Here is a 230,686-nt window from a genome sequence, read left to right as displayed (position 1 = left end):
ACGCGGCGTTGCACGCGGCGGGTGCTGCGGTCATGGCGGTCGATTTGGTGATGGCAGGTTCACACAAACACACGTTTTGCGCGATTCGCCCACCGGGTCATCACGCGGGGCGTAATCGGGCGGCAGGCTTTTGCATTTTCAACAATGTGGCGGTGGGCGCGGCTCACGCGATTGATGTGTATGGGATTGAACGGGTCGCGATCATTGATTTCGATGTGCACCACGGTGACGGTACCGAAGAGATTTTTAGCGGCAATGACAACGTAATGTTTTGCTCATCCTTCCAACACCCGTTTTACCCGTTTAGCGGCGCGGATAGCGATGCCGACAATGTTTATAATTTGCCGCTGCCCGCTGGAACGGGTGGTGCAGCTTGGCGTGAAGCCGTGGAAACTTATTGGTTGCCCGCTTTGCGTGCGTTTAAACCGGAATTGGTGATGATTTCTGCGGGGTTTGATTCGCATTTGGAAGACGATATGGGCGGCTTTAACTTGGTGGAACGTGATTATGTGTGGATCACCAACGAACTGTGCCAAATTGCCAAGGAATTTGCCGCAGGTCGCGTGGTGTCGTGTTTGGAAGGCGGCTATGAATTGTCACCGCTGGGGCGAGCAGTAACAGCGCACATTAAAGAGCTGGCAGAATTTCATTAAGCTTGGTATGTGGGAATATGGGAATATAACCAATAATTAATATTTATCCATACTCCCAAATTCATACGTTTTTTTAATTTGCAAATCAATAAAAGCGTGTTTTCTTATCGGGCTACACGCTAGAATCAAACGAACAAAATATAGTATTCTGTTTGCCACTTCGGGAATGCACCCCATCCCAATCTGCACACTTTGGGTCACATAACGGTGCATCTCACAGGATTCCAACATGTCTTTGACGGAGGAGCCTCAATGACGGATGTCGTTGCAACCAACCAGACCATTATCGTCGTCGGCGGCGGTATCAGTGGCATGACCACTGCACTCGAAGCAGCCGAAACGGGTAAGCAGGTCATTTTGCTAGAAAAACGCCCTTACTTAGGGGGACGTGTTTCCCAGCTTTACAAATACTTCCCTAAAATGTGTCACCCGACCTGCGGTCAAGAAATCAATCAACGCCGCATCAAGATGAACAAAAATCTCACGGTGATCACCCAAGCGGAAGTTTCCAACATCAGCGGAGACAAAGGTGATTACACGGTTTCCGTGACCATTACCCCGCGTTACGTCAACAGCAATTGCACCGCGTGCGGCGACTGCGCCAAGGCTGCAACGACTGAATTTGACGACGAATTCAACTACAACCTCGGCAAGCGCAAGAGCGTTTACCTGCCCAACGCGATGGCATTCCCGCAGCAATACGTGATTGACCAGCGCATCATTGGCACTGCCGAAGCCGACGCTGCCAAAGCTGCCTGCAAATACGGCGCAATCGAACTGGATCAGCAAGTCGAAACCCTCGACCTGAAAGCCGGTGCGGTGGTGTTTGCGACAGGCTGGAAACCTTACGACGCGAACAAGATTCAGGCTTACGGTTACGACCGTTTTGCCAACGTCATTACCAACGTCGAATTTGAACGCTTGATGGATCCACACGGCCCCACGGGCGGCAAATTGCTGCGCCCATCCGACGGCAAAGAAGCGAAAAACATCGCCTTCATTCAATGCGCGGGTTCGCGGGACAAAAACCATCTGGCGCATTGCTCACGCATTTGCTGCATGGCTTCCCTCAAGCAAACCAACTACGTGCAAGAAAAGTTTGGTGACGACGGTAAATCCACGATTTACTACATCGACATGCGGGCGATTGACCGTTTTGACGATTTCTACCAAAACGTGCAAGCCAACCCGAACGTCAGCTTCATCAAGTCTAAAGTGGCAAAAGTTGAAGAAGACAAAGCGACTGGCAACCCCGTGCTGCACGGCGTGGATACCGAAGGTTACAAGCGTTACGCCAACCAACACGATCTGGTGGTACTGGCAACGGGCATGGAACCGAGCGTGGATTTCAAAGGTTTCCCGATCAAGATTCTGGTCAACGATGAAGGCTTCATCGAACATGACGACAGCAACGGCGGCATTTTTGCGGCTGGGGTTGCCTCCGACGCGCTGGACGTAAACCGCGCAGTGCAACACGCCACGGCTGCGGCTTTGCGTGCGGTGCAAGTCGTCAATCAGGTAGCAGGAGCATAAGATGAAAATTGGTGGTTATCTGTGTACGGGTTGCGGTATCGGCGACCGTCTTGACACTAAATCCCTCGAATCAGTAGCCGTGCGCGAAGGTCGGATTGGCTTCTGCAAAACCCACGACTTCCTGTGCAGTCAGGCAGGCGTGGACATGATCAAAGCCGACATGGCGTTAGAAGGCGACGACCAAGTGACCAAAGCGGTCATTATGGCGTGTTCGCGTCGTGCCAAAACCGAAAGTTTCAACTTCGGGGCAGTACCAACCGCTCGTGTAAACTTGCGTGAAGGTGTTATCTGGATTCGTCCCGAAGGCAGCGAACACGACGAAACCACGCAGGAAATGGCAGCCGACTACATCCGCATGGGTTGCGCCGAAGTCAAGGCGATGCAACAAGCCGATGCTAGTGGTGAACAAGGCAAAAACAACCACATTATGGTGGTCGGCGGCGGCATTACCGGCATGACAGCGGCACTCGAAGCCTCCAAAGCCGGTTACTACGCCAGCATTATCGAAAAGTCCGACCGTTTGGGCGGCGTGATGGGGCAACTCAAGCAACGCCAGCCAGAACATTCCCCGTTCCAAAACCCGCAAGATACCGGCGTTGCAGCCCTGATCGCAGCGGTCGAAGCGGATGACAAAATCACCGTTTACCTGAGTTCAACCATCGCGAAAACCGCTGGTGCGCCGGGGCGTTTCGAGGTGGATATTGCCTCTACGGTAGGCGCAGGCACGCACGCTGAGTTTGGCGCGATTGTGCAAGCCACTGGCTTCACCCCTTACGATGCCAATAACCTGCCAGAATTCAGCTACGGCAAATCGCCGAACGTTGTGACTCAACTGGAACTGGAAGCACTGGCTCGCGCCGCAGGCGATGGCCCAATCAAACGTGCCGACGGTAAAGTGGTCGAAAACGTGGTCTTCGTTCAATGCGCGGGTCAACGCAGCACCAAAGAAGGGCATTTGTCCTACTGTTCGGGTCATTGCTGCGCTACCAGCATCAAGCAAGCGATGTATTTCAAAGACACTAACCCTGACATTGAAACCACCGTGTTGTTTGACGACATCCGTACACCGGGTGCTGGCGGCGAAAATTTCTACCGCAGTGCGCAAGACAAGTTTGTGACTTTCCGTAAAGGCAAAGTTTCCACGGTTGACGTTAAGGGCAATGATTTGCAAGTCAATTTCAAAGACTTGATCCTTGACGAAGACGCACACATGGGCGCGGATTTGGTGGTATTGGCGACGGGGATGTTACCCAACTCCGGTACTGACATCGACACCATGAAGGACAAGGACGAAAGCGGCGAAGTGAAAGTCTCCGTCCAATCCATCCTCAACCTGAACTACCGCCAAGGCCCGGATATGCCGCAATTGGTGAATGGTTTCACCGATTCGCATTTCATCTGCTTCCCGTATGAAACCCGCCGCACGGGTATCTACAGCGCAGGCCCGGTACGCCGCCCGATGGATGCCGCGCAAGCGCAAACCGACGCAATGGGCGCGGTGATGAAAGCGATTCAGGCGATTGAAAACTCCGCGATTGGTCGCGCTGCCCACCCACGTTCCGGTGACTTGAGCTTCCCATCGTTCCGTAAGGAAGGTTGTACCCAGTGCAAACGCTGCACCGTGGAATGCCCGTTCGGTGCGATTGACGAAAACGAAAAAGGCTACCCGCAATACAACGAAGCGCGTTGCCGCCGTTGCGGGACCTGCATGGGTGCTTGCCCGGTACAGGTTATTTCCTTCAAGAACTACTCCATCGAAACCGTCGGGGCGCAATTGAAAGCCGTCGATGTGCCGGATGAGTTCCAGGAAAAGCCGCGTATTCTGGTACTGGCGTGTGAAAACGATGCCTACCCTGCCCTCGACATGGCAGCGATGAAGCGCAACGAATCCAGTGCGTTTATCCGCGTGATTCCAGTACGTTGCCTCGGTTCGACCAACACCATCTGGATCAAGGATGCGTTGGGTAGCGGCTACGACGGCGTGGTGATGATGGGCTGCAAAAAAGGCGCAGATTATCAGTGCCATTTTGTCAAAGGCTCGGAAATGGCGCATGTGCGGATGGCAAAAATCGGCGACACCCTGTCTACCATGAACCTCGAAGCCGAGCGCGTCGCGGTGCATGAAGTTGCCATTACCGACATCGACCGCGCCCCGAAATTGCTCGACGAAATGGTGGCAGTCATCAACCGCGTCGGTCTCAGCCCGTTCAAGTTCTAAGGAGGATGCTGGAATGACTACTGCTGTCAATCAAGCGATGGTTGAAAAATACAAAGGCAACTTCCTCAAAGAAGTGACGGATAACGTCGAGGAAGGCAACTGGGTCAAAATGTGTATGCAGTGTGGCGTGTGTTCCGGTTCGTGTCCGCTAGGGCCGCACTGGGATCACCCGCCGCAAGAATTGTTCATGATGATCCGCGCCAACAAGCGTGACGAAGTGCTGTCGTCCACCTCGATGTGGATGTGTACCTCGTGCTACAACTGCGTGGCACGTTGCCCGCGTGGTCTGCCGATTACGCACATCATGCACGGCTTGGCGCACTACGGTAAGCGCATGGGCATGAAACCCAAGAACCAGCCGACGGAAAAATTCGGGCAAATGTTCTGGGATAACCTGATCAAGAAAGGTCGTGTCAACGAGCTGAAACTGGGTCTGGGCTTGTACTTCAAAGACGGTTTCGCCGAAGGCTTGAAAGTGTCGATGGGCAAGCAAAAACTGGGTATGAACATGATGAAAGCCAAGCGTATGTCACCGATGGAAATGCTCGGTGGGCATGGCGTTAGCGATCTTTCTGGCTTCCACGCCATGCTGAAAAAAGCCGAAGAGCTGGAAGCAGCACGTGTCGGCGCAAACACTGACGCGAAATGAGGAGGATGAGGTAACAATGGCAAAGCATGAATATTCTTACTACCCCGGCTGTTCTTCCCAGAAGGGAGCATCGTCTTCCAACCTGGAAAAGTCGGTGGAAACCCTGTGCGAAGAGCTGGACATCAAGCTCAACCCAATCCCGGATTGGAACTGCTGCGGCGCATCCATCGGTTATGCTGGCGGTGGCGAATTGCCACGTATGACGCTTTCCGCGCGTAACTTGGCCTTGTCCGAAAAGCATCACCCGGATCAGGACGTGGTAGCCACTTGCGCGGCTTGCTGGCTCAACACCCGCGAAGTGCAGGAACGCTTGAACCACAACCCTGCCCTGAAAGCCGAAACCAATATTGCGCTGCAATCGGTCAAGCTGGAATACAAGGGCAACAAAAAAGTCCGCCACATGGTGGAAGTGTTGATCGAAGACATCGGTTACGACGTGTTGGGTTCCAAGGTTAAAAAGCCACTGGAAGGGCTGAAAATCGCCGGTTACGTCGGTTGCCAAACCAACCGCCCCTTCGGGATTGACGGCGAATCGTTCGAGAACCCGATGTATCTGGATAAGATGGTCGAAACCCTTGGCGCAGAAGCACTCACCAAGTACGACAAAAAAGTGGCTTGCTGTAGCGGTGCGCTGATGTTCTCTGAACCCGAAAAAGGTCAGGCATTGGTCAAAGACATCATCGAATCCGCTTACGACAGCGGTGCGAACATGATCGTCACCCCTTGCCCCCTGTGCCAAGCCAACGTTGAAATCTACCAAGATGACATCAATGCGCGTTACAAGACCAATTTCGACATGCCGGTCATGTACTACAGCCAGTTGATGGACGTGGCGTTCGGGCGTTCCGCGTTGGATGCAGCGTTGAATGGCAATATCATCCAGTCCAAGCGACTGCGTGAAATTGCGGACAAATAAGCGCTAACTAACCGTTTATCGCACGTTTAGGGAAAAGGGGGCATAATGTTCCTTTTTTCTTGCCAAGGAATTGATAAACATGAAAACCACCACATTATTAATGCTGGCTGTGGCACTCTCCGGCAGCGTTTTTATGGCAGCATGTTCGGATAAAACCGCCACAACGAGTACCACAGGCACTTCTTCCCCACAAGCAACGGATATTAAAATGGTCGATTTAGTTAAAACGGATGTAAAAGTAGGCGACGGCACGGAAGCCACCGCTGGCAAGATGGTTTCTGTGCATTACACAGGCTGGTTGTACGACGAAAAAGCTGCCGACAAGCACGGCACGAAATTTGACAGTTCGCGTGATCGTGGGCAGCCTTTCGAGTTCCCACTCGGTGGTGGGCGTGTTATCAAAGGTTGGGATGACGGCGTGCAAGGCATGAAAATCGGCGGGCAACGTACTTTAGTCATTCCTGCGGAAATGGGCTACGGTGCGCGTGGCGCGGGCGGCGTGATTCCACCGAACGCGACCCTGATCTTTGACGTTGAGCTGCTCGGCGTTAACTAATCGGCGAAGCGGATTTCCCGCACATCCCACGCTTGATCGTTCGCGGTCAACACCAAACAGGATGGCCCGCCGTGATTGCGGGTCAGCCCTGCTGCACCGGGGTTCACCACCCACGGCAATGCGCTTTTGTCTTGCACCATTTTATGGGTATGCCCGTACACGATCATTCGTGCATCAGGGTGTTGCGCCCGCAAGGAATCGTGGCAAGGCGTGTGATGCCCGTGCTCATGCCCATGCTCAATGCAAATCTTGCCACCCGGCAATTCCAGCTCGCTAATGGATGGCAAGGGGAAATCGACCATGCAACGCGGCTCGTTGTTACCCGCCACCGCAATCACCATCGCGCTTTTCGGCTGCATTGCCGCGAGTACATTTTCCCCGCAAATATCCCCCGCATGAATGGCGTAATCACACTCACGGATGATTTCGATAATGCGCGGGTCAAGATGCCCGTGTGTATCAGAAATAATCGCTACAGAAACCGTCATGGTTATACCTCCCCAAACTGTTGATGCACTTGTGATTATCGCAACAGCAAAAACCCGGCACAAGGCCGGGTTTTTGAATGCTTGGTTAAGCCGAAGGCTTATTACCAGCGACCACCGCGTGAACCACCGCCGCCGTTGCCGCCGCCAAAACCACCGCCGCCGCTGCGATTGTTATCGCGTGGTGCTTGTGGTTTTGCTTCGTTAACTTTCATGCCGCGACCGCCCATATCAGCGCCGTTCAGACCGTCGATAGCTTTTTGAGCTTCGCCGCTGTTAGACATTTCTACGAATGCGAAACCTTTGTTTTGCCCAGTATCACGGTCAGTGATAACGCTAACAGAAGTCACTTCGCCGTATGCAGCGAATTTTTCTTGCAGACCTTGTTGCGTAACAGAATAAGGCAAATTGCCAACGTAAAGCTTAGTAGCCATGAGAACCTCCTTAAGGTTTTCGTAAACCGTTCAAGAGGATGTAGACAGGATGCCCGCAGACTCGATAGAAACGATGTAAATTGAGACCCTAAGTATACAGGTTTTCTGGCGGGTAGATAGTCCGCCAGTCGGATAAAACCAAAATAACCCGAAAACGGATGCGATTAGCGAGGTTTTGATTAAGCTGTGTTCGAGCCACTGTCTAAGGCGGCTTGACGCTCTTCTTCGGTGCGTTTCAAGTGCAATTCAACCGCCGCTTTGTGGCGCAATTCAATAATGTCTTTGCGCTCTTCCCAACGTTTTTCGAGCACATTGGCGTGCGTGGGGATGGTTTGCTCATCAAACAACACTTGGCGCAGCAAACGGAACGCGAACTTTTGCAAAACCACGTCATCTTGAAACGCAGTGCGCTCGTCATCGCCAATCATGTAAACCTTCGCAAACGCGGGGCTTTCCACAAAACGCCGAAAACGGTCAATGTCGAAGCTTGCCATGAAATACAACTGAAAACTCAGCGGATCAGGCTTGCCAATCGCGGGGCCTGCTGATTTCTTTTTCAGCATCAACTGCATCCATTCGCGGTTGATTGCGTCGTATTCCGGCACGCCTTGCTGCTCGCGGTAATCACGCACGGTGATCACCTGTTCACTTTTCCAACCTTGGCAGTGTGCTTCCTGATTGCGGAAATAGTATTGTTTATCTTCTGAAGAACCGGAGGCGCGATGCGACAACAGCCCCAACCCGTAATAACGGCACGCGGCAGGACGATCTTCGTAAACGCTACAGCCTGTTTCACGCACAAACAGACACGCTTTGGTTTCGTCAGTGCGCAACTTGACGCCGGGTGTGCCGTGACCATCGGTCTCAAACGGCACCGTATGCTGGTCGAGGAACTCGCTCGACGTCATACCTAGGCGTTTTTTCAAGCGAATGATGTCATACGGTGCAAGCGTCACATCCGCCGCTTTGCAGCAACTGTTGAAACAGGAAACACCGGGGTGGCAGTGAAACTGAATAACAGTATCATCCGTCAGCAGTTCGGGAACGAGAGAGCTTTGGAATTCTTCGGGAATGTCGAGTTTTTCAGCCATGATTGTTATTACCCAGTGTGCTGTGTGAGACAAAAAGAAAAACGGTGGGTAGCGCGGCGCTCCACCCACCCTACGGCTTATAGCGCGAATTCGGGTAGCTTTTTCTCCAGCAATACGTGCTTTAAGGTGACGTATTTCGGCATCCCGTTTTCGTATGGCGGGTAATCCTCGCCGTCGATCAGCGGTAACAAGTATTCGCGGCAAGCATCCGTAATGCCGTAGCCATCTTCAGAGATGTATTCCATTGGCATCATTTTTTCGACGTTGGCGATGTCCTTCAACTCGCCGATGCCAATGTGCCACTGATACGGGTTGTTGGAGGTGCGAATAACCGCTGGCATGACCGAGTTTTTGCCTTCCAACGCCAACTCAACCGCCGCTTTACCCAGCGCATACGCCTGTTCCACATCAGACTTGGACGACAAATGACGTGCCGCACGTTGCAGGTAATCCGCCACCGCCCAGTGGAATTTATAGCCCAGTGCGTCTTTGATCATATTGGCAACCACCGGCGCAGCACCGCCCAATTGCGCATGACCAAACGAGTCGCGCGTGCCCTGCTCTGCCAAGAACGTACCGTCGGGGTAATGGCAACCTTCGGACACCACGATGCTGCAATAGCCGTACTGTTTCACTTTCGCATCGACGGTCGCGAGGAATTTTTCCTGATTGAATTCAACTTCGGGGAACAGGATCACGACGGGAATATCGTTGTTCGCATCGGCTGCCAAACCGCCTGCCGCAGCAATCCAGCCCGCATGACGCCCCATCACTTCCAGCACGAAAATCTTGGTGGAGGTGGCACACATGGAGGCTACGTCGTAGCTGGCTTCACGGGTGGAAACCGCGATGTACTTGGCAACCGAACCAAAACCGGGGCAGTTATCGGTCACAGGCAAATCGTTATCCACGGTTTTGGGCACGTGGATGGCTTGAATCGGGAAGCCCATTGAATCTGCCAATTGCGAAACTTTCAAACAAGTGTCCGCCGAGTCGCCGCCGCCATTGTAGAAGAAGTAGCCGATGTTATGCGCTTTGAACACCTCAATCAGACGGTCGTATTCGCGCTTGTTCTTTTCCAAGCTCTTCATTTTGTAGCGGCAAGAACCGAATGCACCGGATGGGGTGTGACGCAATGCCGCAACATCGGCGTCGGAAACCTTGCTGGTATCAATCAGGTTTTCCAGCAATGCGCCGATAATGCCGTTTTGACCCGCGTATACCGTGCCGATTTTGTCGCTGTGCTGGCGGGCGGTTTCAATCACGCCGCAGGCTGAAGCGTTGATGACGGCGGTAACACCACCGGACTGTGCGTAAAAAGCATTTTTAACGGTCATAAACACAAACTCCTCTATGCTGTGGGGAAATTCTGCTGGCGTTCGCTCTCGTGATCTGCCTGCAAACGCAGCAAGAAGAGCACGCAGTCGCCTAAATCGGTGTATTCTTCAATGCCGGTGCTGAATTGTTCTTTGGCAGAGTAGAAAAATTGGGAGCGGTAGCGGTTCTCGCCGGTCTTGGCGACGAGGAAGGTACAACCGTTGTGTTCCCAATACAGTGCGGGGCAAGCGGTTACGTCACGGTCGGCTTTGGACAGGCGTAATTCGACTTCGACTTCTTCCGCGACGATGCCGCCTTTGCGCCACCGCTCATTAATGCTTTGCTGGATAATGGATGTTTCGAGGGCGGTCAAATCAGGAATTGCCATACTGTGCTGCCTCCATGATTAATGAATGGTCGTATTGCCAAAATCGGTCGGGGCACCGGATTCAATTCCGTGCAACAACTCATCCTTGCTGGCATCGCGGATCGCCATGATTTTGACATGGAAGGTCATGGTTTGCCCGGCAAACGGATGATTGCCATCCAAAGTGACCGCATCTTCCGTGACATTGGTGACTCTGAAAGTTTTGATTTCGCCATTTTCAGCTTGAAACTGCGCTTCGGCACCGACCTTGCGGTAAGGCGGTGGCACGTGCTCAATGTCTTGCACCAAAATCAGGTCAGCATCGGCTTCGCCCCACGCGCCATCCACGGCGGGAACATCAACAGCGACCTCATCCCCCACGCGGCAACCGACCAATGCTTTTTCCACCAGGTCATACAAGCGATTGTGACGCATGAATACCATGTTCAGGGGCAAATCCACTTGCTCTACAATATCGCAGTGACGGTCAGCGATGCGGTAAGTGAACTGGACTACCTTGCCAGCAGCCACTTTTTCGGGAGATGCAGTCATTGTTGCTCCTATGCTTTTAACCCAAGGCCGCGAAAATAGTGTCGCGGATAGTGTCAACCGAACCCACGCCATCAATGCGAATGTAACGCGGCGCGTTGGCTTCGCCCGAAGCCGCCCACTCGGAATAATAGCCGATCAGCGGTGCCGTTTGCGCGTGATACACTTCCAAACGCTTCAAGACGGTTTCTTCCGCATCATCAACCCGTTGGATCAGGTCTTCGCCGGTTTCATCGTCTTTGCCTTCGACCTTGGGCGGGTTGAATATCAAATGATAAGTGCGACCAGAAGCAACATGCACCCGACGACCGCTCATTCGGCGCACGATTTCAGAATCGTCAACCGCAATTTCCACCACCGCATCAATGTCGACACCTTGGGCTTTTAACGACGCAGCTTGCGCCAAAGTGCGCGGGAAACCGTCGAACAAAAAACCATTAGCACAATCGGCTTCAGCGGTGCGCTCTTTGACCAGACCGAGAATGATTTCATCAGACACCAAATTACCGGCATCCATGACTTTTTTGGCAGCAAGCCCCATCTCAGTGCCTGCTTTGACCGCAGCGCGGAGCATGTCGCCCGTGGAAATTTGAGGGATATTGTATTTTGCTTTGATGAACCCAGCTTGAGTGCCTTTGCCTGCACCGGGGCCGCCTAATAGGATAATTTTCATGTGGGGGACTCCTCGAGATTGACTACCGTAGATAACAATCAGGGCATCATGAGATGCCCTGATGTGGCCTAAACCCCGATAGTAAGGTTTAGCGCTGTTGTCGACAACTCGATTTTAATGTGCAGCAGCTTTAAACAGCTTGGACTTGTCCACTAAATCCTTGTGAGCACGTTTAAATACCGTCCAAGACTTGGTTTCTTTGTCGTAGACAGAGTTTACGAAGCAATGCCAGTTTTCTTCATCCACGTAGTTGTGGTCCATGCGGTAGTAGAAACCGGGGTAACGGCTTTCTTGACGGAATTGGATGTGCTTCATGTGCGCTTCCGCCGTCAGGATACGGTGATAGTTTTCCCAAGCGCGGAGCAATTCGTGCAGGTCTTTTGCACGCATTTTCAGCGCATCTTCTTTCAACATACCCAGTTTTTCTTCCGCTACTGCCAACATGTGACCGTTGGTAGTGTAGTAAGTCGCCACACCTGCCACGTACTCGTCCATGATTTTCTGGAGACGGAACTGCAACATGCGCGGAGTGATGTAGTGTGGGTTAATATCAATCGCTGTGGTGTAGTCCTTGTGCTCCAAGAAAGTACGAACTGGCTGGTAAATTTCGCTAACCAGATCGTCAACAGACGTTTCCAGCGTCGGCACCCAGTCCTTGTTGTCCATCACGAACTTCACCATCGACTGCGCACAAATACGACCTTCGGTGTGTGAACCAGACGAGAACTTGTGACCAGAAGCGCCCACGCCGTCACCCGCTGTGAACAAACCACGCACAGTAGTCATCGAGCGGTAGCCCCAATTCCAGCCTTGTGGCAGGTGCGCAGGGATTTTGTCTGCTTCAGGATGCTCTTCATTGGTCGGAGCGCCCACGTCTTCTGGCCCGGAAGCCCAGATGCCGCAGCAACCTGAGTGCGAACCCAGCAAGTACGGTTCGGTTGGCATCAGTTCAGAGTTTTTCTTCTCTGGCTCGATGTTTTCACCCACCCAGATACCGCATTGACCGACGCACATGTCAAGGAAATCTTCCCACGCCTCTGCTTCCAAGTGTTTTACTTCACGCGGCGACAGGGTTTCACGCAATTTTGCCAAAGCGGTAACGGTATCCATGTAAATAGGGCCGCGACCTTCTTTCATTTCCTTCAGCATCAAGTGGTTACGCAAGCAAGAAGCTGGAACCGCTGCTTGACCATACGGAGGATAGTCGTTCAGCAATTCCTTGTTCTTGGTCATGTAGACTTCGCCGTAAGCATTGGTCGCTTGGGCTTTGAACAGCAAAAACCATGCGCCAACCGGACCGTAGCCGTCTTTGAAACGGGCTGGAACGAAACGGTTTTCCATCATGGTCAGTTCTGCACCGGCTTCCGCAGCCATGGTGTAGGTGGAACCTGCGTTCCACACGGGATACCACGCACGGCCTTGGCCTTCACCCACGGAACGTGGACGGAAGATATTGACGCAACCACCGGCTACCAGCAGGCAAGCCTTGAATTTGTAAACGTATACTTTGTCTTCACGCGTCGAGAAACCAACAGCACCCGCCACACGGTTTTTGTCGTTAGCGTCATTGACCAGCTTAACGATGAAAACACGTTCTTGAATATTGTCAGAACCCAATGCTTTTTTCGCCGCTTCAGCCACAATCCACTTGTAGGATTCGCCGTTGATCATGATCTGCCATTTACCGGAACGCACTGGCTCACCGCCGTCTTTCAACAGCTTGCCGCCTTCTTTCGGCCAAGTAGCACCGTCAAAACGTTCGCCGTTTACCGTTTTCCAGATAGGCAGACCCCATTCTTCAAACAAATGCACGGAATCGTCAACGTTACGGCCCAAGTCATAGGCCAAGTCGTCACGGGTGATACCCATCAGGTCGTTAGAAACCATACGGGCGTAGTCCGCTGGGTCTTGGTTTGGACCGATGTAAGTGTTGATGGCGGACAAACCTTGCGCAACCGCGCCGGAGCGATCCATTGCCGCTTTGTCAACCAATTTAACGGTGATGTCAACGCCAGCGTCTTTCGCCGCGCCGATCCAAGGCATGATCTCATACGCCGCGCCGCACGCAGCCATGCCACCACCGATGATCAGGATGTCCACTTCTTCTTGGACAACTTCTGGATTACCAAATGTACCTGCCATTTGTGTTTCCTCAATGCTTAAAGGTTAATAACGAAGCGTGTCTTGTGTTACCCATCACTTGCAGATCAGCTCATCCGGGTTGCCCGCGCGGTAGCCGTTCATGACATCACGCGTCAACAGTGCTTTACCCAAGTTAGCCAAATCCGCTTTTGGCTTGCCGCCGTAGCAATCAATCGAGCCTTCTGGCGTAGTACGGATCGGGAATTTGAAACGCTTCATCACACCGTTACGGAATTTGATCGACCACATAATGGAGTCTTGACCGCGCAAAGGCTGTACAGAACCACCGAGTGGCACCACGTCAGCATAGTGACGGGCTTCGATAGCATTGGAAGGGCAGATTTTAACGCAGGAATAGCATTCCCAGCATTGATCCGGCTCTTGGTTATACGCTTTCATCGCGTGGCCTGTGACGGAACCGTCAACGTCCAACTTCATCAAGTCGTGCGGGCAGATGTACATGCAAGCGGTGCGGTCGCCGCCTTTGCAGCCATCACATTTGTCAGTACGTACAAACGTAGGCATGGTGTAACTCCTTCAATTAATTGTATTGTATTGCTACATACGGTCACAGAACTCAACCAGTGAAGCCTATTGCCCTTTCCTCAAAGCTCAGACTGCACCAGAGGCACTTTAAACAGACTTAACTGTTCTCACTTTGATAATAATCGATCAGTATCTGGGCAACTTCAGGGCGCGAAAACTCTTTCGGTGGTGCAATGCCCTGCCCCAGCATTTCACGCACTTTGGTACCAGACAGCAGGACAAAATCTTCCTTTTGATGATCCGGCGCTTCACACATCATCACCACCTTATCCAACTTTTTGGAGTAAGCGGTGTGGTCGGCGCGGAAGATTTCGATCGCAAGCGCATCTTTAGGCACTTCATTATCGAAAATTTCCTGCGCGTCAAAGGCACCGTAATGATCGCCCACCCCCGCGTGGTCACGACCAATAATGAAATGCGTCGCCCCCATGTTTTGGCGGAATACGGCATGTAATACCGCTTCTTTCGGGCCCGCATACAACATGTCGAAACCGTAACCCGTGACCATCGCGCTATTCGCTGGGAAATACAGCTCAACCATCTTGCGGATGGCGGCATCACGGACTGGCGCGGGAATATCACCCTTCTTCAATTGCCCCAGTAACATGTGGATGACCAAACCATCACAGCCGAGACGATCCATTGCCATGTGGCACAGTTCTTCGTGCGCTAAGTGCATCGGATTACGGGTTTGAAAGGCAACGACTTTTTTCCAGCCGCGCTCGGTAATTTCGTTGCGAATTTCAACCGCAGTACGGAAAGTATCCGGGAATTCGCTTTGGAAGTAGGAGAAGTTCAGGACTTTGATCGGCCCTGACAGACAAAACTTGCCTTGGGCATTGAACGTATCCGCGCCGATATGCGCTTCACCTTCAGCAGGACGGTAAATCTGCTGGGTCATGGTCGCCATTTCTTCGTCAGTGAATGCTTCGACACCCTCGACATCCATGATGGCAAGTACCGGATGCCCTGCCACGTTGGGGTCTTTCAAGGCAATGCGATCACCCGCTTTGAGACTGCCAGCATCTTCAACCAGATTCAGTACCGGCGTTGGCCAAAACAGACCAGACGTGGTGTGCATCGTTGCAGCGACTGACAGTGCATCGGCTTTGTTCATGTAGCCAGTGAGCGGGTTGAAATAGCCACCGCCGAGCATCACCGCGTTCGCTGCCGTCGCCGAGCTGACGACGATGGAAGGCAGGCTTTCTGCTTCTTTTTGCAGCGCTTCGTTTTCAGCACTGTCGTATACGAATAGTGGATTCAGTTCCTCAGAACCATGAGGCTTGATCATGCCAATCTCCCGTAAGTGTATGGGTACCCGCCAAATCTTGTATCGATTTTTGAGTGACCAACACCAATTCTATCTACTATAGAAAAATTTCATTAGCCACTTGCTTGAAACTTTGAACCATTCACACTCTATACAATTTTAGTGCATAAACCAATGGGTTTGTTTCTTCGATACGATAAGAAAAATCTATGTATTTTGCACCTAAATGCTTATATTTAAAGAATATAATTATATTGTTATATAGCACTATGCTTACATTGAATTAGTTGATTTTATTGCTAGGGTATTTGCAATTACCTGAATATCCTTCAGGTTTTGGCTTTTTCCAGACGCTTTAACCACACATCCAGCCCCTGTGCGTTCAGGGTAGCGTCGATACGCAGCAATTCACGGCTATCTCTTTCGGGAAGGTCAGCACCGTGTTTATCTATCTCTTCAAGCCAGGTCAAAAAGATTTGCGTTTTAAGTGCATCAACGCGCCCTTCTGGTGCATTTCTTAGGGTTAGCGCTAGGTTGCTCAATGTTTCGATGCTGGCACGCAGTTTGGGCAGCAAGCCCAGCACATCGGTGACACGCCCATAATGCGTAAGCAACATCGCGGCGGGTTGCAGTGCAGCCAATTTATCGAGGCTTTGTTGCCATTCATTCGGTGAAAAAGCCACCGGCGTCGTGGGAGCGAAAATCCATGCGCCTTTAGCCGTCACAAACTCGCGGTAGCAAATCCCGAAGGTATCGCCCGTGAAACAATAGCGGCTGTTTGCATCGAAAATGCAGCCGTGGTGATTGGCGTGTCCCGGCGTATCGTAAAACGTTAAACAGCGTCCGTTCAGATCAACCGTGTAACCGTCACTGGCAGCGATAACGCGCTCGGCAGGCACCGGAACTAATTTGCCATAATCCTTAGCAAAGCCTTCCGCTCCGTAAACCGCCGTGGCTCCCGCTTGCAATTTGGACGGATCAATCAAGTGCGCGGCGCCCTTGGGGTGCACGATCAGGGTTGCATTCGGGCAACGCGCCATCAATTCACCGGCACCGCCCGCATGATCCAAATGCACGTGCGTGGGAATAACATAGCGCACATTGTCAGCACTCAAGCCCAGCACCGCCAATACTGCCAGCAATTGCGGAACCGTGTGGTAAGTGCCGGTATCGACAAACGCGACTGCATCGCCTTCGCGCACCAAGTAGCAGGCCGCCATTTGCGGGCGATAAAGATCCGTATCAATGCAATAAACGCCGTGCCCCAAGTCTTCGTAATGCGCTGCCATACCCACTTCTCCACGAATTTACTGTTGCGATGCAGCAGTATAAGCCGAAATGTGTGGAATTTGTCACGAGCGGTAACAATTTGCGTATAATCAAGTTACCCTACCACTATTGTTAGATCAAAGGAGGCGGCCATGGCACGCACCCCTTCCACCATGTTAGCCCTTGGTACCGATGCACCTAACTTCACGCTCCCAGCACCAGCCAGCGGTAATCTTGTTAGCAAACAAGATTTTGCGAGCAAACCATTACTGGTTATTTTTATTTGTAACCATTGCCCCTACGTGATTTTAATCCGCGACGTTTTCACGCAATTGGCAAAAGATTACCAAGAACGCGGTGTCGCGGTGGTCGCCATCAATGCTAACGATGTCGACAATTACCCCGATGATAGCCCTGAAAAAATGATCGAAGCCGTACACGCACACGGTTACACCTTCCCGTATTTGTATGACGACACTCAAGCGGTGGCTAAAGCATATAAAGCGGCTTGCACCCCTGACCTCTTCCTCTTCGACGAACACCACCAGTTGTTCTATCGTGGGCAATTTGATGATGCCCGCCCGCGTGGGGATATACCCGTGACCGGCAATGATTTGCGCCATGCACTGGATCGCTTACTCGACAATATGTACCCGCCCGATGAGCAAAAACCCTCGCTAGGCTGCAATATTAAATGGAAAGCGGGCAATGAACCGAATTACTGAGGCAGCGTAAACTTGATGATGAAAGCGCATACACCAACGGATATTCTCGATTTTTGGTACACCCCGCCGCTGCCAGAGCATTGGTTTGCCTCCACTCCCGCGCTGGATACCGACATTCAGCAACGCTTTGGTGCGTTGTGGGAACAAGCCGCCGCCGGGGAACTTGACGTTTGGCAAGCTTCACCCGACGGCTGCTTGGCGCTGTGCATTGTGTTGGATCAATTCCCGCTCAATATGTTTCGCGGGGAAGCGCGTAGCTTTTCCACCGAACAACACGCGGTAGCCGTCACCAAACACGCGCTTCAGCACGGTTTTGACCAATTATTACCGCCCGAACGCCGCATGTTTCTCTACATGCCGCTGATGCACAGCGAACACCTAGCCGATCAGGATGCATCGGTGCGCTTGTTTGAAGCCGCCGGACTGGAAGCCAATGCGCGTTTCGCCCGCCATCATCGCGAAATTGTGCGCCAATTTGGGCGTTTTCCACACCGCAACACGGCATTAGGGCGCGAAAGCACGGCGGAAGAACAGGCGTATCTGGCATCTAAGGAAGCGTTCACGGGCTGAAACGGCCTGTAGAAGCGCCGTGACGCGCATTGGCGGAACTGACGGCATTGAGGCAATTACGCCATTCCTGAATCTCTGGCGATTGCGACGCTGGCAATAATTCCCCGCTACGCAAACTGCGGGCTACCTCGTCTTGATGCAGGCGCAGGGCTGTCCACAATTCGACGAAATCAACCCATACCGTACCCAATAAGCGGTAAGTGCGGGAACTGACAGACCCATCCAGCAAGGTGCGCAAATGGGATAACTCTGCTTTCAAGGTGGTGGTCGCCACCGGCACATCACCGTATAAAGCGGCATGGCAGGCTTCTAAGGTTAGTCCGTCTGGGTTCAGCGCTAGGATGCAGAGGATTTCGACCATACGGGGAGTGACATGCAAGATTTTGCCGCGAAAACGTACCCAAGGCTGACCCAAGGCATGGATTTCCAATTGCGCACGCGGCACATGGCGTGGCAAGTGTTGCGCAATGTCTTGCGCCAATGAGCCAGCCATGAGTTCACCGGCGACAGAATGGCGCTCCCAATTCATGCCCAAACTTAACACGCCATGCAATTCACCGGATTGCGGATGGAGAATCGGCGCTGAATAACACACCCAATCCGATAAAAGCGTCCAATTGGCTTTGCTGGCATAAGTCCACAACAGCCGCCCATGCTGATCAGCAAGCGTAATCAGCAATTCGTTGGTATGCACCAATTGGCTGATTTTTTCCAACGATGGCGCGGCTGCCAATTGCAAAGGGGTGGATTCGCACAGTTGCCAAGTGCCGTCATTTGGTGCGCAGCCCACTCTGTCATCGCCAATGTTCATGAGCATTTTAAGGCACTGCGTAGCGCATCCAACTGTTGTTGCAGATTGGTGCGTTGGGTGGAAACACTCAGCCGGTTGAGCAAGGTAGACAAGATTTGAATTTCACGGCTGATTCCGCCCAATTTAGCCGCATTCTTTTCACATGCCGGAATAGCGGAAATAATCGGCGCAGGTAAGGTAGCGGCGGTTCCACACTGCACCGCGCCGCCATAGTTGCCAGTATAGGCATTGCCACCCAACCAGCCGACATTGGTAAATTCATTGCCGGGGTTGGTATTGACTGAATTGGGTAACTGGCTGAATGGGTCGCTATTCTCCAGCAAAGCCATTCCCGGCACGCACCCGGATGGGCTGGTGAAGGAAAAGATGCGCTGCTCCTTGCCTGCTTGCCAACCGAATGCGGGCGGGCGACCACCGCTGTATAGCAACCCGAATGACAAATAATCCGCTTGGCGGTTTTCGGTGGGGGCTTTTACCTGTGAATGGTTAACCCAGTTGATGCCCTTGACGGCGCTTTTCAGGCTGTTGATAACAAAACCGTTACCATCCGTTGAGCGCGGCACGACCAAGCTGACTTGCGCTGACAGCACCATATCGGGCGTGGGTACGGTGTCCGGGGTCATGTAGACCACGTATTCATTGCTGCTGGTTTCATGGCTAATACGGAACTGGACACCCGCAACCGCTGGGGCGCTTGCTGTCAACGCCAGTGTGATGAGGGTGGCATGGATGGATGTTAGGGGTTTCATGGCATTGCTCCTTGCGACTTTATTAGGGCTTGTTATCGGTTGCCGACAGTGCCTAATTTACCGGGAAAGGGGTTTAACAAAGGTTGGTAATGGGCGCTTTGTTCACCAACCTTTGTTAAACCTTGGTGGTCATCAGCAGGCCAACAATTCCAGCAAGCGTTCCCGTACCAACGGGTTACACAGCAGGTTGTTGGCATGGTCGAGCAAGGTTTGAGCATCCTGACAGCGGTATAGCAACGCTTCCATACCCGCTTCAAGGTGGTTTCGTGCTTCCTCCAATGCCGGGGCGGTGGAGTTCGGTAACAGCGAGCCGTGATACAGCTTGAGCGCGTCTGCAATACGGTTGTTCTGCTGGAGCACCTGTGACAATTCCACAAAATCCGCCCATACGGACATGCCAAAGCGGTAAGGATGGCTGCTGATTTCCCCCTTCAATAGATGGCGCAAAGAGGTAAGAATGGTCTTGATGGTCGCGGGATGGGTGTGCGCATGAGGGCACAACGCTTGATACAAGGTTTCTAGGGTGATGCCTTGTGGGTTCAGGGCGAGGATACAGAGGATTTCAAGCTGACGCTGGTTAAGGTGCAAGCATTGCCCCTGAAACAAGACTTTGGCTTGCCCCAAGGCATGAATTTCGAGGTCGGCTCTGGGCAAGTAAATCGGCAAACGCCGCGCAATATCGTTGGCTATGTGCGCCACTACGCTTTCCGCAAAGGGAACATGCCGCTGCCAGTGCGTCGTCAAATCCAACACCCCCAGCAATTGCCCGGATTGCGGGTGAATAATCGGGGCGGCGTAGCACACAATGTCGTGGCAGGCAGGCCAATAATGCTCGGTCGCAAACACCGTGCACGGTCGGCACAAGCTCAATGCCAAACCGACACCGTTCGTGCCGCTGATGGATTCCGCCCATTGACCGCCCGGTATGAAGTTAATGGTTTCGGTAAAGGGTCGCAGGGATGGGTGTTCGGCAGTCCAGAGCAATTTGCCATTGGGGTCGGCGATGGCGGCGACGAACGTGTCTTCCTGCACCAGCCGGTTAAGTTTATCCAGCTCAGGGGATACGGCTTGACGTAAGAGGGATGCTTCCCACGTCGCTAAAATACTGTGTTCATCGTCACGGGGTGTAGCGATGGGCTGGGATTGCAAGGCGGCAGGGCTGCGCTGCCAAGAGGCAACCGTCGTGGCGTTGACCCGTTGGGCGCATGGCTCTTGGCAAGATGATTTGCCATGACACAAAGACAAACCTTGAACAAAGCGCTCTTTTTGTATTTCGGCTTGGTCGCGGCGCGAACGCAATGCTGCCTGGTGCTTGGTAAGGGACATGGGGTTATCTCACCATTTATCAGTGTTTTTTATAATTGACGTGTATGCAGCTTAGTGTTTCTTCTTTGGCTATGCAAGGGTTTTGGCTCTCCCACTCAGACACGTACCCCTACGCATAAATGCCGAACAGCTCAAACAGCTTGAAAGTCTGACGTAATGCGTTCATCGCGCAATTTTTGGCTGAGTTCCTGATAGTCTGCCAGCGTTTGCGCGGGCAACGGCGTATTGATTTGTTGCAGCAATACCGCTTCCCGTTCAATGAGGGTGTAGAAAAACCCGAATCTGATCATCCCATCCAGACCGGGCAGTCATTTTTTTGAACACCCTAACCGGCTGGGCGTTTTTTTCAACGTTGCCGACTTCCTGCTTCCCCATAACGCCCTGAATGCCACCTGATACGCTCAATACGGTGCATTTTTTCGTGTTTGGCTGCATCATTTCCCCCTTCATGCGGCATACCCGTGATGTGCCAGCTTTTCGAGGTTGTGCATCAGGCAAAACAATTTCCATTGCCCGTCCACTTTGGCTTTGCTGCGCAAAGTGAAGCGGTGCAGGCGTTTGTTGCCGCGCAAGTTCCCAAATACGGGTTCGACGGTGGCGAAGCGTTGGGTGATCATGCGCTTGCCGAGGTCGGAGTCGATTTTGGGTTTCATCAAATCGGTGTGGCTGGGGGTGTCATCGCGCTTGCCTTGCAGGAACGTCACTTGCCGAGCGCGGGTTTTTGCCGGGTCTTTCAGGCATTGGGGACGCTGTGTACAGGGTTCACAGTCACGCAACGCGCCTTGGAAACGTACCGAAGCATAGCCATTCAGGGTGCAATTCTTGCCGGTACGGTAAAGGCGTTTTCCCGCCGGGCAAAGACAATGGCTAAGGTCAGCGGCTAATTGGAAGTCGGCAGGTTTATAGGTTTTGGTTTTGCTGGGCTTGGGGCATTTGTTCGATAAGGGGTCAGGTTTTTGCTGATGCACCGTCTGATCGGCATAGCGTTCATCGCGTTTGCGGTAATCCTTGTCAGGGATGTAGGCATCAATTCCAGCATCCGCCAAGGCTTTGAGGTTGGCTTCACTGTGGTAGCCGTTGTCGGCGGTGATCACCGTTTCGGGAGTGCGCATTGAAGCGGTGGCATTGACCACGGGCATCAGCAGTTCTTGTTCCGACCCTGTGCCGTGGGCTTGGGCTTCGATAATGATTTGGTAATGGCAATCCACGGCTGCTACGCCGGTATAACCTTGCACCATGCCTTTGCTGGTTGCCATTTTAGCGGATTCGTTGTCGGTGCGGTTGGACAGGCGGATACTGCCTTTAGCGCCTTGGCGGTCTTTGGGGTTGTCTGCCAACCAGTCACGTAACTGCTTGGCTTCGTGTTGCAGGCGTTTCAGTTGTTTGGCTTCGCGCTGGGCTGCCGCCGCATCCGTTTTGCTGGCATCGGCTTGTTGGTGTTTGTCGATGATCTTGGCGGCGGCTTTTTCCATGCGTTCGGCTTGGCGCAAGAAGTCAGCGCGAGTGCCAGACCTTTCTTTGCTGGCATTGGAGGGCAACTTCACCCCGTCAATGGCAAACATCTCCTTCCCGATCAAGCCTTGGCGGTCACAAATCAGCAGCACTTGGGTAAACAGTTTGGTGATCAGCTCCCCGGCATTGGCGATGAACGCCGCCAGCGTGGTGAAGTGTGGCTGGCTATCACCGGAAATCGCTATGAACAGCATATTCTCGCGACACGCTGATTCGATTTTGCGGCTGCTGATAATGCCACGGCTGTAAGCTAACAGGATGATTTTGAGTAACACCGCTGGGTCAAAAGCGGCTGCGCCTTGCACATCATTCTTATAACGCTGGTGGAAGCCTTCAAGGTCGAGTTCGTGGTCAACTAAATGACGTAGCGCGTATTCAAACGTACCGGGCAGGATTTGCCGATCAAAGTCCAATGCCAACAGCTTTAAGCCTTGATGAATCGGTTTGTAGCGTGCCATGCCTGCTTACTCGTTCGGGTGCTTGTGATGCCTGATTATCCCACAAAATGGCGAAAAAGAGGGTTTTTCTACAGCCTCAATAACTGAATTGACTTGCAATGTGGTCATGATATGGGATCATCCTACGGTTAGTTGTCTTAAACCCAATTTGCCAGCCGCAAATCCGGTATTTTATCGAAATGCCGCGTATTGTTCGTCACCATAATGGCTTGCAGGCTCAAGGCGTGAGCGGCAATCAATGCGTCATTCGTGCCAATCGGTGTGCCTGCGTTAAACAGCAAGGTTTGCAGGTCGGCAAACTGCTCTGCTGCCGCCGCATCCCACGGTTGGATGTGATGTAAGCGTTCTTGCAAGGCTTCAATCAGGTTCAGGTGCTTGTCTGGATTGCCGGAGCGTTTTGCCCCTAACAACAATTCGGCGTAGGTGATGGCGGAAATGCAAATCTCATTGCCTGCCTGTACCTGCATTTCCAACATTGCCAGTACATTGGGTGGCTTTTTGCGCATGATATAGCTGCTGATGTTCGTATCGAGCAGATAAAACGCCGTGTGCAACATTGATCTGATGTCGATTATCCCGAATTGGACACATTGCGAATCGTACCGCCCGTTGACAGTAAGTGATGAACCCACTTATTTTTCTCCCACCGTTACACCAGCAAGTTGACCAACTGTAAGGATGAGTTACCAAGCATCCTATTAAGGAATACTGCCACGGTATGGCTCAACACTTTGCGAAAAATCCTGACGGTCAGGTGCCACCTATCCCGTGCCCGGATACGCTGGATATGGAAACGCTCCGTCAATTGCCCAATGACCGTCTCGACCAAACGCCGCTCCCGCATGAGTTCCTGAACGTATTCCTTGGGGCGGTCATCCTGCATATTACGGCGCAGTGGGGTTTGCAAATTCAGGCCGATGGCTTGCAACCCTGCTTGGTGGATAGGTCGGATAAACCCCTTATCCCCCGGCATAAGGCCCGTTTGTCCATGCAGGCATTCCCAGATGCCGTCAGCTTCATCATGATTGGCTGCCATCACGTTGATGCCCGTGACCACACCACAACCGCTCACCAACAAGACGGCCTGAAAACCATAGTAGTGCTGGTCTTTGGATGCACAGTAGCCGTAGCCCGCCAATCCCGCGAACAAACGGCAATGGTTCGCACGCCGAAAATTACACAGCTTCAGGGGGAAACCATCCACGCGGTGCACGCCGTTTCCCATCACACCCATTTCCCTGCACAGGTCAGCATGAAGCTGCTGCTTTACCCGCCACAAATGTGCCGCTTGGCGGACATAAGTGCTACGGCTGGGAAGCTTGGGAAACCACTCCAGCCAGTGGCGACGGAAATACTCCCAAGCCTGTTTGTCCTGTTCATATCCCATAAATTCAGCCACCACCTCCAATGTCAGCACTTCGGCATCACTGAAGACCGGGCTGAAACCACGGTGGCGCAAAATAACCGGCAGTTTCTTCAGCCAGTCGTCTATCAGGCAGTACACATGGGTGATAAAGTCTTCCAAGGGCATGGTGTCCTCCTCTCGTTTGGATTCGCTATCCTTGAGGATACCTTGCCCTGCTTAACTTTGGGACGAGGCGATGTATGGAGGCTCAGAGAAAAGTTGCACACGGCGTTTGGTATATTATTTGAAGTATCTGCGGTAGCTTATGGTCGTTGTATGGTCATAATGGTGTGTGCCTTGCAAATAACCTATCATGTTTGCACTTAAAACACCCGGATTATCCAAGGAGAATGTTATGTTCAAAGCGCTAATGCTGAATCAAGTGGAAGGCAAAACCCAAGCCGAAGTACGTCGACTCAATGTAGACGACTTGCCAGAAGGTGAGGTATTGGTGAATGTCGCTTATTCCTCGCTCAATTACAAGGACGGCTTGGCAGTAACGGGAACCGGCAAAATTATCCGTTCGTTTCCGATGGTTCCCGGCATTGATTTCGCGGGGACAGTGGCGGAATCCGCTGATGCGCGTTTCAAGGCAGGTGATCCGGTGATTCTCACCGGCTGGGGTGTGGGCGAACGCCACTGGGGTGGCTTTGCGCAGAAAGCACGCGTGAAAGCGGATTGGCTGGTGCCAATGCCTGCGGGCTTGGATGCGAAGCAAGCGATGATCATCGGCACGGCAGGCTTTACCGCGATGTTGTGCGTGATGGCGTTGGAAGAAGCAGGCGTGACGCCGACTTCCGGCAAAGTGGTGGTGACGGGAGCGGCGGGTGGCGTGGGCAGTGTGTCGGTATTGCTGTTAGCGCAACTCGGCTATCACGTCGTGGCGGTGTCGGGTCGCCCGGAGACGCAAGATTTCCTGACGAGTTTGGGCGCAAAAGAATTCATGACCCGCGAAGAAATGAGTCGCCCGGCACACCCGTTGGAAAGCCAAAATTGGGCGGGTGCGGTGGATGTGGTGGGCGGTAGCACGTTGGCTCGGGTACTGGCAGAGATGCAGTACGGTGGCACGGTGGCGGCGTGTGGGTTGGCGGGCGGTTTCGAGTTGAATACCACGGTGATGCCGTTTATTTTGCGCAATGTGAGTTTGCGCGGGGTGGATTCGGTGAGTTGCCCGCAAGAACGGCGGGTGAAGGTGTGGGAACGCCTTGCGGTGGCGATGCCACCGAGTGCGTATGCTGAGCTGGGTTGCGCGATTGCATTGGAAGAAGTGCCGCAGGCTGCCAAGGATATTTTGGCGGGGCGGATTCAGGGGCGGTTGTTGGTGAATTTGAATTTGTAAGTGTGTGGTTTCGATCTGTTCTGAGGGTAAATATCGTTCTGTTGCGTTTATTGCGTTTGTGCTAGGCTTCCAAGCTCAAGCAGAGGAATAAACTATGATGGGTAATTTAGTCAGACTTCCTACACAGGAAGATGCACAACAGGCAAAAACGACTAGCAGGGTATTGGCAAAATACGCCGACAAAGATCGGCTGCAATTAAAAATTTGTGATGTGGGGCAGGAAAAAACAGAAGATTTGATTGTGCCGGGTTACGCCCTGCATCTTTTGCTCAACATTTTGGCGGAAATGGCGAAAGGCAATGCCATTACCGTTGTACCTGTCCATGCGGAACTCACCACACAAGAAGCAGCCAGCATCCTGAATGTGAGCCGCCCGTACCTGATCAATTTATTGGAACAAAACATTATCCCGTTTCGTAAAGTTGGCAGTCATCGGCGTGTACTGGCTGAAGATGTCTTCAAATACAAAGATCAAGTGGACAAAGACCGTCTTGAAGCCTTGAGCCAATTGGTCAGCCAATCACAGGAACTGGATATGGGATACAACTGATGACTAACAAGTTTTCAGTGGTCTACGATGCTTGTGTGTTGTATCCAGCTCCCCTGCGGGATTTGTTGATGTATCTAGCATTGACCGATTTGTTCAAAGCCCATTGGACAGACAGGATTCATGAGGAATGGATTCGTGCGCTGGTCAGCAAACAAGGGCGTGATCGCAAGGTGCTGGAAAAAATCCGCGACTTGATGGATGCCCATGTTCGGGATGCCAAAGTAACAGGTTATGAATACCTGATTGACACATTGACATTGCCAGACCCGAATGACCGCCACGTACTGGCGGCTGCGATTAAAAGCAATGCCAATGCGATTGTTACCCTGAATTTGAAAGATTTCCCCACGGCTTATCTAGCGGAATTCGACATTGAAATCATCCATCCCGATGACTTCATTACTTACCAGCTTGACCTTGCACCAACGACTGTGTGTCGAGCACTGAAATTACAGCGTGAGAGCCTGAAAAATCCCCCCAAGACCACAGAAGAATTCCTTGCTACATTGCAAAAACAACAACTCCCGCAAACCGTCCATGCGTTGCGAGAATATGCAGACTTTATTTGAAAGGTGATCCGTGGAAAAATCTTGGAAAGAAGCAGATCGAGCGTTGCATTCTGTCCACTTCAAATTCGCCCCATCTGCGCTGGAATGCCGCGATGCGCTGTCTGCCATTGTGCAAATCGGCGATACCTTGTGGGTTGCCAACGACGAAAGCATTCATCTGGAACGCCTCAGCTACCAAGGCTCGGATGCGGATGGCAACCCGCTGTACGCCGCGCATACCCGCTTTGCTTTGCACGATTATTTGTCATTGCCGGTCGCGGCGGATGCAGACGATAACGAAGTCGATGTGGAAGGTTTGGCGTACCACGATAGGTATTTGTGGGTGGTGGGTTCGCACAGCCTCAAGCGCAGCAAGCCTAAAACGGGCAAATTAGCCAGCAAAGGCATTGAGCGTTTAGGGGCTATCGTGCCTGACCCGAACCGCTATTTGATCGCACGAATTCCTTTGGCGCACGTCGGTGGTCTTCCGATATTGCAAGCACCGGGAGCGCATTTGCCGTTACATCTTGACGGCAATGCATTGCTGGAAGCCTTGCGCGATGACCCGCATATCAAGCCTTTCCTGCAAATCCCCGGCAAAGATAACGGCTTCGATGTGGAAGGCTTGGCGGTGATTGGCAAGCGCTTGTTTCTCGGTTTGCGCGGGCCGGTTTTGCGCGGCTGGGCGGTGTTGCTGGAAATCGAGTGTGTGGAAGATGACGACGATCCTACCGTGCTGAAGCTGGCGCGTATTGGCGAAGAAGACCGCCCTTACCGCAAGCATTTCCTGCAATTGGATGGTTTAGGTATCCGCGATTTGTGCGTGCAAGGCGCGAATTTGCTGATTTTGGCAGGGCCGACCATGAGTCTGGATGGCCCGGTGCGGGTTTACCGTTGGCAGGGTGGGGCAAAGCCGAATGGGGAAAGCCTGATTCCTCGCGCTGTGCTGGAGGTGGTGGCGGATATTCCGCACGGTTACGGCAATGATCACGCGGAAGGCATGTGCTTGTTTACGCAAGATAATGCCGAAACCGCGTTGTTGGTGGTGTATGACAATGCAGCAGCAGCGCGTAAGCGTGAGGAGGATGGGGTGCTGGGGGATGTGTTTACGATTTAAGCGAATACACCTTAACATTTCGTAACTTTACCTGATGTCTGCCCTGCTTAAAATGATGGGTAACATTCATCAACCTTGGCCTTTGTGACGTAATGAGGCATGACCTATGAAAGCACAACACCTTTCAGCATTGATTGTGACGACCCTGTTAAGCAGTTTAACCTGGGCAAATGACTCGTTTCAGAACCAGCAACCGCTCATTACCCCCAACATTCAGCTACAGTCGCAGGCCGTGCAGGTCTACACCTTACCGGATGGGCGTTTCCACGCGGAAATCAATTATCAGGATCAGGCTAACGCTACCCGCAAGTTCACTTTTGAAGGCAGCAAGGAAGAAATCCGCCAGCAACTGGCGCAAGTGAACTTGCCGGAAGAGCGCAAGCAGGCGGTGTTGCAGGCACTGGAAATGAGGCCGGATGCATTGTTTGGCAATGTCTTTGGCAACGATTTTCCGTTTGGTCATTCACCGTTCGGTGGTAAAGATCCGTTCGATGATCCGTTTTTCAAAAACAGCCCGTTGAATGATGAATTCTTCCAACAGTTTTTTCAGGATTTACCGTCATTCGGCGCCATACCAGACCTGAAACCCGATGGACAACAAGCGGCACCACCGGCGATTACGTTGCCCGCTCCTGAAAAACCGGCAGAACCTGATACGACCCGGAATAGGGTTTGGCTATAAAGGATTGCCCGATTGAAGGCAACTGACTACAATGCTTTCACATGAAAGCACAATAGAAACGGGAGGGTGCTATGGCTAGTTTAAGCATTCGTAAATTGGAAGACGAAACGCTGCAACGCTTGCGCATTCGTGCTGCACAACATCAGGTGTCGATGGAAGAAGAAGTGCGGCGTATTTTGCGGTTGGCGGTGATGCCACCCGAACGCTTGGGTCGGTTAGCGCAGCAGTTTTTCGGGGAACAGCACGGTGTGGAATTGAATCTGCCTGCCCGTGAAGTCTATGCACCCGTGAGTTTTGACTGATGATCGTGTTAGACACCAATATCATTTCCGAAGTGATGCGCCCACAGCCTTCGTCCGCTGTACTCACATGGCTTGATCAGCAAGATACCCCGAACCTGTTTGTGACCACGATTACCCTTGCCGAAATCCGCTACGGCTTAGGCATCTTGCCGGATGGCGAACGCAAACGCCGACTCACCATGCAATTTGAAGCGTATATTGGGCGATCGTTTGAAGGGCGTATTTTCGATTTCACGGCAAAAGCGGCAAACCATTACGCAGACATCATGAGTTACCGGAGAAACATCGGCTTACCCATGAGTATGGTGGATGGGCAGATTGCGGGAATTGCCAGTGCGCATCATTTTGCAGTTGCTACCCGTAACACCAAAGATTTTGAACAGTGTGGGCTTGAGCTGATTAATCCGTTTGTAATGGAAAACGATTCATGAGCCAGTTTTCGTCACAAAGTAAGGGACAACTCCGCCCACTTTCGACACAAAGTAAGCCATAACCGTATTAATCTTGCTGCCCAACATACTGATTAATCGCCGCCAAAAGCGAGTCCCGCAGAAATTTTCCAGCCGAATAAGTTAGGATGCAGCCTTTTAGCATGTTAGGAGCAGACGGCATGGGTTATCAGCGTCGACCAGTGATTTGGGTAATGTTAGGCGTCGCCGCCATCGGGTTAGTGGCTTGTAAGCCTGCGCCCGACAATTCTAAACCAAGCGCTGGCAAAACAAGCACTGGTGCTGAAACCGTTACCTGCCCCTCACACCAGTGGGTCAAGGCGAGCAATGGTGTTGAGGTGAATTACGCGCATATCTTTTGCGGCGAGTTGAACAATAAGGGGCGGGTAGTCGGTTTCCATTCGCGCCCGCAAGGTAACGACCCTAGCACGGTAGCCAAGGTGCGCATCACCCAAAAACCCAATAAGCAAGGGCTTTACGCGGGGCAATGGGAGTCGGTCGGCAATAAGAGCGAGAACAAATTTTCCACCTTCTACCCAGACCATTGCACCCCGACTCAAGTGATTAATACCATCGGGTACGCCGCTCGCAATCAGCAAGATTGCCCGAAAAGTGCGCCCAATTGGGCATGGTGTGGGGCTAATTCCCCCCAACAGGATCAGTCGGATGCGTATTGCCGCAGTGCTGACGGTACGCCTTACCTGATTGCCGGAGCATCGTCGTCACGCGGCGGTGTTAATACCGCCTTCCCCCTACGCTAACCCGCTGCTTGAGGAGCAATACCCATGATACATGAACACGAATGGCAGCAGTGGCAACAGCAAAGCGCAGGCCACGCCGCCACTGCCGCTTTTTTGCTGCTGGACGTACAAACCAACCTGACCATGCTGGAAATCTTGCAGGCAGCGTTCGATAAGATCAAAGGAAATCCCGATGCGGAGCCTTATTCCCTCAGTGGCAATAGCTATTTCATCCAGCTACAGCCACATCGGGTTTTGATTGAGGAATTGTATGGCGATGATTTCGCCGAACCCATCGCGATCAGTTTGGATGATTTTAGTGATGCCTTGGCGTATTGGCACACCCAACTCTAACGCCGTGTGCAACTTTTCTCTGAGCCTCCATACATCGCCTCGTCCCAAAGTTAAGCAGGGCAAGGTATCCTCAAGGATAGCGAATCCAAACGAGAGGAGGACACCATGCCCTTGGAAGACTTTATCACCCATGTGTACTGCCTGATAGACGACTGGCTGAAGAAACTGCCGGTTATTTTGCGCCACCGTGGTTTCAGCCCGGTCTTCAGTGATGCCGAAGTGCTGACATTGGAGGTGGTGGCTGAATTTATGGGATATGAACAGGACAAACAGGCTTGGGAGTATTTCCGTCGCCACTGGCTGGAGTGGTTTCCCAAGCTTCCCAGCCGTAGCACTTATGTCCGCCAAGCGGCACATTTGTGGCGGGTAAAGCAGCAGCTTCATGCTGACCTGTGCAGGGAAATGGGTGTGATGGGAAACGGCGTGCACCGCGTGGATGGTTTCCCCCTGAAGCTGTGTAATTTTCGGCGTGCGAACCATTGCCGTTTGTTCGCGGGATTGGCGGGCTACGGCTACTGTGCATCCAAAGACCAGCACTACTATGGTTTTCAGGCCGTCTTGTTGGTGAGCGGTTGTGGTGTGGTCACGGGCATCAACGTGATGGCAGCCAATCATGATGAAGCTGACGGCATCTGGGAATGCCTGCATGGACAAACGGGCCTTATGCCGGGGGATAAGGGGTTTATCCGACCTATCCACCAAGCAGGGTTGCAAGCCATCGGCCTGAATTTGCAAACCCCACTGCGCCGTAATATGCAGGATGACCGCCCCAAGGAATACGTTCAGGAACTCATGCGGGAGCGGCGTTTGGTCGAGACGGTCATTGGGCAATTGACGGAGCGTTTCCATATCCAGCGTATCCGGGCACGGGATAGGTGGCACCTGACCGTCAGGATTTTTCGCAAAGTGTTGAGCCATACCGTGGCAGTATTCCTTAATAGGATGCTTGGTAACTCATCCTTACAGTTGGTCAACTTGCTGGTGTAACGGTGGGAGAAAAATAAGTGGGTTCATCACTTACTGTCAACGGGCGGTACGATTCGCAATGTGTCCAATTCGGGATAATCGACATCAGATCAATGTTGCACACGGCGTTACCAAGGTAAATTCTTAGGTCAGCATCAGAGCATTGGTCTTGATTCAGCAACACTTTGACTGAAATACCAGCATCACAACATTTGTTATTTTTCAGCGTATCGACACAGTACTAACTATAAGATCAAAACCTTACGCTGATAGATATTCTTATCTGGCAATGAGCGTATGACTGGTCTATTTTAGTAAACACATCAAGGGAGCCTCATGAGAATCTGTTGACAATCATGTTAAATTATTAACTTCTAATTATCTAACCTAACAATAACTCAGATTTTTAGAAACAATCATTAACACAATAGTTATCTTAATTGCGCAAAAAAAAGCGCAAAACTGAACATTTTACTGGCGTAGCGAGGGGAGACACCAGCCGTAGCGGAAAACCGCAATCGTGCGTGGGAGAATCAAAAGTGTGACAACGACTCATACTAACCATATTGGTATTGATAAAGGGTCTGAAAAGCATCAAGGTAACAACTGGGAAAACACCCCAAACGGAGTTGGGCGGCAACAGGAATTGTTGGGCTATCTGTGTGAAAGTGAAACATTAGCACAACATGTGCTAAGCATTTCACCGAATAGTCCCCTGATGGAACATGCCGTGCAACTGTGTCAGGGCTATGTGAAAATCCTGTTGGACCTGCATCATTCATGGCAACGCTTGCAGTATGCTCACAATCAAGAAACCAGTGTAGCTAACCAGTTAAAACGGATGCAGGAAATCTGTAAGCAGATCAGAACCAGAGCCGATGCAGAAATTGATGAGCGCGAGGTATTGCAGGCTCACTACTGGGATAATATTGGCAGGCTAATTGATGAAGTGCTGCACTTGCCCCAACAGGAACTTACTCACGAGTCCCCCCCACCCTTTGTCTCTCCTTTAGCAAAAGGTAGCACCCCACAAACACATGTCGCCGATTATGACGCACCACCCCCTTTGCAAAAGAAGGAACGAGCTGAAATTTCTTCTGCTGAGCAAGAATTAAAACTGTCGGTACACCTATTCGGAGAATTTAAAGCCAGCCTACATAACCGCGAAATCAAGCGTTGGCCTCGCGGCAAAGGACAGAAAATTTTCAAATATTTGCTACTTCACCGCGCCGCGCCAGTGCGCAAAGAACGCTTGATGGAAACCTTCTGGACGGAAATTGACGCACGTGCTGCGCGCAATAATCTCAATGTTTCCATTTATTACCTGCGTCAGGACTTATCCCGCTACCATAAGACCTTTACGTTTGTGAGTTACAAGGATGACTGTTATTCCATCAATCCAGCCTTGTCCCTGTGGGTAGATACAGAAGCCTTCGACCAGCATATCAAAATAGCGCAACAACACGACACTCGCAATGATACCACGCAGGCAATTGCCAGCTACCGTCTTGCCGAAGCCTTGTATCAGGGAGATTGCTTACTGGAGGATGATGAAGAATGGGCAAGCCTAATCCGTCAAGCATACAGAATGAAATACCTAAGTGTACTGGAATATCTAGGGGATAGGATGATGGAAGCAGGCGAATATCAGGAATGTGCCACGTTATGGCAAAAAGCGGTGATGTTGGATAGCTGTAACGAAAAAGCCCATCGGCGCATCATGCGCTGTTACCTGAAAATGGGGCAACGGCAGATGGCACAACGGCAATATCAAGTCTGTGAAGCCGCATTGAAAAAGGAACTCAATCTGGAGCCTTGCGCAAAAACCATTCAGCTACTCAATCAAATCCGTCAAACAGCTAAATAATAGCAGCTATTCATCCTCCTCTCTGACGCCGAACAAGCTAGTAAGTTTCCCCAACAAACGCATACCGATCCAGCCACACGGGGCTTCAACCTCCAAACCTGACCACTCATTGGAGTCGGCTTCGTCATCTTTTTCCACATCCATTTGCGTCACTAGGGTTCTGAACTGCTGCTGCTCATTTTTGGTCTCAGTCTGCGCCTGATACTCAACAATAAATGTTCCTAACGATTCCCAGCCATCATTAACCTTCATTTTTAGGTTTCCTCCATGACCCTGATACTTGGTCCTTTCACCAAATCAGGGCAGCTACCTGCGGCATCCGGTGTTACCGATAGCCAGGTCTCATAATCACCCGCTGGCAATTGCAATGCTTCCAAATAGGCGATTTCGATATTTTTACCCACCGGCAGTTGGCGTTGCCTGTCACCCTGCAAGCACATTGTTTCCTGATAACTGCCGCAGGGTATGACGTGACACCCTGCATGATAGCCCCCCAATGACTTATCTTTGGATGCCGATAAACCTTCCAGCGTAAACTCAATGTCCAGATCAAAGTTGCTGCTCGCCGCTAACATAATCTGTTGAACCTGTATAAAGGGAGGTTCTGCCCGAAGCGAACCTGAAGGTGAGCGTATCTGATAAGCGAGTATACGGGCATTCAAAGGAGCTGCTGGTAGTGTCTCCAACGGTGTTTGTCTATTCTCGATACCTTGAATTGCCAAGATTTCATCCAGACGTTGCTGCATCCACTCACACGGCTTGATACGCTCGATACTGCCCCATTCTTCTGTACGGGCGGTATCAGTTTCCACATCCATCTGGGTAACAAGGGTTTTGAACCGCTGCTTATCGGTTTCATCGACATAAGTTTGATAATCAACGATAAAAGTCGCCAGTGACTTGCAGTCATAACCGTTACCATTGGCTCTAGGTACGGCTGCACTAAGCGCATCACTTTTTGCAGCAGATTTCTTTCTTTGACTCATGGTGTATTCCTACCCTCAGTGCTGTTACAGATATTGGACTTGCAGCTTAATGTCTGGTGATTAAACACCACTTAAAACTTGCATAGATATTTCTCAAATCTGCCTAAGTACTTACCTAAGTAACCGTGCCTAAGCTTAACCCCAAGCCGACAACAGAGGTTGCCGGTCTAAAATCCCCCTTCCACCTAACGGCTAAGAAGCGGGAACAATCCGTTGTTAAATTGGAGATTAGTATTATGAACTGTACATTTAAATGCGTTATGGAGTTTCCACCTGCATTCCGGGATCAACTGAGAGCTACTATTGGGGTAGATTTACTGGAAGCACCCGATTATGCGCCGGTAAACATCATCAACAAAGATGGAAAATACACCGTCAGGGTATGTGTTGAACTGGCTGCTGCGATCAAGAAGCTGATCTGCGGCACATGGTGTATCTGCGTTGCCGCAGAATCCATTGGCACAGGAGCGGATCGCGATAAATGTGTCGAGTTGCCAATGGACAATTGCAACCCGGCTCCAGATTGCGTTGACATTGATATTCCTGGTGAGTGGCTCGCAGGCGACAGTGCTAAATGTGGCAAAGTCTTCTACTTGGTGGTCACAGTAGTCGCTCTGGATAATTGTGACAAGAAACCTATTGGCATTGCCGGTTTCTGCCGTGTAGGTCCCGTAATGGTTTATGGCTAACAATAAATAAACCAGTCAAACACATTAAGTTCTTAACCCCGCAAGCATTGCGGGGTTCTTTTATTGTATCAATGCGCCTCATCCCAATTATTCCCCACCCCACTCTCCACCAACAATGGCACTGCTAACGCTGCGGCATTCGTCATTAGCGCAACCACGTGTTCGCGCACCGTTGCCATTTCGTTTTCCGGCACTTCAAACACCAGTTCATCGTGCACCTGCATAATCATTTTGGTGCGTAAGCCGCTGTTTTGCAGCCATGCATCCACCGCCAGCATCGCTTTCTTAATAATATCTGCCGCAGTGCCTTGCATTGGCGCATTAATCGCCGTGCGCTCTGCATACTGACGGGTAGCGGCATTTTTTGAATGAATATCCGGCAGGAATAAACGCCGCCCGAACAGCGTTTCCACATAGCCTTGGGCGCGTGCCTGTTCGCGGGTGTCATCCATGTACTGTTTCACACCGGGGTAACGGGCGAAATACAGATTGACGTAATCTTGCGCATCACGCCGATCCACGCCCAACTGTTTTGCCAAACCAAACGCCGACATCCCGTAAATCAGCCCGAAGTTAATCGCCTTCGCCGCTCGACGTTGTTCCGTGGTCACGTCCGCCAACGGTGTGCCGAAGACTTCCGCAGCCGTGGCGCGATGCACATCCAGCCCTTGCGCAAACGCATTCAGCAAACCGGCATCACGCGACAAATGCGCCATAATGCGTAATTCGATCTGGGAATAATCCGCCGCCAGCAATTGACAGCCGCTTTCCGCGATAAACGCTTGGCGAATGCGCCGCCCTTCTTCAGTGCGAATCGGGATATTCTGCAAATTTGGGTCTGACGACGACAACCGCCCGGTCGAAGCCACCGCCTGATGGTAAGAGGTATGCACGCGCCCGGTACGCGGGTTAATTTGCTGCGGCAATTTGTCGGTGTACGTGGATTTGAGTTTCGCCAACCCACGATGCACCAAAATCAGCTTAGGTAATTCATGCCCCATATCCGCGAGTTCTTCCAACACGTCTTCGGCGGTAGACGGCTGACCCTTGGGCGTTTTGCGCGGCGCGGTCAAACCGAGCTTGGTGTAAAGGATTTCCCCCAATTGCTTGGGTGAGGCAAGGTTAAATTCCTGCCCCGCCGCCGCGTAAGCCTCCAACATCACGGAATGCATCCGCGTTTCGAGTTCTTGGCTGTGACGCGCCAACATCGCCGCGTCGACTTTCACGCCATTGCGCTCAATCGTCGACAGCACGCTCACCAGCGGCACTTCCACGCTTTCGTAGAGCTTGCGCTGCCCGTCGAGGGCTTGCAGTTGCGCCCAGAAATGCTGATGCAAGCGCAGGGTGTAATCGGCATCTTCCGCCGCATACGGGGTGGCTTGTTCCAACGCAACTTGGTTAAACGTCAGTTGGTTTTTGCCCTTACCGGCAATGTCGGCAAAGCTGATGGTGGTGTGGTTGAGGTGTTTGGCGCACAGCGTGTCGAAATCGTGACGGCTGGCGGTCGAATCCAGCACATACGATTGCAGCATGGTGTCGTGCGCAATGCCGCGCAAGGTAATCCCGTGATTCATCAAGACGCTGCGGTCGTATTTGAGGTTTTGCCCGATTTTGCGAATAGTGGGGTCTTCCAGCAATGGCTTGAGTTGCGCCAACACTGCTTCGCGGTTGAGTTGTGGCGGTGCGCCGAGGTAATCGTGCGCCAATGGCAGGTAAGCGGCTTCGCCCGCCGCAATCGCAAAAGACACGCCAACGATTTCAGCTTCCATGTAATCGAGGCTGGTGGTTTCGGTGTCGAAGGCGAATTCGGCGGCGGCTTGCAGGCGGGTTAGCCAAGCGTCTAGGTCGGGTTGGGTGAGGATGGTGGTGTAGGTTGCGGCGGGAGCGGGAGAAATAGATTGATTACCTTCCTCTGCTTTTTCCTCCTTATCCAACCCCGCCAACCGCGTCCGAAACCCATACCGCTCATACAGCGCCCGCAAGGTTTCCACGTCCGGCGGAGCAAACGCCAACGTTTCCGGCTGCAAATCCAGTTCCACATCGCACTTAATCGTGACCAGCTCGAAAGACAGCGGTAAATGCGCCAAGGCTTCACGCAGGTTTTCGCCGATTTTGCCTTTGAACTCGGCGGCTCGTGCCATAATGTTTTCCAGCGAACCGTATTCGTCCAGCCATTTGACCGCTGTTTTAGGGCCAACTTTGTTGACACCGGGGACGTTATCCACGGTATCGCCAATCAGCGCGAGGTAATCGCGGATGCGTTCTGGCGCAACCCCGAATTTTTCCACCACGCCAGCGGGGTCGGCGTAATGCCCGCTCATGGTATTGATCAGGTGAACGCGCTCATCTACCAATTGCGCCATGTCTTTGTCGCCGGTGGAAATAATCACTTTGCCATCGTATTGCACCGCTAACGTGCCGATTACGTCATCGGCTTCCACGTCAGGAATAATCAGCAGCGGGTAGCCTTGCGCTCGAATAATCGTCAGCAAGGGTTCAATCTGGCAGCGCAAATCGTCCGGCATCGGCGGGCGGTTGGCTTTGTATTGCGGGTAAAGGTCATCGCGGAAGGTTTTGCCGGGTGCGTCGAAAATCACCGCCATGTGTTCGGGGTCGTAATCCTTGCGCAATTTATCCAGCATATTCAATACGCCGTGCATTGCGCCGGTGGGTTCGCCGTGTGCATTGGTCAGCGGGGGGAGCGCGTGGAAAGCGCGGAACAGGTAGGATGAACCGTCCACGAGGACGAGCGGTTTGCGGCTATTGCTTGGCATAGGGGTTTGCATGATGCTGGGTAAAAGCCAGAGTATAGCGGTTTCTGGGCGCGTTCGTTATTCCCGAAACTGTTCGCGCTCTAAGCCGTATTTTTTCATTTTGTCGGTCAGGGTTTTGCGTGGCACATCCAGCGCATCCATCACCGCACGGGTATTGCCCTGATGGTGATTTAATGCCTGTGCAATCAAGGTTTTCTCGAAACACGCCACTTGTTCGGTCAAAGACAGCCCTTCCAGCCGATCACCCGCGTTCATCAAAGTTGTAAGCCTCCCCCAATAGCACATAACGCTCGGCAATATTGCGCAATTCGCGGATATTCCCCGGCCAGTCATGCCCCATCAATACGTGCAAGGCGCGGCTATTCAGCGGCGGCACTTCGGTTTCACAACGCGCCGCCGCAATCAACACGAAATGCTGGAACAGCAAGGGAATGTCTTCGCGCCGCGCTCGCAGCGGGGGAATTTCCAGCGTCACCACATTCAGGCGGTAATACAAATCGCGGCGAAATTCCGCGCGTTCGGCAGCATCTTTCAAATCGACCTTGGTGGCGGCGATGACCCGAATATCCAGCGGAATCAGCTTGTTCGACCCCAGTCGTTCAATCTGGCGTTCTTGCAGCACCCGCAATAACGGCGCTTGCGTGGTCAGCGGCATTCCTTCGATTTCATCCAGAAACAGCGTGCCGCCATTGGCGTGTTCAAACTTGCCAATGCGCTTGCCTTTTGCGCCGGTGAATGCGCCTGCTTCATGCCCGAATAATTCACTGTCCAACAAACTGGCGGGAATCGCCGCGCAGTTAATCGCCACGTAATTGTGATCGCGGCGCTGGCTTTGTTCGTGGATAGAACGCGCCACCAACTCTTTGCCGGTGCCGGTTTCACCCATGACCAACACATCGGCATTCACATTCGCAATGCGGGTAATCATTTTACGCAACAGCATAATCGCCGGGGTTTGCCCAATAATGCGCGGGCCGGGGCGGGTTTGATTGGCTAAGGCTTCTTTCAAAGCGCGATTTTCTAAGGTAAGGCGGCGCTTATCACCGGCGCGTTTCAACACCTCCACCAATTGCGTATTGGAAAACGGTTTTTCCAGTAAATCGTAACCGCCGTTGCGAATCGCACTGACTGCCGTTGCTACATCTGCGTGTCCGCTAATCAAAATTACTGGCAAGTCGCGGTCAATGCGCAAGACCTGTTGCAGAAATTCCAAGCCATCCATTTCCGGCATTCGGATGTCGGAAATAATCACGCCCTCGAATTCCGCCGTGATTAATGGCAAAGCGTCAACGGCGCGGCTAAACGTTTGCACTTCATTCCCCGCCAGCAGCAGCGATTGCGCTGTGGCATCGCGGACTGTTTTTTCATCATCAACCAACAGAACATTCGGGGCAATCATTCGGTCTCTCCGGCGGCGGCTTGTTGCAAGGTGAGCGTGAATATTGCACCACCTTGCGGTGCATTGGCTACCCGTAACTGCCCGTTCATGTCACGCGCCAGCCGGTAAGAAATCGACAAGCCCAGCCCCAAGCCTTTGCCAATAATTTTAGTGGTGAAAAACGCTTCAAATACATGTGGCATGGCGGCTTCGCTAATTCCCGTGCCGTTATCACGCACGCTAATGTCCACCTGCTCGGCGTGTGCTTGCAACGTTACCCACACCCGTGGTTCGGCTTGTTCTTCCACGGCTTCGGCGGCATTGCTGATTAAATTCACCAGAATTTGTTCCAACCACACCAAATCGGCTTGCACGTAGCGCGTTGCAGCATCGCGCTGTTGCGCCAACACAATGCGGGTTTGCGCCAATTTGGGTTGCACAATGCTTAATGCCGAATCCAATGCCCAGTGCAAATCACACGTCTCAATTTGCCCGGCACTTTTGCGCGAAAAGGTTTTCAACTGGCGAGTAATGGTCGCCATACGCTCGGTCAGGCTGACAATTTCCAGCAAATTGTGGTGCGCCATTTCCGGCTTGCCAATGGCGAGAAATTGCGTGGCATTGTCGGCATACGCCCGAATCGCGGTCAGCGGGTTATTCAGTTCATGATTGATGCCAGCGGAAAGCTGCCCCAATGCTGCCATTTTCGCGGCTTGCACCAATTCTTCTTGGGTGTGTTGTAATTCGCGGGTGCGTTCGGCGACTTTTGCCTCCAAATCTTCGCGGGCTTTTTGCTCGTATTCACGGCGTTGGCGCTGATTTTTCCACAGCACGTACACCAGCAATAAAGTCAGCAACAGCATGAAAGCGGTCATTGCCACCGTTACCACCACCGGACGGGTGACGCTGCGCCAATCGGTGAGAATGTAGACATTCCAATCAATAAACGGCATGGCGCGTTTGTGCACTAAATAATCGTATGTGCCGGTATCCACCCGTTGCAATTCCAACGCAGGGTCAATCCGCGAGCGCCAAGACAAAGGGTTAAGGGCTTGCTGATCGTAACGCTGATTGTGAAATAAGGCCGCTTGCGTCAACGCTGACAACGGCTGCAAGGTTTGCAAACGCCATGTTTCTTGGCTGGACATAAACACCACACCGTTTAAATCCGTCACCATGAATTCGGCACTGTCTTGCTGCCATTGCGCCTCTTGGGTATTGATGTCCACTTTAACCACCATCACGCCCAAGGGCTTACCCTGTGCATCCGGGATGGCATGAGCGAAATAATAGCCGCGTTTTTTCGAGGTTGTCCCCAAAGCATAATAACGCCCCAGTTGCCCTTGCATCGCCTGCTGAAAATATTGCCGAAACGCAAAATTTTTACCGATGAAGGAGGCTTGGGTATTCCAATTACTTGCGGCAATGGTCATGCCATCGGCGCGCATCAGGTAAATATCCGCTGTTCTAGCAATCCGGTTCGCCGTTTCCAGGGTACGGTTGAAAGCCGCTAAGCGTTCAGGGTCGGGAGTGGCGTTGGCTAAGAGCGCACGGGCGGCGGGGGCTTGCCCCAATAATTCTGGCAGATAACCGTGTTTTTCCAATTCGACAGTGAGTTGCCCCACCAATTGCTGGGACAACGCCTCGGTTTTTTGCTGCAAACGTTCGGCGGCGTTTTGGTGTACCGCGTAATAAACCGTGGCTAACGTGAGCGTTGCCAACAGCACGATTGCCACTAACGCAACCGTGCGACTGTGTACGCGGGAACGCCAAGAATGGTTTATTCCAATACCTCGACTTTGACTTTGGCGGTTCCGGTGCCAACCATGCCAATTTCTTTTGCCGCTGCTTTGGATAAATCCACCACCCGCCCGTGCTTGCTGAAACCACCACGGTCATTCACCTTGACTTCAACAGCTTTGTTATTGCGCAAATTCGTGACACGAATGCGGCAACCAAACGGCAAACTGCCGTGGGCGCACGTCAAATCATCCTGATCGAAACGTTCGCCACTGGCGGTTCTGCCCCCGTCAAACTTATCACTGTAATAAGAGGCCGTGCCGACTTGGTGAGGTTTGGCGGGAGCATCGGTATCGCGGGCGGATGGGGGAGGGGACGTTTTGGCGGGGTTTTGATGAGCGCTGACTTGCAGATAACCGGGCTGGGGTTGCGGGGTAGCGACCTTGCCCCCTAGCGAATCAGGCATCACGTAATACGCCTGTTTTGGTTCATGGGCAGCATTCCACACCAGCGGGGCTGAGGAATCGCGGGCGTTGCGGCGGTTGGATGTCTGGCGTTTTTTACTCACTAAACGCTTTTTGGCAGGCTTGCTGGTTTTAATTGTGGGTTTTGGTTTTATTTTTGCTTTGGTTTTTACCGCTGGATGAGCAGTGGCCTTCGCCGACTTGTGTTTGGAATGTTTCGAGACTTTAGAGGTAGCCGCTTTTTCTTTCGCTACGGCTGCGGTAGGTAAGCTTGCGGTCACGGCCAAAGCCAGTGCTGTTATGCCAATGCTGATCTTGCGTGCCCAGCTTGACTTTTTGGGTGGTTGTATTTTCATTGTTATCTCAATGCCTCCGACTAAAAAAGAATAAGTCGTTAAAAATCATAGCACGATGCCTTGGATTGTAAAACCGTTCCCGTACCGGCGCACCAAGACAATTGCAATTGACGATTGAACTTTTTGGGCAGATTAAGTCTCTATTTATGCGGGTTATGACAGACTTATCAGTCAACAGGGCTTACAATATTCATTTTTGATCTCACCTGTTTTTAGACGGGGCGCTAAAATTATTAGGGACAGGAACATGAAGAACGGGGAATTTATGCGAATTTTGCACATTGGCACATTATTGGCGTTGTCGATTTCAGTGACTGCTTGCAGTTCACAAAATGTGCAGCCGGGTACGGCGATGGCGACGCACTCACAAGCTGAATTATTTGGCGATACAGCCTCCACCGCTTCGCACCAGCAAGCCCCCATCACTAACCGGGCGCAACAAGCGCAACCGACCGTTGCTTTCAACCAAGATGAACAGCCGACCCCACCGACGGCACAAATTTCCCCCACGCAACTCCAATCAGCGGGTGGCGATAAAACTTACCGGGGGACAGGCAAACTCAACCGTTTACCTGACAATATTGCCAGCAGCTTACGGCTGCATGGCTTGTCAGAACAAAACCTTGGGGCTTATGTGCGCCCGGTCAGTGGCGGTCAACCGTTGCTGGTTGCGTATGCTGATACACCGCGTAACCCGGCTTCCACCATGAAATTGGTCACCAGCTACGCCGCACTGGGCGTATTAGGGCCAACTTACCGCTGGCCGACTGAGATTTACACCGCAGGCAATGTGGTGGGTGACACCTTGCAAGGCGATGTCATTATTAAAGGTTACGGCAACCCTGATTTCCGTGAAGCCGATTTCCGGCAATTGCTGCAAGCATTGCGGGCGCGGGGTATCCGCACTATCGCCGGGAATTTCGTGATCGACAAAAGTTATTTCAACGTTCCGCCACAAGCCGCGATTGATGGCAACGCCGGGGCAGACTACAACGCGCAGCCAGAAGCCTTGCTCTATAACGAACGCGGCAGTTGCTATGAAATGCGCAACAAAGCTGGGCAAATCCAAAAAATCTGCCCGCTTGCACCCCGCAACGGCAATGACTTAAACGCCAACTTGTTCGGGGACTTCTGGAAAATCTGGGTCGGGGAAATGAGCGGAAATCTGAGCGGTGGCCTGCAAGTGCAAGCCGTACCCGCCGGAGCGCAACTGGTCAGCACGCACCATTCCCAACCTTTGAGTAATGTGTTGGTCGAAATCAATAAAGAAAGTAACAACGTCAAAGCTCGCCAAGTATTGCTCTCAATGGGTGCTAAGCAATTCGGCGCTCCCGGCACGACTCAAAAAGGCGCGGGCGCGGTGGGGCAATTCATGGAAAGCCGGGGCTTGCGCTTTTCCAACCTGAAAATCGAAAATGGCTCTGGCCTTAGCCGTGTGGAACGCATTTCCACCCGTGAAATGGGCGAAATGCTAGTCGACGCTTACAACAGCCCGTATCGCGACGAATTAATGCGCTCAATGGCGGTACTGGGCGTGGATGGCACGGTGAAAAGTCGCCTGAAAAATCTGGCGGGACGCGGTAAATTCAAGACCGGCACCTTACGTGATGTACGCGCTCTGGCGGGGTATTTGACAGCGGCAAACGGGCAAACTTACGTGGTGGCGCTATTGCACAACGATGCCAGCATCCGTGCTACCGCCAAAGAAGCGCATGATGATCTGGTGGAATGGGTATATTACGGGGCGCAAAATAGCATAGCCAGTGCGCAATAATTTTTGTTATTAGCCAGACTAAACCCCCGCCTGATCGGGGGTTTAGTATTTATAAAATCATTACCATCCCAAATGACACAAATACCACCCAACCCAACATGCCCACAATCTCGGCGAGTGGAATTTCAAGAATCGTCATTTGATAAAAAATAATAATAACAAGTACTGGCAGTGCATCGTGCAAATTTGCGAGGATAGCACTGCATAATTGGTTGAATGCCTTCATCATCTGTTTAGCCCTTGTGCAGGCGCATCATTAAATAGTCATTAGCTATTTTAATGAATAGTCTCGGTATAATACAGTGATAATGATCACTTTATACACAAAAACTAATAGTATAGCGCCGTGATTGAATCGTTCTATTTTTAGGCAACTTTTCTTGCCGAGAGTTCAATTTTCAGGGTAAATAAATAAAGCATGTTGGGCAAACTAAATTATCTTATTGATAATGATTAAATTTTTGCCCACAAGTCATGTTCATCAGCATGAGTAATGTGCACTTGCACAAATTCACCGACCGGCAACTCGGCACCCTCGATGATGACCTGCCCGTCAATTTCAGGCGCGTCACGGTGAGTACGTGCAATGCTTTGCCCATCACCCGCCTCGTCCACCAGCACCGTCATGGTCTTGCCAATCAAACGGCTAAGCTTGGCAGCACTGATTTCGGCTTGTAATTCCATGAAACGTTCCAGACGCTCCTCTTTGACTTCTTCCGGCACTGCGCCGTCGATAGCGTTAGCGTCTGCGCCCTTAACTGGCGAATAGGTGAACGCACCTACGCGGTCGAGTTGCGCTTCTTCTAGGAAATCCAACAAGGTTTCAAAATCATTCTCGGTTTCACCGGGGAAACCCACAATGAAGGTACTGCGTACTGCAATCTCTGGGCAGGTTGCCCGCCATTTACCCAAACGTTCCAGCACTTTTTCCGCATGAGCTGGGCGGCGCATGTTTTTCAACACCGTGGGGCTGGCGTGCTGGAAGGGAATATCCAGATACGGCAAAATTTTGCCTTCCGCCATCAACGGTAGCAGGTTATCGACATGCGGATACGGGTAGACGTAATGCAAGCGCACCCACACGCCCATCTCACCCAAGGCTTCGGCTAATTGCTGCGAATGCGTTTTGATTGGGCGACCTTGCCAGAAACCCGTGCGGTATTTCACATCAATCCCATACGCGCTGGTGTCTTGCGAAATCACCAATAATTCTTTCACCCCCGCATTCACCAGATTTTCGGCTTCCTGCAACACATCCCCAATTGGGCGCGACACCAAATCGCCACGTAAGGAGGGAATAATGCAGAACGAGCAACGGTGATTACAGCCTTCCGAAATTTTCAGGTAAGCGTAATGGCGCGGCGTCAGGCGCACCCCTTGCGGTGGAATCAGGTGCGTGTACGGGTCATGCAAGGGCGGTAAATGCTGATGCACCGCTTGCATCACCGCTTCATACGCATGAGGGCCGGTCACGGCGAGCACATTGGGGTAAGCATCCAACACCGTACCCGCGTTTGCCCCCAAACAGCCGGTCACAATCACTTTGCCGTTTTCGTCGAGCGCTTCGCCGATGGCTTCCAGCGATTCTTCCACCGCAGAATCAATAAAACCGCAGGTATTCACCACCACCAAATCGGCAGCGTCGTAACTGCCGCTAATTTCGTAACCTTCGGCACGCAATTGGGTAAGAATGCGTTCGGAATCCACCAATGCCTTGGGGCAACCGAGACTGACAAAACCGACACGGGGCTGAGCTTGTTTCATAGCAAATAACGGGTAAGTGATTGGAAAGCCGATCATGATAGCGGATTTCGACACATTGTGCGCTGGTATCCGCGCAAATTGGCTGCAACACTACATCTTGTGTCAAGCACTTTTCGCAGTGGCTACGGAGTTATGCACACAGCACAAGATATGGTGAAAGCCTCACAGTATCCGCTCACAATGTCTCAGCAAAACCCTGCGCCATTCATAAGCCAATGATTTTATTAACTAAATATCTTGATTTATTTTTAATCAATCTGGGAAAAATCCTTATACAACAAGCGCTCTTGCACCTGTTTTTGCCAACTCTCCACAGACTTATCCACAGGATGTGGGGATAACCCACCTAAACGCCTGATTAAGTTAATATTAAGATTGTGTTAAAACCCTATTTAACGTATCCCTATCGAAAGGCATATACAGGCAACCTGCCTGTTTGGTTAGAATATTGGTCGATTGCGCATTCACATTCTGAGAGGAGAACATCCGATGTCGAAAAAATATCCCGTTATTGCGGTAACAGGTTCCTCAGGTGCAGGCACCACCTTCGTTAAACGTGCGTTTGAGCATATTTTCTTCCGTGAAAAAATCACTGCTGCTGTGGTTGAAGGTGACAGCTTTCATAGCGTGACACGCACTGAATTCAAACAGCGTGCTGCGGTAGAAACCAACTTCAGTCATTTTGGCCCTGAAGCGAACGATTTCCATGCGCTGGAAGCCTTGTTCAAAAGCTATGGCGAAACCGGCAGCGGCAAAAAGCGTTACTACCTGCACAACGATGCCGAAGCCGCGCACCACAATAAGCGTTTGGCGGATACGGGAATCACTTGCACCGCAGGTTCCGGCGAATTCACCCCATGGGAAGATACCGAAGCGAATACCGACATTCTGTTTTACGAAGGCTTGCACGGCTTGGTAAAGGATATTAGCGCCGATAAAAAATACGGTGGGTATGACGTCGCCAAATACGTCGACCTCGGCATTGGTGTCGTGCCTAGCGTCAATTTGGAATGGATTCAGAAAATTTCGCGTGACCACGCCGAACGCGGCTACTCACCGGAGGCGACCGTCGACACGATTATGCGCCGGATGCCGGATTACATTAACCACATCACCCCGCAATTTTCGCGCACCCACATCAACTTCCAGCGGGTGCCAACGGTGGATACGTCCAACCCGTTTATTGCGCGGGATATTCCAACCGCCGATGAAAGCTTCGTGATTATCCGTTTTGCTGACCCCAAAGCGTTTAACGTGGATTTCCCCTTCCTGCTTGCCATGGTTCACGACTCCTTTATGTCACGCCGCAACAGCATTGTGGTGCCGGGTGGCAAAATGGTATTGGCGATGGAGCTGATCTTAAACCCCATCATTCATGAAATGATTGAGACCAAGAAGAAGCTCTAAGTAATTCTGCCCCCTCGCTGTTTTAGTGAGGGGTGTTTTGCAGGCAAGTGCGCAATAATTCGCAACGGGCAAGCGCCACATCGGGTGCGTAAGGTTCCGGGGGAAATTTCCCCCAAACAGGCGCAGGCCATGCCGCATCGTTTTGAAAACGTGCAATGTGATGCAAGTGTAATTGCGCCACCACATTGCCAAGTGCCGCAATATTGAGCTTGTGCGCTTGAAACAGCGTCATAAGCGCCAAGCTTACCTGAGCCGATTCCGCCCACAATTGCTGACGCTCGGTGCCCGTTAATTCGTGGATTTCGCGGATTCCCGCGCGACGAGGTACCAGAATCAGCCAAGGGTAACGCGCTTCATTCATCAGCAAGACGCGACAGAGTTCTAAGTCAGTAACGAAATACGTGTCCTGCGTCAATTGTGGGTGCAGAACAAAATCGTGAGGGTGGTTTTCTTTATTCATGATTTGATTCTGGCACAGCTTACCTGAACTTTCCCCTATCCCGACGGTCTTTTGGTGTATCAACACCAGCGAATACGGGAATTATGACCATGAAATACACATTGTTGACCACACTCTGCGCGGGCTTGCTGAGTGGCTGTGTCGCAACCAATCCAGCCTTAACCAACAATACCGGAGCCCCGGTGCAACAACCAGCGGCGTCGGCTGAAAGCTATTTCATCGCCAACCGTGATCTGCTGGCGGCTGAAACCAAATGGCGGCAACACAAACCCGCGCATTACCGCTACACTTTGCAACGTTCGTGCTTTTGCACCCCGGAATTCCGCAAACCGATTGACATTGAGGTGTCTGGCAGCACCGTGACCCAATCAACGGTAGACGGCGTAGCCCTCGCACTGGAACGCCGCGCTGATGCCTTAACCGTGGAAGATTTATTCGACATTATCCGCAAAAGTGTTGACAGCAAAGCGGCGCGTATCAGCGTGCAATACGATCAAGACAATGGTCGCCCACTGTCAATCAGCATCGACCAAAACTTACAGATGGCTGATGAGGAAATGCATTACACCGCCTCCGACTTCAAGGCAGTGACCAAAGCCAAGCCCAAGGCAAAAAAGAAAGCCAAAAAGACCGTCAAAAAATCCACCAAAAAATAACCCACGGCAAACTACCCCCGTAGAGACGCAAGATTTTGCATCTCTACCTACCCAAACGGCTGACAATGCGGTAATTTATTCACATGCCGCAAACCACCGAACTCATCACCACCCTGAAAAAGCTACTCAAGCGCCACAATAAAACTTATGTTGACGTCGCCGCCTGCCTGCAACTCTCCGAAGCCAGCGTCAAACGCCTGTTTTCCGAACAAGATTTGTCGCTGCAACGTTTGGATAAAATCTGTACCTTAATGGGCATGGAAATCTCCGACTTGGTACATGAAATGCGAGCCGAACACGCCAAACCCATCAGCGAGCTAAGCCATGCACAGGAAAAGGAAATTGCCGACGATTTGCACCTGTTGCTCGTCACCGTGCTGGTGCTGAATCGCTGGTCATGGCAAGACATTACCAACCGTTACCAGTTTAGCGAAGCGCAAGTGATCCGCTACCTCGCACACCTCGATCGCTTGCGCATTATCGAATTGCAGCCGGGCAACCGCATTAAGTTGTTGGTTGCCCCCAATTTCAAATGGCGCGATGATGGCCCAATCATGAAATTATTCCTTGCCAAAATCGAAACCGAATTTTTCCGGGCGCGTTTCATCAAAGACAACGAAAAACTGGTGGTACTCAACGGCATGTTAAGCGATGCCAGCAACGCCCTGTTCCAACGCAAAATGACGCAATTAGCCAAAGATTTCGACACCCTGAGCAAGGATGATGCCAGTCTGCCCATCGGCGAACGCAAGGGATCGACCGTGCTGCTGGCGATACGCGACTGGGATTACGAACGCCTATTCGGTGATCAGCGCAAGCTAACGCCACGGGTGTAGCGCCCACTAATCAATGTATGGCATCCATCAGTCATTTTTCCTTGAAATTGACTGAGATACGCTGTATTTTTAAACCAAAACATCTTGTTCATTTTACTTTAAGTGTCTTTGGCGCAGATTATTTATGAAACCCATTGCTGTGCTTATAATATTTATTATTGGCTTATTTAGCATTTTTCTTGGCTACGCTTTGATTAAAGACAATAAGCCACGTACAGCCGAAGAAGTAAGAATGCAGTTGCAATTGGATGACGATAAGCAACAGCATGAAGTTCAGATAAAAGAACTCGATTTAGACCGTGATTTGGCCATAAATCAGCAACAACTCAATTACCAAACGTACCTCCAACAGCAAACCTTGAACCATGACGTGCAGTTGGAACAGTTGCGCATTCAACGGCAACTCGCCACCGAACAATGGGAATTAAACCAAAAAGCACAAGCCGAGCAACAGAAGCAACAAGCCGAGATTGCCATCAAACAGCTTGAATCCACCACGAAATACACCCTTAACCAGCAAAAATTGACGGCTGATAATGCGCAATTAGGCATGAAATTAACGCACGATGCCACCATGCAACAACAGAAAGCAGCAAGCATAGAGAGCCGCATTTACCTCGTATCCGGTGCGGGTGTCGCGATAATTTTGGTGTTATCGGGGTCGGGAGCCGTGTTATTCCTCATTTGGCGGCGTTCGAGGGTGGAAATTATGCACCTCAGACAATGCCATCAATACAATCTGGAAGAGCGCCACCTGACGCATGAAGTACGCATGAAGGTGCTGGATGTCATCACCCAGTTTTCTTCAGAAGAACGCGTGGAAATTATTGGTAAAATTGTCAGTGCAACGGCGGTACCGCCCGTTGATACCACGATTGTCTTGAACCCTCGGCAAACGGAACAACCGCCAACAGCGCCGCCCGTTACGAACGAGCTAAGCGCCGACAAAGCGAATCCGCCGACATCGACAACGCTTAGCCGTTACAGCTTACCGACCTTGGCGTTGATGCCGGTGCATGACAGCAAGCGGGTGATTGCGGCACAATTGCACAAACTAGCCGCCTACCGCTCTTCTTTTTCCAATAAGACTTCCCCTAAATGACGCAACAACGCCTCTACACCCACGGCTGGGATGACTACGAACTGCTCGACGCAGGCGATGGCAAAAAGCTGGAACGCTGGGGGAAAATCCTCACCATTCGCCCGGAAGTGCAAGCCTATTTCAAACCGGGCAAGCCTCACAGCGAATGGTACACGTTGGCGCATTGGGAATTCATCGAAGCCGATAAACACAGCGGTGTGTGGCATCCCTTGCGCGACGCTGCCCCAACAACGTGGGAAATCGGCTACCAGCGGCTGCGTTTCCAGCTCGAATTAACCCGTTTCAAACACCTTGGCTTATTCCCTGAACAGCGCTGCAATTGGGATTTTATTGCGGAACACCTGCCCGCTGAAAGCCGCTTTCTCAACCTGTTTGCGTATACCGGCGCGGCGTCGTGCATCGCTCGGCAAACCGGCGCGGAAACCTTGCACGTCGATTCCGTTAAGCCATTGCTGACTTGGGCGCATTCCAATATGGAGCGCAGCAAACTGACGGATATTAAATGGGTGCGTGAAGATGCGCTCAAATTCGTGGAGCGCGAACTCAAACGCGGGCGGCATTACGACGGCATTATTATGGATCCGCCCGCGTGGGGCTTGGGTAAAAAAGGCGAAAAATGGAAACTCGATAATAAGCTGGAAGCGTTATTGGAAGGCGTGCAAGGGTTGTTAACATCACGCGGGTTTCTGATCCTCAACACGTATTCGCCCACGATTGGCTTGGCGGAAATCACCCGCTTGGCGCATCAGTATTTCAAACCGCAACAGTGCGATGTGCGTGAGTTGTGGATGCAGACCAGCACGGGTAAGGACTTGTATTATGGGAATGTATTGCGGGTAGTGAAAGCCTGACTACTGAGCGCTTAGATTTGGTGAAATTCACATCAGAAAACGGTAAATATCATCCACCGCCACTTCCAACCCGACTGATTCCAGCATTAACACTTGCCCCGCCGTGTAAATCTCCCGTTCCCAGTCACGTGCTCGCCGGTAAACCTCGATATGCGGCGTATCCTGCGAACACAACACGTATTCCTGCAAACTGGCAAACAGCCGGTAGGCTGCCAGTTTTTCGGTGCGATCCTTGCGGGCGGTGCTGTCTGATAACACCTCAATAATCAAGCATGGCGAAGTGTTGGCATACGTTTCGGTTTCTTCCTCACAACTGACTTGTACATCGGGGTAATAATAGCGATCCGTTTCCAGCGAACGGATGCCCACTTTCATGTCCGACTGGAACACCTCACACGGGCTACCTTCCAGATGGTTGTACAGCAGGTTGGTAAATTTCATGGCAACACGGTTATGTGAGCGACTAGCGCCCGCCATCGCGTACACTTGCCCGTCTACGTACTCGTATTTTTCATCATCCCCACGGCTATGTTCCCACTGCAAATACTCGTCTGGCGACATATAGCTGGATTTCGGCACTGCGCCCACGTTGCACCTCGGTGTGGTTGGCAAGATACTCACAGCTTAGCCCAGCACTTCGCCAAAGGCAAAAGCTCCATTCAGGGGCATATTCATCCTTCACAACAAGTGATCAGCAGACAGGAAAACGTTGGAATGCAGGCACAAAAGGTGGTGCAATGTATGATTTTTACGCTACAATATCACGAATATTTTGTCTATATTTTTATTTCTAATGGGGTGTTTCCGTGGAAGTTATTGATTTATTAAAGGGGGCTTCGATTCCTGTCATTTTTATTGTGATCGGTTTTGTCCTACTGTTTTTAGCTTTAGGGGTAAGACCTGCTGATCATCTGGTAAGAATCAATGTCAATGCTTGGTTTGCGGGAGTATTGAGTTTTGTATTCTTATCGTTAGGCTTAGCTTTACAAGTTGCGCCTGCCTTCACCGCCTCACTGGAAAAGAAAGAAGAGCCACCTGCTTCACTTTCAGATTTGGACATCCGTGAACGCTTAGACTCTGGCATAAAAAAATACGATGAAAAAAAATATGCAGAAGCGATTGTAGATCTTCGTGAAGTTCTCAAACACTGGCCAAACGACGAACTAACATTACTTTCTCTTGGCAAAGCTTACTACCAAAATGACAAACATGAATCTGCATTACAAATACTTGATACGTTATTAACGATCAACCCCAATAAATGGGAGGCGTATGAAGTAAAGGGATGGATATACGCTACTAAGGGTGAGCGCATGAAGGCAATAGAGCTATATGAAAAAGCGCTATCTATAAATCCAAGCGAAAGATATATATTACACGATATAGCAATAAATTATAGAATAATAGGAAAATATGATCTTTCTTTATCTGCCATTAATAAAAGAATCGAAAAGGATTCTACTTTTTACTACCCTTATTATATACGAGGACTTACATACCGAGACATGGGGAAAATAGATGAAGCCATTTCTGATTTCACCAATTGCATAAAATATGATCACGGAAAATTTTATGAAAAAGAATGTCGAGAAAATATTGAAAAACTCCAAAAAATTAAGTAAGCGATCAAGAGGAAGTTAATAATTTTGAACGTTGATATGTGCTTTTTTCAGGAAGAATCCCTGTCCTTTTAGGGCAGGCACGCTGTCAAACCTCTGACGATTAATCTAACACAAATACAAGCACGTATCATATTTTGCTACTTAACGGCTTGCCATCTTCAACTTTTCCCATTCACGTTGCGTCAAGCGCAACCATCCCCTAATCTTCCTCTCAGAGCATAACAACTGTTAATCGCAACCAGAGGAACACCCCATGAACGACAATATCACCCTGCCCAACTCCAGTAGCTGGTTATTCTTCGTCAAACTCACCTTCGGCATTGCGCTGGTGGGGATGGCAGCTTTCATCTTCTTCCTCGAAGGCAATCTGCTCACCAAAGGTTACCTTGCCTTAAACTCCCTGTTTCTGGTCAGCTCCACCATTATGTTGTCAAAAACTTTGCGAGATGAGCACGAAGCGCAACGCTTGCTGAATCGCATTAGCGAAGCCAAAACCAACAAAATCCTCAAAGAATACGCCGAGTAAGGGAGGCAATCCGCATGTTTTACTTAATCGAAAAACTCGCCACGGCGGTACGTGGTGGCACTCGTGAAGTACTGGAAACCGCCGTCGATGCCAACGCCACCCGCATTTTGGGGCAGGAGATTCACGAATCCGAAAGCCATTTACGCGAAGCCAAGCAACACCTTGCGCAAGTGATGGCTGACAAATTACGCCTGCAACGCCAGCTTGATGCGCAAAAAACCCAACTGGCAAGCAAGGAAACTCTGATTCGCCGCCATATCGAACAAAGCGATGAAGCCGCCGCGCTGTCACTGGCAGAAGATTTCAGCCAACACGAAACCCGGCTGGAACAGCAACAGCGCCAACACGCGCAATTGCACGCTTACGAACAGCGGCTATTGCAAACCCTGAAAAGCACCGCCAACAAGCTGGAACATTACCGCGCGGAATTGCGCATGGCACAGGCGACCCAACACGCCCAGCAAGCGGTCGGTAAACTCTCCCGCCATGCCAACGTCCACAGCGACAAATTTGCACGGATGCAAGATTCGCTGGAGCGTATTCGCCAACGCCAGGACACGTTTGACGACCAAATGCAGGCGCAGCAAGACATTGATGCTTACCTCAACGGCGACTTGCCGCCAGCCCAGCACGCCCGCGAACAAGCCGCAGCGGTATTGGCACGCTTGCGCAACACCCCGCTGCCCTGACATTTATCAGCAATTATTTGCCCTAGGTTTGCTAACATGGAAACGTTAAGATTTGATGAAAAAAATGTGGAGCGCCTAATGGATAAAGAGCAAATTAACGCAACCGAACCGATGGAAACTGACCCGATTACTGCCGAGGCGGTGGAAACGTTTGCCGTGCTGCAAGCCAGCGCGGAGGCGTCTGATGCCCAAATCAGTGCCGCCGAAGACATTTTGGAACACATTATCCCCAAACCGACCGATAGTGCCGCCGCCTTCAAAGCGCTGGAGTCGATTTTGGAAGGTGCCTCCCCCGATGATGCCGCCGCTCTCAAAACTGCGCTGTTACGCTGGCAAAAATACGAAGCCAGAATGCCCGTCAGCCCCGACGATGAATTGGTCGATGACTGGCGCTCAGCGGTTTACCCTTACAAAAATCGCCTCTCACGCAAATCTTACGAAAAACAGAAATACCACCTGCAAGTGGAATTACTCAAGTTGCAAGCGTGGGTACGCGAAACCGGGCAACGGGTGGTGATTCTGTTTGAAGGCCGCGATGCAGCGGGTAAAGGCGGCGCGATCAAACGTTTCATGGAACACCTCAATCCACGGGGTGCTCGCGTCGTGGCACTGGAAAAGCCCACCGACATGGAACGTGGGCAATGGTATTTCCAGCGTTATATCCAACACTTACCGTCTGCCGGTGAAATCGTGCTGATGGATCGTTCTTGGTACAACCGTGCAGGCGTTGAACGTGTCATGGGCTTTTGTAATGAAGCGGAATACCTGTCTTTCATGCGCCAAGCCCCGGAATTGGAACGCCATTTAGTGAACAGTGGCATTCACTTGATTAAATTCTGGTTCTCCGTCAGCCGCAAAGAGCAGCGCCGTCGTTTTAAAGAACGTGAAATTCACCCGCTCAAGCAGTGGAAACTTAGCCCAATTGACTTGGCATCCCTCGAAAAATGGGATGAATACAGCAAAGCGAAGGAGGCGATGTTTTTCCATACTGACACCTCCGAATGCCCGTGGATCATTATCAAATCAGATTGCAAAAAGCGGGCGCGTCTCAACGCCATGCGTTACGTGCTAAATAAGATGAACTACACAGGCAAGGATGCACGCAATATCAACCAAGCTGACCCGCTGATCGTTGGGCGAGCCAGCTTTGGCGGCAACAACAGCTAAGGCTTAATTTAGCTGCAATACCTGTCCCGCTTTAATGGTGTAAGGCGCGGACAGGTTATTCAAACGCACCAACTTTTTGACCGGCACGCCGGTTTGACGCATCGCTTCGTACACGGTATCACCCGCTTTCACCTGATACGTGCCGGTATGCAAATCCGCCCAAGGCAAGCCGTGACTAATCAGCTTAGCGGCTGATTTTTCAAGGGTTTTAAACGTGGCTTGTTTCACACTCACTTCGGCACCGGCACTTTTGCCGGAAAACTTGCGGTAAGCTTGCATCACTTTGCTCACATACGCTTTATTCGGAATGCGCCCGCCGGGTTTAATACGTCCCTCACCCGCGTTATAAGCCGCGACCATGCGCGGTAAATCACCGCTGTAGCGTTGCTGCAAATAACCCAGATAACGGGTTCCACCGTGGATATTTTGCTGGACACTGTACCCATTGCGAATATTGAAGCGGCGTGCCGTGGCGGGCATGAGTTGCATCAAACCTTTTTCCCCCAGTGAGCCACGCGCTTTGGGACGAAAACAACTTTCCACCGTAATCACCGCTTTCACCAGACTGGAACTCACGCCGTGTTGAATCGCAGCGTTGTGGATCAAGGGTTTATACGCATTGGCTCTGGCTTGCAGATTATCGCTGCTGAGGGTTTGGCAGCCTGCGGCGTGGGCAAAAGGCGAAGCACACGCCAGCAACACGCTGACGGCGCGGGGGATGATTTTTCTCATGAGGTGGACACTCTTTACTCAAAACAAATGTTTTAAGCAAGAAGCCACCGAGGGTCAATGAAAATATTTTTATTTATGAATAGATTAAATTTTTTATTGACAATAATTAAGCCAGTGCACGGTAACGTTCCATCAGCGTCTTGGTCACTTGTGACACCATGGACTGCGCTTCGGGGTCAATTAGCTCGTGGATGAAATCCAACTCATCCAATACCCGATCAATTTTGTCACGGGTATCGTAACTGTCCAATTCACCGGCGATTTTTTGCAGATGCTTGTAAGGGTTATCCACAATATTGGAAATACCTTTCATGCCATCTTGAATGATGCCGTCTTGCATGGTGTGCTCCTTAAGTAAGGTTATTAGACTGAACAACTGGTCGGCTGCTTGCTCCTCTCTAGCAGTGAATACTAGCCGTTTACCACAGGCAAGACTACACTAACCCATAACGACAATAACAAATTTACCGCATTTACAAGGAGCTGTTCATGACATCATTCGCCATCGCCATCTTGATCTTCATCGCCGCGCTCATTTTCATGGGCGTGAAAATGGTGCCGCAAGGCTACAACTACACGGTCGAGCGCTTTGGGCGTTACGTCACCACGCTGCAACCCGGTCTGGGCTTGATTATTCCAATGATTTACCGCGTCGGGCGCAAGGTGAACATGATGGAACAGGTACTCGACATCCTCCCCCAACAAGTCATTACCGCCGACAACGCCAACGTCAACATTGACGGCGTGGTGTTCTACCAAGTGTTTGACCCCGCGAAGGCTTCGTATGAAATCACCAATTTGCAAACCGCCATCCTCAATCTGATTATGACCAACTTGCGTTCAGTGTGCGGTGCTTTGGAGCTTGATCACCTGTTAAGCAAGCGTGATGAAATCGGCGCACGGGTACTCGCGATTGTGGACGAAGCCACCAACGCTTGGGGTGTCAAAGTGCTGCGCGTCGAAATCAAAGACATCGAGCCGCCCGCCGAATTGGTTCGCGCCATGAATTTGCAAATGACCGCCGAACGCCAAAAACGCGCCCAAATCACCGAATCCGAAGGCAAAAAGCAAGCGCAAATCCTCGAAGCCGAAGGCATGAAAACCGCCGCATTCCTGCGTGCCGAAGCCCGCGAACGCGAAGCGCTTGCCGAAGCGAAAGCCACCCAAATGGTGTCCAAAGCCGTCGCGGAAGGTGATGTGCAAGCCCTCAACTATTTCGTGGCGCAAAAATACGTCGAAGCATTGGGCAAGTTTGCCGATTCCAACCAGCAAAAAACCATTTTCATGCCGCTGGATACCAGTGGTTTGATGGGTTCCATCGGCAGCATCAATGAACTCTGGAAAGCGATGAAGGATAAAACCTGATGGACATGCAACAGCTTGAATTCTGGCATTGGCTGATTTTCGGCGTGTTGCTCATGGCGCTGGAAAGCTTCATTCCCGCGATGCTGGTGATGTGGTTCGGATTTGGCGCAATCGTCGCCGGTATCGCCCTCTGGCTAATTCCGGCATTGCCGCTGAGTGGGCAAATCCTGATTTTCGCGCTGGTGTCGCTGGTAAGCGTCTTTGGTTGGCGCAAATCGCGCTTCAGTGAGGCAAATATTCATTCCGACACGCCCGATCTCAACAACCGTTTGCACAGTCACTTCGGCAAGGAATACACCTTGACCGAGGCGATTATCGACGGGCGCGGCACCATGCGCGTGGGTGATACCGCGTGGCGCGTGCGCGGAGACGACTTGCCTTCCGGCACACGGGTGCGTGTTACCGGCGTAGACGGGGTGATTTTTATCGTGGAAAAAGCCTAAGCTGGCGATAGCCTACAACTGCACGCCAATAGTCACGCCGGTGCGCGGCAACCACGGGTATCCGGCGCCAACGCCGTCGTAGCTGTTACGCTCGTTGTTACGTTGCACCTGCCGCGATTGGCACACGCGGAAACCGTCATCCCAACCCAACTTGTATTCCGCATTATTGGCCTTGCTCAACTCTTTAGCATAAGCGAAGGCTTTATTGCCACCCGCTGACAGCCCGCTTTGGCAACCGTCGCGGTATCCGTTGGTGAACAGCGGTGACTGATTACTCACGCCCGCCATTTCGCGTTGCAATTGCTCGGCAGGCGGAACGCTGGCGCAGCCGGTCATAATGAGTGCGCAATAACCATAAATAAAAACTTGGTAAATATTCATCATTTAATCCTTAGTGCCAACGCACCGCAGTGGGGTCAAGCCCTGATAGTAACGCAAATTTCAGTGAAAATAGCCAAAGCCCCTGACTCGCTATCCGGCTAATTTCAACTTTTACGGTTGCAAAACTTTACTTTCACCGCGATTACAAGCATAAAATGCGGCCTTGTGACTAATCGAAACACGGGCAGCGTTGCTTGGAAGCATAAAAAATGAGTGAAAATCTAGTAATCGTCGAATCCCCGGCGAAGGGTAAAACCATCCAAAAGTACTTGGGGCAAGGGTTTGAAGTGCTGGCCTCTTACGGGCATGTGCGCGATTTAATCCCCAAGGAAGGCGCTGTCGACACCGACAACGGCTACGCAATGCGTTATGAAATCATCGACCGCAACCAAAAGCACGTCGATGCGATTGCGCGGGCGCTCAAAAAAGCCGACAACCTGTACCTCGCGACTGACCCGGATCGCGAAGGCGAAGCCATCTCTTGGCATTTATACGAATTATTGAACGAACGCGGCGCACTCAAAGGCAAAAACGTGCAGCGCGTGGTCTTCCACGAAATCACCAAACGCGCCGTGCAAGAAGCCATTGCCAACCCGCGTGACCTTGCCTACGATCTGGTGGATGCGCAGCAAGCCCGCCGCGCCTTGGATTATCTGGTCGGTTTCAACCTCTCCCCGTTGCTGTGGCGCAAAATAAAACCCAGCCTGTCCGCCGGGCGGGTGCAAAGCCCCGCCTTGCGCCTGATTGTGGAACGTGAAGACGAAATCGAACGTTTCGTCCGCCAAGAATACTGGACGATGACCGCGCAAAATGCCAAAAACGGGCAAGCCTTCAACGCCCGTTTGCACACGCTGGATAATCACAAACTCGACCAATTCGACATTAACAATGAAGCGCGGGCAACCGAAGTGCGCGAGCGTTTGCTGCAAGCTGCTAACGGCAAATTGCTGGTCAGCAAAGTCGACAAAAAACAGCGCAAGCGTTACCCCGCGCCGCCTTTCACCACCTCGACCTTGCAGCAGGAAGCGGTACGCAAACTCAAGTTTTCCACCCAACGCGCCATGCGGGTTGCCCAGCAATTGTACGAAGGCATTGACTTGGGCAGCGGGCCGGTGGGTTTAATTACCTACATGCGTACCGACTCGGTAACGTTGGCAAACGAAGCCATCGGCGAATTGCGCGGTCTGATCGAACAACGTTACGGACAAGATAAATTGCCGGAAACGCCCAATTTCTACAAAACCAAATCCAAAAACGCGCAAGAAGCGCACGAAGCAGTACGCCCGACCTCGGCATACCGCACCCCGGAACAGGTCAAAAACCACCTCAATGAAGAACAGTTCAAGCTGTACGAATTGATCTGGAAACGCACGGTTGCCTGCCAAATGATCTACGCCACGTTGGATACGGTATCGGCGGATTTGACCGCCGCCGCAGGCAGTTTCTTCCGCGCCTCCGGCTCGACCATCCGCGATGCCGGTTTCTTGCTGGTGTACGAAGAAGGCTTGGATGACCGCGCCAGCGAAAAGGAAAACCCGCTGCCACCGTTGGAAGAAGGCGAAAGCGTCACCCTCAACGACATTGCCGCCGAACAACATTTCACCGAGCCGCCACCGCGTTATTCGGAAGCGTCCTTGGTAAAAGTTTTAGAAGAATACGGCATTGGGCGACCATCGACCTACGCCAGCATTATTTCCACCCTGTTGGCGCGTGAATACGTCGAACTGGAAAGCCGCCGCTTCACACCGACCGATATTGGGCGCATTGTGATCCGGTTTTTGACGGAGCATTTCACCCAATACGTCGATTACGATTTCACTGCGAATCTGGAAAATGAGCTGGATGAAATTTCGCGGGGTGAAAAGGCTTGGGTTCCGGTGATGGATGCGTTCTGGCAACCGTTCCACACGCTGGTTGACGAAAAAATGGAAAGCGTCAACCGCAGCGACGTGTTGCAATCGCGCGAAATCGGCATTGACCCCGCCAGTGGCAGACCCGTATCGGTGCGTTTAGGGCGCTTTGGCCCCATGGTGCAAATCGGCACCAAAGACGATGAGGAAAAGCTGGTCTTCGCTGGGTTACGTCCCGGAATGAAGCTGGATACGGTCACACTCGAAGAAGCCCTCGAACTTTTCAAACTGCCGCGTCAATTAGGCGATACCGAAGACGGCAAAGCCATCAGCACCAATGTCGGGCGCTTTGGGGCTTACGTCAAATACGGCGACCAATTCGCCTCGCTGAAAAAGGAAGACGACCCGCACACCATTACCTTGGAGCGGGCTTTGGAACTGATTGCTGAGAAAAAAATCAAGGATGCGGAAAAAATTCTGGTGGATTTCGGCAATGGGGTGCAAATTCTCAAAGGGCGTTGGGGGCCGTACATCAACAAAGTCATCAAGCGCGTCAAAGTGCAAGCACGTCTGCCCAAAGACCGCGAACCCGACAGCATGACCTTGGAAGAATGCGAAGCGTTGATTGCGGTCGTTGCCGAAGCCAAAACTGCCAAGAAAGGCGCGAAGAAAGCAGCCGCTGCGCCCGCAACAGAAACGGCAGAACAGCCAGCCGCCGATGCTCCGGCAAAACCGGCGAAAGCCAAAGCAGCGCCGAAAAAAGCCGCTGCTGCCAAAAAGCCCGCCGCGAAGAAACCGACGGCAAGCAAAAAAGCACCTAGCCCGAAAAAATCAGCGAGCTAACGCATGTTGACCCGCGATTTATCCGTTGCCCTTCACGCCGTCCAATCCGGCGGCGTGATTGCTTACCCCACCGAAGCCGTCTTCGGTCTGGGCTGCAACCCCGCTGATCTAGCCGCCGTGCAACGCATCCTCACCCTCAAGCAACGCGCCGCCGATAAAGGGTTAATCTTAATTGCCTCTGACTTGTCACAACTGGAGCCGTACCTGTTACCGCTGAATGCGACGTTGCAAGCCCGCATCCTCCCCACATGGCCGGGGGCAGTAACCTGGTTGCTGCCAGTGCGCCCGGAGGTTTCCCCACTGATACGCGGCAATCACAACACGCTGGCAGTGCGGCTTAGCGCCCACCCGATTTGCCGCGCCCTGTGCCAACAACTCGGCCACCCACTGATTTCCACCAGCGCCAATTTGAGTGATCACCCCCCCGCCCGCAGTGCGGCTGAAGTACAACAGCAATTCGGTGCGCAATTGGACGCGATTTTGGATGCGCCCTTGGGCGATCAAGCGCAACCCACCGAAATCCGCCACGGGATTACCGGGGAAATTGTTCGCCCCGCCTGAACGGGGTAGCATCCGCCCCATGAAAATTGAAATTCTCCCCAACCTCGATTCAGTGGCAGCCGACCAGTGGAATGCACTGGTGCAGGACAATAACCCGTTTTTGCGCCACGAATTTCTGGCAGCGCTGGAACACCACGGCTGTGTGGGCAAGGAATTCGGCTGGTTGCCACGCCATATTGTGGTTTACGAGCACGAAGTCTTGGTTGCCGCCATGCCCTTGTACGAAAAGTACAATACCTATGGTGAATTCGTGTTCGATCATGCCTGGGCGCAGGCGTATGAGCGCGAGGGGATGCAGTATTACCCCAAATTGGTTTCCACGATTCCCTACACGCCCGCCAGCGGGCAACGCTTATTGGTGCAAGTCGGGCGCGAGGCGGAACTGTTTCCCTATTTACTCTCGGCAGTGGCGCAAGTGGCAGAAGCCTTGCAATGCAGCAGTTTTCATTGCTTGTTTTCCCCTGCCGAGCAACTGGAATGGTTGGCAGAGCAAGGGCTAACCGTGCGGCACGATTGCCAATTTCATTGGCGCAATGCGGATTACCAGAGCTTTGACGATTTCCTCGCTGCCCTTACCTCGAAAAAGCGCAAAAACATTAAGCAGGAACGTCGCAAAGTGGTGGATGCTGGGGTTCATTTGCGACTGCTTGATGGCAATACCGCAACGGCAGAGGATTGGGCACGGTTTGCGTTTTTCTACCAACACACGTTTGAAAGCAAGTGGGGTATTCCCACCCTAAATGTCGGTTTTTTCCGCGAAATGGCAACGGCGTTGGGCGAACAAGTTTTCCTGATTTTGGCGGATAACCGTGAGGGCGAGTGCATCGCCGGTTCCTTGATGTTTGCGAGTGCGACGCGCTTGTACGGGCGGCACTGGGGCTGCACCCAAGACATCGACAGCCTGCATTTTGAGGCGTGTTATTACCAAGGCATTGAATATTGTATCCGCCAGGGTTTGCAGGTATTTGAACCGGGGGCGCAGGGGGAACACAAAATTCCGCGTGGGTTTATCCCGACCCTGACCCGTTCGGCGCATTGGTTGCGGGAAGCAACCTTCCGGCAAGCCGTGGCGCGTCATGCGGAGTATGAAAAAGGCAGTGTGGCGGACTACATGCGTTCCGCCAGTGAACATTTGCCCTATCGCGAACCTTAGCGCTTTTTGCCTTTCTTGGCTGCCGCCGCTTTTTTCGCGAGTTTTTTCTTTTTGCTGCCCGCTGCTTTGCCAGAAGCTTTGAGTTTTTGGGGACCGCTGTACGTACCGACCAAGCCTTCGATGCTGCGCCGTTGGAAACGCTGTTTCAAAAACCGCTCGATATTCACCATTAAATTCCATTCGGAACTTTGCACCAGCGTAATCGCCGTGCCCTTGGCATCGCCGCGCCCGGTGCGCCCAATGCGGTGGATGTAATGCACGCCGGTGCGCGGTACATCCACATTGATCACCAATTCCACGCCTGCAATGTCCAAACCCCGCGCCGCCAGATCGGTCGCAATCAGCGCCTTGATCGTGCCATCACGGAAAAACGCCATAATGCGGTTGCGCTCTTTCTGATCCATCTCGCCATGCAACACGCCACAACGCACGCCTTTGGCTTGCAAACCGCCGACCAATTCACTCGCCCGCACGCGGCTATTGGTGAATACCACCGCTTTCGCAAACGTTTCATTCAGCAGCAACCACGCCAACAAACGCTGTTTGTGCGCAATATCGTCGGCAATAATCACCTGTTGCTCAAGGTTTGCGTGCTCATCTTGCAGCGTATTCAGGCGTAACATTTCGGGGTCACGCAACAGCTTTTCAGCGATTTTAATCATGCCGTATTGCTGGAGCGTGGCGGAAAACAGCAGCGTTTGGCGGTCGGGATTGCACGCCGCTGCGATGGTTTCCAACTCTTGGCTGAAGCCCATTTCCAGCATCCGGTCGGCTTCATCGAGAATCAGCACTTCCAGACGTGAAAACTCCGGGGTTTTCGCCTCCATCAATTCGAGCACGCGCCCTGGTGTGGCGATGACGATTTCGGCATTGTTGAGCAGCATGTTTTGCTGCACACGGAAATCGGCTCCACCCGTAATCAGCCCCACTTTTAGCCCGGTGAATTCGGTCAATTGCAGGCATTGCTGGTGAATTTGCTTCGCCAATTCGCGCGTCGGCACGAGCACCAACGCCCGCGTGCCGAAATATTCGGAGGGGTTTGTCAGCAAATGGTGCAGGGTGGGTAGCAAAAACGCGGCGGTTTTGCCACTGCCAGTTTCGGCACTGACCAGCAAATCGCGGCGCGTCATGGCGCGGGGAATCGCGGCTAATTGTACCGGGCGGGGTTGGGTGAAACCCATTTTTTGCGCGGCTTGCAACAGCGGGGCGGCGAGCGCGAAGTCGGCAAACGTGGGGGCGGGCGTGGGAATGTCAGTAGGCTGCATGGATTTTTCAGTGTCCGGGGCGGTAAAGATGCAGCATAACCGATTATTCACATGAGGCGTAGGGGGCGCGCTAGGCAGGCAATAACCAATTAATCGGCGCTCTGCCCTTGGCTTGCAAAAACGCATTGGTGCGTGAAAACGGCTGACTGCCAAAAAAACCGCGCCGTGCCGACAAGGGTGACGGGTGCGCACTGGCAAGGATGCCATGCCGAGCGGTGTCGATCAGCGCGGTTTTTTTCTGCGCGTGATTGCCCCACAAGATGAACATCACGGGTTGCATTTGAGCGCTAACGGCTTGGATTACCGTGTCGGTAAAAGTTTCCCAACCGCGTTTTTGATGGCTGCCCGCGTTGCCCGCTTCTACCGTTAGTGCGGTGTTGAGCAGCAAAACGCCTTGCGCCGCCCATGCTTGCAGGCAACCTGTGTGGCTATTGTCTACGCCTAAATCGTCATGCAATTCGCGGTTGATATTGAGCAGCGAACGCGGTAACGCGGCAACATGCGCTTGTACCGAAAACGCCAGACCGTGCGCATGACCCGGTGTGGGGTATGGGTCTTGACCGAGAATAACCACGTTGACCTGATCTAGGGGCGTGCTTTGCAGGGCGTTGAAACGCTGCTCCGCCGCAGGCAGGATGTGTTTGCCCGCAGCAGTTTCCGCTTGCAGGAAATTGCTCAGGTCGAGCATGTAGGGCTTGGTGAGTTCTGCACCGAGAGCAGTTTGCCAGCTTGGGGGAAGAATGATAGTTTGCATGGGCAAGCTTTTTAACACGTTCTGACACCAAGCGGCAATCCACCGCCTACGACACCCGCAACATCCCCTTGTGGACGATAAAATCAATGATCGTCTGCAAGCCCAGCTTTTCCTTCAAGTTGGTAAACACAAACGGACGCTCGCCGCGCATTCGTTTGCTGTCGCTTTCCATCACTTCCAGCGAAGCCCCTACGTAAGGTGCAAGGTCGATCTTGTTGATCACCAGCAAATCGGAGCGGGTAATACCGGGGCCGCCTTTGCGCGGAATCTTTTCGCCTTCCGCCACGTCGATCACGTAAATGGTGAGGTCTGCCAGTTCGGGGCTGAAAGTCGCCGACAGATTATCGCCGCCGCTTTCGATGAAAATCAGATCAAGCCCGGGAAAACGGATTTGCAAATCTTCCACCGCTGCCAGATTCATCGAGGCATCTTCGCGGATCGCAGTGTGTGGGCAACCGCCGGTTTCCACACCGACAATGCGTTCTACGGGCAGGGCTTCGCTACGCATCAGGAATTGCGCATCTTCCTGCGTGTAAATGTCGTTGGTGACGACGGCAATGTCGTAAGTGTCGCGCATGGCTTTGCACAACGCATCCAGCAGCGCGGTTTTGCCAGAACCGACCGGGCCGCCGACACCGACACGTAAGGGGTTAGACATGGTATTTCCTTTTTTTACGATCGAAACAAACGGGTGTATTGGGTTTCGTGGCGGCTGCTGGCAATAGCTAAGGCGGGCGATGACGCGCCAATGTCGTCATCAGCCACTTGCAAGCCTTGCGCCACCACTTCCGGCAGCAACGCCGTCATTTCATGCAAAATCTTTTGCCCCTGAGTTTGCCCCAGCGGGATGATTTTTACCGCTGACAGCACCAGATTTTCCAACCAGCTCCACACATAGCCGTAAGCGGTCTGTTGCAGCGGGATTTGCCAATGCACCGCAGCGAGTGCGAAAGCGGCGGATTGGCTTTGGGCGAGTAGCGGTTTCCAGCGAGCAGCATTGGGGATTTCCAAGGCAATCAGCAAATCGGTCAGCGCCCGCCCGCGATTCTTTTCTTCCAGCAATAATTCGCTGGTTTCGCGGCTGGCGTTGAGGGTGTGAATCCAGTATTCCAGTGCTTCCACATCAGCGCGTTCCACTGCATGATACAGGCGTTGCAATACCGGAATATCCAGATGCGTCATGCCGCTGTGCAACTGGCTTGCAAGCCAGTTTTGCAAATCGGCGGGAGTGGCAATCCAGCCGCATTCCACCGCCCATTCGATCCCCTGCGAATAAGTGAACGAACCAATCGGCAAGGTCGGGCTGACTAGGTGCAGCAGGCGCAACAGTGCCAGATCAGTGATCATGGGAATGCGAATGCCCGCCGCCATACGCCCCCGCTTCTGGCTCGAATGGGGCTTGTTCCACCACTACATGCAAGCCTAAACCGTGAAGCATGTCGTCCAGCACATGGTCGTGCTGGTAGCGGATCATGCCCTGCATGATTTGCACGGGTACATGGCGGTTGCCGAGGTGATAGCAAGCCCGTGCCAGCAACCACGGGTCGGCGCACGTCAGGGTAGATACCGTTTCGGGCGCGGCTTGGATGCGGATGAGTTCACCGCTTGCGCCTTGCAGGACATCGCCGTGTTGCAGGCAGGAACCGCGTGGCAGGAACAAGCCTGCATCGCTGCCATCGTCCAAGGTCACACGTTGGCGGCTGATAATGCGGCGTTCGTGCGGTAAGGTCAGCGACAGGTAAAACTGGCGGGGTGGGACGCTGCTTTTATCCAGAATACGTTCAATTTTAAGCATTACTTAACCTAGGTAGAGGAAATATAACGTTTGCACGTCCACAAAGCAGTTTTCATGCCAACACATAATACCCCGCCCTTGCATCCAGTCTAGCCTTTACCCTTTCCCAATTGGGCATCACCTGAGACAGCAAACGGTAAAAGCGTTCGCTGTGGTTATGCTCGGCAAGATGACACAACTCATGCAGAATCACGTAGTCAATGCACTCGCGTGGGGCTTTCACCAGATGCGGGTTAAGCGTTAGCCTACCTTGGGGTGAACAACTGCCCCATTGGGTGTGCATGGTAAAAATGCGTAACGGCGGACGTTCAGCCACCCAAAGTGCCTGTTCCAACATGGCATCCAGCCGTTTGGCAAACACTTCTTTAGCACGAACCTTGTACCAGTCGCTCAAGAGTTGTTGCACCTTTTCCGCACTTTTCTGACGCACAGTCACTTCCAGTTTGCCGCGTAACAATTTTACTTGTGGCGTGGTGTTGGGGTCTTCCAGCACTTTCAGCAGGTATTGTTTGCCCAAGTAATAATGGCTTTCCCCGCTGATATATTGCCTTGGGGTGACGTAAGCGGATTGTTGGCGAAAATCGCGCAGTTGTTGGTAAATCCAGCGACCGCGCTTTTTCACTGCTGCCAGCACTTCGTTATCATCCGCTTGGGCTGGGGCGGCAACTTCGATCCGGCAATCGGGGTGAACCTTGATCAACACCCGCTGGATTCCCTCGCTACGCGGCAAACGCTCAAACGTAATCTGTTCATCACCATAGCTAAACTGAAGCATCTGCTTACATCCCACTCAAGCCTACGCGCACAATCTGCACTACCCGTTCAACCATTGCTTTAGCCTGATCCATGCCACCGCCAATCGCTTTGCACTCTTTGAACAGCAGCGGCAGCAGTTTTTTACGGATGTCGGCTTCGATGTTTTGCGGGTTGATGGAATGTTCGGCGACGGATTGTTCCACATGCGCATCCAGTCCGAAGGCGAGTTGCACCCATTGGTCTTGCGTGGCTTGATCAGCAGCCGTGAATACTTCCGGCAAGGTTTGTTTGAACACGCCGAAATACGCCTGCGCGTGGTGATTGCCTACAAACACATTCGGCATATCCGGTACGCGCCGTTGCTGCACTTGCTCGGCAAAATCGTGGAATAACAGGTATTGCTTGAGCGGGTGATCGAACAACTTTTCTGCGTTCGCAATAGCTTGGCGTAGCAGTTTGGAAAAGGCTTCCTGCGCGTAAGGGTCATCGCGCAAATCCTGCTCGATCATGCGGGTCACGCGGGTTTTGATAATGTCGGTTTCGTTGCGGGTTTTGTCCGCGCTCCAATCTTCAGGGGCTTGCTTTTGCCCCATTTTGTTCACTTCGTAAACGCCTTGTGCGTCTTTGATGTCAACGCCGACCACGTGCTTGTCCAACAGCTTTTTTACCTGCGCGGCGTACTGGTCGTACTGGATGGTTTCGCCTGCGTCTTGTTTTGCCAATTGGCCCAGGCTGGAAAATTGCTTGAGGGTTTCTTTGTAATGGCGGCGGTCAGCATCGCTGAAACTGGTATCGGCAAAGAAGGTGGCAGATTGCAGCGCGACTTTCAGGCAACTGGCGAAGGCGGTCAGGGCTTCGTAGAAGTCTTCGCGCACTTTGAGGTTGGCATCGACCAACTCGTCGCTTTGCTCCACCATTTTCGGCACTAACACTTGCCGCAATTGCTCAATGTCGTGCTTATTCTTAACCCCAGCAAAAATCGCCCACAAGGTTTTGTAAAGTTGCGGCAAACGTTTGTATTCGGTACTCATCTGGCTATACAAACCCGCAATATCATTGATGTCGTAACCGCCTTGGGTACGCGCCGCCAAATCCTGATATTTCTGGAGGGTGGTATCGAGTTCCGCCAGAATGCCGCGATAGTCGATCAGCAAACCGAACTTTTTCAGCGGGTGCAAACGGTTCACCCGCGCAATCGCTTGGATCAGGTTGTGTTGCTTTAACGGCTTGTCGATATACAGCACGGTGTTTTTCGGTTCGTCGAACCCCGTCAGCAGCTTGTCTACCACAATCAGCAGCTTCAACGCCTCGTCTTTGTCGAAACGCTCAATGATGGCTTTGGTGTAGGTTTGTTCGTCGGTTGAACCGATATTGTCTTTCCACCATTTAGTCACGGCGGGCAAGGCGGCTTCATCCACATCGGTATTGCCTTCGCGGGTATCGGGTGGACTCATGACTACGGCGGATTCAAACAACCCGGCTTCGTCGAGGTATTGTTTGTACTTGATGGCGGAGGCTTTGCTGTCGCAAGCTAGTTGCCCTTTCAAGCCGTCGTCGATGTTTTTCACGAAGTGGTTAGCAATGTCGAGCGCAATCAGGCGGATGCGGTCATCCACGCTGTAGATTTCGCCTTTGCGGGCAAACTTGCGTTTCAGGTCGGTTTTTTGTTCAGCGGTCAAGCCTTCAGTAATGCGCTCGAACCAGCTATCAATGGCGCGTTCGTTGACATCCAGATCGGGGATGCGCTCTTCGTACAACAAGGGCGTAACGGTTTGGTCATCCACAGCGCGTTGCATGGTGTAGGCGTGAATGATCTTGCCAAACTTGCCTTCGGTCTTATCGTCTTTCAGCAAGGGCGTGCCAGTAAACGCCACAAACGCGGCTTTGGGCAATGCCTGTTTCATGCGGATGTGGTTTTCGCCGCCTTGGCTACGGTGGCCTTCGTCGATCAGCACAATGATATTCGGGCTGGCATTGCGGCATTCGGGCAGTTTGGTGGCACTGTTAAACTTCTGGATGAGGGAGAACATAATGCGTTCCGTGCCTTTGCCAATCTGTTCGGCAAGGCGTTTGCCGGAGGTTGCCATTGCCGCTTCTTTGTCTTTTTTGCTGGCTAACTCGCCGCCGGAAGTGAAGGTTTTACTGAGTTGGCTTTCCAAATCTACCCGGTCGGTGACAACCAGAATGCGGCAGTGCTTGAGGGAATCGTGCAGGATCAGGGCTTTGCTTAAGAATACCATTGTGAAGGATTTGCCTGAGCCGGTGGTGTGCCAGATAACGCCGCCTTCGCGTCCGCTGTCTGGGCGTTGCGTGTTGATACGCTCAATCAGCCGTTTGATACCGAATACCTGCTGATAACGCGCAACAATTTTGCCAACCTTTTTGTCGAACAGGATGTAAAACCGCACCATTTCCAGCAAGCGTTGCGGCTGTAACAGACTGATCAGCAGGTGATCTTGACCCGTCACTGCCAATTCAGCGGCACTCCAAGCCTGATACCACGCCCAATCTTGGGCAGTGCGGTGGGCAAACAGGAGTTCGGTTTGCAGTGCGGTCAGCGGGCGGTTTTTGATGGCGTGCATTTCCGCAGGGCTGATGTCTTCCTCGCGCCATGCTGACCAGAATTTGGTGGGGGTGGCACAGGTTGCGTAACGGCCTTCTGCGCCATTGATGGAGAGCAATAATTGGCTGTAGGCGAACAGGTGCGGGATTTCGTCGGGGCGTTGGTTGCGCAGGCTTTGTGAAATGCCTTCGTCGATGGTCGGGGCTTTTTTCGCGTAACCATTGGGGCGTTTGGCTTCAATCACCACCAGTGGGATGCCGTTGACGAAACACACGATGTCCGGGCGGCGCGTATCGACACCGCCAGCGCGGGTAATGCTGAATTCTTCGGTAAAGCTGAAATGGTTGTTGGCGGGGTTGTGCCAGTCGATCAGGGCAATGGTCGGGTTGGCTTTTTTGCCGTCGACAAATTCGCTGATGGAAATGCCATACAGCAGATGGTTGTAGAGCTTTTCGTTAGCAGACAGCAAACCTTCGTTGAGGGCGGGGCTGCACACTTCGGCAATCAGGTTATCCAGCGCGTGGCTCGACAGGGCGTATTCACGACCGGCGAAGATAAAACGACGTTTTTGCAATTCGCTACGCAAGATGTCGCGCAACACCACTTGATCGTAGTGACCGTGGCGGGCAATCACGGCCTGTTGCGGAGAGAGGAATGACCAACCCAATTGGCTCAACAGTGCCAAGGCGGGGAGTTTGGCACTGTATTCTTCTTGGAAGCGTGGCAAGGCTGGCATTATTTATCCCCCAAAACTGCGGCGGTGCAGGTCAGAAAAATGTTGCTTGATGCCCGCCGCCTGTTCTGATGTGAAACCGCAAAATTGCTGTAACCAGAACAACAGCATTTGCTCATCTGGCTGGGTATAGTCCCTGCTTTGCTTAGTTTTACGCAATAGACGGTTGATGTAACTGCTGAAATGCAGCATTTCACGGTCGTTATCCGGCACGTACCCGCTGGCATCTACGGTTTCGGTGAACTGTGAAACCACATCGTTGATATGAGCTTGTACGCTGCGATCGGAACGTTGGCACAAGAAAATATCAGCAGCTTGCACCATGAATTCGTTAATGAACATGGCAAACTGCTCTTCCTTCAAGATGCCAGATTGCAACGCAAACCCGAATAGCTGATCCAGCAGGCGGGGTTTGAAGCGGTCAATGAACGCATCGGGATTGCCTTTGGGCATGGCGGTGAGGATAACGCTGAAACGGGTGTTGACTTCCATCGCTATCAGGCAATGTTTGCGCTTGACCGTGATGGCGTGCAGTACCCACTGGAAAGCCAGCGTCGGCTTGCCTTCGTCATTTTGCAGGTATTGACCATCTGCGGCGATGTCTTTGTTAGGCGGTGCGTGTACAAACGATTGCTTCACGCCTTTGCGGGTGACAGTGAAAAACTCGGTGGCGGCTTTGGTGCAGTTAAAAATTAGCATGGTTGGCTCACTGAAGAAGATGTAGATTGCTGAATTCGTGATCGTTTCATGAGATTGCCTGCGTATAACGCTCATACAAACCTTGCAATCCGGCGATGTCTGAATCTTGCGATGCCAGTTCCAAATCGTGGCACTTGGCGCTGGCAAGGTGGAACACATCAAACTTGCGCTTTTCAATATTGCGTTGCTGGTCTGTATTCTCTGCACGGTCAAAGCGGAATAAGTTGGCTGCCAGTTCGGAGACATTGCGATTAACATCCAACTCGGTCAAACCATCCAGTGATTGTTTCAACTGGGCAAAACGTACCTGATCTTGCCAGCCAATGCCGCGCAGCACTTCGTAGCGAATCAATGGGGTGATAATCAGCGTCACCTCCTCATTGCTCAATAAGGCTGCCAAAGTCTGCTTGGCTTTGGTACGTTCGGTTTCGGAAGTTGTGCTACCGTCATCCAAGGCGGCGATCAATAAGTTTGCGTCTAATAAAACCTTGCGCATGGTCATTTAAACCCCTTGCCCATTGATCAGATTCAACAACTGTTGTTTCGCTTGTTGTTGATCAGCGGGAACGAGACTGTCCAGCTTCAGACGATTTAGATCAATATCAAAGGCTTCTTGCAGCACATCAATCAACGAGGTGGTATTGGGTGAAGTAATCGCTTGGGTACGCACCACGCCATCGGTATCGCGTTGCAGGCGATAGGCTTCTCCTGCCTTTAGCTGTGACAGCACGATGGAAGAATGGGTGGTGATGTAAAAGGTGGTATTCGGGAATAAGTGTTTGAGCAAGGGGATGATTTTTGCTTGCCAAGACAGATGCAGGTGGCTTTCGATTTCGTCAATCAGCACGATACCCTTCACCTGTTGCAAGCGGGTTTCATTGGTGAAATAGCCGTAACCGGACACAATCGCCTGTAGCATTTTCAGGATGGAGGCAAAGCCGGTACTCAGATGGGAAAGCTCACGCGGCTGACCATCAATTTTCAGATTGACCCGACCATCACCGCTGATTTGCATGTATTTGGGGTCGATGCGGCTGTCGATTTTGTTTAGCAACTCCAGTACTACACGGATTTCGATGTCGCGGTTATCTTCCTGCTTTTGGTAAGGGTTAGCGGATTGGGCTAGGGTGACAAACCATTCTTCAATGCCCGTATCCATATTCAGGCTGGTGAAATTGTTGTTCATGCCTTGAATCAAACGCTGGAAATAGGCATTACGGCGTTGTTCTAGCGTCCCAATAGCTTGGGCAGGTTTGTTGTCGTGTTGAATAAATCCCCGGTTTTGGGAAGCAAGAAACACAATCGGTAGGTTGTGCGTAGCAAGAGAACTTTTTTGCATCTGTAAAACATGTGATGCTTGTTTTGCAGTACTCTGAGCGGTTAAAGACAAAACACTGTCGGCTATCAATCCTTTGAAACACCAATTAATACCTAGAGCTTGGGTTTTTTTTATAAATTCATCATTAGTTGCCAACAAAATCTGAAACAATGCTTCTAGCGTCTTGGTTTTACCAACACCATTCGCCCCTATCAGGGTATAAACCCGCTGGTTTTCCTGTAAGTTCAACTCGACGCTGCCTACGCCTTTGAGTCCTTCGATTTTAATCGGGTATGTCAACATACGTATTTCCTCATACTTTCACCCGCCGTTTTCCCGTCAACAACTGCTGCATCAGGGCTTTCTTCTCCTGCTTCAAACCCTCAAGTTTTTGCTGCAAAACCGATAGTGTTGAATCACAGTTATTTAAAAATTCTGCAATTTTTTCCTGTTCTTCATACTCTGGATAATAGATCAATAACCCAGCAACATCAGAGGAATTAATTGCGGGATAGTTTGTTCCAACAACCAATGCATTTATTTGTCCCGTGATATGAGCACCAAATAAGTAATGATATAAGTAACTACCACAAACACCTTTTTTCGGTGAAAGCACAGAAAATCCTGTAGAAGCTATACAGTCAGAATACTCTTTAGTAATTTTGACAAAGCCTTGGAGATTAGGACGTACTGTTGCAAGAAGAATGTCACCTTCAGATACAATGCGCCTAGCTCGACTTGGTGCATTATGAAATTTGTGACACTCTATGTTATCTGCTATTCGTCCAGCGTTTACGTCTGATAATGAAATATATTGAAACTCAAAATCTGTAGGCGTTTTATTCCCTAAACTTTTAGCGTCAATTTTGGCAAGATCAGAGAGATATGAACGTTTGAACTCGCCCCCAAACCCCTGCAACCGCTTCTTCCCAGTCAGCAATTGCTGCATCAGGGCTTTTTTCTGCTGCTGGCTGTTGGCAAGAAGTTGTTCGGTGGTGGTGATGGCTTTGTCCCAAGTGGAGAGGATTTGGGCGATTTTCTTTTGTTCGGGGAGTGGGGGAATAAGAACTGGTAGATCCTGAACTTGTTTTGCCGATAAGTTTGCTTGCTTTGTGCCCCCCGGAAATGAGTACAGCTTAGACAACAGAATCTCACTCCTGAGAAGATTTAATAGATATTCTGAATTTGACTCTTTCTTAGGAACGAATTTCATAACACGTTGGTTTAGTAATGATTCTGGTGCACTATCTGGTATTTGAACGGTGAAGCCATAGTCACGCTTGCCCATCGTGCCAGTCATAGACATAACAAGATCACCTGATCTGACTATGAATCTTGCATATGTATCTTTGTAAGTTTTTGGCAAATATACTGTATCTCGTCTTAAATCCAATGTATTTTGATAGAGATTTCCCATCCTCAACAATGGAACACCATCGGAAACAAAATCTGTACTTTTAAATGCGTAGCCCATCACCGTGTCAGCCAAATCTTTTATTATTCCGATCCTCCACTCCTCAGACAGCATAAATCCCCCTGCTTTCTTCGATTTGCCATCCCACCAATCCCCGTTCACACTCCAACTCGCGTTTGAGTTCTGCTTCCGTTGGCAGATAGGGCAGGTATTTGGAAGCGAACAATTGCTGGCTATCAGTGAGAACCGAATACTTAACCACTACTTCGCTTTTCTGGCTGCACAATACCAGCCCAATCGTCGGGTTATCCTCCTCCTCCTTGTGGTGCTGGTCATAGATGTGAATGTAGGTATCCATTTTCTCCACATCCTGATGCGTAAGTTTGCCCAGCTTGAGATTAATCAGCAGAAAGCATCTGAGTTTGATGTTGTAAAACACCAGATCAATGTAGAAATTCCGATCTTCGATACGGATGCGTTGCTTGCGCCCCACAAATGCAAATCCCTTGCCCGATTCCAACAGGAACTGTTGCAGGTTGCTGATGATGTCATGTTTTCGGGAGATTGGTTTCATAGCTCGAATACCGGGTGAATATTGACCATTTTCGTGACGTCACGAAAATGGTTTGCACGCCTAATTATGGCAGATTCGCCGTAGTTACAATCTGGGCTGTAGATGTTTTCCCATCTACCCAAACATGCCGCTACATTTCTATTTTGAGTCATACCCCAACTCCTCCAAATACCCCGCCATCTCCGTTTCCAACGCCGCCAACTGCTGTTGCAGTTGCAACCGCTCGCGCCGTACCGCTATCAAATCAATGGTTTCCTCTTCCTCAAAGGTATCGACGTAGCGCGGAATATTGAGGTTGTAGTCGTTCTCGCGGATTTCAGCAAGGCTGGCGAGGTAGGCGTATTTCTCCACGCTTTTCCCGGTCTGGTACGTCTCCAGCACTTTGCGGATATTCTCCGCCGTCAGCAAGTTCTGGTTCTTGCCCGCCTTGCACTCGCGGCTGGCATCAATGAACAACACACTGGTATCGTGCTTATCCTTGCGAAACAGCAGGATCGCCGCCGGAATGCCCGTACCGTAAAACAGCTTTTCCGGCAAACCAATCACCGCATCCAGCAAGTTTTCCTCAATCAGCTTCTGGCGGATTTGCCCCTCGGATGAACCCCGGAACAATACCCCATGCGGCACAACCACGCCCATGCGCCCGGTATCCGGCTTCAGCGTTTCGATCATGTGCAGGATGAAGGCATAGTCGCCCTTGGTTTTGGGCGGAATGCCACGCCGGAAACGGCTGAATTTGTCATTTTCCGCATCGTCATGCCCCCATTTGTCCAATGAAAACGGCGGGTTGGCAGTCACGATGTCAAACAGCATCAGGTTGCCGTTTTTATCCAGCAATTTGGGGTTGCGGATAGTGTCGCCCCATTCAATCTTGTGGTTATCTTCGCCATGCAGGAACATATTCATCTTCGCCAGCGACCAAGTAGAACCAATCGCCTCCTGCCCGTACAGCGCGTATTGCCTGCTGCCGAAGTTGGCGACGATCTTGCGCCCACACTTCATCAGCAACGACCCCGAACCACACGCCGGGTCACAAATGCTGTCGCCCGGTTGCGGCTCAAGCAATTCCGCCATTAAATCGGACACTTCCGGCGGGGTATAAAACTCACCCGCCTTTTGCCCACCGCTGGCAGCAAAGTTTTTGATCATGTACTCGTAGGCGTTGCCAATCACATCCAGCGTCCCCACGCGGCTGGGTTTGAGGTTGAGTTCCGGCTTGGCAAAATCTTCCAGCAAGTGGCGCAAGATGGTGTTTTTCTGCTTTTCCTCGCCCAGCTTGTCGGTGTTAAACGAAATGTCTTGGAACACACTTTTGCCTGCATCCTTGAGTTTCGTGCCGTTGGCTTCCTCAATCGCGTGCAGGGCTTGGTCAATGCGCTCACCGTTACCCGGTTCGTGACGACGCTCATACAAAGCGTAAAAACTGGCGATAGGCGGCAGCACAAAGCGTTCGCTTTTCATCATTTCGGTAATCAGTTCCGGCTCATCGCCGTACTCCGCCTGATAGCGTTCGTAATGACCCTGCCACACATCTGAGATGTACTTGAGGAACAGCATGGTGAGGATGAAATCTTTGTACGTGTCGGCACTGATCGTACCGCGAAAGGTATCGCAGGCTGCCCACAGGGCTTTGTTGATGCTGTCTTGGCTGATGGTGTCGTTCATGCGCTTATTGATCCTTTTTGCCTAATGCTTTTGTACCAGTTTCCAATTGTTTAATCGCCTTCTCTGGCGTAGGCAGGTTTTCTGGCATTGTTCCACCCAGTTCTTCAATGGTTTGCCTGACTTTCCGACCCACTGCAAAATGGGTTTGGTTAGCCTGATGCTTGCCTTGCACATTATCACGCTTTAATTTTTCTTCTGTTTGCGTGGCTCGGAATAGGTTCGCTGCTAGTTCGGTTGACCCCATGTGATCGAGGATTTTTTGGCTTTTCTTCAGCCCTTTGCGGGCATGAATACCTTTTTGATCAAGCCCACCGTACAGCCCTTTGTAACCGTGATTCTGAAAAATGGCGAAGTCCAAGTTGGTTGCCACACCCGCCTGTTGGGCTGCTTCAACCAATTGCTTATTGTGTTCCCGGAGTTCGTTGCGTAAAAACAGGCGTTTTTCATCCTCCTTAAGCTGTTTGAATGCGTCATCGTCCGCCAGCTCTTGCCGCCGTGTTTGCACCGCAAAGTACGTCTGTCCTGCGGCGATGACAGGCTTGGATGGATCGCCATTTTGTACCACCAGATAGCAGGCATAACGGGACAACTTCACGTCATCGAGCTTGCGTTGCGCTCCTGACCCAATTTTAACCATTGCGAGGATGTCCTCGAAATGGTCATTGATGGCATGTCCACTATTCAGGCACGCTTCTTGGGCTTTGCTGAGAACTGGCAGAAAGTGACGATATTCTGAGTATCCAATCAACTTTGAAAGTTCACGGGCAGACCAGTATTCAATACCGTTGTTATCTAGGTGTTTACACTGTTCAAACAGTTGATGTTCCTTGTCCATAATTAAACGTCCTTAGTGATGTAACAAGTCATTGGCAATGGCATTCATCAATCGCTCACCATTGTGCAGTAGTTGCTCAGCCAGTTCCCGTTCCTGCTTCAAAGTGTTGGCAAAGCCAATAATGGCATGTTGTTTGCTCAGCGAAGGTGCAACGATAGGGGTATTTTCCAACACACTGCGGCGGATGCTTTTGGTCACACTGCCTTCGGCTTCACGCTGGAAATACTGCTGGCTGGGGTATTGATTGAGCCACCATGCTAGAAATGCAGGTAACACGCTGGGTGTTGTCAGACGTAATACATAAAAGTGAGGGGCTACCACTGCTTGGTAGTTCGCAACCGCCGCATCGACTAACACGGCATAGTTTTTCGTACCGCGTGCTACAAACAAAATATCATTTTCTGATAAAAAATCTGCTGAGCGTTGGCTGGGTAGCTCTGTGCAAATACAAGCTGACCACTCAATAGCTTGATCGACAAAGGTATCTTTCATTTGCACCACCCGCACTGCTGCGCTGGGTATTGCCGTGATTGCCCCGCGAAACGGATAACCTGCTTTGGCTGACACAATGTCCTTGAGCAACATTTTCTACATCCTCAATGGTGACGTAGACACAATAACAAGCCAAAACAGGAATGGCAACGTGCTTTTTTTGCGTAAATAGCAATGATGCAATAAGTGGATGGTAGACAATGATTCTGTCCACCATCCACAAAGGAAGGGATCAGAACAGGAAGTAACGCTGCGCCAACGGCAATTCAATCGCCGGTTCACACACCAGCAATTCACCATCCGCCCGCACCTGATAGGTTTGCGAATCGACTTCAATCACCGGCTGGTAGTCGTTGTGAATCATGCTGGCTTTGCTGATGGTACGGCAGTTTTTCACCACCCCAATCAGGCTTTGCAGCCCCAATTGCTGATGCACGCCTGCGTTGTAGCCTGCTTGCGAGAGGAAGGTCATGGTGGTGGCGTGCTTGGCTTTGCCGAATGCGCCGAACATGGGGCGGTAATGCACGGGTTGCGGGGTGGGAATTGACGCATTCGGGTCGCCCATCGGTGCGGCGATGATCATGCCACCTTTGATGATCAAGCTCGGTTTTGCGCCGAAAAACGCCGGTTTCCACAGCACTAAATCCGCGAGTTTGCCGACTTCGACCGAACCAACTTCGTGGGAAATACCGTGGGTAATCGCAGGGTTGATGGTGTATTTCGCGATGTAACGTTTGGCGCGGAAGTTGTCTTGTGTGGCGGGATCAGTGCCGAGACTGCCACGTTGCACTTTCATTTTGTGCGCGGTTTGCCAAGTGCGGATGATGACTTCGCCGACCCGTCCCATCGCTTGCGAGTCCGACGAAATCATCGAGAATGCGCCCAAGTCGTGCAAAATATCTTCAGCAGCAATGGTTTCGCGGCGAATGCGGCTTTCGGCAAATGCCACGTCTTCCGCAATCGCGGGCGAGAGGTGATGGCAGACCATCAGCATGTCGAGGTGCTCGTCCACCGTATTGATGGTGTAAGGCCGGGTTGGATTGGTGGAGGATGGCAGGATATTGGCTTGCCCACACGCTTTGATAATGTCGGGGGCATGTCCGCCGCCTGCGCCTTCGGTGTGGTAGGTGTGAATCACGCGCCCTTTCATGGCGGCAAGCGTGTCTTCGAGGAAGCCAGATTCATTCAGCGTGTCGGTGTGGATGGCGACTTGCACATCCATTTCATCCGCCACCGTCAGGCAGTTGTCGATGGCGGCGGGGGTTGTGCCCCAGTCTTCATGCAATTTCAAGCCGATTGCGCCAGCAGCGATTTGTTCGCGCAAGGGTTCGGGCAGGCTGACATTGCCTTTGCCCAAGAAACCGAGGTTCATCGGCAAGCTGTCGGCGGCTTCCAACATGCGGTGCAAATTCCAGATGCCGGGGGTGCAAGTGGTGGCATTCGTACCCGTCGCAGGCCCTGTGCCGCCGCCGAGCATGGTGGTCACGCCGGACATTAAGGCTTCGTCGATTTGCTGCGGGCAAATGAAGTGGATGTGCGAATCAATTCCGCCAGCGGTGAGGATGTGACCTTCGCCTGCAATCGCTTCCGTGCCTGCGCCGACCAGAATGTTCACGCCCGCTTGGGTATCGGGGTTGCCTGCTTTGCCGATGCCGACAATGCGCCCGTGTTTGATGCCGATGTCGGATTTGACGATGCCCCAATGGTCGAGGATCAGCGCGTTGGTAATCACCACGTCCACGACTTCGGCATCGTTGCGCTGGCATTGCCCCATGCCGTCGCGGATGACTTTGCCGCCGCCGAATTTGACTTCATCGCCGTACACGGTGTGGTCGTGTTCGACTTCGATAATGAGTGCGGTGTCGCCCAAACGCACGCGGTCGCCAGTAGTTGCGCCGTACATTTCGGCATAGGCTTGTCGGCTGATTTTCATGCTAATTTCCCCATGATTTTGCCTTGGAAACCGTAGACTTCGCGTGTGCCAGCCAGTGCTACCAACTCGACTTCGCGGGTTTGTCCCGGCTCGAACCTCACGGCAGTTCCGGCGGGAATATTGAGGCGGAAACCGCGTGCCTGATCGCGCTCAAAGGCGAGAGCGTTGTTGGTTTCAAAGAAATGGTAGTGCGAACCGACCTGAATCGGGCGGTCGCCAGTATTGGCAACGGTGAGGGTGACGGTTTCGCGCCCTGCGTTGAGTTCGATGTCGCCAGCGGCGGGGAAAAGTTGTCCGGGAATCATGGGGTACTCCTTACACAATCGGGTCATGCACGGTGACGAGTTTCGTGCCATCGGGGAAGGTGGCTTCCACCTGCACGTCGTGAATCATTTCGGCGATACCGTCCATTACGTCGTCACGGGTCAGCAGGGTACGCCCGTAATCCATCATTTCGGCGACGGAACGCCCATCGCGTGCGCCTTCCATAATCGCGCAACTGATGTAGGCAATCGCTTCAGGGTAGTTGAGTTTTAAGCCACGCGCTTTGCGGCGTTCGGCGAGTAATCCGGCGGTGAATAGCAAGAGCTTGTCTTTTTCGCGGGGGGTGAGTTCCATTGTATTGTTCCTCCTAAGTATTCCAGATGCGCGGCGGTGTGGCGGGGCGTCCCGTAACTAGCGGGCGAATGATCTGCCACAGATGCCGGAATAAGCGATGCGCTTGCGCGGTGCTATTGCCGAGATAACGCACTACCAGCACTCCATTGAGCAGCGTTACGCCAGCACTGCCATTGGCAATGTCTTGGCAATGCGGGCGCACGGCTTCGAGTAGCGCAGGCGTGGCGGGGGTAGCCAACAGCGTTGCCATGACGGGTTGTCCACGCAATCCGGCGGCGGTGTGCAAATCGGCTTCGCTGGCAATCAGCAAGCGATCGAGCAATAGCGGTTTGCCAGCGCGGTAAACGGCGGTTTTGAACAAGGTCTTGCCGTGGGTGAATTGTTCGCCAATGGTTGGCAGTCCGAGGCAGTGGATTTCCCAGCCGATGTATTGCGCCGCTGCATCCAGATGAATCGTGCTGTGCAAGGCAGTATTTGCGCCGGGGAAAAAGATGTTTTCCTGCGGCAACCATTCCAGACAGCCGTCCGTGACATGAAAATGTTGGTGTTGTTGCGCTTGTAGTCCGGCGCTGCGGTAAAACTTGGTTGCACAGGGTGTTGTCAGCAAGGCATGGGCAGCGGAGTCAACCTGAAAGCGCATTTGCAAGCAATCACCGCCCACCACACCGCCGGGCGGATGCAGCACGTAGGCGTGGCAAACCTCGCCTTCGGGGTAGAAGGGGCGTTGCACGGCTAAAGGGCCGCGCTGTTGGCGGGTTGCCAGCACGGTTTTGGTGCTACGCTGCTCGAAACCGAGGCGTAATTCCGCTTGCCAGCCTTGGGTCGTGGCGGCTTCAGCCACGCTTGCGCAGGACGGCACGCTTGGCAATGAAACGTTTCGCACCCCAAACCAGCAGCCATACCGCGATGACCACAGGCAGTGCCATCAAGGTGTGGGCGGCGAAATGCGCCATGTCGTTGTGGGTTTCAGCGTGATGGGCGATGCCATCGTGGGCAGTGGCGATGCCGGTCATCATGATGAGGAAACTGGTTATGAACCCAGTGGCTATTTTCAACATAAGGGGTTGCTCCTAAGAATATTGTGAGTAACAGGCAAATTTCGTACCAGCATCAACCGCCATGTTTTGCGACCAGTCGGCGGGCGGCTTGCTGGTGTTCGTGCATCAGAGCGCGAACATCCACATTGGGCAATTGCCCATCCACCACCTTCCACTGCCCCGCGACCATCACGCGATCGGCTTTGTGTGCGCCACACAATAACAGTGCCGCCACCGGATCATGATGCCCCGAAAAGCGCAATTCATCCAGCTTAAACAGTGCCAAGTCCGCCTGTTTGCCGACCGCAATTTCGCCAATATCGCTACGCCCCAATACCCGCGCCGAACCTTGCGTTGCCCAACGCAGCGCATCGTAATGCGTAACGTTCGCCGCCCCGTAGCGCAACCGCTGAATATACATCGCTTGGCGCACTTCGCTAATCAGGTTGGAATGGTCATTGGAAGCTGAACCATCCACCCCAATGCCCACCGGACTTCCTGCCGCTTCCAGTTCACGAATCCGGCAAATCCCCGATGCCAGCATCATATTGGAATTGGGGCAATGGCACACACCAACCCCCGCCGCACCCAAACGGCGGATTTCATCGTCATCGAAATGAATACCGTGCGCCAGCCAGGTTTGCGCCCCCAACCAGCCGACGCTTTCCAGATAATCCACGGTGCGCATTCCGAACATTTTCAGGCAAAACGCCTCCTCATCCAGCGTTTCTGCCAAATGGGTGTGCAAGCGCACGTGATGTTGCCCCGCCAGTTCCGCACTGGCCTTCATCAAATCGGTGGTGACGGAAAACGGTGAACACGGCGCAAGCGCGAGTTGCACCATCGCGCCTTCGCTGGGGTCGTGGTAGGCGCTGATCAAGCGGGCGCTGTCATCCATAATCGCCGTTTCGGTTTGCACGGTGCTTTGCGGGGGCAAGCCACCTTGATCCTTGCCCAGACTCATTGAGCCACGGGTCAATGTTACCCGCGTGCCTACCTGTGCGGCGGCTGCCACTTGCACATCAATCGCGTGTTCCATGCCTGCGGGGAACAGGTAATGGTGGTCTGCGGCAGTGGTACAGCCCGACAACAGCAATTCGCTTAACGCCAAGCGTGTTGCCACCTCCAACATCTCCGGTTCAAGCCCTGCCCACACCGGATACAGTGATACCAGCCACGGAAATAACTCCTGATTCAACGCGCCCGGATACGCACGGGTCAGGGTTTGGTAAAAGTGGTGATGGGTATTGATCAGCCCCGGCAAGACCACGTGTTCACTGGCATCGAAGACCTGTTCCACCGCTGTCTGTGGTTGCTGACCCGAAGCAACCAACTCAACCAAGCGGTTGCCTTGCACCACCACGCCACCACCCGCGTCTTGCCCACTTAAAGTGAACATTGCCAACGGGTTCTTAATCCACAACCTTGCTTGGTCACTCATGCCGCGTAACTCCTTAAAAAATATGGCAAGCATTTTGCATAGAAAAACCTGACCAAGTAGACAACTTTTTCACAAGCCCTGTCAATTTAAGGAGCTACGTTTTATGAGTACATCGGTTCACCCTGTTGATGAAATACTCCCCGTCGGCAAAATGGCAACATTGGGACTTCAGCACGTCCTGATTATGTATGCGGGCGCGGTCGCCGTGCCGCTGATTATCGGGCGGGCGCTGCAACTCAGCCCGGAACAAATTTCCATGCTGATTTCGGCTGACTTGTTCGTGTGTGGCATTGTTACCCTGATCCAATCGTTTGGGATGACGCAATGGTTTGGCGTTCAGCTTCCGGTGATGATGGGCGTAACCTTCGCAGCGGTTGCACCGATTGTGAGCATGGCAAAAGCCACACCGGGCGTTGAAGGTGCGCAACTCATCTTCGGTGCGGTGATTGGTGCAGGGCTGATTTCAATAGTGATTGCGCCCATTGTCAGCCGTATGTTGCGGTTTTTCCCGCCAGTCGTCACGGGTACGATCATTGCGGTGATCGGCATTACCCTGATGCGGATTGGCATCAACTGGATTTTCGGCAACCCCGTGGGGCCTACCGCGCCGATGATTATTAGCCCTGAACACGCGCAATGGCTGGAAGCCGTCAAAGCCGCCACTGATACAGGGGCAAGTATTCCCGCCCCGCCTGCCAGTATCGCGTTGGCTTCCACCGTACCGAATCCCAAATACGCCACGTTGACCAATGTGGGCATTGCCGCTGTGGTGCTCGCCTCTATCTTGCTGATTTCGCGCTTTGCCAAAGGCTTTTTGTCGAATATTGCGGTACTGATCGGCATTCTGGTCGGCGGAGTAATTACCGCCGCGTTGGGAATGATGACGTTTGAAAAAGTTGCCAATGCCAGTTGGTTTGGCTTGGTCATGCCCTTCCAGTTCGGAATGCCGGTATTTGACCCGCTGCTGATTCTGACCATGACGCTGGTGATGATTGTGGTGATGATTGAATCCACCGGGATGTTTTTGGCGTTAGGGGAAATGACGAAACGTCCTGTTGATCAAGCCCGCTTGTCACGCGGCTTGCGTACCGATGGTTTGGGGACATTGATTGGCGGGATTTTCAATACCTTCCCTTACACCAGCTTTTCGCAAAACGTGGGGTTGGTCGCTGTCACCGGCATCCGCAGCCGCTACGTGTGTGTGGCTGGCGGTATTATTTTGGTGGTGCTGGGCTTGTTGCCGAAAATGGCGGCATTGGTGGAATCGTTACCAACCGTGGTATTGGGTGGCGCAGGTCTGGTTATGTTCGGCATGGTGGCGGCAACGGGTATCCGCATCCTCTCGCAGGTCGATTTCAAGACCAACCGCAATAACGCCATGATCGTAGCCATTTCCATCGGCATGGGCATGATTCCGCTGATTGCACCCAACTTCAAACAGTGGATGCCACACGGGATTCATTCCCTGATCGAATCCGGCATTTTGCTGGCATCGTTTAGTGCCGTCTTGCTGAACCTGTTCTTCAACGGGGTAAGCAACGATACCAGCGCGGCAGTACGGGCGAGTGCGGAGGCAGAAACGCATTAAATCAACTCTTACTCCCTTCACCCCTCGCGGGGGAAGGGTCGGGGATGGGGGGGAAGGTTATGTAAACCTCCTCCACAAACCGATACTCATCGCAATTCCCCCCATACCCACCACTGCGGTCGATACACAGAAAATCGCGCACCTCATCCAAACTAAACTGGTAGTGATGCCAAACCCCGCGATGGTAATTGACCCCCTGATCCGCACCGACGGCAAACAGCCGCAACTGTTCCAGCAACGGTTGCTCACCGGGCGGCGCAACCAACACCAGAAACGGTTTACGCTGCATGGAAAGAAACGCCTGACTGCTGTGCGGATGGCGTTCCATCACCTCCACTTTCAGCGGAAACTGTGCCGGTTGCGAACGGAAAATACTCACGGTGGGTTTGCCACCATTTTCCAGCACATCCAATTGCGCCAGATCGTGGTAACGCTCAGTACGCCCGTAATTGATGGCGTAATGCGTGCGCTCATCACCCACCTCAATCACATCACCAAACGGCGCAAACGCTGCCGCTGTCAACGGTTCTGGTATCAGGATCATTCCACCCTCCGCACCTTGCCAAATGCCCGCAAACGGCTTACCCCGCCATCGGGGTAAATATTCAAACGCAAATGCGACACCGGCCCAATCTGCTGCAATTGCTCGATAAAAGTAAACTCGGTATCCGCCGCCATGCGCTGGGGAGGCAGGATTTGATCCCAATAAAGGCTTTGCGTGGCAATACTGTCTTCGTTACCACCTTGATAGAGCGTGCCGCACACCGAACATTCATACGGATAATTGCCTTTGAAATGCGCGGTATCAATCACCAGCCGGGTAATTTGCCCCACATACGCCAAGCGCAAAATGATCCAATCAAATCCCGGTTCGCGGCGGCGGCGGGTTTCCCAGCCATCGCCCATATTCACGCCTTTGCCGGGCGCAATCAGGTTGCTGATATGCCCAAAGTGCATGTCGCTGGCACACAACGCCCGCCCACCGTTGAGCATCGCCGCGAGATCAATCTCTCCATCCAGCTCATCAGCATGGAGTTCGCGGCGCACTTGCCCGTAGACCCGTAACCGCGCAATGCCGCCATCGGGATAAATATTCAGGCGCAAATAATTCCACACCTCACGCGAACCGATTTCAAACGTATTGTGCGTATTGCCCTGCAACGCCCGCGAATGCAGCAAGGGAAACCAGCGGGTCTTTTCATCCGGCGGGGTTTTGCTGTAACAGGCTTCAATGCTGGCAGAAGGTGCAAAATTGCCGGTGAAATGGGCGGTATCCAAATCCACCCCGTAAATCACGCCGGAGCAGATTTTGATAATCGCGTAGTCGTAACCGTCACCGCGTTTGCGGCGGGTTTCCCAACCATCCATCCACTTGCCGTTGTCATCGTACTTGCCCGGAATAAACACCGGCTCTTCTGGCTGGATCAAGCGTTCCAGTGGTGCAAAAAATTCATCGGTAGCATAGACGGCTTGCGCCCCCAAACGCGGTTGGGCAAGGTCAATCCAATAATTTTGTAGCGTTTTCAATAAATCAGTCATGGCTTACTCAATCAGGTCAGCAATACGGAAGGCGGCAATGCGGTTGATTTGTTCCAGCGCGGTAGCGAATTCTAGCTCCGGCGTATTATCAATCCGCTGTTCAAAACCGCTGAGAATCTGGTGTTTGGTGGCGTTTTTCACTGCCATAATGAACGGAAACCCAAAGCGGGTTTGGTAGCGTGTATTCAGTTCGGTGAAACGGGCAAATTCTTCTGCCGTCAATTGCCCCAAGCCTGCACCCGCCTGTTCGCGGGTAGATTCCGCCGTCAGTTCGCCACGTAACGCCGCTTTGCCTGCAAGATCAGGATGCGCCCGAATCAACGCCAATTGCGCCGCCTGATCAGCTTGCGCCAATACGGTTTGCAGGGTTTGCAAAAGCGCATCCACATCCGCAAACGGCAAGTAAGTAAAGCTGCGTTCTGCCATCCACGGAGAATGCTCGTACACCCCGCCAAGCAGCGCCACAAATGCCGCCTGATCCAGTTGATTCAATGCACTAAGGGATGTTTTCATGGGGCTGGGTGCTCCTTGATCCAGTGTTGAGCAATGTCGATACGACGGCAGAACCACACATCCTGATGTTGCTGGGCGTATTCGACAAAACGTTGCAGGGCGCGGAAACGTCCGGGGCGACCAATCAAGCGGCAATGCAGCCCAATCGACAGCATCTTCGGCGTTTCCAGCCCTTCGGCGTACAACACATCGAACGCATCTTTGAGGTACTGCAAAAACTGTTCGCCGCTGTTAAAGCCTTGCGGGGACGCAAAGCGCATGTCGTTGGTATCCAACGTGTAAGGCACGACCAAATGATCCTTGTCACCAACCTTTGTCCAAAACGGCAAATCATCGCTGTAATCATCCGCGTCGTAGAGAAAGCCGCCTTGCTCCAGCAATAACTCGCGAGTATGTGGGCTATTGCGCCCGGTGTACCAGCCTTTGGGTTTCTCGCCGGTCATGCGCTCGATAATCGCAATGGCGCGTTGCATGTGTTCGCGTTCCAGTGCTTTATCCACGAATTGGTAGTCAATCCAACGCCAGCCGTGGCTGCAAATTTCATAGCCATTTTCCAACATTGCCTCGACAGCGCGGGGGTTGCGTTCCAAAGCCATTGCCACGCCGAAAATGGTCAGCGGAATGCCACGTTCCCGAAAATAACGAATAATGCGCCAGAAACCAGCACGGCTACCGTATTCGTAAATGGATTCCATGCTGGGGTGGCGTACCCCTTCGTAAGGTCGCGCCCCGACGATTTCAGACAGGAAGGCTTCGGAGGCAGCATCACCGTGCAGCACACAGTTTTCGCCGCCTTCTTCGTAATTCAGCACAAATTGCACCGCGATACGCGCACTGCCCGGCCAGTTGGCGTGCGGTACATGATCGGCGTAACCGACCAAATCGCGGGGATAGGCTGTTTGTTCAAGCATGGTGAATACTCATGGTTGAACCTGACGCGCCCATTGCACCAGCAACTGGCGTTCGTCTTCGGTCATGCCGGTGGTATTGCCCAACGGCATAATGCGCGATGAAACCTGCGTGGCAATTTGAGTAGCTTGGCTACGCGCTTGCGCCTCGGTTTCCAGCATCACGCCTTTGGGTGCGCTGGTAAACGCGGTGCTGGTGGGTTGTGCCGCATGGCAACTGATGCAGTGCTGTTGCAGCAAGCCTTGCACTTGATTGAACTGAATTTCGCCCGCCGCCTTTTGCGACAACGCCGGATAACTGGCAACTAACGCCGTGCCAATAAACACGACAAACGCCACCACCAACATCCAGCCCGCTTTGAAATTGCCTTGCTTGTCACGCACATTGAAATAATGGCGCACCAATACCCCAACGGCGAACAACGCAATCAGAATCAGCCAGTTCCAGTCACCGCCAAACGTCGCCGGGTAATGGTTACTGAACATGCAAAACAGCACCGGCAAGGTCAGGTAATTATTGTGCAAGGAACGTTGCCCCGCATCATTGGCAAGCTGTTTATTCTGCGGTTGCCCTGCCAAGGTCGCCTGCACCAATTGCCGCTGGGCGGGCATAATGACGAAAAACACATTGCCGCTCATCCAAGTCGCCAACATTGCGCCAACATGCAGAAATGCGCCACGCCCGCTGAATACCTGCGTCAGCACAATTGTCATGACGATAATGAATACCGCCGTCAATACCACGCTGCGGGTTTGGTTACTGCGCCCAAACGCTGAATTCCACAAACCGTGATACACCAACCAGCTACCCGCCAAGGTTGCCAGACTGATCGCAATCGCCTGCCACGCGGTCAGCGCCATGACCGCCGGATCAATCAAATAGGCTTCCGCGCCAAAATAATAAACGATGACCAGCATCACGAAACCGCTGATCCACGTCCAATACGATTCCCACTTGAACCAGTGCAGCGGTTCGGGCAGTTGACCCGGCTCGATATTGCGTTTTTCCACATTGAAAAAGCCCCCCGCATGGAGCGCCCACAATTGCCCCGACACTTTCGGGTCATCCGACGTTAGCAGATGGTTGAGCAACCAGTTGAAGTAAAACGATGCGCCGATCCACGCAATGCCGGTGATAATGTGTATCCAGCGAAATGCCAAACCTAACCATTCCAGAATAAGGGATTCCATCAGCCAAGACTCCTTAACGGCTAACTGCCGCGATAGGTGGAATAACTCCAAGGGGAGACGAGTAGCGGGACGTGATAGTGGGCGCGGGTATCGGCAATCCCGAATCGCAGGGTAATCACATCCAGAAACGGCGGGTTATCCAACGGCGTATGGCGCTGCTGGAAATAGTCAGCGGTGTGGAAGACCAACTCCCAAATGCCAGTTTGCATCTCATCCGCACGCAGCAAAGGGCTATCGCAACGCCCATCAGCATTGGTAAACGCCTGTTTCATCAGAATACGGGCAGCGTTTTCTGGGCAGGCATACAGCGCCAGTTTCACCCCCGCAGCGGGGCAACCATTGGCGGTATCCAGAACATGTGTGGTTAATCCGGTCATCTTGGTGATTCATTTCCTTGGTAGGGGTGAAACGGTTGTACGCCGCAACCGTTGAGGATTACGTGCAACAAGGTTTGGGTTGCCCGCTCGTAGTCTGCGGCTTGCAGCGGTTGACCGGGTTTGCCCAGTGCCGCACTGATCTGGCAAGCGAAATCGGCGTAATGCTGGGTGGATGACCACAGCAGGAAAATCACATGCGCCGGGTCGAGCCGATCCATCTTGCCTTGCGCCATCCATGCCTCAAATACCGCCGTCCTGCCCTTGAACCATTCCAGATAACCTGTCCTGAAATATTCCTGCAAGTAAGGTGCGCCGCTCATAATTTCGATACCAAAAATGCGCGAGGCTTGCGGGTGTGCTTGTGCCAGCCGCATTTTAGCGCGGATATAGGCTTCCAGTTCCACCGCCGGATCGCCTGCTGCATCCAAACTCACCAGCAGCTTGTCCCACATATCCAAGATGTGTGCCAACACCGCCACGTACAGCCGCAATTTGGAACCAAAGTAGTAATGGATATTGGCTTTGGGCAACCCGGCATGGTCAGCAATGCTTTGCATACTCGCGCCTTTGTAGCCGTGGCGGGCGAATTCGGCTTCGGCGGCGGCAATGATTTTGCATTCATTGTCTTTGCGAATACGCCCTGCCAGGCCGTTGGGGGTGTGTGAGTCAAGCTCAATAAACATGGAACGCTAACCTTTTTGCCAAGTCGCCATGCACCATGACGATTATGTTACGCACTAATCAAGCGCATTATTTTACAGGGAGTTGCTAGACGATAACGTAAAAACTTACCCAATCTAAGACATATCTAAGGTTATCGGGGAATATTGCACGCTCATGCAAACAGTTGGCGCGATTATTGCTTTTTCATCAAAAGCTGTCCAGTTGGTCAGGTTTTGATGAATAGCAACGAGGTGAAATTTTATGCCAAACAAAGCGTTTTTCAGCGTCGTGGTGACGTGTGGTGTGCTGGCTTCTCCAGCAGTGCTGGCGGAACAATTATGGAGCGATGCCAGCCTGACCTACATTAACGGTCAAAATTACAAAGTCGGCGATGATAAGCGTCAAGTCATGACCTTTGAACACGCCAGTGGTCATAACTGGGGCGACACTTTTTTCTTCGCCGATCATTTGCGTTCCGAAAACGGCACGAAAGAAACCTATTTTGAACTCGCCCCGCGTGTCAGCTTAAGCTACTTGACCGGCAAAGAACTGAAAAAAGGCATTGTCAAGGACGTGTATTTGGCGGGAACGGTGGAAGGTTCGCCCAGTTTTGACAACTACCTCGCTGGTGTCGGCGTGGCTTTGAATGTCCCCAAGTTCAAGTACGTCAACGTCAACCTGTACAAGGTCAATAACGAAAAAATCGCTGATGACGAGCAAGTCACTGTTACTTGGGCGTTACCTTTCAAAGTGGGCAAAGCCGAATTCCAATACGACGGTTTTATTGATGCCAGCACCGCACAAGACGACCATGCCGCCGAAACCAATTTCACCTCGCAAATCAAGTGGGATGCAGGCAAGCAATTGTTCAACACCAAAAAGCCGATTTACGTGGGGATTGAACACGCCGAATGGAAAAACAAATTCGGGATTGACGGCGTAAACGAAAGCAATCCGGCGTTCATGATCAAAGCACATTTCTAAGATGTAGCGTGTAAATTTTTCTTCGAGTCGTTGGGGGCAGAATCTTCTGCCCTCCCTTCTTAGCAGAGGACAGGGAATGAATGCAGGCGAGGTAACAGTCAAACACAGCATCACCTTCATGCTCGATGGGCAAGCGCACACCCCGCCGCCATTCGCCCCCGATACCACTTTGCTCAATTACCTACGCGAACACCTGTACCGCAAGGGAACCAAAGAAGGTTGTGCCGAAGGCGATTGCGGTGCGTGTACCGTGGTGGTCGCCGACTTGCAACACGGGCGCTTGCGTTACCGCGCTGTGAATGCCTGCATCCAGTTGCTGGCAACGCTGGACGGCAAAGCCCTGTTTACCGTGGAAAGCTTGCAACTTGGTAAACAATTGCACCCGGTACAACAAGCGATGGTCGATTGTCATGCCTCGCAATGCGGCTTTTGTACCCCCGGTTTCGTCATGTCCTTGTTTGCCCTGTACCAGAACCAGCCGAATGCCAGCCGCCTGCAAATCAGCCAAGCCCTGTCCGGCAATTTGTGCCGCTGCACCGGCTACCGTCCCATTCTGGAGGCAGGGGAACGCATGTATGAATACGCCCACGCATTTCCAAACGATGATTTTGCCGAAGCAACGCTGATCAATACTTTGACGCAATGGGCGCAACAACCCCACAGCCTGTTACTGGAACACGACGGCAAACGCTTTTGCGCCCCCACCACCTTTGGCGAACTTGCCAGCTTGCTGGAACGCTATCCCGATGCCACCTTACTGGCTGGCGCAACCGATGTAGGCTTGTGGATTACCAAACAACACCGCGATTTACCCACCTTGATTTCCCTGAACAAAGTCGCCGGGCTGGATCAAATCACCACACAAGATGGCTGGCTGGAAATCGCCGCTGCGGTATCACTGCAAGCCGCTTTTCAGGCACTCAACCAACACTACCCGCATTTGACCGAACTGCACACACGCTTTGCCTCACTACCGATTCGCAATGCGGGCACTTTGGTCGGCAATATTGCCAACGGTTCGCCCATCGGTGATGCCATTCCCGCCCTGATTGCCTTGGATGCGCGTATCCGTCTGCGTAAAGGCGCGAATACCCGCGAACTGGCGCTGGAATCCTTTTATCTGGGCTACCAACAGAAAGATTTGGCAGCAGGTGAATTGGTGGAAGCCGTACGAATTCCCTTGCCGAATGCGGCAACTGGCTTGCTGCGCTGCTACAAAATCTCCAAACGTTTTGAGCAAGACATCTCCGCCGTGTGTGCGGCCTTCCAGATTCAACTCGATGCACAACAGCACGTCACTGAAGTCCGCATTGCCTACGGTGGCATGGCAAGCATTCCCAAACGCGCCACCCACTGCGAAACCGCGTTGATCGGGCAAGCATGGGATCAAGCCAGCGTCACCCAAGCCATGAACGCGCTGGAACAAGACTTTCAACCCCTGAGCGATATGCGGGCTTCCGCTGCCTACCGCATGAGTGTGGCGAAAAACCTGTTGCTGAAATGCCTGCTGGAAACCACCTGCGAATCGCTTTCCTTATACGCAACGGGGGTAGCAGCATGAGCGTTGGCAAACCTATCAAACACGACAGCGCCGAATTGCATGTCACTGGTGCGGCACAGTACACCGATGACCTACCCGAACCCCGCAATACCCTCTACGCCGCCATTGGCATCAGCCAACAAGCCCACGCCCGCTTGCGCAGTGTCAATCTGGATACAGTTCGTCAAGCAGCGGGCGTCATCGCCGTGGTGACTGCCGCTGACATTCCCGGTGCGAATAACCTTGGCGGAGTCATGCAGGATGAGCCAATCTTCGCTACCGACACGGTGGAATACATTGGGCAAGCCATTTTCGCCGTCGCTGCCACTTCTGTCGAAGCTGCCCGCCGCGCTGCCCGTTTGGCTGTGATCGAGTATGAAACCCTGCCGCACAACCTCGACATCCAACACGCCATCGAGCAACAGCAATTCGTCTTGCCCAGCAAACACCTGCAACGCGGGCAACCCGAAACCGCCCTGCAACAAGCCCCCCACCGCCTCAGCGGGCATTTTCAGTTGGGCGGGCAGGAACATTTTTATCTGGAAGGCATGATTGCTTTCGCCTTGCCGCGTGAACACGGCGATGTGCTGATCTATAGCTCTACCCAGCACCCGCACCACGACCAAAAAACCCTCGCAGGCGTATTGGGGCTGACCGAAAAAGACATTGTGCTGGAATGCCGTCGCATGGGTGGCGCATTCGGTGGCAAGGAAAGCCAACCAGCACTGTTCGCCAGCATCGCCGCCTTGCTGGCACTGAAAACCCAACGCCCGGTGAAATTGCGGCTGGATCGGGACGATGACATTACCATCACTGGCAAACGCCATTGTTTCGACATTCACTACGAAGCGGGTTTCAATGACGCGGGGCTGCTGCAAGCGGTGAAGCTGGTGTATGCCTCCCGTTGCGGCATTTCCGCTGACCTGTCGGGGCCTGTGAATGACCGCAGCATGTTCCACGCCGACAATGCCTATTACTTGGAGCATGTGGATATTGTTTCGCACCGCTGCAAAACCAATTCGCAATCGAATACCGCGTTTCGTGGCTTTGGTGGCCCGCAAGGGATGATGGCGATTGAATACGTGTTGGACGATGTGGCGCGTTACCTGCAATGCGACCCGTTGGCGGTGCGCCGTGCCAATTTCTACGGCACAAACGGTGTGCGTAGCCAAACCCCGTATGGCATGGCGGTCGAGGACAATATTATCCAACGCATTGTCGATGAACTGGCAAGCAGTGCCGACTACCAGCAACGCCGCGCCGACATTATTGCGTTCAATCGCAGCAGTCCTTGGTTGAAGAAAGGCATGGCGCTCACCCCCGTCAAATTCGGAATTTCCTTTACCGCCACCTTCTTCAATCAGGCGGGGGCATTGCTGCACATTTACAGTGACGGTTCGGTACAGCTCAATCACGGCGGGCTGGAAATGGGGCAAGGCTTGTACACCAAAGTGGCGCAAGTGGTGGCGGAAACATTGCAAATTCCGCTCAGTCAAATCCGCTGCACCGCTACCCGTACCGATAAAGTGCCGAATGCGTCGGCAACGGCGGCCTCCTCCGGTTCGGATCTTAACGGCATGGCAGCGCAAGATGCGGCACGTACCTTGAAACAACGCCTCACCGAATTTGCCGCCAGCCACTACGGGGTGGATGCCGCCAGCATTGTGTTTCAGGACGGGCAAATCCATCTCGGCACACGCACGGTAAGTTTCGCGCAATTGGCACACGAGGCATGGTTTAACCGCGTTTCACTTTCCGCGACTGGCTTTTACCGTACCCCGAAAATCCATTACGACCCGCAAACCATGACGGGGCGACCGTTCTATTATTTTGCGTATGGTGCTGCTGTGTCTGAGGTGATTATCGACACCTTGACGGGCGAAAATCGGGTGGTGCGCGTCGATATTTTGCACGATGTCGGGCAATCGCTGAATCCGGCGTTGGATATTGGGCAAATCGAAGGTGGTTTCATTCAGGGTATGGGGTGGCTGACTACTGAGCAATTGTGGTGGGATAACAGCGGGCGTTTGCGTACTCATGCGCCATCCACGTACAAAATTCCAGTGGCAGGGGATATTCCAGCGCAGTTTAATGTGAAGCTGCTGGACAATAATGCCAATGTGGAACACACCATTTACCGTTCCAAAGCGGTGGGCGAACCGCCGCTAATGCTGGCGATGTCGGTGTTTTTTGCGCTGCGGGATGCGGTTGCCAGCGTCGGCGATTACTGTTGCCGCCCGCCATTGCAAGCACCGGCAACACCGGAAGCGATTCTGAATGCGGTGCAAGCGGTGCGTGACACCATGCAGGACAACGCATGATTCCAGCCGCCTTCATCATTGCCCGTATTACCGATACGCAAGGTTCAACACCGCGTGAAAACGGGGCTTACATGCTGATTGCCGCACAGGAATCATTGGGAAGTATTGGTGGGGGGAAGCTCGAACAACAGGTGATGGAAGAGGCGCGGGCGTTGTTGGCGGAAGCAGAGCGTGAAGAGGGCGTATGCAATACGCCCCTACAGGGGACGGTCTTCGTAGGGGCGTATTGCATACGCCCTCTTCAACTTCAACGCGAATTCACCCTAGGCACGACGCTTGGTCAATGCTGCGGCGGGCGCGTCCACATCAACTACGAATACTGCACTGACCCTAAGCAATGGCAACACCCCGATGCCATCAACGCCAACCAGTTCCCGATTGTGCTATTCGGCGCGGGGCATGTCGGGCAAGCACTCGCCACTGTGCTGGCAACACAACCCTGCCGTTTGTATTGGGTGGATAGCCGGGAAGCACAATTCCCCGCCGAATTGCCCGCCAATGCCAAAGCCTATATCGCCCCCAACCCTGCCAGCTTGATCGAAGCCTTACCAGACAACGCCTACCTGCTGGTGATGACCCACGATCACGCGCTGGATTTGGCAATTTGTGATGCCGCCTTGCGCCACAACCGTTTCCGCTTTCTGGGGCTGATCGGTTCGCAAACCAAGCTCGGCAAATTCCGCAAGCACTTGCTGGATAAAGGGTATAGCCATACAACGCTGGAACGCCTCGTTTGCCCCATCGGTATTGCGCAAATCCGCAGTAAACAGCCTGCCCACATTGCCCTTGCCGTCGCCGCGCAATTGCTGGCACTTCACCTACAGGAGAACCCGCTATGACAGCACCCCGCCTCGAATTGCGCGGTATCAGCAAGTATTACCTCTCGGTGATTGCCAACGAAGCCATCAACCTCACCGTGATGCCCGGTGAAATTCATGCGCTATTGGGTGAAAACGGCGCAGGCAAAAGCACCCTGATGAAAGCAGTTTACGGCGTGGTCAAACCCGATAAGGGCGACATGTTCTGGAACGGCGAGCCAGTCAATATCCACAGCCCCGCGCAAGCCCGTAAGCTGGGCATTGGCATGGTATTCCAGCATTTTTCGCTGTTTGACACCCTCAGTGTTACCCAAAACATTGCACTGGCAATGGATGCCAAGCAAAACCTGAAAGCACTGGCGCAACAAATCGAAGCAGTATCCGAGAGTTACGGTTTGCCCCTCAACCCGCACCGCTTGGTACACGACCTGTCCGTCGGTGAACGCCAGCGGGTAGAAATCGTGCGCTGCCTATTGCAAAACCCGCAATTGCTGATCATGGACGAACCCACCTCCGTGCTGACCCCGCAAGCGGTGCGCAAACTGTTTGAAACGCTGCGACGGTTGTCGGATGAAGGATGCAGCATCCTCTACATCAGCCACAAGCTCGAAGAAATCCGCGAACTTTGCCACAAAGCCACCGTATTACGCATGGGGCGCGTCAGCGGTGAAGCCGACCCGCGTCGGGAAACCGCCAAAAGCCTTGCTGAAATGATGGTCGGCAGAGAACTGCCCGTGTGTGAACACGCCCCCGCCCGCACCGACGGTGCAGAACGCTTGGTGGTCAAACAACTGTCGCGGGTTTCAGAAGATCCGTTTGGCACCGATTTGCACGACATCAACCTGAGCGTGCGAGCCGGGGAAATTTTCGGTATTGCGGGCGTTTCCGGCAATGGTCAGCAGGAATTGCTGTACGCCCTCAGCGGTGAAAAACCGTCCCCACACGCCAACGATATTCTCATCAAGGGTCAGCCCGCCGGACGCTTAAACCCCGCGCAACGCCGCAAGCTGGGGCTGCGTTTCGTACCGGAAGAACGGCTGGGGCGTGGTGCGGTTCCCGCCATGTCGCTGGCTTACAATGCCTTGCTCACCGGGCATGAAGACGGCATGTCGAACACGGGCATGATTAGCCACAAACGGATGCGGGATTTTTCACGCCATTGCATTGATCGCTTCAGTGTCAAATGCTCAGGCGACCATGCCGAAGCCAAGAGCTTGTCGGGTGGCAATGTGCAGAAATACATCGTTGGGCGTGAATTGCTGCTCAAACCGGAGGTGCTGATTATTGCGCAACCGACATGGGGCGTGGACGTGGGCGCTGCCAGCTTTATCCGCCAAACGCTGGTGAATTTGCGCAAGGATGGCGTGGCGATTCTGGTGGTATCCGAAGAGCTGGATGAATTGTTTGAAATTTGCGACCGCATTGCGGTGATTCACGATGGCAACTTGTCACCGGCCATGAATGCCCGCAGCACCACGCTGGAAGACATCGGCATCCTGATGGGCGGTGGCAGTTTGATTGCACACACGGAGGATACTGATCATGCTGTTTAAACTGCAACCCCGCCCGCAACCATCCCAGCGCATGGTCTGGCTGTCGCCGTTGCTGGCGATTGCGCTGATGTTGTTAGTCGGCATGGTCATTTTCACCTTGCTGGGGCAAAGCCCGATCAAGGCATTTCATGCGTTTTTCATCGAACCTATCAATGATATGTACGGCTTGGGCGAATTGCTGATTAAGGCATCGCCGCTGGCATTGATAGCCTTGGGCTTGTCGGTCGGTTTCCGCGCCAATGTGTGGAATATCGGCGCGGAAGGGCAATTGACCATCGGCGCGATTGCCGCTGGTGGCGTAGCCTTGTGGTTTTACGAAACTGAAAGCCTGTGGGTTTTACCGCTCATGCTCATGGCGGGTGCACTCGGTGGAATGCTGTGGGCGGCGATTCCAGCGTTACTGCGTACCCGTTTTCATACCAGCGAAATTCTGGTGAGTTTGATGTTGGTGTATGTCGCCCAATTGTTGCTGAGTTGGTTGGTGCATGGGCCTTGGCGCGACCCGGATGGCTTTGGTTTTCCGCAATCCCGGCAGTTTACTGAATCAGCGATTCTGCCGATTATGTTGGAAGGCACGCGCACCCATGCGGGCATTTGGCTAACGCTGATTGCGCTGGTGATGGTGTTTGTGTTCATGCGCTGGAGCGTGGTGGCGTTTCAAATGCGGGTAGCGGGGCTTGCGCCTAGGGCGGCGGATTATGCTGGGTTCAATGCCAAACGCACGATCTGGATCGGTTTGCTCACGGGCGGGGCGGCGGCTGGTATTGCGGGGATGAATGAAATCGCAGGGCCTATCGGGCAATTGAGTATGCCGCTGTCACCGGGCTATGGCTTTGCCGCGATCATTGTAGCGTTTGTAGGGCGCTTGCATCCGATTGGTATTTTGCTGGCCAGCCTGTTAATGGCGCTGCTGTATCTGGGCGGTGAATCGGCACAAATGCAATTGGCGCTGCCCGCTGCGGTGAGTGGTGTGTTTCAGGGCTTGCTGCTGTTCTTTTTGCTGGCAACCGATGTGTTAATCCATTTTCGCCTGACACCGACGTGGGGGAGCAAAGCATGAATGCCGATACCGTTATTCTGATTCTGGTGGCGACGATTACCGCCGGTGTGCCGCTGATTTTTGCCGCATTGGGCGAGCTGGTGGTGGAAAAATCCGGTGTTCTGAATTTGGGCGTGGAAGGCATGATGATTGTCGGCGCAATCAGCGGTTTCATGGTGGCTGCCGAATCCGGGCAATTGTGGCTGGGGGTGTTGGCGGGTGCTGGGGCGGGTATGTTGATGGCGCTGATTTTCGCGTTCATCACCCTGACTTTGATGGCAAATCAGGTGGCAACTGGGTTGGCTTTGACGATTTTCGGCATCGGTTTGAGTGCGTATATGGGGCAGGCATACAGCAGTGTGGCGTTGGAAGGCATCAAATCCCTGCATATTTCGCTGCTGAGTGACTTGCCGGTGCTGGGTCAATTGCTGTTTAGCTATGACCCACTGGTGTATCTGGCGTTGCTGCTGTTTCCGCTGTTGGTGTGGTTTTTGTATCACAGTCGGGGCGGGTTGATTGTGCGGGCGATTGGTGAATCGCCGACTTCAGCACACGCGCTGGGTTATCCGGTGATTCGCATTCGTTATCTGGCGGTGCTGTTTGGCGGGGCAATGGCGGGGATTGGCGGTGCGTATTTGTCACTGGCATATACCCCGTTGTGGTCGGAAGGCATGACTGCCGGGCGCGGTTGGATTGCGCTGGCACTGGTGGTGTTTGCCACTTGGCGACCGGGGCGGGTGCTGTTGGGCGCGTTCCTGTTTGGCGGCGTGACCATTGCCCAGTTTCACGTGCAGGGGCTGGGGGTGGATATTCCCTCGCAGTTTCTGTCGATGTTGCCGTATCTGGCAACGATTGCGGTGTTGGTGCTGATTTCACGCAATGCCAAGACTATTCGCCTGAATGCCCCCGCGTCATTGGGGCAGGCTTTCCATCGTGAAGTTCATTAACGTACAAGGAGATTGATGATGACAAACCCGTTCACTACGCAACGCAACCCACGGCTGAAAACTTTGCTGGGGTCGTTACTGGTTGCCAGTTCGCTGCTGTTGGGCACGGCACAGGCTGAAGACAAGCTCAAAGTCGGTTTCATTTACGTCAGCCCGATTGGGGATGCTGGCTGGACATACCAGCATGACACCGGGCGCAAAGCATTGGAGGAAAAGTTCGGCGACAAAATCGAAGTCAAGGTATTGGATACTATCCCAGAAGGTGCAGAAGCGGAACGTGTTACCCGTGAACTGGCGAGTAGCGGTTACAAGATGATTTTCGGCACATCGTTTGGGTACATGAACCCGATGCTCAAAGTTGCCAAGACATTCCCGGATACGCATTTTGAACACGCGACAGGTTACAAAACGACCGATAATCTGGGCAATTACAATGCGCGTTTTTACGAAGGGCGTTATTTGGCGGGCATGATTGCGGGGTCAATGACCAAGGATAACAAGCTGGGTTATGTGGCGGCGTTCCCTATCCCCGAAGTATTGCAGGGGATTAATGCCTACATGCTGGGGGCGCAGAGTGTCAATCCGAAAATCGAGATGAATGTGGTGTGGGTGAATTCGTGGTTCGATCCGGGTCGGGAGCGTGAAGCGGCGGATACCCTGATTGACCAAGGCGCGGACGTGATTACGCACCATACCGATTCCACCGCTGCGGTGATTGCGGCACAGGAAAAGAAGAAATACGCCATCGCCTACCATTCCGATATGTCCAAATACGGCAAGGATGCGCATTTGACGGCTGTTACCCATCACTGGGGTGACTATTACATCAAGCAAGTGCAAAGCCAATTGGATGGTACGTGGAAACCGGGCAGCATCTGGGGCGGTATCAAGGATGGCATGGTGGATTTAGCGCCGATGAGCGATGCGGTTCCTGCTGATGTCAAAACCAAGGTGGAAGCCGCTAAAGGCAAGATCAAGGATGGCAGTTTGCACCCATTTGCGGGGCCAGTTGTTGATCAGGACGGCAAGGAAATCGTTGCTGCTGGCGGCAATATGTCGGATGAAGCTATGTCGAAAATGGATTTCTATGTGAAAGGGATTACGGGCAAATTGCCGAAGTAAGAAGACCCCTCACCCTAACCCTCTCCCTCAAGGGGAGAGGGGATAAGAGAGCAACTACCATGACTCAAGTAAAAGCGTTTCGGGCTGCTATCGTTCACTTGCTGGATGAGCCGGGGTATGAATTGAACCCTGTGCCTGCTGCCGTTGAGTATTTTGCGGACGGGATTCTGTTGGTGGAAAATGGTTATGTGCGTGCGGTAGGGGCTGCCAACGCGTTACTGCCACACTTGCCGGAAGGCTGCGAATTACTGGAATTCCCCGATCATTTGATCATTCCCGGCATGATCGACACCCACATTCACTACCCGCAAACCGACATGATTGCGTCTTATGGCGAGCAATTGTTGGAATGGCTGGAAACTTATACTTTTCCCACCGAACGTCAATTTTCTGACCCGCACCATGCTCGCGAAGTGGCTGATTTCTTTCTGGGGGAATTGCTGCGTAATGGTACGACGACGGCGTGCGTATTCGGCACGGTGCATCCCGAATCGGTGGACGCTTTCTTTGCCGCTGCCGAAACCCGTAACCTGCGCATGATTGCTGGTAAGGTGATGATGGATCGCAATTGCCCGGATTATCTGCAAGATACCCCGGAAAGTGCGTATCAGGACAGCAAGGCATTGATTGAAAAGTGGCACGGGCGCGGGCGTTTGTCTTACGCGGTGACACCGCGTTTTGCCCCGACCTCGACACCTGAGCAACTCAGCAAGGCGGGGCAATTGTTGCAGGAATTTCCTGATGTTTACCTGCATACGCATGTTGCGGAAAACCGGGCGGAAGTGGCATGGGTGCAGGAACTGTTTCCCGACAGCCGCAGCTATTTGGATGTGTATCACCAGCATGGTTTGTTGAAACCGCGTTCCGTGATGGCGCATTGCATTTATCTGGATGAAGCGGACAAGCAGTGCATGGCGGAAACGGGCGCGGCAGTGGCGTTTTGCCCCACGTCTAACCTGTTTATCGGCAGCGGTTTGTTTGATGTGATGGATACTAAGGCGCATGGAATCCGGGTCGGCATGGGCACGGATGTGGGCGGCGGCAGCAGTTTCAGCTTGCTGCAAACCGCTAACGAAGCCTACAAAGTTACCCAATTGCGTGGCAACAAGCTGTCAGCATTCCAAATGCTGTATCTGGCAACACTGGGCGGGGCAAAGGCGCTGTATCTGGATGACAAGATTGGCAATTTCGCCCCCGGTAAAGAGGCGGATTTTGTGTTGCTGAACCCCAAGGCAACGCCGTTGCTGGAACGGCGTTTGCGGCATTGTCAGGATATTGCGGAATTGCTATTTGTGCTGATGATGTTGGGGGATGATCGGGTGGTTAGCAAAACATGGATTATGGGGGAGGAGGCATCCATAGGCTATACTGCGTCAAAATAGCTTGGAGATGACCGATGAACCTCACCCACCTCATGCAGCGCATTCGTTTGGGCGAAGATTCCACGCTGGAACTCAAACAGATTCATATTAAAGACGCTGGTAAAAATCTTGAGCCGCATCCTGATGGTTTATCGGATGAATTGGCGGCAATGGGGAACGCCAATGGTGGCTTGATGGTGTTTGGGGTCGACGATAAAACCCGTGCTGTCACGGGGATTCCTGCCGAACATCTGGATCGAGTGGAAACATGGCTAACTGCCATTTGCACGGATCGTATTAAGCCACCGCTAGAAGTTGTCACCCACCACATCGAACTACCGGATACACAAGGGCAGTTACAAGCCGTGATCGTGGTGGAAGTGCCGCGCAGTTTGTGGGTACATCAAAGTGCGAATGGCTATTTCAAACGCATTGGTCACGCCAAACGTGAAATGCAACCGGATATGTTGGCGCGTTTATTTCAGCAACGCAGTCAGGCGCGGATTGTGCGATTTGAGGAACAAGTCGTCCCTAAAGCTAGTTTCGATGATCTTGACGCATTGTTATTACGCCGTTTTCTCAAGCCCGACCAAGGTGATGTGATTACCCAATTGGCACGGCTGCATTTGATTGACAATCGTGAGAGTGAAGTCCTGCCCACCATTGCGGGGGTCTTGCTCTGTACGTTAGATCCAACCAAATGGTTACGTAATGCTGAAATTCTTGCCGTCGCCCATAGCGGCTTGCGGAATGATCCGAATGAGCAACTGGATGCGCAGGAGATTCGGGGGCCATTGGATAGGCAAATACTGGATGCTTTCCACTTTGTGCGTCGTAACATGACCACGGCGGCACGTAAACCTTTGGGGCGTGTGGATTACCCGCAATACCATTTGGGCGCAGTGTTTGAGGCGATTGTGAACGCTGTCGCACATCGGGATTATTCCCTGCACGCGCAACGTATCCGCTTGTTTATGTTCGCGGACAGGCTGGAAATCCATTCACCGGGCGCATTGCCTAACACCTTGTCTTTGGAGTCGATGAGCCGTTTGTCTGTGCCGCGTAACGAAATTCTCGCCAGCCTGTTTTCGCGTTATTACCCGGTTGATGAAGTCGGTTTGGGCAAAAGCTACCTGATGGATAGGCGCGGTTTCGGCGTGGAAATGCTGTTGCGGGAAAGTGAGAGATTGTCTGGTAAATTGCCGAAATACGAGTCGATCAGTGATCTGGAACTGTGCCTAACCATTTATGCACAAGCGTTGCCGACTGCCGAAACATCATGAAGTGAAGATAGACAAATCCTCAGCTATACTCTACGCCTGACATCTAAAGCCGAGCTATCATGCGACTGACTCCTCACCAATCCCAATACTACGCATGGCAACTCACGCGCCATGCCGCCAGCAACTCCCTAGAATCCCTTGCCCCGACCTTGGTGAACGCCCAAATCGACCTCAACCCGCATCAGGTTGAAGCTGCCTTGTTTGCCTACGAAAACCCTTTATCCAAAGGCGTGATCCTCGCGGATGAAGTCGGTTTGGGAAAAACCATCGAAGCGGGACTAGTCATTGCGCAACGCTGGGCAGAACGCAAACGCCGGATATTAATCATCGTCCCCGCCAACCTACGCAAACAATGGCATCAGGAGTTACAGGATAAATTCGGCTTGCCTTGCTTGCTGTTGGAAAGCAAAAACTACAACACCTTGCAAAAGGCGGGTACTCGGCATCCGTTTGATAATACTGACCACATCATTATCGGCTCTTACCAATTTGCCAAAAGCAAGGCTAAAGACGTAAAAGCGGTAGATTGGGATTTGGTGGTGATGGATGAAGCGCACCGCCTGCGCAACGTTTACAAAACCGGGAATGTCATTGCCCGCACCCTCAAGGAAACATTGGCGCATGTCCATTCCAAAATCCTGCTGACCGCCACTCCGTTGCAAAATTCCTTGCTGGAACTGTATGGGCTGGTCAGCCTGATTGATGATCGGGTGTTTGGTGATTTGGAGAGTTTCCGTACTCAGTTTGGACAAGCCAACCGCGAAACGACGCTGCAAAACCTGCGTAACCGTATCAGCCCGTTTTGTAAACGCACCCTACGGCGACAAGTCCAGCAATACGTTCCTTACACCAAACGCATTCCGATTCTGGAAGAGTTCACGCCGACACAGGATGAGCGGGATTTTTCCAATTTGGTTGCCGAGTATTTGCGCCGCCCCAAGTTGCAAGCCTTGCCTGATGGTCAACGCCAACTGATTTCACTGGTGTTGTGGAAACTGTTGGCCTCGTCTACCCATGCGATTGCGGGCGCATTGGAAACGATGGCAAACCGTTTGCAAGCCACACTGGATGACCCGGACAAGCTGGATTCAACGCTATTGGATGACGACTATGAGGCACTGGATGAAACCGCCGAGGAATGGGATGACGAAGACCAGATAAACGACAAGCCACTCAACGTCCGCGAAGCTATCCAGCAAGAAATGGGAGAACTACGCCTGTTCAAGGAAAAAGCCGATCAGATTCGTGACAACAGCAAGGGACAAGCCCTGTTGTTGGCACTGGGTAAGGCATTCAAGGAACTGGAACGCTTGGGTGCGGCAAAAAAAGCCATCATTTTTACCGAATCCAAACGCACCCAAAGCTACCTGCAAAACCTGTTACGGGACACCTCTTACGGTGCAGGCTTGGTGTTGTTCAATGGTACGAACAGCGACACCCAAGCCCAGCAAATCCATAAGGCATGGACGCAACGTCATGCCGGTACGGATAAGGTTAGCGGCTCGAAAACGGCAGATACCCGTGCCGCGCTGGTTGATTACTTCCGCGAAGAGGGCAGCGTGATGATTGCCACCGAAGCGGGGGCGGAGGGTATCAACCTTCAGTTCTGTTCACTGGTGATCAATTACGATTTGCCGTGGAATCCCCAACGCATTGAGCAGCGCATTGGGCGTTGCCACCGTTACGGGCAAAAACACGATGTCGTGGTGGTCAACTTTGTCGATTTGAGCAATGAGGCCGATAAGCGTGTGTATGAATTGTTGGCGCAGAAATTCCAGCTTTTTGAAGGTGTTTTCGGTGCTAGTGATGAAGTGTTGGGCGCAATTGGTTCGGGTATAGACTTTGAACGCCGCATTGCCCGTATCTACCAAACGTGCCGCAAACCGGAAGAAATTCGCAGCAGCTTTGCCGCACTCCAACAAGAATTGGCAGGTGAAATCTCGGAAGCGATGACACAAACCCGCCAGTTGTTGCTCGAAAACTTTGATGAAGAAGTCCACGCCAAACTGAAGAAACACGCGGATGACAGTCAGACCATCCTCAGCCGTTACGAGCGGATGCTGATGGATTTTACCAGTACCGCACTCGCTACCCACGCTGAATTCAGTGGTGACAACGGTTTCAACCTGCAAAGCCTGCCTACCTCGGCCTTACAAGGACAAGTGCCACTCGGACGTTATGAATTGCCACGCCGTTCCGGGGAGGCGCACCTCTACCGTTTGGGGCATCCACTGGCGGAATGGTTGCTGGCTCAAGCCAAAAAAATCCATTTGCCACCTGCCCGTTTGCGTTTTGATTACGCAGCGTATGGGGCAAGGCTGGCAACACTGGAAAACTTCCGTGGTACGAGTGGCATTTTGCAAGTGCGGTTATTGACGGTTTCCGCACTGGCACAGGAAGAACAACATTTGCTGGTGGCGGCGATTGACCGTAATGGCAATATATTGGAACTGGATGACCCCGACAAACTGTTACGCATCCCGGCAATGGTTATGGCGACACCGATAGATTTACCTGACAGTCCATTGCTGCAACACGACCTTGAACAACGTAAAAATGCCTTATTGCGTGAAATCAACGACCGCAACCTGAGCTATTTCGATCAGGAAGTGCAAAAGCTCGATGGCTGGGCGGATGACCTCAAGCTGGGGCTGGAGCAGGAAATCAAGGATATTGACCGCGAAATCAAGGAAGTGCGCCGTACCGCTGCGATTGCGCCTACACTGGATGAAAAGCTGCATTGGCAGAAACGCCAGCGCGAACTGGAAACCAAACGTAGCAAGTCCCGCCGTGAGTTGTTCCGGCGGCAAGATGACATCGACGAACAGCGTAATGAATTGATCACAGAACTGGAAGACCGCTTGCAGCAGCGGGTGGAAGAACAGGTGTTATTTACGATTGCGTGGGAGTTGGTGTAGCCTACCTGTTAATGGTTAAAATTTCATAATGAAACAAAAACCGAACCAAACTACTCTTAGTAATAGGTATGGTTAAGATTAGGAAGGAATAATGTCATGAAAACCGAAGCTGTTGCAGGCGTACAGCCCGCGCTCATGAAGTGGGCACGGCAAAGCCTCGGTATGTCTGTCGAGGATGTTGCGGCACGTTTGAAACGCCCGATTGATGAAGTTGAGGCTTGGGAGGCTGGCTCCAGTGCGCCAACTTACCCCCAACTGGAAAAGCTGGCATATGACATTTATAAACGCCCTCTAGCCGTGTTTTTTCTGCCATTTCCACCGGAAGAAGCCGCACCTGAGCGTGAATTCAGAAGCTTACCTGCTGCTGACCTGCAAACCCTGTTGCCTGATACCCATTTGCGCATCCGCCGCGCTCATGCCTACCAGTTGGCATTGAAAGAACTGTTCGACAACCGTAATCCTGTCGAAGAACTCATCTGGCGGCATGTCATCCTCAAACTGGATGCGCCGGTCAGTGCGCAGGCACAAGCCATCCGCAATGCGTTGGGCATTAGCGTGGATACCCAGGTTGGCTGGAAAGACGAGGATTCCGCTCTCAAGCAATGGCGGCAAGTTATCGAAAATGCCGGGATTTTTGTGTTCAAGGACAGTTTCAAACAGAAGGAAATCTCTGGTTTTTGTTTGCAGGATCGGGAGTTTCCGTTGATTTACCTGAATAATAGCACCACCAAAACCCGGCAAATATTCAGCCTGCTGCATGAGTTTGCCCACTTGTTGCTGAAAAAGAATGGCATCAGCAAATTCGACAAATCTTACCTTGAGCAACTGCCGCCGTCGGAAAAACGCATTGAACAGTTCTGTAATGCTATTGCTGCGGAAGTGCTGATTCCCTCCGCTGACTTTGAGCAACAAATCCAAGGTTGGTCGCATGATCTGGACAGGGTTGAGGAGCATTATTTTGCAGGTTTGGCGAAACGCTACGGTGTCAGCCGCGAAGCCGTGTTGCGCCGTTTTCTGGATCAGAACCGTGTCAGCCAACACCGCTATGAACAGTTGGCTAAACAATGGAATAACCAGCAGAAAAAAGGTAGCGGTGGCGATTGGTTCAGTACCCAAGGGGCTTATATCAGCAAACGCTTTATGCAAGAGGTTTTCAGCCGCCATTATCGCCAGCAAATCAGTATGGAACAGGCTTCTGACCTTTTGGGTATCAAGCCGAAGAATTTTGCCGGGTTTGAACAGCTTGTCCTGAAAGGGGCGGCTGCATGATCTATGTGTTTGATACCAGTTCACTCAGCAAACTCAAACATTTCTACCCCGGTGTATTCAAATCTGTCTGGCAGGGCTTGGAAGACCTGATCCAGCGTGGTGAATTGATTTCTACCCGCGAAGTCTGGAAAGAAATGGAGCGGGGCAACAGCGACCAGTACACCAATGAATGGTTTAAAAATCATAAAGAAATCTTCACCATGCCCACGGCTGCCGAGCTTCAATTTGTGGCAGAGATTTTTACAATCCAACATTTCCATATGTTGATTGGGGAGCAACAGCGGCTCAAGGGCACACCTGTTGCTGACCCGTTTGTGATTGCCTGTGCAAAAATTCAAGGGGGTACGGTTGTGACCGAAGAACAACTCAAACCCAATGCGGCGAAAATCCCGAATGTTTGTGAACACTTCAAGATTCCCTGCATCAATCTGGAAACGTTTATGCAGCATCAGGGCTGGAGTTTCTGATTTATTATCAATTGCTTGCTATCACATTCGAGAAATGCCATGCCAAAAAATCTACCTACCGCCGTTGCCCAATCTTTTGAAGACATCAAACAAACCAACGAACACGGTGCTGAATACTGGAGTGCCCGTGACCTGCAAAACCTGTTGGGTTACAGTCAGTGGCGACGCTTTGAAGATGTTATCAAACGTGCAATAACTTCTTGTAAAGAATCAGGAAACCCATCCGAGCATCATTTTGCCGACGTTGGCAAAATGATAGAGCTTGGCAAAGGTGGCGTGCGCGAAGTCGATGATTACCACCTCTCCCGCTTTGCCTGCTACCTTATTGCTCAAAATGGCAACCCGCAGAAGTCAGAGATTGCCTACGCCCAACGATATTTCGCCATCCAGACACGCAAGCAGGAACTCAGTGAACAGCTCGCGGCTGATCTTGAGCGGTTGGAACTGCGTAAGCAAACAGCGGAAGAATTCAAGGCCCTTTCCGGTGCTGCGCAACAGGCAGGTGTGCAAAATCGCATGTTCGGCGTGTTTCATGATGCGGGCTACAAAGGTCTGTATGGTGGTATGGGGAAAGCCGATATTCAGGCATACAAGAAAATTCCCGACAAGCATCAATTGATGGATCGAATGAACGCCACTGAACTTGCCGCTAACCAGTTCCGTATGACACAAACCCGTGACAAGCTCGCCCGTGATGCTATCAACAACCAGCAACACGCCATCAAAACCCACGAGCAGGTTGGCAAAGAAGTCCGCGAAGCTATCAAGCGTATCGGTGGCACACCACCAGAACACATCCCGCCAGCGGAACACATTAAAGATGTTGAAAAGCGGGTCAAGCAGTCCACTCCCAAAATGGAGCTTGACCAACGGGATGCAGGTGGTTTATTAGGTGGTGGCACAAATAGCGATCACGAATGATTCCAAACTTGAGACTCCCATGACCCAACCCAAACTCGAACTCACTTGGATCGGCAAATCCCACCGCCCCAAACTCGAACCGCGCATCCTGCTGGAAGACCCCACCAAATCCCACCACGCTGCCGCCCGCGTGACCGACCACGACCAGTTCGACAACCGCCTGATTTTCGGGGATAACCTGCTGGCCTTACGCGCTTTGGAAGCCGAGTTCACCGGCAAGATCAAATGCGTGTTTATCGACCCACCGTACAATACCGGCAGCGCGTTTACGCATTACGATGACGGGCTGGAACATTCCATCTGGCTGGGGCTAATGCGTGACCGCCTCGAAATCATCCGCCGCCTACTTTCCGACGACGGCTCGCTGTGGATTACCATCGACGACAACGAATGCCACTACCTCAAAGTCCTCTGCGACGAACTCTTCGGTCGCCAAAACTTTGTCGCATCAATCATTTGGAGGTCAACTGATAACAGCAACAATGACTCCAAGCAGTTCTCAACAGATCACAACTACATCCTAGTGTATTCAAAAAAAGAAGAATGGTCCCCAAATAAGATATTTGATGACACTAAGCGTAGCCATTTTAAAAATCCTGATAATGATCCTCGTGGGGCATATTTTGATGGCAATCCATTAAACTCACCGAAGCCTAGACCTAATTTAACTTTTGATTTGGTTTCGCCTAGTGGAAAAACAATTAAACCACCTAAAAATGGATGGCGTTGGTCAAGGGAAACAATTGCAGAAAAAATATTATCAGGAGAAATTCGTTTTACAGCCGATGAAAGCAATATTAGAAGAAGAACTTACTTGCTAGATATGAAGGGGCTTCCTCCATCAACACTTTGGGCGGAACTTGAAAAAACTGGGCATAATAGACAAGCAAAATATGAGTTGAAAAATTTGTTTCCAGATACAAATGTTAATGACCTTTTTGGAACGCCAAAACCAGAAAGACTCTTAGGACAAATTTTAGAAATTGCGACGAATCCGGGGGATTGGGTGCTGGATTCGTTTGCGGGGAGTGGCACGACCGGCGCGGTAGCGCACAAAATGGGGCGCAAGTGGATCATGGTGGAACTGGGCGACCATTGCCACACCCACATCATCCCCCGCCTGCAAAAAGTCATCGACGGCAGCGACCAAGGCGGCATCAGCAAAGCAATGGACTGGGCGGGCGGCGGCGGATTCCGCTATTACAAACTCGCCCCCTCCCTGCTGGAGCGCGACCGCTGGGGCAATTTCACCATCAACCCCGACTACAACGCCGCGATGATGAGCGAAGCCCTGTGCAAACAGCACGGCTACACCTACGCCCCCTCCGAAACCGTGTTCTGGCAACAAGGCTACGCCACCGAACGCAGTTTCCTCTACGCCACCACCCAAAACCTGTCCTTCGAGCAACTGCAAGCACTCGCGGAAGAAGTCGGCGAACACCGTTCCCTGTTGATCATCGCCGCTGCATGGCGCGGCACCAGCGGCGAAGAAGCCAGCCGCCGTTGGCCTAACCTCACCCTGAAAAAAATCCCCAACAGCATCCTCAACCTGTGCGAATGGGGCAAGGACGACTACAGCCTCAACGTCGCCAACCTGCCGATGGCGCAACCCGTGGATGAACCCACGCCTGTAGGTCGGGCTTCAGCCCGACAAGTCGGATTAAAATCCGACCCACAACAAGACAATACCAGCGGCACACAAGCCAGCTTATTTGGGGAAGGGGAAACACCATGACACGCCAACAAACCCTACACGAGATCAATACCAGCCTCTCCTTGCGCCCACCGCAAGCCGAATCGCTGCAAAAGCTGGCAACCGCGCTGGAAACTGCCCCCGCCATGAACCAAACGGGCGAACGTGACCTCAACGGCATTCTGGCAAGCCTGCAAGCGCAGTTCCCTACGCTGGCAGATTTCGAGCGCGAATTCCCCTCACTGTGTTTCGCGCTGGCAACAGGTGTCGGCAAAACCCGCTTGATGGGCGCGTTCATCACCTATTTGCATCAGGCTTACGGCATCAATAACTTCTTCGTGCTTGCGCCGAACCTCACGATTTACAACAAGCTGATTGCCGATTTCACCCCGAATACGCCCAAATACGTGTTCAAGGGCATCCACCATTTCGTGTTCCAGCCGCCGGAAATCATCACGGGCGAAAACTACGACTACCGCGCCGCACAAGTGCAAAGCAGCCTGCTGTCACCCGTTACCATCAATATTTTCAACATTGCCAAGATCAACTCGGAAGTGCGCGGTGGCAAAGAACCGCGCATCAAGCGCATGAAAGAAGTGCTGGGCGACAGCTATTTCAACTATCTGGCAACGCTGCCCGACCTCGTGCTGCTGATGGATGAATCCCACCGCTACCGTGCCAGTGCCGGAGTGCGTTCCATCAACGAACTCAAACCGCTGTTTGGGCTGGAACTCACCGCCACCCCCTTCGTGGAAACCAGCCGTGGCCCCGTGCCGTTCAAAAATGTTGTGATGGATTACCCCTTAGCGCGGGCAATGGCAGACGGCTTTGTGAAAGAACCCGCTGTTGTCACCCAGCGCGGATTCAATGCCGCTGACCACAACCCCGAAGACATTGAGCGCATCAAGCTGGAAGACGGCATCCGCCTGCACGAAATCACCAAGGTGGAGCTGATCACTTACGCCCGCGAAAACGGCGTTGCCATCGTCAAACCGTTCATGCTGGTCATCGCCCGCGATACCACCCACGCCGCGCAATTGCTCACAACAGTACAAACCCTGTTCGAGGGGCGTTACCAAGGCAAAGCGATTCAGGTGGATAGCAGCAAATCCGGCGCGGAAGAAGAGGAAATGATCACCCGCCTGCTGGCAGTGGAAAGTGTCAACGAACCTACCGAAATCGTTATCCACGTCAATATGCTCAAAGAAGGCTGGGACGTGACCAACCTCTACACCATCGTGCCCTTGCGTGCCGCCAACGCCCGCACCCTGATTGAGCAATCCATCGGGCGCGGCTTGCGCCTGCCCTACGGCAAACGCACGGGCAATGATGCCGTAGACCGCCTCAATATCGTCGCCCACGACCGCTTTCAGGAAATCATCGACGAAGCCAACAAAGGCGACTCGCCGATCCGTCTCCAGCGCATCATTCTGGATGCTCCCACGCCCGACGACAAAAAGATCAGCATCGAAATTCCGTCCAATGTTGGTGTTATTATTGACGATACCAACTATTTTAAAATCCAGCGGCTGGCTGAAAATGCCGCTACCATTCCAACCCATGAACCCCTGTTCAAAACCGAAGCCGAACGTACAACCGCCCGTGTCGTCGCCGAAGTCGCTGCCAACTACGCCGCCAAACGCGATTTCGTCCCCACCAGCAATGCCCTGCTCAAAGCAGACGTGCAACAAGCCATCGCCGCCGCAGTCCGCGAACGCATGACCCCCCAACAAGGCGCACTCTTCACCGCTGACTATGCCGCCGACCTCGCCGCCATCGTTGCCAAAACCACCACCGTCATGGTGCAACAAACCATCGACATCCCGCGTATACTGGTCAACCCAACCGGCGAAGTTGAAACCGGCTTCCACCCCTTCAAACTGGATGTGAGCGGCTTGCACCTGCAACCGGGCGACCGCGAACTGGTCGGGCAGATGCTACGCACCCACGAACAATTCCATCTCAAAGCCGCCGCTGGCAAACAGGAAGAACGGCTGGAAGATTACATCGTATTCGCCCTGCTGGATCACGACGACATTGATTACTTCAGCCAGAAAGAAATTCTCTACGACCTTGCAGGACAGATGGTGCAGCACTTGCGTTCTTACCTGTCCGAAGACGAGGCGCATAATGTACTGAACAAAGACCGCAAACTGATTGCCCGCGAAATCCATGCGCAAATGCTCAAACATTTTTGGGAAAAAGCCAGCGGTTACGAGGTGCAAGTCAGCCGTGGTTTTACCCCACTAAAATCCTGCAACTTCACCGCCAACGCTAACCAGCCGCCGCGCTCCTACCGCGAAACCGTGACGGAAACTGGCAAGATCAAGCAAATGCTGTTTGGTGGCTTTGAGAAATGTTTGTACCCTTTACAGAAGTTTGATTCCGACACGGAACGCCGTTTTGCGGTGCTGCTGGAGCGTGACGCGCAAAAATGGTTCAAGCCCGCCAAAGGGCAATTCCAGATTTACTACAAGCTGGGGACAGAACAGCCGGAATACGTGCCGGATTTTGTCGCTGAAACGGATAACGTGATTTTTATGGTGGAAACCAAGGCAAAAACCGATATGGAAGCACCTGACGTGCAAGCCAAGGCGGATGCGGCAAGACGCTGGTGCAGCCATGCCTCAGATTATGCGCGAGAGCAAGGCACGAAACCGTGGCGTTATTTGCTGATTCCGCACGATGAAGTACGTGAAGACCGCCAGCTAACCGACTTCCGGCGGTTTCAGTAACGTTCATGCAAAAGTCAGGTATTTGGCGGCGTTATACCGTCAAATACCGCTGAATCAACCCATCATCCAGCGTATGCATCTCCCCCTCCGCCACACGCCGCCCGCGATCCAGAATACAAAACCGATCCCCCACTTTCCGCGCAAACGGCAATTTCTGTTCCACCAGCAACACCGTCAGCCCAATGTCTTTGTTGAGCTTGCGGATAATGTCGCCGATTTCCGCCACGATATTCGGCTGAATGCCTTCGGTCGGTTCATCGAGAATCAGCAGTTTCGGGTCAAGCACCAATGCCCGCCCAATCGCCAATTGCTGCTGTTGCCCGCCGGACAAGTCGCCGCCGCGCCGCCCCAGCATTTCCTTCAACACCGGAAACAGCTCAAAAATGAACGGCGGAATGCTGCGCACCTTGTCACGCCGCGCTGGCAAACCAATCAGCAAATTCTCTTCCACCGTCAGCAGCGGGAAAATCTGCCGCCCTTGTGGTACGTAGCCAATGCCGAGGTTGGCACGCTTTTCCGCATCCATCCCCAGCAGGTTTTGTCCCTGATACTGAATCACGCCATCCCGCGCTTTGATCAAACCCATGATGCACTGGAGCAAGGTGGTTTTACCCACGCCATTGCGCCCCATCAGCACGGTGCATTGTCCTTCCGGGACGTGCATTTCCAGATCCCACAGCGTGTGGCTTTCGCCGTAATACTGGTTGAGTTGTTCGACTTTGAGCATTTATTCCCCCAGATACACTTCGATCACGCGCTGATCGTTTTGCACTTCATCCATTGTGCCTTCGGCTAACACGCTGCCTTGGTGTAACACCGTGACCTTGTTGGCGATGGAACGCACGAAATCCATGTCATGTTCCACTACCACCACCGAATGCTTGCCAGCCAACGAGGTGAGCAATTCGGCAGTACGCTCCATTTCCTGATGCGTCATCCCGGCAACAGGTTCGTCAACCAGCAGCAAATGCGGTTTTTGCACCAGCAACATGCCGATTTCCAGCCATTGCTTTTGCCCGTGCGATAACGCGCCTGCTTGCTTATGGTAGTTCTCGGTCAAGCCGATGGTTTGCAAGGTTTCATCAATCAAGGCGTGCTGTTCGCCGCTCAAACGGGCGCGGAGGCTGTACCACACGCTTTTATTGCCGTGCATCGCCAGTTCCAGATTTTCGGCGACGCTGTGCGATTCAAACACGGTGGGCTTCTGGAATTTGCGCCCGATACCGGCGTTGGCAATTTCGGGTTCGGAGAGTTTCAGCAAATCCACCGTTTGCCCAAACCACGCCTGCCCGCTGTTGGGGCGGGTTTTGCCGGTGATAATGTCCATCATGGTGGTTTTGCCCGCACCGTTGGGGCCGATGATGCAACGCAATTCGCCGGAATCAATGTACAGCGTCAGGTTATTAATCGCCTTGAAACCGTCGAAGCTAACGTTCAAATCTTCCAGATACAGAATCGCCTTGTGGCTGGCATCCGGTTGCCCCGCCTCAGTCTGGCGTAAATGTGCGCCTTCGCTCATGCTTGCGCCCTCCTGCTAAATTTGTGTAACCAGCGGTTTTCCTTGATGTTTTTCACCAGTCCCGCCAAGCCTTGCGGCAAATACAGCGTGACCAGCACGAATAACGCGCCCAGCATGAAAATCCACGATTCCGGCATCAGTCCGGTGAACACCGTTTTGGCGTAGTTGACCAGAATCGCGCCCAGCACCGCGCCGTACAGCGTGGCACGCCCGCCAATCGCCACCCAAATCACGATTTCAATCGAGTTGAGCGGGGAAAATTCGCCGGGGTTGATAATGCCCACTTGCGGCACGTACAACGCGCCCGCGACACCCGCCAGCATCGCCGACACGGTAAACACCCACACCTTGTAATGCTCGACGCGGTAGCCAACAAAGCGCGTGCGACTTTCCGCATCACGGATAGCGACCACAATCCGCCCCAGCTTAGAGTTGATAATGTAACGGCACAACAAATACCCACCCGCCAATGCCAGTCCCGACAGCACGAACAGCGTCATGCGCGTCCCATCAGATTGCAGGCTGAAACCCAAAATATCCTTGAAATCGGTCAAGCCATTATTCCCGCCAAAGCCCATTTCATTGCGGAAAAATGCCAGCAATAGCGCGTAAGTCAGTGCTTGGGTAATGATCGACAAATACACCCCCGTCACCCTTGAGCGGAACGCCAACCAACCAAACACAAACGCCAGCAGTCCCGGCACGAGCAACGCCATCAGCATCGCAAACCAAAACATATCAAAGCCCTGCCAAAACCACGGCAGTTCTTTCCAGCTCAAAAACACCATGAAATCCGGCAATTCCGGGTTGCCATACACCCCGCGATCCCCGATCTGGCGCATCAAATACATGCCCATCGCGTAACCGCCAAGGGCAAAGAATGCCCCGTGTCCAAGGCTGAGGATTCCCAGATAACCCCACACCAAATCCACCGCCACGGCTAACAAGGCGTAGGTCAAATACTTGCCGAGCAACGTCACCAAATACGTCGGCATGTGCAGAAAACTGCCTTCTGGCACGAGCAAATTCAAGACGGGAACTAGCACCAACACCAGCGCGAGTACCGCCAGCATGATTTGCCCACCCCGATCGTTTTGCAGAATACGTGTGATGAACATGGCTTAATCCCCCGCTGCCCGACCTTTTTGCGGGAATAGCCCACGCGGTCGTTTCTGGATGAATAAAATAATGAAAACCAGCACCAGAATTTTGGCAAGCACTGCCCCCGCCCACGGTTCTAGCACCTTGTTGACCACGCCCAGCGACAAGCCAGCCACCAACGTTCCCCACAAATTGCCGACCCCGCCGAATACCACCACCATGAACGAATCAATGATGTAAGCCTGCCCCAGATTCGGCCCCACGTTGGTCAACTGACTGAGCGCGACACCTGCGACACCCGCAATCCCCGAACCCAGCCCGAAGGTGAGAGCATCGACCCGCGCCGAACGCACCCCCATTGCCCGCGCCATTGCCCGATTCTGCGACACTGCCCGTACCTGCAAACCCAGATTGGTCTTGCGCAACACAAAATACAGCAGCGCAAACACCATCAGGCAAAACAGCACGATATACAGGCGGTTGTAGGTCAACGACAACACGCTATTGATTTCCAGCGAACCCGACATCCACGACGGGTTGGAAACCGGCACGTTTTGCGGCGAAATCACCGTGCGCACCAGTTGTTGCAGAATCAGGCTAATCCCAAACGTTGCCAGCAAGGTTTCCAGCGGTCGCCCGTACAAATGGCGGATCACGGTACGTTCGATCAAAATCCCCATTAACCCCGACACAATGAACGCCGCAGGCACTGCCACAAACAGCGAGTAATCAATAAAGTTGGGCATCAATTGCTGCACAATGTAAGTGGTATACGCCCCCAGCATGATTAGCTCGCCGTGCGCCATATTAATCACGCCCATCACCCCAAAAGTAATCGCCAAGCCAATCGCCGCCAGCACCAGCACCGAACCCAAGCTCAAGCCGAAAAACAGCGTTTCAACATGCCCGTACAACGCTGCGGTGTCTTCAATACTGCGCAAGGCTTCCTGCGCGGCTTTGGCAACTTCGGCATCGCTATCGGTCGTCATCGTAGTCAAGCGATTGCGCACGCCGGGGTGTAAATTGCCCGCCAGTGATTCAATCGCTGCCAACCGCACAGGCTGTTCCGCTGCATTCAAATCCGCCATTGCCAAGCCGAGTGACAAGGCTTCTTTGACGGCAGAATCGGTTTCTTTGTCCAGCAAGCCGCGTAATTGCCCTGCCATTTCCGGCGTGACCGTTTCCAGCAATCCGTTGGCGGAGGTGAGGCGCACCGCTGCATCAGGGTGGCTTAAACTGAGTTGCCCAATCGCGCCGCGCACGTATTTGCGCAAACTGTTGTTGGTGGGAATCTTGCGTAACTCATCGCCAGTGTTGCCATCCTTGGCGATGACCAGCGTTCCTTGTGCTTTATGTTGGTAGAGTTGCCCATCCAACAAGGCTTGCAAATACGGCACGGCTTCCGCGTCACCGCTGGCAGCCAATAAATCCACCGCTTCGCGGGTTTTGTCGAAAGAGGCTTCCTGAAATAACGGGGCTGCTTGGGTGAGGGTTGCACTTTGCTGCTCAGCTTGTAGCGGTGGGCAAAGCCACAACAACACGCTCAATAGCAACAGGCGGGTGAAATCAGTCGTTTTCAGCATACTATTTCCTGAATACCGAGAAAGAGTTCCCCATCTTCCTTCTTGCTCCCTTCACCCCTTGCGGGGGAAGGGTTGGGGATGGGGGTATTTATTCGTACTTCTGCCCGGAACACTTCTTGGTTTCAGTGTTGTAGTTGCCGCACGGTTTGCCGCCCGTTTCCTTACCTGTCCAATCCGCGACGATGTTTTTGGAGTCAGGCAGGAAGTCAGACCATGCGTCACCCGCAACTTCTGGGGTTTTGGAGACGACCTCAAACTGACCGTTTTCTTGGATTTCGCCAATCAGCACCGGTTTGGTCAAGTGGTGGTTCGGCAGCATTTTCGCCGTACCGCCGGTGAGGTTCGGCACTTCCTGACCAATCATCGCTTCGGCGACTTTATCGGTGTCGGTGGATTTGGCTTGCTCGACTGCTTTTACCCACATCTTGAAGCCGATGACGTGTGCTTCCATTGGGTCGTTGGTGACGCGCTTGTCGTTTTTGGTGTATGCCTTCCACTGCTTGATGAATTCTTTATTGCCGTCGTTTTCAACGCTCATGAAGTAGTTCCACGCCGCCAAATGACCAACCAATGGTTTGGTGTCGATACCGGAGAGTTCTTCTTCGCCCACGGAGAACGCGACGACGGGGATGTCTTCTGCGGAAATGCCCTGGTTGCCCAGTTCTTTGTAGAACGGTACGTTAGCATCGCCGTTGATGGTGGAAACCACGGCAGTTTTCTTGCCTTCGCCGCCGAATTTCTTGATGTCAGCCACGATGGACTGCCAGTCAGAATGACCGAACGGGGTGTAGTTGATCATGATGTCTTTTTCATCGACACCTTTGGATTTCAGATACGCTTCCAGAATCTTGTTGGTGGTGCGTGGGTAAACGTAGTCTGTGCCTGCCAATACCCAGCGTTTCACTTCGCCTTCTTTCATCAGGTAATCAACGGCGGGGATGGCTTGCTGGTTCGGCGCAGCACCTGTGTAGAATACGTTTTTGGAAGACTCTTCACCTTCGTATTGCACCGGGTAGAACAGCAGGCTGTTTTTCTCTTCAAACACGGGCAGCACGGATTTGCGGGAAACCGATGTCCAGCAACCGAAGGTCGCCGCTACTTTGTCTTTTTCGATCAGGTCACGGGCTTTTTCCGCAAACAAAGGCCAGTTGGAGGCAGGGTCAACCACCACGGCTTCGAGTTGCTTGCCCAGTACGCCGCCTTTTTTGTTTTGCTCATCAATCAGCATCAGCATGGTGTCTTTCAGGGTGGTTTCACTGATCGCCATCGTGCCGGAGAGGGAATGCAACACGCCTACCTTGATGGTGTCATCAGCAGCCATTGCCAAGCTGGATGTCCCCAGCGCCGCCGCCATGCTCACAACCAACAAAGTTTGTTTGAAAACGTTTTTAAGAAACATTGGGTCACTCCTGAAGGATGGATGAAAAATTTATTCTGTTCAGGATTAAGCACAAAGCGTGCCAGAGTATTTGGCTGTGGTAATTACGCACCAAACCGATGCAATAAAACAACATTTGCACCATTAATGACGTTTGCGAAAACGACAGGCATAAAAAAGGGATGCCGTAGCATCCCTCTTCAAAACCATTAAATGGAGTTTATTTAGTCAGTGGCAAGGTGTAGTTCACCAAAAACTGTGGATTGTCATCGACTTCTTCGTTATCCACGACAAACTGGCTCACCGCAAAGCCGAGGTTGTCATTGTACTGGTAGCCAAGCTGGATGTGACCTGGGCTGGCACCTTCTTCATACATGTGCTGACCGTACATGGCTGAATATTTATCTTTCGTGTATTTAGCGGTGACATAGCGGTATTCATTCGCATCGTCACCTTCCAGTGCTTCATACAACGTGACATTTGCAGGGCCAGAGCCAACAGACACCACTGCATCAACCAATTCGCCTGGGTCGATGTTGCCTTTGCCAGAATCAGGATAAACGTAGCTCCAAAGCGCTGTGTCAACGTCTAAACTGCCTACTTTTCCCGCCCAACCAGCATACAAGTCATACTCTGTACCCAAGGTAGCGTCGCCGGAAGAACCCCAGATGCCTGCATACGCACCGGAACCGTGTTTTACTTTCAGATCACCATAGACAGCCGCGTCGCCATCACCCAGATCAAAACCGCGCCACAAATACATGTTAGCGACCCCGGCAGAAGCAGACACTTCTGCACCAGAACCCGCATGAGCAACGGGTGCGGTCAACGCAGCCGCAGACAACATCACCAGCAGACCACTAGCAAGCGTTTTTTTAGTATGCATACAACACCTCAAACGTAATTACAAATAGGAACCAACCACATCACCTTGAAAAGTAACAGGACATTGGCTGTTAAATCCAAAGCAATATCCATGCCAGCAATATCAGCCTGAATTATTGAGCATCAGATGTGTGCAAGCCAAACGTATCCCGCACCATTTCAAGGCAAGTAGTCTTTATGCCTGTTCTAGCAAGCGCAATTCAAGCAATTTCTAGTTGAATGGTGGGCAATCACTTGCTTTATTGACACGATTGGATTATTGCTTTGTGCATTCGTGATTAGCCCAGCGAGAAATTTACTTCATGCCCCCGGAACACGCCCTTGTCGTCCGTCATATCAAAAAACGCTTCGGTGATTTAGCCGTCCTCAATGGCATCTCACTAACCGCCGACAAAGGCGATGTGATCTCCCTCCTCGGCTCTAGCGGCTCTGGCAAAAGCACTTTGTTACGCTGCATCAACCTGTTAGAAACGCCCGACGAAGGCGATGTTTACGTCACTGGCGAACGCATCGAAATGACCCGCGACCGCCACGGCAAAACCTTCCCCAAAAGCCAGAAACAAGTCGATCACATCCGCACCCGCTTAGGCATGGTATTCCAAGGTTTTAACCTGTGGAGTCACCGCACCATTCTGGAAAATATTATCGAAGCACCCGTGCATGTGCTCGGCATTCCCAAAGCCGAAGCCAAAGAATACGCCCTCGAATTGCTGCACAAAGTCGGCATTGCCAATAAAGCCGATAGCTATCCCGATCACTTATCCGGCGGACAACAGCAGCGCGTGGCGATTGCGCGAGCGCTGGCGATGAAACCCGCCGTGATGCTCTTCGACGAACCCACTTCCGCCCTCGACCCCGAATTGGTTGGCGAAGTGCTGCGCGTCATGCGCCAGCTTGCTGACGAAGGCATGACCATGCTGGTCGTGACCCACGAAATGGGTTTTGCGCGGGAAGTATCCTCACAAGTGATCTTTTTGCACCAAGGGCAAATCGAAGAACAAGGCAGCCCTGCACAAGTCTTCAACAACCCGCGTTCGGAACGTTGCCAGCAATTTCTTGCCACCCAGCTTAAATAACCTAACAGGAGACAACCATGAAACTACTCACCACCTTACTGTCGAGCGCTGTACTGGCACTGGCTGTTGCCGGGACTGCCCAAGCCGAAGACAAACTGCGTCTCGGCACAGAAGGCGCGTATGCCCCGTTCAATACCGTGGACAAGGACGGCAAGTTAGCAGGTTTTGACATCGACATCGGCAATGCGCTCTGCAAAGCGATGGCAACCGAGTGCGAATGGGTGACATCGGACTGGGACGGTTTGATTCCGGCGTTGGATGCGAAAAAGTTTGATGCCATTGTTGCTTCCATGTCGATCACGGCGGAGCGCAAGGAAAAAATCGACTTCACCAAAAAATATTACACCACCCCGATTCAGTGCATCCGCGCTGTCGGTACGGACGTTGACCCGACCGACACCGCCAAACTCAAAGGCAAAATGGTCGGCGTGCAAAGCGGTGTGGTAGCGGACAATTTCGTGCGCGGCAAATTCAAAGACATCGTGGAAGTCACTGCGTACAAAACCCAAGACGAAGCCAATATGGATTTGCTGGCAGGGCGCGTGGATTTGGTGTGTGCGGATTCGGTCGTGCTTGCGCCCGTTATCAAGGATGAAAAGAACGCGGGTAAAATCGAATTTGTGGGCGGCGATTTCAAGGATGTTGAATTCGTCGGGGAAGGCGTGGGCATTGGTATTCGCAAAGGTGATACGGCACTCGCGGAGAAGCTGAATAAGGCGATTGCTAAAATCCGTGAAGATGGCACTTACGCGGAGATTAATAAGAAATATTTCGACTTTGATTTGTACGGGGAATAAGACCCTCACCCCAACCCCTCTCCCAGAGGTAGAGGGGCTAAGAAAAATACACTCTTGCTCCCCCTCTACCTCTGGGAGAGGGGGCTGGGGGGTGAGGGTCTTCGAGGAGATACACATTGCTGGATTTACAGGGTTACGGCTGGCTGCTGCTCCAAGGTCTGCAAATGACCGTGCTGGTAGGATTGTGCGCCATGTTCATGGCAATCCTGTTCGGGTTGCTGGGCGCGTGGGGCAAGTTTTCGCACTCACGGTTGGCGAATTGGGCGGCGGATACCTACACCACCGTGGTGCGCGGCGTGCCGGAGCTGATCCTGCTGTTGTTGGTGTATTACGGTGTGCCGAAGCTGATTCAGGATGGTGCAGCGGCATTGGGGTATGAGTTGCGGCTCGACCTCAACCCGTTTGTGGCGGGTTTTATGACTATCGGTTTTATCTACGGCGCATTTTGTACCGAAGTGCTGCGCGGGGCGTTTTTGTCCGTGCCGCGTGGGCAGATGGAAGCGGCGCGAGCGATTGGCATGAGCAAAGCGCTGGCGTTCCGGCGGGTGCAATTGCCGTTGGCGATGCGCATGGCATTGCCGGGTTTGGGCAATGTGTGGATGGTATTGATCAAAGCCACCGCGCTGATTTCCTTGATTCAGTTGGATGAATTGATGCGTAACGCCAAACTGGCCGCCACCGCCACGCATCAGCCGTTTACCTTTTATTTCCTCGCCTCCCTGTTGTTCCTTGCGATTACCTTGGTGTCGACGTTGGTGTTGAAGCGTGCCGAAACCTGGGCAAAACGCGGGGTGCGCGTATGAATTGGGAATTGATCGGCGAGAGTTTGCCGAAATTGTTGGCGGGGACGGGTGTCACGGTGCAACTGACCTTGTTCAGCCTTGCTATCGGTTTGCTGTTGGCTGTGCCGCTGGCATTGGCGCGGTTGTCACACAATCCCTTGCTGAAGTATCCGACGGCGGGGTTTGTGTTTTATTTTCGGGGCACGCCGTTATTGGTGCAATTATTCCTGATCTATTACGGCAGTGGGCAATTCCGTGACGTGTTGAGTGACATGGGGTTGTGGACGTATTTTCGCAATGCATGGTTTTGCGCGGTGCTGACCCTGACACTGAATACGGCGGCGTATACGGCGGAAATTTTCCGTGGCGCGATTCAAGCCGTGCCGCGTGGCGAGATTGAGGCGGGCAAGGCGTTTGGGATGTCGGGTTGGTTGCTGTTCCGACGTGTGACTTTGCCGAAAGCCTTTCGGATTGCGTTGCCTGCGTATGGCAATGAGGTGGTGTTTTTGCTGCAAGCTACGTCGTTAGTGAGCGCGATTACGGTGATTGATTTGACGGGCGCGGCGGATTTGATCCGTTCCAAAACCTTTGCGGTGTATGAAATGTATCTGACGGCGGCGGTGCTGTATCTGATCATGACGTATGCGCTGGTGTATGCGTTTCGCTTGCTGGAAAAGCGTCTGAATGCTTACCAACACAGGTCGGCTTGAAGTAGTCCCCACGCGATTGTCCACATAATGATGCCGATTAGGATGTCGAGGATTTGCCATGTTCTGGGCTTTTGGAAAAGCGGTGAGAGTAATCTTGCGCCGTAGCCTAGCCCGAAAAACCAGATGCCCGACACACTGACTGCGCCGAGCAGAAACCAATACTTTTCGTGTGAAGGCAATGTGCCAGCGACACTGCCGAGGATGACGACGGTATCGAGGTATACGTGCGGATTCAGCAAGGTTAGCGCGAACGTGGTGGTGATGACGGCTGCGAGGCTGGCGGTGTTGGCATGGCTGGCGGCGGCTTCGAGATGGCTGGTGGCTTGGTAAGCACTGCGGAAGGCGTTGAAGCCGTACCAGAATAGGAAGGCTGAACCCAACAGCGCGAGGCTGCACGTTGCGATGGTGCTGTCCTTGATTAACGTGCCTAAACCTAATACGCCTGCCGACATTAATACCGCATCGCACAGGAAGCAGATCAGCGCGACCCAGAAAATGTGGTGGCGGGCTAATCCTTGTTTTAGGACGAAGGCGTTTTGTGCGCCGATGGCGACGATTAGACCGCTGGCGATCATCGCGCCTTTGAGAATGGTTTCGAGCATGTTGCGCCTTGTGGATGGAAATGGAATGAGGAGAGAGATTATATTGTAGAAAGTTATTACTTTTCTCCAATAAGAACTTGGCTACGGGGAGAATCTCCATTATAGTTTTTCTTATTGTAGAAACCATGCCACTTTCTAAAATATGAATCTATCTGAGTATCAATCTGGTCATTATGAAGCTCAATATGAGTACCGGAGCTTCATGCCATCCCTAATCAATCATCCTTGGGTGATCGCTGATCCTGCCCTGTCGCACCTACTGAGTCAGGCTGACCGTGCATTGGGTGAGCTGAATGCGTTTTCGCAATTAGTGCCGAATGTCGACTTTTTCATCCAGATGTATGTTGCCAAGGAAGCGACTTACTCAAGCCGCATTGAAGGCACGCAAACGAATGTCGAAGACGCTTTCAAGGATGCTGCTGATGTCGCGCCAGAGAAACGTGACGACTGGGCGGAAGTGCAGAACTACATTCAGGCGCTGAATTATGCGGTGGCGCGGCTGGAAACCCTGCCCCTCTCCAACCGCTTGTTGCGGGAGGCACACGCCACTCTGTTGCAAGGTATCAAGGGCGCAACCAAACAACCCGGTGAATTTCGCACCAGCCAGAACTGGATTGGCATTAGCCTGAAAAATGCGGTGTTTGTTCCCCCGCACCATGAGCGGGTTGGCGAGTTAATGAGTGATCTGGAAAAATTCCTGCACGACGACACGCACTATGTATCACCGCTGCTCAAGATTGCGATTGCACATTACCAGTTTGAAACGATTCACCCGTTTCTGGATGGTAATGGGCGCTTAGGGCGTTTGCTGATTCCGTTGTTTCTGGCATCTGAACAGATTCTTGCCAAACCCGCGTTGTATTTGTCGGATTATTTCGAGCGCAACAAGACGGCTTATGTCGACCACCTGATGGCAGTCAGGCAAGGCAACCACCTGCGTGAATGGCTGCTGTTCTTTTTGCATGGCGTGGCGGAAACGGCACAATCCTCTATTGCTGTATTCAAAAGCATATTGCTGCTCAAAGAGCGTATCGACAGGGATGTATTGCCACGCTTCGGTGTACGGCGGCAGGAGAATGCGCAACAGCTTATGCGCTACCTCTACCGGAAGCCGGTTGTTGATGTTAAAACGGTTACGGAGCTTTTGGAAACCACGCAAAAAACGGCAGGGTCGCTGGTTGATGACTTGGTTAGTTATGGTGTGTTGGCTGAAATCACCGGGCAGCGGCGGAATCGGTTGTTTGTGTTTAGGGAATACCTTGGGTTATTTACAAGATAGAGATGGGATTTGTGATTTGCGTTAGAATAGCCAATTTGAGACCTGACGAAACTGCCCCATGTCGCCGAATACCAATCCCCACGTACCTGTCGCCCTGTTCGACCACCCCAAATACTGGGCGGAATGCTACGACACCTCGCCCTATCTCCCCATGAGTCGTGCGGAAATGGACACGCTGGGCTGGGATTCCTGCGACATTATTATCGTCACGGGTGACGCTTATGTAGACCACCCCTCGTTCGGCATGGCAGTCATCGGGCGGATGCTGGAAGCACAAGGTTTCCGTGTCGGCATCATTGCGCAACCCGATTGGCATTCCAAAGACCCGTTCATGGCACTGGGCGCACCCAACCTGTTCTTCGGCGTGGCGGCGGGCAATATGGACTCGATGATCAACCGCTACACCGCCGACCGCAAAACGCGCTCCGACGACGTTTACACCCCCGGCGGCATGGCAGGCAAACGCCCCGACCGCGCCACGCTGGTGTACACGCACCGCTGCCGCGAAGCCTACCCCGACGTGCCGATCATTATCGGCGGGATCGAAGCCTCGTTGCGGCGCATTGCGCACTTCGATTACTGGCAAGAAAAAGTGCGCACCTCGATCCTGCTGGATGCCGCCGCCGACCTGCTGCTATACGGCAATGCCGAACGCGCCGTGGTGGAAGTCGCACACCGCATTGCCTCCGGCGAACCCGTTTCCCAAATCACCGACGTGCGCGGCACGGCCTTCATCCGCCGCGACACCCCGCAAGGCTGGATGGAAATCGACTCCAGCCGCATCGACCAACCGGGCAAAATCGACCGCATTATCAACCCCTACCTCAACACCACCGAGATGAGTGAATGCGAAGTCGAAAAGCGCAACGTGCAATGGTTTGAGTACGAAGACCCGCGCAGCAAACGCCCCGACGAACACCAACTGATCTTCCACCCCCGCGCCCGTTTAGACCGCGACACCACCGTGATTCGCCTGCCGTCTTACGAAAAAGTCAGCAAAGACAAAGCCTTGTACGCCCACGCCAACCGCGTGCTGCACTTGGAAACCAACCCCGGCAACGCCCGCGCCTTGGTGCAAAAACACGGCAATATCGACGTGTGGCTGAACCCGCCACCGATTCCGCTGACCACGCCGGAAATGGATTTCGTGTTCGGGCTGCCCTACGCTCGCTTGCCGCACCCGTCCTATAACGGCGTAAAAATCCCCGCCTATGACATGATCCGTTTCTCGGTGAATATCATGCGCGGCTGCTTTGGCGGCTGCACCTTCTGTTCGATTACCGAACACGAAGGGCGCATTATCCAAAGCCGTTCCAAAGAATCCATCATCCGCGAAGTCGAAGAAATCCGCGACAAAGTACCGGGATTTACCGGGGTAATTTCCGACCTTGGCGGCCCCACGGCGAATATGTACCGCCTCGCCTGCAAAGACCCAAAGATCGAAGCCGCGTGCCGCAAACCCGCGTGCGTTTACCCCGATGTGTGCCACAACCTCAACACCGACCACGCCGCCTTGAAGGAGTTGTACCGCGAAGCGCGTACCTTACCCGGCATCAAGAAAATCCTGATCGGTTCAGGGGTGCGCTATGACCTTGCCATCAAAGACCCCGAATACGTCAAAGAATTGGTGACGCACCACGTCGGTGGCTATTTAAAAATCGCCCCGGAACACACCGAAGAATCGCCCCTGTCCAAAATGATGAAACCGGGCATCGGCGCGTATGACGAATTCAAACGCCTGTTCGAGAAATACACCAAGGAAGCGGGCAAAGAACAATATTTGATCCCGTATTTCATCGCCGCGCACCCCGGCACGTCCGACGAAGACATGCTCAACCTCGCGCTGTGGCTAAAGAAACACGGCTTCCGCGCCGACCAAGTGCAGGCGTTTTACCCCTCGCCGATGGCATCCGCCACCACCATGTACCACACCGACAAAAACCCGCTGCACAAAGTTACCTACAAGAGCGAAAAAGTCGCCACCGCGAAATCACCGGAACAGCGCAAGCTGCACAAAGCGTTTTTGCGCTGGCACGACCCGAAAAACTGGCCGCTGCTGCGCAAAGCGATGGCGGAGATGGGACGGCAGGAACTGATCGGCGATGGCGAAAATCAGTTGATCCCGCATTACAAGGCGGGTGAGGAACAGTTGGTGTATGAGGCGCATCGGCGCAAGAATAAGGGCGGGGAGCATCAGAAGCGGGTGGGGAAACCTGCGCAAGCGGCAGTGGGGAAACCGAATTATGGTAAACCTGTGCAAAGTGCAGCGGCTGGTAAACCCAATACTGGCAAACCTGCGCAAGCGGCAGCGAATAAACCGAATGCGGGTAAACCGCAGAGTGGGAAGATGTTGACGCAGCATACGGGGTTGCCACCGAAGGCGTGGGCGGATTTTGGCGGTAAACCGAAGCCGACCAGCAAGCCCAAGCAGCGCGGTGGTAGATAGCCGCAAACCAATCAGCGTAGTATCATCATCGGACACCCTTGATAGGTAAACGATTATGAAGGTAATCATGCTGATGCCTGAAAAAACGGAACCGGCACAAGCGCCCTCTCAAGCAGCACTCAAAGAACGTTTGTTAACCATTGCCAAACGCTGCGCCGCATTGCCCCTGTTTGACCGTCGCACACCGGATGAAATTCTGGGTTACGACTATTATGGGATGCCAAGTGCATGATGATTGATTCGTAGGTTTTGATTGCCATCCTTGAAAATGAGCCAGAAGCAGCACGCTTGATTGAGGCGATTGCCTATGACCCGGTACATCTGATTTCAGCAGTATCAGTGGGAAACCAGCATTGTCACTCTGAACCGCCGGGGTGAAGCCGGAGTTGCTGAACTGGATGCTTTTTTGCAGGAAGCAGTTATTGAAACCATTGCGGTGACACCTGAACAAGCGACATTGGCACGGCAGGCTTACGAACGTTATGGAAAAAGCAGGCATCCCGCCAAACTCAATTTTGGTGACTGCTTTTCGTATGCCGCAGCGGTAGCTTGCACTGAACCGTTGCTGTTCAAAGGTAATGACTTTAGCGAAACAGATATTCTATATTTTATTAATTTGGCGGAGTAATATAAACACTGGCACTACGAACAGAAAGTATGGAAGATGATTCGAAATCATCATTAATGCCTTTATTTTTTATACCAATGAATAATGCATTTCACCGATTGAAATACTGAATATTTCGTAGTGATTAATTTGCACTGATGTTTGATTTCCCATGACGCAAGTGGAAAGAGTTTTATATTTACGAGAACATTCCGATAAATATAACGCACCCCAACCTTGCAAACCACCAATTAAGCCTATATCCTTCGCCAGATTTTCAAGTTGATTTAGTGCATCCCTATTGCAAATTTTTGTAGCTATAACATAGACTTCCAACCAAAATCGCATGGCACTTGTTATATCTTTTTTTTCAAGCATACATGCCCCATTCTAAAAAATGTATTACATAAACCATCCATGTCACCGATTTTCTGTTGAATAGTACGTGCTTTATTAAGGTGGTTTATGGCAATATCGTAGTCACCACGTCCAGAATAAATTATTGAAATATTACAGCGAGTTCTACCCTCGCCAAATTTGTCACCAATTTCAAGTGTTATAGCAAGTGATTTTTCAAAATAATTGAGAGCAGTATTATAATCACCATATTCAGAATAGATTAAAGAGCATCTCTTTATACACAAATCAGTCCTCCCCCAACTCACTAGCCATCTGAATCCCATAAATACAGTCCAGCACCCTTGAGTAGCCAAGCCAGATACTTTTAGCCCCCGGTTCGCCATCGCATTTTCTGCCCAAAAAGCCCCCCAGTTCCGCTAGATTGCGGATCACTTGATTGAGGGTAGGTATGCCATCGGGTAGTGCTTTTTTGCCGAGCCGGAAGGATACTTTCCATTCCAGCGGGTCAAACACCAGATCAGCCGGAAGTTCTGGGCAGGTACGCCCCAACCGCATCAGAAACATAATCCGCCAGGCCACCATGATGTAGAGCGCGAGGGCTTTTTCGATGCGCTCTTTAGTGTCCAGTTGCAGTTTTTCGACGCGACAGCCGACTTTCAGGACATCAAAAAACATCTCGATTTCCCAACGCGCCCGATACCAGTCGATGAGTTCACAGGCGGCATCGGCGGTCTCTACACAACGGTTGGTGACTAAACGCCAAATGAGGGACGATTTTCCGGCGGGTGGGTTGATTTCTTTGGCTTGAACCAAGGTCAATAGCATCGGATGCTTACTTTTGGGACGCAGGGTGTAACGTAACACCTTGATTTCTTGTACCACTTTGCGAGGCTTTTCACCCTGCTTGCGCGGTTTGGTAAAAGTGATACGAGTCAACGCCTGTTGTTGATCAATGGCATCCCACAGTTTGAGGTCATCCCCCAAGGCGCGGTTATGTTGCGCCCGTATCAGCAGGTCAGCCGGGTAATCCAAGGCTTGCGCCCGTTTGAGTAAGTCATAAAAGTCGCTTTCACGGTCGCCCGTATAGATGAGGCGGTGTTCAGGGCAGCGTGCCGCCAGTTCGGCTACCCGTTCATACCCTTCAATCCAGCGACGGCTTTCTTTGATGCCGGGGTTGGCAAGATCCGCCGCTTTGCTCAAGCCCCGTGACCACATCCACGTATCGGTGATCCCCAGTGGCAGACGGTCTGGGGTGATACACAAGGTCGGATGCAGGTACATCCCGCGTTGCTTATCGTAGGATAAACGCCCCAAACCCTCGGTTTCCTGCCCATTGAAATCCAGTTCGGTGGTGTCTTGAATACACAGGATAATCCGCGAATCTTGCTGACGGATTCGACACTCGGTCGCTTCAAAGTGGGATGCCATCAAAGCATCATGGCTCACCGCTTCATTCCAGAAGAAACGGTACGTCGCCAAGGTGCTTGACCAACTTTGACAAGCTTTCGGGATGCTCGATTGGGGGGCTTTTAGCATGGCGTTGAGGATATGGGCAGCGCGTGTTTCGAGACGCTTGTCTCCCAAATCAAGATCGGTGAGTTCGGTAGATGACCAGTTCATGGGTGAAAATTGCTTATCCTACATCAGCTTAGGGACTTGTGTATAAGGAGATGCGTTTATCCGGCTCTTTGAAGGTATACCAATGAATTTCGCCACGCTTCATTCATCACCCCATGCCTGTTCTTCTTCCCACACTGAAAATTCGTCGGGGGCAACAGGGTGGCGCAAGTAGCCAGCGCGGTGTTTTTCTACCAATTTGCGTTGGTGATAGAGTGCAATTGCGATGCGCAAGGCTTCGCGAGTGAAGGCGGAACGGTTGGTGTGGTTTTCCTGAACAACCTGATCAAGTTCAGCTACCAGATCGTCATCAAAGGTCATTTGCAAGGTTCGCATAGTGGTTTCCATGTGGATGATTATAGCTATATTAACATGGGTTCACGGAATAGCCTTGCCAACTACTTGCTAACAACGCAATTAAGCCAGCTTGAAACTTTTGCGGGTATCGAGCAACGGTTGCGCACTAAAAACCTCGGCGACTTGAAGCAGAAAATTGCGTCATTGTTGGATAAAGTGCCACACAATCCTAACGTGCCAGAGTGGGATCGGTTGTGATGGTGGCAATAGGCAACGCCGCCTTATCCACCACCCGCCGCAACACAAAGCTGGAATGCACCCCGCTCACCCCCGGTATGCGCGTAATGCGGTTGAGCAGCAATGCCTGATACGCATCCATATCTTTCACCACCACCTTGAGCTGGTAATCGGCGGATTGCCCGGTGATCAGCAGGCATTCGAGTATTTCGGGAATGTCAGCGATGCGGGTTTCAAAGGTGTCGAAACGTTCCGGCGTGTGCTGATCCATCGAAATGTGGATTAACGCCATCAACGACAGACCGAGCTTTTTCGCATCCAGCAACGCCCGATAGCCGGTGATGAAACCCGCCTCTTGCAGCAGCCGTACCCGCCGCAAACAGGGCGAAGGTGACAGCCCAATGCGGTCAGCCAAATCCTGATTGCTTATACAGCCGTTGTCTTGCAGCACTTGCAGGATGTGCCAGTCGTAGCGGTCGAGTTGCATTATTATTCCATAATTGAGTTTTTGTTAGCAATTTACTGCCAATACGATAGGTTTTTATCCCGCAAAACGCAATCGCCTGCCACGCCCTTTCTTTTAAACTAAGCGCATTAACCACTAGAGCAGCGTGCCATGTTGAAACAGCCTTCCACCAAATACCGTCCGTTCCCGCCCGTCGCCTTGACTGACCGCCAATGGCCGAGCCGTTCCCTTACCCAGCCGCCGATCTGGATGAGTACCGATTTGCGCGATGGCAATCAATCACTGTTCGAGCCGATGAATGGGGAACGTAAGATGCGCATGTTCCACACCCTCTGCACCATCGGTTTCAAGGAAATTGAGGTGGCGTTTCCTTCCGCGTCACAAACCGATTTTGATTTTGTGCGCGAGCTGATCGAAGGCAAGCACATTCCCGCCGATGTCACCATCGAGGTGTTGACGCAGGCGCGGGAGCATTTGATTCGGCGCACAATGGAATCCTTGCGCGGCGCACGGCGGGCGATTGTGCACGTCTACAACGCCACTTCTCAGCCGTTCCGCGACACCGTGTTTGGGATGAGCAAGGCGGATGTGTTGGGCATGGCAGTGTCGGCGGTGGAATTGATCAAGCACTTGGCAGCCGACCAACCGGAAACCGAATGGGTGTTGGAATACAGCCCGGAAACCTTCAGCGCCACCGAATTGGAATTTGCTCGTGAAGTATGCGATGCCGTGACCGCTGCATGGGGCGCAACCCCCACCAATCCGGTGATCATCAACTTGCCCGCGACTGTCGAAATGGCAACGCCGAATGTGTACGCCGACCAGATTGAATGGATGCACCGCCAGCTTGCCCGCCGCGACAGCGTGATCCTCAGTGTGCATCCACACAATGACCGAGGCACAGCGGTAGCAGCGACAGAATTGGCGTTGTTGGCGGGTGCTGATCGGGTCGAAGGTTGCTTGTTCGGCAGCGGCGAACGCACCGGCAACGTTGACATCGTGACCTTGGCACTCAACCTCTACACCCAAGGCATTGCGCCCGGTTTGGATTTTTCCGACATCAACGCAGTGGCGCGGACGGCGGAATATTGCACGCAATTGCCGATTCATCCGCGTCACCCGTATGTGGGCGATTTGGTGTTTACCGCGTTTTCCGGCTCGCATCAGGATGCGATCAAGAAAGGCTTGGCGGTGCAAACGGCGGAATCGTTCTGGAACGTGCCGTACTTGCCGATTGATCCGGCGGACGTGGGGCGCAGTTACGATTCGGTGATTCGCGTCAACAGCCAGTCGGGTAAAGGCGGCATTGCGTACTTGCTGGAAAGTGCTTATGGCATTGTGATGCCGCGCCGCTTGCAGGTCGAATTTTCCAGCGTGGTGAAAGACCACACCGATCAGCACGGTTGCGAAGTGAATGCCAGCGACATCTGGGGCATTTTTGCTGCGACGTATTTGGAGACTGCTACGCCCGTGCGTTATTGCGCACACCATTTGTTTGAACAGGGTGATGCGCAAGGCATTCGCTTGGTGATTGAGCGCGATGGCATTCGACACGAACTCACGGGGACGGGGAATGGGCCGATTGATGCGGCAGTTCATGCTTTGCAAGGGGCGGGGATTCGGGTGCAAGTGCGCAGTTACGAGGAGCGTTCTATTGGCGCAAGCGTGGATGCGGGTGATGCGCAAGCCTGCGCTTTCATTGAATTGCGGCAGGCGGGTGTGGGCAGCAGTGCCGAATGTTACGGCGTGGGGATTGATGGCAATATCATTACCGCCTCCATCAAAGCCTTGGTCAGCGGGGCAAATCGCTTGGTGGGTGAAGCTTATTAACCAACGATGTCCAGTTGTACGTCAGCAGTGCCATTGAGGAGCAACCCTAACTGTTCGGCGGCGGCTTGTGAAACATCCACGATACGACCCGGTTTGAATGGGCCACGGTCATTAACGCGCACCGTGACAGATTGCCCCGTTTGCAGATTGGTAACACGAATAAGTGTACCGAAAGGCAAGTTGGGGTGTGCAGCAGTCATGGCATACATATCGTAGGTTTCGCCACTCGCGGTTGGGCGTCCGTGGTATTGGGTTCCATAGTAGGAGGCTTTGCCGATATTTGACGAGCGGTTAGTTTGTTCAGGTGCTGGCTGATAAGCGGCTTGCGGTTTTTCGTAGAGGTCGTATTGCTGTACGTTGCTCACTTGATAAACAAGATAGTCGGCATTGGCGACGCCGCCAAACAGTTGTAAGCAAACGAAAGTGCATCCAATGAAATGGGCTAAAGATTTGATTAATTTGTTGTTTTTCATGGGTGATCTCGCTTTTTGAATGTTTGTTATTTGATGTGTCCATATTTTCATAAAGCGAACTAATAGAAACGCGCCCCCTAGACAGGCGCAAAAACGCGGGCGATAACCGCAACTGACGGTCGCTGAGAGCAGATAAGCGGTAGAAAAAGTGCCGATAATGGCGGATGAGCGGCGTTGCCTACAATTCAAATGGGCATTCGTCACAGATGCTGATATATTTGTCTAATGGATAATGCAACCAACCCTTGGTGGGATTGCTGTCAGCGTCCGTAGCATTACAGTATGTATACAAGCGTATAATAAAAAAGGGGTTTTATAATGTTTGCCGATAATTTTCTGATTGAGAAGGTACGACTAGGGCAGTCGTTTTTGTTGGCCTGTGCGATGACCAGCGGAGCAACACTGGCTGCTGAGGATACTTACAACTGCGTTCCCCTGAAGGGAGGTTCCAGTCCGACAGATTCTGCGTATTTTGATCAAATCATTGCCAATCAGTTGGCGATTTCTCCACCAACTGCGCCTGCCAGCAGTAGCCCAAGTGCTGCTGATAATTTTTATATTGTGCAGAAAGGCGATACGCTATACGCGATTATGCGTAAATCTGGCGTTCCGATTAAGAATTTGATTGTCCTTAACCAACTGCCTTCCCTGAATAATCTGAAAGAAGGTCAGCCGCTGAAGCTTTTTGATCTGCCTAATACCGCACAGCCTCGGAAGACGCCTGACAAAGAAATGCTGCCAATGGCTAATGTCAGCTCTGCGGAGGCTGCGGTGGATCGGTACGTGGTCAAGGTTGGCGAAACGCTGTATGCGATTTCGCGCCAAACAGGGGTCAGCATCGAGCGTCTGGTTTCGCTGAATCAGTTGACCGCCTCCAATAACATCAATGCAGGGCAGCAATTGCGGTTGCGTTAGTCACCCCCATTGCTGACTCAGGCTGTCATGCCTTTTTGCACCAAGGCGGCAAATGAGGCGGGGTTGCGCGAACAAATATGCACTTTGCCGCGCCCGCTGAAGCGCAACACCACGCCTTCGCCGCTAGTGACGCTGTTGACCAGATTGCCAAACATGCCACCTAAACCGCCGCCAGAACTGCTGGTGGCGACAGAAATTTCGTAGTGCAAGGCACTGTCCCAGCACACAACATGGGCGTTATCAATGGTGAGATCGTTGCCCGGTTCCACATCGAGCGAAAACATTGAGCCAAAACCGGATACGGCAACCTGCCCTGTCCCCGCTGTTTCCATGACGAAAAAGCCGCCGGATTGCGCGAACAAGGCATTGCCGATGCTTTGGGTACGCACTTTCATTTCTGTGCCGGAGGTGGCGGCGACGAACGCGCCATCATTCAGCAAATATTGGCGGGCGCCCACGTCGATGATTTCCATGCCACCGGGCAGCGCGGGGGAAAGCAGGCAATCACCGTCCCCGCGTGTGGCTTCGATGTGTTGCTGAAACAGGGATTCGCCGTTGGTGAAACGCCGCATTAGAGCACTGCCTAGCCCGCCGGTCATGCGGCCTTTCAGCTCAAGATTGGCCTCCATCATCACCATCGCGCCCGATTCGCAGTAGATTTTGTCGCCTTTTTGCATGGCAACGTGTAAAAACGGGTCAACGTCGCCGGTTATTGTAAACACTGTCATGGATAAACTCTCCGATTATTGCAAAGGTGTTACCAACGGTAGGCCGCGCCTGCATACCCGCCCCAAACCGTGCTGCTGTCGATAATGGGGCTGTCAGCAATCGCGCTGTCATAGCCAGTCGCATTCACGCCACCCACCAAGGTTAGGCGCTCATTGATGGGTTTCTCCAAGGTAACGCCAAGTTTCAGCGCGAGGGCGGCGTCAGCTTGGTAAGCAGGGCGGTCTGCTTTGGCTTCGGCAGCATCGACACCCACGTAGTAGTCGGTCAGGTCGGCAGAAAGCCATTGCAGTTCCGCATACGGGCGCAGCTTGAGGGGCGTATCGAGGTGATGGGTGTAGCGCAGTTTGGCTTGGGCGCCTTCGTGAGCGGCGACATCTTGCGCAAGGTCGGCGGCAACCGTGCCGGTGGCGAGTTTCCAAGCCCCGCCCGCCCGCAGATTGATGGCGCGATCCAGCTCCGCCATGTCTTGCAATGCGGGGCTGTCACCGCGTTCGTGATCCCATTCATCCAGCCCTGCCCCCACATAAAATTCACGTTCGGGAGTGGCGTTGAATGACCATGCAGGGCCTGCAATATCAAAGCCGTTTTCCTTAATGATGACGGGTTTGACGCCGGTTTGCGTGTCGCCCCCCACGAATGGCGATTGGTCGGCGGTAGCGGCAAGGCCGACATTCCACTGGCGCGGTTCGGCGCTGGCGGCAGGTATTTGCGCGGTTGCTAACAGCGCGAGTGCGGCACACAATGCATACTTCATGTTATATCCCCGGTTCAAATGTAATGAAATCCAGCAACGCCGATTTGATCTTACCGATGCTCCAGCAACACCTTGGTACGGGCATTGCGATTGCGCGTGTCGACGCTGCCAGCGGCGGCTGTATTAACCAAACCAGTACGGTAACACTTGCCGATGGCAGCCGCTATTTCCTCAAAGTAAATCAGGCGAGTTTGCTGGAAATGTTTGCGGCGGAAGTGGATGGGTTGAATGCAATCCGCGCCAGTGCCAGCCTGCGTGCGCCTGAGCCGCTGGGCTATGGGGTGCAAGGGCAACAGGCGTATGTGTTGCTGGAATATTTGCCGCTGCAAGAACACGGTGATCAGCAACAAGCGGGTACGCAACTCGCTGCCATGCACCGCCACACGGCTGCACAACACGGGTGGTTTCGTAGCAATACCATCGGCGCAAGCCCGCAGCTTAATACTCAAACACACGACTGGGTGGCGTTCTGGCAACAGGAACGACTGGGGTTTCAACTTGAACGGGCGCGGCGTAATGGCTATCCGCCGCGTTCTTATGAGCAAGGCTTGCGCTTGCAAGAAAGCATTGGCGCATTGTTTACCGATTATCAGCCGGTGACTTCGTTGTTGCACGGTGATTTGTGGGGTGGGAATTTGGCGTATTTGCCGGATGGCAGCCCGGTGGTGTATGACCCAGCGGTGTATTACGGCGACCGCGAAACCGATCTGGCGATGACCGAGCTGTTTGGCGGGTTTGGGGCAGACTTTTATGCAGCGTATAACGCGGCTTGGGCGTTGGATTCGGGCTATGCGGTGCGCAAGACGTTGTATAACTTGTACCACATCCTCAACCACTTCAACTTGTTTGGCAGTGGGTATGGGGAGCAGGCGGCGCGGATGACGGAGATGCTGTTGGCAGAGATAGGCTAATATGGGCGTAATATTCTATACTACACTTATCAATTTTACGCCTATATTGTAATTGTATGCACAATCGAACCATCATCCAGCAATTCTCATTTTGAAAAATATGCTTTATGAATCAAGGCACTGAAAACACATAAAAAATGGTCATGATTTTTAACATATTGATTACACTGCCAACCATTCGTTTAAAATGAGAATTACTGACCATCATCCAACTGTTGCAACACAATGACCCACAGATGTAGTAGTCGATCAAGGTGATGTTTGGGATAAAACTCTTTATCGTGCCACTTATAAGAAAATTTTGAGCGTTTGTCCTTGCTTCAATTTATACCTTCAGAGGGTACAACCATAATGTGGGGCTTGTTTTACTGACTCCATAGGAAAACAGTAAACAGTCAGGACGTTAGCTGATCCATGATCTTTTAGCGTTTAATCATTTAGTGTAGGAGCGAAAAATGCTTAATTTAAATACCCAAAACACATCTCAAGCCAATCAATGTGGGTGCAGCTACTCTGCCAATCGCGGCAACAAATCCAACTCAAGTTCTTCCACCAATTCTATTATTAGTAGTAATGCTGGTGGACTTCCTGGTCTTAATAGTAATCAGAATACTCAGCAATTGTTGTTAAGCCTGTTACAAATGATTGTACAGTTGATGCAAACAATGCAGGGATCAGGTTGCAAGGACACTGGGAACACTGGGAACACTGGGAACACTGGGAACACTGGGAACACTGGGAACACTGGGAACACTGGGAACACTGGGAACACTGGGAACACTGGGAACACTGGGAACACTGGGAACACTGGGAACACTGGGAACACTGGGAACACTGGGAACACTGGGAACACTGGGAACCATTGCGCAAAGCCTAAGCCAATTCCTACAGCGGGTAATGGTGGCGTTCAAGGTGATCCGCATTTTTTTGGTGCTGATGGAGGAAAATACGATGTACAAGGCCAAGCAGGTAAAACCTACAATATCCTCAGCGACAAAGGTTTCCAAGTGAATGCGTCCTTTGCCAAATGGGATGAAGTTGGTTCTACCATTATGGGTAATGTCGGTGCAACTATGGGCAAAGACCAAGTACAAGTTGACGTGGATGGCGCTCTCACTATCAATGGCGAAGCCAAACAAGACGGCACGTATCAAGTGGATGTTGGATCAGTCACTAAGCAAGGAAAATCAGTGATTCTGAACGATGGCGAATACAGTGTCGCCGTGAATAGTCAAACAGCCGCAAATAAGTCTTATCTTGATGTTGATTTCAAGAGCACTAACGTTGCCGCTGATGGTGTCATGCCGCATGGTCTATGGGGTCAAACCGCTGATGGCGATGATAAAGTAAGAAACGGTGATCAAGGTGCGGGTGCACAGGGTGGCGGTGCGATTGAAAAGCTCGATGGCAGCATTTCAGAAAAAGGCGACAAAACCACGGTCAATCTGTATGAAGTTGCCAACTTGTTCGATACTAGCTTTGCCAACTTCAATCGTTTCAACAGCTAAATACTGCGTCGGTTGGTAACAGATTCATCATCTAATGCCGTAACAGTAAATACAGGCTGGGCAAGGTACTCACTTGTCCAGCTTTTTTGTTGATAAGTAGATCGCAGAATATACCTTATTTTATTAACGTGGTAATAAATTAAAAGATAGATTTTTATTTATTTAGATAGCAACTCGGAGCTAATTTTTTGGCTTTAAAAGCATAAATAAAATTTTATCTTTTTATTTTCAAGTGCTTATAGCATTCTTTTGATATTTTCTTGTGGTTGGCACACCCCTTGCAATGCTTGCGGCGTAACCAACGACAAGCAAGGAAAACACCATGAGCACTACCGCCACTCCCTACGAAGTCCTCCACGAAGCCGGTCACGCGCCCGTTAAAGCGTGGACAAAAGGCGTGCCTTTCGACGACAACTCCAAAAAGCAATTGCTGAACATTGCGCAGATGCCGTTTATTCACCAGTGGGTAGCGGCGATGCCGGATGTGCATTTGGGGAAAGGTGCAACCATTGGCAGCGTGATCCCGACCGTGGGGGCGATTATTCCGGCGGCGGTGGGCGTGGATTTGGGTTGCGGGATGATGGCGGCGAAAACCACCTTGACCGCAGCCGATTTGCCCGATTCGTTGGAAGCGATGCGTAGCAAGATTGAGAAGGTTGTTCCGCATGGGCGCGTGGCGACTCGCGGTAAACGCGATACCGGAAGTTGGGGTGATCCGCCGGACGATGTACTGGAAAAATGGCTGGCGTTGAGTGCGGGTTTCCAGCGGTTGTGCGAGAAGCACCCGTTCCTGAAAAACACCAATAACTTGAAGCATTTGGGGACGCTGGGTACGGGCAACCATTTCATCGAGGTGTGTCTGGATGAAACCCAAACCGTGTGGGTGATGTTGCACAGCGGTTCACGCGGGGTGGGCAATGCCATCGGTACGCACTTTATCGAGCAGGCGAAAAAGGATATGGAACGCTATTTCATCAACTTGCCGGATAAGGATTTGGCGTACATCCCCGAAGGTAGCCCGCATTTCCGCGACTACGTGGCGGCGGTGGCGTGGGCGCAGGATTTCGCGCAAGCCAACCGCGAGGTGATGATGGCGCGTACTTTGCAGGCGATCCGCGAGGTATTGCCGATCCCGTTCACGGCGGACGTGGAGGCGGTGAATTGCCACCACAACTACATCAACCGCGAACACCATTACGGCAAGGATGTGTGGGTGACGCGCAAAGGGGCGGTGAGTGCGCAAAAAGGTCAGCTTGGGATTATTCCGGGCAGCATGGGGGCGAAATCGTTCATCGTGCGCGGGCTGGGTAATGCCGAAAGTTTTTGCAGTTGCAGCCACGGCGCGGGGCGCGTGATGTCACGTACTGAGGCGAAACGCCGCGTGTCGCTGGAGGAGCATAAACGCGCTGTTGCGGGGGTGGAATGCCGCGTGGATGAAAGCGTGATCGACGAAACGCCGTCGGCTTACAAACCGATTGATAAGGTGATGGCGGCGCAGAGCGATTTGGTGGAAGTGCTGCATACGTTGAAGCAGGTGGTGTGTGTGAAGGGGTGAGTTTAATACTCACCCAACTCTACCGATCTAACCCAATAGAAATTTAAGCGACAGTAACTACCAAGGATTGAACAACAAAATGCCAAGCCATCCACGTATCGACAAAGGTGAAGGTCTTATTCGTACTTATGATCTTCTCCAAGAATTACGTGCTGATATTGATGCTGCCTATGAAATTTTGGAAACGGATCGGCAGTCACAATACTTACGTCGTTGCGTTGTTCGCGCAGTCTTTTCTTACGTAGAGGCTTTGATTGAGTGCATAAAGGTTGAGCTGCGATCAACAATTCGGACTAGAAAATACTCCAACCCACTCTCGGCAAAAGAACGGGAAACACTGGGTTCATTAACCATCGTAGGAACTTCGCATAGAAAATTTTTATCATTGGAGCAAAATGTTCAACGAACCTTCAAACTGGCAGCGAAAATTTGGAACATAGATTTTCAACTCTCAACACAAGATAATGAATTCAATGAGTTTCTTACGGCGAAATGGGCACGTAATCGTTTGACTCATCCAAAAAGCTTCTATGACATCCAAGTCACTGATTTTGATATGCATTGCCATACAAGAACAGGTATGTGGTTACAAGAAGAGTTTCAGAGACTTTTTCAAGCAAGAGTGTCATCACTACGCAAATATTCCAACTCCGCTTCGAGTTCGCCGGGATCGTAGTTAACTACCGGAATATCGCGTTTGGCGCATTCTTCGTAAAAGCGGTAACGATCTATACCTACAAACTCGCAAGCAAATCCAGCAGATATTTTCCCTGCATGAAACAGTGCAATGCCCGCCTCCAGCTTGATTTGCTTTTCCAGTTCGGGAAGCGTGTCACGCCCGAAGTCTTCGGGTATATCCAGTATAATTTGCATGTCAGACACCTGTATTTGCGTTTCCATACTCCATCATAACGTGAGATTTCCGCATGACCTACCAAGAATTCTACGACCACATCGACTGCCGTTTCCCCTATCACGACACAGCCGCATGGCAGCAACTCATTGCGCAATCCCTAGAAATCGGTGGCGATGCGCCGTTTCTGGTGTTGCATGAAATTTGCCGCTTGCCTACATCCGTCACCCTGAATCTTGAACAACACTTGGCGATGTATGCTTACTGGAAAGTGGCGTTTTCTCACCCCATGCAAGACATCGTTGAACCCGCGAGTTTGGCATTGATTCAACGACAGTTTTTGAGCGATGCGGAAGTTATTCACATCATGGAGCAATTGCGTGCTTACCCCCAGCAATATTCTGCGCTGCAAGTGGCATTGTCTGCGTGTGCTGATGAGCAGGGTTTGGTCGATGCGAAATACGAGGAAATTGTCAGTGAGTGGCGGCGGTAAGCATTCACTGAATCTCCACATCCTGCATCATGCCTGCATGTTCCAGCAAGCGGCTTGTCTGCTGCTGGATGCTATCCCGCAAGTTTGCAGCAAACTGCTGTTCTGCCGGGGTTTTCAATACACACGCCGCCCACACGCGGGGCAATTGTTCCACGACCTGCTTGCACATCGCGGTAAGTGTTGCCTGCACCAGTGAGCGCGACAGACCACAACTCGCGGCAAAATCTGCCAATTGAAAGGCGGAGACACGGGTATCGAAATCATCCCCCAACGCCATCGCCAGCTCCTGCTGGTATTCGGGATACACCGCGATATTGACCAGATCGTAGCAAGGCGCGGGTTCGATACCGTTTTTGCCGACGAAAAAGCTGATGTTTTTGCCGTGCGCATCCCAATTGCTGATGATGAGATTGAACAGCACCCAGTCCAGCACGTATTTGCGGGCAAGCGCAGGCGAACGGCAATGGGCGCAGAAGGCGAATAAACGCGGCAAACTTGCGCCGTCACGGATAGCCGCCACATCGGGGCTGTTACCAAAATTGCGCTCGTATTTGTATTCAGGCTGCAAATCGAGTGCCTGGCAACCGTCAAGCAGATGGCGGCGCAATACCGTATCGCCCTGGCGTTTGCGATCGAAGCGCGTCACCAGCAACGCACGATGCTGCCCGAAACGCCGCAATTCCACCGCTGCGACGGGCAAACCGATGGATTGAGCACAAGAGGTATTCATTCAGCACCACATGGTTCTGGTTGGCTGGCTCGAATTTGAGGATATGGGTGGAACACAAGCTGCCTTCGCCAAATGCCAGCCCGCCTTGTGCATCCGCCAACACATTGATTTTATGCTGAACGCCTGCCACCGACAGGCGCGGGCGACCATCCCACACAATCAGGTTGCGGGCGGGTTGATTGTCGAGCCGCTCCAGCAATTCAGCAGGCAGGATCGGGCGCAAGTGGGCGGGCTGGATGGGTTCAAGCGTTTCGGGCAAGAACTGCAATGCACCGGGCGTATCTGTTCCCAACGCACGAATAATGCCAAAGGTATTGGCACGGCTAAGTCGGTAGTTTTCCAGCAGGATGTCGAAACCCTGACCTTCGGGCAGCAAGTTACGCAGGAAACGTTGCAGCACCTGATGGTTCGCGACTGAGGTCAACGGCAAGTGTGGCGAAATGGCGAAACCACTGGCCTGCCATGCCGGTGTGTATTCCAGCGTCAATTGCCATTGCACATCTGCCAGCAGGAAACCGATGGGCTGTTCCCCCAAGCAAACCCGCAGGCGGTGTTCATACCCAGTCATCGTCGCCACCTTCCGTCCACGGCTCCACTTTTAGCGCAATGCCAAGGCCGTTGAGCACTTGCAGCAACGTACCGAGTTGCACGCCGGAATGCCCGCGTTCCAGCTTGCTCAAGGTGTCCTTGGCAACACCGAGTAACGCGGCAGCATCGTCAATCCGCAAACCGGATTGGGTGCGCTTGGCGCGGATGAATTGCCCCAGCAATTCCGGGGTGAGTGCGCCGGATTGTTGCGGGGTGGGAAGTGGGGTCAGGGGTCTTGCCATATGGGATTACCATTGTTCCTGCTATTCAAGGAATAATAGCGTATTGGGGACAGGATGCAAAGTTGTTCCTGTTAAAGCAGGAACAAATTGAAAGATAGGACTTTTATCTTTTTAGGGAGCGAAATCGTTCATCGTGCGCGGACTGGGTAATGCCGAAAGTTTTTGCAGTTGTAGCCACGGCGCGGGGCGCGTGATGTCGCGTACTGAGGCGAAACGCCGCGTGTCGCTGGAGGAGCATAAACGCGCTGTTGCCGGGGTGGAATGCCGCGTGGATGAAAGTGTGATCGACGAAACGCCGTCGGCTTACAAGCCGATTGACAAGGTGATGGCGGCGCAGAGTGATTTGGTGGAAGTGCTGCATACGCTGAAGCAGGTGGTGTGTGTGAAGAGGTGAGTAAGGGCAGATGCGCCAGCAATCCGCGAATCTGGCATAACCAGGAAGATGGAGCGTATCACCATCTTCCTGAATTAATTTAGGACTTACGCATTTACCTTGGATTCACATATCCGCGATAGCATCCAGCTCAGCAGTACGCTCGCTCGTCATGCGAATTTTGCAGGTTTTTGCGCGATTTTCCATGCCATTGGCTAGATTGGCAGTCATTGCTTCTACGGTGCATTGAGCATCGCGCATTTTTATCCAGCCCAATTGCATATTTTTAAGATCAGCCGCAACATTTCTGTCTTTCATTTTTTTCTTAAGAGCCTCGAAAGAGCCATTTAACTCCTGATCTGTTTGAGTTAAGCACTGACTGAACTCGCCGTCAGTTTGGAAACTATCAGATTTAGCCATCTCTCCACAGGGCAAGCCCGTTCCTGCAATAGCGTAACCTGAGAAAGCAAATATTGATGTGACCAAAAGGAAGTATTTTTTCATATAAAAATCCTGATTCAATGGAAAATATAATGATGGATGAGGTGATAGTGTCGCTTACATGTGACACAACTGTGTTATATATTAATACAGGAAGGAATACTAGCCACTTTAGGGTCTGCAAGAAAACGTGCCGTCCGCTTACAAGCCAATTGACAAGGTGATGGCAACGCAGCGCGATTTGGTGGAGATTGTGCATACGCTGAAGCAGGTGGTATGTGTGAAGGGGTGAGTTTATCGGTGCTTTGCTAAACGTTTCTATTGTCATCCAACCATTGCCGGATGGGTTTGAGAGCGGTGTAGGCAGCTTCAAACTGCGCTACACCCATCTGTGCAAGCATGGCTTCAAGCAAGGGATAAATCGCTTTTTCGGCATCCAGTTTAGCCGCAGCACCCTGTTCCGTCAGCGATACTATTTTTTCGCGGCGGTCGGCAGGATTCGCTTCGACCTTGACAAATCCTTTGCTGAGTAGTTTGTCTACAGTCTCCCCCATGCTGGGTTTAGTCACTTGGAAAATACGAGCCAGATCAACGATGCTGCGTTGCAAATTTTCGGTGCGGCTGAAATGGCTTAACAGCGAAAACTGAGAAAATGTCAGCTTATGCGGCAGTACACGCGTCATTTCAGTCGTCGCCAACATCTGGGTGATGTTGACTTCAACAAACAGTTGAAACACCCCGTCAATATTAGCTAACGAAGTTTGTGTATCGTGCTGCACATTCATATCCACATGGTCAGGTCATTATTTTGCTGTCGATGCGCCAACGCGGTGAAACGTCAACAACGGGGCCATAGCCAATGCGGGCAAACATTTGCAAACGGCTGGGTGATTCTAGGTGTAATTCTTGATGCAATTCAACAAATAGTTCCTGCATCTCTGGGAACTCTTGCAACGCCTGACTGTGCGGATTGACCGAAACACCCAGTTCTGTTGCTTTTAAATTCATGCGTACCCAGCTACGCCCCGCGTTGATTTGCTCAAACCGGGTGTTGGTTGGCGTAGTAATCCACACGAATCCCATCGAGGATGCTATTTTTTCTTTATATATATCAAGTCCCTGCTTAAACGCGGTGCTGTTAACATCGGTCATTTGTTCACGGGATATTTGCCCAAGTGCGCTTAAGCCTTCTAAAAACGCGCCACCCAAGTCAACGCCGTCAGGATTTCTTTCAATTTCTTCTTTGCCAATGCGCATTAAATCGACGGTTTCTTTCCAAGTGCGCGGGGTCGTAAATTCCACCAAATGGGCGCGTAGGGTTAAATCACGCAAGCGCGATACTAAGCCACTGTCTAACGTAAAGTCAGAGGATACGCCTTGGCTGACGGCTTCGCAGATGGCGGCTACTTTCGCTTGATCGACAGGGCGGTTGGTATCGTATGTTTCTTTATTCGTGCGTCTTTTCGTGATTTGCTGAAACAAGGGGTCTTTATCGGCGGCTGTATCCAACGTAAAGTCGATAAGCGCAATCGGGCGTTTATCGAGTGCTTCATCGGAAAATCCATCAGGAAACGGCGTGATCGTTACCGTAAAACCTAACTCACGCGCCGCAATATCCAACAGCTCAAGAAAGCAGCCGTGCCCCATCAGAATTTGACGGTTAAACGGGTCAGTTTGCGGCAGCAAGCGCTCAAGGTCGCAGTACAGCACCACGCGATTCGGTGTTTTCAAATCCACTAACCACGGCTGTCGATTATGCGGGTTGGGGGCTAATATGGCATAAGACAGGGCTTTCATTCGTGGGTCACGGTACGAAGCATTGCCTGCATTATCCCATGGTGCCAAGGCTCTGTCGGGTCTACGTGTTTTAACCCAGCCATAGCCTTCAAAACCAGCCGCAGCCAACACAATCGCGGACGAGCCTACTATCGTTATAAATTTTCTACGATTCATGCGTTTTTTCCTTCTGTTTTAGCGAGGTGCAACGGTTTCACGAAGTTGGGTGGCGTGACTTTCTAACGCCGCTTGCGCGTGACCAATTGGGTTAAAGTAGCCAGAAAATTTCCCATCAAAAACAGTGGGGTTGCTATGGGTGCTTAAGGCGGATAGGCGTTCCCCCGTCAGTGCATCAACAATCTCACTCTCGGTGCTAATTCCGCCGTTTGATACCGGTGTCAACAGCACTAGTGTTGAAACATAGTTAAGCGGCACGGTTGATTTGTTGACACTGGTGATAGAAAGGCGCACCCGCATCACGTTGGCGGCGGGTGTCGATACCAAGGTGTATTTGTCTGAAAAAGCTTTGGTAACGGCGTTACGGTAGGTGTCTTTTAGTGTGGCAATTTGTTCTGCATTCAACACTTCGCCTTTATCGCCCTGAGAATACTGCACGTCATCGACTAAAAACGCAGTGTAGCGTTTTTGTGCAAGGGAATTGCTATAGGTTAGTGTGCCTTTTCCATTGGGCTGCATCTGTTCGTAGTTGTTAAGAAAACCTGAGCGTGTCGTTTCTAGGTTCGAGCACGCGCTCAATAAAACCAAACTGGCAATGGTTGCGGCTATTAACTTTTTCATGGTCGATCTCCAGTAGCGTTGATGATAGTAAGTAAGCTTACCTTAATATAGTAAGCATACTAACTATTGTCAACAGTACTTTTTAGTCAGCATTAATAAAAATGCCGCGTAGAGACAGTGTGATTGACGAAACGCCGTCGGCTTACAAGCCGATTGATAAGGTGATGGCGGCGCAGAGCGATTTGGTGGAAGTGCTGCATATGCTGAAGCAGATGGTATGTGTGAAGGGGTGATCCCTATTTGCCTAAAAATAACGTATGTTTAAGGATAGGTGAATTCTTAACATTACGAATGGATAGACAAACAATGGACATGAACGAACAATCTTGTGAAACCATAGATACCGATACCAGTGTACAAACAGAGAAAGCGCGTGCCACGTTCTATGCCAGCCTTGGCGAGGTATGTCCTTTTGTTCTGACACCCATTAATCATCCCTGTTTCTTGGGCGATGGCTCCGTCTGGCCCGGAGAAAAACCCGCTTGGACAATCATTAATCGTCCTCATTCCGTCATCATTGCCACTGACGGCATGAGTGACACCTACTGGGATGACGGCACACCCCTTGGTTTTGGGGTGGAAATTTGCGCGGAAATGCCAGGAAATCTAAACATTGAGGAGGCAATGTCATCCTGCTTATTCAGACTTGTCAAAGCAGTGTCTGATGATATTGCTTATGAGCCTGCTAACCTGAATCTGTTTAAGCATTATTCCTGTCTGTCCCTCGAATCTCCTGCCCCTTGTATGCCTGAAGTTTACCATACAACAGATGAGGGGCATGTTGGCGTTATTCTAGGTTATTCATCACCGAGCATTCCCGCTGTTTTTTCAACACCTTATGGGGATGTACGTATGTTGGCAATAGCCCCGCTTTATGCAAAAGAAACCTTGGCACTACGCGCGGCTGGTCAAGATGCAGGTGTATTAAGAGATCAATTTGTTGCGACATTAAAAAAGCATGAACAGGAAGATTTTTGCCTTATTGATAGACCATTAATGATTCCTGATGTTATCTAATTCGCACGGATACAGCGAGATAGACATATCCACCCCCAAAGCGGTCATGCGGGTTAGGGTTACATTTGTCAGCCCATTTCTGACCCGTAACCCGCCGCATTGATAACCAATGTCCAATGTTTTGGTCATGCAAGCGTCCCAAATGGCACGGGCTGGAGCATCCAGTGCTTCGATAGCATCAAGCATGAGCACAATAGTCAGCTCAGGCTGGCGCAGGTGCAATGCCTCGTCAGCCGCTTCATTGACTTCCAACGTTGCATACCATTTGCCGTCATCACCAACACCCGCGTGCAATGAATACAAACCGCTGGCTTCCAACGCCTGCACCAGAAGCGTCAAATCCTGCTCGGCAATCAGGTCAAGGTCAGTGTTGAGATAGGGTGTTGTTGCTTTCATTGCTGGTTCACAAATGCAATAATCCGGCTAAATAGAACAATCTATCCCGATTAATTCCCCCTAATTTATCGCGCAGTTTATCCAGCACCTTGCTGGCGTAGCGATACGAAATCCCCGTGTGATCTTGAATGTTTTTGAAGGGCTTACCCGTGGCTGCGTAGCGTAAAATGGTAATTTCGGTCTCATTTAAGCTTGGCAAAAACGGCGAGGTAAACCGCGTGCAGGTTTGCGGGTCGGATAATACCAAACTGTGGAATATCTGCGTCATCTGCAACAACAGTTCGGCGCGTTCGCGCATTAAATGGTTAAAAATATCAGGGTGTTCGCTGCTGATAATATTGATGGTGGAAATGCCGATTGCCCCCGCAGCGGGAATACTGAGGGCATTCACGCAGCCGTATAATTGCGTGGCTAACTTATCAAAATGATTTTCATCAGGTTTCAGTCCGATGGTTTCAGCGTGTTCGCGGTAGTTTGTCAGTGAAAAATCGTTGTTTTTGATTTTTTTGACGCTGATGTCGCAGCGATCCAAATTTTCAGCGACGTAGTGTTGCAGAAAATTAACCGGGTAATCATGGGTATGCGTGAATTCTGGCGTGGCTGGGAATAGCTTGCCTTCGCGTTCCAGGCTCAACAGCGGCAAGTAGGTGTAGACAACCCGCCCCTCAAACCCCAGCGTTTCGATGAAGTTGACGTAAAGCGTGAAGCGTTCTTGAAACGAGGGTTTGGAAAACAGTGTATTAACAAAGTCACCGAGTAAATATTGATGAGGGCGCATAAATCCAGACTTCCCAGCAACTGGGCTTTGGGTGTTAGTACCACTAGTCTAACGGCAGTCGACTGCCACGCTCAAGCGGCATCGTCAAGGGTGGAAATTTCTACCTTGTTGCCCCACGCCCAAACCGTGAAACTCAATGCCATTATTGGGTGTTATCGAGGGAACAGGGGATGTCATCAATGGATTTAGCCAATTACGTGCAACGCCGGATGCAGGTGTTGGGTCTCAGCATCAAAGACGTGGCAGAGCGTTCGGGGCTTTCGCGGCAAACATGGCACAAGCTAATGCGCGCCGAGATTCAGGAGGCGAAAGTGTCGACCTTAATCAAAGTGGCGGCGACGTTGCGGACTTCGGTTCCCGATTTATTGGAGGTGTATTTCCAATCGAATGGGGCATCGAATCATCAGTGGAAGCAGTATTCGGCAGGTGGCGCGACAGTCTAATTGCAAGCTGGGGATGGAGGGGTAGCGCATGAATTTGTTGCCAGGGTCTGCGAATGTAGAGACGCAAAATTTTGCGTCTCTACGGTGATGTGGTATTTGCACATTTAGGAGGTTAATTTTTAATTGGCTTCACGCGCCCTGCCGCTTCTGCCGCTCGTGCTCGCGCTTCATCCGTATCTTTGCCCCGCGCTAACGCCACGCCCATGCGCCGCCGCTCGAACGCCACCGGCTTGCCGAATAAGCGCACGTCGCTTTCTGGCACTTGCAGCGCGTGTTCCACGCCTTCAAACGCAATGCCTTCCGCTTCCAGCCCGCCGTAAATTACCGCACTTGCGCCCGTGGAATGCAATGCAGTATTCACCGGCAAACCGAGGATAGCGCGGGCATGTAGCTCGAATTCGTTCTGGAATTGCGTTGCCATTGTCACCATGCCGGTGTCGTGCGGGCGCGGGCTGACTTCGGAGAAATACACCTCATCGCCACGCACGAATAATTCCACCCCAAACAAGCCGCGCCCGCCGAGGTTATCCGTAATTTTCGCGGCAATGTCTTCCGCTTTGGCAAGGGCGCTGGCGCTCATGGCTTGCGGCTGCCAGCTTTCGACGTAATCGCCTTTGACTTGGCGATGCCCAATCGGGTCGCAGAAATGGGTAGCGATTGCGCCGTTTTCCCCCACCGCTCGCACGGTAAGCAAGGTGATTTCGTAATCAAAATGGATGCATTCTTCCACAATCACCCGCCCATGATTCACCCGCCCCGCTGACAGCGCGTATTCCCACGCGGCTTCCACCTCGTCCGCGCTTTTTAGCATCGACTGGCCTTTGCCGGAGGATGACATCACCGGCTTGACGAAACAGGGGTAGCCCACGTCAGCGGCGGCGGCTTGCATCTCTGCCAAGCTGGAGGCGAAGTGGTAGCGCGAAGTCGGCAAACCCAAGGTTTCCGCTGCCAACCGGCGGATGCCTTCGCGGTTCATGGTCAGTTGCGTGGCGCGTGCGGTAGGAATCACTTCTGCTAAACCGGCGGCTTCAATCGCGGCGAGTTCGTCGGTGGCAATCGCTTCGATTTCCGGCACGATAAAATGCGGCTGTTCGGCTTCCACCAAGGCGCGTAAGGCTTGCGGGTCTGCCATATTGATGGCGTGGGCGCGGTGTGCAACGGGATGCCCCGGCGCATCGGCGTAACGGTCAACCGCGATCACTTCCACGCCTAAGCGTTGCAGGGCAATGATGACTTCTTTGCCGAGTTCGCCGCTGCCAAGCAGCATGACGCGGGTGGCTGAGGGGGAAAGCGGGGTTCCGATGCGCATGAATGGCCTCCGAGTGGCAACAAGTGGGCGGAAAAGTCTGGAGAATAGCACAAGCGATTCCGGCGCGTTACACTCTGCCGATTCGAGATTTTTAGGGATACAGCAATGACTTTCAAGGTAACGGTTCAACCTTCGGGACACACATTTTGGGCAGAAGCTAACGAGGCAATTTTGGAGGCGGGTTTGCGCCAAGGCGTGGCGTTGCCTTACGGTTGTCGTGGCGGGGTGTGTGGTTCGTGCGCTGCCACCGTGCTGAGTGGGCAGGTGCATTACCCGTTTGGTGAACCGCAAGGGCTTGCGCCGTATGAGGAAGAACGTGGCAAAGCGTTTTTGTGCATGGCTGCGGCGTTGAGCGATCTGGAAATTGATGCGCCGCGTGTGGGGCTGGAGCCGGACATTGAAATCAAAGCCTTGCCAGTGCGGGTTGAAAAGCTGCGCAAATTGGCGGCGGATGTGATGGAGTTGACGCTGAAATTGCCCGCGTCCGAACGCTTGCGGTTTCGGGCGGGGCAATACGTCGACATTTTGCTGAAAGATGGCAAGCGGCGCGGTTTTTCGCTGGCGAATGCGCCGTTTAACGATCAGTTTCTGGAATTGCATATTCGCCATGTGCCAGGTGGTTATTTCACCAGCCATGTGTTCAATGAGATGAAAGAAAAGGCTTTGTTACGCATTGAGGGGCCGTTGGGAAGTTTTTATATCCGCGAATCCGAACGCCCGCTGATTTTGATGGGCGGTGGCACGGGGTTTGCGCCGCTAAAAGGCATGTTGGAACAGATGATGGCGCAAGGCTTGGAGAAGCCAGTGCACTTGTATTGGGGCGTGCGGGCTAAGGCAGATTTGTACATGGATAGCGTGGTGCGCAGTTGGGTGTCGCGTCACCCGTTGTTGACTTATGTGCCGGTGTTATCGGAGCCGTTGCCGGAAGATGCTTGGGCGGGGCGCACGGGCTGGGTACACGATGCGGTGGCGCGTGATTTCCCGGATTCGGCGGGGCATGATGTGTATTTGAGCGGGCCGCCACCGATGGTGAATGCGGCGCAAATGGCGTTTTTGGCGCAGGGTTTGCCGGAGGCGCAATTGTTTTACGATTCGTTTGAATACAGCCCGGATAGGCTGAAAGCGATGCAGGGGTGATGGTGAATCGACCTTCATTCGTTTGAGGTAGAGACGCAAAAAGTTGCGTCTCTACGCTGGCAGACAAGCCACCATCACTGGATTAGCAATCTCAAGCCACTACTTTAACCATGCAATACAGCCCAGCATGAGAAGGAATGGCTATTTCACCCGCCGCATTGACACATTTCCAATGCGAAATCACGGCACTGCACGGTGTATTGGGTGCACGCAAACGCACCGTTAAACGCACCTGCTCACCCGGCTGAGTATCAGGAATCGGCACATTTTCACGCATTGGCAACAGGCTCGCGTCGCCGTCAACGCTCACGCATTGCAAATGCCAACCAATCCAAGCTTCTTTGCCTAAATTGGTAACTTCCCAGGTTTTCTCAAACTCTTCCCCGACGCGAACCTGGCTATTGTCGGGGAAGGTTACATCCGCCACAAAACCCAGCACAAAAGCCGTGCTACCGCCTCTACGCCCGGCCAGTGACACTTCGCGCCCACTAAAAAAGATGCGCAACATGCTTAATGGGTGTGTTTCCAGCGTATCCGCCACCTGCGTCAGGGTGGATAAGCGTGCTTCACCAATTTCGGCACGCAACAGCTTGTGCCATGTTTGGCGTGAAATACCAGAACGTTTTGCAGCTTCCGTGGTTGTCATCTGCATGGCACGCAGACGCAAACGCAAGTAATCTGCCAAATCTAATGCAGACATGTTTATTATTCCTCAATGATCAACTGACGTTTATTAATTTAACAGAAAGGAAATCAATACGATAGAGAATACACCATTTTTGTTATGCACTGTATATAATGCATAACTTGTTAAAAGCATTAATTTGCACTATATACTAGGCATGGACATGACATTATTAGGGCAAGCCTTGCGCGACGCCCGCAAACAACGCCGTTTTACCCAAGCCGATTTAAGCGCAAAAGTCGGCATGAGCCGTGCTACGCTCTCTGGAATCGAAAATGGCACGATTCCCGAAGTCGGCATTCGCAAAATACTCGCCCTCTGCTCCGTGTTGGGCTTGGAATTACTCGTTCAACCCATCGCGCCGCGCCGCCCCACCTTGCACACGCTGGTGGATGAGATTACCCAACGCAAAACAGGCCGCACCTCATGAGCACCCCCGCACCGACCGCACCAAGCAGCCTCGATATTTACGTGCAAAACCAATGCAGTGGCACGCTAGGGCGCAGTGCGCTGCGAGCGCTCAATTACGTGTTTGCTTATTCACCCGATACCGCGCCTGCGCAAGCGGTGTCGCTCACCATGCCGGTCATGCCCGACCAATACGGCTATCAACAAGGGGTACACCCGATTTTTCAAATGAATCTGCCCGAAGGCGAACTGCGCGAATTATTGCGTAACCGTTTCCAAAAAACCGTGCAGAATTTTGACGACCTCGCCTTATTGAGCATCGTGGGGCATTCGCAAATCGGGCGCATCCGCATTACCCCCGCAGGAACACTGCCCGATGCGATGCCGCTGCAAGACATGCAGGAATTGCGCACCTATTCCGGCACAGAAGATTTATTCGCTGATTTATTGCAACGTTACGCTCGCTATTCAGGTATTTCCGGTGTGCAACCCAAAGTATTAGTGCGCGATGCCGATACTGTCGCCACCGCCGCGCAATTGGAGCAATTCAGTTACCGCGATGCCACCCACATTGTCAAAGGCTGGAACCCCGACCGCTTCCCACAACTTGCTGCCAACGAATATTTCTGTATGCAAGCCGCACGCAAAGCCGGGCTGGAAACCCCCGATGTGGAACTCGCCGCGCAAGGGCGTCTGTTAATCGTCAAACGTTTCGATCTGGATGCCAATGGCGGCTACCTCGGTTTTGAAGATTTCTGTGTGCTGAACGGTTTGGCCACTGATGACAAATACGTTGGCAGTTATCAAGATATTGCGCAACGCATCCGCCAATTTGTGTCCCCCACACGGGTACACGAAGCATTGGAGCAGTTTTTCCTCTCGTTAGCGCTAACCTGTGCGGTGCGCAATGGCGATGCACACCTGAAAAACTTCGGGGTACTCTACAATGACCCGGAAGGCGAAGTGCGCTTTGCACCCGCATTCGATATTGTTTCCACCACGCCGTACATCCCCAATGACACCTTGGCACTGTTATTTGGGGGCAGCAAAGCCTTCCCGGAACGCAAAGCACTGTTGGCCTTTGCCCGCCAGTTTTGCAATATCAACGAGCGTCGCGCCAAACACCTGCTGGAATGGGTGGCGCACGGCTTGGAAAGCACCTTGCCGGAATTACAAGCCTATCAACACCAAAACCCCGCCTTCACCGCAATCGGTGAACGGATGCAAACCGTTTGGAAACAAGGAATTGCCGAACTGATGGCTATCCATTAGTATCCAAACCTGAACCTCACCGGATTAATGATTATTATGCTGAAGTATCTGGCACATTTAAGTTGGGTAAGCGCCTGTAGCCTGCTGTTACTGTTAGCAGGCTGCGATAACGCTCCCGAAAACCCAGCAGCCTCGCCCTCCTCCAACGTCACCGTCTTGGAAACCTATATCCAAGCCTTGGAGCTGGAAAATGAGACGCTGGATACCCGGTTTGGCAAATTACAAATCACCCACAGCCAGCCCGACTCCCCCCCAGACTCCTTGCTGCTGAATGATAAGAAGATTTTCCAACAAGAAGGTTTTTACCTGTCGCTGCACTACTACATTAAACAAAATAACCGCGATGTGGTGCTGTTTGGTACGAATTGCGGCGGCACGGCTTGCCCGCAAAACCAGTTCCATTTCCTGCTGTTGGAGGAAGACGCTGACCCCATCATGGTGAGCCATCCCGATTTCAACGCGGTGCCAGAAGATCTCACCGTGAATGTCGATGGCGAACGCTTATTGCTGGATCTGGGTTTCCAAGCGGGCAAACACAAAAATGCGGTACTGCAAGGCAGTCAATTGGGCATTGAACTCGAAACCGTGCCCAAAAGCTTTGTTGGCGAAGAAAACTGCCGCTGGTTGTACGAAGAAGCCCTAGGCGCGTGCAAAGAACACCGCGAAACCGATGGCAACTGCGCCGACCCGCAAGCCAGTTTCCCCGGCTACCTGACACGCGGGGTCGCGGCGGTAGGTGAACACCCCGGCTTTGTTGGGGAATCGTTCGGGCGGCGCTGCAAGATTGCCTGCGAAAGCGCCAAAATTGTCGATTACCCCACGTTTGCCAAAGAAGTGTGCAGCAAGTCCTAATTCAGAAAGCGTAATTGGCGCTGATTGCCACTTTTGCCGCCATCCTGTGGCGTTGCCCGGTTTTTACGGGCTTCGCTCAAAAATGGAATCTGCCCTTTCTGCCCCGTGACCGCATAATCTTGCAGCAAAGCGTCTTCCAACACGCTTAGCTCAATCCCCAACACTGCCTGCCCGCCGCCATGCACCAACACGAATAAACGCGGCAACGCAATTTGATGCGTTTGTTGCACTTGCGCATAAATCCAAGCCGATAATGCCCAGAAACGCGCAAACGGTGCATCCCCCAACAACAACGGCAAGGTGTGCGCAAACCGCCCGGAATTGGCGATCATGTCCCAATAGCGGGCAAACCGATTCATCTGTTGCATGGTGTCGAAATCCACCCGATCGGTACGCAAAATGTTGTACGGCGGCTGTGGGTTATACACCATCCCAAACGCCTCGGTATGGCGAATAATCGGCGTACCGCGTAAACGCTTGAGGATACCCACCTGAATTTCATGCGGATTCAAGGCCATCAAACGGTCAAAACCCGCCCCAAAACTCGGCAAATCTTCCCCCGGCAACCCAAAAATCAGATCGGTGTGCAAATGCGCGGCAGAATGTTCCCGCAACCAGCGGATATTTTCCGCCGATTTTGCATTGTCTTGCTTGCGGCTAATCAGCGCCTGTACCTCTGGGTTAAAGGTTTGGATGCCAATTTCAAACTGCAAAGAACCGGGTGGAAAACGGGTAATCCGTTCCTTAAGTGCGTCCGGCAAATGGTCGGGAATCAGCTCAAAATGCAAAAACGTTGCCGCATCCAAGCGTTCCAAGAAAAAGTCCAGAATCGCCACCGTCGTGGCAATTTTCAGATTAAAGGTGCGATCCACAAAGCGAAACTGACGCAAACCCCGCTGCCACAGCCGATCCATTTCCGCCAAAAAGTTTTGTAATTCAAACGGCAACGCGGTTTTATCCAAAGCCGACAAGCAAAACTCGCATTTGAACGGGCACCCGCGTGAGGCTTCCACGTAAATCGAGCGTGTCGCCAAATCATCCTCGGTGTATTGCGTATACGGTAGCATCAACTGCGCCAACGGCACTTGTTCACCCGCAATAACTTTATTCAAAGGCTTTTGCCCGTGCAGCAATTGCCCGCACAACTGCCGGAAACTCACCTCGCCCGCCCCGGTAATCACGTAATCCGCCTGCTGCACAATTGTTTGTTGCGCGGTTTCGTAACTGACTTCCGGGCCGCCCAACACGATTACCACGTCTGGGGCGAGTGCTTTGAGCAACGCTACTAAGGCGGTGGTTTCGGTGATATTCCAGATATACACCCTCAAACCGATGATGCGCGGTCGACCGATTAATAATTGCTCGGCAATATCCAACGGGCGCATTGCGATCGTAAATTCCATGATTTTTGTTTGCGCTTGCCACTCACCCTGATTGGCTAATAAGTAGCGTAAACCCAACGAGGCATGGGTGTAGCGTGCATTCAAAGTGGCAATAATAATAGTGTTTACCATAATTAAAATCGTATTTTATCCATTTAAATTTCTGATTAACTGACCAACAAGAGCAAATCCAAGGCTAAGCCACTGTTTAACATAAATTATAAAAAATATTTATTAATTTATATAATAAACAATGGAACTTTTTAGTAGCAAAAAAATGACAACATACTGTCTCTGATATACACTCCAGTACTCTATAGTATGTTGTTATATAGATACAGTGAAGTTGATTAGTGTCGCCCCTCATTTATCACTGCAAAACGTGCCGTTGGTCAGTCGCACGGGTGCGCACCCTTTATTAGAATATCTTGATATGCTAATCTCTTTTTTAATCCTTCAATCAATTTTACTAAAGTTTCTTATTAAATCAAAAATTTAGGTTAATTTATGTTTACTGTAAAACGTCTCCTGACAGTGGTTCTTCTAACCATTAACATGGTTGGAATCGCCTCGGCTGGGCAGAAACGGCCAAACAGCCTTCATGTAACCGCGACTGCTTATAATTCAGTTCCTGCACAAACGGATAACACTCCAGACATCGCCGCATGGGGCGATCGCTTAACACCTGGCTTAAAAGCCATCGCCATTTCCAGAGATTTGTTGAAACAACACGGCCTCAGATACGGCGATAAAGTAAAAATCAAAAGCCCCGATGGTGAATACCTCGACGGCGAATACATCGTTATGGATAAAATGAATGCCCGCTGGCGCAAAAAAATCGACATTTACATGGGGATAGACGTGCGCAAAGCAAAACGTTGGGGAAAACGCAACGTTAGCATTCACTGGTAATAACACTCACGATCGAAGGATTACTCAAAGCCCGCACCTATCGCGGGCTTTTTTCTTGGCAAACAAACGCTTATTATGCGCTCATGCAAATTCCAGAAACTTATGATGTGGTAATTCTCGGCGCAGGCGCGGCGGGATTAATGTGTGCAGCGATAGCCGGAAAACGCGGGCGGCGCGTGCTATTGCTCGATAAAGCCGACAAAATCGGCAAAAAAATTCTCATCTCCGGTGGCGGACGTTGTAATTTCACCAACTTGCACGTCAACCCAGCCGCTTATTTGTCGCAGAATCCCCACTTTTGTAAATCCGCACTGGCACGCTACACCGCCAACGATTTCCTCGATTTGATGCGTCATTACCACTTGAGCTGGCATGAAAAAACCTTGGGGCAACTGTTCTGTGACCAAAAAGCCCCCGCGATCGTGGAGATGTTGTGGACAGAGTGTCAACAAGCCGCTGTCACCTTACGCCTCAATACCGATGTCACTCAGATTCAGCGAGCAGACGCGCAATTTCACCTGCACACCACGCAAGGAGCGTTCCAAGCAGCGTCACTGGTGATTGCCACCGGCGGCCCCTCGATTCCACGCATGGGGGCAACCGATTTCGGCAGCCACATCGCCAAGCAGTTTGGCTTGAAAAACATTCCGTTTTCGCCTGCACTCGTGCCGTTCACCTTTGACCAGACTTTATTAGAAGGCTTATTTGCGGGCTTGGCAGGTGTTAGCACCCCAGTGGCAGTCAGTTGCGGGGACGGTTATTTTCGCGAACAGATGCTGTTTACGCATCGAGGCTTGAGTGGCCCGGCAATGTTGCAAATTTCATCGTATTGGCAAACAGGGGCGGCAGTGCAGATTGACTTGCTACCGGGGCTAGATGCTTATGCGTGGCTACAAACGGTGCAACAGCAACGCCCAAAAGCGGAATTGAAAACGCTGTTAGCCGAAGTCTTGCCCAATCGCTTGGCACAACGGCTGTGCGAAACCGTGTTTCCTAACCGACCGTTAGGGCAATACGGCGATAAAATGCTTCAGTCGATTGCCGCGCAATTGCACGCATGGGAATTAACCCCGGCGGGTACCGAAGGAATGCGCACGGCTGAAGTGAGTTTGGGTGGGGTGGATACGCGCGAGTTATCGTCTAAAACACTGGAAGCCCGCAAAGTGCCGGGGCTGTATTTCATTGGTGAAACCGTGGATGTCACCGGCTGGTTGGGGGGGTATAATTTTCAGTGGGCGTGGGCGTCGGGTTGGTGTGCGGGGCAATATGCTTAACCCCGCACCCCAAAGACTTACACGCAGCCAGTCGGCTTCGGCAAACCGCCGTATTTGGTAATCGGCTTCATCGGGCCGGTTTTCCATTGCGCAAACAGTTCTTTTTGATCCATGTTAATGAATTTAGAGAACTTGCGAATCGGGGGTACGACAGCTTGATCGTCGTAATATTCACGCGCTTTCATGATCTGTTCCCACTTGGCATCGGTCAGATCGACGCCATCGGCTTCAGCCATGGCTTTACCAATTTCAGGTGTCCAGTCATCCATGCTAATTAAGTAGCCGTCACCATCGCGTGCGGGGATTTCTACACTCATTGTCAGAGTCTCCTCAAATTGCCTAGTAATTTAGTAAACTATTTTACTCGTAAAGGGCTAGGGCGTGTCAATACTCACACTGGTTAGCGGCGCATCTTGGCAAAATCCAGCATCCGCTGGGTTGAGCGCAAGGCGTTTACGCGCACATTTTCTTCCACCAAAATTTCATTGCCCCCGGTCTCCAATACGCTTAGCAGATTGTGTAAGCCATTCATCGCCATCCACGGGCAATGCGCACAACTTTTGCAAGTTGCTCCCTCGCCCATAGTGGGCGCAGCAATAAACTCTTTACCGGGTGCCGCTTGCTGCATTTTGTAAAAAATCCCGCTATCCGTCGCCACAATAAAACGCTGATGGGGCAACGTTTGCGCAGCTTTGATCAATTGCGAGGTGGAACCCACCGCATCCGCCAACCGAATAACCTCTTCCGGGGATTCAGGGTGCACCAAGACGCCTGCATCAGGGTATTTCTCCAACATCTCGCCCAATGCCCGAAATTTGAATTCGTCATGCACCACGCAAGCCGCTTGCCACAGCAACATATCTGCCCCGGTCAAGCGTTGAATATAACGCCCTAAGTGCTTGTCGGGTGCCCACAGGATTTTCTTACCCTGTTCATCCAACCATGTGACCAAATCGACCGCGATACTTGAGGTCACCACGTAATCGGCGCGGGCTTTGACCTCAGCACTGGTATTGGAATACACCACCACAGTGCGGTCGGGGTGTTCGTCGCAAAACGGGATAAACTGGTCAGCGGGACATTCCAAATCCAAGGAACATTCGGCTTCCAAGGTCGGCATTAGCACGCGCTTTTCTGGATTGAGAATTTTGGCGGTTTCGCCCATGAAACGCACACCCGCTACAATCAGGGTTTTCGCAGGGTGTTCATTGCCAAAGCGTGCCATATCCAATGAGTCGGAAACATAACCGCCCGTTTCTTCGGCTAATTCCTGCAAATCGCGTTCGACATAGTAATGCGCCACCAATACCGCGTCTTGTTCCCTGAGCTTTTGTTTAATTTGCTCTTTAACCAGACGCTTTTGCTCAGGGTTATAATGCGGATTCAGCGCTTCAATGTGTGCCGTGAGCGGCACTTTAATCAGCGGAATGGTAATTGGTTTGCTCATAAATTAATGCTCAGGTATTGGCTCGCCCACTGTCCGCATACGCAATCTGGTAGCGCTTGATGCCTTGAAACATCGCGCTCGCCAACTTTTGTTGGTATTCAGCCGTGCGTAGGCGCTTTTCTTCCGTAGGATTGCTGATAAATGCGGTTTCTACCAACATCGATGGAATATCCGGTGAGCGTAACACCACAAAGCGGGCACTTTCAACACGGCGGCGCAACGGGTTATTCACTTTGGTGAGTTCGTTCAGCACGCCTTTTGCCAAGCTCAAGCTGCGATCCATCATCGCATTCTGGCTCAAATCCAGCAAAACGGAAGCAATTCTATCGCTGGTATGGCGCCCGCCAAATTTTAATTCGTAAGAGTTTTCACTTTCTGCCAGCACCCGCGCCGCCTCGCTAGATGCACCATTTTCAGACAGAATATATACCGAGGAGCCACTGACCCGCGAGCTGGGATTGGCATCCGCGTGTACCGATACAAACAAATCGGCTTTGTGTTTATGCGCAATATCCATGCGTTCACGCAGGGGGATGAATTTATCACTGTCACGGGTGAGGATGGCTTTCATGCCTTTTTCACGATCAATCCGTGCTTTCAATTTGCGGGCAACTTGCAACACCACCTCTTTCTCCTGCGTGCCGTTAGCACCAACCGCACCGGGATCTTTACCACCATGACCAGGGTCGATCACCACTATAAATTTGCCCTTAGAAGGTTCAGAGCCCGCCGGTTTGTCTGCTTCTGGAGCGGATTTTTTGGGCGTCTTCGATTTGCCACTGCCGCTGCTGCCTTTCCCAGTGGGGCTGAGGCTGACGGTAAGCAGATGATTAACGCCGTCTACGCTTAATAAAGATTTGACGGCGACTCGCTCTGCAACGTCCAGTACCACGCGCAAACTGCCGTCTTCGCGGTCAGAATAGCGGATCCCCGTGATTGGCTTACGATCGTGCGCCCCTTGCTTGAGCTTGCCTTGCATGGTGGTATTTTTTAAATCAATAACCACCCGATCCGGCTTGTCGAGGGTGAAAACCTTGTAAGCAATTGGCGCATCCAATTGCAGCAAGAAATTCAGTTTATCAGCGGTTCCGCTCAGGTTTGCGCCGGTTAAACGTCCGGCGACGGCTTCGGCAGCCAACGCTGACACGCTCTTGAATCCGCTGGCGACCGCTCCGGCCAGTGCGCCCAACTTCAAGATAAAACCTCGGCGGCTCAATTGTTTGCTGTTCATGGGTCAGTTCGCAATGGGTGGAAAAACATGTCTTAGTTATAAGTATTAATACAGCGTGGCGTACTTTTCAAGTGAATTTTTATCATTACGCGCTAACATCATGATTAAAATAGCTAAACTCTTCTAAAAAGATTTCTCGCGCCTCACCGCAGTAGCGTATGTGAATACGCAAATCCGCCTTGGGCAGGATCCCAGCGGCCTTTTCAGGCCATTCCACCAGACAGAGTGCATCCGAGCGCAAATAATCGCGGATACCCATGTATTCCAACTCCTCTGGTTCAGCTAAACGGTACAGATCGAAGTGAAAAATGTCGCGTCCCGCCAGATAATAGGGTTCAACCAAGGTATAAGTGGGACTTTTGACATTGCCCGTGTACCCCAAGGCGCGTAACAGACCGCGAACCAGCGTGGTTTTACCCGCCCCCAAATCACCGTGTAGCGTAATCAGACCGCCGCTAGGGAATTGTTGGGCAACGCTGGCGCCCAGTGCAAGCATCGCGGCTTCGTCATCGACCTGTTGCCAGTTATTCATGTATTGTTCCCATGATGGTGTGCGGGTAGAGCATTATTTTGCGCCGCTTCATTTTATTGCAAGGCGATCACCGGCGATAGTCACTTAACAGCCGTTCGACTTAAATGCGCCTACTTTTTGAGCTTGTCTTTTATTATAAAAAAAATCTATTATTAACCCATAAACATTCAACCTAGCTAGCGCAATCCCTCACAAGATGCACTATATTCAGACTTGGCATTGACAGGGGCGTCACGCCAAGGCGCACTAAACCGATGGTTGCAACCCAGAAAAAACTTCAATGAATAAGAAAAAACTCAGCGCATCCTTACACACATCGCCCCTGATTATTCAGGGACAGATAACCTTCCTCTCGCGGCACGGGGCGACTTGGCTGTGGGGAAACGCGTTTGCGGCGACGCTGTTTGTATTATTGCGCTGGGCGGAAAGCACCGAAAACATGGCGTTACTGCTAGTGTGGTTCGCTGCGATTTTAGCCATGAATGTGATGCGCTGGTTGTTCGGACAACACTTCTTACCCTCCCAACATTATTCCAGTGAGGAATTACAAGAGTTAGGGCAACGCTACTTGGTGTATTCCACCCTCATTAGTGCCTTGTGGGGCGTGTCAGGTTTCATCTTGTTCTCATTTGACCCCTCGATGCAAGCGGTGCATGTGTTGTTGTTGGCGGGGGCAATTGTTGCCGCCATGCCCGTGTTGGCGCTTTCCAGTTTGGCTTTATACTTGCAAATCGGTGCCATTCTGTTGCCGATTGCCTTGAATTTATTGTTGCTGGGCGGCACTGCGCAACAATCACTGGCGCTGGCAATCGCGTTGCTAGGTGTTTTATTGGCAATGGTATCGCGTTCGATCACTGGCTTGTTGAATGATTTGCACAGCGCCCAGATTCAAGTCCAAGAACAGGCGCACACCGACCCCGTTACGCAGATTTCTAACCGGCGTTTTTTCGACACAACCTTTAAAATGGAATGGCGGCGTGCCACTCGCGACGCAAAACCCCTGTCACTGTTAATGATTGATGTCGATCATTTCAAACGTTACAACGACCAGCACGGGCATCAAGCGGGCGATCAATGCCTGCAAATTATCGCGCAGTGCATTAAAGCAGTGGCACGGCGGGCATCGGATGTTGTGGCGCGTCACGGCGGTGAAGAATTCGTGATTTTATTGCCGGATACGCATTTGGAAGATGCCGCTTTATTGGCAGAGCGTGTGCGCAAGAGTGTGGAAGATCAACGCATACCGCATTCGGATGGCGCAATTCCGCGCATTGTGACGATCAGCATTGGCGTGTCCAGTTGCACACCAAATGCGGTGCATGAAGCGCCATCGTTGCATGATACTGCGGTGGTTTACCCGGCGATGCTTTTGAATGCCGCCGATCGCGCGCTTTACCGCGCCAAACGTAACGGACGCAACCAAATTGCCAGGGAAAGTTGTGGCGAAGGCATTATCAAGTTGCCCATGCCACAAACCGCCACCACCCACGCCGCTTAAACGCTGAATTTGCTTATTTTTCGTTACAATTTGTTACAAGAAATCCATTCGGTTTCATGGAATAGCGTTTTCTTCGATAAAAAACATGCTATAAAGTAGCGCTCAATCTTTTAGAAGAAACACAAGAATACGGGGAATTGCTGGCTTCCATGAGCACAAATATTGATAAAGAACGCGTTATTGCGGAGCTTGACGCGCTGCTTACCAGCCCATGCTTTCGCGCCAGAAAAATTATCAAACGGTTTTTACACTATGTTGTGCATGAAACCTTAGCCGGGCGCGGCGATGCCCTCAACCAACAAAACATTGCGATCCACGCCCTTGGCAAACCGGCGGATTTCTCACCGGCTTACAACCCAGTGGTGCGCATTGAAGCCGGGCGTCTGCGTAAATTGTTAAAAACGCACTACGCAAGCGCCGATAACACCAGTAATGTCATGATCACCATACCGAAGGGTGCGTATCAAGCGGCGTTTGTGCTAAGAAATAACCCGCCTAAGACAGCGACACTGACCGACGCTGCCTTGACGCCGCAAGTTACCGAAGGCCCGCGTGTCTTGCTGCGCTGCCAAGTGCTGGAAACGTCTCAGACTGCTCATGCCGCGCCGTTGTGCCATAAATTACGCAACGACTTGTTGTTTGTGCTCAACCGTTTCCGCAATATTCGCGTGGTGGCGGGCGATGCGCAAGACAGAGCCAAACTTCACCAAACCGATTACACCTTGGATTGCGATCTGCAAATTACCGAGACGGAAGTCGAATTGTTTGTGGTGCTCGTTCACGCGCTCAACAATGAACTGGTATGGGCAGATACCTTGCATTTAACAACGCAACCCAGCCAACAAGATTTGGACAAATTATGGACGCAAGTGGCAGCGAACACGGTTGCCGTGCATTCTGGGAGAATGCTGTATTACTGGGCGCAATATCAGCAAAGTATGATCGCCCCCATCGCCGCCCACCACGCCGCTTTGGTGGATTATCTGGCTTTTTTACACGATATTACCCGCGAGAATTTTCACAAAGCCGTTATGAGCTGCCAACAACGCCTGCAACACTTTCCGCATGACGGCAAAGCGTTGGTGATTTTGGCGCGTTTGTGCGGCTACGATCACGTGCTGCAATACCACTTGATTGAGCATCTGGAAACCACTTGGACACATGCAGCCCGCACCGCCTTAAAACTTGACCCCGGCAATGCGGAGGCGCATTCCATTTTTGCGCACAATCGCTACTTTGTCGGCGATAATGCCCTGTGCCGTTGCGAGTTAGAAACGGCACGCCAACTAAACCCGTTCGACACGTCGGTGGAATACATGTATGGATTCGGGTTGTACATGACTGGCGATCAGGCGGCGGGCATACAAGCGATTCGTGATCTTATGGCGCTGGCGTTTCCGCAACCTAATTGGTACTACGTGTTGCCTTTTCTGCACGCGTTCAATCAGGGGCGCTACCAGAACGCATGGGTGCTGGCAGAGCGCATTCAATATTTTGGTTACTGGGGTGAATTAGCCCGCAGCGTAAGTTGCTTTCGTCTGGGACAAACGGTACGTAGCTTGCAAGAGCTTCAGGAATTATTGCGCAGTAATGCGCAATTAATTGAAACCACAAATACCGATAATCGGTCTATTTTTTCGCACGAAGCATTAAAAAAAGTATTGGGCACGTTAGGGGAAATCAAAAAACTCATGACATCCGCTTAATATTAAAATTTAATGATTATGGCAGAGCACCCTGATTAATTATGAACCCTTGATTGATTAAATTACGTTATCAATATTTAAAAAAATTGATTTAATTAATTGCTACAATCAGCCTATAAATCAACATAGTTTATTATACGCTGATGGCAGGGATTTTTATGACGGACACATATTCTCATTCTTATAGAAACTGGGTAAAGGCTGCATTATTAATTACAGTAATTACCCCTTACTTAAGTGGGTGCAACAGCAGTAGCACCACGGCTCTGGATAATACCAATAACACGCCTGTCACACCGACAATCGTAGCGGCAGCGGCAGCGGTAACGACAGCGGTAACGACAGCGACAGCCTCAACAGCAATGGCAACACCTATGCCCCAACCAGCAACCGCAGCGGCACCGAGCGTGGATGCACCTGCTATTGCCGCAGCAACCGTTACCAACTCTGCTACCACTACCAGTCAACGCTTCAGTCTTGTTTCCAGTAGCGGTCAAGTGGTTGACTCCAGTAGTTTAAACCAGACGAAAACCGTCTCTATAGGCTCAAGCGGTGCAGCGGGCAGACCGGAAGCATCCGGTGCGCTGGGCGCTGATACAATGCCACTGACGGATACGGAACTGGCAGCCATCAAAACCACAACACCCACCGCCGCCGCACGTATCATTAACGAATCCATATTGGGATTTGATAGCCGTTTCCATGTCAACCCCTATGGTTACCCACAACGGGCAGTATCCTTAATCACCTACAATGGCAGTACCCATTGTACTGGCTGGTTGGTCAGTGCCGATACCTTGGTAACAGCCGGACACTGCGTCCATAGTGGCGGCGCTAATGGGCGCTGGGGTTCACCGAGTGCTTTCAAAATTTACCCTGGATTCTCTGACGGTTATGCGCCCTACGGCTCTTGCCAACCCCGTGAAACCTATTCCTCTTATGGCTGGATTACCTCAGCAGACAGTGATGCGGATGTTGGGGTTATCAAACTCGATTGCGCTATCGGTAAAGCAACCGGCTATTTCAGCTATTTTGTCGCCGCACAAACGGATAATACGGCGATTACCATCAATGGCTACCCCGGTGATAAAGCGGACGCTAATGAACAATGGGGCAGCACTGGGGTGATTGCACGCTCAACCCCGGCAAAACTTTATTACGATAACGACACGACCGGCGGCATGAGCGGCGCACCCATTTGGTTACAACACAATGATACCGCGTGGTCATTAGGCATTCACACCAACGGTGAAAGCTTATTGTCTCCCGGCACCAATGCGGGCACGCGCATTTCTCAAGATGTGTTCGACCTCATTACTGCCGTCAAAGAACTGCCATAAGCACACAGATTGCGTCGATAGATGAATCCAGCAAGGCGGCGCGTTACAATGCCCGCCTTGTCACCTGACACTAACGCTGGATTTTTGATCTTACCGTGAGCAACCTCATTCAACGCCGCGCTTTGCGCCTGCAAAATCTGCCCAAGCCAACTTACCCCGAAGAACTTCCGGTAGCCGCCCGTCGCGCTGACATCCTCGCCGCCATCAGTGCGCATCAAGTCATCATTATTTGCGGCGAAACCGGCTCAGGCAAAACCACCCAACTCCCCAAAATGTGTTTGGAATTGGGGCGTGGCGTGGATGGCTTTATCGGTCACACTCAGCCCCGCCGCATCGCTGCCCGCAGTGTCGCCGCACGGATTGCCGAAGAACTTAAGACGCAACTCGGTCAGCAAGTCGGTTACAAAGTGCGTTTCCACGACCGCTGCTCGCCGGACAGTTACATAAAACTCATGACCGACGGTATTTTGCTGGCAGAAATTCAGCAAGACCGCTACCTGCGCCAATACGACACCCTGATTATCGACGAAGCGCACGAACGCAGCCTCAATATCGACTTTCTACTCGGCTATCTCAAATGGCTGTTGCCGAAACGCCGTGATCTGAAAATCATCATTACCTCGGCAACGATTGACCCGGAACGCTTTTCCCGCCATTTTGACAATGCCCCGATCATCAATGTGTCGGGGCGAACTTACCCCGTCGACATCCGCTACCGCCCCTTGATCGACGTGGATGCCGAGGAAGAATTCGAGCGCGATCAAACCCAAGCCATTCTCGAAGCCGTCGATGAATTAGGCCGTGAAGCCCCCGGCGACATTCTGATTTTTCTGCCCGGCGAACGTGAAATCCGTGAAACTGCCGAAGCCTTGCGCAAACACCACCCGCCTGCCACCGAAATTCTGCCGCTGTTTGCGCGGCTTTCCAACGAAGAGCAGCACCGCATTTTTGAACCGCACGGGCAACGCCGCATTGTGTTAGCCACCAATGTCGCGGAAACCTCCCTTACTGTACCCGGCATTAAATACGTCGTCGATAGCGGTTATGCTCGCATTTCACGCTATTCATGGCGAGCCGGTGTGCAGCGTTTACCGATTGAAAAAGTCTCACAAGCCTCGGCGAATCAACGTTCTGGGCGCTGCGGGCGGGTTAGCAACGGCATCACTATCCGGCTTTACAGCGAAGACGATTACAACAAACGCCCGGTGTTTACCGAACCGGAAATCCTGCGCACCAATCTGGCGGCGGTTATCCTGCAACTCGCTACCATGTGGACGGCGGACATTGAAGGTTTCCCCTTTGTCGAACCACCGGATACTCGCCTGATTCGTGATGGCTACAAGCTGCTGTTTGAAATCGGTGCGGTCGATAAAAACTTCAACGTCACCAGCAGCGGGCATCAACTCGCCAAACTGCCACTCGACCCCCGCTTTGGGCGCATGTTACTGGCAGCAAACGACAACGGCGCATTACGCGAAGTGCTGATCATCGTCAGCGCCTTAACGTTGCAAGACCCGCGTGAACGCCCACTGGATAAACAACAAGCCTCTGACGAAAAACACGCCCGTTTCAAGGATGAGCAATCCGACTTCCTCAGCTTCCTCAAACTCTGGGATTATTTCCACGAGCAACGCAAGCACCTGTCACAACGCAAATTCCGCGAGTTGTGCCAGAAAGAATTCCTCTCCTACATGCGCCTGCGCGAATGGCACGACATTCACACCCAACTGCATCAAATGGTCTTGGAAATGGGTGGCAAGGAAAATGACACCGCAGCCAGTTACGACGCGATTCACCTCAGCCTGCTGACCGGCTTGCTCGGCAATATCGGCATGAAAGACGAAGAGCGCGAATACATGGGCGCGGGTGGACGCAAATTTCACCTGTTCCCCGCCTCCAGCCTGCGCAAAAAGCCACCGCAATGGGTCATGGCGGCCGAATTGGTGGAAACCTCGCGCCTATTCGGGCGCACCATCGCCAAAATTCAGCCCGAATGGGTGGAAAAACTCGCCGAACACCTGTTGCGCCATCATTACACCGAACCGCATTGGGAACAAAAACAAGCGCAAGTCGCCGCGTTTGAACGCACCTCGCTCTACGGCATCACCATCACCCCGCGCCGCAAAGTCAGCTACGGGCGCATTGATCCCGTCACCTGTCGCGAAATTTTTATTCGCCACGCCTTGGTATACGGCGAATACCGCACCGCCGCGCCGTTTTTCCAACACAATGCCGCACTCATCGCTGACATTGAAATGCTGGAAGCGAAAGCGCGTCGCCGCGACATTCTCGCCGACGAACACCGTTTGTATGCGTTTTATGACCAACGCATCCCCGCTCATGTTGTCAACGGGCATTCGTTCGAGCGCTGGCGCAAAAAAGCCGAACAGCACGACAGCCAATTGCTGCACCTCACCCACGCTTACCTGATGCAGCGCGAAGCAGAGCATGAAAAAAGCGGGCAATTCCCCGACAGCTTGCAGGTGCAAGGCATGATTCTGCCGTTAAGCTACCACTTTGACCCCAAGGCCGAAGACGATGGCGTCACCGTGCGTTTACCCTTGCTGGGGCTAAATCAACTCAACCCCATCCGCTTCGAGTACTTAGTACCGGGCATGTTGGAAGAAAAAATCACCGCGCTGATTCGTGCCTTGCCCAAACACATCCGCAAACAGTTTGTACCCGCACCGGATTACGCCCGTGCCTGCATGGAAGCCATCGAGCCGAGCGACACCTTGCCCTTGCAAACCTCGGTGGAAAAACAGCTATTACGCATGAGTGGCAGCCAAATTCCACCCGAAGCGTGGGCAGCCATTACGCTGGAAACACACTTGCAAATGCGCTTTGAAGTCGCCGATGAAGCAGGCAACGTGATTCGCAGCGGACGCGATTTGGATACATTGCGCGGTAAAGTTCACGCGCAAACCCGTGCGGAACTGGCATCTAAACCCGTGCAATCCATCGAACGGCGCGGCATTACGACGTGGGATTTTGGCGATTTACCCGAACTCTATTGGCTGGAAGCAGGCGGCACGAAATTGCGCACCTGGCCTGCCTTAGTCGATGCCAACAACAGTGTCAGCATTCGCTTATTTGACAATGAAGCCGATGCCAGCAACGCCCATTGGCAGGGTGTATTGCGCCTGTTTTGGCTGGCGTTACCCGCTGAAGTGAAAGACGTACTGAAATACGTGCCGCAAATGCAAACCTTGTGCCTGCACTACGCCGCCACCGGCAAATGCGAGGAGCTTAAAGACAGCATCACCCACTACGTGTTCCGGCAAGCATTTAAAAACCACCTCACCATCCGCAAGCAGGACAGCTTTACCCACGCACTGGGCGAATGCCGCTCACAAATTTTCCCGCAAACCCAAGAAGCGGCGCGTCTGATCACCCCGATACTCGCACTGTACCATGACTTGCGTAAACAGTTGAAAGGCAAAGTGCAACCGGCATGGTTAGAAGCCATGAATGACATCAGCGAACAATTGAACCATTTGGTGTACGTAGGATTTTTGGACGCAGTATCGGCGGAGGAGTTGCGGCACTTTCCGCGTTACCTCAAAGGCATTCAGCGACGTTTGCAAAAATTGGCGGAGAACCCGACCAAAGACAGGGTGTTACGGGTGCAAGTACAACCCTACTGGGATCAATGGAAAGCGGCTTCGACTACGCTCAGCCAGCGGCGGCGTTCCCTGAGCGAAGTCGAAGGGAATTGGCACGAGTACCGCTGGATGTTGGAAGAATTCCGAATATCGCTATTTGCGCAGGAGCTAGGAACCGCAAGGCCGGTATCAGCCAAGCGGTTAGAAGAACTGTGGAAGAAAACTACCCAGTGATTACTGCGTAGCGACCATGGCGGTCTGACTGCTACGCGGGTAGCGGTTCGGGTAGCCGTAGTATTTATTCGACACTTCCGGTGATTTCATCTTGGTCAATACTGTACCAATGATATTGCATTGCGCTTGGTGTAAACGTCCAACCGCATCTTTCAGATTACGTTTACGGGTCTGACCGTAAGCACTGACAAACACGGTGTTACCCGTGCGGTTAGAAATGATCAAGGCATCCGCCAACCCCATCACGGGTGGGCCATCGAGAATAATATGATCAAACATGCCTTCCACTTCGCTCAATAATTCAGTGAAGCGCTCACCTGCCAATAATTCGGTTGGATTAGGCACGGCAGAACCGGCAGAAATAGCTGACAGGTTTTGTACCGTGGTTTCCTGAATCAATTCAGCGATGTTTTCTTTTTCACCTAACAGGTAATCACTCACGCCCAGCCGATTTTCCAAACCCAGTTTATTATGGGCTTCCGGGTGACGCATGTCGCAATCAATTAACAGCACTTTTTTACCCGTGTAAGCAAAGACGGTAGCCAAATTCACCGCTGTAGTGGTCTTACCTTCACTGGGCGAAGGGCTAGTAACATTCATGATCAAAGCCAAACCTTGCTGCGATGGCGCTTTCATCATGAGAATATTTTCACGCAATGAGCGGAATGCCTCCAACATAAACGAGCTGCCGACCTGCCCGCGTAATGCCAAGACATTCTTATTGTTGCGACCGGAAATATAAGGAATGACCCCCAGCAAAGGCACAGACCCCAGTGCACGGCGCATGTCTTCGACGCTTCTTAACCGATCATCCATAATTTCAGCCATAATCGCCGCCAACAAGCCTAGCAGCAAACCTAACGCTGCCCCCATCATCAAATTCAAGGGAATATTCGGCGCGAAAGGTCGCGTTGGCACACTCGCTTCATCAACAATCGCCACGTTACTGGCACTGCTGTCGGCAACACGACCAATCTCATTCAAGCGTGCCAACAAGCTTTCATAGTTAGTACGATCGGCCTCTACTTCACGTTGCAAGGTCAAATAGCCAGCGGATTTATCGCGGTTTCCCATGAGTACCGCTTCCTGCTTTTTGACTTCACCCTTCAACTCGCCTTCACGTTGTTTGGCGGCTTCGTATTCGGCCTGCAATTTACTGCGGGCAGTGCGGTCAATGCTGGAAGATTCGCGCTGCACTTCCTTGCTGAGTTCATTGATGCGTGCTTGTAACTGCTGCATTTCCGGGAAATCCGCTTTAAACAAGCTGGATTTATCGCGGTATTCCGCTTGTACACGCGCCAACTCTTCCTTCAAACGTTGAATGGCTGGGTTTTCCAAGGTACGGTCAGCACCCGCGACATTTTGCGAGCGGTTGAGCGACGCTTCAGCCGCAATCCGCGCACTGGTGGCATCGGTCAAGGCTAAATTGAGGGAATCCAGCACGCCTGACGCCGAAGAACGGTCGCCATCCAACGTAATAATGCCTTGCTTTTTAGCGTAGGCAACCAATTCGCGCTCAGAATTCTCTAACTTCAGCTTGGCTTCTTTTAATTTACCGTCGAGGGTTTCCTTGGTATTAGAAACCGCCTCATTACGCAAATTTAAACTCATCTGCTTATAATTAGCTGCCAAGGTATTCACAATATCAGCCGTTAGTTTGGGGTCGGTATGATCGTAACTAATCTTGAAAATCTGCGAATCTTCTACCGCTTGAATACTCAGATTGCGCCGGAAATTCTCACCAACATTGCTCTGCGCTTCCTGAGATTGTTCACTGCCAGAAACGCGCTGTTTAAATTCAGCCAACCACGCATAAACACGGGCGCGTAAGGAATCATTGTCTTCAAAACGGTCAGCAATTTTCAGTGCCGCAATCGTTTCACTGGTGAGACGTTCGCTACCCAATAATTCCGTTTGAGTCTGATAAAATTCACGCTCACTGCGCGGGGCGCGGGCAGGCTCTGCCCGATCCCCCAATGACACCCGTGCCTCTTCCGGGGTTACTTGCAAGGTAGTCGTCGCGCGGTAGACATCCGGTGACAAAAAGGTAAACACCGCCGTCAGCAAAAAAGTGGCTAAAGCAATACCCAGCAGTAGCCATTTACGCTGCATTAACCGCCGCCATAATTCGCCGAAACCAAACTCCTCAGCTTGAGCACGCGGGGCAACGTCTTCGATCGGAATATACTCCACCACCTGAGCATTCCCCGCCGAGCGCACTTCGAGACTTCTCGATTGATTTGCGTAATAGTTTTCCATCACCGCTCCTTGAGCATTGCCGCTACCGGTTATTGTCACCGCCGACAGAGATTTCTGAAATTAAATCAACAATAATACACGCCATAATAACGACAATAAATGCCGTGATTCAAAACAATACTACCATTCTACTAGGCTTCGTTGCGTCCATACTGATCTTCCAGACGAACGATGTCATCTTCCCCAAGATAACTGCCCGACTGGACTTCCACCAATTCGAGTGGCACTTTGCCCGGATTCGCCAAGCGGTGCACGCTGCCCAATGGAATGTACGTTGACTGATTTTCGGTCAATAAAAACGTTTTGTCATCGCAAGTCACTTCAGCCGTGCCTTTCACCACAATCCAGTGTTCAGCGCGGTGATGGTGTTTTTGCAGCGACAATTTCGCACCGGGTTTGACCGTAATGCGCTTAACCTGAAAACGCTCACCCGCATCCACCGAGTCATAGCAACCCCACGGACGGTTTACCAAACGGTGAATAATGGCTTCGCTGCGACCTTCCGCTTCCAATGCCGTCACAATCCGCTTCACGTCTTGCGCTTTGCTTTTGTGTGCAACCAAGGTAGCGTCTTTGGTTTCGATCACGATCAAATCATCGACACCCACCAGCGTCACCAAGCGATCTTCGGTAAACACCAAGTTATTGCTGGCATCATGCGTCATGACATTGCCGCGCAATACATTATTGGCAGCATCACGCTCGCTCACTTCCCACACCGCCGACCACGCACCCACGTCATTCCAACCGGCATTGAGCGGTACGGTCGCTGCGTGGCGGGTATGTTCCATTACCGCGTAGTCAATGGAATCGGAAGGGCAATCTTTAAACGCCGCCGCATCCAAACGAATAAAGTCCAGATCGTGTTGCGCGTGCTTAAAGGTCTTCTCGCACGCGGCGAGAATATCAGGCTTGTACGTTTCCAGTTCACGCAAGAAAACGCTGGCTTTGAACATAAAAATGCCCGAATTCCACAGGTGCTTGCCGCCGTTCAGATACGCAGTCGCCACCTCCAAACTGGGCTTTTCAGCAAATGCTGCCACTTGCCAAGCATTCTCAAAACCGGCAATCGCAGCGCCTTGTTCGATATAACCGTAGCCGATTTCCGGTGTAACGGGGGTAATCCCAAACGTCACCAAAAAACCGTCTTCCGCCAAAGCACTCGCCTGCATAATGGCTTGCTGGAACGCAGCAATATCAGGAATTACATGGTCAGCAGGCAATACCAACATCACCGGATCTGCGCCATTTTTTTCCAGCAGGGACAAAGCAGCCACCGCCACCGCAGGCGCAGTATTGCGCCCCACTGGTTCGAGCAAAATGCCTTGGTTTGCTTGACTAATCTCCTGTAACTGTTCTGCCACCATAAAACGGTGTTCTTCATTACAGACAATGACAGCGGCTTGCTTATTCGCCAAACCATCCAAACGTTCCAGCGTTGATTGGAACAAGGTGCGGTCTTCAGAAATCAGCGGCAAAAATTGCTTGGGGCGCAATTTGCGCGATACCGGCCACAAACGTGAACCAGAGCCACCAGAAAGGATTACGGGAGTGATTGGAGTCGCCATCTCTATACCTTCTTTCATTTTAAGATTGTCGGAAATCACGTTGGTGATCCACGAACCATGCATACGTTGATTTAAGCCCATCGGGTAAGGCAATTTGAGGTTGCCAGCCCAAACTTTTCAAGCGAGAAACGTCCAGCAATTTGCGCGGAGTGCCATCGGGCTTGCTCGCGTCGAACACAATATTTCCCTGAAAACCGACCACTTCCGCCATGAGTTGCGCCAATTGCGCAATGCTACAATCCACGCCGGTGCCGACATTGATGTGCGATTGGGTTTGTGGCACGAGCGCCTGATATTCCGCATCCGCCATTTCCATCACGTGGATGGAAGCCGCTGCCATATCATCCACATGCAGAAACTCGCGCAGTGGTGTCCCCGAACCCCAGACCGTGACCTGCGGTTCTTGCGCCACCGTCGCTTCATGGAAGCGCCGCATCAGCGCGGGGATGACGTGGGAGTTTTCTGGGTGAAAATTGTCATTAAAACCGTACAAATTGGTCGGCATGACACTGCGGTACTGCGTACCATACTGACGGTTATACGATTCACATAATTTGATTCCGGCGATTTTGGCAATCGCGTAAGGCTCGTTGGTCGCTTCCAACTCACCCTGTAACAATTCGGATTCAGCCATCGGCTGCTTGGCAAACTTGGGGTAGATGCACGATGAGCCGAGGAAAAGCAGGTGCTGAACACCTGCTTGCCAAGCTGAATGAATGATATTGCTTTCAATCATCAGGTTTTCATAAATGAAATCCGCCGGATACGTGCTGTTGGCATGAATCCCCCCGACTTTTGCCGCTGCCAGATAGACTTGATCAATGGCTTCCGTTTGGAAAAATTGCTCAACCTCCTGTTGACGGTTCAGGTTCAATTCCTGCCGGGAACGCAATACCAACTCCACCTCCGGGCGTTGTTGCAATTGGCGAACCAAGGCAGAGCCAACCATTCCCTGATGGCCAGCGACATAAATACGGGTTTTTTTCATGCGGATTACTCGTGGTAAGACATAATGCGGTGGCCGTGGTCTTTCAGATGCTTTTCTTTCAGCATCAGCTTCAGGTCAGATTCCATCATGTCATTCACCAGTGAATTCAGGTCATGCTTAGGAACCCAGCCCAATTTTTCTTTGGCTTTCGTTGGGTCGCCAATCAGCAACTCGACTTCAGTCGGACGGAAATAACGCGGATCAACCGAGACGATCTCACGACCCACTTCTAAACCGTGTTGCTCCGGTGTCGCACCGGTCGCCACTTCATAAACAGCACGATCAAAACCAGCAATCACGCCTTTCTCATCGACACCTTCGCCGTGGAATTCAACCGAGATACCAGCGCGTGCAAACGACATACGCACAAATTCACGTACCTCAGTGGTAACACCGGTCGCAATCGCGAAGTCTTCTGGCGTGTCCGCTTGCAGAATCAACCACATCATTTCCACGTAGTCTTGTGCATGACCCCAGTCGCGCTTGGCAGACAGGTTGCCCAAATGCAGGTCTTTCTGCAAACCTAAAGCAATGCGAGAAGCCGCACGGGTGATTTTACGGGTAACAAAGGTTTCACCACGCAAGGGGGATTCATGGTTGAACAAAATACCGTTACACGCAAACATGCCATAGGCTTCGCGGTAGTTCACCGTAATCCAGTAAGCATACAACTTCGCCACTGCGTAAGGTGAACGCGGGTAGAATGGCGTGGTTTCTTTTTGCGGTACTTCTTGCACCAACCCGTACAATTCAGAGGTGGATGCTTGATAAATGCGGGTTTTCTTGGTCAGATTGAGGAAACGCACCGCTTCAAGGATGCGCAATGTGCCGATACCATCCGCATTGGCGGTGTATTCCGGCATATCAAACGAAACGTGAACGTGGCTCATGGCCGCGAGATTGTAAATTTCATCCGGTTGTACCTGACCGATAATGCGGGTCAAGTTCATGCTATCGGTCATGTCGCCGTAATGCAGCACAAATTTACCGTCAGAGGAATGCGGATCTTGGTACAGGTGGTCAATACGGTCGGTATTCAGTGATGAAGAACGCCGCTTGATGCCGTGTACAATATAGCCCTTTTTCAACAAAAACTCAGCCAAGTAAGCACCGTCTTGACCCGTGATACCTGTAATTAAAGCCGTTTTGCTCATGATTATTCCTTGTTTAAATCACTTGATTGTTAGAAGCGGTTTTGCTGCGCATCAGCAAATACAAAGGGTAGGAAAAGCGTTTCAAATTCATCAAACCCACCGAACGTGCTGCGTATAGCGCGGAAGCCGCCGGTGAACACAGTCCGTTTTTAATTCTGAGCGTAAAATCTTCCTTGATACCTGACAGGCGGCGGCTATTCGAGACCCCTGTCATATCAAAGCGTGACAGAATGAGATCTAAACGCTGCATATCATTCGGGTGCTTGAGCAGATTAACCGCACGCACAATGTAGTCATAGTCAGATGAAATCTTGTACTCAAGATCATAACGCAATGCCGCGTAGCGGTAGTGGAAAAACATCGACTGGTGGCTACAGAACATGCCTTTTTTCAGACTGAAGGTATGCTTTGCAGCCTTGATAACTTCCACGCCATCTGCGAATTCTTCACACATATCACCGTAAACAATGGCGGGGGGTTGCGCCATGAATACCTGGAGCTGTTGGTCTAACTGTGTCAGGGTATCGGCTGCATACAGTGAATCCCCGGAATTCAGAAAACAAAAATAGTCGCACGACCGAATCTGACTAATGCCTTTATTCATCGCATCGTAAATGCCTTTATCCGGCTCGGAGATGTAGCGAATGTTGGGTTGCGCCGCCGACAATTGCTGTAAGTAAGCCGGAGTACCGTCTTTAGAAGCGCCATCAATAACAATACATTCCCAGTTCTGGTAAGTTTGTATCAGTAAAGAGTCAATCGTGCGTTGCAAACCCGCTAAATTATTGTAACAGATAGTAATAAAAAATAACTTGTTATTCATAAATGTATCTCAATACGTCCCGCACCGCATTAAACTCTACTTTTGCATACGGTTGTAAATGTTGTGTACTCGCATCAATCGCAGTAATAGCCGCGTCAATATCTTGCACATGTTCACACACCGCACACAACTGTTTTGATTTCACATAGTTGGCCAACTCAACTTGGTGTTTGTCCGGCCTATCCGTGTTAGGAACCACTAACACCCGTTTTTTATGCTCCAACAACATAAAAATCGTACCAGCTCCTGCATGTGTAATGAAAAAGTCATAATCCGCAAGTTTGTCTTTTAAACTTTTATCAAAATCAAACCAAGGCTTGTGCTGCGGTTGATAACTGCCCTCGCCAGTTTGCAAGGTAATGTCGTAGCGACTTTCCAACTCACGGCTTTCATCAATTTTTTTCACTAACGAGTCAAACCCGGTAGTGCCAGTGATGACCAGGATTCGCGTTTTATTATTAGAGGCGTCCAGCGAACTCAGCGTCACGATACAACTCCTTCAAGGATTCATTTTGAACAAAAAATTTGGTACTGAACGGTGAACACGCCTTACCCGATAAGCTTTTACTGGTAAACCGGCACCAATCTTCAAAAAAGATACGTTTTTTGACCCGCATCACTTTGCAAACCATAAAAACGGGGATGCAAATGCCCGGCCCAAACCCAATCACCGCACGCGGCTGGTGTTGACGTACCAACTTTACCGTCAAGATTACGGCTTTCAGGTAGGCATTCACAAACGCGAGGGGATTGAAGGATTCATTTTTGTGCCTAATGGGTGGCACTGTATGAATTTTTTCAATGGAATCCCCTTTCATCGTTACCGTGTCAGTCACGTGAATGAAATCAATCGTCGGGTCGAGTGACTGCATTTGCTTCATCAGACGCATGGCCTGATCATGATGCCCGCCCTCGCCGTACACAAGCAATATACTGATGTCCATGATCTACTCCTTGCAATCTCACTAGCACCATCAACAGTGCAAATTCTTCCGCGCCGCGTCCTAAAAAATCCCCAAAGGGAAGCATCATAAAATCGGTCAGCAGCAACGCTGTTAAAATAATGGAAAAATTATTGCGATATTTGACAGACAACAGATGCACAATCATGACCATCAAGAACGCTAACGGAAACAATAAAATGCCGTATTTAAACAGCAATCCCGTCAAGCCAATATCCGAGACATACATATTTATCCCGTAGACTGAACGAAATCCCTCATTGAACTGAAGTGACAAAGCGCCGTGCGGCATCAAAAAGTTGCTTAACGCCTCGCCTAGCATCACGTTCAGCTCTTTGTTACGGTGATAATCATAAAAAATTACCGATTCATTAAACGCATACACGTACAAAAAGTAAGAAAGGTAGCCCAATACTGCCACGACAGGAATTAATAGCAGCACACTCACATTAAAATTACTGAGGCGTTGGCGCAAAATAGTGATCCACACCAAGGTCAAGACAATCGCCAAACTCATGCCACGGGTTTGATTAATGTAGAGCATATAAGCTGCCAGCAGGCCAAGCGGAATCACCGCTTTCAAGAATTCGCCACGCGATACTAAATAGAAAGGATACAGCGCAATCAGAAAACCGGCTTCCAAGAAACGGGTAGCAAAGCGCTCATCGGTTGCCACAAAATCATCTGCAAATTGCTCGGCATGTACCGAAAACTCAAAGCCAGCGTTACGTGGAATCAACTCAAACGCATTTGCCGCCGACCAAGCCAAGGCCAGATAAAACAAAGACTTCAAAATCGTTTCCAAATCGGATTCGCCGTAGCCCCTGCGCCCGCCAATTGCCAACATGATCGGAAAGTAGATCAGATACAGCAAGGTGCGGCGTTCTTCCAAAAAACCATATTGCAACGGCTGCTGAAAACTGACGTAAGCAAAAATGGGGGGGATCAGGAATAATAAAGCCACCATCGCCAACAAATACCAATCAATGGTATCCAACACTTCTTGTTTGGCAGCAAGAATATAAATAACTGTCAACAACGACAAACCAATGACCGCTTCACGTAAAAATACCAAGCCAAAGCGGTGGTCATCACTCAAAAAGAACAAACCGGATACCAAGGCCAACGCCGCTATCATCACCCATTTGTCATACGCTGATGCCACTGCCCCCATTTGCGCAGGAGAAACGATCTTCAGAAATGAGGCGTTAATTTGCATACTAATCCCCGTTACTTATTAATAACAGCCAGTATTTTTCGAGCATAATCGGCATGATCAAAATTTTTGACACGCTGCTTACCTCTGATAACCAATTCCGCTGCCAAGGGAACATCACGTAACAATTGCAAGATTTTATCCGCTATGTCAGCCGCATTATTAGGGTCAAAAATCAATGCAGCATCCCCCACCTGCTCCGGCAAAGCCACCACATTAGAGCAACAAACCGGCACACCCAAGGCAAATGCTTCATAAATCGGAATACTGACACTCTCAAACAAGGTTGGCATTACCAACATCTTCGCCATTTTATAGAGGTAAGGAATGTCCTCATAATCAATATACCCCAAATGTTTGACCCAATGCCCAAGGTTTAATGCTTGTATTTTCGCCATCAATTGTGGGTAATAATCTTGCTGTGACCCTGATAAAATTAGCATCACATCCTCATCGGTATCGTTCACAATAATATTGAACGCCTCCACCAACTTCAGGTGATTTTTATGAAACCAACACTGTGCTGGGTAGAAAATATAACGCTCTGGTAATGCATATTTGCGTTGCACGGCTGCAAAATTTTCTGGCTTAGCGGCATAGCTGCGCAAAAAATCCGGGGGAGGCGACTGAATCACTGCCACCTTGTCGCTGGGCGCACCCAGAAAGTTCACAATGTCCTGCTTAACGTAATTCGACTCACAAATGACAGCCTGCGCCGCCTGAGTCAGTGCCCGATTCCGCAGCACCCGTTTAAAGCGTTCCACCCGCGTAAAAGCATGGGGGTAATATTTTTCCTGCATGTCATGTAATGTAAAAATGAACGGCTTTTTCAAAAACACATGCGGATACACCGACGTGGCGGGCGAGAGAAACAAATCAATGTCCGCATACACTTGTTTTTCATCGTCGCGCAGAAAAAACGGCTGACGTATCCCCATCAATAATTGCGAAAAAATAATGGCTTGATTAACACCGGAACGGTTAGAGGGCGACAGCTTCCTAACCTCCAAGCCATAACCATCAAAACGTGTATCGTCTTTGTCGGCGAAAATAATATAGTGATTGCTCTGGTCAACCGCGAGCGCATCCACCATTGACTGGATATATTGAAAAATACCCCCGCCATGCATGGGATAAAAAGTCAGTATGCCAATGTTTTTTTTCATAATAGCGCAACCATTTCTTTACTATTTATCAGCTATCTAAAACGCACTCGCAAGGTCTCGCGAAACAGGTAAAGCAAAGCCGCCCCAACCACGCCCGCCAAGACCATGCCGTCTGTCACAATAACCAGCAAATTACTGTTTATGTACTCGTGCGCATAATTCAACAATAAAACTATCAGCAAACCCACTGCGACAAACACTAAGGTTTGCAGTAGGTACTCCCCAAACTTATGCCCTACATTACGCTGCACCCACCAATAAAAATAAGGCAACGGTAGCAACAGCAAGAACAAGGACAGCGCTGCACCGTTATAGCCATAACGTGGTGTCAATACATACAGGCCCGCTACATACGCGGCGGTTCCCAAGAAAGAGCTAATCGCCGTTACCTTGGCATTCCCTGATCCCTGCAAGACCCAGTAAGCCACCACTGTATTCGATTGAAAGAAAAAATACAGCGCAATAATTTGCAGTGTGAGGGTGCTACGCAACGCGAACTCAGGGGAAATCCACAATTCAAGGAAAGCACCACCGGAGGAAATCAACGCCACGCTAATCGCCATGCTAAACAGGAATACCAACCACATTGCCCGCCGGTATAGCGCCAGCCGCCCGACCTGATCATTCAAACTGGCTAACTCGCTAAAACGCGGGAAGGTAATCTGGCTCAGCACCTGAATAATGCCGTTGGCCATTTGCGCAATCGTATGCGGAATCTGATAATACGTAACCGCTTCTGTTCCCAAAATCGACCCGATAATGAACTTATCCAGTCGGGATACCACGCCACCCAAGAAATTGCTGACAAAAGTGTAAGCACTGAACCCAATCATTTCAGCAAAAATATGCCGATCGAACGACAAGCCCAGTTTCACTCCTGCTGGCAATACCTGACGTCCCAAGGTATAACCACTGATCAATGCTATGACTTGAATAATGACATAACCCCACAAAATAGCGATCAGGTCATAACCGAGTAACACCATCCCAGTCGCCATGACAATGCCCGCAATATTGGCTGAATTTTGAATCACTGCCGGAACATCAAAACGGTGGTAAGCTTTGAAAAGATTAAGGAAAAATTGATTGATGTAACTCAGTAAAAACGCCACCGCCGTCACCGAAAACGCCTTGGCCGCTAACTCAGCTTTCACGTCTTCGTTATAAATCAAATTGCCCAATGGTAAGGCGAATACCACTACCGCGACCGCGATGGCAATACCCAGTACCAAGTACATCAGCAGAGCAATGTCTAAAATTGGTTTAATTTTAATATTTTCGCCCGTCACTTCGTACTGCGAAACGTATTTAACAATCGCCTGCCCCACGCCAAGGTCGACGAAATTCATAAAACCAATCAAGGATATGCAAATAACATACAGCCCATAAACGTCTGTGCCCATGTGCTTAATCATCAGCGGAATTGTCGCCAGTGATGCCAGTAACGGCAGAACATAGCCAAGGCCGCTAAATGCTATGTTCCTCGAAATATTTTTCATTATTTAGAACTCTGAATTTGGCAGATCAGGCTCACCAACGAACCTGATGCCTGCATTCTAACGTCTTATTGGGACATTTCCATGCATTTCCTGACAGCCGCGCATACACGCTCGACATCGCGCTTTTCCATATCAAAATAAGAGGGCAGATTAACGCCCGTTTCATAGATTTGATAAGTGACAGGCGTATGTGTGCCGGGGTAATCAGCCATTTTTGACAGTGGATAGAAATAGGGACGACTATCCACGTCGAATTCACGCAATGTTTTTATAAAAGCATCGCGCGTGGTTTCGTTTGCACCCTCAAGTTCGATGGTCACCATCCAATAAACATTTTTTGCCCAAGGTGCCGTTCGGTTCAAAGTAAGGCCAGACAGCCCACCGAGAGCATCTTGATACCAAGTGAATATTTCTTGTTTCTTTTGCAGAATTTCTTCGATGCGTTCCAACTGTGCCAAGCCCAACGCGGCTTGCAGATTGGTCATGCGGTAGTTGAAACCCACTTCAGTATGCCAATAGCGCTTGGTAGGGCTCATCGCGTGGTCACGCAGGTATTTAGCGCGTTGATACAAAGCTTCGTCATCGGTGGTAATCATGCCGCCTTCACCCGACGTGATCACCTTGTTTCCGTAGAAACTGAAAGAACCGCAATGCCCCCAAGACCCTACTTTTTTACCCGCAATCTCCGCACCGTGCGCCTCGGCTGCATCTTCAATGACCAACAAACCGTGCTTTTCAGCAACTGCCATAATCGCTGGCATGTTCGCCGGGTGCCCGTACAAATGCACCGGAATAATCGCTTTGGTTTTTGGCGTAATGGCAGCCTCAATCGCGGCAGGATCAATGCACAAGGTTTCAGGATCAATATCCACTAACACTGGCAAGGCACCCACGTATTTGGTGGCGTTAGCCGTAGCGATAAACGTTAAATCCGGCATGATAACTTCATCACCAGCCTCAATGCCCATGCTAACCAATGCCAAATGCAAAGAGGTCGTGCCGTTACTGCACGTTAAGGCGTACTTACTGCCGCAGAATTCTGCAAATTTTTCTTCAAACGCCGTGATGTATTCGCCTAATGATGACACCCAGCCTGATGCAATAGCCGCTGTGACATACTCGATTTCTTTTCTCGTAATGGTCGGCCTAGAGACAGGCAGGAAACCATTGTTTTGTTGCAATTGAGTCATTTGTATTATTTCCTATGCTAAACAATCTGTTATCAAGCAGTTTTCAGTTGCAATTGCCTGACCCTTACGGTGTACAGAGCGAACGCAGCCAAGAAGGTCAGAAAAATAGTAACCTCTTGGAAACCGCTAACATGCATTGCTATGCCTGTCGCTGCAAAAAATGCCGACAAAGTGCTGATTTTCACAAGAGCGATCTGCTTACCATCGCCACACTGCAACAAAATATGGTGAAGATGTGTACGGTCAGCCTTCAAGGGTGAATGACCGCGCAAGGTTCTATCCACAATGACTCGCGCCATGTCCATCAGTGGAAAAGCAATCAACCACAGTGCGGTTGCAGCCGAAAAACTAACACTTTTAGCATTGGCCAATTCTTCGGGCGACGGCTGAGTCCCTTGAATCAGCAACCAAACGACTGTGAAGCCAATCAGCATAGAACCCGTATCACCCATGAAAATCTTAGAGATTCTTTTTTCCTTCTCTTGTACCCCCCCAGCAAGGTTGGCAATTAGATAAGGCACGAGGGCACCCGACAAGATTAAGGTCAGCTTCATGTTGGTTATGTCATTATTCTGGGAGAATAGGAATCCCATGCTCACAAAAGTAACAAGTGAAGAAATACCCAACAAGCCGTCAATTCCATCTATCATGTTGAATGCATTGATAGCAGCCAGAACAGCCAGCATTGTCACCAAATAGCCAAGTGCTTCTGCCAGATCGACGCCTGCGGGCGTCCCAAACATCGTTCCCAAATAGTGAATGTACATTCCGCTACCCGCGCACATCAGGGCGGCAACCACCATTTGCACAAACAACCTTAATCTAGGCGATAGATCTTTAACGTCATCCGTTACCCCTAGCGCCACAATAATGCTGCTGCACACCAAATAAGTCAGCGAACTGTTGTTCGGCGTGATGAATAGCGAAATACCCATCACCAAGCCAGCGAACATGGACACGCCACCTATTAACGGAATTTCACCCTTGTGGAACTTACGTTCCGCATTCGGCATATCCACCAAGCCAAACTTAACCGCAAAAGGGGTAAGCAGCAGAATGGATAACGCCGATATAAAGAAAACCAACAAAAAAATGCCCGCAAAACTCACTGGAACCTCCTGTTCACAAAAGCGCCTTATTCGTTTCTACAGATACGTCAAAAAACTTGGGCGCTGAAACGCTACCGCCACAGCCGGATCGTGTCCGACCTCGCAAATACCGCGCAAAAAATCGTTGCATCCTTGACATTCATGTATCCTCAGCACTACCCGACATTCGTGCAAACACCCTGCGAAAAACACACACCCTATTCATGCCCAAAGGGTATTAACTGCTTCTCGTCAACGAATTATTTACACGCTTAATCAATGATCTAGCAGGCACGCTTACTTATGAGCACAAGCAATTAAAAACACTTATAAGCAAACGCTGCCAAACCCAAAGATAGACTCCAAACTATAGAAAAAATTTATAACACTTCTGCTTTTTCACAAAATACATCATTTAATTGATATATAAACATAAGTATAATGTTTTATGGGAATATAGCAACGCTGTCTATCCATGAAAAAGCGCATTTCATCAAAAAAACGTATTAAAATTTACTTATTTAATCAAATTTTGACCAAAAAATACCAAAATTATTGACCAAAATATCGACGCTTGATATAAGTAAATCGTATAAAAACAAGTAACCTTAATGCTTTCAGTGACAAACTATAGTTCGTTTCCACGCAATTTCCGCTGATTTTTTCAGTTTTCAATGCATTCTTTTGATCGAAAACAAACGAATGATCTTGTTAAATTATCGACCAGATTAATCTGATTAAAAACCAAACAATAAGCTTGAATTATAATCAAACACTAAAATCGTCCCGCACACGTCGATCAGCCAACGTGCGCTGGCGCGAGGCAATCAAAAACCGTTAAAATACACACACTCAATGCACACATAAATACTGAATCTTATGGAAAAACCCGCAGCGCACATCCTCTCGCCACAACATCAGCGCGAAGAAACCACCATTGATGAGCACATCCGCCCGCGCCGCTTGCAAGACTACATTGGGCAACCCGTGGTGCGCGAACAAATGGAAATTTTCATTCATGCCGCCCGTCATCGCGGCGAAGCCTTGGATCACGTCCTGATTTTTGGTCCACCAGGGCTAGGCAAAACCACACTCTCCCACATTATCGCGCATGAAATGGGTGCTAACCTGCGTCAAACTTCCGGGCCAGTTTTGGAAAAAGCGGGGGATCTCGCCGCCTTGCTGACCAACCTCGAACCGCACGATGTGTTGTTTATCGACGAAATCCACCGCCTCAGCCCGATGGTGGAAGAAATTCTTTACCCCGCTTTAGAAGATTTCCAACTCGATATTATGATTGGGGAAGGCCCCGCTGCACGTTCCATTAAGCTTGACCTGCCGCCCTTTACCCTCGTGGGCGCGACGACGCGGGCAGGCTTGCTGACCTCGCCATTGCGGGATCGCTTCGGGATTGTGCAACGCCTGGAATTTTACAATGTTGATGATTTAGCCTACATCGTGCAACGCGCCGCCAGCATCATTGGCGCCAATATCGACGCCGGTGGAGCGCAAGAAATCGCCCGCCGTTCACGCGGCACACCGCGCATTGCCAACCGCTTGTTGCGCCGAGTGCGCGATTACGTGCAAGTCAAAGGCAATGGCATTATTGACACGGAAATGGCAGACAAAGCCCTGAATATGCTCAATGTGGATAATCAAGGTTTCGACCACATGGACCGCCGCCTGCTATTAGCCGTGATGGAAAAATTCGACGGTGGCCCCGTGGGTGTAGACAGCCTCGCCGCCGCGATTGGTGAAGAACGCGGCACGATTGAAGACGTGCTCGAACCCTTCCTCATCCAACAAGGCTTTTTAATGCGAACCCCGCGTGGGCGAGTCGCGACCCGCCATGCATGGCAACACTTTGGGCTGAATATTCCCGCCCGTTTCAACGTAAACGCGACTCCAGCGGATCAAGCAGGCAACAGTTTTGACTTATTTGAATGAATTTATCTTCCCGGTACGGGTGTATTACGAAGACACCGATGCCGGTGGGGTGGTGTATCACGCCAATTACCTGCGTTTTATGGAACGCGCCCGCACCGAATGGCTGCGCACCTTAGGCTTTGAACAAGACACATTGGCACAAGAATTGAATGCCGTTTTCGTGGTGGCTGGACTGGAAATTGCGTACCGCAAGCCCGCCCGCTTCAATGATGCTTTGTTGGTTAACGCCAAAATCGACACCATCGGGCGTGCTAGTTTACTATTCAAGCAAGAAATTTGGCGCGAAGGCAGCAATAATTCGCGTGAACTCTTGACAACTGCCAGCGTCAAAGTAGTCTGTGTCAATATGGGCACCTTTCGTTCAATGACAATTCCGACAGCAATCAGGGAACTCCTTCAGTGACAACAGACCTCTCCATACTCAAGCTGATCATGGATGCCAGCTTGGTCGTCAAAATCGTAATGATCTTACTCGTCTTGGCTTCACTGCTATCTTGGACGCTGATTATGGTGAAATCCAGCACCATTAACAGCACCCAAAGCAATGTCACCCAATTTGAAGAACGCTTCTGGAGCGGGGTTTCACTGAACTCCTTGTACGAAGAGTTGTCTCAGAAAACACAGCGGCGTGGGCTGGAGCGAATTTTTTACGACGGCTTTCACGAATACAAACGCGCCCTTAACACCGACCCGACCTCACGACTCTCGGTCACGGATTCGGTACAACGCTCCATGCGCGTTGCCGCCTCCAAAGAAGTCGATGAGTTGGAAAGGAATTTAGCGTTTTTGGCTACCGTCGGCTCAACCAGCCCGTATGTCGGTTTGTTTGGCACGGTATGGGGAATCATGAACTCGTTTATTTCACTCGGACAAATGCAGCAAGCGACCCTCGGCGTGGTTGCCCCCGGCATTGCGGAAGCGCTGATTGCGACCGCGATTGGTCTGTTTGCGGCCATTCCTGCGGTCATTGCTTATAACCGTTTCAGTGACAAAATCGACCGTTTGGTGGTGAGTTACGACAATTTCCGCGAAGAATTCACCGCCCTGCTGGAACGCCATGCTGTTACCCAAAGGAAACTGGCATGAGTAGCCCGCGTCGTCGCCGTAAAATCATGGCAGAAATGAACGTGGTGCCTTACATCGACGTCATGTTGGTGTTGCTGGTTATCTTCATGGTGACAGCCCCGATTATGCAAACCGGCGTGACCGTCGACGCCCCCGATGCCCAAGCCGAGCCGCTGGATGCCAACAATCAACAAGAACCGCTCACCATCTCGGTCGACGCCAGCGGCAAATTGTTTCTGGATGACGGCTCAGAAGTCCCGGCTGCCAACGTTACCGCCTACGTCAGCAGCCAATTGGACGCCAAAGCCGAGCGCCCCGTTTACGTCAAGGCCGACAGCACGGTCGAATACCGGCATTTAATGAATGCGATGGTCGCCGTTCAACAAGCCGGTGCAAAAAAAATCGGCCTGATGGCTGACCCTGCACCGCCCGACCAACCGTGAGCTGATCTGCGAAGGGCTACAAGATCATGTTTAAAGAAATACGTAACAAACCACAAGCACTCTTCTGGGCCATTCTGCTGCACGTCCTGATCGTCGGCGTGTTACTGCTCAGTTTTCAATGGACCGACCGACCAGAGACCGCCGAAAGCAAAGCCGTCGAAGTCACGCTGCCCGACGCCCCCATTCCCCCCGAAGCGGAACCCAATACCAGCGAACCAGAACGCACCGCATTAACCGCGACAGAAGATGCCTCCCCCGAAAAAGCCGAGCCAACCAAGGCTGATGCAGCAGCGGAGGCAAAAGCGGAAGAGCAAGCCCAGCAACAAGCCATCATCGCGGCAGCGGCGGTCACTGCGGCAGCACAAGCCAAGCAGCAAGCCGACGCACAACGCAAAGCACTGGCAGCAACCAAAGCCAAAGAAGCCGAACGCGAACAAGCAGCCGCTGACAAAGCCGCCAAAGCCAAAGAAGCCGCTCGTGAACAATCCGCCGCCGCGCGGCAGGAAGCCGCCGCCGAAGAACGCGCCAAAGCCGAAGCACGTCGCCGGGCAGAAGCCAGAGCCGAAACCCGCCGTGCAGCCCTAGCCGCCGAAAAAGAAGCCGAACGCAAACAAGCCAATGCAGCCAACAAAGCCAAGGCAGAAGCCGAAGCGAAAGCGTTGGCAGAAAAGAAAGCCCGCGAAAAAAGCAAAGCCGAAGCCGCTGCGGAAGCCAAAGCCGAGGCAAGGGCTGAAGCAGCAGCACAGGCCAAAGCTAAGGCAAAAGCCGAAGCAGCGGAAAAAGCAGAGGCCGAAGCAACCGCCAAAGCCAAATCCGAAGCGCTTGCCCGTAAAAAAGCCGACGCCGAAGAAGCGCAATTGGCGGCTGACCGTGAACGCTGGAAAGCCGCCGAAGCCAAACGCAAAGCCGCTGAAGAAGACGCCCGCCGTGCCGCCGCAGCCGCTGCCAATGCAGGCCCTAGCAACAGCGAATTGAACGCCGCCCGCGCCGCATGGAAAGCTGCCGTCAACCGCAAAATCAAAGGCAACTGGAACAAACCCGGCGAACGCTTCGGCATGTCTGCCACCATTCGCCTTGGCATTAGCCCATCGGGTGGCATCCGGCGTTTCACCTTGTCTTGTGATGGCAGCACCGCGTTTTGCGAGTCGATCAAAGCGGCGGTGCAGCGTTCCGACCCGTTTCCACGTCCCGAATACCAAGAACTGTACAACGATACTCACGTTATCACGATGGATTAACCGCAATGCACATGAAAACAACCTTACTCGCATCTGCCCTACTCGTCACAGGGCTTGGCTTACCCGTTACCTCTTCGGCGGAAGAGTTATTCTCACGCATCGACATTGATGCCACCGTCGGTGAAACCAGCATTATTGTGATGCCGTTCAGCCCCATGTCCAAAGTCATCGAAGCTGACCTGCAACGCAGTGGGCGCTTCGCGCTGATGGATCCGGCACGGGCGGGTGGCAATTTCTCCCCCGACGCTTTGCGTGTCACGGGCGCAGAATACGCCGTGGTCGGCACTCACAGCGGTGAGATGAATCTGCAACTGGTCAACCTGCGTACCGGGCAAGTGGCTGGTGCTTTCCGCATTCCCACGCACCCGAATGAACGGCGCATGGCACACAAAGCCGCCGACTTGGTGTTTGAAAAACTTACCGGGGTGAAGGGCGCATTCGACACGCGGATTGCTTACGTTTCCGCCAGCGGGCCCGCCAAAAATCAAACCTACCAGTTGATCGTCTCGGATGCGGATGGCTTTACCCCGCGCACCATCGTTTCTTCGCGCAAACCCGTGATGTCCCCCAGTTGGTCGCCGGATGGCAAGCAAGTGGCGTATGTTTCCTACGAAACGGGGCGTCCGGTGGTTTATGCGCAAGATTTAGCATCCGGTGGCAAGCGCACCGTTTCTGACCCGAACCGCTCCAGCATTTCCCCGTCTTGGTCGCCGGATGGTCGCTCGATTGCTTACAGTGTTGCCGAACGCGGTAATTACAATATCGTGGTCAGCGGCGCGAATGGCGATGGCGCACGCCAAATTACCAACACACGCGGCATTAATGCCGAGCCACAATGGGCCGACAGCAATACCATTGTGTTTACATCTGACCGCAGCGGACAACCGCAACTCTACAAAACCACCGCGAATGGTGGCAGCGAAAGCCGGATGTCATTCAGCGGCGGCTACAATGCCGGAGCCAGCATTGCGGGCAATAGCGTCGCGATGGTGCGGCAAAACGGCGGCACATCCAGCATCACCATTATGGATGCCGCCACCAAACAGGAACGCACCATTTCACGCGGCACCCAAGACGATTCCCCTGCCATCTCCCCCAATGGCATGATGGTGTTGTACGCGACGGATGCCGGTGGGCGTAACTCCTTGGCAGTCGCCAGTGACAATGGCAAAGCCCACCAAAGCCTGTATTCACAGGCGGGCGATGTACGCGACCCCGCATGGTCGCCCTATCTTGATTAATGAATAGCGAGATGAGTGTTATGAAAATGAAAACATTGGCTTTTTCAGCCCTGATTGCTGCGTTGAGCATCACCGGGTGTCAACAAGTGCCACCGAATGCCGCTGGCACGGGTGGCACTGCTGGCGGTGGTTACGGCACAGGTGGCGGTACCGCAGGCGGTGGTTACGGCACGGGCGGCTACGGCACAGGTGGTAATTACGGCAATGGCTACGGCACCGGGACTGGCACGGGTCAATACACCCCGGCAGAGCTGCGCAACCCTAGCAGCATTCTGGCGCAACGGGTTATTTATTTCGATCTCGACCGCGCTGACATCAAGCCGGAATACATGAACGTCCTCAATGCTCATGCTTCTTTGCTGGCTGCCTACCCTAATTTGCGGGTACGTTTGGAAGGCCATGCGGATGAACGCGGCTCACGCGAATACAACGTTGCCTTGTCGGAGCGTCGGGGCTATTCGGTACTCGATTACATGCAAGTCAAAGGCACTAGCAGCAACCAGATGGAAGTCATCGGTTACGGCGAAGAAGTTCCGGCGGTTTTCGGGCACAATGAAAGCGCGTGGGGTAAAAACCGCCGCGTCGAAATCAAATATGCCGGAGAATAATGTGATGCAAAACCAGCTAAACCGCAGCGTCCTCGGCGCTCTGGTCGCTACGCTGCTGGCGGTTTCCCCTGTCGGAGCAGCACCGCTCTCGGATGAGGCTGCGGTGCAATTACTGCAACGGGTCAATGAACTGGAGCAGGAATTACGCAACCTACGCGGTGACAATGAAAAACTGCAAAATGAGTTAGAAATCGTGCAGAAAAGTCAGCGCGACACCTTTCAACAAGTCGACGAACGCATTGAAAAACTGCAAGACGCCAGCCCAGACACAGCGGCTCAAGCAGACAAAGCCGAACCCACGCCAGACAAAGTGCTCGATAACACCGATGTAGACGCGCTCAAAGCCAAAGAAACCAAACCCGACCCCAACGGTTTCTACAGCTACGGCACCGACAAGTCAGATGACAAAAACCCACCGGCTGGTGCGGGTAAAATCACCGACACCAAGGTCGATAGTCCTGCTGACAAAACCGCTGAGTTACCCGGTTTACCCAGTGCAAACAAAGCGCCGGATTCCAGCACCACAGCGGATAAAACCCCAGCACCTGAACGCGAGGAGCGCTCGGTGTATGACGACGCGTTTAAAACTTTGCTGCAAGACCCCAAAGAAGCCGTGCCGGAATTTCGCGCTTTTCTCAAGGACTATCCCAAAAGTCCGCTGGCTTCCAGCGCACAGTATTGGGTAGGCGAAGCGCTGTACGCTGAAAAAGACTTCAAAGGCGCGATTGAAGAGTTTTTAGTGGTACTCAAAGAGCACAAAGGCAGCGACAAAGCGCCCGATGCCGCCCTCAAACTCGGCTACAGTTTTTACGAACTGAAAGACTGGGAAAAAGCCCGCAAAACCTTGCAAGACGTGATCAGCTTCTTCCCGGATAACGCCGAAACCCGCAAACTGGCGCAAGAGCGCTTGGATCAAATGAAGACCGAGGGGCATTAAGCCCCTCTTTTTTTAATCAGACTGACAGCTTCTCCTGCAAAATTACGCATTTTTGCATATAGTTATCGGGCATGGATGCCCATTAAATAACAGCGGAGACGCGCATGTTCGGCAAAAAAAGCCCCAAACCAGCCCCTGAATTGGATCTCGCGCAGGTGTTACCCCCTGTGCCATTGAAAACCGCCGCCGCCCGGCGCTTCATGGAATTTTGCCAACACGACTTCCAAAGCCATACCCACGCGGATGGTTTCGACCCCAAGGTGTATGCAGACGCGGTCGCACTGGTCGTGAACCGCCTCGAAGCCACGCGGCACATGGAGTAAATCCGATGATCATCACTGCCATTAACGCCGAAAACTTCCGCAAATACCAACACCTGCAACTGGAAAACCTGCCAGAGCGTGGCTTAATCGCGCTCACTGGCGGCAATGAATCCGGCAAAAGCAGCATTGGCGACGCCATCCAATTCGGCCTGTTCGGGCGCACCGAACAAGTAAAACCCGCCGACGCTGCCAAATTGATTCACTGGGGAGCCAGCCAAGCCAGCGTTGCCTTGCGCCTGCAACACCGGGGACACGAATACCGGCTCATACGTTCCATCGACACCGAGGGCAATGTTGCCGCCACCCTGTTTTCCACCGAAGAAGAAGTCACGCTGGCAGATACCCCGGAAACGGTGGAACGCCAACTCAAAGCGCTGTTTGGCTACTATTACGGCGCATTTTCTACCGCGTTTTATTGGGGGCAACAAAGCAGCAATAGCAAGGAAGGCGATAGCGACAACCTCCGGGCGATTGCCGGACTCAAAGAGCACGCCACCCTCAGCAACCAACTGGAACGCGAACAACAAGAACGCCTCGATACCCTCAAGGCAATGGAAGGGCGCTGCAAACACACCTTGCGTTCCATCGACACGTTTCACCTTGATGACACCCAATTGCCGCGTCTCCAGGCCATCGTCACCAATGTGGAAGATCGCCAGCAACAACTTACCCTGATGGCGCAACGGCTCGACAAAGAATCACTCGCCTACCCCAATAATCTCGATGCCTTTCAAAGCGTTGACCAACACAGCCGTAAAATCGGACGTTGGACAAAAACCACTCTCGTCGTCTTCCTATTGGCATTGCTGGTAGGCTTATTCCTGATGTTCACCCCGGAATGGGGCAAGGATTTGCTCGGCAATCTCTCGGCCTCATGGCAAGACACACTGGGGCGGGGGGCAATCCGCCTCGCCTCGATTGCGGCTTTGGTGGGCGCAGTGCTATTGGTTTACGGCTGGTATGTGGAAGTGCGCCGCTTGCGCCCGCTACAAACCCACGCCAATCACCTCGCCGCTGCCATGGAAAACAGCTACCAAGCCTGTACCCAGCCGGTTAGCCGCCAGCTCAACACCGATAGCGTTGATTATTTGGTCGAAAAACACCTCGATATGCCAGACACCAGCACCAACCATCCCGACATGGCGTCGATTCCAGAGTGGATACACACCACGCGCCTGTACAAAACCAAAGCACTTTACGTGCACAGCGCGGCGGATACCCTCAATGTCGGGCTGACCAACCGTCGCGCCGAACTGGGAAAACACCTAGACACGGCGAAGGCCGAAATTCTCACCGCCGAACAACAATTGGAACACCGCGCACACTTACAAGCCTTGGCAACCGAGCAAGAACAAGCCTTGGAACACGAACGCCGCCAGCACGTCGTCACCAGTACTGCCATCGACTTGTTAAAGCGCGATGCCAGCCACTCGATTGAACGCTTCAACCAATTGGTCAAAACACGTTGCCCGGAATTGCTGCAACGTTTCACCCAAGCGCATTACCAATCGCTGGAAATTTTGCCCGATTTCAGCCTCAAAGTGTTGTCGGAGGAAAAAGGCGATTACCTCGATTTCAATGAAATTTCGACCGGCACGCAACGCCAAGTGGCTTTAGCCATGCGCATTGCACTGGCGAATGCATTAGCCGATGCCACCAAAACCGACAAACAAATGCTGTTTTTGGACGAACCCTTTGCCTTTTTCGACCCAGAGCGCAGCAATAACACGCTGCACAGTTTGGTGGAAACCAGCAAAGGCGTAATGAGCCAAATTTGGCTAACCGCGCAAACCAAGCCGGAAGGTGTGCCGTTGGCGCACCACATCCAATGTCAGCAAAGTGGGCATACCCTAAAGGCATAGAGGCTTTCCTCTTTGCGATTTATCAACCTATAATCCCCTCTGCACTACAGTTAGAGGAGAGGTTATGACGTTTGATAATTTTGCATCCGCGCAGTCATTTTTGCTGATCGCGGGCTTTGTGATTGCCTTCATCATGGGGGCAATCGTTAATAAAACCCATTTTTGCACCATGGGTGCGGTATCCGATTGGATCAATTTGGATGATACCGGGCGTTTCCGCGCTTGGGGTTTGGCGATTGGCGTTGCCATGCTTGGCGTTGTGGTGTTGGAAATGGCGGGGCTGGTGAACGCCAACGGCTCTTACCCGCCTTACCGCAACGGGCAACTGATTTGGGCAGAAAACTTGCTGGGCGGTATTTTATTCGGTATCGGCATGACCATTGCCGGTGGTTGTGGAAATAAATGCTTGGTGCGCATTGGCGCGGGCAACCTTAAATCCATTCTCGTGTTCCTGATTATTGGGGTGGTGGCCTATTTCATGCTGAACCCGTTCCCCGGTTCGGATAAAACCTTGTATTCGCTATTATTTTACCCATGGCTCAACCCTTTGGCGGTGAATCTGGGCAATTCGCAAGATTTGGGCAGTGTCATTGCGGGCGAAAGCAATGCATTGAGCGCCCGTTTAGTGATTGGGTCGATTATCGGGCTGTTTCTGGTGTGGCTGGCGTTCAAATCCAAGGATTTTCGCAGCATTGGTGATTTAGCCCTCGGCGGCATTGCAGTGGGTTTGTGCGTGTTAGCCGCTTGGTATGTCACCAGCAATATAACGGTCAGCATCGACGCGCAACCCTACCCACTCACGCAATATTACGGCGAATGGGATATGTTGGCGGAGTCAGAAGATGGCAAACCCGCGATTGGTGCCGCGCTTGCCGCGCAATCGTTCACCTTCATCAATCCAATGGCGCAAGCCGTTGGCTACACGGCAGGCGGTTTCAACAGCAATCTGTTGACCTTTGGGGTCATGGCAGTGTTTGGCGTGATGGCGGGCTCATTCGCTTGGGCCTTGGTTAGCCGCAGCTTCCGTATCGAATGGTTCGCGTCCGTGGGCGATGTGATTAGCCACGTCTTGGGCGCTATCCTGATGGGGATTGGTGGCGTATTGGCGATGGGTTGCACGATCGGTCAAGGCGTTACGGGCTTGTCTACCCTTGCGATTGGCTCGTTCATTGCTTTTGCGGGCATTGTGTTGGGCAGTGCGCTCACCATGAAAGTGCAATTCTACCAAATGATGTATGAGGAAGAAGCCAGCTTTGGCAAAGCATTGATCACTGGATTGGTCGATTTGAAGCTTTTACCCGAATCATTGCGCAAACTTGAAAAAGTTTAAACGAAGTGGCAGAAAAGACTTGAACCCAAAACGTTTTTGTCTATAATACCGCTCTTCTCAGGGCCGTTAGCTCAGTCGGTAGAGCATCTGACTTTTAATTAGGTGGTCGTGCGTTCGAGTCGCACACGGCCCACCATACAAAACGAAGGGTTGCAGTTTCAAACTGCAACCCTTTTTTGTTTGTCATCCCGCTTGATTACCGGATGTCACCGCCCGGTACGATTTGATCAAGGTTTGCCCCTGTTCTTGTGGTTTGAGCTGATCCGATTGCGCAGGCACTTCCACCGTTAATTCCACCAAAATATGTTGATTGCCATTCTGGGTTTCTTGTTGCCAACAGACCGCGCCTGCTTGTTCGCGGGGTTCCCCGAATTGCTCACTGTAATATTGCAGCACTTTGTCGTGCGGGTCGCGGGTAATAAAGGTATGGCGCGCATACACTTTGCGTTGCCCCTGTTCAGTGGTTGCCGTGCCGTGGCGCGTGCAAATGTGGCTGGCTTGCGGGTAGGGGGTAGTGCTAGAAATGCTTTGAGGCTGCCCGGTAGTCTCGTTAGTGTCGCTCATGTTGTTGTACCTTGTGTCTTGTTGAAGTGTTGTGGATTTACCACGTTATAGAACTTTTCGACTGTGAAAACCGTGATTGATTTCACAATCGTGATGAAAAAAGCGATAGTCGCGTACTGTAGTGTTTAAGCAACTTGTATGCCAGTTTCATCATTTGCCTTTTGTCGACTTTTTTTGAGCAAATCGCGTAAAAAACGCAAGATCAGTGCCACTCCCGCACCAATAGTCAGCAATAATCATTATGAGCTTAGCCATCGTTTACAGCCGCACCAATAACGGGCTGGATGCCCCGTTAGTGAGCGTCGAAGTGCACCTCGCCAATGGCCTACCCGGTGTTTCCATCGTCGGCCTGCCCGAAACGGCGGTGAAAGAAAGCCGGGATCGTGTCAAAGCCGCCATGACCAATTCCGATTTCAACTTTCCGCTGCGGCGCGTCACCATTAATCTGGCTCCGGCGGATATTCCCAAAGATGGCGGGCGTTTCGATTTACCGATTGCGATAGGGATGTTGGCGGCAAGTGAGCAATTGCCGCATGAGGTATTGCAAGGTTACGAATTCATCGGTGAATTATCGTTAGGCGGGCAATTGCGCCCGGTACGCGGGGTATTGCCTACCGCCTTTGCTGCCCTGCAAGCCGGACGTGCCTTAATCGTGCCGCAAGACAATGCCGCCGAAGCCAGCTTGATCAAAGGCTTGAAGGTTTTTGCCGCCAACACCCTCAGCGAAGTGGTAGAACACTTGCACGGCAGTGAACCACTGGTACGCTGGGAGCACCACATTGAACCCACCGCAACCACTTACCCCTTTGATCTCAGCGATGTGAAGGGGCAATTCATGGCACGTCGGGCGTTGGAAATTGCGGCGGCGGGCGGTCACAATTTGCTGATGGTCGGGCCACCCGGAACGGGCAAAACCATGCTTGCCAACCGCCTTGCCACGATTTTGCCGCCACTTTCCGAAGACGAAGCGCTGGAATCCGCTACAATTGCCTCGATCAGCCATCACGGTTTTGAAGCCAGCCGCTGGGGGCAACGCCAAGTGCGCGAACCGCATCACACCTCGTCCGGCGTGGCTTTGGTCGGCGGCGGTTCGCAAGTGAAACCGGGGGAAATTTCCCTCGCGCATCACGGCATTTTGTTTCTCGACGAACTCACCGAATTCGACCGCCACGTACTCGACGTGCTGCGCGAACCGTTGGAAACCGGCAAGATCACGCTATCCCGTGCCGCTCGCCAAGCCACTTACCCCGCTAAATTTCAGCTCGTCGCTGCCATGAACCCGTGTCCGCAAGGGCGTGCCTGCGATTTGCGTGATAATTGCGAATGCAGCCCAGAACGCCAACGCAAACACCGCAGCCGCATTTCCGCACCGTTTTTAGATCGCATCGACCTGCAAATCGAAGTACCACGAGTGAAACAAGACGACCTGCAATCATTCAAACACGGCGAAACCAGCGCCACCGTGCGCCTACGGGTCGAAGCGGCACGTTCCCGCCAACACGCTCGCCAAGGCAAGATCAACAATGCCCTAAGTGGGCGCGATGTGGATCAGCATTGCGTCTTGAGCGACAAAGACCAGAAATTGCTGAATGCGGCAATGGAACGCTTCAAGCTTTCCGCACGGGCGTATCACCGCATCCTCAAAGTGGCGCGAACCATTGCCGACCTTGCCGACAGTGCCGAGATTCGCACCGCGCATTTGACCGAAGCCCTCAGTTATCGGGCGTTGGATCGCCTCGCTGCGCTGTGAAATAGTAGCGCACTGCAACAATATTTTGTGCCATTATCCGCGCTGGCCAATCACAATGATCAGGTGCGGGTATGCTGCGTTCGACAGACACAAGAAAAGTATTGCTGGCAGGCATTTGCAGCCTGATCCTCACCGTGGGGTTGGCACGGTTTGCCTACACGCCGTTACTGCCGGTGATGCGAGCAGAAACTTGGCTCACCGAAGTCGCGGGCGGTTGGCTTGCCACCTTCAATTACATGGGCTACATGAGTGGCGCATTACTCGCCGCTTCCATTAGCAGCTTGCACACCAAATACCGACTTTACCGCGCAGGCTTGGTCATCGGCGTATTGAGCATTGCGGGCATGGCGCTGACGCAAGACATGCTGCTGTGGTCGATGTTGCGTTATACCGCAGGCTTGAGCAGTGCCGCCGGGTTGCTGATCGGTTCGGGCTTAATGCTGAACTGGTTGATGCGTAACGGACATCGCCCGGAACTCGGCATTCACTTCGGCGGCTTAGGCGGTGGCATTCTGGTATCGGGGTTAGTGGCGGTTGCCATGAGTGCACTGGCGCTGGATTGGGCGCAGCAATGGTGGACGCTCAGCCTGCTGGCAGCGCTGCTGTTTATTCCCGCTTGGTTATGGTTGCCCGAACCGCTCCCGACAACAGCGCAAGCCACCCACACCCAAACGCCGCCGTCACGCCGCTGGTTACTGCTGATGGTAGCGATGTACTTTTGCGCGGGTGTGGGCTTTGTGGTCAGCGCCACCTTCACCGTGGCAATGGTGGAAAAAATTCCGGCATTAGCAGGCTGGGGAAACTGGACATGGGTATTGGTAGGGCTTGCTGCCACACCCGCCTGTTTTGTGTGGGATCGGGTGGCGCGGCGGGTCGGCGACATGCGAGCTTTGCAATTGGCATTTGCGGGGCAAATTGTGTCGATTCTATTGCCTGCCTTATCCCAGCATCCGTTACTAGCGGTAGTAAGCGCCGCGCTGTATGGTGCAACCTTTATCGGCATTGTCAGCCTGACCTTGACGGTCATCGGGCGTTATTACCCCGCCAACCCTGCCAAAGCGATGGCACGGCTGACCTTGAGTTACGGCGTGGCGCAAATCGTCGCCCCCGCGATTACCGGCTACATTGCCGAAGCAACCGGCAGCTATCAAGGCGGTTTGTTAATGGCAGCCGCCTTTATGGTGGTCGGCATGGGCTTGTTATGGAAAATGGAGTTATCGAGCTAATGACGCAAGCGATTCTGGAAGTGCGTGATCTGCACAAACACTACCCCGGTGTGAATGCCGTGAATGGCATCGACTTCGCGGTGCGCCCCGGCATTTGCTTTGGCTTGCTAGGGCCGAATGGCGCAGGTAAAACCACCACTATCGAAATGTTGGAAGGCATTACCAAACCCACAGCGGGCGAAATTCGCTACAAAGGCGAGTTACAAGGCGCACGCTTTCGCCAAGAAGCAGGGATTCAATTTCAATCCACCGCCTTACAAGATTTCCTCACGGTGCGTGAGAATCTCAAATTTTTTAGCAGCTTATACCCGCACAGCTTGCCGCTGGACGAATTGGTCGCGATTTGTCGCTTGGAAGAGTACCTGGATCGTGATGCCAGCAAACTCTCCGGCGGGCAACGCCAACGCATGTTGCTGGCCTTAGCGCTGGTGAATGACCCCGACGTGGTATTCCTCGACGAACCCACCACCGGACTTGACCCGCAAGCACGCCTCAATTTCTGGGAACTGGTCAACAGCATTAAAGCCCGCCACAAAACGGTGTTGCTGACCACGCATTACATGGAAGAGGCGTACAACCTCTGCGATGAAATCGTGATCATGGATCACGGCAAAATCATTGCCCACGGTTCGCCCGACACCTTGCTGGCAACGCATTTTCAAGATGTGATTATCGAATTGCCCGAACGCGATTTCCCAGAAGCGGCGAAAATCATTCCGCACCGCTATTTGGATAAAGTGACCGGCACGGTGGAAATCATCACCCAAGACGTGAACGCCACCTTGGGATTGCTGATCCAACACGGTGCATCCTTGGCGGGTTTGCAAGTGCGCCCCCGCACCTTAGAAGACCTGTTTTTGGCGCTTACCGGCAAGGAGTTACGCGCATGATCAAGCGTATTTGGGCAACGTTTTACGCCCGCTCTCTGGAATTTTTGCGCGATCGTTCCACCCTTGGCTGGAATTTCATTTTGCCAATCGCGCTGGTATTTGGCTTGGCGTTTGTGTTTTCGGGGGATGGACAGCCGCTGTTCAAAGTCGCGGTGGTCGCTCAAAGTGCCGAGCATCCGTTTCTGCACACCGAACACGTTGAGTTTTATGAGGTGACGCCGGATGCGGTAGAGGCGACGGTACGCAAAGTCGGGCGGCATCAGGTCGATATGCTGCTGGATTTACGGGCCGAATCTGCCCGGTATTGGGTCAATAGCGATTCGCAAAACGGTTACTTTCTGGAAAAGCTGTTGCAACACAGCGGCGGTACAGCGTTGCAGCCGCAGAGTGTGCAGGGCGCAGAAATCCGCTACGTCGATTGGGTGGTTCCTGGCATTTTGGGGATGAACTTGATGTTCAGTTGCTTGTTTGGCGTGGGCTTTGTAATCGTGCGCTACCGTAAAAGCGGCTATTTGAAACGCCTGAATGCCACGCCTTTGAGTGCTACCGAATTCCTGTTGGCGCAAATTGCTTCGCGTTTGGCGCTGGTCGTCTTCGTGACCACGATTGTGTTTACTGGCACTAACTTGTTCATGCACTTCACGATGGAAGGCAGTTATTGGAATCTGTTGTTGGTGCTGGTATTGGGGGCATTTACCCTGATTGCGCTGAGCTTGGTGGTCGCGGCACGGGTGAGCAGCGAGGAATTGGCGGGCGGTTTACTCAACCTGCTGACTTGGCCAATGATGGTGTTGTCGGGGGTATGGTTTTCGATGGAAGGCACTAACCCGGTGATGCAATGGGTGAGTCAATTGTCACCGTTGACCCACATCCTCAGCGCGGCGCGGGCGATTATGCTGGATGGGGCGGGCTTGGCGGATATTGGTGTGCAATTGCTGGTATTGGTAGCAATGGCAGCGCTGTTTGTGGTGATTGGCACCTTGTCGTTTAAGTGGACAACCGAGTGAGGGGCAAACCCCCTCACCGACACCTACCATTAAGCCGCTTGCGCTTTCATCGGCAAATGCCCTTTGTGTACCAAGGTGGGGTATAAATGCACAACTTCGTCGTCAATGCGGCGAATCACCAGCGCAAAAATTTCGCGGCTGTCACGAATAAACGCTTCGTGATCGCCAATCCTGAGTTCTTTGCCCTTGCACCAACGTTTCAGGTATTGCCCAAAGACCCGCTTGATTTCACCGGAACCGGACATGAATTTGCGCCCGGTATTACGCGCATCGTTGTCTTCATCCATCAGCAATAACTGGTACAACTCGTGTTCTTCGGTTTCCAGATGCGCTTTCACCAGATCAACGTAACGAAAAAACAATTCGCAGGATACTTCGGTATCACAGATGGAACGTTCGTTGATCAAGTAACTTAGCACATTGGAAAGTTCTGTAATTTTATGGTTTTGCTCATTGAGTTCCATGTATGAAATCATGGGCTGGTCTCCTGTAGTGGTACGCGCTTAAATGTTTAATTCCCGCAAAGCATAAGTGATTACGCCGTTGCAGATCATGACATTGCTCATAAGAACTAGCAGGAGATGCTTAGGGTTGCCACTAGTTACGGCGCCTTGCCAAGGTATTGCAGGGCAATTTTCAGCATCCGGCGCACGGGTTCTGCCGCGCCCCATAGCAATTGGTCGCCAACGGTGAAGGCGGTGAGGTATTGCGGCCCCAGATTCATTTTGCGAATCCGCCCAACCGGAACCGTTAGGGTGCCAGAGGCTTGTACCGGCGTCAGGCCGCGCAAGGTGGATTCCTTATCATTCGGGATGACTTTTACCCACTCGTTGTGGCTGGCAATGATGCTTTCGATTTCCGCCAGCGGCAAATCTTGGGTGAGCTTGATGGTGAAACCTTGCGAATGGCAGCGCATCGCACCGATACGCACACACTGCCCGTCGACGGGGATGCTATTCGCTGCGGTTTTGCCGAGGATTTTGTTGGTTTCGGCAATGCCTTTCCACTCTTCCTTGGTTTGACCGTTTTCCCACAGCTTGTCGATCCACGGAATCAGGCTACCTGCCAGCGGTGCACCGAAGTTGGCGGTGGAAAGTGTGCCGTCATTCAATTTCGCGGTCACTTTGGTGTCGATGTCGAGAATCGCGGAAGCGGGGTCTGCCAGCAAATCGCCGACTTCGCCGTTGAGTTCGCCCATTTGCGTGAGCAATTCGCGCATGTTTTTCGCGCCCGCCCCGGAAGCAGCTTGGTAAGTCATGGAGCTGATCCATTCGACCAGCCCTTTTTCAAACAAGCCGCCCAAGGCCATCAGCATCAGGGAAACGGTGCAATTGCCGCCGATGTAATTCTTGATGCCGCTTTGCAAGCCCGCGTCGATGACATTGCGGTTTACCGGGTCGAGCACAATGATGGCGTCGTCTGCCATGCGCAAGGTGGACGCCGCGTCGATCCAGTAGCCGTTCCAGCGAGCGCGAAGCGTGGCGTAAACGGCGTTGGTGTAATCACCGCCTTGGCAGGAGAGGATAATGTCCATTTCCGCCAGCTTGTCGATATTCATTGCATCTTCCAACGGTTTCGCGCCCATGCCGACGTTAGGGCCGGGTTTGCCGGACTGCGAAGTGGTGAAAAATACCGGCTCAAAGCCCTGAAAATCGTGTTCCGCCCGCATCCGTTCCATCAGTACCGAACCGACCATGCCGCGCCAACCGACAAAACCAACCTTTACCATTGCAAACTCCGTCAATCAAGGAATGCGGGTCGCCCCACTGCTGCACCCGCGAATAGGGGTAAGAGTGTAGCACCGTCGTGAGTGCAGCAAAACATCGAGGTTTAGGGAAACTTGCCGTTTACCACCAAAAGCATACTATAATTAACCTTAACCGCGATTAAGTTAACCAAGATGTTTAAATATGCTGACATTATCCGCTCGTACCACCATCACACTGGAAGTTTTTGGTCACATGATCCGTGCTGCACGTTTGGAAAGAAAAATGCCACAAGCCGAACTCGCGGAACGTTTGGGCGTTAGCCGCCAAACCATCAGTGCCATTGAAAAAGGGGATGCAAAGGTTGCCATCGGTGCAGTGTTTGAAGCAGCAACGATTGTCGGCATCCCACTGCTAACCGACAACGCCCGTGAATTGCAGCGTCTTTCGACCACCGTAGCGAATCTCGCCAGCTTGCTCCCCGAACGCGCCCGGGCAATCAAAGTGGAGTTGGATAATGATTTCTGACCAACAGCCAGCAGACAGCGCTTATGTATGGATTTGGTTGCCAGGGCAGACTGAACCCGTGGTTGCTGGGCGTATTGTCAGGCGGGGGCAATTGCATTATTTCACCTATGGACGCAGTTATCTGCAACGTGAGAATGCGATAGCGTTATCACCGTTTGAATTACCCTTAGGCAAAAACACGTTTCAACCGGAAGGTTTGAACACACTCCACTCCTGCCTGCGGGATGCCGCACCGGATGCTTGGGGACGGCGAGTAATCAGTTACCGACACCGTAATTTCACGCCTGATGAACTCGATTATCTGCTGTTATCCGGCAGTGACCGTATCGGTGCGCTGGATTTTCAACGCGATGGCAGCCATTACCAATCACGACAAACCCAAGCAGCGCAATTAGCCGAGTTACTAACGGCGGCACAACGGGTGGAAACTGGGCAACCCCTTTCTCCAGAACTGGATGTGGCATTAATGCACGGAACCAGTGTCGGGGGCGCACGTCCCAAAGCCCTGCTCAACGACGGGCGGCACAGCTACATTGCCAAATTCAGCGCATCGACGGATTACTACAACATTGTGAAAGCGGAATACGTCGCCATGCAATTGGCGCAACACGTGGGGCTTGACGTTGCCCAGACGCAGTTGGTATCTGTCATGGGGAAAGATGTGTTATTGGTGGAGCGTTTTGACCGCTTTCAACAAGGAAACCAACACTACCGCCGTTGTTTGCTCAGCGGTTTAAGCCTGTTGGGTTTGAATGAGATGGAAGCCCGCTATGCCAGTTATCAAGACTTAGCTGATCTGATTCGCTTGCGATTTGCTAATCCTATTGCCGCCTTACACGAACTCTTCCGGCGGATCGTTTTCAATATCCTGATCGGTAATACCGACGATCACGCACGTAATCACGCTGCTTTTTGGGACGGGAATTCGCTGCAATTGACACCGGCTTACGATCTTTGCCCGCAAATGCGTTCAGATCGTGAAGCAACGCAAGCCATGCGCATTGGCGGTATCCACGGCAACTTTTCTACACTGGCGAACGTCTTGTCAGTCTGCCAGCACTTCCAATTAAGCTCCGAAGCGGCGCGTCATTTGATTGATCAGCAGGTGGAAACGATCCAACAGCATTGGCATAGCGTCTGTGAACAAGCGGGCATGACGACACATGAACGTGAGCGGCTTTGGCAACGAGCGGTATTTAACCCGTTTTGTTTTGAGTAGTAGCTAACAGACTGAATCTTTCCGCTGTTACCACTTTCGGCACGAGTCGCCCGCTTTTCCTCGGCAACAGTCGATCACAAACGGTCAAACGCCTCCGGCTCAACATCCGATACAGCACGCATGACCTTGAGAAAATCTGCGCGTGATGCTTGAGACGCTTCTTGCGCCAGATAATTTTTGGTCAGCAAGGCAGACATTTTTTCAGCCGCCGCTGTTACCAAAAATTGATTGATCGAGACACCATCCGCCTTTGCCAGCTCTTTGATCTTCTCATGCAATGATTGGGGTAAACGCAATGTCAGTTTATTCGCAATTCGTGTTTTCATGGTGTCATATGTACAACCATTTGTAGTGGTCTGGCAAGTTTCTTGCGGTGGTAATTGCTTAGACTAAGCGTCTGTCGTCATCGCGGCGAATCTTTCCGCCGTCACTACTTTCGGCACGAGTCGTCCGCTTTTTCCCGGTAACATCAGCACGATAGTGCGGTTGTGTGCATCGCCGTAGCTGACGTGTAGCGGTTTGTCGTTGCCGTAGAAATACAGGCGGTCAAACGGGGTGTTTTGCACGATCCATTGCGCGACTTCCAGCATGTTTTCGTCGGGGATGATGAAATCACAGGCTGCACCCTTGCGTTCGCAGATCAGGTTGCCACGGGTATTTACTTCATGGGCGGCGTATTGGTCGCGTTTGGGGTCGATGCTGCCTTTGATGTGTTTGGCGAGTTCGGGGGAGCAGAAGCCGTAGGTGAGTTCGATACCGCCAAAGTAATCCATTACCGGGTCAATAATGTGCAGGGCAAGCGCGGCGAGTGCGTTATAGGTGTCAGGTTGTTTGGGCAGGTTGGGTAAGCCGGTGTTGGCTTGGGTTGCGCCGCATTCGATGAAGTCGCGGAAGGTGTGGTATTGACCGCAGGGGTCATCCAACGCGGGGGTGTGTGGCGCGGGTTGCAGTTCAAAGCCCACGACTGCCAAGCGTAAACGCTGCAACGTGGCATCGAATTGTTCGGGGGGTATTCCGTAACCGTCTAAGGCAAACTTAGGGTGGGTTGCCAGCACCTGGTCAAAGGCGAGTTGTTCGGCGTAGTGCGGGAAGTCGGGGGTGAGGAAACGCGCTTTCCGGTACAAGTAAGGCGGAGTGTAGGTGTCGCCGTATTTGTAATACTCGAAACGCTGGTTGACTAGGCTGATTTTGATGCGTTCCAGCAAGCGTGGCAGGGGCGATTCTTCAAAGTCGTCGTATTTCATCAGCGACAATTTGCCGGATTCGGCGTGGATTTTCAGCAAATCGGCGGAGGTCACGTCACCGAAAACGAAGGTGGCGCAACCGATGTAGACCCGCAAAATCGGCGGCAATGCCACGACTTGCGCGGTGTGGAAGGTGAACGCGCCTTCTTCATCGAGATAGCCATAGCCTTGCGCGGCGGCTTGTTGGCACATTTGGCGCAGCAACGCGGGGTTGCCCGCTGAGAATAACAGGCGTTCGCCGTCGGTTTGGGCGTGTTGGTAGTTTTGGAAGAAAGCTTTGACATCGCGTTTGAGGCTTTCCGGCAAATGGCGGTAGATGCGTTGCTGGTCGAAACGGCGCATCGCAAAGTACACCGTGAGGTCATCGCGGCGGCTGTCGAAGGCGAGTTTCAGCAGTTCATCACCGTGGAAGCGTTGCAGGAATTTCAGAGCGCGTTGTGTTGTGCCGAATAGGTCTTTGCTGGCGGCAAGGTCGGGGAATTCGTCGTCTTGGGGCGGTCTGCCCAGTTCTAGCCAGCGTAGCCAGAGTGCATCCAATAAAGCTGCGTGTTGTTCGTAGAAGGCGCGTTCTTTGTCGGCTTTGGTGAGGCGGGCGGCGCGTTCGGCTTTCGGCACTTTGGGTAATTGGCTGATCAGGCGGTTGGCGGTAGCGCGGTTGCGGTAGCGGCGTTCCAGAAATGCTTGTTCTGCGTCTTTGTCTTTGAATACGAAAAACACGCCGGGGCCGACAGCTACTGGGTCTTCATCGAGTACGTGGCGCAGGTATTCGCGGAATTCTTCTTGGGAATAATAGCGTTGGAAGGTGTTGCGGCTGGTGAGTACGCCATCGCGGAACAAACGCCCGCGTTCGGGGGATTGTTCGCCGAGCATGACCGCCGCACACAGGAATTGGGTGCAAAGTTGGTATGCGCCTAACACGGCTTCCATGCGTTCGGTCTTGTCTTCGATCACGTTGATGACGAAGCCGAGGTTGACAATATCGGCGGTGTGTTTGGGGTTGTCGGGGCAGAAATGCGGGTCCCAACCGTTAGCGGTGAGGTTGTTTTGGCGCAGGATGTCTACGGCGCTGCCTTTGCCACAACCGTAGTCGAAAATCGTGTGTTTGCCTTCCAGAAAGTCATGCTTGGCGAGGAGTTGCATGGGTTTGGAGAGGGCGTAGCGGGTTAGCGCGGTGCGGTGGCGTTCGACGTTGGAAGTCTTTTCAGTAGTTTCGGGTGGTGCTATTTCACTTCCATCAAGTTTAACCAGCGTGTGATCGACGACTTTGTAACCTGCATTGCGGAGGCGTTCTTCCCATTGTTTTTTATAGCCGATTTTGCGGGAGTCTTTGAAAAGTCCGGCATCTTCGAGTTGCTTGGTAAGTGCGGCGAATTTGGGAATGTCGGGGTGATCGGGGGGGAGAAGGAGTTCTTTGCGGTGGAGGATGGGCAGGTGAGGGGTTATATAGTGACGTTTTTTAATAGATTGCGAGGGTAAATCTATTATCCAGCTATATGCTAGAGTTGGAAACGGCATACTGAAAATGTCAATATATTGTAAAAAAGAGATTTTTCTCTTCTTGTGGTTGATTTTAATAACATTGAAGTCTTTTTCAGTTTTCAAACTGAAATTATATTGAGTTTCAGTAATCAGCCTCTGAACTTCAGAAGGTTGCTCATTGAACAGAAGATGATGCCAGTAGGAATTACTGCCAACATGTTTGCCCAATAAGCTAGGTGCAGAGGTTATCAATTGATATTCACCTCTATACGGCATATCTACAGATGACTTGAGCTTATTGAATCAATATACGTTGCTATTTCAATGGGTGCTGGGTTAATTCGCTCCGCAAGATGATAGCGTGGGTCATCCATAATTGCGTGAATTTGCTTCCAACGATTAAGCAATAGCTTTCCATCAATGATACGTAGCAGACCGTGATATTGATCGAGTAAATTTGAGCTACTGTTCGTAAATGTTGCTGCCTTTGATAGATTGGCTTCGTAAGGCTCTATATCATGGGGCACATTTAGTAATTTCCTTACTTCAATATCGATATCATCACGTTTTTTATTCTTATATGGATTGCTTATTTCCCGTTTACGCTGCGAATGTCTTAACAGATTCAGCCCAGCCAATGGTATCAATGCGTCACAATGTTCAAGCAGTTCAGAGGTGACTTCATGAGTTGGACGCTCAGCACGACCTTGCTGATGGGAAGCTAAATGCCGCTCCAGAGCATGAGGCTCAAGCAAATAGCTTTCCATTTCCCAACGCAGTAGGACATTAATATAGTCGCCGAACGGTTTAGCGGCGATAAAGACTTCATCATCCGTTTCCCAAACCAAATCCCATAAGTCAGCAGATTTTACAGAATCCCTGTCTACAATACCGTAGGATTCAATCCCTGCACTGCGGTCATGCTCAACACTTTGCCTTACCGCAGTGCAGCCATTCATGTTTGCATTGCCATCACTACCCGGTTTAAATGCCAGTTTTCTCAAATAATCACGAAACCAGTAATTCTCATAGAGATTTACATCTGCTTCTGACTCAAGGTAAACAATCCGCTTGCCTGCGTAACGGCTAAATAAAATGTCATCGTCAGTAGTAACTGTGCTGGTTGCCCGTTGTCTGCTTTTAAGACTCTGCACTGAGTTGCTCCCTCATTTCCTGCATGATTCGTTGTGCTTTAGCTTCTTCTTCGGCGGTTTCAAGAATATACGCCCCCTTCACCAGATTCTTTTCTGTCAATTGTGGGGCAAACGCCTTCATAACTTCCTGAGTATGCGTAGTAACAAACAAAGTGAAGCCGGGATAATGCTTCTGTGCCATTTTCATCAGCTCAAACATAAGTTGGAAACGCCAAGTCGTGTGTAGATGCGTTTCTATCTCATCAATGAAAACAATGGTATTACCTGTCATATGAATACCAAGACGCAAGAATATTTGCAGAAGGCTCTTTTCCCCACTACTCATTTGATCCAGACGATGAGCTTGTGATTGCCCATCTACAGTAACGTCAGCCAACAAGGTACGTTTGTTGACATCAGTAATTTTCTTGTTGGACTCACCAAATACTCGTTGATTAATGATTGATAAGGCTTCTTTGAAGCGTTCTTCGTCCAACCATTTCAACCAAACCAATAAATTATCTAATGACTGATCCCACAACTGCCCTTCTGTAGAAAAAGTATGGGTTGGTTTGTATCCCCAATTGTTGGGGCGATCAATACTACGTTGGTCAATATTCGCAGGCTTAGGAATATTCCGGTATGCCGAGAAGTAAAGTAGTGTCGGATAAGTGAGTGATGCATCTTCAAAACCATGAGGTTCTGTTTCTGTATTGTCTTTTTCCTGTGCCTGTTGAAGTAATGAATTAAAATCTTTAATCCATGCGTCAAGTTCGCCTGTCCATGAGTCGACTTTTCCTAACATTTCAATCCGACCTACATCCGTTCGACGAAATCCAAACCGATGCCATTCTTTCGCACCAACGCGGTCAAGCTCTTTCTCATCCCACGTTTTCAGGAAAGTGTTGCCAATAAAACCAGCGATCAGTGACAGTACCCACACTTTGTCAACACCATCACGTTGGGTACGAACCAGAATATCCCATTGCGCACGTCCTTTGCCGTAGTCCAGCGGCTCGAAGCCGAAACTTTCCAGTTTGGTCTTACCCAGCATGTTCATCATGGCAACCATCAGTTCCAGCAAGGTGGTCTTACCGCGCCCGTTCTTGGAGGCAAACAGGAAAACATTACAGGGTTCTTCGTTCACATCAGTGAAATCGAACTCCTCCAAGCGTTCCTGAAACGGGCCAATACGGTCAACCGTCAGGAAGAGTGGTGAGAACTGTTTGATCTGCATGGCTATTTCCTTGTCATTTTGACTAATTGGGCAATATCGTCAGCATTAATATTAACACCATGTAGCCTCAGAACGTTGCCACCAACCAAACGAATTAACATATCGCCACGACCAGTGAGCTTTTCCGCACCTGTTTCGTCCAGAATGATGCGTGATTCAGCAGCAGTACGAACAGTCAGAGCAATACGGCTGGGAACGTTGCTGCGTAGCAAGCCACTGAAAGTGTCAGCATCAGGGCGTTGTGTTGCTAGAACGAGATGAATGCCCGTTGCGCGGGCTTTTTGCGCAAGCCGTACCAAATAGGTTTCCGTGTCTTGTGATTCCATCAACAGAGCGGATAATTCTTCAACAAATACAACAATAAAAGGAAGCTGGATGACTTGCTTGGTTAAGCCCTCTTCCAAATCCCGCACGCCTGCATCGGCTAATACTTGTTCCCGACGCTCCATTTCACCCACTAGTTCTTTGAGTAGCTTCAGTGCGGCTGGCGCATCTATGACTAAACCTTCAGGAGCAAGATGGGCTAACTGCTTATACGCCGTAAACTCAACTCTTTTGGGGTCAATCAAATAAATTTGAAGTTGCTCAGGCGTGCAACTTTGTATAAGTGAAGCAATGAGAGCGTGCAACAGGACACTTTTTCCGCTGCCCGTTGTGCCTGCAACTAACAGATGCGGTGCTTTTGCCAGATCAAAACTGTATGGTTTACCCAAGACATCCACACCGGGATAAACAGGCAGCAAGAACGTTGTACTTTTCCCTTGTTCTATCCAACGGCTTTGTTCATGGAATCCTTGGGAATGCCAAGATGAGGCAGGACGTGGTACATCCAATCCGATCACTTTGGGTTGGTTAGTTTCATGGGTGAAAATGCCTTGTTCTTGCAAGCCTAAAGAAAATGCCAATGTATCCAGATTCCGCTTCAATTTGCTAAGGTCATTAGCATCAGGCAGATGCAACATAAAACGGGTTAAACGAGAGCCATCTATGGTTTCTTTGATATGCCCACGAACACCTATTTCTTCTAACATTTCCAGTAATGGTAGTGGGGCGGCATTTCTATCCTGCTGTTTTGCTGTATTCAGGTTGCTGAATAAGGATTGATACAGGTACTCATGGAAATCGTGTGACTCCCGCCAACTGGTGCGAAACTCATCTAAACCGCGCCGGATGTGACGTTGTAACAAACGGACAAACATTTCCTCATCAGTAAACAAATCTTGTTGATGGTAGTTACTTATTAACAGACGATAGAGATCAGTAAAATTTTCATCATCAGGCTTGCCTTCTCCACAGACTTGCTCCAATGAGTATTCTTTGCCGTCACTAGTTCCAAAGTCATAGTGTTCGCCCGGTGGCGTGGTCATTTTCAGAGAGCGTGCCAATGCCAAGCGCAAAATTTGCCATTTATACCGACCTGCCAACAAACCTTTGCGTTGAACAAGCTCAATGGTTCTCTCATCATTAAGACTTGTATTTACTTTAGCCATTTAATACATAGCCTCATCTTTTATCGGTTGCGTATGTGCGCCATCTTGGCTGTTTTCCAAGCGATATTCTCTATAGATATATTGTCTAAGTCGATGGTAATCCTCTGCAATAATTTCAGAGTCTGTAGGTAGTAAAATAATTTGTCGTCCTAATGCAGGATAATACTGTTCCAATAAGTTGATACGGTGTAATCGGTCAATTCGCGCAAGCGGTGTGTCAATAATGACAGGAGCTTCTTTTCCTGAAACATCCTTCAACGCCCATAACAGAGCTTGAGCAACCAGTTGCTTCATCCCAGACGAAATATTGGCCATGCCAACCAGTTCGCCATGTGCATTTTCATAAGAGAGACTGAAATTTTCATCAACTTTGATTTTGTGGATCAAGTGATGTGATGTCATTAACGCATTAAAACGAATATTAATTTTTTCTTCAATTTGCTCACGCCGCCGCTTCTTTAAGTCTTGCTTGTAGTCACGATAAATCGTTTGTAGTTTCTGTGCCAACTCCAATTTTTCTTGGCTAGAGCTTAGTTGACGCAGTTTGGTATCTTGTGTTTTTACTGCTTGCTGTTTTTGATCAACCATTCGTTGAGCTTGCTTAATAGCATCTTCTTTTTGACCAATAGCTTTCAGAATTTCATCACGCACTGCTTGCAGTTTACCAATTTCTGCTTTGTGTCCCTGAAATTTTTTCTGTTCGTCTTGGTCAAGACTGCTGACATCATCCAGCTTTTGCTGGATTGTACGCTGTTGGCGTTTTAAATCACTGATGCTTTGACTTTCTCGTCCTAAACGTTGACGTTCTGTATCTGCTTGCAAGAAAAACTGGAGGCGTTTAAGTAATTTGGTCGTCCGAACGCTATCCAGCTTGAATTTCAAACCTGAACTTTCAGTCACTGGCATTGGTGCATATAGCTTTTCATACATTGATAGCAAACCAGCCAGTTTTTGCTGAAAGAAGTTTCGCTGATCCTGATAAATATCGGGATATGGTAGAGGTTCTTCATGCAATAGTTTTTGTGGCAGTTGTTTCTTTAATTCTGACAGCAGTTTACCAATAGGGCTTTCTGTTTGTTTCGTTAAATGAGAAAGGCTTTGTTCAGCCGATTGCAGCAATTCAGGCACTAATAGTACCGGCGCAATCGGGGTGAAATCATCAGTGAACTGTTGTGTTTTCTGCTCCAACTGCTTTCTTATTTCGTCTATCTGAGTTGTCAGTCGTGTCTCATCTTCTTGTAGAGCGAACGCACGTTTTGATTGAATATAACTTTCAAGATTTTTAATTTTGTAGGTGTATTCTTGATTTTTCTCTTCCAGAATCCGTACTTCTGCCTGAAGTGCTTCATGGGTTGCGCAACTAATCTGCAACTCACCGTGAAGCTTATCCAGCTCTGCCTGTTCTATTCTGGCTGAACCTTCCCGTCGCCAATTTGAAATGTTTTTACCAATATACTCATCCAACAGGTCAACTGTTGCTATATCAAGAATTTTCTCAATTTGTTCTAATTGGCGGGTACGGTTAGCTTCAGCAAGTGTTTGTACTTGCTCCCCATCATAAATAAAAAATGGTAAAAGATGGCGAGGTAAAATATTTTCAAGAAATGCATCTGCATCTTCCTGATCAGTAATGCTGTGACCATCGCTGAACGTAATTTCTAGCAAACCATTGTCGGTATAGTTTTCTTGATGTATTGGCCAAAATCGGCGCACAGATGCTTTTTCGCCGCGCTCAGTCCATTCTAATGTAATGGAGAAGTCTCCATCAGGTTCTGCCTTGCGAGCTTCAGTATTCAGGATACCTTGCCATTCATTTCCAGCACCTTGAATATAATCCTTTGGGCGTAATTTTCGACCTGTTTGCACAGTAGAAAGCATGGCATCACTCGTGCCTAGGAATAGCAGTTTGACACTATTGATGAAACTGGTCTTGCCATAGCCATTACGCCCATGAATCAGGGCAATATTCCGCCGAGTGTCTGTTGCAGGACTCAGGTCAAATATTTGCTGCCCCCGATAGGAGAACAGGTTGCTGATGATAACGCGATCAATAATCATGAGTTGCTTTCCATCACCTGTGGGATGGCTTGGTTAATTTGGGTTGTTGCTTTGGTAATAAACTCGCCTACCTTCCGTTCCAATTCAGCTTTTGCCCCCCAACGCCCCATGTCACCCTCAGCCTCTCGACCAAGTTGCAACAAGGACTCAAGCAATTCAGATGGCAGGTCATTTTCAATTGCCAGTTTTTCAATGATGTCTTTTTCTATGCTGACAGCTACGGGCATAAGACTCTCCAATGCAGGGACTTCCCGACCAAATGGTTTGACGAGTTCAGATACACTTTGATTTGAATAATCGAAGTCACTAATCCACTGCTGCTGAATATATGCCAGTTCTGCATCAGAAATCAGCTCAAAACCCGTTTTTCTTTCCGTTTCGAGCAATTTTTTCAAGAGCATTTTTCTTGCATCAGGTTTGAATGGCCCTAACCCTACTTGATTGTTCCGCCGTACTGGACTCCGATAACTTTCGTTTTCACGCATTTCCTTCAGCCAGTTACGAAATTGGTAGAGAGGTTCCAAACGGGTTTCATGTAGCAGGAAACCCTGCATAGATTTATCTTCTTTAACAACAGTACAAGTCCAGCACCCAAAGCGGCTACCACCACAGGATGGGGTGCTTAAGTCCAGCACAACCGGACATTCGTTGCTATTAGCTTGGCGGTATAATGCCAACATTTCATCATGGGATTTACCCCAAGGTGGTGGGTTAAATGTGTAGAGGTATTCCCACACTTCATCCGTTGTCCAGTTAGCAACGGGTTTGGCAACGAGGGCGTTAGGGATCTCATGGTGTGGATTGAGTTGGCTCTCGTTCTCGGATATAGCCAACATGCGTTTTTTGCGGTCACTACTTTCATCAAGGCGTGTGCCTAGCAACAGAATGACACTGCCGTGGACATGGGCAATAGACTCGATAGCCCGTCGTGACGGCTTGATTTTCATGTAGCTGGTACACCAACGAAAATGTCGTGTTGGTGGTGGATAGCCTCGCCCAATCATTTTTCCCCAAAAGCTCTCTGCCGCAGTCGGCTCAACCAGTTGCACATGAAACGGTAGCCCCCCTGCTTGCGCATTAGCATCAATGGCATTCAGCGTATCACGTACATACTTTGCAACATTAGGAGACTCAACGCGCGTGTCTGATGAAAGGACGTAAACAGGCTTCAGTGCTGCACAGCCTTTAGCTTGCAAGGAATTTACGGTTTCATATACCAACTGCAAAACCAATGTAGAGTCCTTGCCTCCAGAAAAGGCAACAACCCAAGGACGTTCGTCATCAAGATAGAGTTTTTCCAGATACGATAATGTAGATGAATATTTTTCATCCAGCGTAGTTGGTATGCTTTTTGGTTTTGTTTGGGTCATCAGAACAGGTCATTGCAGGGAAAAGAGTGTCATTAGAGCAAAAGAACACTGGTTTGGGTAGCGATCAGTTTCGATCAAGGTGAATTCAAATAAATAGCTAATCCCAATACACCGCCTTTTCAGGAAAAATCCACCGCACCCCACCACGCGGATCTTCCTGATCGCCCACATAACGCGGCATCACATGCACATGCAGGTGAAACACCGTTTGCCCTGCCGCTTCCCCGACATTCACCCCGATGTTATAGCCTGCGGGCTGGTATTGGGTATCCAATTGCTGCTTGGTGAGATGCAGCAATTCATGCAAAGCGTTGAATTCTTCAGGCGTAAGTTCAAACAGTGAAGCCACATGACGCTTCGGAATAAGCAGCGAATGCCCCAACGACACCGGAAAACGATCCCGAATCACCACATGAAACGCATTTTCCGCCACAATATTCGCCGCCGCGAGTTGGCAGAATGGGCAAAATGATGCAGTGGTCATGCGATTACTCCTTACGTGTGTAAGATGAATTTTGTCGTTGATCTTCTCAAAAATCGCGTTTTTTGAGAAGATGCTAAAGGACATACACCAAAATCACGTGTTTCTGAGAAGATGAGAAGAAATTATGCAGATTACATCACTGACAGACTTACTGCCGCAGATGGAAACACCCGCCATCCTGAAGGCGTTAGTGGCCGCACATCGCCACCTTGCAGAACTTAAGGGCATTGCAAAAACCATCCCCAATCAGGAAATTCTGCTCTCCACTCTCAGTTTGCAAGAAGCACAAGACAGTTCCGCGATTGAAAATATTATTACCACCCAAGATGCGCTCTTTAAATACCGCTTACAAGTCGATGTGGTGGATGTGGCAGCCAAAGAAGTCTCAGCCTATGCAGATGGCTTAAGCGTTGGCTACCAGCGAGTGCGTGAACACGGCTTGCTCACCTTGAACACTATTATTGCGATTCAAGAAACATTGGAACAGAGCCGCGCTGGTTTACGCAAAGTACCGGGAACAGTGCTGCGTAATGAGCACACCGGAGAAGTCGTATTTGCACCACCGTCCCCCGAAACCTTGCCAGCCCTGATGAGTGGCTTGGAATACCTGCTGCATGATGAGCAGACGGCACTCGATCCCTTGATTAAAATGGCGCTTATCCACCATCAATTTGAAACCATTCACCCGTTTTACGATGGCAATGGCAGAACAGGGCGTATTATCAACATCCTGTATCTGGTTAAGGAAGGCTTGTTAGACTCGCCCGTGTTGTACCTGAGCCGTTACATCAACCATACCAAAGCGGACTACTACCGTTTGCTGCAACAGGTGCGTGATACCGGCGAATGGCAGGAATGGGTAATTTATATGCTGCGCGGCATTGCCTCAACCGCAAAACACACGATTACGCTGGTTGAAGGCATCAGCGTATTGCTGCAACAGCAAAAACACCATATTCGCCGTCATCACCGTTTTTACAGTCAAGATTTGATCAATAATATTTTTTGCCACCCGTACACCAAAGTACAATTTCTGGAACATGATCTTAACGTGTCTCGTGCCACAGCGACCCGCTATCTGGATGCATTAGCACAGGATGGTGTGCTGGAAAAACACAAACTGGGGCGTGAAAATTATTACCTGAACAAAGCCTTGGTGGATTTGCTGTTCAATATTCCCAAAATGACAACAGACTAATACCCAAAAGCTTAACGGATGTGCGCCGCCGCCATTAACCCCCACCACGCCAGCGTATGCAACCACGCTGCCCACTGATAACGCCGCGCCAATTGCTCCGGCGGAATATTCGTGATCAGAAAAAGCTGCCCGGCCTGCGCCCCTGACATCACATGCGTCCCCGGCAGGCGCTGTTGCGCACGAATATCCGCATCCACCCATTGTTCCGCCGCCGCCAGCACAGTCTGCCATTCGTCCGGGTCGATTTGCCCATTGCCATCCGCATCAAAATTCTGCAATAAGGTGTGATCATCGCGCTTCCAATTCGCCAGCAATACCGCCAAACGTTCGCGCCGTTCCTGCTGCAAATTAGTATCTGCGTGACGTTGTGTTCGCAATTCACCGACGGCATACAACGTCTGTCCGGGGTAAATTGCGTGCAATAAAAACAAGTGGTTATCGCCGGTGCGCGTCACAATTTCCGCTGCTTGCGGGTACAACAAACAGCGCCCAAAGGCATCTTCCAACAAAAACGGCTGGTCTTCCACGTAACCCGGCAACCACACCGTCACCGGCAAATGCGGCAAACCACGGGAACTTTCACCCTCCGGCAACGCCGCCGTGCCGGACAATTCCACATAACCTTGCGCACTGCTGCTCAGCCGTGAAGTGGGCGTATCCACAATCAAGCGATAGCGCCGGTACAAGCCCAACGCAAACCACAAACTCGCCAACGCAGGCAACAACAACCATTCCCGCCCCACGTATTGCGTAAGCACATAGCAAGCCGCCGCCCACCACAGCGCGAAACCCCACGTGCTGGCAGCATTGATCAGCCCACCTTTGCGCAACACCGCAACGCTTTGATTTTGCGCGACGTGATACCAATTGATGCCATCCGCATCGCCTGCAAACGGCGCAACCGGGTCGGGTTCAGGCAGTAAAGTGCGCAGCCACATCCACATCCGCGATTTCCTCAGACTTGAAACTCAACAAACGGAAGGGCTTAAAACTGAACGATTTGGCAATGATTAAATCGGGGAATTGTTCCATGCGGGTATTATTGAGCGCGGCAGAATCGTTATAAAACTCGCGGCGATCCGCAATGCTGTCTTCCAAGCCAGTAATGCGTTCGCGCAAATGCTGGAATGACTCGCTGGCTTTGAGTTCGGGGTAAGCTTCTGCCACCGCAAACAAATTTCCCAACCCAATGCGCAAAGCATTATCAGCGGCTTCCAGCGCCCCCAGATTGCCAAATTGCATCGCACTGACCACGCGATTACGCGCATCCATCACCGTTTGCAGCGTGGTTTGTTCGTAAGCCATGTGTTCTTTGCAGACTGCAATCAGCTTGGGTAACTCGGTGTTGCGTTGCTTTAGCAATACTTCCATATTGCTCCACGCTTTTTCGGCATTGTTTTTGAGTAACACCAATTGGTTGTATAACAGGATGCCCCACAACAGCAGGCCACCCAACAGGGCGAAGAAGATAATGAGTCCGGTATTCATGGTGTTATTTTTATCAATAGTTTATCGGGTTACACCAGTCTAGCAGCTCCTGTTAAGCGCTCCAACGCGGTGCAGATAAGTGGTTGAGCCATTAATTAACCCAACCCACCACTCACCCCTTGCGCTGCGCATCAATCACCGATGGCAATTGCAACAGCTTTTCCAACACCTCGCCGAGTTGTTGCACATCGCGAATTTCCAAGGTGAAATCCATGACCGCCAAACACGGATCGTGCGTATCACGGGTGTGCAGGCTGTGAATATTCACCTTTTCCTTCGCCAGCAAACTCGCAATATCGCCTAGCACGCCCGATTTATTGTACGTCGACACCGTAATGTCGGCGGCATACGCAGCGGTGTGGCTGCCCCAGTCCACTTCAATAATGCGCTCCTCACGTTCCCTGCGTAAGTTGGCAAAATCGGGGCAATCGGTGCGGTGCACAATCACCCCGCGCCCTTGCGACAAATACCCGGCGATCGGGTCTCCATTGACCGGGTGGCAACACGTCGCTAACTGCGTATACAGCTTGCTGACACCGCGCACCTCAATGTCGTTGCCTGCCATGTCGGGGCTGCGGCTTTTGCGCAATTTGAATTCGGACTCGTGCGTACTCAGCAAAAAGCGCCGAATTTGCGCCGGAGATACCTCATTACGCCCCACCGCAATCAAGAAATCGCGCTCCGTTGGGCGATTGAATTGCCGCGCCAGTTCCGTGTAATCCAACTTACCCAAATTGAGCAAATGGCGTTCTTTCTCAAGGATGCGTTCGCCGTCTTTGGCATTCTGTTCGTGGTTTTGCTGACTAAACCATTGACGCACTTTTTGGCGAGTACTGCCAGACATCACGAAACCGAGTTCCGGTTTCATCCAATCCTGACGCGGGTGTTCGTTTTTGCTGGTGAGAATTTCGACCTGATCGCCGTTACCCAGCGCGTAATTAAGCGGCACAATATTGCCATTCACCTTGGCGCCCCGGCAACGGTGCCCGACACTGGTGTGTACGTGATAGGCAAAATCGACCGGCGTTGAGCCTTTTGGCATGTCAATGATCCGCCCCTTGGGTGTGATCACAAACACCCGGTCGCTGAAAACTTCCGTGCGAAAATCGTCCATCAAATCCGTGTCGCTGTCGTTGCTGTCCAGCAAACGCCGCATCGCATTGATCGCATCGCTCATCGCTTGGTCTTGGCGACCGCCCTCTTTGTAATGCCAGTGCGCCGCCACCCCCAGTTCAGCAAAACGGTGCATCTCATGGGTACGGATTTGCACCTCCACAAACTTACTGTCCGGCCCCACCACCACGGTGTGAATCGACTTGTAACCGTTGGGTTTCTTGTGGCTAATGTAATCGTCGTACTCTTCAGGAATGTATCGCCAAGTATTTTGCACCACATCCAGCACGCGGTAGCAGGTACTCTTGTCCTCCACAATCACCCGTACCGCGCGTAAATCGTAGAGTTCGTCAATGCCGATCTGCTTGCGGGTTATCTTTTTCCAAATGCTGTACAAGTGCTTGGGGCGACCGTAAATCTCGGCGTCAATGCCGTTTTCAACCAACAAATCTTTGAGGATATGAATAAAATCAGCAATGTATTGCTCACGTTCAATGCGCTTGCCTGCTAATAATTTAGCGATGCTTTTATAGGTATCGGGTTGCAGAAACCGAAACGACAAATCCTCCAATTCCCACTTAATTTGGCTAATGCCCAAGCGGTTTGCCATCGGCGCGTACAAATCCATGCTCATCCGCGCCACACAACGGTGCAAATCCGACAGCTCCTCGCGCGACAACAAGCGCAGGTGTTGCAAGCTCCACGCCAGCTTAATCAGCACGGTGCGAATGTCTTTAATCATCGCCATCAACATGCGCCGCAACTGTTCACCCTGTTCTTGGCGCGAGCTGCTAGGGTCAGTGTTTTCCACGCAATCACGGAAACGTTGCAGGTTGCGCATGTCTTCACACAAGCGCCGCACAGCTTGCCCGTACTCTTTTTCCACCTCATCCAAACTCAGGTTTTTCTGGAAACGGCTATCGCACAGCAACGCTGCCATCAACGTGGTTTGATCGACATCCAAATGGCGTAAAATTTCAGCAACATCCAGACTGCACGGTTGCAATGCATCAGTCGGCGGCGGCGCTTGCAGCAAATTATCAATGATTTGCCCAATCAGGTAGAAATCGCGCTCGTTGTCGGATACCCAAAAGCGCTCAATCCACGCTTGACGGGTGCGTGACTCGGTATCAGTGGTTCGGCTATGTCGCATGTCAGCAAAGCTTCCTCTCTAGCAAATAATTGTTATTTATAGTGTGGTAATGACCGCCTCCAATTGTGCGAGGTGGTGAATGGTCGCATCCGGTGCTATTCCGCCCGGCCATGCTTGATGTTCAGGGTTAAACCAAACCGTGCGCAAGCCAGCACTCGCCGCGCCCTGAATATCCCGTACCGGGTCATCGCCCACGTAAACCGCTTGTTGCGGAGCGATACCCACACGCGCCAATGCTTGATGAAAAATAGCCGGGTGTGGTTTCGCGACCCCGGCCTCCGCCGAACTGTGCGCAAATTGAAACAAATGCCCAATGCCGATGTGGTGCACATTGGCATTGCCGTTGCTGATAACACCGAGCAAAAAACGTGCCGACAGTGACTCCAGCGTCGCCAACGCCCCCTCATAGAAGGTCACTTGATTGCGTGCCAGCCAAAAAACATCAAACCCAGCGTCTACCAAAGTATCAGGGTAAGCGTGTGCTTGCGCCAAGGTTGCCAACCAGTTTTTGCGTAGCACGGTAAGATTATAGTGCAACTCAGGGTATTGCTGCATGTAGTTCATGCGGTGCTGGATCAGCTCCAATGGCGCATACTGTGCGGTAATGCGCGGGCAGTGTTGCTGCAACCACGCATAAAAGTGTTGTTCCGCGCGTTGAATCACCGGCTTTACCGGCCACAAGGTGTCATCAAGATCAAAAACAATGCAACGTATAGTCATGAGGCAACTCAAGATTTAGGTTAGAATTTATCGGTGCTCTTAGCATCCGCTAACACCGTGATAATCAGTGGAGGTTACATGAAAATCCAGCGTTTAATAGTAATGGCTGCAAGCTTATTGTTATTCCCTAGCGCATTATGGGCGCAAACCGTGGTGCTCGTACACGGTTTCCAAAGCACCGGCATGGACTGGCGTGAACAAGGCGTGACTCCCGTATTGCAACAATACGGCTGGGTCGACGGCGGCAACGTGGTGATGACCCCGCAAGGCGCTTACAGCCTCAGCAACCCGGCGGTTAAACCAGAACGCATGTTCTACACCGTGGAATTGCCCTCCCGCGCCCCGATTATGCTGCAAACGTATTGGCTCAACGCCTACCTGCAACACATTCACACCCAACGCCAAGAACCGCTGACGTTGGTCGGGCATTCCGCTGGCGGCTTGGTGTCACGCGCTTGGCTGGTCAGCGCCAACAGTGTCCCCGTGGAAACTCTGGTAACGGTAGCAACCCCGCACGTGGGCACCCCCAGCGCGGATTTGGCGAGTTTGGCAACCGACACCCCAATGGGCTTTTTCGCGGACATGATGGGCTTTGATCACTGGAGCGGTCAGCCGGATGATTTGTACGATGACCTGCGCGGTGAACAACCGGGGCGGTTTTTGTACTGGCTGAATCACCAGCCGCACCCGTCCATCCGTTATGTCTCAGTGGTGCGGGATAATCAGATGCGCCCTGATCGCTTTGATTTTGTGGTGCCAACGTACAGCCAAAACATGAACAATGTGTTTGCACTGCGTGGTCAGTCTGAATTTTGGACAGTACCACGTTCGCACTTTTTGAGCGTGCGGGATGGGTATGTGTTGGCGCGGATTTTGGGGCGCTAACAATTCGCCATAAACCCCCAATTTCCTACCGCACATTCGGTTAGAGTGCTGAATGCAGCAGCAGCTTGCAGTATACTTGCCCCCTTTCAGGCATAAACGTAAAGCAAGCAAGTTATGGCTAACTATGACCTTTCCACCTTTCAAGGGCTGATTCTGGCTCTGCAAGATTACTGGGCGCAACAGGGCTGCGTCATCATGCAACCGTATGACATGGAAATGGGCGCGGGAACGTTCCACCCCGCGACCTTCCTGCGTTCCATCGGCCCTGAGCCGTGGCGGGCAGCATACGTGCAACCGTCACGCCGCCCCACGGATGGACGTTACGGCGAAAACCCCAACCGTCTGCAACACTATTACCAGTTTCAGGTCTTGCTGAAGCCGTCGCCCGACAATATTCAGGAACTCTACCTCGGTTCGCTGCAAATGCTCGGTTTCGACCCGCTGGTGCATGACATCCGCTTCGTCGAAGACAACTGGGAATCGCCCACGCTGGGCGCATGGGGCTTGGGTTGGGAAGTGTGGCTGAACGGCATGGAAGTCACCCAGTTCACCTACTTCCAGCAAGTCGGCGGCTTGGATTGCAAGCCCGTCAGCGGCGAGATCACCTACGGTCTGGAACGCCTCGCCATGTACATGCAGAACGTGCAAAGCGTCTACGATCTGGTGTGGACAAAAGGCCCACAAGGGGTTGTCACCTACGGCAACGTTTACCACCAGAACGAAGTCGAACAATCCACCTACAACTTTGAACACGCCAATGTTGAAGAGCTATTCCACACCTTTGATGTGTGCGAACGCGAAAGCCAGCGCCTGATCGAAGCCGGGTTGCCGTTGCCTGCTTACGAACAAATGCTCAAAGCCTCGCACACCTTCAATTTGCTGGATGCGCGAAAAGCCATTTCCGTGACCGAACGCCAGCGTTTCATTTTGCGGGTGCGTACCTTGTCGCGGGCGATTGCCGAAGCCTATTACAACGTCCGTGAAGCCTTAGGCTTCCCGATGCTGTCCGCAGGAGAAAAATAATGTTACACGATTTATTGGTGGAAATTGGCACGGAAGAGTTGCCACCCAAAGCCCTGAAAAAACTCTCGGATGCGTTCACAGCGGGCATTGTCGCAGGTCTGGCAGATGCCGGTCTGGTCGCAGCAGAAGTCTACCCTTACGCCGCGCCGCGCCGTCTGGCGGTGTGGTTGAAAGGCGTGCCGCAGCAACAAGCCGATCAAATTATCGAGCGCAAAGGCCCCGCATTGGCAGCCGCGTTCGATAAGGAAGGCAACCCCAGCAAAGCGGCGGAAGGGTTTGCGCGGTCGTGCGGCGTGGCGTTCGCGGACTTGCAACAGAGTGATACCGACAAAGGCGGCTGGCTGATCTTCCGCCAGCAGCAAGTCGGGCTGCAAACTACCGCGTTATTCCCTGCGATTGTCGAAAAATCCCTCGCGGCATTGCCCATCCCGAAGCGGATGCGCTGGGGCAGCGGCACGGCTGAATTCGTGCGCCCGATTCATTGGATCGTGATGCTGGCAGACGATGCGGTGATTGATGCTGAAATGCTCAGTATCAAAACCGGGCGCGAAACCCGTGGACACCGTTTCCACGCGCCTGCTCCTATCGCGATTACCACGCCTGCCGATTACGCCGTGCAATTGGGTGATGCGTATGTGGTCGCCCGCTTTGAAGCGCGGCGTGACATGATCAAGACTAAAGTCGAAGCGCTTGCTGCTGAACTTGGCGGCACTGCCATCATGCCGGAAGAGCTGCTGGATGAAGTCACCGGCTTGGTCGAATGGCCTGTCCCCGTGGCGGGGCGTTTTGAGGAACGTTTCCTCGACGTGCCACAGGAAGCCTTGATTTCCACCATGCAGGACAACCAGAAATATTTCGCGCTGGTGGATGCGGCGGGCAAACTGATGCCGAACTTCATCACCGTCGCCAATATCGAAAGCCGCGATGTGACGCAAATTTCCACCGGCAACGAGCGCGTCATCCGCCCGCGTTTCAGCGATGCCGAATTCTTCTGGACGCAAGACAAAAAGACCTCGCTGGAAAGCCGCCGCGAACAACTTAAGAAAATGGTGTTCCAGCAAAAACTCGGCACGCTGTACGACAAGTCCGAGCGCGTTGCGCTGTTGGCGGCGGATATTGCCAAACGCATGGGCGGCGATGAAGCCTTAGCCATCCGCGCAGCACAACTCGGCAAGTGTGACCTCGTGACCAGCATGGTGTTTGAATTCACCGAACTGCAAGGCACGATGGGGCGTTATTACGCCAACCACGATGGCGAAGCCGCTGAAGTTGCCAGCGCGATGGAAGAGCAATACATGCCGCGCTTTGCGGGTGATGAGCTGCCTTCCACGGCTACCGGACGCATTTTGGCGCTGGCGGAGCGGCTGGATACCCTCACCGGCATTTTCGGCATCGGGCAAAAACCGACGGGCGCAAAAGACCCGTTCGGATTGCGCCGTGCGGCGTTAGGTGTGTTGCGTATCTTGATCGAGTTGCAATTGCCGCTGGATTTAGCTGATTTGCTGGATAAAGCTGCTGACGGTTTAGCCCCACATCTTGGTAGCAAACCGGATACGCAAGAAGCCTTGGATTACATCCTCGAACGCTTGCGCGCTTACTATCAGGAACAGAGCATTGGCGCGGAATTGGTGGAAGCGGTTGCGTCCCTCAAGCCCACCCAGCCGTTGGATTTTGATCGCCGCGTCAAAGCGGTTGCTGCTTTCCGCCAATTGACCGCTGCTGAGAGCCTTGCGGCTGCCAACAAGCGTATTGGCAATATCTTGAAAAAGGTCGAGGGCAGTTTGCCGGACAGCGTAAACCCGACCTTGTTGCAGCTTGAGGCGGAACAAGCGCTTGCCAGTTCGGTGCAGTATCAGGAAAACAAGGTTGTGCCATTGTTTGCGGCGGGTCAATACGAAGCCGCGTTGCTGTCATTGGCGGAATTGCGCGAACCCGTGGACAAGTTCTTCGATGATGTCATGGTGATGGCGGACGATGTGGACTTGAAAAACAATCGGCTGGCGTTGCTGAATCGCTTGCGTGGCTTGTTCCTGCGCGTTGCTGATTTGTCCGTACTCTAAATCAGGAATCGCATGGTACTGCCACCGCGTTTGCTGGGCGCGTTTCCAGCGCTGTTTGTGTTGCTGTGGAGTACCGGCTTTATCGGCGCAAAATACGGCCTGCCGTATGCCGATCCGCTGGCGTTTCTGACAGCACGTTATGTGTTGGTGATTGCCGCCCTCTCCGTATTGGCGTGGGCGGGTAAAGCTGTTTGGGAAACCAATCCGAAGCAATTATTCCATTTGATGGTGGCGGGTTTGCTGTTGCAGGCAACGTATCTGGGCGGGGTATTTGTGGCGATTAGTCACGGTTTGCCCGCTGGCTTAACCAGTTTGATTGTGGGTTTGCAGCCCTTGCTCACGGCGCTGTTTGCGGGGATTTTGCTGGGCGAAACGGTGCGGCGCTATCAGTGGGTGGGGATTGCGACGGGTTTGCTGGGTGTGATTCTGGTGCTGGCGGAAAAAGCCAGTGCGGGGGCTGCGCATAGTTTTGGCTGGGAAGCGGTCATTCCGGCATTGTGCGCGTTGCTCGGCATTACCTTTGGGACGTTGTACCAAAAGCGCTTTTGCTCGCATTTCGATTTGCGCACGGGGTCGGTGGTGCAGTTTGTCCCGTCATTACTCGCAACGGCTTTGCTTGTACCCGTGCACGGTGAATGGCGGATTGCGTGGACGGGCGATTTCATTTTTGCGTTGGGATGGTTGGTAATCGTGCTGTCTTTGGGTGCAATCAGCTTGCTTAACCTGTTGATTCGGCATCAAGGCGCGACCAATGTGACCAGCTTGTTTTACCTGACACCGGCGGTAACGACGTTGATTGCGTGGTTGCTGTTTGATGAACGCCTGACTTTGTTGCAAGGCTTTGGCATGGCGTTGACGATGCTGGGCGTGTGGCTGGTGCGGCGCGTACCGCCAGTTGTGCGGGCGTAACCAACACGGTAGAGACGCAACATTTTGCGTCTCTACCAAAGAGCATTAGTTTAAAAATTCGTTACTCGGTTCGCGCACCGCATCCAAACGGTAAGGCGTCGGATCAAGACACGGCGTGCGCCCCAACATCACATCCGTCAGCAATTGCACCGATGCCAACGCCATCGTCACCCCATAACGGTAATGCCCCGCATTCACATACAAGCCCGCAATTTCCGGGTGCTCATCAATATAGGGAACGCCATTCGGTGAGCCGGGGCGTAAACCGCTCCAATGGTTGTTGATCGGCAAATCGCGTAACGCTGGCATGATTGCGTAAGCCGTTTCGCGCAATTCATTTAAACCCTCGGCGGTGGTTTGCTTATCAAAACCGCGCATTTCCAAAGTGGAACCGCACAAAATACGCCCATCTTGACGCGGAATCAGGTAACGCCCTTCATGCAACACAATGCGCTTGAGCAAGCCTTTTGCCCCCCGGAACAAAATCATTTGCCCTTGTACCGGGCGTATATCCACATGCAATGCCTGCATTTCCGGGAACAGCCCCGTCCACGCCCCCGTGGTGAGAATTACATTATTCGCCTTGAAGACTTCGCTGCCCAATTTCACCCCGGTCACGCGCCCATTCGCCGTTTCCAACCCAGTAACAGGATAATGTTCCGCAATTTCAATCGGTAACAAACGCAGGCTGGTGCGCAATGAATCAGCAATTCGAGGGTTACGCATTTGTGCAATAGCGGGCATAAACATACCCTGCTGGAAAGCATCTGCCAATTGCGGTTCGCACGCGTGCATGTCAGCGGCAGTGTTTAGCGGCTGCAACGCGTAACCCCAAGTTTGCGCCCAAGCTTGTGCGCGGGCAGATTCGTGCGCATCCGTCATCAGCAAGCCAGAACGAATCCATTGTGGATCAATCCCAGTGGCGGCCGTCAAGGTGTCACACAAAGCGGGGTAATGTTGCTGGCTGTATTGGGTTAGCCGTGAAATAGCATCCGGGTAGCGCCACGGGTAAAGCGGGGACAAAATACCACCGCCCGCCCATGTCGATTCTTTGCCCAATTCGCCTTGGTCGATGATCATGACGTTCATCCCCGCTTCGTGCAAGAAACGGGCTGTCAACATACCTAAAATGCCACCACCGACAATAATTGCGTCTTTCATGCGTCATCTCAACAACAGGGGGTCTTAAAGTATACGGGAGACGCGGCGCGGTCATCTAGCCATGAATGCGCTTTAGGCGTTCATTCCGCAGCCGTCAAGGTATCCGTCGCGGTCGCGGTTGTCACGAACGTGCTGGCTGTTCCCGGTTTTGGCGCATTTTGTTGAATATTTTCCCAGAAATCACTGGCAGGCAACGTGTTGCGGCTAAGGTTGGCAGGCAATTTATCCACTGCTTGGCTCAAGGTTTGAATGCAGCCTTTGCAATCATCCGTCCGGCAATGATTAACCAAGGCACCGAAGGTTTCCCACCCACCAAGCGCAGCAAACTGAACGCTAGAACGCGCCGCTTTCGCAAACTCGCCTTGGCGAAAATAAAATAAGCACGGCACCGCTCGCAACGGATCAGGGTAACGCGAATCCAGCCCCGCCACGTCGCGTAACAAGGTGAACGCCAGCTCCCAATGCCGCAGGGCGCACAGCCCTACCGCCAGCAAATGCCCGCCAGTGCGGTCAAACGGGTTTATTTGACGCGCGGTTTCAATTTCCAATTTGCCCATTTCATGATCGCCACGGTGAAAACATTCCAAGGCAAAAATGCTGTGCGCCAACGCATTGCCGGGGTTGAGTTCCAACGCACGCAGCGCCAGACGGTTCCACATAATTTCTAAACTGGCAATCGGCTCAGCGCGTAGCATGTAAGCGTATAAACACCATACCGCGTAATGCAAATGCGCCAAGGCATCGTCATGGTAACGCTGAGTACGGTCTTCGCAAGCGTCTGAAAATGCTTGCAGATTTGCATCTCCCGCCTCGTCCTGAAGAACCGCGATATGCTCAACCAGCACCCGGTAATGGCAGGGAATATCATCCTGGGTTTTCCAATAGCGGCTCCAGTAAGCCATCGCGGTGCCTCGGTGCAAGCTGAATGTTTCGAGTATCAACTGACCAAACACCGCCTCCAAGGTAGCCTGCGTGTAATGGCGTGGCACGGGCACGCTATCTGACCACAACTGCTCGCGCGTGAGGGTGTGAAACAAGACAAATTTGAGGGTGAAACCCGTTTCCGCCACATCCGCCGTGCATTGCAGCAAGAATTCTGCCTGATAATGCCGCAATGCTGCGTCCAGCTCATCCACTTTGTGCCCCTTAGGGTGACTGGCTCGCGCCAAGGCAATGCGGATTTCCCGGAAATTCCCCAACACCATCGGCAATAAAGTACGCAAGTTGTACACCAAGCCGCGCAGCGCATCATCACGAATCAGCTCGGTATCGGGATAGCTAATGTGCACCTTAGGCCCTAACGACTGAATGCTTTTAAGGGCGAAGTGTTGCGCCGCAGGCAGTGCGTGGGGTTGAATACTGTCAAAACTGGGCTGGTAACTGCCGCTAGGTAAAATAATTCTGTACTTACTCTGACTGCCTTCGCCCGCGTAATACTCTTCCAACAATTTGCGTACCCGACCCGCCTCTACCCGCACAGCGGGGCTATCCGTGGAGCAAAAATCCGCAGGTTTACCCAACGCTTCGATCGCAATACCGTACTGCGTTATTTTTTCACCACGACCGGCCAAGGTCTCTGCAACGGTATACGCTAAAAAATTACAGGCTTGCTTTTTATTCTCTAATAAACGACTGGCTAATATTTGACGAAGCTCTTTTTGAATCCACTCTTTTTCTTCCATAAAATCTATTTTCTTCTTAATAAAAAACAGCACGCCAAGCTGATACATAACGGCAACTGAACCATCGGGCAGCAATACTTGCATGAAAGCCACAAGCCAACAAGGTGTTAATTGTCACGCTTAGTCACCCTGTCGCCACGCGCCTTGGCCAATCAAGCAATTTCAAGCACTTAATGACCAAGACACACCGTTTATGCTGATGATTAACGCCTATTTAGCAGGCAAATAGCAGGGCGGCGTTACGGGTAACACGGGTGTTTTACTTGGCTTTTGTGAAGCTGGCGTTAAGATAAAGTTGACCAGCTTGGGGCTGTTGAGAGCTATTCGCACTTTCGGCGATCGTACCGTTATTGAATTTTTATTCGATCGCTCTTCTGTTCTTGTCGTTTTTTATGAGAAATGGAGTCGTGATATGGGGGCTTTGATTGATTCAGGTAAACACCTTGTCCTGGATAACCGCTATGCATTATTGAGTTGCATAGCGGTGTCCGGTGCCGGAAAAATTTACCGAGGCCGTGATTTGGAACAAGTCAAATACCAAGGCTTGGAATCGCGCATTTTGATTCATGTATTACCCAGTGAAGCTTCCGCTTGGGCATTGGATGAGTTGTTTCAACACATCAGTCTCACCAGCCAGCGCCTAGCATTGCCGTGGATTTTAATGCCGCTGGCTTACGGGCACGATAACGGTCAGGCTTATGTCGTTTTGGAAAGCCCGGATACCTGGGAAGTCCAAAGTCTTCTCACGCAAGCCGGGCAACATTCACCGTGTCAAAAGAATGCCTACAAGCATCTTAAGCCGTTAATAAAAAAAGGGTACTTGGATGAACACCTCGACCCCGCTTTATTGCTGTGCGTCGCGGGCATGGACGTGCATGTATTAGCCACTGCCTTATCACCGCGCGTGCAGCAGTTGGAAAAACGCGGCACCCACCGCATTATTCCGCACAAACACCTTAGTCAAGCGCTCATGACGGGTTCACTGTTGGGCTTGTTTGGTGTTTTTACCGCCGTAGCAGGTAATGCCGTGTTAGAAACGGTGGTATCCCCCGCGCCTTTGGTGACAATTGCGCCAGAACCGCGCGAACCGTTAAAACTTGCGGCACTAACGCCCACCGCAATCGCCAGTGTCCTGCCAATTAATCGTCAGGCGCAGGCGTACCAAGACACACCACTGGTTGCGATTGGCTACCCACCCAAGGCCAAACCTCAAGCGGCACTCAAGGCAAAAGATACCAAGCCTGCGGTTACAAAAGCGCCGCCGTTGAATCCAGCACCCGCTTCTGCGAAAAAACCGTCATCGGTAGCACCAGCGGTCATACTTGAACCCGCATTACCCTCGGATGAGGGCGTTGAGCGCTTAATCGCGCAAGCTTATGCCGCGATGGAAGCGGGTGATTTGGGCAGCAGTGACCGCAGCGCCCTGTATTTCACTCGCCAATTACGCGACCGAGCGGCTCAACACCCGCAAGTGGCGCGTTTGGGGCAAGAAATCACGGCAGCTTATTTACGCCAAGTACGGGTGGCATTGCAAACCCAAGATTTCGCCGCAACACAGGAAATTTTACCGTTCAGCCGGGCACTGATACAGGAATTCAACTTGAATCATTTGCAAGCTGCGCAACAAGTGCTGGAAGACAAAGCAGTAGAACTCAGTCAATTCGGGCTATGACTTGTACTGGCACAACTACTATGACGATAAACAAGGGGATTAATCCAATGGCAAGCAATAACGCTTTTTTTATACAACGTTTGAATGACCACATCCAATACCTCCGCAAAGTCACTAACACGTTGAAAGGTGTGGACGACTTTGAAGGAACGGCTTGCACCGAGTGCAAATTGGGACAGTGGCTCTACCACAACGGGCACGAACACCTGCAAAATTCTGCGCCAGATGGCAGCTTTTTATTTGAATTTTTGGAGAAAAATCACAAACGCTTTCACGATTCCAGTGACGAGGCACTGGCGCAATACCGCAATGGCAACGCTGTCGGCAGTTACCGCGCGGTGACTGAAATGCATAAATTATCCAATGAAATGGTCGCCTTACTGTTAAAAGCCGACCGTCATAGCCGCACCGCGACGGGGACATAAACAAACCCAATGCCGGGAAAAGCCATGAGCACTTTTCCCGGCGCAAGCTTACTTCTCCAACTGCGTCACGTCGCGCACCGCACCGCGTGAGGCCGAAGTCGTCATTGCCGCATACGCTTTCAACGCCGCACTCACGTAACGCTCGCGACTCACTGGCTTCCAACCCGCTTTGCCGCGTGCTTCCATCGCCGCCCGCCGGGTTGCCAGCACTTCATCGCTAACACGCACATTGATCGTCCGGTTCGGAATGTCGATGTCGATCATGTCGCCTTCTTCCACCAAGCCAATCGCGCCGCCTTCTGCCGCTTCCGGTGAAACGTGACCGATGGACAAGCCCGACGTGCCGCCGGAAAAACGCCCGTCCGTGATCAGCGCACACGCCTTACCCAAGCCTTTCGACTTGATGTACGAGGTCGGGTAGAGCATTTCCTGCATTCCGGGGCCACCGCGAGGGCCTTCGTAGCGGATCAATACGATGTCACCCGCGACAATTTTATCACCGAGAATGCCCGCCACTGCGTCATCTTGCGATTCAAAAATACGCGCTGGGCCGGAGAATGTGAGAATGCTGTCATCCACTCCAGCGGTTTTGACCACGCAACCATCCAGCGCAATATTGCCGAACAACACCGCCAAGCCACCTTCAAGGCTGTAAGCGTGCGCTTTGTCGCGGATACAGCCGTTTTCGCGGTCAATATCCAACGTGTCCCAGCGTTTGCTTTGGCTGAATGCCACTTGCGTTGGCACTCCACCGGGGCCTGCGCGGAAAAATTCGTGGCGTTTGGCATCGTCGGTCAAGCGCACATCCCACAACGACAAGGCTTCCGCCATATTGGTCGCGTGAACTGTGCCGACTTCGCGGTGCAACAATCCAGCGCGGTCGAGTTCGCCAAGAATGCCGAATACCCCGCCCGCACGGTGTACGTCTTCCATGTGGTAAAGCTGGGTGGAAGGCGCAACTTTGCACAATTGCGGCACTTTGCGGCTCAAACGGTCGATGTCGTTCATGGTGAAATTGACACCCGCCTCTTCCGCCGCCGCCAGCAAGTGCAAGATGGTATTGGTCGAGCCACCCATTGCAATGTCCAAACACATCGCATTTTCAAACGCTTCCATGGTCGCAATCGAGCGCGGCAATACAGATTCGTCGTCCTGTTCGTAGTAACGTTTCGCCAAACCGACAATGATGCGCCCCGCTTCGAGGAACAGGCGCTTGCGGTCAGAATGCGTCGCCAGCGTCGAACCGTTCCCCGGCAAACTCAAGCCCAGGGCTTCGGTCAAGCAATTCATCGAGTTAGCGGTAAACATGCCGGAACACGAGCCGCACGTAGGGCAAGCGGAACGTTCCATGGTTTCCACATTTGCGTCGCTTTCGGCACTGTTGGCGGCGGACACCATTGCATCCACCAAATCCAGCTTCACCAGCTTGCCACCAATCACCGCTTTGCCGGATTCCATCGGCCCGCCGGAAACGAAAATGGTGGGAATGTTCAGGCGCAGCGCGGCATTCAACATCCCCGGCGTGATTTTGTCGCAGTTGGAAATGCACACCAGCGCGTCGGCACAATGCGCATTCACCATGTATTCCACGGCATCGGCGATTAATTCGCGGGACGGCAGCGAATACAGCATCCCCCCATGCCCCATCGCAATGCCATCGTCGACAGCAATGGTATTGAATTCTTTGGCGACACCGCCAGCGGCTTCGATTTCACGCGCCACCAGTTGCCCCATGTCCTTGAGGTGGACGTGACCGGGGACAAATTGGGTGAAGGAATTCGCAATCGCGATGATCGGTTTCTGGAAATCCGCATCGGTCATGCCGGTCGCACGCCACAAAGCGCGTGCGCCAGCCATATTGCGACCGCCGGTGGAAGTGCGGGAACGGTAAACGGGCATGGTGTACTCCTGAAACAAAATCTTGCAAAGCGGCATTCTAACGCGGGGAGTGCGGGCGCGTCACAATGATTAATGCTCAGCTTTGGTTTCGTTTTGGTAAGCCGTCAAAAACTCATGCGGATTCACGTAAAACACTTGATCCAAACCCAACGGCTGTTCTGCTTTCCACTCCGTCACCAGTGGTGGCAAGCTACGAATCGAATAATACAAATTGGCTGCCACTGGCTTCGTTGGTTTCGCTGGTTTGGTTGTGCCAACTGTGCCAATTTTCTCGCCCGTTTTAACCCAAGACGCCGGTGTCACCTCAACTTTGTCGAGATTGGCGTAGTGGTGTAGCCGCCATTTTGCACCCAGAACCCAAACTGAATTATCACCTTGCGGGGTATGTTCACGGTAAAGCACCAGCCCGCTAGTGACCGCTTCAACCGCTGCGCCTTGGTCAGCAAAAATGGTAATGCCTTTTTGTGCATTGACGCCGCCAACTTTGTAACCGTAAACCATGGAATCGCTTGCATAAGATTTGGCGTTCGCGACAGGTACGTGACGGTCTTCGGGTATCCAGTACCCAATCATAAAAATGGTAAATGCTAACAAAATTAGCAGAGGTTTCTTGTTCATAATGTACACCCTAATATCCCTTCCGGTCTGCTGTTGTTAGTTTTTATGACAGACTGGCTGTTTGAAAGTTCATATTTTTGTATAGAGTATTATAAAATAATCTTGTGGCGCAAAAAACCTTTTTCCGAAGAGCGGCTGGTTGCTCAGTCTTTCAGTAGAATTTGTTTAACACCCGTGATCGTCGACTGCCATGGCGATGGCACATTATTTTCCCAATCGGTCAGGTATTTATCCAATGTTTTGTCGCCGCTGTCATCGCCAAGGTTTAAATAATTGAGCGTTACCCACGTCTCTGGTTTTTCAGCAAAAATCGGCAGCAACTGATTGGCGACCAATTCGTTAAGGTCCCGACCTTGCGCGTAGGGGTCAGCACTCAGCGTTTTGGCGTAGGCTTGATACCACTTGGGTAACTTCATGCTTTTAGGAAGCTGGCGGTGGGTTTGCTTGAACATGTCTTGCTGGTATTCCCGAAATTTGGGGGCATACTCCTGCCAATGCGGGTAAGGCGGATTGGTTTCCCAGTGTTGTGCCATTTTTTCTAACGCAAATAAGCTGAATGCCTCACACAAGGACTCCTCAAACCATTGTTGGCGAGTGATGTTATTCGGAGCAAGATCGTAATTGGACATCAAATGGCACATTTCGTGGGAAAACTGGTAAGACAACTGCGCCCAATAACGCCCACCAACGTTGAGCATAATGATGTATTCATCATTAGCACCTTTTTCGTACAAGGAAATGGGGCCGCTTTTGTCGTTTCTAACAACAATATCACCAAAGGTGCGCCCCGCCATGTACGGCGCAATCACCTCAATCACCGACGTTAAGACCGTTTTTATGTCATCGGGGTTGGCTTCGCCCCACTCGCTT

Annotated in this window: 226 protein-coding genes, 1 tRNA gene and 3 pseudogenes (2 of these 230 cut by a window edge); 108 read left to right on the top strand and 122 right to left on the bottom strand. The window is 51.8% G+C overall.

Translation table 11 applies throughout. The features are described 5' to 3' along the window. The 6 genes from L3K52_04645 to L3K52_04620 all read left to right on the top strand — a co-directional run. Window positions 1-653 carry the 3' portion of a histone deacetylase family protein gene (locus tag L3K52_04645; protein UOG93025.1) on the top strand. It extends 277 nt beyond the left edge of the window, so 653 of the gene's 930 nt are visible here — the last part of the coding sequence; the start codon falls outside the window, past its left edge; its stop codon occupies window positions 651-653. A 252-nt stretch (window positions 654-905) separates the two neighbouring features. Then, a complete protein-coding gene (locus tag L3K52_04640) occupies window positions 906-2,186 on the top strand; it encodes an FAD-dependent oxidoreductase (protein UOG93024.1) in 1,281 nt (426 codons plus the stop codon). Between the two features lies 1 nt (window position 2,187). Then, on the top strand, window positions 2,188-4,404 hold the full coding sequence (locus L3K52_04635) for a hydrogenase iron-sulfur subunit (protein ID UOG93023.1): 2,217 nt from the start codon (window positions 2,188-2,190) through the stop codon (window positions 4,402-4,404). Between the two features lie 13 nt (window positions 4,405-4,417). Further along, a complete protein-coding gene (locus L3K52_04630) occupies window positions 4,418-5,053 on the top strand; it encodes a 4Fe-4S dicluster domain-containing protein (protein UOG93022.1) in 636 nt (211 codons plus the stop codon). A gap of 16 nt (window positions 5,054-5,069) precedes the next feature. Further along, the gene (locus L3K52_04625) at window positions 5,070-5,969 is read left to right on the top strand and encodes a CoB--CoM heterodisulfide reductase iron-sulfur subunit B family protein (GenBank protein UOG93021.1); all 900 of its coding nucleotides are present in this window, start codon (window positions 5,070-5,072) and stop codon (window positions 5,967-5,969) included. A gap of 79 nt (window positions 5,970-6,048) precedes the next feature. After that, window positions 6,049-6,525 (top strand): FKBP-type peptidyl-prolyl cis-trans isomerase, encoded by a 477-nt coding sequence (locus L3K52_04620; protein ID UOG93020.1) that lies wholly within the window; start codon window positions 6,049-6,051, stop codon window positions 6,523-6,525. Here L3K52_04620 and L3K52_04615 read toward each other — a convergent pair. The 11 genes from L3K52_04615 to L3K52_04565 all read right to left on the bottom strand — a co-directional run bounded on the left by L3K52_04615 (window position 6,522) and on the right by L3K52_04565 (window position 16,688). Next, a complete protein-coding gene (locus tag L3K52_04615) occupies window positions 6,522-7,013 on the bottom strand; it encodes a metallophosphatase family protein (protein UOG93019.1) in 492 nt (163 codons plus the stop codon). The genes L3K52_04620 and L3K52_04615 overlap by 4 nt on opposite strands. A gap of 101 nt (window positions 7,014-7,114) precedes the next feature. Then, complete coding sequence (locus L3K52_04610) at window positions 7,115-7,444, bottom strand: RNA-binding protein (protein UOG93018.1); 330 nt, start codon at window positions 7,442-7,444, stop codon at window positions 7,115-7,117. A 179-nt stretch (window positions 7,445-7,623) separates the two neighbouring features. Beyond that, a complete protein-coding gene (locus L3K52_04605) occupies window positions 7,624-8,535 on the bottom strand; it encodes a YkgJ family cysteine cluster protein (GenBank protein UOG93017.1) in 912 nt (303 codons plus the stop codon). A gap of 77 nt (window positions 8,536-8,612) precedes the next feature. Further along, the gene (locus L3K52_04600) at window positions 8,613-9,872 is read right to left on the bottom strand and encodes a 6-phosphofructokinase (GenBank protein UOG93016.1); all 1,260 of its coding nucleotides are present in this window, start codon (window positions 9,870-9,872) and stop codon (window positions 8,613-8,615) included. A gap of 14 nt (window positions 9,873-9,886) precedes the next feature. After that, a complete protein-coding gene (locus L3K52_04595) occupies window positions 9,887-10,240 on the bottom strand; it encodes a hypothetical protein (GenBank protein UOG93015.1) in 354 nt (117 codons plus the stop codon). Between the two features lie 18 nt (window positions 10,241-10,258). Further along, window positions 10,259-10,771, bottom strand: a complete 513-nt coding sequence (locus L3K52_04590) for a hypothetical protein (GenBank protein UOG93014.1) — start codon at window positions 10,769-10,771, stop codon at window positions 10,259-10,261. Between the two features lie 16 nt (window positions 10,772-10,787). Further along, the gene (gene adk / locus L3K52_04585) at window positions 10,788-11,441 is read right to left on the bottom strand and encodes an adenylate kinase (GenBank protein ID UOG93013.1); all 654 of its coding nucleotides are present in this window, start codon (window positions 11,439-11,441) and stop codon (window positions 10,788-10,790) included. Between the two features lie 114 nt (window positions 11,442-11,555). Further along, complete coding sequence (aprA, locus tag L3K52_04580) at window positions 11,556-13,583, bottom strand: adenylyl-sulfate reductase subunit alpha (protein UOG93012.1); 2,028 nt, start codon at window positions 13,581-13,583, stop codon at window positions 11,556-11,558. Window positions 13,584-13,637: 54 nt separating this feature from the next. Then, entirely contained in the window at window positions 13,638-14,108 is a 471-nt protein-coding gene (aprB, locus tag L3K52_04575; GenBank protein UOG93011.1) for an adenylyl-sulfate reductase subunit beta, read from the bottom strand. Window positions 14,109-14,226: 118 nt separating this feature from the next. Further along, on the bottom strand, window positions 14,227-15,420 hold the full coding sequence (gene sat / locus L3K52_04570; GenBank protein UOG93010.1) for a sulfate adenylyltransferase: 1,194 nt from the start codon (window positions 15,418-15,420) through the stop codon (window positions 14,227-14,229). 308 nt (window positions 15,421-15,728) lie between these two features. Then, entirely contained in the window at window positions 15,729-16,688 is a 960-nt protein-coding gene (locus tag L3K52_04565) for an MBL fold metallo-hydrolase (protein ID UOG93009.1), read from the bottom strand. A 132-nt stretch (window positions 16,689-16,820) separates the two neighbouring features. Between L3K52_04565 and L3K52_04560 the strand changes: the two genes are divergently transcribed. Beyond that, entirely contained in the window at window positions 16,821-17,393 is a 573-nt protein-coding gene (locus L3K52_04560) for a thioredoxin family protein (GenBank protein ID UOG93008.1), read from the top strand. Between the two features lie 15 nt (window positions 17,394-17,408). Then, window positions 17,409-17,963, top strand: coding sequence for a DUF924 domain-containing protein (locus tag L3K52_04555; protein UOG93007.1), 555 nt, complete (start codon window positions 17,409-17,411; stop codon window positions 17,961-17,963). On the opposite strand, the gene L3K52_04550 is transcribed toward L3K52_04555, so the two are convergent. From L3K52_04550 to L3K52_04520, 7 genes are all read right to left on the bottom strand, one after another. Next, complete coding sequence (locus L3K52_04550; GenBank protein ID UOG93006.1) at window positions 17,953-18,780, bottom strand: helix-turn-helix domain-containing protein; 828 nt, start codon at window positions 18,778-18,780, stop codon at window positions 17,953-17,955. The genes L3K52_04555 and L3K52_04550 overlap by 11 nt on opposite strands. Further along, window positions 18,771-19,523, bottom strand: a complete 753-nt coding sequence (locus L3K52_04545; protein UOG93005.1) for a hypothetical protein — start codon at window positions 19,521-19,523, stop codon at window positions 18,771-18,773. The genes L3K52_04550 and L3K52_04545 overlap by 10 nt, the downstream gene beginning before the upstream one ends. Before the next feature lie 132 nt (window positions 19,524-19,655). Beyond that, the gene (locus L3K52_04540; GenBank protein UOG93004.1) at window positions 19,656-20,849 is read right to left on the bottom strand and encodes a transcriptional regulator; all 1,194 of its coding nucleotides are present in this window, start codon (window positions 20,847-20,849) and stop codon (window positions 19,656-19,658) included. Window positions 20,850-20,980: 131 nt separating this feature from the next. Further along, window positions 20,981-21,139: a hypothetical protein gene (locus L3K52_04535; GenBank protein UOG93003.1), complete on the bottom strand. Its 159-nt coding sequence runs from the start codon at window positions 21,137-21,139 to the stop codon at window positions 20,981-20,983. 156 nt (window positions 21,140-21,295) lie between these two features. Then, window positions 21,296-22,819 (bottom strand): transposase, encoded by a 1,524-nt coding sequence (locus tag L3K52_04530; protein ID UOG93002.1) that lies wholly within the window; start codon window positions 22,817-22,819, stop codon window positions 21,296-21,298. Between the two features lie 137 nt (window positions 22,820-22,956). Then, window positions 22,957-23,325 carry a type II toxin-antitoxin system VapC family toxin gene (locus L3K52_04525; protein ID UOG93001.1) on the bottom strand — a complete coding sequence of 123 codons (369 nt, stop codon included), beginning with the start codon at window positions 23,323-23,325 and terminating at the stop codon, window positions 22,957-22,959. 143 nt (window positions 23,326-23,468) lie between these two features. Then, window positions 23,469-24,350 carry an IS982 family transposase gene (locus L3K52_04520; GenBank protein ID UOG93000.1) on the bottom strand — a complete coding sequence of 294 codons (882 nt, stop codon included), beginning with the start codon at window positions 24,348-24,350 and terminating at the stop codon, window positions 23,469-23,471. A 229-nt stretch (window positions 24,351-24,579) separates the two neighbouring features. On the opposite strand from L3K52_04520, the gene L3K52_04515 reads away from it, so the two are divergent. The 11 genes from L3K52_04515 to L3K52_04465 all read left to right on the top strand — a co-directional run bounded on the left by L3K52_04515 (window position 24,580) and on the right by L3K52_04465 (window position 33,138). Further along, entirely contained in the window at window positions 24,580-25,563 is a 984-nt protein-coding gene (locus L3K52_04515; protein UOG92999.1) for an oxidoreductase, read from the top strand. Window positions 25,564-25,657: 94 nt separating this feature from the next. Then, the gene (locus tag L3K52_04510; protein ID UOG92998.1) at window positions 25,658-26,113 is read left to right on the top strand and encodes a helix-turn-helix domain-containing protein; all 456 of its coding nucleotides are present in this window, start codon (window positions 25,658-25,660) and stop codon (window positions 26,111-26,113) included. After that, the gene (locus L3K52_04505) at window positions 26,113-26,682 is read left to right on the top strand and encodes a PIN domain-containing protein (protein ID UOG92997.1); all 570 of its coding nucleotides are present in this window, start codon (window positions 26,113-26,115) and stop codon (window positions 26,680-26,682) included. Before L3K52_04510 ends, L3K52_04505 begins: the two co-directional genes overlap by 1 nt. A gap of 10 nt (window positions 26,683-26,692) precedes the next feature. Continuing rightward, window positions 26,693-27,778 carry a DUF3616 domain-containing protein gene (locus L3K52_04500; protein UOG92996.1) on the top strand — a complete coding sequence of 362 codons (1,086 nt, stop codon included), beginning with the start codon at window positions 26,693-26,695 and terminating at the stop codon, window positions 27,776-27,778. A 106-nt stretch (window positions 27,779-27,884) separates the two neighbouring features. Beyond that, window positions 27,885-28,460 (top strand): hypothetical protein, encoded by a 576-nt coding sequence (locus L3K52_04495; GenBank protein UOG92995.1) that lies wholly within the window; start codon window positions 27,885-27,887, stop codon window positions 28,458-28,460. A 71-nt stretch (window positions 28,461-28,531) separates the two neighbouring features. Continuing rightward, on the top strand, window positions 28,532-28,762 hold the full coding sequence (locus L3K52_04490; GenBank protein ID UOG92994.1) for a hypothetical protein: 231 nt from the start codon (window positions 28,532-28,534) through the stop codon (window positions 28,760-28,762). Continuing rightward, entirely contained in the window at window positions 28,762-29,193 is a 432-nt protein-coding gene (locus L3K52_04485) for a type II toxin-antitoxin system VapC family toxin (GenBank protein ID UOG92993.1), read from the top strand. Before L3K52_04490 ends, L3K52_04485 begins: the two co-directional genes overlap by 1 nt. 161 nt (window positions 29,194-29,354) lie before the next feature. Then, on the top strand, window positions 29,355-29,972 hold the full coding sequence (locus L3K52_04480; GenBank protein ID UOG92992.1) for an EndoU domain-containing protein: 618 nt from the start codon (window positions 29,355-29,357) through the stop codon (window positions 29,970-29,972). Window positions 29,973-29,996: 24 nt separating this feature from the next. Then, entirely contained in the window at window positions 29,997-30,305 is a 309-nt protein-coding gene (locus L3K52_04475; GenBank protein ID UOG92991.1) for a hypothetical protein, read from the top strand. A 105-nt stretch (window positions 30,306-30,410) separates the two neighbouring features. After that, window positions 30,411-31,292, top strand: coding sequence for an IS982 family transposase (locus L3K52_04470; protein ID UOG92990.1), 882 nt, complete (start codon window positions 30,411-30,413; stop codon window positions 31,290-31,292). A gap of 520 nt (window positions 31,293-31,812) precedes the next feature. After that, the gene (locus L3K52_04465; GenBank protein UOG92989.1) at window positions 31,813-33,138 is read left to right on the top strand and encodes a hypothetical protein; all 1,326 of its coding nucleotides are present in this window, start codon (window positions 31,813-31,815) and stop codon (window positions 33,136-33,138) included. Between the two features lie 6 nt (window positions 33,139-33,144). On the opposite strand, the gene L3K52_04460 is transcribed toward L3K52_04465, so the two are convergent. Then, window positions 33,145-33,390: a hypothetical protein gene (locus L3K52_04460; protein ID UOG92988.1), complete on the bottom strand. Its 246-nt coding sequence runs from the start codon at window positions 33,388-33,390 to the stop codon at window positions 33,145-33,147. 2 nt (window positions 33,391-33,392) lie between these two features. Continuing rightward, entirely contained in the window at window positions 33,393-34,124 is a 732-nt protein-coding gene (locus tag L3K52_04455) for a hypothetical protein (protein ID UOG92987.1), read from the bottom strand. 236 nt (window positions 34,125-34,360) lie between these two features. Between L3K52_04455 and L3K52_04450 the strand changes: the two genes are divergently transcribed. Then, complete coding sequence (locus tag L3K52_04450) at window positions 34,361-34,813, top strand: hypothetical protein (GenBank protein ID UOG92986.1); 453 nt, start codon at window positions 34,361-34,363, stop codon at window positions 34,811-34,813. A 68-nt stretch (window positions 34,814-34,881) separates the two neighbouring features. Here L3K52_04450 and polA read toward each other — a convergent pair whose 3' ends face one another. The 4 genes and pseudogenes from polA to L3K52_04430 all read right to left on the bottom strand — a co-directional run bounded on the left by polA (window position 34,882) and on the right by L3K52_04430 (window position 41,525). Then, window positions 34,882-37,587 carry a DNA polymerase I gene (gene polA, locus L3K52_04445; GenBank protein UOG92985.1) on the bottom strand — a complete coding sequence of 902 codons (2,706 nt, stop codon included), beginning with the start codon at window positions 37,585-37,587 and terminating at the stop codon, window positions 34,882-34,884. Between the two features lie 57 nt (window positions 37,588-37,644). Continuing rightward, a pseudogene (locus L3K52_04440) lies at window positions 37,645-38,986 on the bottom strand (sigma-54 dependent transcriptional regulator). After that, window positions 38,983-40,701 carry an ATP-binding protein gene (locus tag L3K52_04435; protein UOG92984.1) on the bottom strand — a complete coding sequence of 573 codons (1,719 nt, stop codon included), beginning with the start codon at window positions 40,699-40,701 and terminating at the stop codon, window positions 38,983-38,985. Before L3K52_04435 ends, L3K52_04440 begins: the two are co-directional and overlap by 4 nt. 44 nt (window positions 40,702-40,745) lie before the next feature. After that, entirely contained in the window at window positions 40,746-41,525 is a 780-nt protein-coding gene (locus tag L3K52_04430) for a septal ring lytic transglycosylase RlpA family protein (GenBank protein UOG92983.1), read from the bottom strand. Between the two features lie 247 nt (window positions 41,526-41,772). Between L3K52_04430 and L3K52_04425 the strand changes: the two genes are divergently transcribed. Continuing rightward, the gene (locus L3K52_04425) at window positions 41,773-43,299 is read left to right on the top strand and encodes a D-alanyl-D-alanine carboxypeptidase (GenBank protein ID UOG92982.1); all 1,527 of its coding nucleotides are present in this window, start codon (window positions 41,773-41,775) and stop codon (window positions 43,297-43,299) included. Window positions 43,300-43,348: 49 nt separating this feature from the next. Here the strand turns inward: L3K52_04425 and L3K52_04420 are convergent, their stop codons facing one another. Together L3K52_04420 and rimO are read right to left on the bottom strand one after the other, a co-directional pair. Beyond that, window positions 43,349-43,528 carry a hypothetical protein gene (locus L3K52_04420; protein ID UOG92981.1) on the bottom strand — a complete coding sequence of 60 codons (180 nt, stop codon included), beginning with the start codon at window positions 43,526-43,528 and terminating at the stop codon, window positions 43,349-43,351. Window positions 43,529-43,752: 224 nt separating this feature from the next. Then, complete coding sequence (rimO, locus tag L3K52_04415) at window positions 43,753-45,063, bottom strand: 30S ribosomal protein S12 methylthiotransferase RimO (GenBank protein ID UOG92980.1); 1,311 nt, start codon at window positions 45,061-45,063, stop codon at window positions 43,753-43,755. Window positions 45,064-45,552: 489 nt separating this feature from the next. On the opposite strand from rimO, the gene L3K52_04410 reads away from it, so the two are divergent. Then, on the top strand, window positions 45,553-46,470 hold the full coding sequence (locus L3K52_04410; GenBank protein ID UOG92979.1) for a phosphoribulokinase: 918 nt from the start codon (window positions 45,553-45,555) through the stop codon (window positions 46,468-46,470). A 22-nt stretch (window positions 46,471-46,492) separates the two neighbouring features. On the opposite strand, the gene L3K52_04405 is transcribed toward L3K52_04410, so the two are convergent. Further along, window positions 46,493-46,930, bottom strand: coding sequence for an HIT domain-containing protein (locus L3K52_04405; GenBank protein UOG92978.1), 438 nt, complete (start codon window positions 46,928-46,930; stop codon window positions 46,493-46,495). A gap of 89 nt (window positions 46,931-47,019) precedes the next feature. Between L3K52_04405 and L3K52_04400 the strand changes: the two genes are divergently transcribed. From L3K52_04400 to L3K52_04385, 4 genes are all read left to right on the top strand, one after another. Continuing rightward, window positions 47,020-47,586 carry a DUF6174 domain-containing protein gene (locus L3K52_04400; GenBank protein UOG92977.1) on the top strand — a complete coding sequence of 189 codons (567 nt, stop codon included), beginning with the start codon at window positions 47,020-47,022 and terminating at the stop codon, window positions 47,584-47,586. A gap of 83 nt (window positions 47,587-47,669) precedes the next feature. Continuing rightward, a complete protein-coding gene (locus L3K52_04395) occupies window positions 47,670-48,422 on the top strand; it encodes a helix-turn-helix transcriptional regulator (GenBank protein ID UOG92976.1) in 753 nt (250 codons plus the stop codon). Window positions 48,423-48,654: 232 nt separating this feature from the next. Further along, window positions 48,655-49,524, top strand: a complete 870-nt coding sequence (locus L3K52_04390) for a hypothetical protein (GenBank protein ID UOG92975.1) — start codon at window positions 48,655-48,657, stop codon at window positions 49,522-49,524. Further along, on the top strand, window positions 49,521-50,375 hold the full coding sequence (locus tag L3K52_04385) for a class I SAM-dependent methyltransferase (GenBank protein UOG92974.1): 855 nt from the start codon (window positions 49,521-49,523) through the stop codon (window positions 50,373-50,375). The genes L3K52_04390 and L3K52_04385 overlap by 4 nt, the downstream gene beginning before the upstream one ends. 27 nt (window positions 50,376-50,402) lie before the next feature. On the opposite strand, the gene L3K52_04380 is transcribed toward L3K52_04385, so the two are convergent. Continuing rightward, window positions 50,403-50,963, bottom strand: a complete 561-nt coding sequence (locus L3K52_04380) for a Uma2 family endonuclease (GenBank protein ID UOG92973.1) — start codon at window positions 50,961-50,963, stop codon at window positions 50,403-50,405. Between the two features lie 218 nt (window positions 50,964-51,181). On the opposite strand from L3K52_04380, the gene L3K52_04375 reads away from it, so the two are divergent. The 4 genes from L3K52_04375 (at window position 51,182) to ppk2 (ending at window position 54,379) form a co-directional block, all read left to right on the top strand. Continuing rightward, on the top strand, window positions 51,182-51,997 hold the full coding sequence (locus L3K52_04375; GenBank protein UOG92972.1) for a tetratricopeptide repeat protein: 816 nt from the start codon (window positions 51,182-51,184) through the stop codon (window positions 51,995-51,997). A gap of 253 nt (window positions 51,998-52,250) precedes the next feature. Next, window positions 52,251-52,523 carry a hypothetical protein gene (locus L3K52_04370; protein ID UOG92971.1) on the top strand — a complete coding sequence of 91 codons (273 nt, stop codon included), beginning with the start codon at window positions 52,251-52,253 and terminating at the stop codon, window positions 52,521-52,523. A 14-nt stretch (window positions 52,524-52,537) separates the two neighbouring features. After that, window positions 52,538-53,212 (top strand): PspA/IM30 family protein, encoded by a 675-nt coding sequence (locus tag L3K52_04365; GenBank protein ID UOG92970.1) that lies wholly within the window; start codon window positions 52,538-52,540, stop codon window positions 53,210-53,212. Between the two features lie 351 nt (window positions 53,213-53,563). After that, window positions 53,564-54,379 (top strand): polyphosphate kinase 2, encoded by an 816-nt coding sequence (ppk2, locus tag L3K52_04360; GenBank protein ID UOG93965.1) that lies wholly within the window; start codon window positions 53,564-53,566, stop codon window positions 54,377-54,379. A 3-nt stretch (window positions 54,380-54,382) separates the two neighbouring features. Here the strand turns inward: ppk2 and L3K52_04355 are convergent, their stop codons facing one another. Beyond that, window positions 54,383-55,111, bottom strand: coding sequence for a transglycosylase SLT domain-containing protein (locus L3K52_04355; GenBank protein ID UOG92969.1), 729 nt, complete (start codon window positions 55,109-55,111; stop codon window positions 54,383-54,385). 106 nt (window positions 55,112-55,217) lie between these two features. Continuing rightward, on the bottom strand, window positions 55,218-55,451 hold the full coding sequence (locus L3K52_04350) for a hypothetical protein (protein ID UOG92968.1): 234 nt from the start codon (window positions 55,449-55,451) through the stop codon (window positions 55,218-55,220). Between the two features lie 149 nt (window positions 55,452-55,600). Here L3K52_04350 and L3K52_04345 point away from each other — a divergent pair, with 149 nt between their 5' ends. Together L3K52_04345 and L3K52_04340 are read left to right on the top strand one after the other, a co-directional pair. Next, window positions 55,601-56,476, top strand: a complete 876-nt coding sequence (locus L3K52_04345) for an SPFH/Band 7/PHB domain protein (GenBank protein ID UOG92967.1) — start codon at window positions 55,601-55,603, stop codon at window positions 56,474-56,476. Beyond that, window positions 56,476-56,919 (top strand): NfeD family protein, encoded by a 444-nt coding sequence (locus L3K52_04340; GenBank protein UOG92966.1) that lies wholly within the window; start codon window positions 56,476-56,478, stop codon window positions 56,917-56,919. The genes L3K52_04345 and L3K52_04340 overlap by 1 nt, the downstream gene beginning before the upstream one ends. Window positions 56,920-56,931: 12 nt before the next feature. Here the strand turns inward: L3K52_04340 and L3K52_04335 are convergent, their stop codons facing one another. Then, window positions 56,932-57,303, bottom strand: coding sequence for a hypothetical protein (locus L3K52_04335; GenBank protein UOG92965.1), 372 nt, complete (start codon window positions 57,301-57,303; stop codon window positions 56,932-56,934). Between the two features lie 206 nt (window positions 57,304-57,509). Between L3K52_04335 and L3K52_04330 the strand changes: the two genes are divergently transcribed. The 3 genes from L3K52_04330 to L3K52_04320 are packed head-to-tail and all read left to right on the top strand — an operon-like array spanning window position 57,510 to window position 61,707. Continuing rightward, window positions 57,510-59,993: a DNA topoisomerase I gene (locus tag L3K52_04330; GenBank protein UOG92964.1), complete on the top strand. Its 2,484-nt coding sequence runs from the start codon at window positions 57,510-57,512 to the stop codon at window positions 59,991-59,993. A gap of 3 nt (window positions 59,994-59,996) precedes the next feature. Beyond that, on the top strand, window positions 59,997-60,554 hold the full coding sequence (locus L3K52_04325; GenBank protein ID UOG92963.1) for a threonylcarbamoyl-AMP synthase: 558 nt from the start codon (window positions 59,997-59,999) through the stop codon (window positions 60,552-60,554). A gap of 19 nt (window positions 60,555-60,573) precedes the next feature. After that, a complete protein-coding gene (locus tag L3K52_04320; GenBank protein UOG92962.1) occupies window positions 60,574-61,707 on the top strand; it encodes a GNAT family N-acetyltransferase in 1,134 nt (377 codons plus the stop codon). Here the strand turns inward: L3K52_04320 and L3K52_04315 are convergent. From L3K52_04315 to L3K52_04215, 21 genes are all read right to left on the bottom strand, one after another. Beyond that, the gene (locus L3K52_04315; GenBank protein UOG92961.1) at window positions 61,704-62,972 is read right to left on the bottom strand and encodes a DEAD/DEAH box helicase; all 1,269 of its coding nucleotides are present in this window, start codon (window positions 62,970-62,972) and stop codon (window positions 61,704-61,706) included. The two genes, L3K52_04320 and L3K52_04315, sit on opposite strands and share 4 nt — an antisense overlap. Before the next feature lie 70 nt (window positions 62,973-63,042). Beyond that, window positions 63,043-63,726, bottom strand: coding sequence for a uracil-DNA glycosylase (gene ung / locus L3K52_04310; protein UOG92960.1), 684 nt, complete (start codon window positions 63,724-63,726; stop codon window positions 63,043-63,045). 46 nt (window positions 63,727-63,772) lie between these two features. Next, entirely contained in the window at window positions 63,773-64,384 is a 612-nt protein-coding gene (gene ureG, locus L3K52_04305) for an urease accessory protein UreG (protein ID UOG92959.1), read from the bottom strand. 14 nt (window positions 64,385-64,398) lie between these two features. Beyond that, window positions 64,399-65,097, bottom strand: a complete 699-nt coding sequence (locus L3K52_04300) for an urease accessory protein UreF (GenBank protein ID UOG92958.1) — start codon at window positions 65,095-65,097, stop codon at window positions 64,399-64,401. Beyond that, complete coding sequence (ureE, locus tag L3K52_04295) at window positions 65,063-65,521, bottom strand: urease accessory protein UreE (protein UOG92957.1); 459 nt, start codon at window positions 65,519-65,521, stop codon at window positions 65,063-65,065. Before ureE ends, L3K52_04300 begins: the two co-directional genes overlap by 35 nt. 52 nt (window positions 65,522-65,573) lie before the next feature. Further along, window positions 65,574-66,296, bottom strand: coding sequence for a M48 family metallopeptidase (locus L3K52_04290; protein ID UOG92956.1), 723 nt, complete (start codon window positions 66,294-66,296; stop codon window positions 65,574-65,576). A 4-nt stretch (window positions 66,297-66,300) separates the two neighbouring features. Further along, window positions 66,301-69,576, bottom strand: coding sequence for a type I restriction endonuclease subunit R (locus L3K52_04285; GenBank protein ID UOG92955.1), 3,276 nt, complete (start codon window positions 69,574-69,576; stop codon window positions 66,301-66,303). A gap of 3 nt (window positions 69,577-69,579) precedes the next feature. After that, window positions 69,580-70,272, bottom strand: a complete 693-nt coding sequence (locus L3K52_04280; protein UOG92954.1) for a hypothetical protein — start codon at window positions 70,270-70,272, stop codon at window positions 69,580-69,582. Between the two features lie 46 nt (window positions 70,273-70,318). Beyond that, window positions 70,319-70,774, bottom strand: a complete 456-nt coding sequence (locus L3K52_04275; GenBank protein UOG92953.1) for a PIN domain-containing protein — start codon at window positions 70,772-70,774, stop codon at window positions 70,319-70,321. After that, window positions 70,775-71,611, bottom strand: coding sequence for an AAA family ATPase (locus L3K52_04270; GenBank protein UOG92952.1), 837 nt, complete (start codon window positions 71,609-71,611; stop codon window positions 70,775-70,777). Window positions 71,612-71,903: 292 nt separating this feature from the next. Then, entirely contained in the window at window positions 71,904-73,166 is a 1,263-nt protein-coding gene (locus L3K52_04265) for a restriction endonuclease subunit S (protein ID UOG92951.1), read from the bottom strand. Then, window positions 73,108-73,578, bottom strand: a complete 471-nt coding sequence (locus L3K52_04260) for a DUF1016 domain-containing protein (protein ID UOG92950.1) — start codon at window positions 73,576-73,578, stop codon at window positions 73,108-73,110. Before L3K52_04260 ends, L3K52_04265 begins: the two co-directional genes overlap by 59 nt. 138 nt (window positions 73,579-73,716) lie before the next feature. Further along, the gene (locus tag L3K52_04255; GenBank protein ID UOG92949.1) at window positions 73,717-75,243 is read right to left on the bottom strand and encodes a type I restriction-modification system subunit M; all 1,527 of its coding nucleotides are present in this window, start codon (window positions 75,241-75,243) and stop codon (window positions 73,717-73,719) included. Between the two features lie 4 nt (window positions 75,244-75,247). After that, window positions 75,248-76,078 carry a DNA damage-inducible protein D gene (gene dinD, locus L3K52_04250; GenBank protein ID UOG92948.1) on the bottom strand — a complete coding sequence of 277 codons (831 nt, stop codon included), beginning with the start codon at window positions 76,076-76,078 and terminating at the stop codon, window positions 75,248-75,250. Between the two features lie 12 nt (window positions 76,079-76,090). After that, window positions 76,091-76,663 carry a restriction endonuclease subunit S gene (locus L3K52_04245; GenBank protein UOG92947.1) on the bottom strand — a complete coding sequence of 191 codons (573 nt, stop codon included), beginning with the start codon at window positions 76,661-76,663 and terminating at the stop codon, window positions 76,091-76,093. Window positions 76,664-76,802: 139 nt separating this feature from the next. Then, entirely contained in the window at window positions 76,803-78,503 is a 1,701-nt protein-coding gene (gene ureC / locus L3K52_04240) for an urease subunit alpha (protein UOG92946.1), read from the bottom strand. Then, on the bottom strand, window positions 78,500-78,808 hold the full coding sequence (locus L3K52_04235) for an urease subunit beta (GenBank protein UOG92945.1): 309 nt from the start codon (window positions 78,806-78,808) through the stop codon (window positions 78,500-78,502). The genes ureC and L3K52_04235 overlap by 4 nt, the downstream gene beginning before the upstream one ends. 10 nt (window positions 78,809-78,818) lie before the next feature. Next, on the bottom strand, window positions 78,819-79,121 hold the full coding sequence (gene ureA / locus L3K52_04230; protein UOG92944.1) for an urease subunit gamma: 303 nt from the start codon (window positions 79,119-79,121) through the stop codon (window positions 78,819-78,821). Window positions 79,122-79,134: 13 nt separating this feature from the next. Then, entirely contained in the window at window positions 79,135-79,962 is an 828-nt protein-coding gene (locus tag L3K52_04225; GenBank protein ID UOG92943.1) for an urease accessory protein UreD, read from the bottom strand. Further along, window positions 79,955-80,179, bottom strand: coding sequence for a hypothetical protein (locus L3K52_04220; protein ID UOG92942.1), 225 nt, complete (start codon window positions 80,177-80,179; stop codon window positions 79,955-79,957). Before L3K52_04220 ends, L3K52_04225 begins: the two co-directional genes overlap by 8 nt. Before the next feature lie 52 nt (window positions 80,180-80,231). Then, window positions 80,232-81,599: an 8-oxoguanine deaminase gene (locus L3K52_04215; protein UOG92941.1), complete on the bottom strand. Its 1,368-nt coding sequence runs from the start codon at window positions 81,597-81,599 to the stop codon at window positions 80,232-80,234. Window positions 81,600-81,702: 103 nt separating this feature from the next. Here L3K52_04215 and L3K52_04210 point away from each other — a divergent pair, with 103 nt between their 5' ends. Next, window positions 81,703-83,187 (top strand): purine permease, encoded by a 1,485-nt coding sequence (locus L3K52_04210; GenBank protein ID UOG92940.1) that lies wholly within the window; start codon window positions 81,703-81,705, stop codon window positions 83,185-83,187. A 1-nt stretch (window position 83,188) separates the two neighbouring features. Here the strand turns inward: L3K52_04210 and L3K52_04205 are convergent, their stop codons facing one another. From L3K52_04205 to L3K52_04175, 7 genes are read right to left on the bottom strand one after another with little or no spacing between them, the layout of a single operon-like run. Further along, the gene (locus tag L3K52_04205) at window positions 83,189-83,731 is read right to left on the bottom strand and encodes an ureidoglycolate lyase (GenBank protein ID UOG92939.1); all 543 of its coding nucleotides are present in this window, start codon (window positions 83,729-83,731) and stop codon (window positions 83,189-83,191) included. Beyond that, entirely contained in the window at window positions 83,728-84,726 is a 999-nt protein-coding gene (alc, locus tag L3K52_04200; GenBank protein ID UOG92938.1) for an allantoicase, read from the bottom strand. The genes L3K52_04205 and alc overlap by 4 nt, the downstream gene beginning before the upstream one ends. 3 nt (window positions 84,727-84,729) lie before the next feature. Beyond that, window positions 84,730-85,239 carry a 2-oxo-4-hydroxy-4-carboxy-5-ureidoimidazoline decarboxylase gene (gene uraD / locus L3K52_04195; GenBank protein ID UOG92937.1) on the bottom strand — a complete coding sequence of 170 codons (510 nt, stop codon included), beginning with the start codon at window positions 85,237-85,239 and terminating at the stop codon, window positions 84,730-84,732. Then, window positions 85,236-86,150: an allantoinase PuuE gene (puuE, locus tag L3K52_04190; protein UOG92936.1), complete on the bottom strand. Its 915-nt coding sequence runs from the start codon at window positions 86,148-86,150 to the stop codon at window positions 85,236-85,238. Before puuE ends, uraD begins: the two co-directional genes overlap by 4 nt. Before the next feature lie 9 nt (window positions 86,151-86,159). Then, window positions 86,160-87,338: a urate hydroxylase PuuD gene (locus L3K52_04185; GenBank protein UOG92935.1), complete on the bottom strand. Its 1,179-nt coding sequence runs from the start codon at window positions 87,336-87,338 to the stop codon at window positions 86,160-86,162. Window positions 87,339-87,358: 20 nt separating this feature from the next. Next, on the bottom strand, window positions 87,359-87,715 hold the full coding sequence (uraH, locus tag L3K52_04180; protein UOG92934.1) for a hydroxyisourate hydrolase: 357 nt from the start codon (window positions 87,713-87,715) through the stop codon (window positions 87,359-87,361). Beyond that, window positions 87,712-88,398 carry a TetR/AcrR family transcriptional regulator gene (locus L3K52_04175; GenBank protein ID UOG92933.1) on the bottom strand — a complete coding sequence of 229 codons (687 nt, stop codon included), beginning with the start codon at window positions 88,396-88,398 and terminating at the stop codon, window positions 87,712-87,714. Before L3K52_04175 ends, uraH begins: the two co-directional genes overlap by 4 nt. A gap of 241 nt (window positions 88,399-88,639) precedes the next feature. On the opposite strand from L3K52_04175, the gene L3K52_04170 reads away from it, so the two are divergent. From L3K52_04170 to L3K52_04095, 16 genes are all read left to right on the top strand, one after another. After that, window positions 88,640-89,362 (top strand): DUF5020 family protein, encoded by a 723-nt coding sequence (locus L3K52_04170; protein ID UOG92932.1) that lies wholly within the window; start codon window positions 88,640-88,642, stop codon window positions 89,360-89,362. 76 nt (window positions 89,363-89,438) lie between these two features. Continuing rightward, window positions 89,439-90,923 (top strand): xanthine dehydrogenase small subunit, encoded by a 1,485-nt coding sequence (gene xdhA / locus L3K52_04165; GenBank protein UOG92931.1) that lies wholly within the window; start codon window positions 89,439-89,441, stop codon window positions 90,921-90,923. After that, window positions 90,920-93,223: a xanthine dehydrogenase molybdopterin binding subunit gene (gene xdhB, locus L3K52_04160; GenBank protein ID UOG92930.1), complete on the top strand. Its 2,304-nt coding sequence runs from the start codon at window positions 90,920-90,922 to the stop codon at window positions 93,221-93,223. Before xdhA ends, xdhB begins: the two co-directional genes overlap by 4 nt. Next, window positions 93,220-94,062: a xanthine dehydrogenase accessory protein XdhC gene (gene xdhC / locus L3K52_04155; protein ID UOG92929.1), complete on the top strand. Its 843-nt coding sequence runs from the start codon at window positions 93,220-93,222 to the stop codon at window positions 94,060-94,062. Before xdhB ends, xdhC begins: the two co-directional genes overlap by 4 nt. After that, window positions 94,059-95,594 carry an ABC transporter ATP-binding protein gene (locus tag L3K52_04150; GenBank protein ID UOG92928.1) on the top strand — a complete coding sequence of 512 codons (1,536 nt, stop codon included), beginning with the start codon at window positions 94,059-94,061 and terminating at the stop codon, window positions 95,592-95,594. Before xdhC ends, L3K52_04150 begins: the two co-directional genes overlap by 4 nt. Beyond that, window positions 95,584-96,654, top strand: a complete 1,071-nt coding sequence (locus L3K52_04145) for an ABC transporter permease (GenBank protein ID UOG92927.1) — start codon at window positions 95,584-95,586, stop codon at window positions 96,652-96,654. Before L3K52_04150 ends, L3K52_04145 begins: the two co-directional genes overlap by 11 nt. Further along, complete coding sequence (locus tag L3K52_04140; GenBank protein ID UOG92926.1) at window positions 96,651-97,580, top strand: ABC transporter permease; 930 nt, start codon at window positions 96,651-96,653, stop codon at window positions 97,578-97,580. The genes L3K52_04145 and L3K52_04140 overlap by 4 nt, the downstream gene beginning before the upstream one ends. 15 nt (window positions 97,581-97,595) lie before the next feature. Then, window positions 97,596-98,702 carry a BMP family ABC transporter substrate-binding protein gene (locus tag L3K52_04135; GenBank protein UOG92925.1) on the top strand — a complete coding sequence of 369 codons (1,107 nt, stop codon included), beginning with the start codon at window positions 97,596-97,598 and terminating at the stop codon, window positions 98,700-98,702. Window positions 98,703-98,761: 59 nt separating this feature from the next. Next, window positions 98,762-100,084: a guanine deaminase gene (gene guaD, locus L3K52_04130; GenBank protein UOG92924.1), complete on the top strand. Its 1,323-nt coding sequence runs from the start codon at window positions 98,762-98,764 to the stop codon at window positions 100,082-100,084. Between the two features lie 14 nt (window positions 100,085-100,098). Continuing rightward, window positions 100,099-101,346, top strand: coding sequence for a putative DNA binding domain-containing protein (locus L3K52_04125; protein ID UOG92923.1), 1,248 nt, complete (start codon window positions 100,099-100,101; stop codon window positions 101,344-101,346). A 59-nt stretch (window positions 101,347-101,405) separates the two neighbouring features. Beyond that, the gene (locus L3K52_04120; GenBank protein UOG92922.1) at window positions 101,406-104,264 is read left to right on the top strand and encodes a DEAD/DEAH box helicase; all 2,859 of its coding nucleotides are present in this window, start codon (window positions 101,406-101,408) and stop codon (window positions 104,262-104,264) included. A 96-nt stretch (window positions 104,265-104,360) separates the two neighbouring features. Continuing rightward, window positions 104,361-105,533 carry an ImmA/IrrE family metallo-endopeptidase gene (locus L3K52_04115; GenBank protein UOG92921.1) on the top strand — a complete coding sequence of 391 codons (1,173 nt, stop codon included), beginning with the start codon at window positions 104,361-104,363 and terminating at the stop codon, window positions 105,531-105,533. After that, entirely contained in the window at window positions 105,530-106,000 is a 471-nt protein-coding gene (locus L3K52_04110) for a DUF4411 family protein (GenBank protein ID UOG92920.1), read from the top strand. The genes L3K52_04115 and L3K52_04110 overlap by 4 nt, the downstream gene beginning before the upstream one ends. A gap of 39 nt (window positions 106,001-106,039) precedes the next feature. Continuing rightward, on the top strand, window positions 106,040-106,921 hold the full coding sequence (gene dinD / locus L3K52_04105; protein ID UOG92919.1) for a DNA damage-inducible protein D: 882 nt from the start codon (window positions 106,040-106,042) through the stop codon (window positions 106,919-106,921). A 19-nt stretch (window positions 106,922-106,940) separates the two neighbouring features. Beyond that, a complete protein-coding gene (locus tag L3K52_04100) occupies window positions 106,941-108,656 on the top strand; it encodes a site-specific DNA-methyltransferase (GenBank protein ID UOG92918.1) in 1,716 nt (571 codons plus the stop codon). After that, window positions 108,653-111,349, top strand: coding sequence for a DEAD/DEAH box helicase family protein (locus tag L3K52_04095; GenBank protein ID UOG92917.1), 2,697 nt, complete (start codon window positions 108,653-108,655; stop codon window positions 111,347-111,349). Before L3K52_04100 ends, L3K52_04095 begins: the two co-directional genes overlap by 4 nt. Before the next feature lie 31 nt (window positions 111,350-111,380). On the opposite strand, the gene urtE is transcribed toward L3K52_04095, so the two are convergent. The 6 genes from urtE to L3K52_04065 all read right to left on the bottom strand — a co-directional run bounded on the left by urtE (window position 111,381) and on the right by L3K52_04065 (window position 117,816). Beyond that, complete coding sequence (gene urtE, locus L3K52_04090; GenBank protein ID UOG92916.1) at window positions 111,381-112,076, bottom strand: urea ABC transporter ATP-binding subunit UrtE; 696 nt, start codon at window positions 112,074-112,076, stop codon at window positions 111,381-111,383. Continuing rightward, on the bottom strand, window positions 112,077-112,868 hold the full coding sequence (urtD, locus tag L3K52_04085) for an urea ABC transporter ATP-binding protein UrtD (protein ID UOG92915.1): 792 nt from the start codon (window positions 112,866-112,868) through the stop codon (window positions 112,077-112,079). Continuing rightward, window positions 112,865-113,986 carry an urea ABC transporter permease subunit UrtC gene (gene urtC, locus L3K52_04080; GenBank protein UOG92914.1) on the bottom strand — a complete coding sequence of 374 codons (1,122 nt, stop codon included), beginning with the start codon at window positions 113,984-113,986 and terminating at the stop codon, window positions 112,865-112,867. The genes urtD and urtC overlap by 4 nt, the downstream gene beginning before the upstream one ends. A 3-nt stretch (window positions 113,987-113,989) precedes the next feature. After that, complete coding sequence (gene urtB / locus L3K52_04075; GenBank protein UOG92913.1) at window positions 113,990-115,552, bottom strand: urea ABC transporter permease subunit UrtB; 1,563 nt, start codon at window positions 115,550-115,552, stop codon at window positions 113,990-113,992. Between the two features lie 88 nt (window positions 115,553-115,640). Next, entirely contained in the window at window positions 115,641-116,951 is a 1,311-nt protein-coding gene (gene urtA / locus L3K52_04070) for an urea ABC transporter substrate-binding protein (protein UOG92912.1), read from the bottom strand. Between the two features lie 199 nt (window positions 116,952-117,150). Beyond that, the gene (locus L3K52_04065) at window positions 117,151-117,816 is read right to left on the bottom strand and encodes a TorF family putative porin (protein UOG92911.1); all 666 of its coding nucleotides are present in this window, start codon (window positions 117,814-117,816) and stop codon (window positions 117,151-117,153) included. 301 nt (window positions 117,817-118,117) lie between these two features. On the opposite strand from L3K52_04065, the gene L3K52_04060 reads away from it, so the two are divergent. The 4 genes from L3K52_04060 (at window position 118,118) to L3K52_04045 (ending at window position 121,180) form a co-directional block, all read left to right on the top strand. After that, the gene (locus L3K52_04060; protein ID UOG92910.1) at window positions 118,118-118,891 is read left to right on the top strand and encodes an ATP-binding cassette domain-containing protein; all 774 of its coding nucleotides are present in this window, start codon (window positions 118,118-118,120) and stop codon (window positions 118,889-118,891) included. A gap of 17 nt (window positions 118,892-118,908) precedes the next feature. Next, on the top strand, window positions 118,909-119,688 hold the full coding sequence (locus L3K52_04055; GenBank protein ID UOG92909.1) for a lysine/arginine/ornithine ABC transporter substrate-binding protein: 780 nt from the start codon (window positions 118,909-118,911) through the stop codon (window positions 119,686-119,688). Window positions 119,689-119,804: 116 nt separating this feature from the next. Further along, entirely contained in the window at window positions 119,805-120,491 is a 687-nt protein-coding gene (locus tag L3K52_04050) for an ABC transporter permease (protein ID UOG92908.1), read from the top strand. After that, window positions 120,488-121,180: an ABC transporter permease gene (locus tag L3K52_04045; GenBank protein ID UOG92907.1), complete on the top strand. Its 693-nt coding sequence runs from the start codon at window positions 120,488-120,490 to the stop codon at window positions 121,178-121,180. The genes L3K52_04050 and L3K52_04045 overlap by 4 nt, the downstream gene beginning before the upstream one ends. Here L3K52_04045 and L3K52_04040 read toward each other — a convergent pair. Then, the gene (locus tag L3K52_04040; protein UOG92906.1) at window positions 121,159-121,782 is read right to left on the bottom strand and encodes a LysE/ArgO family amino acid transporter; all 624 of its coding nucleotides are present in this window, start codon (window positions 121,780-121,782) and stop codon (window positions 121,159-121,161) included. The genes L3K52_04045 and L3K52_04040 overlap by 22 nt on opposite strands. A 202-nt stretch (window positions 121,783-121,984) precedes the next feature. On the opposite strand from L3K52_04040, the gene L3K52_04035 reads away from it, so the two are divergent. The 4 genes from L3K52_04035 to L3K52_04020 all read left to right on the top strand — a co-directional run bounded on the left by L3K52_04035 (window position 121,985) and on the right by L3K52_04020 (window position 126,135). Beyond that, window positions 121,985-123,061 (top strand): Fic family protein, encoded by a 1,077-nt coding sequence (locus tag L3K52_04035; GenBank protein ID UOG92905.1) that lies wholly within the window; start codon window positions 121,985-121,987, stop codon window positions 123,059-123,061. A gap of 58 nt (window positions 123,062-123,119) precedes the next feature. Continuing rightward, window positions 123,120-125,507, top strand: a complete 2,388-nt coding sequence (locus L3K52_04030; protein UOG92904.1) for a YgiQ family radical SAM protein — start codon at window positions 123,120-123,122, stop codon at window positions 125,505-125,507. Between the two features lie 73 nt (window positions 125,508-125,580). Then, window positions 125,581-125,739, top strand: a complete 159-nt coding sequence (locus L3K52_04025; GenBank protein UOG92903.1) for a type II toxin-antitoxin system VapB family antitoxin — start codon at window positions 125,581-125,583, stop codon at window positions 125,737-125,739. 174 nt (window positions 125,740-125,913) lie between these two features. Then, window positions 125,914-126,135 (top strand): type II toxin-antitoxin system VapC family toxin, encoded by a 222-nt coding sequence (locus L3K52_04020; GenBank protein UOG92902.1) that lies wholly within the window; start codon window positions 125,914-125,916, stop codon window positions 126,133-126,135. 69 nt (window positions 126,136-126,204) lie between these two features. Here L3K52_04020 and L3K52_04015 read toward each other — a convergent pair whose 3' ends face one another. The 3 genes from L3K52_04015 to L3K52_04005 form a co-directional block, all read right to left on the bottom strand. Beyond that, the gene (locus L3K52_04015; GenBank protein UOG92901.1) at window positions 126,205-126,492 is read right to left on the bottom strand and encodes a hypothetical protein; all 288 of its coding nucleotides are present in this window, start codon (window positions 126,490-126,492) and stop codon (window positions 126,205-126,207) included. A gap of 267 nt (window positions 126,493-126,759) precedes the next feature. Continuing rightward, window positions 126,760-128,094, bottom strand: coding sequence for an IS4 family transposase (locus L3K52_04010; GenBank protein ID UOG92900.1), 1,335 nt, complete (start codon window positions 128,092-128,094; stop codon window positions 126,760-126,762). 99 nt (window positions 128,095-128,193) lie between these two features. After that, window positions 128,194-128,427, bottom strand: coding sequence for a ribbon-helix-helix domain-containing protein (locus tag L3K52_04005; GenBank protein ID UOG92899.1), 234 nt, complete (start codon window positions 128,425-128,427; stop codon window positions 128,194-128,196). A gap of 36 nt (window positions 128,428-128,463) precedes the next feature. Between L3K52_04005 and L3K52_04000 the strand changes: the two genes are divergently transcribed. Further along, window positions 128,464-128,646, top strand: a complete 183-nt coding sequence (locus L3K52_04000; protein UOG92898.1) for a hypothetical protein — start codon at window positions 128,464-128,466, stop codon at window positions 128,644-128,646. On the opposite strand, the gene L3K52_03995 is transcribed toward L3K52_04000, so the two are convergent. Beyond that, window positions 128,618-129,115: an Lrp/AsnC family transcriptional regulator gene (locus tag L3K52_03995; GenBank protein ID UOG93964.1), complete on the bottom strand. Its 498-nt coding sequence runs from the start codon at window positions 129,113-129,115 to the stop codon at window positions 128,618-128,620. The two genes, L3K52_04000 and L3K52_03995, sit on opposite strands and share 29 nt — an antisense overlap. A gap of 126 nt (window positions 129,116-129,241) precedes the next feature. Between L3K52_03995 and leuA the strand changes: the two genes are divergently transcribed. Beyond that, the gene (leuA, locus tag L3K52_03990) at window positions 129,242-130,921 is read left to right on the top strand and encodes a 2-isopropylmalate synthase (protein ID UOG92897.1); all 1,680 of its coding nucleotides are present in this window, start codon (window positions 129,242-129,244) and stop codon (window positions 130,919-130,921) included. On the opposite strand, the gene L3K52_03985 is transcribed toward leuA, so the two are convergent. Continuing rightward, entirely contained in the window at window positions 130,918-131,394 is a 477-nt protein-coding gene (locus tag L3K52_03985; GenBank protein UOG92896.1) for a septal ring lytic transglycosylase RlpA family protein, read from the bottom strand. The two genes, leuA and L3K52_03985, sit on opposite strands and share 4 nt — an antisense overlap. Window positions 131,395-131,712: 318 nt before the next feature. Between L3K52_03985 and L3K52_03980 the strand changes: the two genes are divergently transcribed. Continuing rightward, window positions 131,713-132,309, top strand: coding sequence for a LysM peptidoglycan-binding domain-containing protein (locus L3K52_03980; protein ID UOG92895.1), 597 nt, complete (start codon window positions 131,713-131,715; stop codon window positions 132,307-132,309). Window positions 132,310-132,326: 17 nt separating this feature from the next. Here L3K52_03980 and L3K52_03975 read toward each other — a convergent pair whose 3' ends face one another. Continuing rightward, on the bottom strand, window positions 132,327-133,037 hold the full coding sequence (locus L3K52_03975) for a TIGR00266 family protein (protein ID UOG92894.1): 711 nt from the start codon (window positions 133,035-133,037) through the stop codon (window positions 132,327-132,329). 29 nt (window positions 133,038-133,066) lie between these two features. After that, window positions 133,067-133,792 carry a MipA/OmpV family protein gene (locus L3K52_03970; GenBank protein ID UOG92893.1) on the bottom strand — a complete coding sequence of 242 codons (726 nt, stop codon included), beginning with the start codon at window positions 133,790-133,792 and terminating at the stop codon, window positions 133,067-133,069. Window positions 133,793-133,815: 23 nt separating this feature from the next. On the opposite strand from L3K52_03970, the gene L3K52_03965 reads away from it, so the two are divergent. The 5 genes from L3K52_03965 to L3K52_03945 all read left to right on the top strand — a co-directional run bounded on the left by L3K52_03965 (window position 133,816) and on the right by L3K52_03945 (window position 138,442). After that, window positions 133,816-134,703 carry a fructosamine kinase family protein gene (locus L3K52_03965; protein ID UOG92892.1) on the top strand — a complete coding sequence of 296 codons (888 nt, stop codon included), beginning with the start codon at window positions 133,816-133,818 and terminating at the stop codon, window positions 134,701-134,703. Window positions 134,704-135,382: 679 nt separating this feature from the next. Next, window positions 135,383-135,580 carry a hypothetical protein gene (locus L3K52_03960; GenBank protein UOG92891.1) on the top strand — a complete coding sequence of 66 codons (198 nt, stop codon included), beginning with the start codon at window positions 135,383-135,385 and terminating at the stop codon, window positions 135,578-135,580. Window positions 135,581-135,710: 130 nt separating this feature from the next. After that, window positions 135,711-136,211, top strand: a complete 501-nt coding sequence (locus tag L3K52_03955) for a hypothetical protein (protein UOG92890.1) — start codon at window positions 135,711-135,713, stop codon at window positions 136,209-136,211. Between the two features lie 322 nt (window positions 136,212-136,533). Continuing rightward, on the top strand, window positions 136,534-137,766 hold the full coding sequence (locus L3K52_03950; protein UOG92889.1) for an RtcB family protein: 1,233 nt from the start codon (window positions 136,534-136,536) through the stop codon (window positions 137,764-137,766). 79 nt (window positions 137,767-137,845) lie between these two features. Then, on the top strand, window positions 137,846-138,442 hold the full coding sequence (locus tag L3K52_03945; protein ID UOG92888.1) for a hypothetical protein: 597 nt from the start codon (window positions 137,846-137,848) through the stop codon (window positions 138,440-138,442). Here L3K52_03945 and L3K52_03940 read toward each other — a convergent pair. Beyond that, the gene (locus L3K52_03940) at window positions 138,379-138,639 is read right to left on the bottom strand and encodes a UPF0175 family protein (GenBank protein ID UOG92887.1); all 261 of its coding nucleotides are present in this window, start codon (window positions 138,637-138,639) and stop codon (window positions 138,379-138,381) included. The two genes, L3K52_03945 and L3K52_03940, sit on opposite strands and share 64 nt — an antisense overlap. A gap of 53 nt (window positions 138,640-138,692) precedes the next feature. Here L3K52_03940 and L3K52_03935 point away from each other — a divergent pair, with 53 nt between their 5' ends. After that, window positions 138,693-139,112 carry a hypothetical protein gene (locus L3K52_03935; GenBank protein ID UOG92886.1) on the top strand — a complete coding sequence of 140 codons (420 nt, stop codon included), beginning with the start codon at window positions 138,693-138,695 and terminating at the stop codon, window positions 139,110-139,112. Window positions 139,113-139,116: 4 nt separating this feature from the next. Here L3K52_03935 and L3K52_03930 read toward each other — a convergent pair whose 3' ends face one another. Genes L3K52_03930 through L3K52_03920 form a run of 3 tightly spaced genes read right to left on the bottom strand, consistent with a single transcriptional unit; the run spans window position 139,117 to window position 140,672 of the window. Continuing rightward, on the bottom strand, window positions 139,117-139,797 hold the full coding sequence (locus L3K52_03930; protein ID UOG93963.1) for a HipA domain-containing protein: 681 nt from the start codon (window positions 139,795-139,797) through the stop codon (window positions 139,117-139,119). Next, complete coding sequence (locus L3K52_03925; GenBank protein ID UOG92885.1) at window positions 139,700-140,410, bottom strand: HipA N-terminal domain-containing protein; 711 nt, start codon at window positions 140,408-140,410, stop codon at window positions 139,700-139,702. The genes L3K52_03930 and L3K52_03925 overlap by 98 nt, the downstream gene beginning before the upstream one ends. Beyond that, complete coding sequence (locus L3K52_03920) at window positions 140,397-140,672, bottom strand: helix-turn-helix domain-containing protein (GenBank protein ID UOG92884.1); 276 nt, start codon at window positions 140,670-140,672, stop codon at window positions 140,397-140,399. The genes L3K52_03925 and L3K52_03920 overlap by 14 nt, the downstream gene beginning before the upstream one ends. 115 nt (window positions 140,673-140,787) lie before the next feature. Here L3K52_03920 and L3K52_03915 point away from each other — a divergent pair. Beyond that, window positions 140,788-141,066 (top strand): annotated as a pseudogene (locus L3K52_03915) (RtcB family protein). Window positions 141,067-141,171: 105 nt separating this feature from the next. On the opposite strand, the gene L3K52_03910 reads toward L3K52_03915, so the two are convergent. The 4 genes from L3K52_03910 to L3K52_03895 form a co-directional block, all read right to left on the bottom strand. Continuing rightward, entirely contained in the window at window positions 141,172-141,549 is a 378-nt protein-coding gene (locus L3K52_03910) for a DUF1311 domain-containing protein (protein ID UOG92883.1), read from the bottom strand. 245 nt (window positions 141,550-141,794) lie between these two features. Continuing rightward, window positions 141,795-142,265 carry a MarR family transcriptional regulator gene (locus tag L3K52_03905; GenBank protein UOG92882.1) on the bottom strand — a complete coding sequence of 157 codons (471 nt, stop codon included), beginning with the start codon at window positions 142,263-142,265 and terminating at the stop codon, window positions 141,795-141,797. Between the two features lie 16 nt (window positions 142,266-142,281). Then, window positions 142,282-143,439: a hypothetical protein gene (locus tag L3K52_03900; protein ID UOG92881.1), complete on the bottom strand. Its 1,158-nt coding sequence runs from the start codon at window positions 143,437-143,439 to the stop codon at window positions 142,282-142,284. An 18-nt stretch (window positions 143,440-143,457) separates the two neighbouring features. Beyond that, window positions 143,458-144,060, bottom strand: a complete 603-nt coding sequence (locus L3K52_03895; protein ID UOG92880.1) for a DUF3313 domain-containing protein — start codon at window positions 144,058-144,060, stop codon at window positions 143,458-143,460. Window positions 144,061-144,179: 119 nt separating this feature from the next. Here L3K52_03895 and L3K52_03890 point away from each other — a divergent pair. Next, a pseudogene (locus L3K52_03890) lies at window positions 144,180-144,293 on the top strand (RtcB family protein). A 73-nt stretch (window positions 144,294-144,366) separates the two neighbouring features. After that, window positions 144,367-145,077, top strand: a complete 711-nt coding sequence (locus L3K52_03885; GenBank protein UOG92879.1) for a hypothetical protein — start codon at window positions 144,367-144,369, stop codon at window positions 145,075-145,077. Here the strand turns inward: L3K52_03885 and L3K52_03880 are convergent. Together L3K52_03880 and L3K52_03875 are read right to left on the bottom strand one after the other, a co-directional pair. Further along, window positions 145,054-145,473 (bottom strand): hypothetical protein, encoded by a 420-nt coding sequence (locus L3K52_03880; protein ID UOG92878.1) that lies wholly within the window; start codon window positions 145,471-145,473, stop codon window positions 145,054-145,056. The two genes, L3K52_03885 and L3K52_03880, sit on opposite strands and share 24 nt — an antisense overlap. A 7-nt stretch (window positions 145,474-145,480) precedes the next feature. Further along, a complete protein-coding gene (locus L3K52_03875; GenBank protein ID UOG92877.1) occupies window positions 145,481-146,251 on the bottom strand; it encodes a hypothetical protein in 771 nt (256 codons plus the stop codon). Between the two features lie 179 nt (window positions 146,252-146,430). Here L3K52_03875 and L3K52_03870 point away from each other — a divergent pair, with 179 nt between their 5' ends. Continuing rightward, complete coding sequence (locus L3K52_03870; protein UOG92876.1) at window positions 146,431-146,694, top strand: helix-turn-helix transcriptional regulator; 264 nt, start codon at window positions 146,431-146,433, stop codon at window positions 146,692-146,694. 112 nt (window positions 146,695-146,806) lie between these two features. On the opposite strand, the gene purT is transcribed toward L3K52_03870, so the two are convergent. Beyond that, window positions 146,807-148,003: a formate-dependent phosphoribosylglycinamide formyltransferase gene (gene purT, locus L3K52_03865; GenBank protein ID UOG92875.1), complete on the bottom strand. Its 1,197-nt coding sequence runs from the start codon at window positions 148,001-148,003 to the stop codon at window positions 146,807-146,809. A gap of 105 nt (window positions 148,004-148,108) precedes the next feature. Between purT and L3K52_03860 the strand changes: the two genes are divergently transcribed. After that, window positions 148,109-149,140, top strand: coding sequence for a CDP-6-deoxy-delta-3,4-glucoseen reductase (locus L3K52_03860; GenBank protein ID UOG92874.1), 1,032 nt, complete (start codon window positions 148,109-148,111; stop codon window positions 149,138-149,140). A gap of 91 nt (window positions 149,141-149,231) precedes the next feature. Here L3K52_03860 and L3K52_03855 read toward each other — a convergent pair whose 3' ends face one another. After that, window positions 149,232-149,840: a helix-turn-helix domain-containing protein gene (locus L3K52_03855; GenBank protein UOG92873.1), complete on the bottom strand. Its 609-nt coding sequence runs from the start codon at window positions 149,838-149,840 to the stop codon at window positions 149,232-149,234. A gap of 148 nt (window positions 149,841-149,988) precedes the next feature. On the opposite strand from L3K52_03855, the gene L3K52_03850 reads away from it, so the two are divergent. From L3K52_03850 to L3K52_03840, 3 genes are read left to right on the top strand one after another with little or no spacing between them, the layout of a single operon-like run. Then, window positions 149,989-150,255, top strand: coding sequence for a helix-turn-helix domain-containing protein (locus L3K52_03850; protein ID UOG92872.1), 267 nt, complete (start codon window positions 149,989-149,991; stop codon window positions 150,253-150,255). Next, entirely contained in the window at window positions 150,252-151,505 is a 1,254-nt protein-coding gene (locus L3K52_03845; GenBank protein ID UOG92871.1) for a type II toxin-antitoxin system HipA family toxin, read from the top strand. Before L3K52_03850 ends, L3K52_03845 begins: the two co-directional genes overlap by 4 nt. Window positions 151,506-151,541: 36 nt before the next feature. Further along, complete coding sequence (locus L3K52_03840; protein UOG92870.1) at window positions 151,542-152,357, top strand: hypothetical protein; 816 nt, start codon at window positions 151,542-151,544, stop codon at window positions 152,355-152,357. Here the strand turns inward: L3K52_03840 and L3K52_03835 are convergent. After that, the gene (locus tag L3K52_03835; protein ID UOG92869.1) at window positions 152,354-153,871 is read right to left on the bottom strand and encodes a DUF4080 domain-containing protein; all 1,518 of its coding nucleotides are present in this window, start codon (window positions 153,869-153,871) and stop codon (window positions 152,354-152,356) included. The genes L3K52_03840 and L3K52_03835 overlap by 4 nt on opposite strands. 375 nt (window positions 153,872-154,246) lie before the next feature. On the opposite strand from L3K52_03835, the gene L3K52_03830 reads away from it, so the two are divergent. Continuing rightward, window positions 154,247-154,651, top strand: coding sequence for a 3D domain-containing protein (locus L3K52_03830; GenBank protein UOG92868.1), 405 nt, complete (start codon window positions 154,247-154,249; stop codon window positions 154,649-154,651). Between the two features lie 83 nt (window positions 154,652-154,734). Beyond that, complete coding sequence (locus L3K52_03825) at window positions 154,735-155,925, top strand: NAD(P)/FAD-dependent oxidoreductase (protein ID UOG92867.1); 1,191 nt, start codon at window positions 154,735-154,737, stop codon at window positions 155,923-155,925. Between the two features lie 17 nt (window positions 155,926-155,942). Here L3K52_03825 and L3K52_03820 read toward each other — a convergent pair whose 3' ends face one another. The 4 genes from L3K52_03820 to tsaE all read right to left on the bottom strand — a co-directional run bounded on the left by L3K52_03820 (window position 155,943) and on the right by tsaE (window position 159,135). Continuing rightward, entirely contained in the window at window positions 155,943-156,242 is a 300-nt protein-coding gene (locus L3K52_03820) for a TusE/DsrC/DsvC family sulfur relay protein (GenBank protein ID UOG92866.1), read from the bottom strand. 83 nt (window positions 156,243-156,325) lie between these two features. Beyond that, window positions 156,326-157,372: a quinolinate synthase NadA gene (gene nadA / locus L3K52_03815; protein ID UOG92865.1), complete on the bottom strand. Its 1,047-nt coding sequence runs from the start codon at window positions 157,370-157,372 to the stop codon at window positions 156,326-156,328. A 10-nt stretch (window positions 157,373-157,382) separates the two neighbouring features. Continuing rightward, window positions 157,383-158,603: an N-acetylmuramoyl-L-alanine amidase gene (locus L3K52_03810; protein UOG92864.1), complete on the bottom strand. Its 1,221-nt coding sequence runs from the start codon at window positions 158,601-158,603 to the stop codon at window positions 157,383-157,385. Between the two features lie 85 nt (window positions 158,604-158,688). Beyond that, window positions 158,689-159,135: a tRNA (adenosine(37)-N6)-threonylcarbamoyltransferase complex ATPase subunit type 1 TsaE gene (gene tsaE, locus L3K52_03805; protein UOG92863.1), complete on the bottom strand. Its 447-nt coding sequence runs from the start codon at window positions 159,133-159,135 to the stop codon at window positions 158,689-158,691. A gap of 280 nt (window positions 159,136-159,415) precedes the next feature. Between tsaE and L3K52_03800 the strand changes: the two genes are divergently transcribed. The 4 genes from L3K52_03800 to hrpA all read left to right on the top strand — a co-directional run bounded on the left by L3K52_03800 (window position 159,416) and on the right by hrpA (window position 167,518). Beyond that, window positions 159,416-160,633 (top strand): GGDEF domain-containing protein, encoded by a 1,218-nt coding sequence (locus L3K52_03800; GenBank protein ID UOG92862.1) that lies wholly within the window; start codon window positions 159,416-159,418, stop codon window positions 160,631-160,633. A gap of 149 nt (window positions 160,634-160,782) precedes the next feature. Next, entirely contained in the window at window positions 160,783-162,339 is a 1,557-nt protein-coding gene (locus tag L3K52_03795) for a hypothetical protein (protein UOG92861.1), read from the top strand. Between the two features lie 158 nt (window positions 162,340-162,497). After that, a complete protein-coding gene (locus L3K52_03790) occupies window positions 162,498-163,679 on the top strand; it encodes a trypsin-like peptidase domain-containing protein (GenBank protein UOG92860.1) in 1,182 nt (393 codons plus the stop codon). 95 nt (window positions 163,680-163,774) lie between these two features. Further along, window positions 163,775-167,518, top strand: a complete 3,744-nt coding sequence (hrpA, locus tag L3K52_03785; protein ID UOG92859.1) for an ATP-dependent RNA helicase HrpA — start codon at window positions 163,775-163,777, stop codon at window positions 167,516-167,518. Here hrpA and L3K52_03780 read toward each other — a convergent pair whose 3' ends face one another. From L3K52_03780 to L3K52_03725, 12 genes are all read right to left on the bottom strand, one after another. Beyond that, window positions 167,519-169,777 carry a polysaccharide biosynthesis tyrosine autokinase gene (locus L3K52_03780; GenBank protein ID UOG92858.1) on the bottom strand — a complete coding sequence of 753 codons (2,259 nt, stop codon included), beginning with the start codon at window positions 169,775-169,777 and terminating at the stop codon, window positions 167,519-167,521. Window positions 169,778-169,908: 131 nt separating this feature from the next. Then, on the bottom strand, window positions 169,909-171,345 hold the full coding sequence (locus tag L3K52_03775) for a mannose-1-phosphate guanylyltransferase/mannose-6-phosphate isomerase (protein ID UOG92857.1): 1,437 nt from the start codon (window positions 171,343-171,345) through the stop codon (window positions 169,909-169,911). 19 nt (window positions 171,346-171,364) lie between these two features. Next, window positions 171,365-172,333: a GDP-L-fucose synthase gene (locus L3K52_03770; GenBank protein ID UOG92856.1), complete on the bottom strand. Its 969-nt coding sequence runs from the start codon at window positions 172,331-172,333 to the stop codon at window positions 171,365-171,367. 5 nt (window positions 172,334-172,338) lie between these two features. Then, entirely contained in the window at window positions 172,339-173,487 is a 1,149-nt protein-coding gene (gene gmd, locus L3K52_03765) for a GDP-mannose 4,6-dehydratase (GenBank protein ID UOG92855.1), read from the bottom strand. Between the two features lie 13 nt (window positions 173,488-173,500). Next, window positions 173,501-174,310 carry a glycosyltransferase gene (locus tag L3K52_03760; GenBank protein ID UOG92854.1) on the bottom strand — a complete coding sequence of 270 codons (810 nt, stop codon included), beginning with the start codon at window positions 174,308-174,310 and terminating at the stop codon, window positions 173,501-173,503. Continuing rightward, window positions 174,303-174,797, bottom strand: coding sequence for a hypothetical protein (locus L3K52_03755; GenBank protein ID UOG92853.1), 495 nt, complete (start codon window positions 174,795-174,797; stop codon window positions 174,303-174,305). The genes L3K52_03760 and L3K52_03755 overlap by 8 nt, the downstream gene beginning before the upstream one ends. Beyond that, window positions 174,769-175,254 carry a hypothetical protein gene (locus L3K52_03750; GenBank protein ID UOG92852.1) on the bottom strand — a complete coding sequence of 162 codons (486 nt, stop codon included), beginning with the start codon at window positions 175,252-175,254 and terminating at the stop codon, window positions 174,769-174,771. Before L3K52_03750 ends, L3K52_03755 begins: the two co-directional genes overlap by 29 nt. Continuing rightward, window positions 175,208-176,491, bottom strand: a complete 1,284-nt coding sequence (locus tag L3K52_03745) for a hypothetical protein (protein UOG92851.1) — start codon at window positions 176,489-176,491, stop codon at window positions 175,208-175,210. The genes L3K52_03750 and L3K52_03745 overlap by 47 nt, the downstream gene beginning before the upstream one ends. An 11-nt stretch (window positions 176,492-176,502) precedes the next feature. Then, the gene (locus L3K52_03740) at window positions 176,503-177,654 is read right to left on the bottom strand and encodes a glycosyltransferase family 4 protein (protein UOG92850.1); all 1,152 of its coding nucleotides are present in this window, start codon (window positions 177,652-177,654) and stop codon (window positions 176,503-176,505) included. A gap of 32 nt (window positions 177,655-177,686) precedes the next feature. After that, a complete protein-coding gene (locus tag L3K52_03735; protein UOG92849.1) occupies window positions 177,687-179,153 on the bottom strand; it encodes an oligosaccharide flippase family protein in 1,467 nt (488 codons plus the stop codon). 65 nt (window positions 179,154-179,218) lie between these two features. Next, window positions 179,219-180,343 carry a DegT/DnrJ/EryC1/StrS family aminotransferase gene (locus tag L3K52_03730; protein UOG92848.1) on the bottom strand — a complete coding sequence of 375 codons (1,125 nt, stop codon included), beginning with the start codon at window positions 180,341-180,343 and terminating at the stop codon, window positions 179,219-179,221. A 32-nt stretch (window positions 180,344-180,375) separates the two neighbouring features. Next, window positions 180,376-181,452 carry a hypothetical protein gene (locus L3K52_03725; protein ID UOG92847.1) on the bottom strand — a complete coding sequence of 359 codons (1,077 nt, stop codon included), beginning with the start codon at window positions 181,450-181,452 and terminating at the stop codon, window positions 180,376-180,378. 858 nt (window positions 181,453-182,310) lie between these two features. Between L3K52_03725 and ruvB the strand changes: the two genes are divergently transcribed. From ruvB to L3K52_03665, 12 genes are all read left to right on the top strand, one after another. Beyond that, window positions 182,311-183,378 (top strand): Holliday junction branch migration DNA helicase RuvB, encoded by a 1,068-nt coding sequence (gene ruvB / locus L3K52_03720; protein ID UOG92846.1) that lies wholly within the window; start codon window positions 182,311-182,313, stop codon window positions 183,376-183,378. After that, on the top strand, window positions 183,371-183,781 hold the full coding sequence (ybgC, locus tag L3K52_03715) for a tol-pal system-associated acyl-CoA thioesterase (GenBank protein UOG93962.1): 411 nt from the start codon (window positions 183,371-183,373) through the stop codon (window positions 183,779-183,781). Before ruvB ends, ybgC begins: the two co-directional genes overlap by 8 nt. Then, window positions 183,778-184,464 (top strand): protein TolQ, encoded by a 687-nt coding sequence (gene tolQ, locus L3K52_03710; protein UOG92845.1) that lies wholly within the window; start codon window positions 183,778-183,780, stop codon window positions 184,462-184,464. The genes ybgC and tolQ overlap by 4 nt, the downstream gene beginning before the upstream one ends. After that, the gene (tolR, locus tag L3K52_03705) at window positions 184,461-184,886 is read left to right on the top strand and encodes a protein TolR (GenBank protein ID UOG92844.1); all 426 of its coding nucleotides are present in this window, start codon (window positions 184,461-184,463) and stop codon (window positions 184,884-184,886) included. Before tolQ ends, tolR begins: the two co-directional genes overlap by 4 nt. A 26-nt stretch (window positions 184,887-184,912) precedes the next feature. Continuing rightward, window positions 184,913-186,124, top strand: coding sequence for a cell envelope integrity protein TolA (tolA, locus tag L3K52_03700; GenBank protein ID UOG92843.1), 1,212 nt, complete (start codon window positions 184,913-184,915; stop codon window positions 186,122-186,124). Window positions 186,125-186,129: 5 nt separating this feature from the next. Continuing rightward, on the top strand, window positions 186,130-187,365 hold the full coding sequence (gene tolB / locus L3K52_03695; GenBank protein ID UOG92842.1) for a Tol-Pal system beta propeller repeat protein TolB: 1,236 nt from the start codon (window positions 186,130-186,132) through the stop codon (window positions 187,363-187,365). 20 nt (window positions 187,366-187,385) lie between these two features. Continuing rightward, a complete protein-coding gene (gene pal / locus L3K52_03690; protein UOG92841.1) occupies window positions 187,386-187,973 on the top strand; it encodes a peptidoglycan-associated lipoprotein Pal in 588 nt (195 codons plus the stop codon). Window positions 187,974-187,977: 4 nt separating this feature from the next. Then, window positions 187,978-188,910, top strand: coding sequence for a tol-pal system protein YbgF (gene ybgF, locus L3K52_03685; GenBank protein UOG92840.1), 933 nt, complete (start codon window positions 187,978-187,980; stop codon window positions 188,908-188,910). 104 nt (window positions 188,911-189,014) lie between these two features. After that, window positions 189,015-189,233, top strand: coding sequence for a hypothetical protein (locus L3K52_03680; GenBank protein UOG92839.1), 219 nt, complete (start codon window positions 189,015-189,017; stop codon window positions 189,231-189,233). 5 nt (window positions 189,234-189,238) lie between these two features. Continuing rightward, complete coding sequence (locus L3K52_03675; protein UOG92838.1) at window positions 189,239-191,095, top strand: AAA family ATPase; 1,857 nt, start codon at window positions 189,239-189,241, stop codon at window positions 191,093-191,095. Window positions 191,096-191,159: 64 nt separating this feature from the next. Further along, window positions 191,160-192,425: a YeeE/YedE family protein gene (locus tag L3K52_03670; protein UOG92837.1), complete on the top strand. Its 1,266-nt coding sequence runs from the start codon at window positions 191,160-191,162 to the stop codon at window positions 192,423-192,425. 60 nt (window positions 192,426-192,485) lie between these two features. After that, window positions 192,486-192,561: transfer RNA gene (locus tag L3K52_03665), tRNA-Lys, on the top strand. A 47-nt stretch (window positions 192,562-192,608) separates the two neighbouring features. Here the strand turns inward: L3K52_03665 and L3K52_03660 are convergent. Beyond that, the gene (locus L3K52_03660) at window positions 192,609-192,989 is read right to left on the bottom strand and encodes a hypothetical protein (GenBank protein UOG92836.1); all 381 of its coding nucleotides are present in this window, start codon (window positions 192,987-192,989) and stop codon (window positions 192,609-192,611) included. A gap of 241 nt (window positions 192,990-193,230) precedes the next feature. On the opposite strand from L3K52_03660, the gene L3K52_03655 reads away from it, so the two are divergent. The 4 genes from L3K52_03655 to L3K52_03640 all read left to right on the top strand — a co-directional run bounded on the left by L3K52_03655 (window position 193,231) and on the right by L3K52_03640 (window position 197,862). After that, window positions 193,231-194,739 carry a YifB family Mg chelatase-like AAA ATPase gene (locus L3K52_03655; GenBank protein ID UOG92835.1) on the top strand — a complete coding sequence of 503 codons (1,509 nt, stop codon included), beginning with the start codon at window positions 193,231-193,233 and terminating at the stop codon, window positions 194,737-194,739. A 71-nt stretch (window positions 194,740-194,810) separates the two neighbouring features. Then, window positions 194,811-195,965 (top strand): YbfB/YjiJ family MFS transporter, encoded by a 1,155-nt coding sequence (locus tag L3K52_03650; protein ID UOG92834.1) that lies wholly within the window; start codon window positions 194,811-194,813, stop codon window positions 195,963-195,965. After that, window positions 195,941-196,855: an ABC transporter ATP-binding protein gene (locus L3K52_03645; protein UOG92833.1), complete on the top strand. Its 915-nt coding sequence runs from the start codon at window positions 195,941-195,943 to the stop codon at window positions 196,853-196,855. Before L3K52_03650 ends, L3K52_03645 begins: the two co-directional genes overlap by 25 nt. After that, the gene (locus L3K52_03640) at window positions 196,852-197,862 is read left to right on the top strand and encodes an ABC transporter permease (GenBank protein ID UOG92832.1); all 1,011 of its coding nucleotides are present in this window, start codon (window positions 196,852-196,854) and stop codon (window positions 197,860-197,862) included. Before L3K52_03645 ends, L3K52_03640 begins: the two co-directional genes overlap by 4 nt. Window positions 197,863-197,891: 29 nt before the next feature. On the opposite strand, the gene L3K52_03635 is transcribed toward L3K52_03640, so the two are convergent. Next, the gene (locus L3K52_03635) at window positions 197,892-198,338 is read right to left on the bottom strand and encodes a hypothetical protein (protein ID UOG92831.1); all 447 of its coding nucleotides are present in this window, start codon (window positions 198,336-198,338) and stop codon (window positions 197,892-197,894) included. A gap of 125 nt (window positions 198,339-198,463) precedes the next feature. Beyond that, window positions 198,464-199,591 carry an aspartate-semialdehyde dehydrogenase gene (gene asd, locus L3K52_03630; GenBank protein UOG92830.1) on the bottom strand — a complete coding sequence of 376 codons (1,128 nt, stop codon included), beginning with the start codon at window positions 199,589-199,591 and terminating at the stop codon, window positions 198,464-198,466. 181 nt (window positions 199,592-199,772) lie between these two features. On the opposite strand from asd, the gene L3K52_03625 reads away from it, so the two are divergent. Both L3K52_03625 and L3K52_03620 read left to right on the top strand, forming a co-directional pair. Further along, window positions 199,773-200,096, top strand: a complete 324-nt coding sequence (locus tag L3K52_03625; GenBank protein UOG92829.1) for a helix-turn-helix transcriptional regulator — start codon at window positions 199,773-199,775, stop codon at window positions 200,094-200,096. Continuing rightward, window positions 200,086-201,315, top strand: coding sequence for a type II toxin-antitoxin system HipA family toxin (locus tag L3K52_03620; GenBank protein UOG92828.1), 1,230 nt, complete (start codon window positions 200,086-200,088; stop codon window positions 201,313-201,315). The genes L3K52_03625 and L3K52_03620 overlap by 11 nt, the downstream gene beginning before the upstream one ends. Window positions 201,316-201,389: 74 nt before the next feature. Here the strand turns inward: L3K52_03620 and L3K52_03615 are convergent, their stop codons facing one another. The 8 genes from L3K52_03615 to L3K52_03580 all read right to left on the bottom strand — a co-directional run bounded on the left by L3K52_03615 (window position 201,390) and on the right by L3K52_03580 (window position 211,810). Next, window positions 201,390-201,641 (bottom strand): type II toxin-antitoxin system HicB family antitoxin, encoded by a 252-nt coding sequence (locus L3K52_03615; GenBank protein UOG92827.1) that lies wholly within the window; start codon window positions 201,639-201,641, stop codon window positions 201,390-201,392. Window positions 201,642-201,704: 63 nt separating this feature from the next. Beyond that, window positions 201,705-204,074 (bottom strand): DNA phosphorothioation-associated putative methyltransferase, encoded by a 2,370-nt coding sequence (locus L3K52_03610; GenBank protein ID UOG92826.1) that lies wholly within the window; start codon window positions 204,072-204,074, stop codon window positions 201,705-201,707. Between the two features lie 242 nt (window positions 204,075-204,316). Further along, window positions 204,317-205,192 (bottom strand): hypothetical protein, encoded by an 876-nt coding sequence (locus tag L3K52_03605; GenBank protein ID UOG92825.1) that lies wholly within the window; start codon window positions 205,190-205,192, stop codon window positions 204,317-204,319. Next, on the bottom strand, window positions 205,179-206,408 hold the full coding sequence (locus L3K52_03600; GenBank protein UOG92824.1) for an ATP-binding protein: 1,230 nt from the start codon (window positions 206,406-206,408) through the stop codon (window positions 205,179-205,181). Before L3K52_03600 ends, L3K52_03605 begins: the two co-directional genes overlap by 14 nt. A gap of 2 nt (window positions 206,409-206,410) precedes the next feature. Next, window positions 206,411-207,898, bottom strand: a complete 1,488-nt coding sequence (locus L3K52_03595) for a DUF87 domain-containing protein (GenBank protein UOG92823.1) — start codon at window positions 207,896-207,898, stop codon at window positions 206,411-206,413. Continuing rightward, on the bottom strand, window positions 207,899-209,956 hold the full coding sequence (gene dndD, locus L3K52_03590) for a DNA sulfur modification protein DndD (GenBank protein UOG92822.1): 2,058 nt from the start codon (window positions 209,954-209,956) through the stop codon (window positions 207,899-207,901). It lies immediately after the preceding gene. Then, window positions 209,953-211,326 carry a DNA phosphorothioation system sulfurtransferase DndC gene (gene dndC / locus L3K52_03585; GenBank protein UOG92821.1) on the bottom strand — a complete coding sequence of 458 codons (1,374 nt, stop codon included), beginning with the start codon at window positions 211,324-211,326 and terminating at the stop codon, window positions 209,953-209,955. The genes dndD and dndC overlap by 4 nt, the downstream gene beginning before the upstream one ends. A gap of 97 nt (window positions 211,327-211,423) precedes the next feature. Next, the gene (locus L3K52_03580; GenBank protein UOG92820.1) at window positions 211,424-211,810 is read right to left on the bottom strand and encodes an HIT family protein; all 387 of its coding nucleotides are present in this window, start codon (window positions 211,808-211,810) and stop codon (window positions 211,424-211,426) included. 124 nt (window positions 211,811-211,934) lie between these two features. Here L3K52_03580 and L3K52_03575 point away from each other — a divergent pair, with 124 nt between their 5' ends. Continuing rightward, entirely contained in the window at window positions 211,935-213,008 is a 1,074-nt protein-coding gene (locus tag L3K52_03575; protein UOG92819.1) for a Fic family protein, read from the top strand. 11 nt (window positions 213,009-213,019) lie between these two features. Here the strand turns inward: L3K52_03575 and L3K52_03570 are convergent, their stop codons facing one another. The 4 genes from L3K52_03570 to L3K52_03555 all read right to left on the bottom strand — a co-directional run bounded on the left by L3K52_03570 (window position 213,020) and on the right by L3K52_03555 (window position 217,482). Next, window positions 213,020-213,952, bottom strand: coding sequence for an EF-hand domain-containing protein (locus L3K52_03570; GenBank protein ID UOG92818.1), 933 nt, complete (start codon window positions 213,950-213,952; stop codon window positions 213,020-213,022). Beyond that, window positions 213,921-214,496 carry a LemA family protein gene (locus L3K52_03565; protein ID UOG92817.1) on the bottom strand — a complete coding sequence of 192 codons (576 nt, stop codon included), beginning with the start codon at window positions 214,494-214,496 and terminating at the stop codon, window positions 213,921-213,923. The genes L3K52_03570 and L3K52_03565 overlap by 32 nt, the downstream gene beginning before the upstream one ends. Window positions 214,497-214,608: 112 nt before the next feature. After that, on the bottom strand, window positions 214,609-216,762 hold the full coding sequence (locus L3K52_03560; GenBank protein UOG92816.1) for a bifunctional (p)ppGpp synthetase/guanosine-3',5'-bis(diphosphate) 3'-pyrophosphohydrolase: 2,154 nt from the start codon (window positions 216,760-216,762) through the stop codon (window positions 214,609-214,611). Window positions 216,763-216,798: 36 nt separating this feature from the next. Continuing rightward, window positions 216,799-217,482, bottom strand: coding sequence for an HAD family hydrolase (locus L3K52_03555; GenBank protein UOG92815.1), 684 nt, complete (start codon window positions 217,480-217,482; stop codon window positions 216,799-216,801). A gap of 78 nt (window positions 217,483-217,560) precedes the next feature. On the opposite strand from L3K52_03555, the gene L3K52_03550 reads away from it, so the two are divergent. From L3K52_03550 to L3K52_03535, 4 genes are all read left to right on the top strand, one after another. Continuing rightward, on the top strand, window positions 217,561-218,367 hold the full coding sequence (locus L3K52_03550) for a GPI inositol-deacylase (GenBank protein UOG92814.1): 807 nt from the start codon (window positions 217,561-217,563) through the stop codon (window positions 218,365-218,367). A gap of 114 nt (window positions 218,368-218,481) precedes the next feature. Further along, window positions 218,482-219,390: a glycine--tRNA ligase subunit alpha gene (glyQ, locus tag L3K52_03545; GenBank protein ID UOG92813.1), complete on the top strand. Its 909-nt coding sequence runs from the start codon at window positions 218,482-218,484 to the stop codon at window positions 219,388-219,390. Then, a complete protein-coding gene (gene glyS, locus L3K52_03540) occupies window positions 219,390-221,450 on the top strand; it encodes a glycine--tRNA ligase subunit beta (protein ID UOG92812.1) in 2,061 nt (686 codons plus the stop codon). The genes glyQ and glyS overlap by 1 nt, the downstream gene beginning before the upstream one ends. A gap of 12 nt (window positions 221,451-221,462) precedes the next feature. Continuing rightward, complete coding sequence (locus L3K52_03535) at window positions 221,463-222,359, top strand: DMT family transporter (GenBank protein ID UOG92811.1); 897 nt, start codon at window positions 221,463-221,465, stop codon at window positions 222,357-222,359. A 45-nt stretch (window positions 222,360-222,404) separates the two neighbouring features. Here L3K52_03535 and thiO read toward each other — a convergent pair whose 3' ends face one another. Together thiO and L3K52_03525 are read right to left on the bottom strand one after the other, a co-directional pair. Then, entirely contained in the window at window positions 222,405-223,520 is a 1,116-nt protein-coding gene (thiO, locus tag L3K52_03530; GenBank protein ID UOG92810.1) for a glycine oxidase ThiO, read from the bottom strand. 80 nt (window positions 223,521-223,600) lie between these two features. Further along, on the bottom strand, window positions 223,601-225,286 hold the full coding sequence (locus L3K52_03525; GenBank protein UOG92809.1) for a hypothetical protein: 1,686 nt from the start codon (window positions 225,284-225,286) through the stop codon (window positions 223,601-223,603). A gap of 328 nt (window positions 225,287-225,614) precedes the next feature. Here L3K52_03525 and L3K52_03520 point away from each other — a divergent pair, with 328 nt between their 5' ends. Together L3K52_03520 and L3K52_03515 are read left to right on the top strand one after the other, a co-directional pair. Then, the gene (locus tag L3K52_03520; protein ID UOG92808.1) at window positions 225,615-226,874 is read left to right on the top strand and encodes a hypothetical protein; all 1,260 of its coding nucleotides are present in this window, start codon (window positions 225,615-225,617) and stop codon (window positions 226,872-226,874) included. A gap of 47 nt (window positions 226,875-226,921) precedes the next feature. Further along, window positions 226,922-227,299 carry a CZB domain-containing protein gene (locus L3K52_03515; GenBank protein ID UOG92807.1) on the top strand — a complete coding sequence of 126 codons (378 nt, stop codon included), beginning with the start codon at window positions 226,922-226,924 and terminating at the stop codon, window positions 227,297-227,299. A gap of 48 nt (window positions 227,300-227,347) precedes the next feature. Here the strand turns inward: L3K52_03515 and ilvD are convergent, their stop codons facing one another. The 3 genes from ilvD to L3K52_03500 all read right to left on the bottom strand — a co-directional run. Continuing rightward, entirely contained in the window at window positions 227,348-229,198 is a 1,851-nt protein-coding gene (gene ilvD, locus L3K52_03510) for a dihydroxy-acid dehydratase (protein UOG92806.1), read from the bottom strand. 69 nt (window positions 229,199-229,267) lie between these two features. Then, a complete protein-coding gene (locus tag L3K52_03505; protein ID UOG92805.1) occupies window positions 229,268-229,816 on the bottom strand; it encodes a M23 family metallopeptidase in 549 nt (182 codons plus the stop codon). Window positions 229,817-229,959: 143 nt separating this feature from the next. Next, window positions 229,960-230,686, bottom strand: the 3' portion of a protein-coding gene (locus L3K52_03500; protein ID UOG92804.1) for a hypothetical protein. The gene runs 92 nt beyond the window's last position; the window shows 727 of its 819 coding nt (coding positions 93-819); its start codon lies beyond the right edge, outside the window — the gene reads right to left on this strand; it ends in the stop codon at window positions 229,960-229,962.

The organism is Candidatus Thiothrix sulfatifontis (genome assembly GCA_022828425.1).
In the GTDB taxonomy this organism is placed as follows: domain Bacteria; phylum Pseudomonadota; class Gammaproteobacteria; order Thiotrichales; family Thiotrichaceae; genus Thiothrix; species Thiothrix sulfatifontis.
Note: the sequence above shows the minus strand (reverse complement) of the source record. Positions and strands in the feature narration are given on the sequence as shown.

What these genes read in the sequence shown, in the direction of transcription:
- L3K52_04150 (UOG92928.1), top strand. Translation starts at nt 94,059, where the DNA reads ATGACAGCACCCCGCCTCGAATTGCGCGGTATCAGCAAGTATTACCTC.
- L3K52_04405 (UOG92978.1), bottom strand. Translation starts at nt 46,930, where the DNA reads ATGAATAAAGAAAACCACCCTCACGATTTTGTTCTGCACCCACAATTG.
- L3K52_04300 (UOG92958.1), bottom strand. Translation starts at nt 65,097, where the DNA reads ATGGCGGCGGGCATTCGCATTCCCATGATCACTGATCTGGCACTGTTG.
- L3K52_04210 (UOG92940.1), top strand. Translation starts at nt 81,703, where the DNA reads ATGAGTACATCGGTTCACCCTGTTGATGAAATACTCCCCGTCGGCAAA.
- L3K52_04615 (UOG93019.1), bottom strand. Translation starts at nt 7,013, where the DNA reads ATGACGGTTTCTGTAGCGATTATTTCTGATACACACGGGCATCTTGAC.
- L3K52_04140 (UOG92926.1), top strand. Translation starts at nt 96,651, where the DNA reads ATGAATGCCGATACCGTTATTCTGATTCTGGTGGCGACGATTACCGCC.
- L3K52_04215 (UOG92941.1), bottom strand. Translation starts at nt 81,599, where the DNA reads ATGAGTGACCAAGCAAGGTTGTGGATTAAGAACCCGTTGGCAATGTTC.
- L3K52_03640 (UOG92832.1), top strand. Translation starts at nt 196,852, where the DNA reads ATGATCAAGCGTATTTGGGCAACGTTTTACGCCCGCTCTCTGGAATTT.
- ybgF (UOG92840.1), top strand. Translation starts at nt 187,978, where the DNA reads ATGCAAAACCAGCTAAACCGCAGCGTCCTCGGCGCTCTGGTCGCTACG.
- L3K52_03820 (UOG92866.1), bottom strand. Translation starts at nt 156,242, where the DNA reads ATGAGTGTAGAAATCCCCGCACGCGATGGTGACGGCTACTTAATTAGC.
- L3K52_03520 (UOG92808.1), top strand. Translation starts at nt 225,615, where the DNA reads ATGGGGGCTTTGATTGATTCAGGTAAACACCTTGTCCTGGATAACCGC.
- L3K52_03900 (UOG92881.1), bottom strand. Translation starts at nt 143,439, where the DNA reads ATGAATCGTAGAAAATTTATAACGATAGTAGGCTCGTCCGCGATTGTG.
- L3K52_03795 (UOG92861.1), top strand. Translation starts at nt 160,783, where the DNA reads ATGAGCACAAATATTGATAAAGAACGCGTTATTGCGGAGCTTGACGCG.
- L3K52_03610 (UOG92826.1), bottom strand. Translation starts at nt 204,074, where the DNA reads ATGCCGTTTCCAACTCTAGCATATAGCTGGATAATAGATTTACCCTCG.
- L3K52_03925 (UOG92885.1), bottom strand. Translation starts at nt 140,410, where the DNA reads ATGACTGGGTATGAACACCGCCTGCGGGTTTGCTTGGGGGAACAGCCC.
- L3K52_04630 (UOG93022.1), top strand. Translation starts at nt 4,418, where the DNA reads ATGACTACTGCTGTCAATCAAGCGATGGTTGAAAAATACAAAGGCAAC.
- L3K52_04100 (UOG92918.1), top strand. Translation starts at nt 106,941, where the DNA reads ATGACCCAACCCAAACTCGAACTCACTTGGATCGGCAAATCCCACCGC.
- L3K52_03660 (UOG92836.1), bottom strand. Translation starts at nt 192,989, where the DNA reads ATGAGCGACACTAACGAGACTACCGGGCAGCCTCAAAGCATTTCTAGC.
- L3K52_04005 (UOG92899.1), bottom strand. Translation starts at nt 128,427, where the DNA reads ATGCGAACCTTGCAAATGACCTTTGATGACGATCTGGTAGCTGAACTT.
- L3K52_03945 (UOG92888.1), top strand. Translation starts at nt 137,846, where the DNA reads ATGCCAAGCCATCCACGTATCGACAAAGGTGAAGGTCTTATTCGTACT.
- aprA (UOG93012.1), bottom strand. Translation starts at nt 13,583, where the DNA reads ATGGCAGGTACATTTGGTAATCCAGAAGTTGTCCAAGAAGAAGTGGAC.
- L3K52_04475 (UOG92991.1), top strand. Translation starts at nt 29,997, where the DNA reads ATGATACATGAACACGAATGGCAGCAGTGGCAACAGCAAAGCGCAGGC.
- L3K52_04410 (UOG92979.1), top strand. Translation starts at nt 45,553, where the DNA reads ATGTCGAAAAAATATCCCGTTATTGCGGTAACAGGTTCCTCAGGTGCA.
- L3K52_03550 (UOG92814.1), top strand. Translation starts at nt 217,561, where the DNA reads ATGAAAATCCAGCGTTTAATAGTAATGGCTGCAAGCTTATTGTTATTC.
- L3K52_04110 (UOG92920.1), top strand. Translation starts at nt 105,530, where the DNA reads ATGATCTATGTGTTTGATACCAGTTCACTCAGCAAACTCAAACATTTC.
- L3K52_03525 (UOG92809.1), bottom strand. Translation starts at nt 225,286, where the DNA reads ATGCAAGTATTGCTGCCCGATGGTTCAGTTGCCGTTATGTATCAGCTT.
- L3K52_03635 (UOG92831.1), bottom strand. Translation starts at nt 198,338, where the DNA reads ATGATTTCATACATGGAACTCAATGAGCAAAACCATAAAATTACAGAA.
- L3K52_03580 (UOG92820.1), bottom strand. Translation starts at nt 211,810, where the DNA reads ATGACCACTGCATCATTTTGCCCATTCTGCCAACTCGCGGCGGCGAAT.
- xdhA (UOG92931.1), top strand. Translation starts at nt 89,439, where the DNA reads ATGAATGCAGGCGAGGTAACAGTCAAACACAGCATCACCTTCATGCTC.
- adk (UOG93013.1), bottom strand. Translation starts at nt 11,441, where the DNA reads ATGAAAATTATCCTATTAGGCGGCCCCGGTGCAGGCAAAGGCACTCAA.
- L3K52_04275 (UOG92953.1), bottom strand. Translation starts at nt 70,774, where the DNA reads ATGACCATGCGCAAGGTTTTATTAGACGCAAACTTATTGATCGCCGCC.
- L3K52_03975 (UOG92894.1), bottom strand. Translation starts at nt 133,037, where the DNA reads ATGACAGTGTTTACAATAACCGGCGACGTTGACCCGTTTTTACACGTT.
- urtD (UOG92915.1), bottom strand. Translation starts at nt 112,868, where the DNA reads ATGAGCGAAGGCGCACATTTACGCCAGACTGAGGCGGGGCAACCGGAT.
- L3K52_04285 (UOG92955.1), bottom strand. Translation starts at nt 69,576, where the DNA reads ATGCCAGCCTTGCCACGCTTCCAAGAAGAATACAGTGCCAAACTCCCC.
- L3K52_04565 (UOG93009.1), bottom strand. Translation starts at nt 16,688, where the DNA reads ATGGCAGCGCATTACGAAGACTTGGGGCACGGCGTTTATTGCATTGAT.
- L3K52_04430 (UOG92983.1), bottom strand. Translation starts at nt 41,525, where the DNA reads ATGAAAATACAACCACCCAAAAAGTCAAGCTGGGCACGCAAGATCAGC.
- L3K52_03670 (UOG92837.1), top strand. Translation starts at nt 191,160, where the DNA reads ATGACGTTTGATAATTTTGCATCCGCGCAGTCATTTTTGCTGATCGCG.
- L3K52_03645 (UOG92833.1), top strand. Translation starts at nt 195,941, where the DNA reads ATGGAAAATGGAGTTATCGAGCTAATGACGCAAGCGATTCTGGAAGTG.
- urtE (UOG92916.1), bottom strand. Translation starts at nt 112,076, where the DNA reads ATGCTCAAAGTCGAACAACTCAACCAGTATTACGGCGAAAGCCACACG.
- L3K52_03950 (UOG92889.1), top strand. Translation starts at nt 136,534, where the DNA reads ATGAGCACTACCGCCACTCCCTACGAAGTCCTCCACGAAGCCGGTCAC.
- L3K52_04395 (UOG92976.1), top strand. Translation starts at nt 47,670, where the DNA reads ATGCCGCAAACCACCGAACTCATCACCACCCTGAAAAAGCTACTCAAG.
- L3K52_03835 (UOG92869.1), bottom strand. Translation starts at nt 153,871, where the DNA reads ATGGTAAACACTATTATTATTGCCACTTTGAATGCACGCTACACCCAT.
- L3K52_04560 (UOG93008.1), top strand. Translation starts at nt 16,821, where the DNA reads ATGGCACGCACCCCTTCCACCATGTTAGCCCTTGGTACCGATGCACCT.
- L3K52_04000 (UOG92898.1), top strand. Translation starts at nt 128,464, where the DNA reads ATGGGTTCACGGAATAGCCTTGCCAACTACTTGCTAACAACGCAATTA.
- L3K52_04280 (UOG92954.1), bottom strand. Translation starts at nt 70,272, where the DNA reads ATGCTAATTTTTAACTGCACCAAAGCCGCCACCGAGTTTTTCACTGTC.
- L3K52_03825 (UOG92867.1), top strand. Translation starts at nt 154,735, where the DNA reads ATGCAAATTCCAGAAACTTATGATGTGGTAATTCTCGGCGCAGGCGCG.
- L3K52_04220 (UOG92942.1), bottom strand. Translation starts at nt 80,179, where the DNA reads ATGTTGAAAATAGCCACTGGGTTCATAACCAGTTTCCTCATCATGATG.
- L3K52_03885 (UOG92879.1), top strand. Translation starts at nt 144,367, where the DNA reads ATGGACATGAACGAACAATCTTGTGAAACCATAGATACCGATACCAGT.
- L3K52_04205 (UOG92939.1), bottom strand. Translation starts at nt 83,731, where the DNA reads ATGATCCTGATACCAGAACCGTTGACAGCGGCAGCGTTTGCGCCGTTT.
- L3K52_04600 (UOG93016.1), bottom strand. Translation starts at nt 9,872, where the DNA reads ATGACCGTTAAAAATGCTTTTTACGCACAGTCCGGTGGTGTTACCGCC.
- L3K52_03655 (UOG92835.1), top strand. Translation starts at nt 193,231, where the DNA reads ATGAGCTTAGCCATCGTTTACAGCCGCACCAATAACGGGCTGGATGCC.
- L3K52_04620 (UOG93020.1), top strand. Translation starts at nt 6,049, where the DNA reads ATGAAAACCACCACATTATTAATGCTGGCTGTGGCACTCTCCGGCAGC.
- L3K52_03840 (UOG92870.1), top strand. Translation starts at nt 151,542, where the DNA reads ATGCTGAAGTATCTGGCACATTTAAGTTGGGTAAGCGCCTGTAGCCTG.
- L3K52_03595 (UOG92823.1), bottom strand. Translation starts at nt 207,898, where the DNA reads ATGGCTAAAGTAAATACAAGTCTTAATGATGAGAGAACCATTGAGCTT.
- L3K52_04340 (UOG92966.1), top strand. Translation starts at nt 56,476, where the DNA reads ATGGACATGCAACAGCTTGAATTCTGGCATTGGCTGATTTTCGGCGTG.
- alc (UOG92938.1), bottom strand. Translation starts at nt 84,726, where the DNA reads ATGACTGATTTATTGAAAACGCTACAAAATTATTGGATTGACCTTGCC.
- urtC (UOG92914.1), bottom strand. Translation starts at nt 113,986, where the DNA reads ATGTTCATCACACGTATTCTGCAAAACGATCGGGGTGGGCAAATCATG.
- tolR (UOG92844.1), top strand. Translation starts at nt 184,461, where the DNA reads ATGAGTAGCCCGCGTCGTCGCCGTAAAATCATGGCAGAAATGAACGTG.
- L3K52_04235 (UOG92945.1), bottom strand. Translation starts at nt 78,808, where the DNA reads ATGATTCCCGGACAACTTTTCCCCGCCGCTGGCGACATCGAACTCAAC.
- L3K52_04385 (UOG92974.1), top strand. Translation starts at nt 49,521, where the DNA reads ATGACGCAACAACGCCTCTACACCCACGGCTGGGATGACTACGAACTG.
- L3K52_03575 (UOG92819.1), top strand. Translation starts at nt 211,935, where the DNA reads ATGCAGATTACATCACTGACAGACTTACTGCCGCAGATGGAAACACCC.
- L3K52_04245 (UOG92947.1), bottom strand. Translation starts at nt 76,663, where the DNA reads ATGTTGCTCAAGGACATTGTGTCAGCCAAAGCAGGTTATCCGTTTCGC.
- L3K52_03600 (UOG92824.1), bottom strand. Translation starts at nt 206,408, where the DNA reads ATGCAGATCAAACAGTTCTCACCACTCTTCCTGACGGTTGACCGTATT.
- leuA (UOG92897.1), top strand. Translation starts at nt 129,242, where the DNA reads ATGTTGAAACAGCCTTCCACCAAATACCGTCCGTTCCCGCCCGTCGCC.
- polA (UOG92985.1), bottom strand. Translation starts at nt 37,587, where the DNA reads ATGCCAAGCAATAGCCGCAAACCGCTCGTCCTCGTGGACGGTTCATCC.
- L3K52_04490 (UOG92994.1), top strand. Translation starts at nt 28,532, where the DNA reads ATGGCTAGTTTAAGCATTCGTAAATTGGAAGACGAAACGCTGCAACGC.
- L3K52_04335 (UOG92965.1), bottom strand. Translation starts at nt 57,303, where the DNA reads ATGATGAATATTTACCAAGTTTTTATTTATGGTTATTGCGCACTCATT.
- dinD (UOG92948.1), bottom strand. Translation starts at nt 76,078, where the DNA reads ATGGACAAGGAACATCAACTGTTTGAACAGTGTAAACACCTAGATAAC.
- L3K52_03870 (UOG92876.1), top strand. Translation starts at nt 146,431, where the DNA reads ATGGATTTAGCCAATTACGTGCAACGCCGGATGCAGGTGTTGGGTCTC.
- sat (UOG93010.1), bottom strand. Translation starts at nt 15,420, where the DNA reads ATGATCAAGCCTCATGGTTCTGAGGAACTGAATCCACTATTCGTATAC.
- L3K52_03760 (UOG92854.1), bottom strand. Translation starts at nt 174,310, where the DNA reads ATGAATAACAAGTTATTTTTTATTACTATCTGTTACAATAATTTAGCG.
- L3K52_03560 (UOG92816.1), bottom strand. Translation starts at nt 216,762, where the DNA reads ATGCGACATAGCCGAACCACTGATACCGAGTCACGCACCCGTCAAGCG.
- L3K52_04060 (UOG92910.1), top strand. Translation starts at nt 118,118, where the DNA reads ATGCCCCCGGAACACGCCCTTGTCGTCCGTCATATCAAAAAACGCTTC.
- puuE (UOG92936.1), bottom strand. Translation starts at nt 86,150, where the DNA reads ATGCTTGAACAAACAGCCTATCCCCGCGATTTGGTCGGTTACGCCGAT.
- L3K52_04255 (UOG92949.1), bottom strand. Translation starts at nt 75,243, where the DNA reads ATGAACGACACCATCAGCCAAGACAGCATCAACAAAGCCCTGTGGGCA.
- L3K52_03555 (UOG92815.1), bottom strand. Translation starts at nt 217,482, where the DNA reads ATGACTATACGTTGCATTGTTTTTGATCTTGATGACACCTTGTGGCCG.
- L3K52_04510 (UOG92998.1), top strand. Translation starts at nt 25,658, where the DNA reads ATGATGGGTAATTTAGTCAGACTTCCTACACAGGAAGATGCACAACAG.
- L3K52_03505 (UOG92805.1), bottom strand. Translation starts at nt 229,816, where the DNA reads ATGAACAAGAAACCTCTGCTAATTTTGTTAGCATTTACCATTTTTATG.
- ruvB (UOG92846.1), top strand. Translation starts at nt 182,311, where the DNA reads ATGGAAAAACCCGCAGCGCACATCCTCTCGCCACAACATCAGCGCGAA.
- L3K52_04390 (UOG92975.1), top strand. Translation starts at nt 48,655, where the DNA reads ATGCAGTTGCAATTGGATGACGATAAGCAACAGCATGAAGTTCAGATA.
- L3K52_03740 (UOG92850.1), bottom strand. Translation starts at nt 177,654, where the DNA reads ATGAAAAAAAACATTGGCATACTGACTTTTTATCCCATGCATGGCGGG.
- L3K52_03880 (UOG92878.1), bottom strand. Translation starts at nt 145,473, where the DNA reads ATGAAAGCAACAACACCCTATCTCAACACTGACCTTGACCTGATTGCC.
- L3K52_03860 (UOG92874.1), top strand. Translation starts at nt 148,109, where the DNA reads ATGACTTTCAAGGTAACGGTTCAACCTTCGGGACACACATTTTGGGCA.
- rimO (UOG92980.1), bottom strand. Translation starts at nt 45,063, where the DNA reads ATGAAACAAGCTCAGCCCCGTGTCGGTTTTGTCAGTCTCGGTTGCCCC.
- L3K52_04065 (UOG92911.1), bottom strand. Translation starts at nt 117,816, where the DNA reads ATGCATACTAAAAAAACGCTTGCTAGTGGTCTGCTGGTGATGTTGTCT.
- L3K52_04270 (UOG92952.1), bottom strand. Translation starts at nt 71,611, where the DNA reads ATGCAAAAAAGTTCTCTTGCTACGCACAACCTACCGATTGTGTTTCTT.
- L3K52_03910 (UOG92883.1), bottom strand. Translation starts at nt 141,549, where the DNA reads ATGAAAAAATACTTCCTTTTGGTCACATCAATATTTGCTTTCTCAGGT.
- L3K52_03810 (UOG92864.1), bottom strand. Translation starts at nt 158,603, where the DNA reads ATGAACAGCAAACAATTGAGCCGCCGAGGTTTTATCTTGAAGTTGGGC.
- L3K52_03985 (UOG92896.1), bottom strand. Translation starts at nt 131,394, where the DNA reads ATGAAAAACAACAAATTAATCAAATCTTTAGCCCATTTCATTGGATGC.
- L3K52_03790 (UOG92860.1), top strand. Translation starts at nt 162,498, where the DNA reads ATGACGGACACATATTCTCATTCTTATAGAAACTGGGTAAAGGCTGCA.
- L3K52_03770 (UOG92856.1), bottom strand. Translation starts at nt 172,333, where the DNA reads ATGAAAAAAACCCGTATTTATGTCGCTGGCCATCAGGGAATGGTTGGC.
- L3K52_04120 (UOG92922.1), top strand. Translation starts at nt 101,406, where the DNA reads ATGCGACTGACTCCTCACCAATCCCAATACTACGCATGGCAACTCACG.
- tsaE (UOG92863.1), bottom strand. Translation starts at nt 159,135, where the DNA reads ATGAATAACTGGCAACAGGTCGATGACGAAGCCGCGATGCTTGCACTG.
- L3K52_04535 (UOG93003.1), bottom strand. Translation starts at nt 21,139, where the DNA reads ATGATCAGATTCGGGTTTTTCTACACCCTCATTGAACGGGAAGCGGTA.
- thiO (UOG92810.1), bottom strand. Translation starts at nt 223,520, where the DNA reads ATGAAAGACGCAATTATTGTCGGTGGTGGCATTTTAGGTATGTTGACA.
- L3K52_03920 (UOG92884.1), bottom strand. Translation starts at nt 140,672, where the DNA reads ATGGCAAGACCCCTGACCCCACTTCCCACCCCGCAACAATCCGGCGCA.
- L3K52_04470 (UOG92990.1), top strand. Translation starts at nt 30,411, where the DNA reads ATGCCCTTGGAAGACTTTATCACCCATGTGTACTGCCTGATAGACGAC.
- L3K52_04605 (UOG93017.1), bottom strand. Translation starts at nt 8,535, where the DNA reads ATGGCTGAAAAACTCGACATTCCCGAAGAATTCCAAAGCTCTCTCGTT.
- L3K52_03515 (UOG92807.1), top strand. Translation starts at nt 226,922, where the DNA reads ATGGCAAGCAATAACGCTTTTTTTATACAACGTTTGAATGACCACATC.
- guaD (UOG92924.1), top strand. Translation starts at nt 98,762, where the DNA reads ATGACTCAAGTAAAAGCGTTTCGGGCTGCTATCGTTCACTTGCTGGAT.
- dndD (UOG92822.1), bottom strand. Translation starts at nt 209,956, where the DNA reads ATGATTATTGATCGCGTTATCATCAGCAACCTGTTCTCCTATCGGGGG.
- L3K52_04450 (UOG92986.1), top strand. Translation starts at nt 34,361, where the DNA reads ATGAACTGTACATTTAAATGCGTTATGGAGTTTCCACCTGCATTCCGG.
- ilvD (UOG92806.1), bottom strand. Translation starts at nt 229,198, where the DNA reads ATGCCCGTTTACCGTTCCCGCACTTCCACCGGCGGTCGCAATATGGCT.
- ppk2 (UOG93965.1), top strand. Translation starts at nt 53,564, where the DNA reads ATGCCCGTCAGCCCCGACGATGAATTGGTCGATGACTGGCGCTCAGCG.
- L3K52_03875 (UOG92877.1), bottom strand. Translation starts at nt 146,251, where the DNA reads ATGCGCCCTCATCAATATTTACTCGGTGACTTTGTTAATACACTGTTT.
- L3K52_04175 (UOG92933.1), bottom strand. Translation starts at nt 88,398, where the DNA reads ATGTTTATTGAGCTTGACTCACACACCCCCAACGGCCTGGCAGGGCGT.
- L3K52_03775 (UOG92857.1), bottom strand. Translation starts at nt 171,345, where the DNA reads ATGGCGACTCCAATCACTCCCGTAATCCTTTCTGGTGGCTCTGGTTCA.
- L3K52_04345 (UOG92967.1), top strand. Translation starts at nt 55,601, where the DNA reads ATGACATCATTCGCCATCGCCATCTTGATCTTCATCGCCGCGCTCATT.
- aprB (UOG93011.1), bottom strand. Translation starts at nt 14,108, where the DNA reads ATGCCTACGTTTGTACGTACTGACAAATGTGATGGCTGCAAAGGCGGC.
- L3K52_04315 (UOG92961.1), bottom strand. Translation starts at nt 62,972, where the DNA reads ATGCAGCCTACTGACATTCCCACGCCCGCCCCCACGTTTGCCGACTTC.
- L3K52_03855 (UOG92873.1), bottom strand. Translation starts at nt 149,840, where the DNA reads ATGTCTGCATTAGATTTGGCAGATTACTTGCGTTTGCGTCTGCGTGCC.
- L3K52_04260 (UOG92950.1), bottom strand. Translation starts at nt 73,578, where the DNA reads ATGAAACCAATCTCCCGAAAACATGACATCATCAGCAACCTGCAACAG.
- L3K52_03625 (UOG92829.1), top strand. Translation starts at nt 199,773, where the DNA reads ATGCTGACATTATCCGCTCGTACCACCATCACACTGGAAGTTTTTGGT.
- uraD (UOG92937.1), bottom strand. Translation starts at nt 85,239, where the DNA reads ATGAAAACATCCCTTAGTGCATTGAATCAACTGGATCAGGCGGCATTT.
- tolA (UOG92843.1), top strand. Translation starts at nt 184,913, where the DNA reads ATGTTTAAAGAAATACGTAACAAACCACAAGCACTCTTCTGGGCCATT.
- purT (UOG92875.1), bottom strand. Translation starts at nt 148,003, where the DNA reads ATGCGCATCGGAACCCCGCTTTCCCCCTCAGCCACCCGCGTCATGCTG.
- pal (UOG92841.1), top strand. Translation starts at nt 187,386, where the DNA reads ATGAAAATGAAAACATTGGCTTTTTCAGCCCTGATTGCTGCGTTGAGC.
- L3K52_03675 (UOG92838.1), top strand. Translation starts at nt 189,239, where the DNA reads ATGATCATCACTGCCATTAACGCCGAAAACTTCCGCAAATACCAACAC.
- L3K52_03895 (UOG92880.1), bottom strand. Translation starts at nt 144,060, where the DNA reads ATGAAAAAGTTAATAGCCGCAACCATTGCCAGTTTGGTTTTATTGAGC.
- gmd (UOG92855.1), bottom strand. Translation starts at nt 173,487, where the DNA reads ATGAGCAAAACGGCTTTAATTACAGGTATCACGGGTCAAGACGGTGCT.
- L3K52_04035 (UOG92905.1), top strand. Translation starts at nt 121,985, where the DNA reads ATGCCATCCCTAATCAATCATCCTTGGGTGATCGCTGATCCTGCCCTG.
- L3K52_04525 (UOG93001.1), bottom strand. Translation starts at nt 23,325, where the DNA reads ATGCGCAAAAAGCCACCCAATGTACTGGCAATGTTGGAAATGCAGGTA.
- L3K52_03680 (UOG92839.1), top strand. Translation starts at nt 189,015, where the DNA reads ATGTTCGGCAAAAAAAGCCCCAAACCAGCCCCTGAATTGGATCTCGCG.
- xdhB (UOG92930.1), top strand. Translation starts at nt 90,920, where the DNA reads ATGAGCGTTGGCAAACCTATCAAACACGACAGCGCCGAATTGCATGTC.
- glyQ (UOG92813.1), top strand. Translation starts at nt 218,482, where the DNA reads ATGGCTAACTATGACCTTTCCACCTTTCAAGGGCTGATTCTGGCTCTG.
- ung (UOG92960.1), bottom strand. Translation starts at nt 63,726, where the DNA reads ATGCAAACTATCATTCTTCCCCCAAGCTGGCAAACTGCTCTCGGTGCA.
- L3K52_03570 (UOG92818.1), bottom strand. Translation starts at nt 213,952, where the DNA reads ATGTGGATGTGGCTGCGCACTTTACTGCCTGAACCCGACCCGGTTGCG.
- L3K52_03965 (UOG92892.1), top strand. Translation starts at nt 133,816, where the DNA reads ATGAAATCCAGCAACGCCGATTTGATCTTACCGATGCTCCAGCAACAC.
- L3K52_03970 (UOG92893.1), bottom strand. Translation starts at nt 133,792, where the DNA reads ATGAAGTATGCATTGTGTGCCGCACTCGCGCTGTTAGCAACCGCGCAA.
- L3K52_04185 (UOG92935.1), bottom strand. Translation starts at nt 87,338, where the DNA reads ATGGAATCCCTTATTCTGGAATGGTTAGGTTTGGCATTTCGCTGGATA.
- L3K52_04595 (UOG93015.1), bottom strand. Translation starts at nt 10,240, where the DNA reads ATGGCAATTCCTGATTTGACCGCCCTCGAAACATCCATTATCCAGCAA.
- glyS (UOG92812.1), top strand. Translation starts at nt 219,390, where the DNA reads ATGTTACACGATTTATTGGTGGAAATTGGCACGGAAGAGTTGCCACCC.
- dinD (UOG92919.1), top strand. Translation starts at nt 106,040, where the DNA reads ATGCCAAAAAATCTACCTACCGCCGTTGCCCAATCTTTTGAAGACATC.
- L3K52_04055 (UOG92909.1), top strand. Translation starts at nt 118,909, where the DNA reads ATGAAACTACTCACCACCTTACTGTCGAGCGCTGTACTGGCACTGGCT.
- L3K52_03750 (UOG92852.1), bottom strand. Translation starts at nt 175,254, where the DNA reads ATGGACATCAGTATATTGCTTGTGTACGGCGAGGGCGGGCATCATGAT.
- L3K52_03615 (UOG92827.1), bottom strand. Translation starts at nt 201,641, where the DNA reads ATGAAAACACGAATTGCGAATAAACTGACATTGCGTTTACCCCAATCA.
- uraH (UOG92934.1), bottom strand. Translation starts at nt 87,715, where the DNA reads ATGACCGGATTAACCACACATGTTCTGGATACCGCCAATGGTTGCCCC.
- ureE (UOG92957.1), bottom strand. Translation starts at nt 65,521, where the DNA reads ATGCTTAAAATTGAACGTATTCTGGATAAAAGCAGCGTCCCACCCCGC.
- L3K52_04355 (UOG92969.1), bottom strand. Translation starts at nt 55,111, where the DNA reads ATGAGAAAAATCATCCCCCGCGCCGTCAGCGTGTTGCTGGCGTGTGCT.
- dndC (UOG92821.1), bottom strand. Translation starts at nt 211,326, where the DNA reads ATGACCCAAACAAAACCAAAAAGCATACCAACTACGCTGGATGAAAAA.
- urtB (UOG92913.1), bottom strand. Translation starts at nt 115,552, where the DNA reads ATGCTGAAAACGACTGATTTCACCCGCCTGTTGCTATTGAGCGTGTTG.
- L3K52_04365 (UOG92970.1), top strand. Translation starts at nt 52,538, where the DNA reads ATGTTTTACTTAATCGAAAAACTCGCCACGGCGGTACGTGGTGGCACT.
- L3K52_04455 (UOG92987.1), bottom strand. Translation starts at nt 34,124, where the DNA reads ATGAGTCAAAGAAAGAAATCTGCTGCAAAAAGTGATGCGCTTAGTGCA.
- L3K52_03735 (UOG92849.1), bottom strand. Translation starts at nt 179,153, where the DNA reads ATGAAAAATATTTCGAGGAACATAGCATTTAGCGGCCTTGGCTATGTT.
- L3K52_03850 (UOG92872.1), top strand. Translation starts at nt 149,989, where the DNA reads ATGACATTATTAGGGCAAGCCTTGCGCGACGCCCGCAAACAACGCCGT.
- L3K52_04505 (UOG92997.1), top strand. Translation starts at nt 26,113, where the DNA reads ATGACTAACAAGTTTTCAGTGGTCTACGATGCTTGTGTGTTGTATCCA.
- L3K52_03780 (UOG92858.1), bottom strand. Translation starts at nt 169,777, where the DNA reads ATGGAAAACTATTACGCAAATCAATCGAGAAGTCTCGAAGTGCGCTCG.
- ureG (UOG92959.1), bottom strand. Translation starts at nt 64,384, where the DNA reads ATGTCTAACCCCTTACGTGTCGGTGTCGGCGGCCCGGTCGGTTCTGGC.
- L3K52_04040 (UOG92906.1), bottom strand. Translation starts at nt 121,782, where the DNA reads ATGCTCGAAACCATTCTCAAAGGCGCGATGATCGCCAGCGGTCTAATC.
- L3K52_04290 (UOG92956.1), bottom strand. Translation starts at nt 66,296, where the DNA reads ATGCTTCAGTTTAGCTATGGTGATGAACAGATTACGTTTGAGCGTTTG.
- L3K52_04515 (UOG92999.1), top strand. Translation starts at nt 24,580, where the DNA reads ATGTTCAAAGCGCTAATGCTGAATCAAGTGGAAGGCAAAACCCAAGCC.
- L3K52_04400 (UOG92977.1), top strand. Translation starts at nt 47,020, where the DNA reads ATGAAATACACATTGTTGACCACACTCTGCGCGGGCTTGCTGAGTGGC.
- L3K52_04640 (UOG93024.1), top strand. Translation starts at nt 906, where the DNA reads ATGACGGATGTCGTTGCAACCAACCAGACCATTATCGTCGTCGGCGGC.
- L3K52_03800 (UOG92862.1), top strand. Translation starts at nt 159,416, where the DNA reads ATGAATAAGAAAAAACTCAGCGCATCCTTACACACATCGCCCCTGATT.
- tolB (UOG92842.1), top strand. Translation starts at nt 186,130, where the DNA reads ATGCACATGAAAACAACCTTACTCGCATCTGCCCTACTCGTCACAGGG.
- L3K52_04485 (UOG92993.1), top strand. Translation starts at nt 28,762, where the DNA reads ATGATCGTGTTAGACACCAATATCATTTCCGAAGTGATGCGCCCACAG.
- L3K52_04480 (UOG92992.1), top strand. Translation starts at nt 29,355, where the DNA reads ATGTTAGGAGCAGACGGCATGGGTTATCAGCGTCGACCAGTGATTTGG.
- L3K52_04045 (UOG92907.1), top strand. Translation starts at nt 120,488, where the DNA reads ATGAATTGGGAATTGATCGGCGAGAGTTTGCCGAAATTGTTGGCGGGG.
- L3K52_04325 (UOG92963.1), top strand. Translation starts at nt 59,997, where the DNA reads ATGTTGACCCGCGATTTATCCGTTGCCCTTCACGCCGTCCAATCCGGC.
- L3K52_04115 (UOG92921.1), top strand. Translation starts at nt 104,361, where the DNA reads ATGAAAACCGAAGCTGTTGCAGGCGTACAGCCCGCGCTCATGAAGTGG.
- L3K52_03935 (UOG92886.1), top strand. Translation starts at nt 138,693, where the DNA reads ATGACCTACCAAGAATTCTACGACCACATCGACTGCCGTTTCCCCTAT.
- L3K52_04540 (UOG93004.1), bottom strand. Translation starts at nt 20,849, where the DNA reads ATGTCCCTTACCAAGCACCAGGCAGCATTGCGTTCGCGCCGCGACCAA.
- L3K52_04460 (UOG92988.1), bottom strand. Translation starts at nt 33,390, where the DNA reads ATGAAGGTTAATGATGGCTGGGAATCGTTAGGAACATTTATTGTTGAG.
- L3K52_03830 (UOG92868.1), top strand. Translation starts at nt 154,247, where the DNA reads ATGTTTACTGTAAAACGTCTCCTGACAGTGGTTCTTCTAACCATTAAC.
- L3K52_03730 (UOG92848.1), bottom strand. Translation starts at nt 180,343, where the DNA reads ATGACTCAATTGCAACAAAACAATGGTTTCCTGCCTGTCTCTAGGCCG.
- L3K52_04370 (UOG92971.1), top strand. Translation starts at nt 52,251, where the DNA reads ATGAACGACAATATCACCCTGCCCAACTCCAGTAGCTGGTTATTCTTC.
- L3K52_04610 (UOG93018.1), bottom strand. Translation starts at nt 7,444, where the DNA reads ATGGCTACTAAGCTTTACGTTGGCAATTTGCCTTATTCTGTTACGCAA.
- L3K52_03620 (UOG92828.1), top strand. Translation starts at nt 200,086, where the DNA reads ATGATTTCTGACCAACAGCCAGCAGACAGCGCTTATGTATGGATTTGG.
- L3K52_04135 (UOG92925.1), top strand. Translation starts at nt 97,596, where the DNA reads ATGATGACAAACCCGTTCACTACGCAACGCAACCCACGGCTGAAAACT.
- L3K52_03845 (UOG92871.1), top strand. Translation starts at nt 150,252, where the DNA reads ATGAGCACCCCCGCACCGACCGCACCAAGCAGCCTCGATATTTACGTG.
- L3K52_04320 (UOG92962.1), top strand. Translation starts at nt 60,574, where the DNA reads ATGAAAATTGAAATTCTCCCCAACCTCGATTCAGTGGCAGCCGACCAG.
- L3K52_03650 (UOG92834.1), top strand. Translation starts at nt 194,811, where the DNA reads ATGCTGCGTTCGACAGACACAAGAAAAGTATTGCTGGCAGGCATTTGC.
- L3K52_04590 (UOG93014.1), bottom strand. Translation starts at nt 10,771, where the DNA reads ATGACTGCATCTCCCGAAAAAGTGGCTGCTGGCAAGGTAGTCCAGTTC.
- L3K52_04520 (UOG93000.1), bottom strand. Translation starts at nt 24,350, where the DNA reads ATGCCCTTGGAAGACTTTATCACCCATGTGTACTGCCTGATAGACGAC.
- L3K52_03535 (UOG92811.1), top strand. Translation starts at nt 221,463, where the DNA reads ATGGTACTGCCACCGCGTTTGCTGGGCGCGTTTCCAGCGCTGTTTGTG.
- L3K52_04095 (UOG92917.1), top strand. Translation starts at nt 108,653, where the DNA reads ATGACACGCCAACAAACCCTACACGAGATCAATACCAGCCTCTCCTTG.
- L3K52_04010 (UOG92900.1), bottom strand. Translation starts at nt 128,094, where the DNA reads ATGAACTGGTCATCTACCGAACTCACCGATCTTGATTTGGGAGACAAG.
- asd (UOG92830.1), bottom strand. Translation starts at nt 199,591, where the DNA reads ATGGTAAAGGTTGGTTTTGTCGGTTGGCGCGGCATGGTCGGTTCGGTA.
- L3K52_04420 (UOG92981.1), bottom strand. Translation starts at nt 43,528, where the DNA reads ATGATGAAGGCATTCAACCAATTATGCAGTGCTATCCTCGCAAATTTG.
- ureC (UOG92946.1), bottom strand. Translation starts at nt 78,503, where the DNA reads ATGAAAATCAGCCGACAAGCCTATGCCGAAATGTACGGCGCAACTACT.
- L3K52_04495 (UOG92995.1), top strand. Translation starts at nt 27,885, where the DNA reads ATGAAAGCACAACACCTTTCAGCATTGATTGTGACGACCCTGTTAAGC.
- L3K52_04550 (UOG93006.1), bottom strand. Translation starts at nt 18,780, where the DNA reads ATGCTCATGAACATTGGCGATGACAGAGTGGGCTGCGCACCAAATGAC.
- L3K52_03745 (UOG92851.1), bottom strand. Translation starts at nt 176,491, where the DNA reads ATGCAAATTAACGCCTCATTTCTGAAGATCGTTTCTCCTGCGCAAATG.
- L3K52_04545 (UOG93005.1), bottom strand. Translation starts at nt 19,523, where the DNA reads ATGAAACCCCTAACATCCATCCATGCCACCCTCATCACACTGGCGTTG.
- L3K52_04015 (UOG92901.1), bottom strand. Translation starts at nt 126,492, where the DNA reads ATGCTTGAAAAAAAAGATATAACAAGTGCCATGCGATTTTGGTTGGAA.
- L3K52_04625 (UOG93021.1), top strand. Translation starts at nt 5,070, where the DNA reads ATGGCAAAGCATGAATATTCTTACTACCCCGGCTGTTCTTCCCAGAAG.
- L3K52_04425 (UOG92982.1), top strand. Translation starts at nt 41,773, where the DNA reads ATGAAGAACGGGGAATTTATGCGAATTTTGCACATTGGCACATTATTG.
- L3K52_03565 (UOG92817.1), bottom strand. Translation starts at nt 214,496, where the DNA reads ATGAATACCGGACTCATTATCTTCTTCGCCCTGTTGGGTGGCCTGCTG.
- L3K52_04145 (UOG92927.1), top strand. Translation starts at nt 95,584, where the DNA reads ATGCTGTTTAAACTGCAACCCCGCCCGCAACCATCCCAGCGCATGGTC.
- L3K52_04530 (UOG93002.1), bottom strand. Translation starts at nt 22,819, where the DNA reads ATGGCACGCTACAAACCGATTCATCAAGGCTTAAAGCTGTTGGCATTG.
- ureA (UOG92944.1), bottom strand. Translation starts at nt 79,121, where the DNA reads ATGGAACTCACCCCCCGCGAAAAAGACAAGCTCTTGCTATTCACCGCC.
- L3K52_04330 (UOG92964.1), top strand. Translation starts at nt 57,510, where the DNA reads ATGAGTGAAAATCTAGTAATCGTCGAATCCCCGGCGAAGGGTAAAACC.
- L3K52_04555 (UOG93007.1), top strand. Translation starts at nt 17,409, where the DNA reads ATGATGAAAGCGCATACACCAACGGATATTCTCGATTTTTGGTACACC.
- L3K52_04635 (UOG93023.1), top strand. Translation starts at nt 2,188, where the DNA reads ATGAAAATTGGTGGTTATCTGTGTACGGGTTGCGGTATCGGCGACCGT.
- L3K52_04025 (UOG92903.1), top strand. Translation starts at nt 125,581, where the DNA reads ATGCCTGAAAAAACGGAACCGGCACAAGCGCCCTCTCAAGCAGCACTC.
- urtA (UOG92912.1), bottom strand. Translation starts at nt 116,951, where the DNA reads ATGTTTCTTAAAAACGTTTTCAAACAAACTTTGTTGGTTGTGAGCATG.
- nadA (UOG92865.1), bottom strand. Translation starts at nt 157,372, where the DNA reads ATGAGCAAACCAATTACCATTCCGCTGATTAAAGTGCCGCTCACGGCA.
- L3K52_04030 (UOG92904.1), top strand. Translation starts at nt 123,120, where the DNA reads ATGTCGCCGAATACCAATCCCCACGTACCTGTCGCCCTGTTCGACCAC.
- L3K52_03940 (UOG92887.1), bottom strand. Translation starts at nt 138,639, where the DNA reads ATGCAAATTATACTGGATATACCCGAAGACTTCGGGCGTGACACGCTT.
- L3K52_03980 (UOG92895.1), top strand. Translation starts at nt 131,713, where the DNA reads ATGTTTGCCGATAATTTTCTGATTGAGAAGGTACGACTAGGGCAGTCG.
- L3K52_04125 (UOG92923.1), top strand. Translation starts at nt 100,099, where the DNA reads ATGAACCTCACCCACCTCATGCAGCGCATTCGTTTGGGCGAAGATTCC.
- xdhC (UOG92929.1), top strand. Translation starts at nt 93,220, where the DNA reads ATGATTCCAGCCGCCTTCATCATTGCCCGTATTACCGATACGCAAGGT.
- L3K52_04170 (UOG92932.1), top strand. Translation starts at nt 88,640, where the DNA reads ATGCCAAACAAAGCGTTTTTCAGCGTCGTGGTGACGTGTGGTGTGCTG.
- L3K52_04350 (UOG92968.1), bottom strand. Translation starts at nt 55,451, where the DNA reads ATGCAAGACGGCATCATTCAAGATGGCATGAAAGGTATTTCCAATATT.